Source organism: Candidatus Dechloromonas phosphoritropha (assembly GCA_016722705.1).
Classification (GTDB): Bacteria; Pseudomonadota; Gammaproteobacteria; order Burkholderiales; family Rhodocyclaceae; genus Azonexus; species Azonexus phosphoritrophus.
Genome location: JADKGN010000004.1, coordinates 2,522,609 through 2,753,294, shown reverse-complemented (window position 1 = coordinate 2,753,294; position 230,686 = coordinate 2,522,609). Strand labels below are relative to the sequence as shown.

The following is a 230,686-nucleotide window of genomic DNA, read 5'->3' as shown; positions in this document are numbered from 1 at the left end:
CAGGGCGAAGGCGGCGACGCGCCACGATTAGGCGAACTGGCTTTCGACAGCGACCGCCGGCGCATGTCGGTCATCGTCGACGACAATGGCGCGCGCTGGCTGTACTGCAAGGGGGCACCGGAGGTCGTCGTGCAGTTGTGTGCGCAGGTCGAGCAGGGCGGCGGCGAGATCCCGCTCGACGAGCAGGGTCTGCAGCAGATCGCCGAAGCACAGGAGGCGATGGCCGATTCAGGGCTGCGCGTACTGGCCTTCGCGTACCGCAAGCTGGCGCTGGACGAAATCCCGGCGGAGCGGGAACTGCTCTTCTCCGGCCTGATCGGCCTCCACGACCCGCCACGGCGCGAGGTGCCCGAGGCCATGGCGCGCTGCCGCTCGGCCGGCATCAAGGTGATCATGGTGACCGGCGACCATCCGCATACCGCCCTCGCCATCGCCCGCGAAATCGGGCTGATCCGCGGTGCGCAGCCGACCCTCCTGCTCGGCGAAGCCGTGCGCAAGCTGACCCCGGCGCAACTGCAGATTGCCCTCGACAGCCCGGAAATCCTGTTCGCCCGGGTCACGGCCGAGCAGAAGATGCTGGTGGTCAATGCGCTCCGGAACAAGGGCGAAATCGTCGCCGTCACCGGTGATGGGGTGAACGATGCGGCAGCCTTGAAGAGCGCACACATCGGCATCGCCATGGGGGTTGCCGGAACCGACGTCGCCAAGGCTGCGGCCGACATGATCCTGCTCGACGACAATTTCGCCAGCATCGTCAATGCCGTCGAGGAAGGACGGGCAGTCTTCGAGAACATCCGCAAGTTCCTGACCTATATCCTCACTTCGAACATTCCCGAACTGATCCCCTATCTCGCTTACGTGCTATTCAGGATTCCGCTGCCGCTGACGATCATCCAGATCCTCGCCGTCGATCTCGGCACCGACATGCTGCCGGCGCTGGCGCTGGGCGCGGAGCGCCCCGACCCCGGCCTGATGCGCCAGCCGCCGCGTCCCGCGCATGAACGCTTACTGTCGTGGCCGCTGCTGGCGCGCGCCTACCTCGGGCTCGGCCTGCTGCAAGCCGCGGTGGCGCTCGCGGCGTTCTTCTTCGTCCTCCACCTCGGTGGCTGGCAGCATGGCGAAATCCTCGCCACCGTCGATCCGCTGTATCGGCAGGCGACCACCGCCTGCCTGGCGGCAATCGTCGTCGCCCAGATGGTCAATGTCTTTCTCTGCCGACACCCCCGCATCGCCGCGATCCATTTTCCGCTGACGCAGAACCCGCTTCTCCTGCTCGGCCTCGGCGTCGAGCTCGCGCTGATCCTGGCGATCGTCTACACGCCGCTGGGGAACGCAATCTTTGCCACCGAGGCTTTTGCGCCGGTCGCCTGGGGATTGATGGTCGTTCTCGCGTTTGCCTTCGCCGGGCTGGAGGAAACACGAAAATACCTGGTGCGTCGCTGCTTGTAACACAGCTCGCCACTGCCCCGATCAGGGGCAGGTCGCCGGATCGCTGGCGTAGGCATCGAGGCCCAGCATGCGCAGGCGGTCCAGATAACAGCCATGGCGCGGCACCCAGGCGAACACGCGGTCGTCGGCGAGCAGTCCGGGCAGGTTGGTCAGATCGATCTCGGCCACCTGCAGCGACTCGCCAGCGGTCGCCAGCAGCACGCCCTCGACCAGCAGCATGCTGCTCAGCAGATACGCAACATGGTCGCGCGAGTCGCCCGTCGCAACCATGGTTTCGTCGCTCGTCAACCCGGCGATCCGAGCGATCGCCGCGGTGATGGCCGGGCGCTGCAAGACATTGGCGCCGAAACCCGCCGGCACCATTCGCGCGACCGCCGGGGCGACGCCGCGGCTGACCGGAGGGCTGATCGCCGTCAGGGTGACCGTCCCCGGCAGCGCCAGCGCCACGCCGCCGAGCAGTTCCGCCAGCAGGGAGCGCGCCGTGGCGAGTTCGTCGCCGGTCATCGGCTGCAGTTCGCAGGACGCGGATTCGGAATTACGGATTTCCTGGCACAGCCGGCGATGCCAGGCCTTCTGGCCGAGCATGTCGCCCCAGGCGCTGCCCTCGCCGGCGATCTGCAGGCTGCCGCCGCCAATGTCGAGCACATGGCTGGTGGTCAGCCGCTCGCCTAGCAACTGACGGGCGCCGACATAGCCGTAGGCGCCCTCCTGCAACTGCGGAATGACCAGCACCGCGACTCCGCTGGCGGCGTGAATGCGGGCGAGGACGGCCGCCAGCTGTTCGGCGTCCTGCTCCAGTGCCAGGCGCCAGGCCGAGAAGCCGCCGCCGACGCGCGCGCAGTCGGCGGGAAAGCCGGCCTCGAGCGGGAGATCGTTCAACGCGGCGATGGTCGACGCAACCGTTTCCTCGAGGCCGCGCCCCGCCCACAGCGGGTCGAGGAAATCGATGCCCACTTGCGTCGTGATGGCAGTGCCGGTAGCGCCCGCCCGGATGCCGGACGAGCCCATGTCATAGGCGATGCGGCAGGATCCACCGGTTGCGGTCGACGCCGCAAGAAGAGCAAAAACCAGCGCGGCAACGGTTTGCCGACAACGACCAGCGGCACGCATCGACATCAGAGGTGCGGAAAACCCATGGCGCCAGCCAGGAGTCTGCCGCCGGCCGAGCCGCAAACGCCGACCAGAGGACAGCGTTCATGGGCATACATTTCAGCCTCGCTCTTCTTGTCAGCCTCCCCGGCAACCGCTTCGAGCTTGTCCGCCTCGCCGCTGGTCAGCGTGATCGACTTCGTGATCGCGCGGACCGCGTACGTGAAAGCCATGACCAGACATTTCTTCCTCCTTGAGTCTGCCAGGTGATCTGAAAACACTAACCCAAAGGTGCTCATTCAGAACCCTCCAGGCTCAGAAAACCTCGATCGAGGCTTGGCCCTCGACGATCTCGCCAATCACCGAGACTTGCGAAAACCCCTGTTGCAGGAAGAGCGACAGGACCTCGGTGACCGTTTCCGGCGAACACGAAACCAGCAGTCCGCCCGATGTCTGCGGATCGGTCAGCAGTGCCCTCTCCGCACCTCCGATGCCATCGGCGAGTGTCACATCGTCGCCGAAGCTTCTCCAGTTACGCTGCGAAGCGCCTCCCACGTGGCCGGCTTCGGCTAACGCCAGCGCTTGCGCAAGCAGTGGCAGCGCCGCAAAACGGATGCGGGATGCCACCCCGCCGCGCCTGCACACCCCGATCAGGTGACCGAGCAGTCCGAAACCGGAGACATCGGTGACCGCATGGACTCCATCGAGGCAAGCCAGCATCGGCCCCGGAGTATTGAGTTGGGTGACGCTGGCGATCATCTCCCCGTAGTCACCGGAGTTCAGGTTACCCCTTTCCAGCGCCGTGCTGTAAATGCCGATCCCGAGCGGCTTGCCGAGAATCAGGCGATCACCCGGCCGGGCCGCGGAATTGCGTTTGATGCGGGCTGGATCCACCAGCCCGATCACCACCAGGCCGTAGATCGGTTCGAGCGAATCGATCGTATGCCCGCCGGCGACTGGGATGCTGGCGAGCCGGCACACGGACTCGCCGCCTTCGAGGATTCTGGCGATCGCTTCGAGCGGCAGCACGTTGACCGGCATCCCCACCAGCGCCAGCGCGAACAGCGGGCTGGCGCCCATGGCGTAGATATTGGAAATCGCATTGGTCGCCGCCACCCGGCCGAAATCGAACGGATCATCGACGATAGGCGTAAGGAAGTCAGTGGTCGCGACGATCGCCTGGTGTTCACCGATCTGGAATACGGCGGCATCGTCGCCATTCTCCTTGCCGATCAGCAACTGTGGCGGGAAGATGCCCGACCTGACGGCGCCGAGGATCTTGCGCAGGATGTCCGGGGCGACCTTGGAGCCTCCGCCTCCACCTTGGGTCAGTTGGGTAAGTTTGATCTTTTCTTGCGGCACGGTGGTTCTCTGGAGTTGAAGTCGTAAGGCGAGTTTAACTCACTCGGCATCGAAACCCGCGTCCTCGATCGCCACGACCAGCACGCCACGCGAAACGATCAACGGATCGAAGGTCACCCGCGCCTCGGCGGCCTCGAGCGAGACCTCCGCCGTCGCCACCCCCTCCAGGACGGTGAGGACACCCGTGATGTTCCTGACGCAACCCTGGCAGCTCATGCCGCCGACCTTGATAACAACTGCTTCCATGTTCTAACCTTTCTTGCCCATCAACCCCTGCTGCTCAAGAAACGCGACAAACTGCTCCGGCGGCAGCGGACGGCTGAAATGATAGCCCTGAAACAGTTCGCAGCCCATGCCGCGCAAGATCTCGTATTGTTCGGCGGTCTCGACGCCCTCGGCCAGCACCTCGAGGCGCAGGCTGCGGCCCATGCTGATGATGGTCGAAGCAATGGCGTGGTCATCCGGGTCGCCCCCCAGATCCCTGACAAACGAGCGGTCGATTTTCAACTTGCCGACCGGAATGCGCTTTAGATAAGCGAGCGACGAATAGCCGGTACCGAAATCATCGATCGCCAGTTTGATCCCCATATCGTTAAGCGCCGAAAGGGTGCCGAGGTTCTGCTCGGCATCGTTCATCACGGTGCGCTCGGTCAACTCCAGTTCCAGGTAGCGCGCGTCCAGGCCCGACACCGAGAGCGCCCGGGCGACTGTGTCGACGAAACCGGCCTGACGGAACTGGATGGGCGATACATTGACCGCCACCAACAGTGGTGGCAACCCGGCATCCTGCCAGGCGCGCACCTGCCGGCACGCCTCGCGCAACACCCAGTCACCGATTGGGTTGATCAGGCCGATGTCCTCGGCGACATGGATGAACTGATCCGGCGGCACCAGCCCGACTTCCGGATTCTGCCAGCGGATCAGCGCCTCGACGCCGATGATGCCGCCGGTCTCGTGCACCAGCGGCTGATAATGCAGAACGAATTCGTGAGCACCGAGCCCGCGGCGCAGACCGCTCTCCATCAGCAGATGCTTGAGCGTCGTTACGTTCATCTCGCTCGAATAGAAGCGGAAGGCGTTGCGACCGGCTTCCTTGGCCTTGTACATCGCGGCATCGGCATTGCGCAGCAGGGCTTCGAAGTCGGTGCCATCGACAGGGTAGAGACTGACGCCCAGCGACGGGCTGATGGTCAGCTCGTGCCCACCCAGCGCGAACGGGGCCGCACAGATATCGATCAGACGGCAGGCGACTTCGGCGACGCCGGCGGCACGCACGTCGGGCAAGGCGATGATGAATTCGTCACCGCCCAGGCGGGCGAGCGTATCGACCTTGCGCAACACAGTCGACAGGCGCCGGGACACGGCACAAAGCAGTTCGTCACCGACACTGTGGCCCAGCGAGTCGTTGACCCGCTTGAAATGATCGAGATCGAGGAAGATCAGCGCCATCTCCGAACCGTCGCGTTCGGCCGCCGCCAGCAGTTGAGTGCAGCGGTCCCGCAGGAGCCGGCGGTTCGGCAGCCCGGACAGTGGATCGAAATCGGCCAGCTCGCGGGCGCGCTGTTCGGCTTCCTTCTGCGCCGAGATATCGAGGAGGGTACCAACCGATGCCGGTCGCCCTTCGTAAGTCGCCGGCGACCCGAGAATGATGGCTGGAAAGGTCGAGCCATCCTTGCGCACGCAAACGATTTCATAGGGCTTTCCGGGCTCGCCGCCAGCCCGTTGCCGCATCTGTTCCGCAACCATGGCGCGCTGCTCGGGAATGAGCAGGTCGAGCGGACCACGGCGGTCGACCAGTTCCTCTTCGCTGTAACCGAACAGTTTAGTCAGGAACGGGTTCACGTAACGGAAAAGGCTATCCTGCAACAGAAAAATCCCGACCTGGGCCGCTTCCATCGTCGACCGGAACTGGGATTCCTTTTCGTGCATGACTTCAGCTTCCCGGATCCGTTCGCTGACATCGACGACGACACCGATGGCCGCCGTAGGCCTGCCCTCCGCGTCGACCTCAAGCATCATCGAATCATGGCAATGCCGTACCCTGCCATCGGCGCCGGCCAACCGGTAATGAACGACCAGCGAGGCGCGCTGCCCCGGGCGGCTTGCTGCCACTTCGGCGATACGGGCCAGTGCGGCTTCATAATCGCCGGGCAGCATGTGCCGCCCGACCATGTCCATGCCAGCATCGCGGATTGCGTTCAACTCCAGCCCGAACAGGCTGGATGCAGCCCCCGAGATGTATTCGAAGCGGCCGCTCTGCAGGTTCAGGCGATATACGACACGCGTGATGCTCTCGAGCAGCGCTTCACAGAACGACAGTTTTTCGATTTCTTCCAGACTACCCCTTCCCGCAACTAGCGCCCACGCGGGCGCCAGCGCTTCAGCAACAGGGAATTCGAGACCACGGAAACGGAACTCATGGCCATCGCCGCGCCGGCGACCACCGGGTTGAGCCAGCCAAAGGCCGCCAGCGGAATCCCCAGTACATTATAGATAAAGGCGAAGAAGAGATTCTGCCGAATCTTGTTAAGCGTCGCGTGCGAAAGCTCGATGGCGTCGTCGACACCGCACAGGTCGCTGCGGATCAGCGTCAGGTCGGCGGCCTCGACCGCAACGTCGGACCCGGCGCCGATCGCGAAGCTGACATCGGCCGCCGCCAGCGCCGGCGCGTCATTGATGCCGTCACCGACCATCGCCACCAGCCCGCCGGCCTTCAACTCGGCAATCACGGCCGCCTTGGCGCCAGGCAGGATGCCGGCGCGGAATTCGTCGATACCGGCTTCATGGGCGATCGCCGCCGCCGTCGCCGCATTGTCGCCGGTCAGCATGACGACCCGGATGCCACGCGCACGCAGGCGCTCGACCGCCACCCGCGAGGTCGGGCGCAGCGTATCGGCAATGGCGAACAGCGCCAATGCCGTGCCATTTTCTTCGAGCACCACGACGGTCTTGCCGGCCTGCTGCAAGGTCAGGATCGCCACATCTTCAGCCATGCCGAACCAGGCCGGCGCGCCCAGACGCAGCGCGCACCCGGCGATCTCGCCGGCGACGCCATGGCCCGGTGTGGCACTGAAATTTGCCACTTTTTCCGGGTTGACCGCAACGGTCGCCGCCCGCGCCAGAACCGCCCGCGCCAGCGGGTGCTCCGACCCCTGTTCGAGCGCTGCCGCCAGACGCAGGGCACTGTCGGCGTCGGTGGCGAGCGCCACGATGTCGGTTACCTGCGGTTCGCCGCGCGTCAGCGTGCCGGTCTTGTCGAGCGCGAGCACGGCAATCTTTTCCGCACGCTCGAGCGCCTCGGCGTTCTTGACCAGGATACCGGCGCCCGCGCCCTGCCCGGTGCCGACCATGATCGCCGTCGGCGTCGCCAGGCCAAGCGCGCACGGACAGGCAATAACAAGGACGGCGACGGCATTGACCAGGGCCTCGGCAAAATTGCCGGCATACAACCACCAGCCGGCGAAGGTCAGCAGTGCGATGACGCACACAACCGGCACGAAGATTGCCGAAATCCGGTCGGCCAGGCGCTGCACCGGTGCCTTCGAGCCCTGCGCCTCGCCGACCAGGCGAATGATGCTGGCCAGCAGAGTGTGCTCACCGACGCCAGTAGCGCGGCAATGGAGAACACCCTGGCCGTTCGCTGTCGCCGCAAACACCTTGTCGCCTACTGCCTTGCCCACTGGCATGCTTTCGCCGGTCAGCATTGCTTCGTTGATGCTCGATTTGCCGTCCACCACCTCGCCATCGACCGGCACGCTCTCGCCCGGGCGGACCATGAAAACATCGCCGGGCATCAGCGCATCGACGGCAATCTCGATCCACTTGCCGTCGCGCTCGATGCGCGCGGTCTTCGGCTGCAGGCGGATCAGTGATTCGATCGCTTCCGACGTCTGGGCCTTGGCCCGCGCTTCAAGCAATTTGCCGAGCAGGACCAGCGTAATGACCGCCGCCCCGCCTTCGAAATAAACGTGCTGATCAAGCCCGAACAGCGTCACCACGGTCGAAAAACCCCAAGCCATGCTGGTGCCGAGCGCCACCAGCACATCCATGTTGGCGCCACCGCCGCGCAGCGCCTTGAAGGCGCCATCGTAGAAACGCCAGCCGATCCAGAACTGGACTGGCGTCGCCAGCGCGAACTGCAGCCAGCGCGGCAGTTCGGGATGATGATGGTCGCCGCCGAACATGAAGAACATCTGGCCGACCAGCGGCAGCGTCAGCGCGACGGCGATCCAGAAGCGGCGAATCTCGCGCTGGTAATCAGCCTGGCGGCGCGCCTTTTCGCGTGCCCGCGTGTCCTTGTCGACAACGCTGGCAGTGAATCCGGCCTTGGCTACCGCGGCAATCACCGCCGCCTCGTTGGTAGCGCCGTCGAGCCTGACGCGCGCCCGCTCGGCGGCCAGATTGACATTGGCTTCGATCCCCGCCTGCCGGTTCAGAACTTTTTCCAAACGCGCCGAACAGGCGGCGCAGGTCATGCCGGCAATGGAAAATTCGACAACACGGCTGCTGCTAACCGATGTTTCCACGGCACTTCCAGCCGCTTCGTTCATTTCACCAGCAGCACCGGGCAGTCCGCCAGATGCAGCACGCGGCTGGCGACCGACCCCATCACCAGCCCGGCGAAGCCGCTGCGACCGTGAGTACCCATGACGATCAGGTCGCACGCCAAATCATTGGCCATCCTGGCGATCACCTCGGCCGGCTGACCGACATGGATGTGGGTCGTGTGGACGCGGCCGGCGGCATCGAGCCGCTGCTCCGCGCCGAGCAGGTGCTCAGAGCTCTCCTCCATGTAGTGGCTGTGCAGGGTTTCCTTGCCGACGTGGGCCAGCGCGTGACCGATCGGGATCGGCGGCTGTACGTGCAGCAGATGAACCTCAGGCACCTCCCGAAACCAGGCGGCATGCGCGAGAAGATGGCCAACCGCGCGCAGCGAGCAGTCGGAGCCGTCAACCGGCAGCAGGATTTTCATGGTCATCGCTATCTCCTAGATCCAGTGCAACAGGCGTGTCAGGCCGATCAGTCCGTAGATGCCGAAGCCCAGCACCAGCAGGCCCGAGGCCATGCGGACCAGCGGGCGACGGACGAATTCATTGACCCTTGCCAACAGGATGCCCGCCAGCAGCAGATTTGGCAATGTTCCCAGCCCGAATGCCAGCATCAGCAGCGCCCCGCGCCCCGGTGACCCGGCGCCGAGGGCCGTGGTCAGCGCGCTATAGACCAGCCCGCAGGGTAACCAGCCCCAGAGGACACCAAGCGGGAAAGCCTGGGCGACCGTCTTCGCCGGCACGAAGCGGCGGGTCAACGGTTGTATGTGACGCCACAGGTGCTGGCCGGCACGCTCGGTAAAGGCCAGCGCCCGAGTCACGCCGAGCAGGTAGAGTCCGAGCGCGACGAGCATCAGGTTGGCCAGCAGATAGAGCGCCAGGCGCACCGGCGCCGGTCCGTCCAGCGCCAGGCTGGCGGCGCCGAGCGCGCCGGCAAGGGCGCCAGCAACGCCATAAGACAGGATGCGTCCGGCGTTGTAGGCGAGGTGCATCGACCAGCGCGCGGGCGCGCCGAGCGAAAGCGCCCCGACGATGCCGCCGCACATGCCGACACAGTGGGTACCGCCGAGCAGGCCGACGAGGAACAGCGCCAGGTAACCGGAATCAGGCATCTCGAAGGACTGGGGCAGCGCAGGAAGTCACGGCGCAAGGATACCTTACTCCCGCGTCCTTCCCGAATCGCCGCGCCTCAGATCACCTTTGAGTAGCGGGTCCGCTGGCGATCGGCGCGCAGGTAGCGGTCGAACGCCATGGCGATGATCCTGACCAGCAGGCGCCCTGGCGGAAGGACGGTTATCCAGTCACGTTCGACCTCGAGCAGGCCGGCACGCTCCATCTCCTTGAGATCGTCGAGTTCGGCGGCGAAATACTGGTGGAAATCGATCAGGTGCGCGCTTTCGATCGATTCGATGGACAGCTCGAAGTGACACATCAGCGCCTGGATGATCGAACGCCTGAGAATGTCGTCGGCATTCAGTTCAATACCGCGGAACACCGGCAACATCCTGGCATCGAGACGATCGTAGTACTCATCGAGGGTCTTGACGTTCTGGCTGTAGGTCGGCCCCACCTTGCTGATCGACGAAATACCGAAGGACAGCATGTCGCAGTCAGCATAGGTCGAATAGCCCTGGAAATTGCGGTGCAGGCGCCCCTGGCGCTGGGCGACGGCGAGCTCATCGTCGGGCTTGGCGAAGTGGTCCATGCCGATGAAGACATATCCGGCTTCGGTCAGTTTCTTGATCGCCAGCGCGAGGATCTGCAGCTTGGTATCGGCCGACGGCAAGTCGGGTTCGGCGATCCGCCGCTGCGGCTTGAACATGCTGGGCAGATGCGCGTAGTTGTAGATCGACAGGCGCTCGGGGTCCATCGCCAGCACACGCTCCAGCGTCCGGTTGAAACCCATGACGGTCTGTTGCGGCAACCCGTAGATAAGATCGACCGACACCGACTTGAAGCCGTTGGCGCGTGCCGCCTCGATCACGGTGGCAGTCTCTTCCTCACTCTGGACGCGGTTGACCGCAACCTGCACACGCTCGTCGAAATCCTGGACGCCGACGCTCATCCGGTTGAAGCCGAGTTCGCCGAGCAGGGCAACCGTGGCGTAATCGACCTTGCGCGGATCAACTTCGATCGAATATTCGCCACCATCAAGCAGCTTGAAGTGCCTGCGCGTCTCGCCCATCAACTGGCGCATTTCATCGTGCGACAGGAAGGTCGGCGTACCACCGCCCCAGTGCAACTGGATGACCTCGTGTTCGCCATCGCGCCCTTCCAGGCTCTCGCTCTGCAGTGCAAGCTCCTTCCCGAGATATTTCAGGTACTTGGCGCTACGCCCGTGATCCTTGGTGATGATCTTGTTGCAGGCACAGTAGTAGCAGATGGTGTTGCAGAACGGGATGTGGAAGTATAATGAGAGTGGACGACCGATACCGCCGATGGTGCGTTTGCCGAGCCACAGCCTGGCCGCATCGGAATCGAAAGCTTCGACGAAACGATCCGCGGTCGGATAGGACGTGTAGCGCGGGCCGTTCACATCGAAACGGCGAATGATCTGGGGATCGAAGACGAGGTTTTCAGTTGCGAAATTCATTGAACAAGCCGGCAAGGACTGGACTGATTATGCCCGGATTCCGGGCCATCCCGGTTGACGTGGATCAAGCTTGGACAGGTTGCTGATGTCCCCACAATCCGCCGGCAAGCCCATCTCTCTGGCGATCATCAAGACCGCCTGCTCGAACTGCAATCTGCGCGAACTGTGTCTGCCCCTCGGCCTGACCGACGAAGAACTGCACCGTCTTGACGACCTCGTGTCGAATCGTCGCCGCCTGAAGCGTGGCGACCGCCTCTACAGCTTCGGCGCCCCGTTCGACGCCATCTATGCGATCCGCAGCGGCTTCTTCAAGACCGATGTCTTGCTCGAAGATGGCCGTGAACAGGTAACCGGCTTTCAGATGGCTGGCGAGTTGCTTGGCCTCGACGGCATCAGCAGCGAACATCACACCTGCAACGCGGTCGCCCTCGAGGACAGCGAGATCTGCGCCATTCCGTTCTCGCGACTGGAAGGACTTTCGCGCGAAATCCACACCCTGCAGCATCATTTCCACAAGGTGATGAGCCGCGAAATCGTCCGCGACCATGGCGTCATGATGCTGCTCGGCACCATGCGCGCCGAAGAACGCCTCGCCGCCTTCCTGCTCAACCTGTCGCAGCGCTTCACGGCGCGCGGCTTCTCGCATGCCGAGTTCTACCTGCGCATGACGCGCGAGGAAATCGGCAGCTATCTCGGTCTCAAGCTTGAAACCGTCTCACGAACCTTTTCACGCTTCCAGGAAGACGGCCACATCGCCGTCCAGCAGAAGCATGTCCGGATCCTCGATGTCGCCGGACTCAAGGCGCTGATGAATCGCCGGGGCTGACGGTTGCGTTGCGAACGGCTATAGATAGCCGTCTCTCTGTACCCCTGAAACAAAAATGAGAAGGCCCGGCAGGTTTCCCTGCCGGGCCGGATTCGGTCGTCACCCGAAGGTGACACCTTATTGTAGCAACGGCTCTCACCCCGGAAAACTACAACGGGAGTATTCTACTCGTTCCGAATAAGAACGAGCAAATATCATGGAGACCCGCTACACCCTTGGGCTGGACATCGGCATCGCCTCGGTCGGCTGGTGCCTGCTCGGCGAAGATCGCATCATCGACCTTGGCGTCCGCGCCTTCGACAAGGCCGAAACCGCCAAAGAAGGCGACCCGCTCAACCTGATCCGACGCCAAGCTCGCCTCGCACGTCACCGGCTTGCCCAACGCGCCTGGCGGCTGAAGAAACTGGCCCGCGAACTCACGCACCACGGCCTGATTGCGGACAAGCGGCTTTTCCATCCCGAGAATCCGTCTGTGGTTTCCCCATGGCAACTTCGGGTCGCGGGACTCGATCGTTTGCTGGCGCCCGAGGAATTGGCTCGCGTCATCTACCACCTGTGCAAGCATCGGGGTTTTCACTGGATCAGCCGCGCCGAGGAAAAGCAGGCGGATGGCGATGCCAAAAGCGAAGGCGGCAAGGTTAAACAGGGGCTGGCCGGCACCAAACGTCTGATGGAAGAAAAGGGTTACCGCAGCATCGCGGAAATGGTGCTGGCCGAGTTTCCCGACGCACAACGCAACAAGCGCGGCGAATACACCAAGGCACTGTCGCGCGTTCTTCTGGGTGATGAACTGAGAAAGCTGTTCGCCGAACAAGGGCGCCTGGGCAACCCGTTTGCCAGCGAATCGCTGGAAGCCGCCATTCTCGGCAGCGGCGACCGCAAGAGCGGCCTGTTCTGGATGCAGAAGCCACCGCTCTCGGGTGCAGCGTTGCTCAAGATGCTTGGCAAATGCACTTTCGAGAAAGACGAATATCGCGCCCCCAAAGCCAGCTTCACCGCCGAACGCCACGTCTGGCTCACCCGCCTCAACAACCTGCGTATCGTTTTCGATGGCGAGACGCGGCCGCTCAATGCGCAGGAACGTGCTATTGCCCTGCCGCTGCCTTATCAACAGGCAAGCGATCTCACCTACAAGCAACTCCACAACGCCCTGGTCAGGAGCGGCCTGCTGCCGGAAACATTCGAATTCGCCGGCCTGCGCCATACCAAGGACGGGAAAGACCCCAAGTCGGAAAAACTCGTCAAGCTCCCGGCCTGGCAGGAACTTCGCGCCACACTCAAGGCCGCCGGGCTGGAAACCGAGTGGGAAGGACTCGCCGGTGCCGCTTGTCGCGGTCAACCGGAAATATTGGACGAAATCGCCCGCGTGCTCAGCATCTACAAGGACGATGACGAAGCCCGCGCTGAATTGAGCAAGCTGGCGCTCCCCAACCACGAAAAGATGGTCGAGTCCCTGCTCGACATCCGCTTCGACAAGTTTCACGCGCTGTCGCTGAAGGCGTTGTACAAGATCGCGCCCCACATGGAGGGCGGCTTACGTTACGACGAAGCATGCGCCGAAGCCGGCTATCACCACAGCCAGTTGCACAAACCGGAGGACAAAAAGGAACTGTACCTGCCGCCGCTCTACGAAAACCATCGCGGCAAGGAGCCTGGTGAAGTCGACAAGATGATCTTCAGCGAGCGCATTGAAAGGGAGACTCTTGGCGGAATACCACGTAACCCGGTCGTGCTGCGGGCGCTGAATCAGGCGCGCAAGGTGGTCAACGCCATCGTCCGCCGCTACGGTTCGCCACTGGCCGTCAATATCGAGATGGCGCGCGATCTTTCCCGGCCACTGGATGAGCGCAACAAGATCAAGAAGGATCAGGACGAATACCGGGCGCGGAATGAACGTGACAAGGCCTTGTTTACCGAAGAATTTGGACAGACCCCGAAAGGCGGCGAGTTCGAGAAATTTCGCTTGTATCGCGAACAACTCGGCAAATGCGTTTACTCACTGGACGCCATCGACCTCGAACGCCTGCTCGAACCCGGCTATGTCGAAATCGACCATGCCTTGCCCTATTCGCGTAGCTTCGACGACAGCAAGAACAACAAGGTTTTGGTGCTGGCCAGGGAAAACCGCGACAAAGGCAACCGCACGCCCTACGAATACCTGGGTGGTGCGGAAAACAGCCTGCGCTGGCAGCAGTTTGTTGCCTTCGTCGAATCGACCAAGGCGTATCGCCTCGCCAAGCGCAGCCGCCTGCTACGCAAAGAGTTTGGCGTCAAGGACGCCGAGGAATTCAAGGAACGCAATCTCAACGACACCCGCTACATCTGCAAATTCTTCAAGAACTACGTCGAGCGCTATTTGAAGCTGGCGGAAGGCAGCGAGGCCAAACGCTGCGTCGTCCTCAGTGGGCAGATGACGGCCTTCCTGCGCGCCCGCTGGGGCATCCACAAAATCCGCAGCGAAAGCGACCGCCACCACGCGCTGGATGCTGCCGTCGTTGCCGCCTGCACCCACGGCATGGTCAAGCGCTTGGCCGATTACTCGCGCACCAGGGAACTGACGCAGGTTCACACCGGCTTCGTCGACACGACCACCGGCGAAATCGTCGACCCGGCGATGTTCCGGCAGCTCAAGCAGCATTTCCCCGAGCCGTGGCCGCACTTCCATCACGAACTCGAAGCGCGGCTGAAAATCGACGATGAGTCCGTGCTGCGTAACGAAATGACTCACCTTGGCACCTACGACGCGGCGGCACTCGACGAACTCCGGACGCTGTTCGTCTCGCGCTCACCGCAACGCCGCAACGGTGGCGCCGCGCACAAGGACACCATCTACGGTCAACCGGAAATAATGCGCGAAAAAGGCAGCGTCACGCAGAAAGTGCCACTCGCCAGCCTGACGCTGAAAGACCTCGACAAATTGATTGACCCACACCGCAACGCCAGGCTCTACGACGCCATCCGCGAACGGCTGGAGGCCCACGGCGGCAAGGGAGAAAAAGCCTTTCCCGCAGACAAGCCATTACGCAAACCAGACCGTGACGGCAATCCGACCGGCCCCATCGTGCGTTCTGTCACTAAAGTGATCGACAAACTCTCCGGCATCCCGGTACGCGGCGGCATTGCCAAGAACGACAGCCTGCATAGGTTAGACGTTTTCACCAAGACGAGTAAGTTCTACCTTGTTCCGTCATACGCGCATCATCGAGTTGCCAAGGCGCTACCAAACTGCACGGCGGATGGCGAAACACAAGTCGACGATAGCTTTCAGTTCCAGTTCTCGATACATCCGAACGATCTTGTACGAGTAGCCTTGGGGGGTGGCGAGTCAATCATCGGTTACTTCAAGGGCTACGGAGGCCCACCCAATCCATCTAACATCACGCTTCAGGTACACGACCGCAATAAGAATGGGCACCGGCGGGCAAACGACAAAGGCGAAATTCCGAGTATTGGCGTAAGAACTGCCCTGGCTCTTGAGAAATTCCACGTCGACGTCCTCGGCAACATCCACCCCGCCCCGCCAGAGAAACGCCGTGGGCTGGCGTAGCGTGATGATTTCCCGGCCAGCCAGGCTGCGCCGGGAACATTTCTCCCTCGCCATCGAGCAGGAACAAACGGCCTTCGTTCCTTTCGAGGACATCGCGGTGATCGTGCTCAACCACCGCGAAATCGCGCTGACCCATCCGGTACTCTCGGCCTGTGCAGAATACGGCATCGGCCTTTACGCCACCGGCAGCAATCACCAGCCCAGTGGCGTATTCCTGCCCTTCCTGTCGCACTCGCGAACCACGCGCCTGATGCGCAAACAACTCGACATTGCCCGACCTCTGGCCAAACAAGCCTGGGCCAGCATCGTCCGGCGCAAGATTGAAAACCAGTCGGGCTGCCTGCGTTTTTGCTCCAAAAAGGGCGTTGACCGCATGGATTCATACGCTCGTCGCATCCGCTCCGGCGACCCGGAGAATCTTGAAGGCCAGGCCGCCGCCTTCTATTTCATCCAACTATTCGGCCCCGGCTTTCACCGCGCCGAAGAGCGCTGGGCCAATGCCGCCCTCGATTACGGTTATGCCGTCCTGCGCGGCGCCATCGCCCGGGGACTGGTGGCTCATGGTCTGCATCCGCCCATCGGACTCTTCCATGCCAGCGAACAGAATGCCTTCAACCTCGCCGACGATCTGATCGAACCCTTCCGTCCGCTGGTCGATCTTCACGTTGCCAAGCACCCGGCAAGCACCGAAGGCGATCTGGCTCCGCAGGACAAGGCTGCGCTGGTCGCGTTGCTCAATGTGGATGTCGGCATGCCACAAGGCAAGATGTCCGTCCTCTCGGCCATCGAATACGCAGTCGAAAGTCTCGCCCGGCTTTACGAGCAGGAAGAAAGCACTCTCGAACTGCCGACGCTGGTCGGCTTGCAGGCACACGTGCTGGAATGCTGAGGCATGGGGCTGGAGACTCGACGCTTCATGCGACTACTCGTCTTCTTCGATTTGCCCATGGTCACCAAGACCGAGAAGCGTGCCTACGTCCAGTTCCGCCGCTTCCTGCTCAATGACGGCTACGACATGATCCAGTGGTCGGTCTATGGCCGCATGCTCAATGGCAATGACGATCAGGACAAACACCTCAAACGTTTGGTGGACAGCCTCCCACCCGCTGGCTCGGTGCGTTGCATGACAGTGACCGAAAAGCAGTTCGCCGGAATCAAACTGCTGGTCGGAATACCGCTTTTTCAGGAAAAAAAGGTTCCGGCAAACCAAATGTTGCTCTTCTGATTCACGTTTAACCAAAAAAAATTCCCGTCCAGCTACGCCGGGCGGGAATTTAGGGTCAGTCTATTGTAGCTTTCCGGGGTGAGAGAGGGAGCTACAACTAAAAAGTGGACCCTAGGATGTTGGGGCCTATTGTAGCTTTCCGGGGTGAGAGAGGGAGCTACAACGGCAGGAGTATTCGTAGTCGCCAGCGCAACATTGTAGCTTTCCGGGGTGAGAGAGGGAGCTACAACCGTGCGCTGGCGCTTCATCCTGCCCAGCTCATTGTAGCTTTCCGGGGTGAGAGAGGGAGCTACAACTCCTCGTAATTGACGTAATTCACAATCTGCATTGTAGCTTTCCGGGGTGAGAGAGGGAGCTACAACGCCGCGCGTCTTGCGCTCCGGGTATTTCGCATTGTAGCTTTCCGGGGTGAGAGAGGGAGCTACAACGACGTGGTTGCCGCCTCGTCTGCGCTAAAGATTGTAGCTTTCCGGGGTGAGAGAGGGAGCTACAACGCGTCTCAGGAGATACGTCAATAGCGCCAGATTGTAGCTTTCCGGGGTGAGAGAGGGAGCTACAACTCAGGCCATGCAATCGCCACAGGAATGCCGATTGTAGCTTTCCGGGGTGAGAGAGGGAGCTACAACGGGTTCAGGCCGCAGAGTTCAAGGCCGGACATTGTAGCTTTCCGGGGTGAGAGAGGGAGCTACAACGTGCATTCGAGGCGGCCTTTCTGGACGTCGATTGTAGCTTTCCGGGGTGAGAGAGGGAGCTACAACGTGGCACGGCCGCGCCGATGGGACAACTGGCATACTTCATGAATTCCTGACTCTCACCAAGCCGACATGAAGGTTATCCGCTGCCGTATGTCAGTCCGAACGCACCGAGCCAGGCCGACATTCGGCAGGCCAACCCCGAGGCTCGTTGCGGGGCCATCACCGGCCGGCCGTGGCTGATGTCCTCGGTCGGATGGAAGACCGGGCATGCCGGACAGACGACGATCACGCTCACCGGGTTGCGCCTCAATTTCGGCAAAGTCCGCGAGGTTCGGCGAGGTGTCTCCGTGCAACTTACGGCTTGGGCTTCCCGCACTGCGAGGCAGTTGACCTGCGCCACCGTTTGGCCTCTCGTCCGCGATTATCTCGAGCGGGCCCTCGCCGATAGCGGACCTCTTCTATCTCGTCGACTCGGCCGATGTCATGCGAAGGGAATCGGCCAACTGCGGTTTATGGGTTCATTTGTTGCCAACAATTCGCAGCCTTTCGACAATTTCGGGAATCGTCGCATCGCTTTCCGGCAGGCGGCACAGTTGGCGGCGGGCCTCAGCGTAGCCCGAGAACGTCCTGCATGTCGAACAGGCCGTTGCGGCGGCCAGCCAGGAAGCGTGCCGCGCGCATGCTGCCCAGCGCATAAGGCATGCGGCTGCCCGCCTTGTGGGAAATCTCGACCCGTTCGCCAATGCCGCAGAACATCACGGTATGGTCACCGACGACATCCCCGCCACGAACCGTGGCAAAGCCGATGGTCGACGGGTCGCGTTCGCCCGTCACGCCCTCGCGGCCATAGACGGCGCATTCCTTGAGATCCCTGCCGAGGGCGCCAGCGACCACTTCGCCCATGCGCAACGCGGTGCCCGATGGCGCATCAATCTTCATCCGATGGTGCGCCTCGACGATCTCGATGTCGTAGCCCTGATTCAGGATGCGCGCGGCGGTATCCAGCAGCTTGAAAACGAGGTTGACCCCGACGGCCATGTTCGGCGCGAAGACAATCGAGATGTCGCGGGCCGCTGCGGCAATTTTTTCCTTGCCTTCTGCTTCGAAGCCGGTGGTGCCGATCACCATCCCCACCCCCGCCTGGCGGCACAGTTCGAGATGTGCAAGCGTGCCCTGCGGCCGGGTGAAATCGATCAGACAGTCGATCGCGGCGAGGCCGCCGGCGAGATCGTCGCTGACCCCGACTTCGCTCGCCAGACCGGTCAGTTGCCCGGCCGTCTGGCCGATGGCGGCGCTCCCCGGAACGTCGAACGCGCCGGCCAGCGTCACTCCTTCATCCTTCAGGGCCGCCTCGAGCAGCATGCGACCCATGCGCCCACCGGCCCCCAGAATACCGATTCGTGTTCCGCTCATGATCAGAATCCGACAGACTTTATCAAACCCTCGATGAACCCCGGTCCTTCAGGAGGAGGCATCGGCGGTGCCGACCCGTCGCTGGGCAGGGTGCCATAGTCAACCACCCGCGTCCGCGCGGTCGGCACGGCGAGTTCCTCGAGGTCGGCCACCTCGACGTCGCCCGACGCCCTTTCGAGACGATTGTCCTTGTCGAAATAGACCGAAAACTGGCGGGTTTCGACTTCGCCGCTCCGGCCCTTGCGGTAGCTGTAGACATAGTCCCAGCGCTGCTGGTGGAAGACGTCGGCAAGCAACGGGGTCCCCAGGATGAAACGCACCTGTTCTCGCGTCTGGCCCGGCTTGAGTTGGGCGACCATTTCCTGCGTCAGTACATTGCCCTGCTGGACATCGATCTTGTAGGGATTGAAACTGCCGCACGCCGCAAGCAGCGAGCAGGCGGCACCGAGAATAAGCAGGCGGGAACGGAACATGCGGGAATCCGAATTTCTCTAACAGGTTCGAAGCGTTATATCATACCCGAATTGATGGCACCCCCGCCTCCAACCACCGACGGAAAACAATGAGCGACCCGCAAAGCCTCAAGAACATGGGGCTCAAGGCCACCTTCCCGCGCCTCAAGATCCTCGAACTGTTCGAGAAGGGCACGTTACGCCACATGACGGCGGAGGATGTCTACCGAATGCTCGTCGCCGAGAACATGGATATCGGGCTGGCGACGGTCTACCGGGTGCTGACGCAGTTCGAGCAGGCGGGACTGCTCGAGCGTCATTTTTTCGAATCGGGCAGGGCCGTTTTCGAGATCAATCACGGCAAGCATCATGACCATCTGGTGTGCGTCGATTGCGGCCACGTCGATGAATTCTACGACCCGGAAATCGAGCGCCGGCAGAATCTGGTGGCCAGCGAGCGCGGCTTTGTCATCCAGGACCATGCGCTCTATCTTTACGCGCAGTGCACCAAGGCGGACTGCCCCAACCGCAACAAGGGAAGCAAGTCTTGATTGATCCCGCCGATTTGCTGGCTGGCAACTGGCTGGCTTCCGCCGGAACGTCTTTCATCCTCGTTGGACTTGCCGAAATCGGCGACAAGAGCCAACTGGTGTGCATGACCCTGGCGGCGCGCCACCGTGGCCTGCCGGTGGTCATTGGCGCGATTGCGGCGTTCGCCGTTCTCAACCTGCTGGCCGTCCTGTTCGGCGCCGCCGTCGCCGCCTGGCTTCCGGAATGGCTGGTCATCGTGGCCGTGGCCATCCTTTTCGCCGGCTTCGGCATCAGCGCCCTGCGCTACAAGGAAGACGGCGACGATGAAACGGTTGAGGAAAAGCCCGGGCACGGAATCTTCGCCACGGCCTTCCTGCTCATCTTCCTTGCCGAATTCGGCGACAAGACCCAACTCGCGGTCGCCGGCCTCGGCAGCACCAGCGAACCCTCCGCGGTATGGGCCGGCGCCACGTTGGCCTTGGCCATCACGTCGATCCTCGGTGTCTTCGCCGGCCGCAAGTTGCTCAACCGCCTGCCCCTGCTGTGGATCCACCGGATCAGCGGCGTCTTTTTCCTGCTGCTGGCGATCTTCGCGGTAACCCGGCTGTTCTGAGTTCGGTTTTTTGCCAATTTTCCGAGTTGACCGCGGCAGTTCGTTGGCAACGTCATTTCTCAGCGGCATTCCAAAGGCAGCGGGATCAGGCCGCTTTCTCTGGACAAGCTCTGGGGGTGAGCCATTTTCGAACATCTTTCGGGGTCGACCGCGACCTGCGGGCAGCAGCCTTGGAAGGTGGCCAACATGCCGTGGCGGATCAAAGAAGAGACCAAGCGTGGGCTGCGCGTGGTAACTGCCTTCCCCTGTGGCGAGTCCTGCCTGCTGCTGATTCGGGCTACCCCCCCACGACATAACCCGGGCAAACGGGATGAATTTTTCCCCGGCATCAACTGTTGCATCGCTTGACGCACGAGGCTCTATTCGGGTGTAGGATAGCCAAAGTCAAAGCTGTCCCCGGCACTATCGACAAGGAGCCTTCGTAATGCGTTCGATGTTGCGTTGCATCGCCGCGATCTTCGCCGCCACGCTGCTGCTCGTTGCGGCGCCGGTTCGCGCCGCGGATCCTACCGCCTTCACCGTCGAGCAACTGGATCAGATGCTGGCCCCGATCGCCCTGTTCCCCGACGCCCTACTCTCGCAGGTGCTGATGGCCGCCACCTATCCGTCGGACGTCGTGCAAGCAGCCGACTGGGCATTCGCCAACCACAATCTGGAGGGTGACGCGGCGGTCAAGGCGGTTCAGGACAAGCCATGGGATCCCAGTGTGCAGTCGCTGGTCGCTTTCCCGCAGGTGCTCGCCATGCTGGGCGAGAAGCCGGAATGGGTTCACGACCTTGGCGATGCTTTCCTGGCACAACCCGAGGCCGTCATGGATTCCGTGCAGTTTCTCCGATCCAAGGCGAAGAATGCCGGCAACCTGAGCTCCAATGAACAGCAGATTGTCACCGTTGAGGCCGCGCCACCGCCGCCGCAGACCATCGTCGTCAATGCGCCGCCACCACCGACCCAGATCATCACCATCGCCCCGGCAAATCCGCAGGTGATCTTCGTTCCCGTCTACAACCCGGTGCACGTCTTCGGTCCCTGGTGGCACCCGATGTATCCGCCATTGTTCTTCCCGCCGCCGCCGCGCTGGGGATTCGGCTGGAATCCGGTCGGCAACGCCATCTGGTGGGGCGTCGGCATTGGCGTCACGTACGCGTTATGGGGCGGTGTCGACTGGCGGCGCCGTAACGTCAACATCAACGTCAATCAGTGGAACAACATCAATGTCAACAACCGCATCACGTCCAATAACCGGAACGTGAACTGGAACCACAATCCCGGCAACCGGAGGGGCATCCCCTACCGGGATGCCGCGACGCGCGATCGCCTGCAGAACGCGGTTGGCGAGCGCGGCGGACGTCAGGATTTTCGCGGGCGTGAGGATCAGCGCGCGCAGGCGCGGGCGGCACTGAGCGATCGCATCGGCGCCGAGAACCTGGATCGCAATGCGCTGCGTGACATCGACCGCAGCCAGATTCCGCAGCGGCCAGCGGCTGGCGCCGTCACGCCGGCGCGGGATCGCGCGGCCAACCTCGACCGTGGGCAGTTGCAGGACCGCGCGGCCGGCATCGACCGAAATCAGGTACGGGATCGTGCCGGCAATATCGACCGCGGCCAGGTTCAAAATCGGCCAGCCAACGTCGACCGCAATCAGGCGCGTGACCGGGCCGCCAACATCGATCGCAACCAGGTGCAGAACCGTGCCGCCAATGTCGACCGCGGCCAGGTGCAGAACCGGGCCGCCAATATCGACCGCAATCAGGTGCAGAATCGCACCGCCAATATCGACCGCAATCAGGCGCGTGACAGGGCGGCCAACATTGACCGCAGCCAGGTGCAGAATCGCACCGCCAATGTCGACCGCAATCAGGCGCGTGACCGGGCGGCCAACATTGATCGCAGCCAGGTGCAGAACCGTACTGCCAACATCGACCGCAGCCGCGCGCAAGACCGCAACGCAAGCGCCGCACGAACCAACCGCGACAATGCACTGCGTGGCGCCAACGATGGTCGCCAAACCCGGCAGCAAACCGACCGCGGCGCTGCGAGCCAGGCCGCCCAGCGGCGCGCGGCGACGAACAGAAACGCCAATGCTGCCCGGCCGGCGGCAGGCGCCGCTGGCAGGCGCCAGCGGTAATCATGAGCCTCGCGATGGAATATCAGACGATGAACAATCGATGGATCAAAGGCGCGTTCGCGCTGCTGTTCGCCCTGCTTCTGGCGATGCCCTGCGGCGCCGGCACGCGGAAGATATTCTCCTCGCCGGAAGCCGCCGCGGACGCACTGGTCGACAGCCTTGCACGCTACGACGATGCGGAACTGCGGGCGGTGCTCGGCCACGACCATCAGCAACTCATTCCGCTCGACGACTTTTCTGCCGACGATCGCCTCGCCTTTCTCGAGGCTTGGGCAAAGGGCCATCGTATCCAGATGGTGAGCGATGCGGATGCGCGCCTCGAACTGGATGGTGGCTGGACGCTGCCAATACCCATCGTCCGCACCGGCGCCGGCTGGTCGTTCGATGTGCGGGCCGGGCGGGAAGAAATGCGCACCCGCCGCATCGGACGCAACGAACTGGCGGCAATCCAGAGCATGTACGCCTATGTGGAAGCGCAACAGGAGTACGCTAAGCAGGATCGCAACGGCGATGTCGTGCTCGAGTACGCACAGAGGGTTCTGAGCTCACCCGGCACCCGGAACGGCCTCTACTGGCCAGCGGCAGCCGGTGATCCCGAGAGTCCGCTCGGACCGCTATTTGATACGAAGGACCTGAAGGATGGCTACAACGGCTACCGCTTCAGGATACTCAAGGCGCAGGGAGCGGCCGCAAAAGGCGGCGCCCGCAACTACGTCAATCACGGGCGAATGACCGATGGATACGCGCTGGTTGCCTGGCCCGCCCGCTTCGACGAAACCGGCTTGATGACCTTCATCGTCAACCAGGACGGCGTCGTGTACCAGAAGTACCTTGGCCCCAATTCAGCCGCCATTGCAAGCGCGATGACACGGTTTGACCCAGACCCTTCCTGGACCGCACTTCCCGCACCTTGAGGCAGGGATACGAGATGAATCGGGCTGGGTTCCGGCCACCAGCCGGGAGTGCGCCATTTTCAAGCGCATTCGCGAGTTGACCGCGCCGCAAGGAAAACCACGAGACAGACCTTGTCCCGGATTGCTCAGATTTGACCATTCCGCGAGAGAAGTATCGCGATTGGACGCGTCCCGGAAAACTCGGCGAAAACGAGCACCATGCATGCGGTGATGGGTACCGCCAGGAAGGCTCCGGGGATGCCCCACAGGGCCGACCACACGGCCAGGCTCACAAGAATGACGAAGGGGCTCAGATTCAGCGAATTGCCCATCAGATAAGGGTCGAGGAAAAACCCGATCACAAACTGCGTTGCCGAGAGGGACACCAGGACGACCAGCGCGATACCAAAATCGGCAAACTGCATCGTCGCGAACGCAACGGGAAAAACGACGCCCAAGACCGAACCAAGGTAGGGAACATAATTCAGCATCCCGATCAATACCGCCCAGAACGCCGCAAATTCGACGCCGATAAATTCCAGGACTGCCCAACTGACCAGGCCTTGTATGACGCTTACCACGGTCTTGAGCGCGAGATACGCACCAATCCTGGCGTTGATTTGCGCGATGATCTTCTGTATCTGGAGGACGTTCTGCGGATCACTGGAAATCCTGGCTATCTTGGTCGAAAACGTACGCTGCTCAATTAGCAGGAAGACAACATACAGAAGGACGACAACCAGGGTGGAGACGATTGCCGAAACCGAAAGCATGGTCGATCCGATGAGTCTCTGCGTATTTATTTGTGCAAGTACGTCCTGACGGAGAGCGGTCCAGGTGGGAGCCAATTCGACACCCAGCCTTTCGGCGACGCCCTGGATGGCATTGAGCAGTGACGCGGCATACTTCGGCGCCAGCGCCGAGACATTGCCAATACTGCCAGCCACGAGCGAGGCAATGCCGGCAAGCATCAGGGCAATCACCAGGGCTGACAAGAGATGGACGATCTGGGGAGGCAAGAAACGCCCGACGAGCGGGAGCCTCACAAGCATTCGGGCAAGACCGACTATGACGTAGACGACGAGGACGCTGAATACGATCGGAACGAAAACACCTTTTCCGATATAGAGCACCCAGCCAATGGCCAGCGCGAAGAACAACCCGTACACAGTGCCTTGAAAACGCGCGTTCATGGCGACATGAGCCTTGCAATCGGGAACAGTCCCGGTTTTCGGAAATAGCGCCGGGCGTGGTTCATGGTTCGGAGTCTGGCACAGTCGAACCCGCCCCGGAGAAGGTGCCTTTTGCGTGCAACAGTTCCCGCGCATGCTCCAACGTGATGTCCGTTACCTCGACCCCGCCGAGCATGCGGGCGATTTCGCGAACGCGCCGTTCGTCATTCAGAGATTCAATGGCGCTGAGCGTGACGCTGTCGCGCGTCGTCTTGCTGACCTGCCATTGCCATTCCGCGCGCGCCGCGACCTGCGGCAGGTGTGTCACGCACAGCACCTGGCGTTCGCCGCCGAGCTCGCGCAGCAGGCGGCCGACGATTTCGGCGACGCCGCCGCCGATGCCGACATCGACCTCGTCGAAGATCAGTGTCGGCACGCTGGCCGAACGCGAGGTCAGGACCTGGATGGCCAGGCTGATACGCGACAGTTCACCACCCGACGCGACCTTGGCCAGCGGCTTCGCCTCCAGCCCGGCCAGCCCGCCGACGCGGAATTCGACCTGCTCCAGACCGTGGGCGGCACCCTCGGCGAGCGGCAGCAACTCCACCTCGAAGCGCCCGGACGCCAGCGCCAGCTTCTGCATCAGCGAACTGACCGCAGCCGCCATCTCGCCGGCAACGCGCTGCCGCCCGGTCGAAAGTTCACGGGCCAGATCCAGGAAATCGTCGTGCGCGGCCGCGGCCCGCACCGCCAGCAACTCGAGGTTGGCGGCGGCGCTGAGCGTCTCCAGCCGCGCCTCCCAGCCGGCCAGCAGCCCGGGAAGCTCGGCCGGCGGCACGCGATACTTGCGGGCACAGGCGAGCACCGCTTCCAGCCGCCGCTCGACTTCCGCCAGGCGTGCCGGGTCGAGGTCGACCCGATCAGCATAACGGCGCAAGGTCGACACCGCTTCCGCCAGTTCGGCCTGCGCCGATTGCAGCAGACCAGAGACCTCCTGCAGCGCCGGGTCGTAGCTCGCCAGGGAATCGAGCCGCGTCGCCACGCGATCGAGCGTGCCCGAGCAGGCAATTTCGCCATCGGCCAGCGCCACTAGCGCAAACTGGGCGCCGTCGATCAAACCCGCTGCATGACCCAGGCGCCTGTGCTCGCTTTCGAGGCCCATCCATTCGTCCGCGGTGAACGCCAGCGCCGCCAGTTCGCGAACCTGCCATTCAAGCTGCTCGCGCTCGCGTTCCAGCGTCGCGGCGCCGGTCGCGGCCAAATTCAGTGTCTGCTCGGCTTCACGCCATATTCGATAAGCCGCCGCAACCTGCTGCGCCAGACCGGAGAGCCCGGCATGCGTATCGAGCAGCGCCCGTTGCGCATCGGCACGCAGGAGCGACTGGTGGGCATGCTGCCCGTGGATGTCGACCAGAAATTCGCCCACCTCGCGCAACTGCTGGGCGGTCGCTGGCGAGCCGTTGATGTAGCCGCGCGAGCGGCCGCCGGCATCGAGCACGCGGCGCAGCAGCAGTTCGTCATCGCCATCGAGGTCGTTGGCCGCAAGCCATGCCGCTACCTGCGGCAGACAGCCGATCTCGAAAGTGGCCGCGAACTCTGCCTTGTCGCAACCGGCGCGAACGACACCGGCATCGGCGCGGCCGCCGAGCGCCAGCGCCAGCGCGTCGATCAGGATCGACTTGCCGGCTCCGGTTTCCCCGGTCAACGCGCCAAAACCGCGCGAAAATTCGAGTTCCAGCCGATCGACGATGACGAAGTCGCGAATCGCAAGATGGCGCAGCATCAGGTGCCCTCGGGGCGCTCGCTCCAGTGCAGTTTCTGGCGGAGCATTGCAAAGTAACTGTAACCGGGAGGATGCAGGAAACAGATGGTGTATTCGGAGCGCTTCAGGCGGACACTGTCCCCCGGCTGCAGGTCATGCGTCACCTGGCCGTCGAAGTGAACGCGCGAGTCATCGGCCTGGATGATGCGAACTTCGATGTTGACCTGATCATTGACCATGATCGGCCGGTTGGTCAGCGCATGCGGGCACAGCGGCACCAGCGCGATGCCGGTCAGCGTCGGGTGCAGGATCGGCCCGCCGGCCGACAGCGAGTAGGCGGTCGACCCGGTCGGCGTCGCCACGATCAGGCCGTCCGAACGTTGGTTGTAGATGAATTCGCCGTCTATCGACAGCTCGAACTCGATCATCCGGCCGATCGCCCCCTTGTCCACGACGACGTCGTTGAGCGCCAGGTTGGCAGCGATTTCCTTGCCGTCGCGGAACACATCGGCATCGAGCAGCATCCGGTTCTCGGTGCTGAAACGTCCGTCGAGCAGATGATCCATGCAAGTCAGCATGTCGCTGCGCGCGATGTCGGTCATGAAGCCGAGGCGGCCCTGATTGACCCCGACCAGCGGCACCCGATAGCGCGCCAGACGGCGCGCCGCGTCGAGCATCGTGCCGTCGCCGCCGATGACGATGGCGAGATCGGCATGCGCGCCAATGTCGTTGAAACCGCAGGTGACCCAGCGCGAAAGGTCGACCTGGCGACCGACGTTCTCGGCCGTCTCGCGCTCGATGAAAACGGAAATCCCCCGCTCGTGCAGGTATTCCGCAAGCTGGCGCAGGGACTCGGCGATTTCGCGACTATGGTACTTGCCGACCAGCGCAATGGTCCGCGGTGAGCGGTAGGAGGCGAAGCTGGAGTTCATGGCGCGAATTCTTGCACAAAAATGCTCTGTCGCACCGACGCGGGATTTATGGGGCCGACTAGCGATGCTCATTGTGAGCAAAGCTGCTCAACGATATACTATCCCCCTGGATAGGATATGCGACCATGACTACACACATCTCACACCCGGAAATCATCAAGCGGCTCAAACGAGCCGAAGGTCATCTCAAAGGTATCGTCAGCATGCTGGAAGAGGGGCGCGGCTGCCTTGAAATTGCGCAGCAGCTTAAAGCAGTCGAGAACGCCATCATCAACGCCAAGAAAACCTTGGTTCATGACCACATCGACCATTGCCTTGAAAATGCCGTGCGCGCAGGCACCCAAAACGCGGACGACACCATCCGCGAGTTCAAGGCCATCACCAAATACCTGTAAGGAAACCCCATGACTGAGTTTTCCGCCCTGCTGCAGCAGGGCAATGCCTGGCTGTTCGTCCCGAGCGCCATCCTGCTCGGTGCGCTGGACGGTCTCGAACCCGGCCATTCCAAGACGATGATGGCCGCTTTCATCGTCGCCATTCGCGGCACGGTGACCCAGGCCGTCCTGCTTGGGTTGTCGGCAACGATTTCGCACACCGCCGTGGTCTGGGCGGTGGCGATGGCCGGCTTGTATTTCGGGCGTAACTGGGATACCGAGGTGACTGAATCCTATTTCCAGGTGGCGTCCGCCGTGCTCATCGTTGGCGTTGCGCTATGGATGATGTGGCGGACATGGCGGCAGGGGCAGGCGGCGCAAGATCATGATCACGACCATGGTCATGACGAGACCAAACTCATTGACACAGGCCACGGTGTGGTGCGGCTGGCAGTATTCGAGGAGGGCGTACCGCCGCGTTTCCGGCTGTCGCGCGAGAGCCAGCACGGGCACTTCTGGACAGCCGACCAAGTGAGGGTCGAGACGGAACGGGCTGACGGTAGTCGCCAGACCTTCACCTTCGTGCAACGCGATGGCTTTGTTGAGTCCGAGCAGGAGATTCCGGAGTCGCACGAATTCGTCGCCCGCCTTCGTTTGGGCCATGAGTTCCACAGCCATGACTATGATGTGGAGTACGTCGAGCACAACCACCATCACCATGCCATCAAGGACTACGAGGGACTGGACGTGTTGGCACCGGGCTATCAAGACCCGCATGAACTGGCGCACGCCAACGACATTCGTCGCCGCTTCGCCAATCGGGAGGTGACGACCGGCCAGATCATCATGTTCGGGCTGACCGGCGGGCTGATTCCCTGCCCCGCCTCGATCACCGTGCTGTTGCTGTGCCTGCAACTGAAAGAATTCGCACTCGGTGCCACCCTGGTCTTGTGTTTCAGCATCGGCTTGGCGCTGACGATGGTTGCGTCAGGCGCGCTCGCAGCCCTGAGCGTGAAACACGTGTCCACACGCTGGAGCGGCTTCGGGGAGTTTGCGCGAAAAGCTCCGTACTTCTCTGGTACGCTGATTCTTTTGGTCGGCTTGTATGTTGGTTATCAAGGGATACACGCCTTGGTGTAATACCCCTCCGGAAAGCAACGGTTCTTTGTACAATGCCCTGTCATGCTCGATGACCGCTCCCGCACCCTTCTCAAGGCCCTGGTCGAACACTACATTGCCGACGGCCAGCCGGTCGGTTCGCGCGCGCTCTCCAAGTTCTCCGGGCTTGACCTGTCACCGGCAACGATCCGCAACGTCATGGCCGACCTCGAAGAGGCAGGTTTTGTCGCCAGCCCACATACATCGGCTGGGCGCGTTCCGACGCCGCGCGGCTATCGGCTGTTCGTCGACAACCTGCTGACCGTGCGGCCACTTGAAGTACGCCAGTTGGGTGCGATGGAGGAGGCCCTCCACGGTCAACCGGCAAATAGGGTCATTTCCAGCGCCTCGCAACTGCTCTCCAACCTCACCCACTTCGCCGGGGTCGTCATGGCGCCGCGGCGCTCGCCAGGTCGCATCCGGCAGGTCGAATTTCTCAACCTGACCGAGAAGCGCATCCTGCTCATCATCGTCACCACCGACGGCGACGTCCAGAACCGGATACTGGTGACCGAAAGGGCACATTCGGCTGCGGAACTGGTCAACGCCGCCAACTACCTGAACCAGAATTTCGCCGGCCTCGATTTCGAACAGATCCGCCACCGCCTCTCCGCGGAAATCCTGCAACTGCGCGATGACATGAGGCCACTGATGGAACTGGCGCTCGCTGCCGGCGACGAAGCACTTTCAGACAACTCGGCGCCTTGCGTGATCTCTGGCGAACACAACCTGCTCGATGTCGAGGAGCTGTCGTCGAACATGAAACGCCTGCGTGAACTGTTCGACCTCTTCGAGCAGCGCTCCAGCCTGATGCGCCTGCTCGATGTCTCCAATCGCGCCGCCGGGGTCCAGATCTACATCGGTGGCGAATCGGGTATCGCCCCGCTTGACGAATGCAGCGTCATCGCCGCGCCCTACGCCGTCGATGGCCAGGTCGTCGGCTCGGTCGGCGTCATCGGCCCGACGCGCATGGCCTACGAGCGCGTCATCCCGATCGTCGACATCACCGCCAAGCTGCTGTCGAGCGCCCTCTCCAACCAGAATAATTACTGATGTCCAAAATCAAGCCCGAACCGCCGCACAAACACGGCACCCCACCCGGCACCGCGGTGCTCCTCGTCAACCTGGGCACGCCGGAAGCGCCGACTGCCCCCGCCCTCAAACGCTACCTGCGCCAGTTTCTCGGCGACTCGCGCGTCGTCGAAATTCCGCGTGCGATCTGGTGGCTGATCCTGAACGGCATCATCCTCAACACCCGCCCGAAAAAATCCGCCGCGAAATACGTTTTGGTGTGGCTAGCCGAAGGCTCGCCCCTGAAGGTGCACACCGAGCGCCAGGCCAAGTACCTCGCCGGCTATCTTGGCGAACGCGGCCTGCAGGTCACCGTTGCCCCGGCAATGCGTTATGGGGCGCCGGCAATTCCCGACGTTCTCGATCGCCTCAAGGCGGCCGGCAATACCCGCATCCTGGTTCTGCCGATGTACCCGCAATACTCGGCGACCACTACCGCGACCGTCGTTGACGATGCCTGCCGCTGGTTGCTGACCCAGCGCAACCAGCCCGAGATGCGTTTCGTCCGCAATTTCCACGACGACCCGGCCTACATCGCGGCACTCGCCCAGACGGTGCTCGATCACTGGCAGAAACACGGCCGGCTGTCGGCCGGCAACCAGTTGATCATCAGTTTTCATGGTCTACCGCGGCGCAATCTCGACCTCGGCGACCCGTATTACTGCGAATGCATGAAGACCGGCCGCCTGCTGGCCGAACGCCTCAACCTCGATGCCGAGCAGTACAAGATTTGCTTCCAGTCGCGCTTCGGCAAGGCGGAATGGCTGCAGCCCTATACTGCGCCGACCCTCGAAGCACTAGGCAAGGCCGGCACGCAGCGCGTCGATGTGATCTGTCCCGGCTTCGTTGCCGACTGCCTGGAAACGCTGGAGGAAATCGCCATGGAAGGCAAGGAATCCTTCCTGACTAGCGGCGGCAAGGAATTCCACTACATCCCGGCGCTCAATGAGGACCACGGCTGGCTGGCGGCGCTGACCTCTTTGGTCGAGCGCCACCTTTCCGGCTGGCCGTCGAAAGAACAATCCGATCCTGAAGCGCTGGCCGCTTCGGTCCGGCTGGCCAAAACGCACGGCGCAGCCTCTTGAAACCGGCAAAGTCGACCTGATATCAGAGTTTTCTGATACGAAGGAAACGCCATGAGTGAATCCATGCACGTCGTCTGCCCGCATTGCGATGCCGTCAACCGCCTGCCGGCGGAGCGGCTCGCCGAGAATCCAAATTGCGGCCAGTGCCGCAAGCCCCTGTTCGCCGGCGCGCCGCTCGACCTGACCGCCGCCAATTTCGATCGCCACATCGGGCGCAGCGACTTACCGGTCGTCGTCGATTTCTGGGCGCCGTGGTGCGGCCCGTGCCGTTCGATGGCGCCGGCTTTTGCCAGTGCGGCCGGCGAACTGGAACCGGCCGTCCGCCTGGCCAAGGTCGATACCGAAGACCAGCAGCAACTGGCCGCCCGCTTCAACATTCGCAGCATTCCGACCCTGGCCATTTTCAAGGGCGGCCGCGAAGTCGCTCGTCAGAGCGGTGCGGTCGACGGTGCAACGCTGAAGCGCTGGGTTCGCGCGCAAATCTAAATTCGTTTTTTCGTGCGGAGGAATTACTTCGGCGACAACTCGAGATCGATCCCCGAACCGGGGCCCGACCGCGTGGAACCCGCCATCAGACTCCTGGTGCTCTCGACCGCAGGCGCGCCGACAGCCGCCGCGATGCCATTGACCGTGCGCATGCGGTCGATCATCCGTCCCAGCAGCGCGGTTCGCATGCGCTCCTGCAATTCCTCGGAGGCCAGCGCCAGCGCGGCGGCATTGATTTCGAGAAAGAGCGAGTTCTCGAGGGTAACCACGCTTGCGGAGCGATCGTCGCTGGTCGGATGCAGATACGCCACCTCGCCGATCACTTCGCCTTTTCCCAGACGGCACAGCGCGCGGCCGGCGATCGAGATCTCCACATAACCCTCGATCAGGACGCCGAAAATCCGGCTGGCCTCGCCTTCGCGAATGATCATTACACGGGGAGCAATCTCGCGCCAGACGGATATCCGCAATATCTCCCAGAGTTCGACGTTCTCGAAGTCGATGAAGAAGTCGAGCTTTCTGAGTACTTCGAAGTGCCGGGTGTCCTGGACGGTCTCGTCGTCCTCGAGGATCTGGTAGCGGACCGCCGCCAGATCCTTGGCGAATTCGGCGCCGTTCCGGTAGCGGCTGTAAAGATCCTTTTCCAACGCCTTGCGCAGAATGGCGTTGAGACCCTCGGGAAGGCTCGGATTCAGCGAGGTCACGTCCGGCGCGTCGGTATTGATGATGCGATAGATCAGTGTCGCCTGGTTTTTGGCGCGGAACGGCAGACGCCCGGTCAGCATCTGAAACATGACCACACCGAGCGAGTAAAGGTCGGTCTTCTGGTTCAGCGCATAACCCTTGATCTGCTCCGGCGACATATAGGATGGCGACCCCACGCCCATGATGAAGGTCGAGTCGCGGTCCACGTTCTTGTTCAGATTGAGCGCCAGTCCGAAGTCGACCAGCTTCGGCTCGTCGTTGGCAGCCACCAGGATGTTGGCCGGCTTGATATCGCGATGGATGATTCCCTGGCGGTAAGCGCTGTCAAGCGCCATGCAGCACTTGAAGATGATCCCGATGACCCTGTGCAACGGCAGCAACTTGTCGATCCGGGTGTGCGTCTCCAGCGTGAAACCCTCGACGTACTCCATCGCCAGAAAGGCGAACTCATCCTTGACAACTCCTTCGTAGACCTTAGCGATGTTGGGATGCTTGAGACGCCGGGAAACCATTTGCTCGTTCCCGAACAGCTTGCGCAAGCGGCGCGACATGGCCGCGCAGTCCTTGCCGAAACGGATGACCTTGACGGCAACCGGGCGGTTCGAATCGGGACTCACGCACAGGTACACGATAGCCGTCGCCCCTTTGCCGATTTCCCGGATGACCCGATACTTGCCTATCTGTTCCATGCGCCTGTGGAAAGTCGATTCAGGGGCGTCATCGTAGCATGCGGCCGGCCTTCAGGTCACCGCTTCCCCGCAGCCAATAAACGCGGCTTGGCTCTTGAAACCCGGACAAGCACCCCCATATGAGTTAGCAGATTTTTTTGGAGAATCGCGCATGACCACCCCCGAGAATACCCAGGAACTGCTGCTAGGCAGCGAACCCGCCAGCGAGGAGACTTTAGCACCGGCAACGGGCAAGCATACCGACACTCTGCCCGGCATCGAGGAACAAATCCGCCAGCTGGAATTGCTGGCAGCCGAGCATTACGACGCGTGGCTGCGCGCCAAGGCGGAAGGGGAGAATATCCGACGCCGCGCCCGGGAAGACATTTCCAAGGCGCACAAATTCGCCGTGGAAAAGTTTGCCGGCGAGCTGCTGGCCGTCAAGGACAGCCTCGAAGCTGCTCTGGCGGTACCGGAGCAGACTGCCGAGAGCTTCAAGGCAGGGGTGGAATTGACCCTGAAGCAACTCATCTCCGCCTTCGAGAAGAATGCGCTGACCGAGGTCAACCCCGTAGGCGAGAAGTTCGACCCGTACGTGCACCAGGCCATTTGCATGGTCGACTCCGATCAGGAGCCCAATACCGTGGTCACCGTACTGCAGAAGGGTTATCTGATCGCCGAGCGCGTGCTGCGCCCCGCGCTGGTTATGGTTGCCAAACCCAAGTCTTGAAATCCGGGGCACTGCCCCCAAATCCCGAATATCACAGTCATTCGCATTTAGCAAAGGAACAGAACATGAGCAAGATCATTGGCATTGACCTCGGCACCACCAACAGTTGCGTCGCCATCATGGAAGGCGGCACGCCGAAGGTTATCGAGAACTCAGAAGGCGCGCGTACCACGCCATCCGTCATCGGCTATGCCGAAGACGGCGAAATCCTGTCAGGCGCCCCGGCCAAGCGCCAGGCCGTCACCAACCCGAAGAACACGCTGTACGCCATCAAGCGCCTGATCGGCCGCCGCTTCGAAGAGAAGGAAGTGCAGAAGGACATCGCCCTGATGCCCTTCAAGATCGTCAAGGCCGACAACGGCGACGCCTGGGTTTCCGTACGCGACAAGAAAATCGCCCCGCCGCAGGTCTCGGCAGAAGTGCTGCGCAAGATGAAGAAGACCGCCGAAGACTACCTCGGCGAAGAAGTCACCGAAGCGGTCATCACCGTGCCGGCCTACTTCAACGACAGCCAGCGCCAGGCCACCAAGGACGCCGGCCGCATCGCCGGCCTCGAAGTCAAGCGCATCATCAACGAGCCGACCGCGGCCGCCCTCGCCTTCGGCATGGACAAGACCAGCAAGAAGGACCGCAAGATTGCCGTCTATGACCTCGGCGGTGGCACGTTTGATATTTCCATCATCGAAATCGCCAATGTCGATGGCGAAACGCAGTTCGAAGTGCTGGCCACCAACGGTGACACCTTCCTCGGCGGCGAAGACTTCGATCAGCGCCTGATCGACTACATCATCGACGAATTCAAGAAGGAGGCCGGCGTCAACCTGAAGGCCGACGTGCTCGCGTTGCAGCGCCTCAAGGAAGCGGCCGAAAAGGCCAAGATCGAGCTCTCCTCCGGCCAGCAGACCGAAATCAACCTGCCCTACATCACTGCCGACGCCTCGGGCCCGAAACACCTGGCGATCAAGATCACCCGTGCCAAGTTTGAGTCGCTGGTTGATGAACTGGTCGAGCGCACCACCGCGCCGTGTATGACCGCGCTCAAGGATGCCGGCTGCAAGGTCGGCGACATCGACGACATCATCCTGGTCGGCGGCCAGTCGCGCATGCCCAAGGTACAGGAGAAGGTCAAGGCGATCTTTGGCAAGGAGCCACGCAAGGACGTCAATCCGGACGAAGCCGTTGCCGTCGGCGCTGCCATCCAGGGTGGCGTGCTGCAGGGTGAAGTCAAGGACGTGCTGCTGCTTGACGTGACACCGCTGTCACTCGGCATCGAAACCCTGGGCGGCATCATGACCAAGCTGATCCAGAAGAACACGACGATCCCGACCAAGGCCTCGCAGACCTTCTCGACCGCCGACGACAACCAGGGTGCGGTGACCATCCACGTACTGCAGGGCGAGCGCGAAGTGGCTTCCGGCAACAAGAGCCTGGGCCAGTTCAACCTCGAGGGCATCCCTCCGGCACCGCGCGGCGCGCCGCAGATCGAAGTCACCTTCGACATCGACGCCAATGGCATCATGCACGTCACCGCCAAGGACAAGGCCACCGGCAAGGAAAACAAGATCACCATCAAAGCCAACTCCGGCCTCTCTGAAGCCGAAATCCAGGCCATGGTCAAGGACGCCGAACTGCACGCCGAAGACGACAAGAAAGTGCATGAGCTGGCCGATGCCCGCAACTCGGCTGACGGCATGGTGCACATGGTCAGGAAGTCCCTGGCCGAGTACGGTGACAAGCTTGATGCTGCTGAAAAGGAAGCCATCGAGAAGGCGATCAAGGACCTCGAGGGCGTACTGCGTGACGGCGACAAGGACACCATCGTCGCCAAGACCGAAGCGTTGTCCACAGCCGCCCAGAAAATGGGTGAAAAGATGTACGCGCAGCAGCAGGCCGAAGGCGCCGCTGCCGGTGCAGCCGGCGCCGGCCAGCAACAGGCCGGCGGCGAAAAAACCGTTGAAGGCGACGTCGTCGATGCCGAATTCACCGAGGTGAACAAGGACAAGAAGTAACTTCCGGCCCCACAGCCCGGCGTCGAGCCCGCGGAAACCCTCCGCCGGCGCTCGGCGCCTTTGTCAATTGATGGGTACAAAAGTATGTCAAAACGTGATTTTTACGAGATTCTCGGCGTCAACCGCGACGCTTCCGACGACGAGATCAAGAAGGCCTACCGCAAACTGGCCATGAAACACCACCCCGACCGCAACCCGGACAGCCAGGGGTCGGAAGAAAAATTCAAGGAAGCCAAGGAAGCCTACGAAATCCTGTCCGACAGCCAGAAGCGGGCAGCTTATGATCAGTTCGGCCACGCTGGTGTCGATCCGCAGGCCGGCATGGGTGGCGGTTTCGGCGGCGGTGGCGGATTTTCCGATGCCTTCGGTGGCATTTTCGATGAAATTTTCGGCGGTCGCGGTGGTGGTGGAGGTGGACGTTCAAACGTGTACCGTGGCGCCGACCTGCGCTACAACCTCGAAATCTCGCTCGAACAGGCGGCACACGGCACTGAAACCAAGATCCGCATTCCGACCATGGAAGCCTGCGAGCCATGTAACGGCAGCGGGGCCAAGGCGGGCACACAGCCGAAAACCTGCCCGACCTGCAACGGTTCCGGCCAGGTGCGTCTGCAGCAGGGATTTTTCTCGATTCAGCAGACCTGCCCGAAGTGCCACGGCACCGGCCGCTTCATCGCCGAACCGTGCAAGACCTGTGGTGGTGCCGGACGCACCAAGCAGCACAAGACACTATCGGTCAAGATTCCCTCCGGGGTCGACGAGGGTGATCGTATCCGGCTCGCCGGCGAAGGCGAACACGGGGTCAATGGCGGCCCGCCGGGCGACCTCTACGTGCAGATCCACCTCAAGCAGCATCCGGTGTTCACCCGCGACCATAACGACCTGCATTGCGAGATGCCGATTTCGTTTACGAGCGCTGCCCTCGGTGGCGAAATCGAGATTCCGACCCTGGATGGCGCCGCCAGCATCAAGATTCCCGGCGAAACACAGTCGGGACGCGTCTTCCGCCTGCGCGGCAAGGGTATCAAGGGGGTGCGCAGCCACACCCACGGCGATCTGATGTGCCATGTGGTCGTCGAAACGCCGGTCAACCTGACCGACCGCCAGAAGGAACTGCTGCGTGAACTCGAGGAATCGAGCCGCGACAGTGGCGCCAAGCACAACCCACGCGCCAAATCGTGGATGGACAAGGTCAAGGAATTCTTCGAGGACTGACCTGCTTCACCTTGCAGTGAAGGCTAACTCGCACAGCAAGTTAAGGGGCGAAGCACGATCCGGAACTGCAAGGTGAAGAAATTCTTCGAAGACTGATGCATTTATGCCATGATGCTGGCCAAGCAGCCTGCACCGGGTGTTCCCCCTGCCGTGTTTCGGCTGTTAGAATCTGTCGACTCACACAGGGGAACCAACAATGCATTTTGTCAAGCAATTGCTTACCGTTGCCGCGATTGCCTTTTCTTCGCTCAGCGCAGCCGAGTCGGGCGTCACGGAAAACAGGATCACGCTGGGCATGTCGTCCCCCTTCTCGGGTCCGAACGGCGCCTACGGCACCGAAATGCGCGAGGTAATCGAGCATTATTTCGATCAGGTGAACAAAGGCGGCGGCGTCAACGGCCGTAAGCTCGCGCTCGTCGCACTCGACGATGGCTACGAGACCGACCGCACGGTGGCCAATACCAAAGCTCTGATCGACGACAAAAAAGTCTTCTCGTTGCTGGCTTTCTACGGCTCGAGCCCGACGACCGAAGCAATGAACAAGGTCTTCGGCCCGGCCAGGGTGCCGCTGGTGGGAACCATATCCGGGGCAGGTTCGCTGCGCGAGCCGATTTCGCAGAACCCGAGCAGCCGTTACATGTTCAACGTCCGGGCGAGCTATGCCGACGAAACCGAAGCCATCGTCAACCAGATCGTGTCCTTTGGCCTCAAGAATATCGCCGTCTTCTACCAGAACGACGGTTTCGGCAAATCGGGCCTGGATGGCGTGACGGCGGCGCTGAAAAAGCACAACCTTGCCCCGTCGGCAGTCGCCACGGTCGAGCGCAACTCGACCGAGGTTGCCAGCGCCGTGGATACCATCGCCAAGACCAAGCCGCAGACGGTGATCATGGTGACGCTCTACAAGCCTACGGCAGCCTTCGTCAAGGCCATGAAGGCTGCCGGGCAGAGGCCGATGTACATGACCCTGTCACCGGTCGGCACCGAGCAACTCGTCAAGGAACTCGGCGCCGACGCGCGCGGCATCGGGATTTCGCAGGTCATGCCCTACCCATGGAACGACATCGTCCCGGTGGTTCGCGACTATCAGAAGCTGATCGGCAACAAGGCCAGTTCTTCGTACTACGGGATCGAGGCTTATATCATGGCCCGCATCACGGTCGACGCGTTGCGCAGGGCCGGCAAGGATCCGACCCGCGAGAAATACATGGAGGCTCTCGAGAGCACAAACATGGACCTGGGCGGCTTCCGCGTCACGTTCAGCCCCAGCAACAGGCAGGGTTCGCGCTTCGTCGAAATGACCGTCATCGGACCGGGCGGCAAGATTCTCAGGTAAGACTGGCGCGGTCGACCCGGAAAAACAGCCTGTTTTCACAGGCCGTTTTCGTTTTCAGGCACGGCGCCAGGTCGTTCCCTGCGGGCTGTCGTCGAGGGCGATGCTGGCCGCCTTGAGTTCGTCGCGCAAACGATCGGCTTCGGCAAAATTACGCGCCTTCTTGGCTGCCGCGCGCCGCGCGATCATGTCCTCGATGGCCGCCTCGTCAAGCCCGCCGGCGGCGGTGCCGCCGCCGCGCAGGTAGGCGGTCGGTTCGCGTTCGAGCAGTCCGATGACGCCGGCCAGTGCCTTCAACAACCCCGAGAGTTCGGCGCTGTGCTGCCGATTGGCTTCACCGGCCAGTTCAAAGAGTACGGCAATGGCGCCGGGCGAATCGAAATCCTCGTTCAACGCGGCAGCGAAACGGGCAGCGAACCCATTGTTCCAGTCGATGGTGACGGCCGCAGGCGGGACGTCGCGCAAGGCAAAGTAGAGGCTGTCGAGGCTGCGCTTGGCATCGTCGAGATGGCTGTCCGAGTAGTTCAGCGGGCTGCGATAGTGGGCGCGCAGGATGAAAAAGCGCACCACCTCGGCATCGTAACGTTGCAGCACTTCGCGGATGGTGAAGAAGTTGCCGAGCGATTTTGACATCTTTTCGTTGTCGACCCTGACGAAGCCGTTGTGCATCCAGTAATTGACGAAGGTGCACTGGTGCGCGCCCTCGGACTGGGCGATCTCGTTTTCGTGGTGCGGGAACTGCAGATCCTGGCCGCCACCGTGGATGTCAAAATGATTGCCGAGCAGCTTCGAACTCATCGCCGAACACTCGATATGCCAGCCCGGCCGCCCCTCGCCCCACGGCGATTCCCACGCCGGTTCGCCCGGCTTGGCATGCTTCCAGAGCACGAAATCGAGCGGATCGTCCTTGGCCGAATCGACCTCGACGCGCTCGCCGGCGCGCAGGTCGTCGAGCGACTTGCCGGACAGCTTGCCGTAACCGACAAACTTGCGCACCGCGTAATTGACGTCGCCATCGCTGGCCTTGTAGGCCAGGCCGCGGGCTTCGAGAAGAGCGATCAGGTCAAGCATTTCCGGCACGAAGTCAGTCGCACGCGGCTCATGGTCCGGGCGCAACACGCCGAGCGCATCGGCATCCTCGTGCATGAAGGCGATGTAACGATTGGTCAGTTGCTGCAGCGATTCGCCGTTGTCTATGGCGCGGCGGATGATCTTGTCGTCGATGTCGGTGATGTTGCGCACGTAATTGACTTCGTAGCCGGAAGCCTTGAGCCAGCGATAGACCATGTCGAAGACGACCATGACCCGGGCGTGCCCGATGTGGCAATAGTCATAGACGGTCATTCCGCACACATACATGCGCACCTTGCCCGGTTCGATGGGCGTGAAGACCTGCTTTTCCCGTTTCAGGGAGTTGTGGATTTTGAGCATGGGCGGGGGAATTCGCGACGTCGTCAGCCATTCGCGAAGCTTGGGAATGGTTGGTGTTCTTGGTAGAATCGAACGATTGTAGACCTGCGCCGAGTATAGCATAGCGATGACCTCAGCCTCCCTGCCACAGCCTCGCCCCGGTGCCTTTCGAGCGCTACGGGCCGCCATCCTCGCGCTGATCGTCAGTTGCGGAACGCCGCTGCTCGCCGACACGCTGTCGGATGTCCAGCGCCTGATCAGGCAGGGCCAGTATCCGCAAGCGCTGGCGGAAATCGATCTGTATCTGGCCACCTCGCCCAATGACGCGCAGGCCAGTTTTCTCAAGGGTGTGATCTACAGTGAGACGGACAAGACCGACGAAGCCATCGTGGTGTTCACCAAGCTGACCGAGGATTACCCCGAGTTTCCCGAGTCCTACAACAATCTGGCGGTGCTCTACGCCCGCCAGAAGCAGTACGAGAAGGCGCGGATGGCGCTCGAGATGGCAATTCAGGTGCATCCCTCGTATGCGACCGCCTATGAAAACCTTGGCGACCTCTACGCCAGGCTCGCTAACCAGGCCTATGGCAAGGCCACCCAACTCGACGGAGCGAGCAAGGCGGCAAAGACCAAGCTGGCCCTGTCGCGCGAACTGCTTACTCCAGCGGCCAAGTCCCCGGCCAAGCCGGCGGATTGCACGGCCGGCGACAAGGCCGGCGACAAGGCCGGCGACAAGGCCGGCGACAAGGCCAGCAGCAAGGCCAGCAGCAAGGCCAGCAGCAAGGCCGCCAACCGCAAACCACCGACCAGGAAGCTACCATGATCAAACAACTCTCCACACTGGCCGCCGGCCTGCTCATATCACTGGCCGCGTGGGCCGCGCCCACCGTCGAAATGACCACCTCCCTAGGCACGATCACCATCGAACTCAACGCCGAGAAGGCCCCAAAGACCGTTGAAGCATTCCTCGACAACGCGAGGCGCGGCTTCTACGACGGCACCATCTTCCACCGCGCGATCGACGGCTTCATGATCCAGGGCGGGGGCTTCAGTCCGGCGATGGAAGAAAAAAAGACGCTCACTCCGGCGCTGCAGAACGAGGCAACCAATGGCCTGAAGAACGAACGTGGGACGATCGCCATGGCGCGCACCCAGGATCCGCATTCGGCCCGCGTCCAGTTCTTCATCAATCTGAAGGACAACGATTTCCTCAACCACAAGACGGCAGCCGATCCGCGCGGCTTCGGCTATGCCGTGTTCGGCAAGGTCACCCAGGGCATGGAAGTCGTCGACAAGATCGCCAGGGTGCAGACCGGCAATGCCGGCCCGCACCAGAACGTGCCGACCACGCCGGTCGTCATCCAGAAGGTAAAAATCATCTCCGACAAATAAGGACTCACAAGTGATCAAACTCACCACGAACCACGGCGTCATCATGCTCGACCTGAACGCCGAAAAGGCGCCGAAGACGGTCGCCAACTTCCTCGCCTATGTCGAGGCCGGACATTACGACAACACGGTTTTCCACCGCGTGATCAAGAACTTCATGATCCAGTGCGGCGGCTTCGAACCGGGCATGAAGCAGAAGCCGTGCTCGGCATCGATCGAAAATGAGGCGGCCAACGGTCTCAAAAATAAGCGCGGCAGCATCGCCATGGCGCGCACCGGTGACCCGCACTCAGCCACCGCCCAGTTCTTCATCAATACCGTCGATAACGACTTCCTCGACTTCAAGTCGCCGTCCGGCCAAGGCTGGGGCTACTGCGTTTTCGGCGAGGTCAGCGAAGGCCTGGACGTTGTCGACAAGATCCGCGCCGTGCGCACCGGCAACAAAGGCGGCCATCAGGACGTGCCGGTCGACGACGTGATCATCGAGAAGGCTGAAGTGGTTTGATCTTCTTCATTTCCGATCTGCACCTGTCGCCCCGGTCGCCCGGGGCGACGCGTTTGTTCCTTCAGTTTCTTGCTGGCCGCGCCCGCCAGGCCGAGGAACTCTATATTCTCGGCGATCTCTTCGAAGCCTGGATCGGCGATGACGACAGTGGCGATCCGTTCAACGCCCAGGTCATCGCCGCGCTGCATGCCGCCAGCGATGCCGGGCTGCGGATCAGCGTCATGCACGGCAATCGCGATTTTCTGCTTGGCGATGGCTTCGCCACCGCGACCGGCGCCAGGCTGCTCGGCGATCCGCATCTGCTGACGACTGCTGAATGGCAGTTCATCCTTTCGCATGGTGACGCACTCTGTCTCGACGACGCCACCTACATGGCCTTCCGCGCCCAGGTTCGCAACCCGGCCTGGCAGGCAGCGTTGCTGACCAAGCCGCTGGGCGAGCGACGCGTTATTGCCGCCCACATGCGCGAGGTCAGCGAATCCAGCCAGCGCGACAAGGACAGCCCCTATACTGATCTGCAAGCCGCCGCCACCGACGATTTTCTGCGCGACCACGGCTACGTCACCTTCATCCACGGCCATACGCACCAGCCGGCAAAGCACGACCATATCGTCGACGGCATCCATGTCGAACGCTGGGTGCTGGCCGACTGGCACGAGGACCGCGGCGAATGCCTGGTCTGGGATGGCGAGGCACTGAAGCGCGAAACCATCGTCGCTGAAAATTGAGCAAAATTCCGTGTCGACCGTAACGATGGCCGAAAGCCGCGCCCTCGGCCTTTTGCGCGACATCTTCGGTTATCCCGCCTTCCGCGGCGCCCAGGCCGAGATCATCGAGCATGTCGCCAACGACGGCGACGCCCTGGTTCTGATGCCGACCGGCGGCGGCAAGAGCCTGTGCTATCAGATTCCCGCCCTGCTCCGTCCCGGCTGTGCCGTCGTCGTCTCGCCGCTGATTGCATTGATGCAGGATCAGGTCGATGCCCTGACCCAGCTTGGCGTCAAGGCCGCCGTCCTCAACTCGACGCTCGACTGGCGCCAGGCGCAGGCGGTCGAACAGGCCATGTTTTCCGGCGCACTCGACCTCGTTTACATCGCCCCCGAGCGTCTGCTGCTCGAGCGTACACTGGCACTGCTCGACGCGCTGGACGAAGCCGGCAAGCTGGCCCTGTTCGCCATCGACGAGGCGCATTGCGTATCACAATGGGGCCACGATTTCCGGCCGGAATACCTGCAACTGTCGGCCCTGCACGAGCGTTACCCGCGCGTGCCGCGCATTGCGCTGACCGCCACCGCCGACCAAGCGACACGCAAGGAAATCCTCGCCCGGCTCGGTCTGGGCGAAGCGCGCGTTTTTCTGTCCAGTTTCGACCGCCCGAACATCCGCTATACCATTGTCGAAAAGGACAATGCCAGGAAGCAGCTACTCGGCTTCCTGACCGGACGCCAGGGCCAGGCCGGCATCGTCTATTGCCTGTCGCGCAAGAAAGTCGAGGAAACCGCCGCTTGGCTGTCGGCCGAAAGCTATCCTGCGCTGCCCTACCACGCCGGCCTGCCGGCGCTGGAACGCGCCGCCAATCAGCGTCGCTTCCTGCGCGAGGACGGGCTGATCATGTGTGCCACCATCGCCTTCGGCATGGGCATCGACAAGCCGGACGTGCGTTTTGTCGCCCACCTCGATCTGCCGAAAAGCATCGAGGCCTATTACCAGGAAACCGGCCGCGCCGGCCGTGACGGTGAGCCATCCGATGCCTGGATGGCCTACGGCATGCAGGACGTGGCCTTGCAGCATCAGCGCATTGCCGAATCGGGCGCGGGCGAAGGACAAAAAATCCTCGAAAAACAGCGGTTGACCGCGCTACTCTCGTATTGTGAAGCACCGCGCTGCCGCCGGCAGGTGCTGCTCAATTACTTCGGTGAAGAACGCCAACCCTGCGGCAACTGCGACGTTTGTAGCGAACCGCCGGAACTATGGGATGGCACGCAGGCGGCACAAAAGGCCCTGTCAGCCATCTTCCGTACCGGCATGCGCTTTGGCGTCTCGCACCTGACCGATATCCTGCGCGGCAAGGCGAGCGACAAGGTCAGGCAGTGGCATCACGACCAGTTGCCAACCTTTGGCGTCGGCAGCGATCTCGACGATCACGTCTGGAAAAGCGTCTTCCGCCAGTTGGCGGCGGCCGGCCTGATCCACGTCGACATGGCCGAATACGGCGCGCTGCAACTGACCGAAACCGCCCGCGAAGTGCTCAAGGGTCAGCGCACAGTGCAATTGCGGCGGGCCGCTCGGCGCAAAACAGCGCTACCGAAAGCCCGCCAGGTCTTCAGCGACCTGTCAGCAGCCGATGAAAGCCTGTTCCAGCAATTGCGCGCCTGGCGCAGCGATACCGCCCGCGAACAGGGTGTGCCGGCTTACGTAATCCTGCACGACAAGACCCTGCGCGAGCTGGCCGAAGTCAGGCCGGTCAACCGCAGTTTGCTGGCCACCGTGACCGGTATGGGCAGCGCCAAGATCGAGCACTACGGCGAGGAATTGCTGGCGCTGATCCGCAAGGCCGGTTGATAATCACCGCGCAGTTCTGGGTGTCTCACAACGACCCAATCCAGCCCTTCGGGTCGTCAGGTTCTGTTAGGCAGGTTACGAAGGACAGCAGACCTTCATGATGATCACTCACTGGCTTATCGTGGGCCATAGTTGTCGTTCCTGCATACGCCAAAATCCGACCGTAACAGCCAAGAAACCGGTCGTTTGGAAACACAACTGCGCATGCCAGCCCATCATGTGTTGCGTTGCAGCATGCTTTTGGCCAAGATCGCGCCATGGGAATCTCAAACCACTCACCCGTACAGCGCATCATCAAGGTCCGGCGCGACTACAACACGTGGGTGGCCAACGAAACCCTTGAGGATTACGCCCTGCGCTTCACGCCGCGCAGTTTTCGCAATTGGTCCGAAATGCGCGTTGCCAACACTGCCTTTGGCGCGGCATCTTTCCTGGTCCTAGAGGCGGTCGGCGCCACCATGCTGGTCAACGCCGGCTTCATCAACGCCTTCTGGGCCATCCTGGCGACCGGCCTGATCATTTTCCTGATCGGCTTGCCGATCAGCGTGACCGCCGCCCGCCAGGGTCTCGACATGGATCTGCTGACGCGCGGCGCCGGCTTCGGCTACATCGGTTCGACCATCACCTCGCTGATCTACGCCTCATTCACCTTTATCTTCTTTGCGCTGGAAGCGGCGATCATGGCCTACGCGCTGGAACTCGCTTTTGGCATACCACCAAACTGGGGCTACCTGATCTGTGCGCTGGTCGTCATCCCGCTGGTCACTCACGGGGTCACGGCGATCAGCCGCTTGCAGGCATGGACGCAGCCCATCTGGATTGTCATGCTCATCCTGCCCTACGCCTTCGTTCTCATCGAGGAGCCCGAAGCGCTCGGCGGGCTGTGGCAGTATGCCGGCGCGAACGGTCAGGGAGCCGGTTTCGATCCCCAATTGTTCGGTGCCGCGCTGACCGTCGGCATTGCGTTGGTCACCCAGATGGGTGAGCAGGTCGATTACCTGCGCTTCATGCCCGAAAAGACGCCGGCCAACACCCGCCGCTGGTGGTTCGGTGTCGTCGTCGGCGGACCGGGCTGGGTCGTGCCGGGAATTCTGAAGATGCTGGGCGGTGCCCTGCTGGCCTGGCTGGCGCTGCGCAATGCGGTGCCGGTGGACAAGGCGGTCGATCCCAACCAGATGTACCTGATCGGTTTCTCGCATGTCTTCGACAACACCACGCTGGCAATCGCCGCGACGGCCATCTTCGTCATCGTCTCGCAGCTCAAGATCAACGTCACCAACGCCTACGCCGGCTCGCTGGCCTGGTCCAACTTCTTTGCCAGGCTGACCCACAGTCATCCGGGGCGTGTCGTCTGGGTGGTTTTCAATACGCTGATCGCGCTGCTGCTGATGGAGTTGAACGTCTTTCAGGCGCTGGGCCAGGTGCTCGGCCTTTATTCCAACATCGCCATTTCGTGGATGGCGGCAGTGGTCGCCGACCTCGTCATCAACAAGCCGCTCGGTCTGTCGCCTCCGGGCATCGAGTTCAAGCGCAGCAACCTGTACGACATCAACCCGGTCGGCGTCGGCGCGATGACGATTGCCTCGCTGCTATCGATTGCCGCCTTCGTCGGACTGCTCGGGCCACAGGTTCAGCCCTTCGCCTCCTTTGTCGCGTTGGGCAGCGCCTTTATCATCTCGCCGCTGATCGCCTGGGCCACAGGGGGGCGCTACTATCTGGTCTGGCCGCAGGCGATGACTGCGCCCGGGAATGTTGCGGTCAACGCCGGAAAATGCTCGATTTGCGAGCGTGACTACGAAGGCGAAGACATGGCCTTTTGTCCCGCCTATCAAGGTTCGATCTGTTCGCTGTGCTGCACGCTCGACGCCCGTTGCCACGACCTGTGCAAGCCCGACGCCAATCTGACGGCGCAATGGAACGGGGTGTTGCATCGCTTGTTGCCGACTGCTGCCCGCCCTTATCTCGACAGCGGCCTCGGGCACTATCTGTTGTTGATGGCCGGCATCGTCCCGGTGCTGGCCCTCGTTCTCGGGGTGCTTTACACCCACGAGCTGCTCGCCCTCGAAACGCACCAGGTGGTGCTCATCAGTGCGCTGCAGGACAGTTTCATCAAGGCGTTTGCCGCCTTGCTGCTGCTATCCGGCGTCGGGGCGTGGTGGATGGTGCTGACCCAGAAAAGCCGCGAAGTCGCGCAGGAAGAGTCAAACCGCCAAACGCAATTATTGATTCAGGAAATCGAATCGCACCAACGTACCGACGAAGCGCTGCAGAAAGCCAAGCGTGCGGCCGATCTGGCCAACCAGGCCAAAAGCCGCTACATCACGGCGATCAGCCACGAATTGCGGACTCCGTTGAACAGCATCCTCGGCTACGCGCAGATTCTCGACGCCGACGAGAGCGTTCCGCCCCACCGCAAGCAGGCCGTCAGCGTCATTCGCAAATCTGGCGACCACCTGTTGTCGGTCATCGAGGGCACGCTGGACATCGCCCGCATCGAGGGTGGCAAGCTGACGCTGGAAGTCAAGGCGCTCGATTTTCCCGGTTTCATGCAACAGATCGTCGGCATGTTCGAATTGCAGGCGCGCAACAAGGGTCTGTCATTTTTCTACCAGACGAGCGGCGAACTGCCAGCCATGGTGCGCGCCGACGAGCGGCGCTTGCGCCAGATCCTAATCAACGTGCTCGGCAACGCGGTCAAGTTCACGGTGCGCGGCCGCGTTATGTTCAAGATCGAATACCGGCGCGAGATGGCGGTATTCGATATCAGCGACAGTGGCCCCGGCATCCCGGATGCCGACTTGGAGCGCATCTTCGAGCCGTTCGAACGCGGCAGCAACGCCCAGGCCAGCGGCAGTGGCGTCGGGCTGACCATCGCCCGCATGCTGACCAACCTGATGGGCGGCGAAATGCAGGTCTCCAGCACCCCCGGCGAAGGCACGCGCTTTCGCATCCGGCTGTTCCTGCCGCAAGTGCACTCGGCGCAGGCGGCAAGCGAACTGCCGCGCCTCAATCGGGTCGGCTACGTGGGCGTCCGCCAACGCATTCTGGTCGTCGATAACCAGAAAGTGGATCGCGACATGCTGCAAAGCGTCCTCGATCCGCTCGGCTTCATTGTCGAACAGGTGGCCAGCGGCGAGGAATGCCTGGAGGCCATTCCGCATTTCGCGCCACACTTGATCTTCATGGACCTCGGCATGCCCGGCATCGACGGCTGGGAAACCATCCGGCGCATCCGCCGTGGGCAACTGACCGACGCCCATATCGCCATCCTGTCGGCCAATGCTTTCGACAAGGGGCTGGAAAACGATGCCGGGGTCGCGGCCGAAGACTTCATCGTCAAGCCTTTGCAGGTGCACGAATTGCTGACCTGGGTAGGTCACAAGCTGAACCTCGAATGGGTGATCGCCGTCACACCCGAGCCAGCCCCGACTTCTGCGCCAGCACCGCCACTCGTTGCGCCGGACAGAGCGCATCTGGCTGCGCTCAACGAGTTGATCGGCCTCGGCTACCTGCGCGGCATCCTGAACAAGCTGGCGGAAATCGAACGGCTCGACCCGCAGCATGGCGAATTTGTCCGAGTCCTGCGCGATTTGGCGCGACAATTCCAGTTTGATGCGATGTCGGAACTTCTGAGAAAAATGCATGAATCCGCCGGTTGACCACAACAATATGCGAGGCACGGGAATTTCCGACATTGTCCTGATCGTCGACGACATTCCGGAAAACCTTTCCCTGCTTCATGATGCCCTCGACGACGCAGGCCACACCGTCCTGGTCGCCACCAACGGTGAATCGGCACTGCTACGCGCCCGCCAGAGCCGGCCCGACGTCATCCTGCTTGACGCGTTGATGCCGGGTATGGACGGTTTCGAAGTGGCCCGCCGCCTGAAGGCCGATTTCGCTACCCAGCACATCCCCATTGTCTTCATGACCGGGCTGACCGAAACCGAACACGTCGTCGCCGCCTTCGCCGCCGGCGGCGCCGACTATGTGACCAAGCCGATCCGCCCGGCCGAAGTGCTGGCCCGCATTGCCGCGCACATGCAGAATGCCCGGCAGATGAAGCAGGCGCGCACGGCGCTCGACGCCTTCGGCCAGGCCACCGTCGCCGTGCGTTCCGCCGACAGCCGCATCGTCTGGCAGACGCCGCTGGCCCGAGGCCTGCTCAACACCTATTTCGGCAACCCGGAAACCGTCGCCCCTGAAGAACTGCTGAACTGGATTGCCGCGGCCCACCGCGCGCGGTGCGAGGCCCGCGAGCCGGGGAGTCTGCTGCAGGCCGAAGGCAGCCGCCGCCTGCTCGCGTCCTTTCACGACCAGACCGGCGACGATGAATGGCTGGTCGTGCTGCGCGAAGAATACGACGCGTCGGCCATCGAATCGCTGATCGCCGCTTTCCGCCTCACCCAGCGCGAGGCCGAAGTGCTTTACTGGGTGGTGCAGGGCAAAACCAGCAACGATATCGGCGATATCCTCGGCAACAGTCCACGCACGGTCAACAAGCATCTGGAGCATGTTTTCGAGAAGCTCGGCGTCGAAACGCGCACATCGGCAGCCAACATGGCGCTGGGAAAGATGCGCGGCGCCTGACGATGTCAGGCCTTCGCAGGCTTTTCCGGTCGACCACCACAATCAGCAAAAACCGCCATATTCGTTAGTCATGATCGGGGCGTAGCCACATAGGCGATTGCGGTCGGGTTCGACGCTCCAGCCGGGCCGTGTGCAACATATCCTGCGGCCGTGCGGCAACTACGCATCCCTACGCAATCTAACGTATTTCGCCATGACAGCTCCGTCGGTAATCTGGCGCGGCACTGCAACAACGCAGTTTCAACCGGATCATCCAACGTCCAAGGAGCTTCCATGAGCAATCGTCGCAACTTCATCAAGGCCACCGTCCTGGCCGCTGCGCTGTCTTCCATCGGCATGGCCGCCAACGCCGCCGACACCATCAAGGTCGGCATCCTACACTCGCTGTCCGGCACCATGGCCATTTCCGAAACGGCGCTCAAGGAAACGGCGCTGATGACCATCGAGGAAATCAACAAGTCGGGCGGTGTGCTCGGCAAGAAGCTCGAGCCGGTCGTCGTCGACCCCGCCTCCAACTGGCCGCTGTTCGCCGAAAAGGCCCGCCAGTTGCTGGCCAAGGACAAGGTTGCCGTCGTCTTCGGCTGCTGGACCTCGGTCTCCCGCAAGTCCGTGCTGCCGGTTTTCAAGGAACTCAACGGCCTGCTCTTCTACCCGGTCCAGTATGAAGGCGAGGAACTCGAACGCAACGTCTTCTACACCGGTGCCGCGCCCAACCAGCAAGCCATCCCGGCCGTCGAATACCTGATGTCCAAGGACGGCGGCGAAGCCAAGCGCTTCGTCCTGCTCGGCACCGACTACGTGTATCCGCGCACCACCAACAAGATCCTGCGCGCCTTCCTGAAGTCCAAGGGCATCGCCGATGCCGACATCATGGAAGAGTACACCCCGTTCGGTCACTCCGATTACCAGACCATCATCGCCAAGATCAAGAAGTTCGCTTCCGAAGGCAAGAAGACCGCCGTCGTCTCGACCATCAATGGCGACTCCAACGTGCCGTTCTACAAGGAACTCGGCAATGCCGGCCTGAAGGCCACCGATGTGCCGGTCGTCGCCTTCTCGGTCGGCGAGGAAGAACTGCGCGGCGTCGATACCAAGCCGCTGGTCGGCCACCTGGCGTCCTGGAACTACTTCATGTCGCTGAAGAACCCGCAGAACGAGAAGTTCGTCAAGATGTACAAGGACTGGGCCAAGCGTCAGAAGCTGCCGAACGCCGACACCGTCGTCACCAACGACCCGATGGAAGCCACCTACGTCGGCATCCACATGTGGAAGGAGGCGGTCGAGAAGGCCAAGTCGACCGATGTCGACAAGGTCATCCCCGCCGTCGCCGGCCAGACCTTCCCCGCGCCGTCCGGCTACACCCTCAAGATGGACGACACCAACCATCACCTGTGGAAGCCGGTCTTCATCGGCGAAATCAAGGGCGATGGCCAGTTCAACGTGGTCTGGAAGTCCAAGGGCCTGATCCGCGCCCAACCGTGGAGCCCGTTCATCGCCGGCAACGAGAACAAGAAGGACGCACCGGTAGGCAAGTAATCCGGGCAATCTGTCAGTCGCACAGGACGGGGGCTTCGGCCCCCGTTTTTTTGGCCCGGCGCGACAGGGTTTGTAATTTCGGGCTTTTTCGACGGTCGACCGCAACCGTCACGCAATACGCCGCGTCGCCTCGCGGGCGCTGAGCGGCAACAGCCGGCCGCCGATCGCCGCGACAAAATTGCGCACTTGTTGCGGCTGCCAGCGGGCATAGTCGCGCAAGGCCCAGCCGATCGCCTTGCGGATGAAGAAATCGCCCTCCGGCGCCAGCGTTTCGGCATAAGCAAAGAGCCGCCCGCTGTCCGTTTCCAGCCGCCAGCCGAGTTGATGGATCATGGCGATGCGCCGCACCCACAGGCACTCGTGAAGCAGCGCGGTATCCATCGTCACCTGCGCATCCGGGTCATTGCGGCGCGCGGCGCGCAGCACATCGCCGACGATGCCGGCCAGCCCATCGACGGTTTCCCACCACGGTTCCCGTTGCGCGAGCGCCAGCATGGGCGCGACGGCGCTCAAGCCCAGCCGCCCGACGTGGCGGGCAAGCAGGTCGATGGCGGCGTAGCGGTATTCACGCTCGGGCAAGCGCCACAACTGGTCTGCTGCGGCCAACAGCCGTTTCTGGTCGAAGTCCACCTTGAGCAGGGGACTGAGCGCGGCGCGCCGGGCCGGCGTCGGGATGCCGAGAAAGCGAAACTGGTCGCGCAGATAGGCGCGCATGGAAGCAGCCCGCGCCGGATCGGCGAGTGCTGAAAGGGTGTGCTGAATTTGCGCGACAAGTTGTTCCGGCGTCGTCGCTGCCTGACTGGCGGGCATGGTCACCGAATTTCAGCGCCGGGTCAGCAGCAAGCCGCACTCAAGGTGGTGCGTATAGGGAAACTGGTCGAACACCGCCGCGGCGCTGACGACATGCGTGACCTGCAGCGCGGCGACGTTTTCCTGCAGGGTCTGCGGATTGCACGAGATGTACAGGATATGGTCGAAGCCGGCGGCGAATTCGAGCGTCGTCGCGTCCAGCCCGCTGCGCGGCGGGTCGACGAACAAGGTGGAAAAGCGGTAGCTATCCAGATCGATGCCCTTCATCCGCTTGAGCACTTCGCGGCCGGCCAGTACATCGGCGATTTCTGCGCTGGAGGCACGCACCAGTGCGACGTTCACGATGTCGTTGGCAGCGATGTTGTACTGCGCGGCATGCACCGACGACTTGCTGACCTCGGTGGCGAGCACCTTCTCGAACAACGGCGCGAGCGCCATGGTGAAATTGCCGTTGCCGCAATACAGTTCGAGCAGGTCGCCCCTCAGGCTCGCTGCCTGTTTGCAGGCCCAGCCAAGCATCTGCCGGTTTACGGCGCCATTGGGCTGGGTGAAACCACCTTCGACCTGCTGGTAACGCAGGCGGCGCCCGTTCAGTTCGAATTCCTCCAGCAGCCAGTCGCGATCAAGGATCACCTTCTGGCCACGGCTGCGGCCGATGACCTGGATGCCGAGATCGGCGGCGAGGTCGCGTGCCGCCAGTTCCCAGCCGGTGCCGAGTGGCCGGTGATAGATCAAGGTGACCATCCGCTCGCCGCTCAGCGTTGCCAGAAAATCGGCCTGAAACAGTCCGCCGCGCAAGGTCTGGCTGGCGCGCAGACGATCCAGCAGACGCGGCATCAGCGCGCAGATCGACTCGGCCGCCATCGGAAAATGCTCGACCATCACCGGCTGCTTCGGGTTCTCCGGGTCGAACATCGCGTAATCGAGCTGGTCGCCCTGGTGCCAGATGCGAAACTCGGCGCGCAGCCGGTAATGCTTGGGGGCCGACGGGAGAACCTCCGGCTCGGGGATGGCGAACGGCGTGAAATCGCGCTCGAACTGCGCGACCTTCCCGACGAGTTGCGCGGCGTAGTTGGCGGGATCGATGCGGGGCAATGGCATGGGCGTAGCGGCGGCAAACCGGTTCGGTGGTGAAAACCCTGAACCGGTGTTCGGGAAATCAAGCGAGGGCGGAATATACGCCGGTCTGCCATTTTGCGGGCGATTCCGGCGGCAATTTGCCGTACTCGTAGAGAAGCCAACGACTACTCCGCATGATGCCAGACATCATGCGGGGAGCGCACTTGATCCACGTCGAGTGCGACCGGCAACGATCCCGCCCATATCTTGCCGGCGACTTTCACTTATCATCAGGCAAGAACCGGCCATGACCTGCCGTTTGACGTGCCATCGAAATTTTGAAGCCTGTCGGAGCCTGAACGGCGGCTTTACGGCGAGCAAGTTGGAGTGCGATTTGGCAAGACCCGGCCAGAAGCGGTCCGTCAGAAGTGTTTAAGAGACCAGGGGCTATTCAGTCCCTGGTTCTTCTTTAACTGAGGACATTGCTGCTGGGTGCAGGTCTTTAGCTATAAACCCTCAATCTACCTACATCCACATCGCCTTTTTACTGGGCGACTTCAAAGGAAAAGATAAGTCGCATAACCTGCAATCATTGCCATGGAGAAGATAACAGCAACAAAAGCCACCAAAAGCTTGGGCGTGAACAAGGAACGAAGAAGTATCAGTTCAGTAAGACTTGCACCCGCACTGCCAATAATCAACGCAAGTACAGTTCCAGCACCTACGCCTTTAGCCATTAGCGCAGCAGCTAGCGGAATCACTGCCTCAGCACGTATATACAAAGGGACGCCGATGACGGCCGCAACCGGAATCGCAAAAGGGTTATCTGGGCCTGCGTACTGCACAAGCAGCTCAGTGGGCATGAAGCCGTAAATCACACTACCGATCGCAATACCAATAAGCAGATAGGGTAAGACATCAACAAAATCCGACAAGGCTTCGCGCCACAAGCCAGCGTACTTTCCCTTTACGAGAGTGGCTGTTGTGCTTTGACCACCGGCGCAACCTTTAGACTGACCACCTTGCTTGACCTCAGAGCTGCAAGAGGGAGTTGCAGCCTCGCTATTACAAGTATTGGCTCCGCAATCTGTTGTAACCACAATCGCATTGGCATTACAGCCATTACCAGGCGCCCCACAGCTAGACGTAACCACACCAGACTCACGCCGGACGTAACGCTCAAAATCTAGTGTTTGCAGCAACCATCCAGCACTAAGAGAAACTAGTAATGCAGACAGTACATAAATAGCAGTGAGCGCCCAACCAAAGGTTGCAACGAGCAACGCGACGATGATGGGATTCAATAGCGGGGAAGCGAACAGGAAAACCATCATAGGGCCAAATCCTGCACGGGCACGAATCAGGCCTTTTAACATCGGTATAGTCGAGCAACTACAAAATGGAGTGATGGCACCCAAGCCAGCTGCTAGAAAATATCCTCGACTCCGACTGGAGCTCAACAAAGCCTCAACCTTGGATGGAGGGATATGGCGTTGTAGAGCACCAACTAGCAGGCTTATACCAATGAACAGAGCCGATAGCTCGACCGCCAGGAACGCAAACATGTTTAAGGCATCGTGGAGTTGTTGTGACATAAGTCGTATCCATGCTTCTAGTTTTATCGAAATGATTGGCTGATAATAATTTGCCACTCGAGCCCCTGTCAATCATAATTCTAGAAATGTAGAAATATGTAGAGGGAAATCATGCAGCACGATAATGTCGCGGCAAGCTTAGCCGAGCTTGGAAATAGTCACCGGTTGGCAGTGTTTCGTTTTTTAGTGAAAGCCGGGCACCAAGGTGCCTCCGTCGGAGAATTACAGAAAGCCTTGGCTATCCCTGCATCCACATTGTCACATCACCTTTCACGCATGGCCAACGTAGGGCTAATTCGACAGGAAAAGCACAGTCGAACCATTGTGTGTATACCTGAGTATGCACACCTAGAGGGCTTGATCAGCTTCCTCCGGGAAGAGTGCTGTGTTGGTAAGACAGATTTACCTTCAGATTGACTCACCCCGGACATCCTAGTCATTTAATGACCACTATTGGCCGCTATGTAAACCTTTACATAGTGCAGAGGGTTTTTAGCTTGGCGGGCGCGGCGTGCCGAGGTTGGTAGGAGGTGTAGCGCCACCACCGCGACCGGTAGGCTAAAAATCCTGTTGTACTGAACCGCCCGCGCAGGCGGTGGAGCTATGGGGTTTGAATCAGAACGGTATTGTTGGTGCGCGAGATTGGCAACCGCGAGAAGCGCGCCGCATAGGCACAAGAATGCATTTCCTGTGCGCATGCTCGATCTCGGGCGGTTGGGTGCAGCGCTTTGATGGATAGCCCAGCCAAGGCAAGAGGGCATTTCGGCGGCGCATGTCCGCTCTGGCAATAGGATGCCCGATGGCTGCCGGGGAAACTCGCAACGCCTTTTTGAGAGTGAGTAAAGTCGAGACCATCAGCCATGACGAGGTGGTCCGCGCGGCAGGGTGCCGGGCAGGAAGGTTTCAATGCGAAGCATGTGGCCACGTCCGCACTTTGGGCAGTCACGCAGCGAGTTGCCGGTCAGCAACTGGTAGTGGTCACGGTAGTCGAGCGGTACATCAGGAATCTCGACCACGGGTGTGGGTTCGGCGAGCAACTGCCGGCAGAGGGCCAGCTTGGCCGCGCGGTGGCGGTTGGCCAGGAAGCCGTAATGCCGAATCCGTTGAAACCCGTCCGGTAAAACATGTAGCAGGAAGCGGCGGATGAACTCCTGGTCATCCAGACACATCACTTTCGGACGCGACTCATGGCGGTAATCCTTCCAGCGAAAGCGAACCTGGCCATCGCCAAAGTCGAGCAGCCGATTATTCGAGATGGCCACCCGGTGGGTGTAGCGACCCAGATACTCGAGGACATGCTGAGGACCGCCAAACGGCGGCTTGGCGTAGACCACCCACTCGACCTTTCGCGCAGGCGCCAGATAGTGGGCGAACGTACGTGGAACCTGAAGCGGTTCGAGAGTGTTGAAGAAGCGTAGGTGCCCGGCGTCAAAGGCGGCCTGTAACTGCGCCAGAAACAACCGGCGAAAGAGCCGCGAGAGCACCCGCACCGGCAGAAAGAACCCCGGACGGCAGGCGATCCAGCGCTCACCATCGGCACTCAAGCCGCCGCCCGGCACCACACAATGCAGATGTGGGTGATGCAGCAGATTCTGACCCCAGGTGTGCAGGATCGCGATGAAGCCGATCTCGGCACCGAGGTGCTTGGGATCCACCGCGATCGTGCGCAAGGTCTCGGCAGTTGCATGGAACAGGATGTCATAGACCACAGCCTTGTTCTGATACGCGATCGCTGCAATCTCCTCTGGCAACGTAAAGACGACGTGGAAATAATCCGCAGGCAGGAGATCGGCGTGGCGATCATCCAGCCACTGCGCACGCACCAGGGACTGACACTTCGGGCAGTGCCGATTGCGGCAACTGTTGAAGGCAATGCGCAGGTGACCACAGGCGTCACACTGCTCCACGTGTCCGCCGAGAGCGGCGGTGCGGCAGCGCTCGACCGCGCTCATGACGCGGCGCTGCCCGCGACTGAGCGCGTCAGCGTGGTCCTCGCGGAAACGGGGCCCGGTTTGGCGAAAGATGTCCGCCAGTTCGAGCCCGATGGCACGCAACGCCCGCCTCAGAAATGAGCAGGCGGTGTCGGTGTCAGGGGCGGAGGTTCCACTTTGGGCAACAGGTCAAAGGGACTGGTCGTGGCACACACGGTACTGGCCGCCACCTTCAGGTAGCGCGACGTAGTGGCCAGACTGCGGTGCCCGAGGAGGAGTTGAATGGTGCGAACATCGGTGCCGGACTCAAGCAGGTGCGTGGCGAAGGCGTGACGCAGCGAGTGAGCAGTAATCGGCTTGGCGATGCCCGATGCGCGGTGGGCTTTCTGGCAGGCCAGCGTGACAGCACCGCGGGTGATCGGCTGACCTGGCAGATCGCCCGGAAACAGCCACAGCCTCGGGTGCTCGGCTTTCCAATACAGCCGCAAGGTCTCGAGCAGTCGCGGCGAGAGCATCACATAGCGGTCCTTCTGTCCCTTCCCTTGGGCGACCCGGAGCATCATTCGCTGGCTGTCGATATCCGTCACCTTGAGGTGAGTGGCTTCGGAGACGCGCAGGCCAGCCGCATAGGCGGCCGTCAGAAGCGTTCGATGCTTGAGACTGCCTACCGAGTCGAGGAAGTGCATCACTTCCTCTCTGCTGAGGATCACCGGTAGCTTGAAGGGCCGCTTGGGCATCGGAATTTCTTCGACGGACCAAGGCCGTTTGAGCGTCACCTTGTAGAGGAAGCGCAACGCACCGGTCGCCAGGCCCACGCTGCTCGGCGCGAGCTTCCGGGTCTCAATCAGATATAGTTGGTAGGTTCGGATCTCTTCCGGCCCGAGTTCCTCCGGCGGACGGTGAAAGTATCTTGCGTATGCAGCGACCTGTTGTACGTAGGACAATCGGGTGTTCATGGCGAGATTGCGAATGCCCATGTCTTCGAGCATGCGCCGGCGTAGTGGGGTCATGATTAAGCTCCTTATCGGGAATGAGTGAAGTGCTGCAAGCAGCGACTTCATCGTTCTCCGTCAGGAGCCTTCTGTAAATCCATCCCACTGAATTCGGCCGTCAATCGGCGATTACCGCGTCAGCGGTTTAGTACAATGGCCACTATGCACAGTTTGAAACTATGCACAGTTGGCATCGATAGAAAGTCACCGAGACAGTCGTGGCCTGGCTCTCTGGGAAGTGGCGCGGTAAAGAGCTGGACATAGTTTTTGTCACAGAGTGCAGTGGTGGCTCCACTTCAGGAGACCACCATGGGAAACACCCAATCATCACGATTCAACCGTATCGACTGGCTTGTCGAGGGCCCTTTCGCGCCTCACATTGATGCGTACAAGCAGTACCTGACTGAGCGTGGGTACGCGGCGAACACGTTCAGCAGTTGCATGCGCAGCATTGCCCACTTCGCCCAATGGACGCGTAGCCGACGTCTGCAGGTCCGGCGCATTGACGAACCAGTCGTTGCCGAATTCCTTGACAGGCATCTTCCTGAATGCCGATGCACCGGTCCGATTTGTAGTGATCGTCGCAGTCTGAGCGAGTCAAGTCCAAAATCTGCTGTAAATACTCTTCGATCCGATGAATGACGAATGGTTTTCAGCTAGCGAGGGCAACAACGTTGTTGCCCTCGCTAGCTGCGGCGCGGGAAGCCGCCCACTCCTTGAATTCATCCATGTCGAGGTACTTCCGTTCCTGCCAAGCCTCATTCTGTTCGGCCAGCAGAGCGCCGATCAGGCGCAAGGCTGACTCGTCGTTGGGGAAGATGCGGATCACGCGCTCCCGCCGGCGAATTTCCTCGTTGAGCCGCTCCTGCATGTTCGTTGTGCGTAGCCGCTTGCGATACTTCTCGGGCAAGACCATTACCGCCATGGCATCCTCGAATCCTGCTTCGAGGCAGGCCACCGCTTTGGGGGCGCTCTTGGCGAAGCGCTCGGTGAATTCCGCCAGGCGGCGCTTGGCCTCGACCAAATCGGGCGCCTGCAGCACGAGCTTGACGGCAGCTGCCACCTCGGCGCGGTGGCGGGTGTTGCATTGGCCCAGAATGTTGCGCATCAGATGCACCTGACAGCGTTGCCAGCTGGCCCCCTGAAAGTGCCGCGCTGCCGCTTCACGCAGGCCGCCGTGGTCGTCCGAGATGATGAACTGCGTGCCCTTGAGGCCGCGCCCTCTGAGCCAGCGGAAGGTCTCGTCCCAGGTGGCGAAGCTCTCGGTGTCGCCGATCCGCACGCCCAGAATCTCCCGGAAGCCATCGGAGCGGATGCCTGAGACGGTCAGCACGGCACGCGAAACCACACGATCTTCTTGCCGACTCTTGATCAACAGGGCATCGACCAGCACGAAGGGATACTCGCCGTCCAGCCGCCGTTCGTTGAACGCGCTGACCCGCGGTTCCAGTCCGGCGCACAGTGCGCTCACCATCGATTTGGAGAAGCTGGCGCCGCACAGCTCTTCGGTGATCGCCGAGACCTTGCGCGTCGAGACACCGTGCACGACCATTTCCATGAGCGCCAGAACGAAGGCCTGCTCGCTCCGCTGGTAGCGCTTGAAGATGTCCGTCGAAAAGCTGCCGTCCCGCGTCTGCGGCACCAGCAGCGTCACCGGCCCAACCCGCGTGTAAAGGGTGCGTGGCCGGTAGCCGTTGCGATAGCCGGCCCGTTCGTCCGTGCGCTCGTGCCGCGTCGCCCCCAGCGTTTCCGTCACCTGCGCCTCCAGTACTTGATTGAGCACCGCTTCCACCAGTTTCGCCAGCCCGTCCTGCCCGTTTAAAAGCCCTGGCAGCAAGTCCGTTCCTACGCTAACCTCATACCCAGTCATCGCTTCTCTCCTTCGGTTATCGATCGTCTCGCAACGTCAGTTTACCGAATCGAAGCGGTGGCTACCTGCCACCCGATTTACAGCAGTTTAGGGACTCAATCCTTGAGCGCCGCGCTGGGACATCTTCTCGTCGTGCTGCGTGCTCGCGGCGCCGTTGCGCAACCAACGGTGAAGTCGACGCCGGTAGATGAGGAACTGGTGCGCTACAATACGTACATGGATCACGTGCGCGGCCTGGCACCCAAGACCCGGAGCATCGCCTTACGCATCGTAGGCAGGTTGCTGGTCTCCCGCTTCGGCGACGGTGCCATCGACATTGCCGCGATCAAGCCCGACCATGTTCGTCGGTTCTTCGCACAACAAGCCAAGCTTTACAGCAAGCCGGCAACGGCCGGCACGGTGGTGTCGGCATTGCACGGGTACTTCCGCTACCGCACATCGCTTGGCAATGAAGTGCATGGACTGATCGGCGTGCTTTCGTTTCCCGCCAACTGGCAGCTATCCTCGTTACCCAAGACCCTGACGGCCGAGGAAGTCGAGCAGTTAATCGGCGCGCTTGGTCAGTCCGGTCGCTCAATGCGGCGCGCTGAGGCCATTGTGCACTGTGCGCTCGATCTTGGACTACGTAGCGGCGAGGTTGCGCGAATCGGCCTCGATGATATCGACTGGCGCGCCGGAACGATCACGCTGCGACATACCAAGGGGCGCCGCGAGGACGTGCTGCCACTGCCTGTGGCCACTGGTAAAGCCATCGCAGCCTACCTGCAGCACGAACGGCCCAAGACCAGCAACCGCGCCGTCTTCGTGCGCCATGTGGCACCACGCGATGTACCCGTTGGCCCCGATCTTGTTCGCAAAACGATCCGCCAAGCCTTCGCGCGCGCAGGGCTTCCCTATACGCGCCCTCACCTGCTGCGCCATACGATGGCCAATCGACTCCTGGCCGGAGGATCTTCCCTCAAGGAGGTGGCAGACGTCCTACACCACCGTTCTCTGAACACCACCATGATCTACGCCAAACTCGACAGTCGAAAGCTCATTGAGGTTGCACTCCCATGGCCAGGGAGCACGTCATGAGTACGGTCTCACTGCACAGGCGTGTTGAGGGCTATTTGGTCGAGCGTCACCGCCTGGGTTTCTCTGACCACACTCAGGCATACGCCCTACGCAGCTTCGCGAAACATGTTCTGGCAGTCCGCTATCGTGGGCCACTGACCGTAGATGTCATGACCGACTGGGCACGGCACGACAGTCACGGAAGCACAGATCCACTTACTTGGGCGCGCCGACTGAAGCTGCTGCGTACCTTTCTGCGTTGGCTACAGCAATTTGAACCGCACACTGAGGTGCCTGACGACGCCATCTTCGGACCGCTGCCGGAACGACTGGCGCCGCATATCTATAGCGAGCAGGAGATCGTCGATCTGCTGGCTGCCGCCCGGCGTCTTGGGCCTGCGCAGGGATTGCGGTGCGTCGTGTATGAAACGCTGTTTGGTCTGATTGCCAGTACCGGAATGCGAATCTCCGAAGTCCTGGCACTGCGTAACGAAGACATCAACCTCAAGTACAGCATGCTCACTATCCACCAAGCAAAGTTCGGCAAGTCGCGGCAAGTAGCACTACACCCCAGCACTGTGGTCGCATTGCGCCGCTATCTTTGGATGCGCAATCTGGTGGGAAACTTTGAACAGGGCGAGGCTCCGCTCTTTATTGCTACTCGGGGCCAACGACTCGGACTACCTATGGATAGTCATCAGGTGCATCGCGTATTCGCCAACTTGCGTGAGCAATTGGGTTGGCGCAACCGGGGAGCGCATCACGCTCCTCGCATCCACGATTTGAGGCACACCTTCGTCGTGCGCCGCATCTTGCTGTGGATGGCGCAAGGAGTGGACATCGGATCAGGCGATGCTGTCGTTATCGACGTACGTCGGCCATGCGCATGTAACCAACACCTACTGGTATCTCTCGGCAGTGCCGGAGTTGATGGCGCTCGCCGCAGGACGATTCGAGTCCTACATGCATCAGAGGGAGGTGCCCGATGCGTAAAGCCATTGCACCGAGGCCGCCATCGTTTGCCTCTCTGGTTCAGCAGTTCTTCACCGAGTATCTGGTCACACAACGTGCAGTCAGTCCGCGTACGGTGGCCTGCTATCGCGATGCGCTCATGCTGTTCCTGGACTTCTCCAGTCAGCGTTTGAAGAGGGCGGCGACGAGCCTGAAACTCAATGACATTCAGCCGGATCTAATCCTGGCGTTTCTGGATCATCTGGAACGCGAGCGACATAACGCCGTGCGTAGCCGGAATCTTCGACTGACGGCTCTACGGGCGTTTCTGAAATTCGCCGGCCGACGTGACGTGGCTTCGCTGCACGTGGTCGAGCGAGCGCTTGCAGTTCCGATGAAGCGGTTCGAGCGCCCCATGCTCGGCTTCCTCACGCGCGAGGAGATGCTCGCAGTCTTGGGGCAACCCGGGGAAACCTGGACCTCTCAGCGCGACCATCTGCTCTTGGCCATGCTCTACAACACCGGCGCCCGGGTCTCCGAGATCATTGGCGTACGTGTTACGGACGTCGTCCTTGACGGTGGCGCATGCGTGCATCTGCACGGTAAGGGGCGCAAACAGCGATCGGTTCCTCTCTGGCATACCACGGTCACAGAGGTTCGTGCCTGGCTTCGACTAAACCCGGCGTTACGTGGTGAGGAACCCTTGCTGCCGAACCGCGAAGGACATGCGATGTCGCGATCAAATGTTGTTCAGCGCCTTGAGCTTGCCGTCGCGCGCGCCACCAATCAAGCGCCGAGCATCGTGAAGAAGCGCATTTCGCCGCACATAATTCGGCATACGACAGCCATGCATCTGTTGCAATCAGGGGTTCCGTTCAATGTGATCGCGCTGTGGCTGGGGCACGAAAGCACCACTACAACACACCGTTATGTCGAGGCCGACCTGGCGATGAAGGAGAAAGCACTCGCGAGGTTGGAGGCGCCTGACACGATGATCCGTCGTTTCAAGGCGCCTGACCTACTCATGCGATTCCTCCAGACGCTGTAACTATGTGCACCAGCGCCGGCTTCAACAGCGGCCAGCGTTGCGAATCCCGAGGCAACTGTGCATAGTTTCAAACTGTGCATAGTGGCCGTTTTGGGCCTATCACCACCGACAGCTAAGGGTCGCCTGCACTCAGTGACGAATGGCAGCTTCCGGGAAGCGAAACTTCAATGGCGGCTTTCCGGCAATGAACTCGAAAAGATGGCTGTCGTGTCCCGACCCTATCTGATTCTCGATCTCTACAGCCGCAAGATCGTCGGCTGGGAGGTGCATGACATCGACCATGCCGACCATGCCGCGCATCTGGTGCGTCGTACCGCGCTGGCCGAGGGCATCGCGACCTTCCAGCGTTGCAGGGAGCGCACGTCGATGCCGGCAGTCTCGCAGGCAGGCTTCAACCGTGCGCCGGCGGTATTCCTGCCGGAATCCAAGACGTCATGGGTTGTGTTCACCCTACGGCCGCTTTGGAGCAACCCGTGGGGCGGGTATGGGTCGCATCCGGCCCTTCCCACTGTCTGGACGACCATCAATTCCGGTAGCTCACGATACAGGTGGCAAGGCGTTCTGCCCATTGACACAGCGGTCTTGAACCAGCGCCGCTGCCGCCTCGCGCCCAACTACGCAATTCATCGTATTCCCGCCTTCCGGTCCGCCCCGTAATCTGTCGCTGCACTGCACAAATTGCGGACGGATCTTTCATGACCAAAAAAATTCTCGTATTTCTGCTTTTCTCCTGCAGCCTGTCGGCGCGGGCCGCGCTCGACCCGGACCAGGTCAATCAACTGGCGGCCGAGGATTCCAGCGACAAGGTCGCGGCGATCCAGCAGTTGACGCAGACCGCCGACCCCTATGCCGTGCGCGTGCTCAAGGCGATGGCCGACGACAGCCTGTTTCTGGCCGGCGACAAGGCGGTGATCATCGACGGCGACAAGGCCTTCGATGCCGCCACCAGCGCGGCAATCGCGATGCCGGCCAATCCCGAATCGGTTACGGTCAACAACCGGATTCGCGGCGAATTGGCCAATGCGCTGGCGGCGCTGAAACTCTTTGACCCCGATGCCGGCGTCCGCCTGGCCTCGGCGCAAAAGCTGCAAAGCAGCGTCAGCCCGGCGATGGCTCCGCTACTGGCGCGCGCGCTGGAGAAGGAAAGCGACGCCAAAATCAAGGCGCTGCTCGTCCTCGCCCATGCCCAGGCTAACCTCGGCAACGAAGACCCGGAAGCGCGCATGGCGGCGGTCAAGGCGCTGGCCGAAACCTCGTCGCCGACGATCAGGAGCGTGCTGCTGCCGCTCACCGAAAAGGCCGGCGAGCCGGACGACAAGGTGCGTTACGAAGCCATCGCCGCCGTCAAGGCCATCGACAGCCGGCTGGCCATCGCCGAAAACGTCGGCCGCGCCTTCTCCGGGCTGTCGCTCGGCAGCATCCTGCTGCTCGGCGCGCTCGGCCTGGCGATCACCTACGGCGTGATGGGCATCATCAACATGGCGCACGGCGAGTTGCTGATGGTCGGCGCCTACGCCACTTACGGCATACAGACGCTGTTCCGCGCCTACCTGCCAAACTATATCGACTGGTATCTGCCGGCGGCTATCCCGGTCGCCTTCTTCGCCGCCGCGCTGGTCGGCGTCGTCATGGAACGCACGGTCATCCGCTGGCTCTACGGCCGCACGCTGGAAACACTGCTTGCCACTTGGGGAATTTCGCTGGTGCTGATCCAGACCGCGCGCGTGCTGTTCGGCGCGCAGAACGTCGAGGTCGCCAACCCGAGCTGGATGTCTGGCGGCATCGAGATCATGCCCAACCTGATCCTGCCATGGAACCGCATCATCATCGTCGGCTTCGCCATGTTCGTGCTCTTCTTGGTCTGGGTGCTGATGAACAAGACGCGCCTCGGCATGTTCGTCCGCGCCGTGACGCAGAACCGCCCGATGGCCGGCTGCGTCGGCGTGCCGACCGCGCGCATCGACACCATGGCCTTTGCCCTCGGCGCCGGCATCGCCGGGCTGGGCGGCGTCGCCCTGTCGCAGATTTCCAACGTTGGCCCAGACATGGGCCAAGGCTACATTGTTGATTCCTTTATGGTGGTCGTCGTCGGTGGCGTTGGGCAACTCGCCGGCGCGGTCTGGGCGGCGCTCGGGCTGGGCATCTTCAGCAAGCTCCTCGAAGGCTGGGCCGGCGCGGTGATCGCCAAGATCGCCATCCTCGTCTGCATCATCATCTTCATCCAGAAGCGTCCGCAGGGCATCTTTGCCCTCAAGGGCCGTTTCGTCGAGTAAGGGCCGGCACCATGCGCAAACCTTTGATCGTTCGCATCCTGTCCGCACTGGACAGCAAACAGTGGCTGGCGCTGGGCATCTTCCTCGCCATCGCGCTGATCGCGGTGCCCATCCTCCACCTCGCGGTGCCCGAAGAAAGCGCCTTCCACGTCTCCACCTACATGATCACTCTGATCGGCAAGATTATGTGCTACGCGCTGGTGGCGGTGGCGATGGATCTGATCTGGGGCTACGGCGGCATCCTGTCGCTCGGCCACGGCCTGTTCTTCGCACTCGGCGGCTACGCCTTCGGCATCTACCTGATGCGCCAGATCGGCCGCGACGGCAGCTACCGGAGCGACCTGCCGGACTTCATGGTCTTCCTCGACTGGAAGGAACTGCCGTGGTTCTGGGTCGGCAGCGACCATATCGGCTGGGCGGCCTTCCTGGTGGTCGCCGTCCCGGCGCTGGTCGCCTTGGTCTTCGGCTATTTCGCCTTTCGCTCGCGGATCAAGGGCGTCTATTTCTCGATCATCACCCAGGCACTGACCTACGCGGCGATGCTGCTCTTCTTCCGCAACGAAACTGGCTTCGGCGGCAACAACGGATTCACCGACTTCAAGCGCATCCTCGGCTTTCCCATCACCTCCTCGGAAATGCGTCTGGTGCTCTTCGGCCTCACCGCGCTGATGCTCGCCGCGACGCTGATCTTCGCCGCCTGGCTGGTCAAATCCAAGTTCGGCCGCGTGCTGACCGCCATCCGCGACGCCGAATCGCGCGTCATGTTCATCGGCTACAACCCGCTCTGGTACAAGCTGACCATCTGGGTCATCTCCGCCGTGCTGTGCGGCATCGCCGGGGCGCTCTACGTGCCGCTGGTCGGCATCATCAACCCCTCCGAAATGAGCCCGGCCAACTCCATCGAAATCGCCATCTGGGTCGCCGTCGGCGGGCGCGGCACGCTGATCGGGCCGGTCATTGGCGCCTTCGTGGTTAACCTGGCCAAGAGCTGGTTCACCGTCAGCTTCCCCGAATACTGGCTGTTCTTCCTCGGCCTGCTGTTCATCGTCGTCACGCTGATGCTGCCGCAAGGCCTGGTCGGCCTGTGGAAGAAACTGATGGCCAGGAAAGGAGCCGCAGCATGAGCGCCGCTGAAACCACCCTCGTTGTCGATAACGTTCCGGAAGGGAGCGATGGCGCCGACCAGATGGGCCACCTCGTCACCGGCGAACTCGACCTGTCGCACGGCGTCGCGCTCTATCTCGAAGAGATCACCGTAAGCTTCGACGGCTTCAAGGCGCTGAACAACCTCAACCTGACGATCGACGCCGGCGAACTGCGCTGCGTCATCGGCCCGAACGGCGCCGGCAAGACGACGATGATGGACGTCATCACCGGCAAGACGCGGCCCGATTCCGGCATGGCCTTCTTCGGCCAGTCGATTGACCTGACGCGCCTGACCGAACCGGAAATTGCCCACATCGGCATTGGCCGCAAGTTTCAGAAACCGACCATCTTCGAGCAGCACACCGTGTTCGAGAACCTTGAACTGGCGATGAAGACCGACAAGCGCGTCTGGAAGAGCCTGATGGCCTGGCTGGCTGGCGACGAGCGCGACAAGATCGCCGAAACCCTGCGCCTGATCCGCCTCGATGGCGAAGCCGACCGCCTGGCAGGCCTGCTCTCGCACGGCCAGAAGCAGTGGCTGGAAATCGGTATGCTGCTGATGCAGGAACCGAAACTGCTGCTGCTCGACGAGCCGGTCGCCGGCATGACCGACGACGAAACCATGCGCACCGCCGAACTGTTCGTCTCGCTTGCCGGCAAGCACTCGCTGGTCGTCGTCGAACACGACATGACCTTCGTCGAACGCCTCGGCGGACTGGTCACCGTGCTGCACGAAGGCTCGGTGCTGGCCGAGGGCGATCTTGCCACGGTGCAGAATGATCAACGCGTTATTGAAGTCTATTTGGGACGCTAAAACATGCTTACCGTAGAAAATCTCAACCAGGCCTACGGCGGTAGCCACATCCTGCGCGGACTGTCTTTCGAAGTCGGAACCGGCAAAGTCACCACCCTGCTCGGCCGCAATGGCGTCGGCAAGACCACGCTGCTCAAGTCGCTGATGGGGCTGGTCAAGAGCAAATCGGGCAGCATCACTTTCGACGGCAAGGACATCACCCACCTGCCGCCGCACGAGCGCGTCAGGGCCGGCATTGGCTACGTACCGCAAGGGCGCGAAATCTTCCCGCGCCTGACGGTCGAGGAAAACCTGCTGATGGGCCTCGCCACCAAGCCAGGCAGTACGCCGATCCAGCAGCGCATTTTCGACATGTTCCCGGTCCTGAAGCAGATGATGCACCGCCGCGGCGGCGACCTTTCCGGCGGCCAGCAACAACAACTGGCCATCGGCCGCGCTCTGGCCATGGGGCCGAAGCTGCTGATCCTCGACGAGCCGACCGAAGGCATCCAGCCGTCGATCATCAAGGACATCGAACGCGCCATCCGCATGTTGGCAGAAACCGGTGAGATGGCCATCCTGCTCGTCGAGCAGTACTACGATTTCGCCGAGGCGCTGGCCGACCAATATCTGCTGATGGAACGTGGCGAGTTCATCATGCGCGGCCGCGGCGAAACGATGCCACAAGATGGAGTGCGGGAGGCGCTGGCGGTTTGATCAGCGGAAGGTTGTAAAACGAGCCAATTCAGCCCTTCAACCGGTCATTTGTTGAAAGACCGCGAACAAAGTGCAGCAGCCGTTCTGGACGATTGCCTGCCGGCAAATCCTCGGCCATGGCCCCGTTGGGATATCTCACTCGCTACGTCGGCAGTGTGGCCAGTTGCTGGCGGTGGGGTCACTCTCAATCGCTGGGCGTAAATCAGCGTTTCCTTGGCTCGCTCAGCTTGAAAACCCTCCACACGATGCACCCCCGCAAAATTCGGAAAATGCAATAAAAACGGGGGCCGCAGCCCCCGTCGATTCTCGATTTGCGCTCTTATTTTTTATCGAACGGCGTCGGACGCGGCGTTGCGTCGGCAGACGGCGGCAGGATCGGCAGCTTGAAGCTTGGCTGATCACCGGTCAGGGTCTTCAGGAAAGCCACGACCTTGGCGTTTTCCTCGGGCGTGAATTTCTTGCCGAGCTGGATGCGCGCCATCGTATCGACTGCTTCCGGCAGCGTGTTGGCGGCGCCGTCATGGAAGTAAGGATAGGTCAATTCGATGTTGCGCAGGGTCGGCACCTTGAAGTTGAAGCGGTCGGCGTCCTTGCCGGTCACCGCCGAACGACCTTCGGCCGGGCTGGAAGCCTTGTAGACCTCAACCTGCCCCATCTTCTGGAAGGAGTTGCCGCCGACGGCCGGGCCGTTGTGGCAGGCTACGCAGCCGGTGTCCTTGAACAGCTGGTAGCCGGCGAGTTCATCCTTGGTCAGCGCCTTCTTGTCGCCCTTCAGCCACTTGTCGAAGCGGGAGTTTGGCGTGACCAGGGTTTCCTCGAAGGCAGCGATGGCCTTGGTGACTTCGTCGATGGTGACCTTTTCGGTGCCGAAGGCTTTCTTGAATTCGGCGACATAGCCGGGGATGGTTTGCAGCATGTCAACGGCCAGCGTGTGGCTGAAGCCCATTTCACCCGGATTGGCGATCGGACCGCCGGCCTGCGCCTTGAGGTCGGCCGCACGGCCGTCCCAGAACTGGGCGACGTTAAGGCTGGAGTTCAGCACGGTCGGGGCGTTGATCGGGCCTTCGTTCCAGTTGTGGCCGATCGAGGTCTTGATGTTGTCGGTGCCGCCCATCGACAGGTTGTGGCAGGAGTTGCAGGAAATGAAGCCGGATTTGGAGAGGCGCGGATCGAAATAGAGCTGTTTGCCCAATTCAACCAGGGCCGGATTGGTGACTTTGGCCGGCGCGATAGGCTGGATCGGTTCCTTGTTGGCGGCGAAAGCTGTCTGGCCGATCAACGTGCCTGCGATTAGAGAAATGGCAATCGAAAGTTTGCTTTGCATAATGTCGCGCTCCGTCCTGTTGTTGAATCAGAAAACCTTGATGTCGCGCTTTGTGAGTCGCTCGATATTGATGTAGATCAAATACCTGCTTTGCACAGGAAATCGGAAAATCAATGCAAGTTTTATGTGCTAGATTGGCGAATGAGCAGGCGTTAATGTCATCCCATTACACACAACTTCAACACCTCTGCGTAACATGCTGACTTTACAAGAAATGCTGGGTGGATGTGATGGGTTGGGCAGCGGAAGAATTCAAGGCGATCGACCTGGGCGACCGGCGTCTGGACAAGCGCACGGTGCTGCTGGCGGAGCGCATGGCAGCCAATCCGATGGCCAGTATCCCGCAAGCCTGCGGCGGCTGGGCGGAAACCCAGGCGGCGTATCGTTTTTTGCGCAGGACGACATCGAATGGGAAGCCATCCTGGCCTCGCACTGGGGAAGCGCCGAAACGCGCATGCGGGTGCATCCGGTGGTGCTGTGCATCCAAGACACCACGGAACTCGACTTCAATGGTCAGCGCATTGCCGGTCTGGGGCCGCTCTCGTATGAAGCCCAACGCGGGATGTACGTGCATCCCACCTACGCGGTCAGTCCGCAGCGTGAACCCTTGGGTGTTCTGGACGCCTGGATGTGGGCACGCGAACCCAAGGACGCGAGCGGCCAACGAGGTGGCCTGCTGGAAAGCACCCGCTGGACGGAGGGCTACACCCGCATCGCGGAGTTGGCGAGCAGCATGCCGGACACCCGGCTGGTGTATGTGGCGGATCGGGAGGCGGACATCGTGGCCCTGATGGTGCAAGCCCGCGAGCTGGGGCATCCCGCCGACTGGCTGATTCGTTCCCAGCACAATCGGGCGCTTCCCGAGGGCGGCAAGCTGTGGACTGAGGTCCTGGCCAGCGAAGCGCTCGGCGGCATCCGCTTCACGATGCCTTCGCGGCAAGGACAGAAGGCGCGGGACGTTCGGCAACGAGTCTGGGCAAAGCGGGTGACGGTCTCCGACGGCAAGGGGAGCCGGATCGAGGTGAGTTGTCTGGTGGCGCGAGAAGAAAGTGCCCCCGAGGGCGTGAAGCCGGTGGAATGGCGGCTGCTGACCAATCGGCCGATTAACTCTTTCGAAGCGGCGACCGAACTGATCGACTGGTACCGGGCGCGCTGGGAGATCGAACTGTTCTTCCATGTCCTCAAGAACGGCTGCCGCGTAGAGGCGTTGCAGTTGAGCACCGTGGCGCGGCTGGAACGGGCGCTGGCGCTGTTCATGGTGGTGGCTTGGCGGATTGCCCGACTCATGCGCCTGGGCCGTACCTGCCCAGACCTGGATGCGGCCTTGCTGTTCGAGCAGGACGAATGGCAAGCGGCTTACATCCTGAATCGGAAGAAGGTGCCCAAGACGCCGCCCAGGCTCAATGAAGTGGTGCGCTTGGTGGCGATGCTTGGCGGATTTCTGGCCCGCAAGGGCGATGGCGAGCCAGGGGTGAAGACCCTTTGGCTTGGCCTTCAACGCGTCGTCGATTTCGCCGCCGGGATCAGATTCGCGAGAGAGGCTCATGCGTTATGACGCGAGTTCAACTTCAAAGTGTAATTTTGAATAATTTGTGTGTAATGGAATGCGTTAATGCCTGTAGTGCATTCCATAGCCAGCCAGCCTGTCGCCAGCCAGCCAATCTCTTCCCGCTATTTCAAGAGGGACAGTGATTTCAACGATCTCCGGATCAACTGAGGGTTTGGTTCGAGCGCCGTTTCCAGCCTGGAAACCTTGTCTCGACATGATCCGGGGTTCACCCACCTTGAGGAGAACAATTGTGGCAACCAGGAAAATCAAATCTGCGCCTATCGATATTGGCATTGGCGAATCCGACCGCAAAGCGATTGCCGCCGGATTGTCGGCACTATTGGCTGACAGTTATACCCTTTACTTGATGACGCACAACTTCCACTGGAACGTGACTGGACCGCAGTTCAATAGCCTGCATAACATGTTCATGACCCAGTACACCGAACAGTGGAATGCTTTGGATGTCATCGCCGAGCGCATCCGATCAGTGGGATTTCCCGCACCGGGCACCTACAAGGAGTTCGTCAAACTCGCCTCGATCAAGGAGGCGGAGGGGGTGCCCAAGGCAACTGACATGGTTCGACATCTGGTTGCTACGCAGGAGGCTACCGCCCGTACGGCCCGCAATCTGTTTGCACTGGTGGATAAAGTCAATGACCAACCGACCGCCGATGTGCTGACCCAGCGCATCGACGTACATGAGAAAACGGCTTGGATGCTGCGTAGTTTGCTTGAGGAGTGAGCTTCAGCAAGGGTCGATTGATAATTACTATGAATAAAATTAAAGCAATCAATTGGTTCAAATAGCGAGATCATTCTAATGTGAAGTCGTTGTTTCATTTAATCATTTCATCAGGAGAGATCAAATGGCTGCGGATAAGAACCACACGAATACCGGCGGACAATGCCCGGTCATGCACGGCGGTGTGACGTCGGCAAGCATGTCGAGCATGGATTGGTGGCCCAAGGCCCTCAACCTGGACATCCTGCACCAGCACGATACCAAGACCAACCCGCTGGGCGCGGGCTTCAACTATCGTGAAGAGCTCAAGAAGCTCGACATCGAAGCGCTCAAGAAAGACGTCAAGGAGTTCATGACCGACAGCCAGGACTGGTGGCCGGCCGACTGGGGCCACTACGGCGGCCTGATGATCCGTATGGCCTGGCATTCGGCGGGCACCTACCGCATCGCCGACGGCCGTGGCGGTGGCGGCACGGGCAACCAGCGTTTCGCGCCGATCAATTCCTGGCCGGACAACGCCAACCTTGACAAGGCGCGCCGCCTGCTGTGGCCGATCAAGAAGAAATACGGCAACAAGATCAGCTGGGCCGACCTGATCATCCTGGCCGGCACCATGGCTTATGAATCGATGGGTCTGAAGACCTTCGGTTTCGCCTTTGGCCGGGAAGACATCTGGCACCCGGAAAAAGACACCTACTGGGGCTCCGAAAAGGAATGGCTCGCCCCCAGCGGCAGCCAGGGCAGCCGCTACTCCGGCGAACGTGATCTGGAAAACCCGCTGGCCGCCGTGATGATGGGCCTGATCTATGTGAACCCGGAAGGCGTGGACGGCAAGCCCGACCCGCTCAAGACCGCGCACGATGTGCGCATCACCTTCGCCCGCATGGCCATGAACGACGAGGAAACCGTGGCCTTGACCGCCGGCGGCCACACCGTCGGCAAGTCGCACGGCAATGGCAGTGTCGCGAACCTTGGTCCGTCGCCCGAAGGTGCCGAACTGGAAGAACAAGGCCTGGGCTGGATCAACCACACCACCCGCGGCATCGGCCGCGACACCGTGACCAGCGGCATCGAAGGCGCGTGGACCACCCACCCCACCAAATGGGACAACGGCTATTTCGACCTGCTCCTCGGCTATGACTGGTGGCTGCAGAAGTCCCCGGCGGGGGCTCATCAGTGGGAACCGATCAACATCAAGGAAGAAGACATGCCGGTGGATGTCGAAGACCCGTCGATCCGCTGCAAGCCGATGATGACCGATGCCGACATGGCGATGAGGTTCGACCCGGAATACCGCAAGATCGCCGAGCGCTTCCACAAGGATCCGGCCTACTTCTCGGAAGTCTTCGCCCGTGCCTGGTTCAAGCTGACCCACCGCGACGTGGGTCCGAAGTCTCGCTACATCGGCCCCGACGCCCCGAAGGAAGACCTGATCTGGCAAGATCCGGTGCCCGCCGGCCGCAAGGACTACGACGTGGCCGCCGTCAAGGCGAAGATCGCCGCCAGCGGCCTCAGCATCAGTGAAATGGTGTCCACCGCCTGGGACAGCGCCCATACCTTCCGGGGTTCGGACAAGCGCGGCGGCGCCAATGGTGCGCGCATCCGTCTGGCTCCGCAGAAGGACTGGGAAGGCAATGAACCCGCGCGTCTGGCCAAGGTACTGGCGGTCTATGAAAGGATTGCCGCCGAGACCGGCGTCAGCGTAGCCGATGTGATCGTGCTGGCGGGCAACGTCGGCATCGAGCAGGCTGCCAAGGCTGCGGGTGTCGAGGTGAGCGTGCCCTTCGCCCCGGGGCGTGGCGATGCCACCGATGCGATGACCGATGCCGAGTCGTTCGATGTGCTCGAGCCTTTGGCTGACGGCTTCCGCAACTGGCTGAAGAAGGACTACGTGGTCAGCGCCGAGGAATTGCTGCTTGACCGTGCCCAGTTGATGCGACTGACGGCCTGCGAGATGACAGCCTTGGTGGGTGGCATGCGCGTACTTGGCACCAACCACGGTGGCAGCAAGCATGGAGTATTCACCGATCGTGTCGGTGCGCTGACCAATGACTTCTTCGTCAATTTGACCGACATGGCCTACATATGGAAACCTGCCGGGCGAAATCTGTACGAAATCCGCGACCGTAAGACTGGTGCCGTCAAATGGACGGCAACTCGCGTCGATCTGGTCTTCGGCTCGAACTCGGTTCTGCGTGCCTATGCCGAGGTCTATGCACAGGATGATAATAAGCAGAAGTTCGTACAGGACTTTGTGTCCGCCTGGACCAAGGTCATGAACGCTGACCGGTTCGATTTGGCCTAACTGCCACAGAACTCCCGGCCGGCCGGAAACGGCTGGCTGGGAATGTCTTTGTTTGAAGGCCGCCAATGCCCGGGCGAGTTACTTGTCGAGCGGCAGAAGGGAGGCTTTTGGTCGACTCCGACCCCTGCGCATTCCTGCGTATTCCCAGCCGTCCCGAGTTTCCCGGATAATTGGCGCATGACTTCGCGCCTTCCAGTGTCGTCGCCGGCGCTTTCTTCCTCCTGGCACGCTGAATTGAATCTTTCCTTCGTCCGTTCAGGCGCCAGGACGGTGTTGCGTGAAAATCGCCATCAGGGACCGCTGCGCGTGCAGAAAGCCCTCTACCCGGAAGGCGAGACGGTCTGTCAGGCCATTGTGCTGCACCCCCCGTCCGGCATCGTCGGCGGTGATCATCTCGTGATTTCGGCGGATATCGGCGGCGCCGCGCACGCCCAACTGACCACGCCCGGCGCCGGCAAGTGGTATCGCAGCGGTGGAGCGGAAGCTTCGCAGCGCATCGACTTCACGGTGGACGAAGGTGCAATGCTGGAGTGGTTGCCGCAGGAAACTATCCTTTTCGACGGCGCTTGGGCGCACATGGCCACCCATGTTTCGCTCGCCGCCGATAGCCGTTTCCTCGGCTGGGACATTCTCTGCCTCGGTCGCGCCGCTGCCGGCGAGCGTTTTACCAATGGCCGTTTTGACCTGTTTTATCGGGTCGACCGCAGCAAGCAGCCAATCTGGCTCGAACGCGGCTGTTTTGCCGGCGGCGACCCAATGTTGAACAGCACGGCCGGCTGGGCCGGCAATACTGTGTGCGGCACCTTGCTGTGCAGCTTTCCCGAACTGCCGCAACAGGCTGCTGCACTGCTCGAAGCTTTGCGTGCTATTGCTCCGCCCGACCAAGCTAACCAAGGCCTCACTGCCCTGCCCGGCGTGCTTGTCGCGCGTTACCTGGGCGACAATAGCGAAGCCGCCCGACTGTGGTTCGCCGAACTTTGGAAAATCCTGCGACCGGTCTGTTGCGGTCGACCGGCAATTTTGCCCAGAATTTGGAATACCTGAGGAGTCCGTATGGAACTGACACCCCGCGAGAAAGACAAACTGCTGATCTTCACCGCCGGCCTGCTCGCCGAGCGACGCCAGGCGAAAGGTCTGAAGCTTAACTACCCGGAAGCCGTGGCGCTGATCACCTGCGCGATCATGGAAGGCGCCCGCGAAGGCAGGACCGTCGCCGAGCTGATGCACGAAGGCACGCGGGTGCTGACCCGCGCCGACGTGATGGACGGCATCGCCGAGCTGATCCCGGAAATCCAGGTCGAGGCCACCTTCCCGGACGGCACCAAGCTGGTCACCGTCCACAACCCAATCATTTAAGGAGCGCCCCATGATTCCCGGAGAACTCCTCGCCGAACCCGGCGAACTCGAACTTAACGCCGGGCGCCCGACCATCACGCTGGTCGTCGCCAATACTGGCGACCGCCCGATCCAGGTCGGCTCGCACTACCATTTTTATGAAACCAACGCCGGCCTGAGTTTCGACCGCGAAGTGGCGCGTGGCTACCGCCTCGACATTGCAGCCGGCACTGCCGTGCGCTTCGAGCCGGGTCAGACGCGGACCGTGCAACTGGTGGCACTGGCAGGCGAGCGCAGGGTCTATGGTTTCCGTGGCTTGATCCAGGGGGCGCTATGAGCACAAAAATCACCCGCCAAGCCTATGCCGAAATGTTCGGCCCGACGGCCGGCGACCGCCTGCGCCTGGCCGATACGGAGCTGATCATCGGGGTCGAGAAGGACTACACGATCTACGGTGAGGAAGTGAAATTCGGCGGCGGCAAGGTCATCCGCGACGGCATGGGCCAGGGTCAGCGTGTCTCGGCCGAAACCGTCGATACCGTGATCACCAATGCATTGATCGTCGACGCGGTGACCGGTATCGTCAAGGCCGACATCGGCTTGAAGGACGGCCGTATCGCCGCCATCGGCAAAGCCGGCAACCCGGACATCCAGCCCGGCGTCACGATTGTCGTCGGCCCCGGCACCGAGGTCATTGCCGGTGAAGGCATGATTGTCACCGCCGGTGGCATCGATGCCCACATCCATTTCATCTGCCCGCAGCAGATCGACGAGGCGCTCTATTCCGGCGTGACGACGATGATCGGCGGCGGCACCGGCCCGGCGACCGGCACCTTTGCCACGACCTGCACGCCCGGCCCGTGGCACATCCACCGCATGCTCGAAGCGGCCGAGGCTTTCCCGATGAACCTCGGCTTTCTCGGCAAGGGCAACGCCAGCCTGCCGGAAGCGTTGCGCGAACAGGTTGAAGCCGGCGCCATGGGGCTGAAGCTGCATGAAGACTGGGGCACGACACCGGCCGCCATCGACTGCTGCCTGACGGTGGCCGACGAGATGGACGTCCAGGTCGCCATCCACACCGACACGCTCAACGAATCGGGCTTCGTCGAAGCCACGCTGGGCGCCTTCAAGGGCCGCACCATCCACACCTTCCATACCGAAGGTGCTGGCGGTGGCCACGCCCCGGACATCATCAAGGCGGCCGGCCTGCCCAATGTCCTGCCCAGCTCGACCAACCCGACCATGCCCTACACGGTCAATACCATCGACGAGCATCTCGATATGCTGATGGTTTGCCACCACCTCGACCCGAGCATCGCCGAGGACATCGCCTTCGCCGAATCGCGCATCCGCCGCGAAACCATCGCCGCCGAAGACATCCTGCACGATCTGGGCGTCTTTTCGATGATGAGTTCCGATTCGCAGGCCATGGGTCGCGTCGGCGAAGTCATCATCCGAACTTGGCAGGCGGCGCACAAGATGAAGCTGCAGCGCGGCACGCTGCCGGAAGACAACGCCCGCCATGACAATTTCCGCGTCAAACGCTACATCGCCAAATACACCATCAATCCGGCACTGACGCACGGCATCGCGCACACCGTCGGCTCCATCGAAGTCGGGAAGCTCGCCGACCTGGTGCTGTGGAAACCAGCCTTCTTCGGCGTCAAACCGAGCCTGATTTTGAAGGGCGGCATGATCGCCGCTGCCGCGATGGGCGATCCCAACGCCTCGATCCCGACGCCGCAGCCGGTGAATTACCGGCCGATGTTCGGCAGCTTCGGCAAGGCGCTGAAAACCTCGGTCACCTTCGTTTCACAGGCGGCGCTCAAGAACCCGGCGGTTGTCGCACTAGGCCTGAGCAAGGCGCTGATCGCCGTTTCCGGCACGCGCAAGCTCCAGAAGTCGGACATGGTACATAACGATGCCACGCCGGAAATCACCGTCGATCCGGAAACCTACGTGGTCAAGGCCGACGGCGTGCATCTGGTCTGCGAACCGGCGACCGAGCTACCGCTGGCCCAACGTTACTTCCTGTTCTGAGCATGTTGATCCTCAACCAACGTACCACTCAGGCCGCTACAGATTCGGTCGCGCTCGCCTACGACGAACGCAAGCGCAGTCGCCTGAAGGTCACGCTGGCCTCGGGTGCCGAGGCCGGCATCTTCCTCGAGCGCGGCGACCACTTGCATGGTGGTGACAAGCTGGCGGCAGAGAACGCCAGTGCCATCGTCGAAATTCTCGCCGCGCCGGAGAAACTGATCGAAGCCATGGCCGACAGCCCACTGCTCTTCGCACGCGCCGCCTACCACCTTGGCAACCGCCATGTTCCGGTGCAAATTCTGCCGACCGATAACGGCGGCAAGCTGCGCTTTCAGACCGACCATGTACTGGCCGAAATGGTCAAAGGCCTCGGCTGCACGGTGGCCGAAACCGAAGCGCCTTTCCAGCCCGAATCCGGTGCCTATGGCGGCGGTCATCACCATCATGGCGACGCCGACGATCAGGCGCCCGACCTGCACAACCCCGGCCACGGCCCGCACCGTTCCGTGCCAAAAATCCACCAGTTCAAGCCGCGATGAAACAGACCATCAGTTTCATCACTCTCGGCGTGGCCGATCTGGAACGCAGCCGGAGCTTCTATCGCGCCCTTGGCTGGCAGGAGTCTTCCGGCAGCGAGGCCGCTGTCGCCTTCTTTCAGGCGGGCAGTGTGGCGTTTGCGTTATTCGGGCGTGATGCCCTGGCCGATGATGCCAAGGTGTCGCCAACCGGTTCGGGTTTTCCTCGTTTTTCCCTGGCCCACAACGTTGCCACGGAAGCAGAGGTCGATACGCTCATTCAGGAAGCCATCGCGGCTGGCGGAAGTCTGGTTCTGGCCGGGGAGAAAGCACCGTGGGGCGGCTTTCGCGGCTATTTTGCCGACCCGGATGGCTTTCTCTGGGAAGTCTGCTTCAATCCCTTTTTCTCGCTGGACGAGCACGGCTTCGTGGTACTACCGGCCTGAATCCGATGCACACCAGCCTGCAACTCGTCCGCCTGCTCCAACTGGCCAGCCCGGCCTTGCCTGTCGGCGCCTATACCTATTCGCAGGGGCTGGAATGGGCCGTCGAATCCGGCGTCATCCGCGACGAGGCCTCGGCGGGTCGCTGGATCGCCGATTTGATGCAGCACGGTATCGGCTGCTTCGAGGCGCCACTGGTCGCCGCGCTGATGACGACGTGGTCAGCCGGCGACAGCGCCGAAATCCCCAACCTCAATGCGGAATTCCTCGCCAGCAGGGAATCTGCCGAACTGCGTGCCGAAACGGTCCAGATGGGTTTTTCCCTGCGCCGCCTGATTCGCGATTTGTGCGACGACTCGCTGGCCAAGCTTGCAAGCAGCGTAGAAGCACTGCCGGAAGTCGCTTTTCCTACTGTCTGGGCCGGCATCGCCGCTGCCTGGCAGATCGACCCCGAAGCCGCCCTGACAGCCTACCTGTGGTCATGGGCCGAAAATCAGGTGATGGCTGCGCTGAAAGCCGTGCCGCTCGGTCAGGCAGCGGGACAGCGCCTGCTGGCAAATCTGGGTGGCAATATTCCGGCTGTTGCGGTCAACGCCAAAAATCGCCCAAAAAAGCTGTGGTCCAACTTTACGCCGGCCTTCGCCATCGCCTGCGCCCGCCACGAAACCCAATATTCACGCCTTTTCAGATCGTAAATTATGAGTAAACAAGCCCTCAGAGTAGGTATCGGTGGCCCTGTCGGATCCGGCAAAACCGCCCTCACGCTCGCCCTCTGCCGGTCACTGCGCGAGCAAGTCGACATGGCTGTCGTCACCAACGACATCTACACCGCCGAGGACGCCAAGTTTCTGGTCAACCACTCTGCACTGGCACCCGAACGCATTATTGGTGTCGAAACTGGCGGTTGCCCACACACCGCCATCCGCGAAGACGCCTCGATCAATCTGGAAGCCATCGATCGGTTGCAGCGGGCCTTTCCGGATATCGAGATGATTCTGGTGGAATCGGGCGGCGACAACCTGGCCGCCACCTTCTCGCCCGAGCTTTCCGACCTGACCATCTACGTGATTGACGTCGCCGCCGGCGAGAAAATCCCGCGCAAAGGTGGCCCAGGCATTACCAAGTCCGATCTGCTGGTCATCAACAAGATTGACCTAGCTCCCATGGTCGGCGCCTCGCTAGACGTGATGGCAACCGATGCAAAGGCCCAGCGCGGCGAGCGCCCCTTCGTGTTTACCAACCTAAAAACTGGTCATGGGCTGAATACCGTTATTGAATTTATCCGTGAGAAAGGAATGCTGACTTGAATCTTCGTCGATTCGAAATTTGGATGGGATAAGTTGCGCAACTTCTCCATCATCAACAGTGAAATGGAAACGAGATCCCCACGTTGTCATACGCCACCTTCGGACCGAATTATGTCGTTTGCCCGTTATTGCCAAATCAAAGGCTGCAGCTCGTCGCTCAATTACGCTAATGGGCAGCAATTCCACGCATTGCTGTCTGATAGATGCAATCTGCCGAATTTTAACAAAGGTGGAGTTGGTCGCATAGCCTGTCCGGCAGGTATCCGATTAGAGCTGCCCCTTCTATGACCGCTCAGGCGAACCGCCGTATGGCCGGTCTTGGCCGAACCCGGACAATCTCCATCTTTCCCCAAAACCTTCGACCGCAACGAGCTTGACCAGGAAATGCCTGTCTCTGAAGGCAACGCGGCTAGCGGTGTCGGCCGCCGCTGCGATGCAGTTGCGGTCCACTCGGCTTTTGGCTCGAATTCCGGACTTGTGGCTTGCTCGGCATTTGCGGCATGCGCGGACCACGCGGCGGCGGCACCGGGCGCGGCGCGGCATGGGCGGTCGGCTCGAAGCCGGCGATTTCCTCGTGTTCTAGCGTGCGCTTGATCAGCTTCTCGATGTCGCGCATGAAGGCGCGTTCGTCGTGACTGACCAGCGAGATCGCCTCGCCTTCCATGCCGGCACGGCCGGTGCGGCCGATGCGATGCACGTAGTCCTCGGCGATGTTGGGAATCTCGTAATTGATGACATAAGGAAGCGAATCGATGTCGAGCCCACGCGCCGCGATGTCGGTCGCGACCAGCGCCACCAGCTTGCCGTCCTTGAAGTCGCCGAGCGCGCGGGTGCGCGCGCCCTGCGACTTGTTGCCGTGCAGCGCGGCCGACTTGATGCCGGCTTTTTCCAGGTGACGCGACAGCGCATCGGCGCCGTGCTTGGTCCGGGTGAAGATCAGCACCTGATGCAGGCCGCGCGTTTCAAACAGATGCAGCAGCAGGTCTTTCTTCTGCTCGCGGTTGGTCGTAATGACGCGCTGGCTGACCGTCTCGGCCGCCGTGTTACGCGCCGCGACATCGACCGACACCGGCTCATGCAGCAGGCCGCCAGCCAGTTCGCGGATGTCCGGCGAGAAGGTGGCGGAGAACATCAGGTTCTGCCGTTGTTTCGGGAGCAGCGCGATGATCTTGCGAATGTCGCGGATGAAGCCCATGTCGAGCATGCGGTCAGCTTCGTCGAGCACCAGAATTTCGATCGCGCCGAGGTCGACCGTGCGCTGCTGGACGTGGTCGAGCAGGCGGCCCGGCGTGGCGACCAGGATATCGATGCCGCGGCGCAGGCTGGCGATCTGCGGGTTGATGCCGACACCGCCGAAGACGGCCAGCGAATTGATCGGCAGGTGCTTGCCGTAGGTGCGCACGCTTTCCTCGACCTGGATCGCCAGTTCGCGGGTCGGAACCAGAACCAGCACGCGCGGTCGCTTCGAGGTGCGGGTACTGGGGCCACTGGCCAGGCGATGCAGGATTGGCAGCGTGAAGCCGGCGGTCTTGCCGGTGCCGGTTTGCGCCGTGGCCATCAGGTCGTGGCCGGTCATCACGGCGGGAATCGCCTTCTGCTGGATAGGCGTGGGCGTGTCGTAACCCTGCTCGCCGATGGCGCGCAGGAGTTCGGCCTTGAGGCCGAGTTCGGTGAATAACATGGAAACTCCAGGCAGCGCCGGCAGAACCGGCGACCGCGTTTGAATCAGATCAGAGAGAGGCCGCGTTCAAGATCGGCCTGAAGATCCTCCACCGCTTCGAGGCCGACCGCGATGCGCAGCAACCCTTCCGTGATGCCAGCCGCGGCCCGGGCTTCGGGAGTGATGCGGCCATGCGTGGTGGAGGCGGGATGGGTAATGGTGGTCTTGGTGTCGCCCAGGTTGGCGGTGATCGAGAGCAGCCGGCAGTTATCGACAACCCGCCAGGCCTGCTCGCGGACGCCCTTCACCTCGAAGGCGACAATGGCGCCGCCGGACTTCTGCTGCGCTTGTGCCAGCGCATGTTGCGGATGCGACGGCAGGCCGGGGTAGAAGACGCGCGCCACCTTGGGGTGCGCTTCCAGCCAGGTGGCGAGTTGCAGCGCGTTGGCCGATTGCGCCTCGACGCGCAACTTCAGGGTTTCCAGACCCTTGAGGAGGACCCAGGCGTTGAAGGCGGAGAGCGTCGGCCCGGCCGTGCGCAGGTACTTGAAAACCTCTTCGGTCAGCTTCCGCGGACCGCACACCGCGCCGCCGAGGACGCGGCCCTGACCGTCGAGAAACTTGGTCGCCGAATGAATGACCAGATCGGCGCCGAGTTCGAGCGGCCGCTGCAGGATCGGCGTGCAAAAACAGTTGTCGACGGCGACCAGAATGCCGTGGGCATGGGCTGTTGCGGTCAACGCCCGAATATCGGCAATTTCGGTCAACGGATTCGACGGCGTTTCGAGGAAGAACAGCTTCGTTTCCGGGCGGATCGCCGCTGCCCAGGCCGCCGGGTCGGTCTGCGCGACGAAGCTTGTCGTGATTCCGGTGCGCGGCATGATGTTCGAAAAGAGCTGGACGGTTGCTCCGAACAAGCTGGTAGACGCAACGATGTGATCGCCATTTTTCAGATGCGCCAGCACGGTGGCCATGATCGCCGACATGCCGCTCGCCGTGGCGATGCAATCTTCCGCACCCTCGAGCACCGCCAGACGCTGTTCGAACGTGGTGACGGTCGGATTGGAAAAGCGAGCGTAGACGTTCCCGCTCTCCTCGCCGGAAAAACGCCTGGCCGCCTGGGCCGCATCCTTGAAGACGAAGCTGGAGGTCAGGTAGAGCGCCTCGGAATGCTCGCCAAACTGGCTGCGTTCCTGGCCAATACGAACGGCCAGTGTTGCCTGCCGGTAGTTCGGCGCGTCCGGCATCAGTCCCGGCCTGCCGATGCCAGCTGCAAAACGAGTTGCTGGGCGGACTGGCCGTCGCCCTCGCTGTCGCTATCGCCATCACTGTCGTCTTCGTGGTCACCCAACTTCCTGGCACGATTGCCTTCGACGGCATCGAGGTAGTATTCGTCGACATCGCCGGTGATATAGCAACCGTCGAAGCAGGAAGCATCGAAATCCGTCAGGTCGGAGCGAATGCTTGTCACCGACTGCTTGAGCGCTCCGATATCCTGATAAACCAGCGCATCGGCGCCGATCTCGCGGGCAATGCCGTCTTCGGTACGGCCGGTGGCGATCAGTTCGGCGCGCGTCGGCATGTCGATGCCGTAAACATTGGGGAAGCGCACGGGCGGCGCCGCCGACGCGAAGTAGACCTTCACCGCCCCGGCGGCGCGGGCCATTTCAACGATCTCGCGACTGGTTGTGCCGCGCACGATGGAGTCATCAACGAGCAGCACACGCTTGCCCTTGAATTCCTGTCCCACGGTGTTGAGCTTCTGGCGCACCGATTTCCTGCGCATCGACTGGCCAGGCATGATGAAGGTGCGACCAACGTAGCGGTTCTTGACGAAACCTTCGCGGAATGGAATGCCCAGCGTCTGAGCCAGTTGCATGGCAGACGGGCGACTCGAGTCCGGAATGGGAATAACCACGTCGATCTCGGCCACCGGGATGGACTTCCGGACCTTTTCGGCCAGGAATTCGCCCATCGCCAGACGCGCTTCGTATACCGAGACGCCGTCGATGACCGAATCGGGTCGTGCCAGATAGACGTATTCAAAAATGCACGGTGCATAGGTCGGCTGCTGCGCGCACTGCATGCTGTGGAACTGGTGGTTGAGATCGATGAACACCGCCTCACCCGGTTCGATATCGCGAACCGTCTCGAATCCCAGCGTGTCGAGGGCGACCGATTCCGAGGCAACCAGGTACTCGGTACCGGCTTCCGTCTCTTTCTTCCCGTAGACCAGGGGGCGGATGCCGAACGGATCCCGGAAGGCGAGCAGGCCGTAGCCGGCGATCAGCGCAACCACGGCATAGGCGCCCCGGCAGCGGCGATGAACGCCAGCGACGGCCTGAAAAATGCTTTCCGGATAGAGTTCGTAGCCATGGGCCGACGACTGCAGTTCGTGCGCCAGCACGTTGAGCAGGACTTCGGAATCGGAATTGGTGTTGATATGACGGCGGTCGAGACGGAACATCTCGACCTTCAACTGTTCGGCGTTGGTGAGGTTGCCATTATGGCCAAGGACAATACCGAACGGCGAATTGACGTAAAAAGGTTGCGCCTCGGCAAAGTTAAAGGCTGAACCGGCGGTCGGATACCGCACATGGCCGATCCCCCAGTTGCCGAGCAAGGCACGCATGTTGCGGGTCCGGAAGACGTCACGGACCAGCCCCGGCCCCTTGTGCAGGTTGAACGTATTGCCTTCCGCCGTGGCAATCCCGGCTGCATCCTGGCCGCGATGCTGCAGGACCATCAGGCCATCGTAAAGCAGTTGGTTGACTGACGATGTCGCCACCACACCGAGAATCCCGCACATAGTCCTATCCGCCTAACTGAACCGAATTCGCTTTGCCAGATCGTCTGGCATCCAGGGCCTCGCCGCCAGCACGGCCGTTTGCAGCGGTAGCGCCAGCGTCGCCTGCTTCCACCAGATCTGCCGCGGTGCCGCGGTCATGCCACCCACAGCGACCAGGATCATGACCAACAGAACGCCGCGCGCCAGGCCAAAAAACATGCCCAACAGGCGATCCGAGAGACTCAGTCCCAACGCATTGACCATGCTGCGTACCGCCAGGCGCACCAGCGACATGGCCACCAGCACCCCGATGAAGACCAGCGCACAACCGGCAAGGGCGCGCACCGCCGGATCGGCGATCCCGCCAAATACCATTTGTCCGCTCTGCGCCCCGAATTCCAGCGCGGCCATGAAGGCCAACACCCAGGCTGCCAGTGCCATCATTTCACTCACCACGCCCCGCCATAATCCAAGCAACAGTGAGATGGCCACGATACCTATCACCACATAGTCGAAAACTGCCATCACTTACCTGAGATCACGCCCGAAACGCCGACCTGCTTCATTCTTTCGAGCGCCTGTTCGGCTGCTTCGCGGCTGGCGAACGGTCCTGCCCGAACTCGGGTCTTCTTGCCTCCCGGCGTATCGAGCGGTTCGACGTAGCTCTTGACGCCTTTCTCGGAGATCTTGCTCCGGAGAGTCTTGACGTTGTCCTCGTTGGCAAAGGCACCGATCAGGATCACAAATTCACCTGACTTGGCTGGCGCCGCAACCGGTGGTGCGCTTTGCCCGGCGAGGATAGCCGCCGCCCGCCTGGCTTCCGCCGACGATTCCGTGGCAGCATGTTTCTCCGGGGTCTTCTCGGAAGTCTTCTCGGGCTTGCGGGCCGGCTTTTCCGCAGGCTTTTCCGCAGGCTTTTCCGGCTTTGGAACCGGTTTCTCGGTCTTCGCCGGCGCTTTTTCCGGCGCCTTGTCAGGCGGACTCCCGGCGGCATTTTCCTCGGGCTTGTCCTTGGCGACCACGGACGGCTTGCCACCAGGTTTCGCCGCCACGGTTTCGTCAGAGCCCTTCTCGCCAGGTGTCGGTGACTTGCTCTCGACGGCCTGCTCGGCCGGCTTCGCATCAGGCTTCTCAACCGGAGTCACGGCGAACTTCGGCGCAAACGGCTTTTCGTCCTGCCCCGGTATGCGGATTTCAACATCCCGGACCGCCTGCTGCGGTTCGTGATCCATCACCATGGGCAGAACCACGGCAACCACCGAGGCAAAGACGATCGCGCCGACCAGCCGGCGGCGGGCGACCTTCTTTAATTGAGACTGAGTGTCGTTGTCTTCCATGATTAGGGTTTCGCACGCAGCGCTTTTAGCGCTCCGGCCACCGTTAAGAAGGATCCGAAAGCGACGATTCTATCACTTTCGGCGGCTTGTCCCCTGGCCGCCTGCATGGCAGCCCGCGGCGAGCCATGGCAGATAATCTCGCCGCCCAGTCGTGCAGCGGTAATGATTGCCGCCAGCGACTCCGCCGGAGTGCCGCGCGGCCCCTCCAGCGTCGCCGCGTGCCAGAAATCGATCTTGTTCCTGAGCGGCTGGAGCGCGCCCCGGATATCCTTGTCGCCGAGCATGCCGACCACCGCATGGGTGCGATCGAAGAAGCCCATGCTCGAGAGATTGTCGGCGAGAACTCCAATCGCCTGCGGGTTGTGAGCGACGTCGAGGACGATCGCCGGCTTGCCCGGAATCACCTGGAAGCGCCCGGGAAGTTCGGTTGAGATCAATCCCGGGCGGATCGCCTGCATGGTCACCGGCAGGCGGTCGCCCAGAGCATCCAGCGCCGCCAGGGCGACGGCGGCGTTGTGTAGCTGGGTCACCCCGCGCAGGCCGGGATAGGCTAGGGAACGCTTCAGCAGTTTGTCACCGGATCTGCACCACCAGCGCCATTGCAGGCGATTCTCCGGGTCACGCTCGAAACCGAAGTCGCGGCCGACAAGACGCAGGTCGGCGCCGATGGATGCCGCATGATCGAGGAGGCTCTGCGGCGGGTTCGCGTCGGCGCACAAGGCCGGCTTGCCCGCCCGGTAGATGCCAGCCTTCTCGAAACCGATGCTCGCGCGGTCCGTCCCCAGCCACTCGGTATGGTCGAGCGCAACCGTGGTGACGATGGAAACATCGGGTTCGTAAGCGTTGACGGCATCGAGTCGGCCACCGAGGCCAACCTCGAGGATCGCCGCCTCGACCCCGGCGGCGGCAAAGACCTCCCACGCAGCCAACGTGCCGAACTCGAAATAGGTCAGCGCGACATTGCCGGCTTCTTGCCGAGCCATTTCCACGCGGGCAAAGGCGGCGCACAGCGCCGCGTCGCTTGACTCCTGGCCATTCACGCGCACCCGCTCGTTGTAGGCCAGCAGGTGTGGCGAGGTGTAACAGCCGACATTGTAGCCGGCGCGAGCGATGATGTTCTCCAGATAGGCGCAGGTCGAGCCTTTGCCGTTGGTCCCGCCGACCATGATTACCGGACAGTGCTGGCTCTGGCCCAGCGCCTCCTTGACCTGGTCGATGCGCTCGAGGCCCAACTCAATTCCTGCCTGCCCCCCAGGGCGCAGACTCTCGAGGTAAACCAGCCAGTCGTCAAGAACGTTCGGCACTTGGGAAATATCTCTTGATGCCGAATACGCGGATTGGTGCGTACAGACCTCGGCGCCGGAATGTCCCGGACCGGAGGAATCGATCAACGTCCATCAGCGGAATCCGCATCAAACGCTTCTCAAGCCGCCACCGGCAGTCTTTTCAGCAGCGCCAGCACGCGGGCGACCTGGTCGCGTAACTGGCGCCGGTCGACGATCATGTCGATGGCGCCCTTCTGGAGCAGGAATTCCGAACGCTGGAAGCCCTCGGGCAGGGTTTCGCGCACAGTCTGCTCGATGACGCGCGGTCCGGCAAAGCCGATCAGCGCCTTGGGCTCGGCAATGACAATATCGCCGACAAAGGCGAACGACGCCGAGACCCCGCCCATGGTCGGGTCGGTCAGAATCGAGATGAAGGGCTGTCCAGCCTGCGCGAGGCGGGTCAGCGCCGCCGTCGTCTTGGCCATCTGCATCAGCGAAAAGAGACCTTCCTGCATGCGCGCGCCACCCGATGCGCTGACGCAGATGAAGGGCATACCCTGTTCAACGGCCGTATTGACGCCGCGTACGAAGCGTTCGCCGAGCACCGAGCCCATCGAACCGCCCATGAAGTTGAACTCGAACGCCGCCGCAACCACCGGGATGGTCTTGATCGTCCCCTGCAGACAGACCAGCGAATCGCTCTCGCCGGAAGCCTCACTGGCCTCCATCAAGCGATCGGGATAGCGTTTGGAATCCCTGAATTTCAGCGTGTCGACCGGAACCACCTCGGCCCCGATTTCGCTCCGGCCCTCGGCGTCGAGCAAGAGATTGAGGCGTTTTCTGGCATTCAGGCGATTGTGGTGGCCGCACTTGGGACAAACCTGGAGATTCTTTTCCAGATCGGTGGCATAGAGCACGGCCTCGCAAGACGGGCACTTGCTCCACAGGCCTTCGGGCAGCGTGCCGCGGCGCTGGATGCCCTCCTGACGCTTGATCTTGGGGGGCAGGAGTTTGTTGAGCCAACTCATTTTTCCACCTCATCGACACCGCGACGGATATCCGCGACCAGCGCTTTTACATTGGCACAGGCGGTTTCCGCCGTTGATTTCTCGATTTCCTCGATGATCCGGCTGCCGACCACCACCGCATCGGCGATGCCGGCGATACGTGCCGCAGTCGCCGCGTCACGGATACCGAAACCGACGCCGACCGGCAGGCCAGTCTTTTCCCGGATCAGCGGCAGCCGTTCGGCCACCGCATCGACATTCAGAGCGCCGGAACCGGTCACGCCGGCCAGCGAAACGTAATAGACATAGCCGCTGGCGACCTCGGCCACCCGCTCGATGCGCGCTACGGTTGACGTCGGCGCCAGCAGGAAAATCGGATCCATGCCGTGCGCCTTCATCGCGGCGCCGAAGGTGGCCGCCTCTTCCGGCGGGTAATCGACGACCAATACGCCATCTATACCGGCCTGCGCGGCAGCCGCCGCAAATTTTTCCAGGCCCATTGCCTCGATCGGGTTGGCATAGCCCATCAGCACTACCGGCGTCATGGCATCATCCTGGCGAAAATCGATGACCAATTGCAGCACCTTGCGCAGCGTCATGCCCTTGGCTAGCGCCCGTTCGGAGGCGCGCTGGATAGTCGGGCCGTCGGCCATCGGGTCGGAAAACGGCACGCCAAGCTCGATGACATCGGCGCCGGCCTCGACCAGCACATGCATCAGCGACAGCGTCAGGGCAGCATCCGGATCGCCGGCGGTGATAAACGGAATCAGCGCCTTGCGACCTTCGCCATTCAGGCGTTCAAAAACGGATTTGATGCGCGACATCAGAAAACTATTCCTGATTTTTCGGCCACGGTATGCATGTCCTTGTCACCTCGGCCGGAGAGGTTGACCAGCAGAATCTTGTCTTTGCCCAGCGTCGGCGCCAGCTTCGCAGCATAGGCCAGCGCGTGACTCGATTCGAGCGCCGGGATGATACCTTCGATCCGGCACAGCGTATGGAATGCTTCCAGTGCTTCGCCATCCTTGATCGGCACGTACTCGGCGCGCCCGATGTCCTTCAGCCAGGCGTGTTCCGGGCCGACGCCGGGATAGTCGAGGCCGGCGGAAATCGAATGCGTCTCGATAATCTGACCGTTCTCATCCTGCAGCAGGTAGGTGCGGTTGCCATGCAGGACACCGGGAACGCCGGCGATCAGCGAAGCAGCGTGATGTCCGGTCTCGACACCCTCGCCGGCTGCTTCGACACCGATCAAGCGCACGTCCGGCAGGTCGATGTACGGGTAGAAAATACCCATTGCGTTGGAACCGCCGCCGACGCAGGCGATCACCGCATCTGGCTGGCGGCCGGTCATTTCCGGCATCTGCACGAGGCACTCCTCGCCGATGATCTTCTGGAAGTCGCGCACCAACATCGGATACGGGTGCGGCCCGGCGACCGTGCCGATGATGTAGAAGGTGTTGTGGATGTTGGTCACCCAGTCGCGCATTGCCTCGTTGAGCGCATCCTTCAAGGTTTTCGAGCCACTTTCGACCGGCACTACCGTCGCACCGAGCAGCTTCATCCGATAAACGTTGGCGGCCTGACGCTTGATGTCCTCGCTGCCCATGTAAACGATGCATTCCATGCCGTAGCGAGCCGCCACCGTGGCCGTGGCGACGCCGTGCTGGCCGGCGCCGGTTTCGGCGATGACGCGCGGCTTGCTCATGCGCCTGGCGAGCATGGCCTGGCCGATGCAGTTGTTCACCTTGTGGGCACCGGTATGATTGAGGTCTTCGCGCTTCAGGTAGATCTGCGCGCCACCGAGGATTTGCGACCAGCGCTGGGCGTGATAGATCGGCGACGGACGGCCGACGAAGTGCTTCAGTTCGTATTCGTATTCGGCACGGAATGCCGGATCGGCCTGCGCTTCGGCATAGGCCACCTTAAGCTCATCGAGCGCCGCGAAGAGTGTCTCGGCCACGAAGACACCACCATAAGGACCGAAATGACCCTTGGCGTCGGGGAAGTTATAGTGATTCATCAGCTTTCCGTACAGCCGCCACAAAAGCGGCAATTTTCGAGTGATCCTTGATGCCCTTGCCCATTTCCACTCCGGACGAAACATCAACTGCCACCGGCCGCACGCGGCGCATGGCCTCACCGACGTTCGTTGCGGTCAACCCGCCGGAAAGCACCAAAAATCCGGGCAGGTCCGGCGGAATCAGCGTCCAGTCGAAGACGTCTCCACCACCCCCGTAGCCGTCGACAAACGCATCCAACAACAAACCGCGGGCATCGGGAAACGCGCGGGCGAATTCTACCAGATCGAGCCCCGGCCTCACTCGTGCCGCACGCAGATAGGGGCGGGCAAACTGACGACAATACGTCGCGTCCTCGTCGCCATGAAACTGCAGGAGGCTGATCGGTAGCGCCGCGCACACAGCATGCACGGCTTCCGGCGACTCATTGACGAACAGGCCGACGACATCGACAAAGGGAGGAATCCGCTGTGCCAACTCGGCTGCCCGCTGCGGCGACACATAACGCGGGCTGGACGGATAAAAGACAAAACCAAGCGCATCGACACCGGCGGCTACCGCAGCGTCGACATCTTCCTCGCGGGTCAGTCCGCAAATCTTGATACACGTTTTCAAGCGAATACTCCATCCAGGAAATCGTCGGCCGGGCCCGGCAATCCCCAGTGCGGCTCATAAATCGGCCCACGGAAATACAGGCCGGCGGGCGAAAAAGTCGGCGCTGCCAGCTTGCGATCCTTCGCCAGCAATAAGTCGTCGACCCAGCTCGGCGCCTGTGCCCCCTTGCCGATCTGGACCAGGGTGCCGACCAGATTGCGCACCATGTGATGCAGGAAGGCGCTGGCCTCGAAATCGAAGATGAGCAAACTGCCGCGTTGCCGGATGTCGGCCCGCCACATCGCCTTGACTGGCGTCTTCGCCTGGCAACCCGCTGCTCGGAAAGCAGAGAAATCATGCTCGCCGATCAATTTTTGCGCCGCCTCGCGCATCGGATCGAGCGCCAACGGAAGGTGGAACCAGCCAACCCGCCCCTGCCACAAACCCGGGCGCTGCGGACGATTAAGCAGCAGGTAGCGGTAGCGCCGGCCGCGCGCGCTGAAACGGGCATGAAATTCGGCGTCGACCGGCTGCGCCCAGCATACCGCGACGCCATCCGGCAGGTGTGAATTGATGCCACGCACCCAGGCCGATAGCGGACGCTTGACGCTGCATTCGAAATGCACGACCTGATGCGTCGCATGAACTCCGGCATCGGTTCGTCCGGCACAGATCACCGCGAGCGGTTCATCGGCAATCTTGCACAACGCAGCCTGCAGCGCATCCTGGACAGTCGCGCCGCCCGCCTGACTTTGCCAGCCGTGAAACGGGGTGCCGCAATACTCGACGCCGAGGGCGATCCTCTGGATCGTCACCTGTTCACCCCAGCACAATCAGGAAACACGAGAAGCCGAGAACGGCAAGGCAGGTGACATAGTCGAGCGTACGCCATGACACCGTCGCCACCTGCAAGGTTTCGGGTCCGCCACCATACACCGCATTACCGCCGTCCAGCATGTCGCGCCATGCTCCCTTCGGCAATTCGGTCTGCAGGTTCTGCATGACCAGCGCGAGGCGCACGACGAGGCGCTCGCTGGTGATACCCAGGCGCGCCAGAGGATGCAGCGCAGCCAGCAAACCCTGATGACCGAGCGACGAAAACAGCCAGGCAAGGCAGCCCAGCATCAACCCCAGGCGCGCGACATGCAGCGTCGCCTCCCAGAGACCTTCATGGGTCGGCAGCCAGGCAACATTGAAAATGGCGTCGCCGGATGTGCCGTAGGCTAGTATCAACCAGACACTCATAAGTAACCAGCGCATGCGCCGCAGCAAATAAGGCCATCTAGAAAGTGATTCCCGCGCCGTCAGCATCACTACGGGAAAAGCCAACGCGAGGCCAGGCCAGCCAAGGAACTGGATGACAACGATCGCCGTCAGGCAGGCCAGCAAGGCTGCGGCAGGATGCAAGGATACGGCTCCAAAATGCACATGGCCCCTCGCGGGGGCCATGCGCGGTTGGCAAAGCGGGATTTCAAGCGTTCAGGCGACCGAGGATCTGTCGAGCCTGTACGGCCAGATCGCCCCCTCCTTCGGAAATCACTTCCTCGAGCAGTTCGCGCGCCTGATCGTGGTCGCCCATTTCCTCATATGCTCTGGCCAGCGCGAGTTTGGTAGCCACATCCTCGCCCCCCTGATCACCGCGTGCCTTGCCGTTATCAAAGCCATCGGACACGCCGACGACCTCTGTTTCCTCGTAAGGATTCGCCGCCAGATCAAGGTTGATCGAGGTCAGGTCGAACTCGGGGACCGGCATCGGCCTTCCGAGGAAGACCGACTCACTCAGGTTGATGTCGAACTCCGTATCTTCCGATGCGAAATCAACAGACATGCCAGCCATTCCATCGATAACCGAAAGAGCATCCTTGCCGGATTCCTGCATGTCGATCGGATTGACAACTGTATCATTACCCATGTCATTGCTCGAGCCATCATCCAAGATGGCCGGATTCACCATGATCCGGGTTTCGGCCGTGGTGTCACCCAAGTCGAAATCAAGGAGCCCAGTGCCGGACTCGAACATGCTCTCCGAAAAGTCTGCCTGCGCTTCAAGTCCGGTGAAGGTTTCCGAAAGATCGTCAGCGGCAGCACCGGTATCCATCACCAAGGTTTCTGCGAGGGCAAAACCTGGATTCACCTCAGTCTCGGAGAGAGAGTCTTCCGGTAATGACCCGAGATCGAAGTCGAGCGCTTCCAGTTCCGGCAGGGGAACGTCGGCCACAGGTTCCGCAGCGGGCGCGGCAGCCACGGCTATCTGCTCCATCTCACCCAGTTCGAAATCGAGTGCGCCGAGATCGCCGGCAACGTTCGTCGAGTCAAGACTACCCTCTGCAGCAGCGTCCGCGCTGGCGCCAGCAGCATTTGCATTGCCTGAGGTGGACACCTCCGGACCGGTATCGGCGAGATCAGGCAGACCGGCCACCATCAGGCCAAGCGCGCCGGGAAGCAGCACTGTGGATGTCGCGTCAAAAACGGATGGAGTTGCGAAGGCAGTCGCCCCCCCAGATTTGGCCGGTGCAGCGTCTCGGGCAGCGGCATACAATGGGTTCTCAGGATCGAGCCCGGCGCCCAGAGCTGCCACCTTTTCCCATTCAGGCCCGGCACCACCGGTCTGGGCATATAGCTCGCTGGCCAGCGTATCGAATTGCTTCACGCTCTTGCGGTTGGCGTAGATCTCAAGCAGTTTGGCGTGGATGGCGGTCCGGTGCGGATCCTTGCGCAAGGCCTCGATCAGTATCTCCTCAGCCTGCGCATCCCGGCCATATGCCATATACACATCAGCCTCGGCAACCGGATCGACTTCATCGGTGTCGATCGTGTTAGGACCGGTCATGCTGAAATCACGCGTTTCCAGAGGCACGTTACCGGTATCGACGCTCTGGCCGCCGGTCATCCGGAACACGGAATTCGGCCCGAGACTCGATGGGCCCGGAACCGCGGCAGTGAATTCAGGCTCGGGCTCGCTGCGTCGCCGCCGGAGCAGGAAATAGCCAGCCAGCAGTGCGAGAATGCCGCCACCACCGATCAAGGGCAGGGTATCGAACTGCTCCAGGAAGCCGGGTGCCGGCGCCACCGCCTGCTTGGCGGGTTGCTCCTGGGGTTTGACTTCCGCTGCCTTGGGCGGCTCGGCCGGCTTCGCGTCTTCCACTACCTTGGGCGGCTCGACCGGCTTTGCTTCCTCCGCCGCCCTGGGCAGTTCCGACGGCTTCGGCGCCTCTGCAACCGGAGCTGTGGGCGCAGGTTCAGCCGGCTTTGGCGCTTCGACAGGCACCGCCGGCTTCACCTCTTCTTTCTTACCCGAAGCCCTTTCCTGCAGTTCCGCCAACTGCTGAGTCTTCATGTCCACCAGTTTCTGCAGTTCGCTGACATTCTTCTCGAGCAGCACCAGCCTTTCCTGCGCCTCCTTGAGTGACCTGTCCTTGGCTATCAGATCGGCTTCGGCCGCGCCCGTCGCCTTACCGCCGGCAATACCCTTCGAAGCTATTTCGGTACTGGAAATCTTGACTTGGTCCTTGGCCTGGTCGACGGCCGATGGCTTCTCGGCAATGCTGGCCGCAATCTTGCCAGCAGCGGTCTGCGTTACTGCATCCTGTGCAGGTTGTCCCTGGGCGGCCAGCGAGGCCATCTTCTGGCGGTAACTGTTCCAGTCCGCCGCCTGCGCCTGATATAACCTCATTGCTTCAGCCCGGGGCTCCGCGGCAACGGCAGCACGGTCCGGAATGTTCAGTATGGCTCCCGCCTTGAGGCGGTTCATGTTGTCGCCGTAAAAAGCCGCCGGATTATTCCTGAATAAGCCGACCAACATCTGCTCCAGCGATACATCCTCGTATTTTGTTTCGCCGGCAATCTTGCGCAGCGTGTCACCGGGCTTGACGACCCGCGACCCCGACTCGTCAGATTTCTTGGGCTCCGCCACGGCACGTGGCGCCGGGGTGGACCTGGCCGTCTCCGGAACAGGTGCAGCGGCCGGTGCCGCGCCACTGCCACGAACCGTTTCAACCACTCGCCCATCTGCGGTTGCCGGACGTCCCGCGGCCCGTGCCGCAATCTCGGGTGGATCGAGAAGGAAGGTATATTCGCGAACAAACGGCCCGGATGGCCAATTGAGCTCGACGAGAAAGTTCAGGAAGGGTTCATTCACCGGATTTCCGGAACTGACCTTGACTACCGGGGCGCCATTGCCGCGCTTCCCTATGGCAAATCGCAGATCGTGCAGGTTCGAGGAATAGTCGATACCCGCCTCGCGGAATGTCTTTTGATCAGCAAGCCTGGCTGTCATGCCAGCCAGTTCGGTGCGCGACGCACTGATCTCGATCTCGGCACGTAATGGCTGCCCAAGGCCGGAGAGAACGGTAATCTTGCCGAGGCTGGCAGCTTCCGCCAACCACGGTGCGAATGAAAGACAGGAAGCCACCGCGACGACCGCAGCACGTCTCTTGAAGTTTTTCCGGATTGTATCGGTCACGCCACCACCCTGAGCGTCAAAATATGGACTTTGAAGTTAACATCATGCAATTAGCAATGCAAGCTAATCCCGGATCCAAACAGCGGCTTTGGGCATATTTCCAACATAAAAACCGGGGCAGTTACCCCGGTATTGGTCAAATCCTGAAGCATCAGGCGTCGAGCAGGATCCGCAGCATGCGGCGCAGCGGCTCGGCGGCCCCCCACAGCAACTGGTCGCCGCAGGTGAAGGCAGCCAGATATTCCGGACCCATCGCCATCTTGTGTAAGCGACCGACCGGTACCGTCAGCCTGCCGGTGACGGCAGCCGGCGTCAGTTCACGCTCGGAGATCTCGCGATCGTTCGGCACGACCTTGGCCCACGGGTTGGCCTGGGCCAGCATGTCGCTGACTTCGTCGAGCGGCAGGTCCTTCTTCAATTTGATGGTCAAAGCCTGGCTGTGGCAGCGCATGGCGCCTATCCGCACACACAGACCGTCAATCGGGATTGAGCCCGGACTACCGAAGGCCGGACGTCCGAGAATCTTGTTGGTTTCCGCACCGCCCTTCCACTCTTCCTTGGACTGTCCGCCTTCGACCGGTACGTCGATCCAGGGAATCAGCGAACCGGCGAGCGGCGTGTTGCGGAAGTTCTTCTTCGGGAAGGTATCCGAACGGATGGTTTCGGCCACCTTGCGGTCGATGTCAAGAATGGCCGAGGCCGGATCGGCGAGCAGATCGGCAACCGATGAATGGATGGCGCCCATCTGCGCAATCAGTTCGCGCATATTTTCCGCACCGGCACCGGAGGCGGCCTGGTAGGTCATCGAGGTAGCCCATTCGATCATGTCGTTCTGGAAGAGACCACCGAGACCCATGAGCATCAGCGAAACGGTGCAGTTGCCGCCGATCCAGTTCTTGCCGCCCTTGGCCAGCGAATCCTTGATCACGTGCATATTAACCGGATCAAGAATGATCACGGCGTCATCGGTCATGCGCAGTGCCGAGGCGGCATCAATCCAGTGGCCATTCCAGCCGGCAGCGCGCAGCTTGGGGAAGACTTCCTTGGTGTAGTCGCCGCCCTGACAGGTGATGATGATTTCGCACTGTTTTAGCATGTCGACCGCAGCAGCATCCTGCAGAGGCAGCGGAGCTTCCTTGCCGCCAAACGCCGGCGCCTTGCCGCCGGCGGCGGAAGTGGAGAAATAGAGCGGATCGATATGGGCGAAATCGCCCTCCTCAACCATGCGCTGCATCAGCACGGAACCCACCATGCCACGCCAACCAACCAGACCAACCTTCTTCATGACTTGCTCTCCAAATATAACCTGTATTTAACGCTCAAACCGGCCGTTCGGTTTACGCCAGCACCGCCAGCACGGCGTCGCCCATTTCCTTTGTGCCAACCCGAATCATGCCGCGCTCGTAGATATCGCCTGTGCGATAACCCTGCGCAAGCACCTTTTTGACCGCACTTTCGACACGAAGTGCTTCAGATTCCAGCCCGAAGGTATAACGCAGCATCATCGCCACCGACAAAATCGTGGCCAGCGGATTGGCCACGCCCTGCCCGGCGATATCGGGTGCCGAACCGTGTGATGGCTCGTAAAGACCCTTGTTTTTGTCATCGAGTGAAGCGGAAGGCAGCATGCCGATCGAACCAGTCAGCATCGAGGCTTCATCGGACAGGATGTCGCCAAACATGTTGCCGGTGACCATCACGTCGAACTGCTTTGGCGCCTTGACCAGTTGCATCGCCGCGTTGTCGACCAGCATGTGGCTGAGCGCGACATCCGGGTAGTCATGCGCCACCTCGATTATCACATCACGCCAGAGCTGGGTGCATTCGAGCACGTTCATCTTGTCGACCGAGCACAGCTTTTTGTTGCGCATTTGTGCGGCCCGGAAGGCGACATGGCCAATGCGGCGGATTTCCGACTCGCTATAGACCATCGTGTTGAAGCCAACGCGCTCGCCATTTTCCTCGCGCACGCCGCGCGGCTGACCGAAGTAAATGTCGCCGGTCAGTTCGCGGACGATCAGGATATCCAACCCGGCAACGACTTCCGGCTTCAGCGTCGAGGCGTTCGCCAGTTCGGGATACAGGATGGCCGGGCGCAGGTTGGCGAACAGGTTCAGATCCTTGCGAATACCAAGCAGACCGCGCTCCGGACGCTGCTCACGGGGTAGACCATCCCATTGCGGGCCACCAACGGCGCCGAGCAGCACGGCATCGGCGGCGCGCGCCAGCTTTTGGGTCGCTTCGGGATACGGGCTCCCGGTCGCGTCGACCGCGCCACCACCGAGCAGCGCCTCTTCCATTTCAAACTTGAGATCGAGCGCATTGAGAACACGCACTGCTTCTGCAGTAATTTCCGGACCGATGCCATCGCCCGGTAAGACACAAATCTTCATCGCTTTTCCTTGTCAGGCGAACAACCACGGCTGGCTGGTCCGTCGCTTCTCTTCGAATTCCCGGATTTTCCCGGCATGGCGCAGAGTCAGGCCGATGTCGTCCCAACCATTGATCAGGCACTCCTTGCGGAAGGTATCGACCTGGAAGGGAATACCGTAGCCATCGGGGCGGATCACCGCCTGCGCCGGCAGATCGACCACCAGCTTGTAGCCCGGCGTCGCTTCGACCTGCCTGAACAGCGCCTCGACTTCGGCGGCGGGCAGCACGATCGGCACGATGCCATTCTTGTAGCAGTTGTTGAAAAAGATGTCGGCGAACGATTCGGCGATGATCGCCTTGAAACCGAAATCAAGCAGCGCCCACGGCGCGTGTTCGCGCGAGCTGCCGCAACCGAAATTGGCACGCGTCAACAAGATCTGCGCGCCCTGATAGCGTGCCTGGTTGAGCACGAAATTCGGATTCTTCGGGCGTCCGGAATTATCCCGCCCAGGCTCGCCAACATCCAGATAACGCCATTCGTCGAAGGCGTTCGGACCGAAGCCGGAACGCTTGATCGATTTCAGGAACTGTTTCGGAATGATGGCGTCGGTATCGACGTTGCTACGGTCGAGCGGTGCCACCAGACCTTCGAGACGAACAAACTTTTCCATTTATTCCACCTTCTTCTGCACAGCTTCGCCGCTCTTCTTGAAAGCACCGCCGACGGCATCACCCGTCTTGTTCAACGCGTTGCCAACAGCCTCGCCACTTTTTTGCAGCGCTTCGCCGGTCTTCTCGGCGCCGATCGCGACGTCCTTCTTGAGCCCCTGGGCGGTATTGCAGGCGGCAAGTGCCACGGCCAGCAATCCGGTCGCCAACGAACGTCTGCCTTCCATCGCTTACAGGATGTCGCGGACGTCGGCAAAGCGCCCGGCGATAGCCGCCGCCGCCGCCATCGCCGGACTGACCAGATGCGTCCGGCCACCCGGACCCTGACGACCCTCGAAATTCCGGTTGGAGGTTGAGGCACAACGCTCACCCGGTTCAAGGCGGTCGGCATTCATGGCCAGACACATCGAACAACCCGGCTCGCGCCACTCGAAACCGGCCGCGAGAAATACCTTGTCCAGCCCCTCGGCCTCGGCCTGGCGCTTGACCAGACCGGAACCCGGCACCGCCAGCGCCAGCTTTATGTTGGCGGCAATACGACGCCCCTTGAGCACCGAAGCCGCTTCGCGCAAGTCCTCGATGCGCGAATTAGTGCAGGAACCGATGAAGACCTTGTCCACGGCGATCTTTTGAATTGGTGTGTTGGGATTGAGGCCCATGTATTGCAGGGCGCGTTCCATGCCTTCGCGCTTGACCGGATCAGCCTGCCTGGCCGGATCGGGAACGACGGCATCGATGGCGACGACCATTTCCGGCGAGGTGCCCCAGGTCACCTGCGGCCGAATGTCTTCTGCCTTCAGCGTCACAACGCGATCGTACTGCGCGCCGGTATCGGCATGCAGGGTACGCCAGTAAGCCACCGCCTTGTCCCAGGTTTCACCCTTCGGCGAAAACGGACGGCCCTTCAAATAATTGATGGTTTTGTCGTCGACCGCAACAAAGCCCATCCGCGCACCGCCTTCGATGGCCATGTTGCACAGGGTCATGCGCGCTTCCATCGACAGGCCACGAATGGCGCTGCCACCAAATTCGATGGCATAGCCGGTGCCGCCCGCCGTGCCAATGGTGCCAATGATGACCAGTGCCACATCCTTGGCGGTAACGCCCTTGCCGAGTTTGCCCTCGACAGCGATCAGCATCGTTTTCGATTTTTTCTGCAGCAGGCACTGGGTGGCCAGCACGTGCTCGACTTCCGAGGTGCCGATGCCGTGCGCCAGACAGGCAAACGCACCATGCGTCGACGTATGCGAATCGCCGCAGACGACGGTCATGCCCGGCAAGGTCGCGCCGATCTCCGGACCAACGACATGGACGATGCCCTGCTTCGGGTCCCTGAACGGGAAATAGGCCAGCGCCCCGACTTCGCGGATATTGGCGTCGAGCGTTTCAACCTGCTGGCGGGAGACCGGATCCTTGATCCCTTCGTCCCAATGGTCCGTCGGCGTGTTGTGATCGGCGGTGGCGACGATTGATGAGATTCGCCACGGTTTGCGTCCGGCCAGCTTCAGTCCTTCAAAAGCCTGCGGACTGGTCACTTCATGCACCAGGTGACGGTCGATATAAAGAAGCGCTGTGCCGTCGGGTTCCACATGGACTACATGGTTTTCCCAGAGCTTGTCGTAAAGTGTCTTCACCATGAACGCGTCAAAAGGGCCCGTAAAGCGTTGAATTATCGCACAGTATCGGCGTTTTTGGCCGCGCCGGAGGCGCAGACCGCGTCATCGTCGCGCACCCAGCCCCAGACCAGCATAAAGCCGGCAGCAGCGAAGAGCGAGGCCAGCGTGTAGGTCCAGCCCGCACCGATGCCATCCCAGGTCCAGCCACTGATCAGCCCACCAAGCAGGCCGCCGGCGCCGAAAGAAATGGAGGAGTAGAGCGCCTGTCCCCGCCCCTGCACCCGTCCGGGAAACCAGAGATTGATCAAGGCGATCGCCGAGGCATGGTAGGCGCCGAAGGTCAGGCCATGCATCAGTTGGGCCAGAACCATGATCACCAGTGATTCCACGCCCCAGCCGATCAGCAAGAAGCGCAACACGGCAGCGGCGAAGCTGGCCAGTAACAGGGCGCGCAGCGAATAGCGCCGGGTCAACCGGGTCATCAGCATGAAGACCATGATCTCGGCGACTACACCGAACGACCACAGCGCGCCCACCTCGGCCTTGCTGTAGCCATTGGCGGCCAGATGGATGGAGTAGAAAACATAGAGTGCGCCATGCGCCGCCGACATGGCGAAACAGGCGGCGAGGAGCGCCCGCACCCGCGACTGCCGGAGAATGTCGCGGACCGGGAGACTGTCGTGGGGATGCGGCACAGCGGGCGCATCCGGCAAGACCGCCGCCAGTACCAGGATGCCAGCCAGGATTCCCCAGCACACCCAGAGCACGCCGGTGAGCGGCAGAACGTCAAGTACGGCGCCGGTGCCGAGCACGGCGACGATGAAGCCGATCGACCCCCACAGGCGGATGCGGCTGTAACGCCCGCGCTCTTCGCGCAGGTGGTCGAAGGTCAGGGTTTCGACCAGCGGCAGCGCGGCGCTCCAGAAGAAGGCGAGAACCGCCATCGCCGCCAGCATTCCGCCCAGCCGGTCGAGCCAGAAGAAGGCGGTGAACCCAGCCAGCCCGGCCAGTGCCGCGAGACGGATGATCGCCATGCGCCGCCCGAGGCGGTCAGCCAGCCAGCCCCACAAGTTGGGGCCGAACAGGCGCATCAATTGCATCTGCGACATCAGCAGGCCGATGTCCCAGGCGGAAAAATTCAGGGATTGGAGATAGAGCCCGAAATAGGGCGAGAAGGCGCCGATGAAGGCGAAGTAGAAGAAGTAATAGCCCGAGAGGCGCCAATAAGGCAGAGCATGCATCCGGCAATGTTACCGGATGCACCGGCGGGCAGAGGCGCTATCAGGCGCCGACCGACTTCTGCCCGGCACGAAAGGCCAGCAGCAGATGGTACAACTCGTCCTTGAGCCTGACGCGCTGCTTTTTCATGTCCTCGAGCGTGAAATCCGCGACCGGCATGTCATGTTCTTCCAGGTCCTCGACCTTGCCGGTGAGTCGATTGTAGCTATGGTAAAGCTTGGCGAAATGCGCATTGCCTACCTTCAGCACTTCGATCGCATCGATCATTTCAGGAAATTCGTGGTGAAGGTCGTGGTGTTCGACTTGCATATTGGTCTCCCCTTGCGGCTTTTCCGCCTTGAGCAGCGGCAAAGTTTTGAATTTTACGCGATTTTTCCCGGAATGCGCGGCGTGCTGACCACGACATCGGCACACTGCGCGCGATGGCGCAGGGCGTGGTCGATCAACACGAGCGCCAGCATGGCTTCGGCAATCGGCGTCGCGCGGATCCCGACACAGGGATCGTGCCGGCCTTCGGTGGCGACCTCGATTGCATTGCCGCGAACGTCGATCGAGCGCCGCGGCTGGACAATCGACGAGGTCGGCTTGATCGCCATGTTGACGACGATGTCCTGTCCGGTCGATATGCCGCCGAGAATCCCTCCAGCATGGTTGCTGACGAAGCCCTGCGGGGTCATTTCGTCGCCGTGCTCGCTGCCGCGCTGTGCGACCGAGGCGAACCCGGCCCCGATCTCGACGCCCTTGACGGCATTGATGCCCATCATCGCGTAGGCGATCTCGGCATCCAGACGATCATAGACCGGCTCGCCCCAACCCGGTGGAACGTCCGTCGCCACGACGGTGATCCTGGCGCCGACCGAATCGAGCGACTTGCGCAAGCCGTCCATGTAGGCCTCGAGTTCCGGCACCAGCGCCGCATTGGGCGCGAAGAAGGCATTGCCGTCGATGTCGTCTGCTGCAACGAACGGTATCTCGATCGGCCCCAGCGCGCTCATCCAGCCGCGAATCGTCACGCCATAACGTTCGTTCAGCCACTTGCGAGCAATCGCCCCGGCGGCCACGCGCACCGCCGTCTCGCGCGCCGACGAGCGGCCGCCGCCGCGATGGTCGCGGAAACCGTACTTCTGCGTATAGGTGTAGTCGGCATGGCCTGGCCGAAAGGTGTCGGAGATGTTGCCATAATCCTTGCTGCGCTGGTCTTGGTTGCGAATCAGCAAGGCGATTGGCGTGCCGGTTGTCCTGCCCGCGAAGACGCCCGAGAGGATCTCGACGGTATCCGCTTCGCGGCGCTGCGTCACATGCCGTGAAGTGCCCGGCTTGCGCCGATCGAGTTCGCCCTGGATGTCGGCGGCGCACAAGTCCAGTCCGGGCGGACAGCCATCGACCACGCAGCCGATGGCCGGGCCGTGCGACTCGCCGAAGGAAGTGACAGTAAACAGGGTACCGAATGTGTTGCCGGACATGGGGAGCGTCAGTCTAAAATGGAATCAGGAGTTTACCATGATGAGCAAAAAGACCCCTTCTCGGACGTCGACCGCAGCGAACCGGCCGCCCAGGCCGCCGGTTCGCGGCAAGGCGGGACAACCGCCCCCGAATCGCCCCCAGCAGGCGGACGCGCGCTGGCAGCGAACCAAGCGCCATGGCTGGGGCAGTCGTTAGCCGGAAAAGCAAAAAGGCGGACGGGGCCGCCTTTCTACTCGCCAAATCGGCGCGCACTCAGGTCTGCGGTTCGTCCGGCCAGTTCTTGATGTAGTTCTTGAGCATCTTGTTCTCGAAGCGCTGCTCGTCAAGAACTGCCTTGGCGATGTCGAGGAAGGAGATGACGCCCAACAGCATATTGCCATCCATCACCGGCAGATAGCGCGAGCGCTTCTCAATCATCAGGCGGCGCAAATCATCAACTTCCATATCGGGAAACACGGTAACCGGATCCCTAACCATGACGTCGCCTACCGTCACACCAACCGGGCAGGAGTCATGGGCCTTCAGCGCCTGCAGAACCTCCCGGAAAGTCAGCATTCCGGTCATCTTGCCCGACTCCATGACCACCAGCGAGCCGACGTCGAATTCCGCCATGGCGTCGATGGCTTCACCAAGCAACTGCCTGGGTGTTGCGGTAAACAGCGTGCCGCCCTTGAGATTGATGATCTCCCTGACCTGCATGACGTTTCTCCGGAAAGTTTGGATTGTCGGACTTGACGATGTTAGTGCATCCGGCTGGTTTGGGGAAGGACGGGTATCGGCGATTTTCCGGACCATCGAAAATCAGGGCGCCGAATTTGCTTGGGGTTCCCCGGCGCACATTGCCGAAACTTTATGGCATTGGCACTTGTCCGACGTCATATTGGCCCATATAATTGCCAGTATCACCTTAGGCATAGACCGTCAGGATGTCTGGGTATTTTGAGAACACTGGCGAAAGGAGATTGAATGATGGCCAAAGTCACTACCATTGAAAAAATTGACGCCCGGGAAATTCGGCGCAAACTCGGACTCAATCAGCAACAGTTCTGGTCGACGCTTGGCGTTACCCAGAGCGGCGGTTCGCGTTATGAAAGCGGCCGCAACATGCCGAAGCCGGTGCGCGAATTGTTGCGCCTGGTCCATGTCGAAGGGATTGACATCGCGTCGATCACTCGTGGCGACTGGGAAGTCATTGAGTATCTGAAGACCAAGGAACCGGAGATGTACAAGTCACTGAAGAAATCGGCGCACGGCAAGGGCAAGAAGTCAGCCGAGAATCCGGCCTGAAAAGGCCGTTGACCGCGCCCGAGGGAACTCCCCTGGTTGACAGGGAGCAATCGTCACGGCGCAACCGAAACCCGGAGACCCGTTTTTTTCCGGATTTCGGCGGCGAAACTCTCGAGCTCATCCGCACCCAGGCGTTGCAGGCGCGGGGCAGCCGCCTGCATTGACGGCCGCGCCAGTCCGTAAAGATGGATCCCGGCCAGATCGGTCGCCACCGGTCCGAGCAGGTTGCAATAAGCTTCGCGGGCGGTAGCATCAGGGGCCGCACCGTCCATTGCGAACCAGCAGGTCTGGACCCAGGTTGACGCCAAGCTCGCGCAGTGCACCAGACTGCTGCGGATCCTGTCCGCATCCATGGGGACACCGTTGATCGCCGCGACTTCGGCCGGCGTGCCGCGATCGAGCTTGAACCAGACTTCCCCGCCCAGTTTGCCCAGTATGCGAATGCCCTCCTGAACCGCCCGGCGATGTAGCAGGCTGCCATTGGTGATCAGGCGCACTGGCAGCTTGCCGGCCAGCCCGTGCCGCTCGAGGACGCGCCCGACCAGCACAACCGTTTCGGGAAACTCGGCGGCGCTGGTCGGCTCGCCGTTTCCAGAAAATGCCACGTCCACCAGCCGACGGTCCTCGGCGGGCACCTCGCGCGCCATGAAATCGCCCGTCAGCACATCCTCAAGAAAGTCCGCCAGTTCACGCTCGAGCAGATCGAGATCGATCGCCGGCGGCCCGCCGCGAGTCAGGTTCTCGACCTGGCAGTAAACGCAGGCCCAGTTGCAGGCATTGTTTACATTCAGGTTGATGCCCACCGAGACGCCACCGGCGCGGCGGGAAACCACGGGATACACATAACGCAGGCCGGCACTGTCACGCCGGTGGTCTTCGATCGTCAGCATGCGCCCATTGTATAATCCGCGACCACTCACGAGACGATTCCGCCATGTTGATCACCCGCCGCCTCGAATTTGATGCGGGCCACCGCATCCCCGACCACCGCAGCCAGTGCCGTCACCTGCATGGCCACCGTTACGTCATCGAGATCACGCTCTCGGGAAAGATCATCGACCAGGCCGGCGACGCGGCCAACGGCATGGTCATGGACTTCTCCCAGGTCAAGCAACTGGCGCGGGAACATCTGGTCGACGCATGGGATCACGCCTTCCTGGCCTATTCCGGCGATTCCGTCGTCGTCGATTTCCTCGCGTCGCTGCCTGGCCACAAGACGGCCCTCCTCGACCGCGTGCCGACGGCGGAAAACCTGGCCAGAATCGCTTTTGAACGCCTCAACGCGGTCTACCGCGACACCTACGGGAATCACCTGCAACTCGCGCGTGTTCGCCTTTACGAAACACCCAATTGCTGGGCGGACGCGGTCCGCCAGGCGGCGGACTGAGGCTCGCGCGGCAGGCAATTCAGCCGGGCCCTTGCCCCTGCCCGACAGGCTCCTCCGACAACATGCCCGCCGACAGCAGGATGACCTCGATTTCCTCGGTGATGTCTTCCTGGCGCTGGGCATTGTAGGCGAGACGCAGCCGGTCGCTGTCTTCGTTCAGTTTGTTCAGGGCGCTATCCATATGGACATGGCGCTGGCGGTTTTCGGCCAGTAGCGAGCTGTAGAGAACTTCGTTGAGCGCGGCATGGAGATAGTGCCGGGTAAGACCCGCGAGAAAGTCCGCGGCAGGAAGATTGAGGTCCGGCTGGTAGCCGCGGCGGGCAGACGCAGGCGGCAGGTCACGCAGAGGCAGCAGACGGCGCAGGCGGATCGCGCCCGTCGCGTCGCAGTGGTAGAGCACGGAAACGCCGCCGCCACGCATTTCCCCCGAAGTCAGGAAATGGCCCAGTTCCGCGGTCAACCGCAGCAATACGCTGGGGACTTCGTCCGCCACGCTGGCGCCCGGGAGTTGAAGAAGCGGCGCCGCCGTGTCTTGAAAGCGGCTGGCCAGGCGGTGACCGACAATCAGGCATGTCGACTTTTGCGGAGTCCCGGTACAGACGGTCTCCCGGCGATTGAGCAGGACCTCGTTGAAGTCGCCGCAAAAGCCCTGTTCGGAGCCGACCACGATGCAGAGTTCCGAACCAGGCGGCGGCGTCACCGCGAGTTCACCATGCCAGGCAAAAAACCGCGCGGCCGCCGTTTCGATGCTGCTCACCATTCGGCGCTGGGTGGCGAGAAAATCCTGGAGGACGCGGATTTCCATCAGCGCCAGCCCTTTCATGGCCGACATGATGCCGGCAATCTCGGTCAGCGACGCCAAGCGTCGCGCAAGCTCACGCCTCCGGCTCACCGCCAGCACCTTCGAGACCTGAGCGGACGGCGGCGAGCCAGCTTTCCCGTGGGGCGTCGAGGCTGATCGGCCGTTCAGCCAGCGCCCGGAAAAGAATTGCCATCCGTTCTGCCAGCAGGATGCTGTCCAGTCCATCAAACAGCCCCTCGTTGTACGCAATCAGCCACGCCATGTGCTGTTCCGGCATCAGCGGGCACAGACGATCCTGTTTGAGCAACTCGCGCAGCAACCGGCCGCGCCGGATCTTGGCCTCGACCCCGGCCTCCAGACGCGAACCGAAGCGGGTGAAAATTTCCAACTCCTGGAACTGCAGGTAATCCAGCTTCATCCGCCCGGCTTCGGCCTTGATGGCCGAATGCTGCGCCTTGCCGCCGATACGCGAAACCGAGCGCGTGACGTCGATTGCCGGCAGGAACCCAGCGGCGAACAGACGCGGGTCGAGATAGACCTGACCATCGGTGATCGAGATCAGGTTGGTCGGAATGTAGGCGGCAATTTCGCCCTGTTCGGTTTCGACCAGCGGCAGCGCCGTCATGCTGCCGCCACCGTATTGGGAGGCCAGACAGGTCGAACGCTCGAGCAGGCGCGAGTGCAGGAAGAAAATATCGCCGGGGTAGGCCTCGCGCCCCGGTGGCCGGCGCAGCAGCAGGGAAAGCTCGCGATAGGCGCGGGCGTGCGTGGTGAGATCGTCGTACACCACCAGCACATCCCGCCCCGCATACATCCAGCCTTCGGCCAGCGCGCAACCGGCAAAGGGCGCGATGTATTTCAGGCCCGGCAGGGCCGTAGCCTCGGCGACGACCACGCAGGTGAAATCAAGGGCGCCCGTCCGACGCAGGGTTTCAACCGTCGCCACCACGGCCGAGCGCTTCTGGCTGATAAGCACATAGACGCAGAGGACGTCGCGACCCTTCTGGGCAACGATCGCGTCGAGGGCCAGAGCACTCTTGCCGGTGCCGGCATCGCCGATGATTAATTGGCGCTGGCCCTTGCCGATCGGGATCATCGTATCGACCATCTTGCCGCCGGAAACCAGGGGGCGATTGACGAAATCGCGTGCGATGATCGGTGGCGAGTCTGGCTCCAGCGGTCGCCGGGAAGTTGTCTGGATTACCACCCCGGCATCGAGGGGCCTCCCCATCGGGTCGACAACCCGGCCAAGATAGGCGTCACCGACGCCGATCTCCAGATGGTGGCCACTGAGGAACGCCGCCGTGCCCGCGGTCAGCCCTTGCTGACCGCTGCCCTGGCTGAGGAGTATCGCGCCGACACGAGCACTGCCCAGATGGAAGACCAGGCCGCGGCTGCCATCGGCGAAGCGCAGAACCTCGTCCATGGCCGCAGAAGGCAACCCCTCGACCCAGGCGATTCCATCGCCGACCGCGACCACCCTTCCCTGTTCGGCCATCCGCAGGCGGAAGTCGTAGCCGTCCAGCCAGTCCGACTGGCGGGATAGGGGCGAGAAGGCCGCCGAGTCAGTCGACATGATTCGAGGACGCCGCAAAGGCGGCCAGTTCGTCAGCGAAGTTCAGATGCAGGCGCCAAGGGCCGAGCGACAGGCGCAAGCCCGAGAGCAACTGCCTGTCCTCACCGAAGGCCATGGCAATGTCCTGGCCCAGCTTGCCCGCGAGTGCCGCCGTGATCCGCTGACGCTGCTCCGGTACAAGCGCAAATGCGCTGGTCACGACAATCCCGACGTCCTTGGTCGCCGCGGCGGTCCGCAAGCCCACGAGTTCCGCCTCCGGCAGCGACTCCCAGTCTTTCAGGAGAAGATCAACCAGGCGCGCCTCGACTGCGGGGTCGGCCAGTCGGCCCAGCAAGGTTGCGGTGAATCGCCGGGCTTGAGCCATCGCACGGACCTCCTGTGCACGCTCGATTTCCTGCAGTTTATGGGCGTCGACCGCGGCATTCCGCGCCCGCTCCTCGGCGAGGATCCTGGTCAGGGCCTGCATCTGCCGCACCCGCTCCTGCGCCAGATCCGCATCCAGTTGCTCCCTGGCCCTGGTCCTTTCCTTCTCCCAGTCGGCCAGCCGGCTTTCGTACCGGGCCTGCAGAGCCTTCGCCCGTGCCTCGATCTCTCCGGCCTCGGCCAGGGTACGCTCGACGCCCGCCCGGCGCCGGGCCAGGGTATCGAGTACCGGCCGATAGAGAAAGCGCTTGAGTATCCAGACCAGCGCCAGGAAATTGATGATCTCGAAAGCGAAGGTGGTCCACTCGATCCGCATGACAGGCCTTACTTGAGCAGGTATTCGAGCAGCGGATTGCGGAAGAGGATGATGAGGACGATCACGAGCACATAGATGGCCAGGGATTCGATCATTGCCAGGCCGATGAACAGGGTACGGGTGATGGATTTCTCCGCCTCCGGCTGGCGTGCCAACGACTCCAGGGCCTGGGCGATGGCCTTGCCCATTGCCAGGGCCGGGAATATGACACCCAGTGCAATGGCCAGGGCCGCCGCCACCGTTGAAATCAGGACAAACCAGTTCATGTCGCTCATGTCGTGCTTCCTTTCTCTTTCGCAGAAGGGGATTCTTGGGCAACCTGGGACTGCATGCCGCCGGCAATGTAAATCAGCGCGAGCATGCCGAAGATGTAAGCCTGAACCAGCGCTTCAACGACGTGGAGCATCAGCAGGGGCACGGGGACGAGCAGTCCGGCTACCAGAAGAACCAGGAGGGCAGCCATTTCCAGGCTCATGATGTTGCCGAACAGACGCACGGCAAGCGCCAGGGTGCGCGACAGTTCGCCGATCAGATGGAAGGGCAACAGGATTGGACTGGGGGCAAGATAGTGGCGCAGGTAGCTGCCAAGCCCGGCGCTGCGTATGCCATACCAATGCACTGAGAGGAAGACCAGGATCGCCAGGGCGGCGGTAGTGGACAGATCGCCGGTCGGACCATGCAGGCCGGGGATCAGTCCGGCAAGATTGGCGACGGCTATGAACAACCACAAAGTGCCGACAAAGGGCAGCAGCAGTTCGGCACGCTCGGGCAGAACCACGGCGATGGCGGCTTCAACCGCCTGCACGGCTCCTTCCACGGCACTCTGCGGTAAACCGGGCTGGTCTACGGAGAGCCGGCGGGTCACTAGCCAACTGCCCAGACCGAGAACCAGCATGATGCCCCACGTGGTGACCACCGTGCGGGTGATGCCGAAAGGGCCGACATTGAAGACGATGCCCAGAGTCTCCATCACCAATATTTCCGGATGAAGACGTATACGTTGAACACCCCGACCGCCAGACCGAGAATGATCAGGTTGATGGTCCAGCGCACGGAATATCCCTCGCTCAGCCCATCCAGCCAGCGACCCAGGTAGGCGCCGCCAATCAGTGGCACTAGGAAGAGCACCGACAAGGTGCCGAGATAAACCGTCTGCGCCAGCAGCGAACGGCGTTCATGCTCGGCGACCTTGAGTCTCGCCGCGTCACGCCCGACCTCGCTGCGCCACTTTTCGTCATTCATGCCGGCCACCGGTCGAGTTGGCGCAGGCGCCGGAACAACTCCTGTTCCAGCCGCTGGAGGTTGTCCTTGACCGCCTTGAGCGCCTTTTCTTCATCGGCCAGTTGGCCGGTAAGCAGATGCAACACCCTGTCATAGTCGTCGTCCCGCAGATAACGCCGAGTATTGAGGAAAAGCTGGTCGTCGGCAAAGGAAAGGACGGCGCCCGGACAGGCCAGATACTGCCAGCCACCCTCCAACAGGCGGAAGCGCGCCAGGCCGTAGTCGAGGACGGTCATGAAGTCCGCCCGCCCGGGGAGAACGCCGAAACTGCCGCTGGCGTCCTGGCCGACAAAACTGGCGACCTCCGCGATACGCTCGTGGCAGGAGGCGCTCTGCAGGTGCAAGGTGAAGGATCGGCTCATCACAACCCTCCTGCCCTGGCCATGCCACCACGCATGTAGCAGGCGTCTTCAGGCAGGGCATCGTAGTCGCCCCGCAGCAGGGCCTCGCAATCGCCAAGCGTTGTTTCCAAAGGCACCGAAGCACCGGCGATACCGGTGTGCTCGGCCACCACGAAGAACGGCTGGCTGAGATAGCGCTCCAGCCGCCGCGCACGGTGCACAACGCGCCGGTCGGCCTCGGACAGTGCTTCCAGTCCGAGCATGGCGATGATGTCCTCGAGTTCGCGGTAGCGCGCCAGATATTCCCTGACCGCCTGGGCGACGCGGTAGTGACGTTCACCGATGACGCGGCGGTCCATGGCGCTGCTGCTGGAGAGCAGCGGGTCGACCGCAGGATAGATGCCCTTGGCGGCGTGAGCGCGGGAAAGGATGACGATGGTATCGAGGTGCGCAAGAATTGCCCCCACGGCCGGATCGGTCATGTCATCGGCCGGCACGTAGACCGCTTCAACGGCAGTGATATTGCCCGCTTTGGTCGAAAGGATGCGCTCCTGCAATTCCGCCACCTCGGAAAGCAAGGTGGGCTGGTAGCCGACGGTCGCGGGCATGCGCCCGACCAGCCCCGACAATTCGCTGCCTGCCTGAACGAAACGGAAGGCGTTGTCCATCAGGAAGAGCACCTCCCTGGCCACCGAGTCGCGCAGGTACTCGGCATAGGTCAGCGCCGCGAGTCCGATCCGGAAACGCACACCCGGCGACTCGTCCATCTGCCCGAAAACCATCAGGGTGCGCGGCATCACTCCCGCATCCTGCATGTCGTGCCAAAGCTCATGCCCTTCGCGGATGCGCTCGCCGACGCCGGCAAAGACCGAGACCCCCTGATGCAGGCGAACAATGGCGTTCATGAACTCCATGATCAGTACCGTCTTGCCAACCCCGGCACCGCCGAACAGTCCGGTCTTGCCTCCGCGAACGAACGGACACAGCAGATCGATGACCTTGATCCCCGTCGGCAGCACACCGCCCACGCCAGCCGCCTCGGACAACGACACCGGCGGCGCAACAATCGGGCGGAAGGATTCGGCGATCAACGGCGGACCGCCATCGAGCGGTCGGCCGAACATGTCGAGCAGGCGGCCCAGGCAATCCGGCGTCACCGGAATCTGCAAACCAACGCCACCGTCAAACACCGTCATCTGCCGCTTGAGACCACTGGTCCGATGCAGGGCAATGGCCCGCACGCGCTGTTCGTCCAGGTGGCGATGCACCTCGAAGGTGTAATGTTCCCCATTCAGGCAGACGTAGATGGCGCGATGCAGCGGCGGCAAGCGCGAGCACACGACATCGATCACCGGCCCCTGGATTTCCTGGATCACGCCCAAAGGCTCCCACTCGGGCGGTGGACAACCGGGAAGCCAGTCTTGATTCACGGTGGGCGATCCGCATTCATTCATGACTCGACCCTTGCTGCATCGAATGCCAGAGCTATCGCCGTCACCTTGAGTGCCGAGGTGGATAACCCCCGAGCTGGTCAGGCGTCGGGGTTGCGGCCTGGACCTCCTCGGCACCGGCCGGCAACGTCAAAACCGCGGTCGACAGATAGATCATGGCGGTTGAGACAGATCGGGCAAGCGACTTCATGGGGTGCTCCGTATTGAAAGCGAGAAAAAATACGTCACCGCACACGACCGGTCCATTGCTCATCCATCGCCGTCGGGCCTTCCAACACCGAAAACGACGAATACAACCGGCCGGCCTCCTCGATCATTTCCGATCCGCCCGCTCCCAGATCGTTGCCTCGGCCAGGGTGTGCTGGAATTTGCGGCGCGTTTCGCGGATCACGAAGGGCACAGCCCGAGGTTCGCCGCGCAGGCGGAAATGCTTACCCAATATCGCCTTCAACCCGTCGAGCGTGGTGAAGTTCTCGCCGTCCTTCTTGAAACCGCCAATCCATTCTGCACGCGCCGTGTGGTCCTCGAGCCAGGTATAGGGCGAGGTGATCACGAGCAGTCCGCCAGGCTTGATCTGGGCATGGATGCTTTCGAGCAACTTGCGCGGGCTGTGCAGGCGGTCGATCAGGTTGGCCGCCACAATCAGGTCGTATTCGGCATGGATCGGTTTCAGGTTGCAGGCGTCGCCCTGGACGAAATCGACCTTGGCGCGCACCGCTTCAAGACCGAGGTCAACCAGGCGCCGTTCATGGTACGAGACCAGTTCTCCCTCATCGACCAGGGTGTACCGCAGGCTGCCTTGCGTTGCCATTTGCACGCCGACCCCGATGAAGCGCGCCGAAAAATCAAGCCCGGTGACTTGGTCGAAATGCCTGGCCAGTTCGAAGCTTGCCCGGCCGGTGGCGCACCCGAGGTCGAGGGCCTTGTGCGCCGGCCGCCCGGCCATGGCCGCAATCGCCAGTTCGACGACGGCACGGGGGAAATTCGGCACGCCGAAGTATTCGTCACCGTAATGGAACTCGGCGTATTCGGAAACCAGACGGTCGGTTTCGTATTGCGATACGGGCCGTGCGGCCAAAGGCTCAGCGACCACGTAGCGAAAGCCGGCATGCTGGAAGAAGTGCCGACGGAAGGCGTAACGCGCCGCGTGCCGTGCCTCGTTGCCGCAGGATATCCACGAACCGCCCTTGATCAGGTTGTGGCGCTCGTCGAAGGTTGGCGTCGTGAAATCATCGTAGATCGGGTGCACCCGGAAGCCGTCGAACGGATGGATCGGCGTTTCGGTCCATTGCCAGACGTTGCCGACCACATCGAACAAGGGCCCGTGGGCAAAGGTATTGACCGGGCACGACGACGCCCAATGGTCGAGGTGGATATTGGCGGCAGCCGGCGCGTCGTCGGGCAACTCGTCCAGCCCGGACACGGCGAGCAGGCGATACCACTCGTCCTCGCTCGGCAGGCGGACCGTCGCGCCGCTGGTCCGCGCCTTCCACCGGCAGAAGGCGCTGGCCTCGTGTAAATTGCTTTCGACCGGCCAGTCCCAGGGCATGTCGACGAACTGCGTCAGCAAACGCAACTGCCAGCCATCGGGCTCAAGACGCCAGAATGTCGGATGGTGCGCTCTGGCGAATCGCTTCCAGGCCCTGCCTTCTTCGCTCCAAAGGCTGTCATCCTCGTAGCCCCCAGCTTCAACGAAAGACAGAAACTCGCCGTTGGATACCAGATGGCGCGCCGCCTTGAAGGCCGGCACGGCAGCATGGTGTTCGCCATATTCGTTATCCCAGCCATAGGTGGCGTCCGCAAACGCCTTGCCGAGACGCACATCACCGGCCGGTATGTCCACCAGCCGGTTGTCCGGCTGCGCACCGGAGAGGCCGCACGGCGCCCAAGCCGGATGCGGGCGCACATAGTCGAGGCGGTGCTGACGAATCAGTACCGACGAGGTCTCGAGATGAATCCGCTCGTGCTCGATGCCCATCACAATCACCCACCACGGGTTCTCCCAGTCGATCGGCAGGGTCAGCGGCGCACTGCGGATGATCGCGTCGACCGCGCCGCGCACCCGGTCGCGATAGGCCTTGATCTCGGCAACGGTCGGCCACTCGTAATTGGCTTCATTGAGGTCGTCCCAGCTCATTTCATCGACCCCGATGGCGAACATCGACTCGAAACGGGGATTGATCCGTTCCTTGAGCATGCCGGCCAGCAGCAGCTTGTTGATGAAGAAGGTTGCGGTGTGGCCGAAGTAGAAGATCAGCGGGTGACGCAGGGCAATTGGCTTTTCGAAATACGCTTCGTCACAAGTCAGGACCTCGAACAACTGCTCGTAGCGGTCGAAAGTCCGGTGAAAATAGTCAAGGATGCGGGCACGGCTTCTCTCCAGGTCGCAATCAGCGAGTGGCGGGGTGCGGGGAAAAAGTGCTGCTGACATGGATATCGAGTTGGGAACTATAAATAGGTGGGCGGATGGCTATTAAAACACGGTGGCCGGTTATTGCGTCGGTATATGCATTTCCAGGGCCTCGCCGCGTCCCGAATTGAAACTGTTGCCATGTGCCCGATTCCGCGCAGGCCTTCCCGCCCGTGGTCGAGGTCCACTGCCTGCCAGTCGGTGTTGCGGTAGCCGGTCATAAAGGCATCGCGCGAACGTGAGGAAGCCCTGCGATCGTCGAACGAGTTGGCGGCGACGATCGGCGTCCTAACTCCGCCGATACGCTCGGTAAACTGCGCCATCGCCGGGTCATCGAGGAAATATTGTGGAAAGCGGCACCAGCGTCGCCACTGCCGATAGACGCCCAGCGGCAGATCTTCACCGAGGCCAAGACGGCTCCAGGCAAGATAGCCCTTCCAGCTGATGATCGCCAGACCGACGACTCGCCACATGGCGAGTACCCGCAATTGCTCCAGGGGAGGCATCCAGCCGTGCCATCCGGCGCCGGTGCCGAAGGTATAAAGGCGATCGATCCGCTCGTGATTGGGCAGCAAGCCAAATGCGTGCCCGCCGAACGAATGCCCGACCTGAACAGCGGCAAGCCATTCTCGCTTATGGTATCGACGGCGGCTGCCAGATCGAGCGTGGCCCAGTCCAGATAGTCCATCTCGAAGACGCGCGCGCTCGCGTACTCGGCGAAACGCCGGTAAAAATGCTGTGGCACCCCGGTTGCCCCGGCCACTATCAGCTCGCCCCGGCACGATCGCCTCATGGCGCCGGGCACCCAAGCGATAGCTGTCAGCTGCAACGAGCGTCACGGGGCGCTCTCGCGCACCAGGAGAATCCGCGGTCATCGTCATGAATGAAGTCTGTAGACCAGCCGCTCGATTGTCAACACGGCCTCCGCCAGCGCTTGGCAATGGAGAAATTCTTGATCTTCCTCGCGGCGGGCTGGCCGCCCGGCATCGCGCTCGTCATCTCAACCAGCAGCAGCGAGGGCGAACCGCGCCGCGTCATGCCGAACGACGCCAATCTCGATGCAGCAGCGAGCGCCTCGAACCATCATCTGCCGCTGCTGCCCGGCGACCTGTGGCGTGAAGGCCTGGTTGGCCGCCCACTCGGCACCAATGAATTCACGCTGAGCGCGGACAGCCTTATCCGTATCCACGGCCCTCAGGTCATGGCCGGTTACGGCGGCGGTGATGGCTGGCTGGCCACTGGCGACCTCGGTAAAATCGATGAAAAAGGACGGTTGACCGTAAGCGACCGCGCCGACGACATGCTGATCAGCGGCGGATGCAACATTCACCCGCTTGCGGTCGAATCTTGCCTTGTCGGCTGCCTGGGTATCCACGACGTCGCCGTCGCCAGCGACACCACATCGGAAGGCATCCATGCCTGGTGCCTGACGCGCCTGTCGGGGCAGATTCCCGGGGCCCGCGGCAATGGACTGGCTGGCCAGACACGAAGAGGTACGAAGCGGCTGGTACAGCGGCGGCTTCGGCATCATGAAGGCAGATGGTGACGGCGAGTTCAGGGCTGCCACGCGTCCGGCCCTGATTGCGGGCAATCGTGTCGAACTGCACGCCGGCCCTGAACTCGAGCTTGCCGAAACCGATACCAAGATTGGCACACTGCTCGCGACACTAGGCAGCATTCCCGCAGGCAAGCGGAGCGCCTCCGGCTGATCGCTCGCTGATGCCCGAATCGACGGGCTAAAAGTTATCCGGGCACGCCGCAAGTGCTTCAAATTGGCGACCGTGAAGAATATACTTCTCCAAACTAGCGAGGAGGCTGAAATGACACTGCATCAAGGGAAAAGCGATTACCCACCCCAGAATTACCTGAACCGGGAAGTGGGCCTGCTCGCTTTCAACCGCCGGGTGATGGCCCAGGCACAGGACGAGCGAGTGCCCCTGCTCGAGCGCCTGCGTTTCCTGTGCATCGTTTCCAGCAACCTGGATGAGTTCTTCGAGGTCCGCGTGGCGGGGCTCAAGGAACAGATCAAGGCCCGCGCCCAAGTCATTACGACCGACGGCATGACCGCCCACGAGGCATTCCGCCTGGTGCGCGAGGAGGCGCATGCCCTCATCAATGAACAATACCGGACCCTCAATGATGTAGTTATGCCGCTGCTGGCGGAACAGGATATCCGCTTCCTGCGCCGCTCCAAATGGACCGACGCCCAGCGCGAGTGGATCCGCCAGTATTTCTTCCGCGAAATGGTGCCGGTGCTGACGCCGGTCGGGCTCGATCCGTCACACCCATTTCCGCGCGTTCTCAACAAGAGCCTCAATTTCGCCGTCGAACTCGAAGGTAAGGATGCTTTCGGCCGCAGTTCCAATGCCGCCATCGTCCAGGCGCCGCGCGTCCTGCCCCGCGTCACCCAGGTGCCACGGGAAATTGCCGGTTGCGCGCACGGCTTCGTCTTCATGTCGTCGATCCTGCACGAATTCGTCGGCGAACTATTCGCCGGCATGACGGTGCGCGGCTGCTACCAGTTCCGCGTGACCCGCAACTCGAACCTTTTCGTCGACGACGAGGAGAGCACCAACCTGCGCACCAAGCTGCAGGGCGAACTGCCGCAGCGGCATTTCGGTGACGCCGTCCGCCTTGAGGTGGCCGAGAGCTGTTCCGATTCGATGGTCGAGTTCCTGCTCGACCAATTTGGACTGAGCCGCGACGATCTCTACCGCGTCAACGGACCGGTGAACCTGGTTCGCCTGATGCAGGTGCCGGACTGGGTCGATCGTCCCGACCTGAAATTCCCGCCCTTCACTCCCGGTGTGCCAAAAGCTGTAGGCAAGGGTGCCAACATCTTCCAGAGCATCCGCCAGGGCGACATCCTGCTCCACCACCCCTTCCAGTCGTTCTCGCCGGTCATCGATCTGCTCAACCAGGCGTCCACCGATCCGGCCGTCGTCGCGATCAAGATGACCGTTTACCGCACCGGCACCGACTCGGTGCTGATGCAGTCGCTGATCCGTGCCGCGCAGAACGGCAAGGAAGTGACCGTGGTCGTCGAGCTGATGGCGCGCTTCGACGAGGAAGCCAATATCGGATGGGCGACCCAGCTGGAGCAGGTCGGTGCCCACGTCGTCTATGGCGTCGTCGGCTACAAGGTACATGCCAAGGCGTTGCTGATCGTGCGGCGCGAGGAAGGCCATCTCAAGCGTTACGCGCATCTCGGCACCGGCAACTATCACCCGCGCACGGCACGGCTCTACTCGGACTTCGGCCTGATGACCGCCAACGATCAAATCACCCAGGACGTCAATGAAGTCTTCAAGCAACTGACCGGACTCGGAAAAGCCGGCGCGCTGGAACATGTGTGGATGGCCCCGTTCACCCTGCAGCCCAATGTCGTGGCCGCCATCGCCAAGGAAGCCGAAGCCGCCAAGGCAGGCAAGAAGGCCATGGTCGTCGCCAAGATGAACTCGCTCCTCGAGCCTGAAACGATCGATGCGATGTATCAGGCCTCACAGGCCGGCGTCCAAATCGAGCTGCTGATTCGCGGCGTCTGCGGGCTGCGCCCCGGGGTGCCCGGGCTTTCGGAGAACATCAAGGTCCATTCGATCATCGGCCGCTTCCTCGAGCACCACCGCATCTTCTATTTCCACGACGGCGGCAAGGAATCAGTCTACCTCTCGAGCGCCGACTGGATGTACCGCAACTTCTTCCGCCGCATCGAACTGGCCTTCCCGATCCTCGACCCCAAGCTCAAGAAGCGCGTCATCACCGAAGGTCTCAAGTTCTATCTTGCCGACAACCAGCAGTCCTGGGACATGAGTGGCGACGGGGTCTACCAGCGGCGCAGGTCGGCCCGCGCCAAACCCCACAGCGCGCAGTCGGAACTGATGCTGGCCTTGGGAAGCTGAAACTGCCTGGGGGAGCCGCCGGTTGCGGCTGACCTTGCGGAGAGCACGAAAGTGCGGCCTTGCGGCCGCATTTTTTTCGGCTGACGGTAACGTTGCACTGCTCGACATGGGTGCGATCTTCCGCAAAAGCCGGATTTTCCTCATCGGAGGCAGATCGGGCAGCTGGCCCGGCAACCGCGGATGTCAAGTTGCCGTTTCCAAAAGCGCTGCGGCTTGGTGAATGCTAAAATCGACGGCCCACCCAACCCCATGCACATGCGTCAACTGATACTCGATTTGCTGCCGGAGATCTCGCCAACGCTGGACAATTTCGTCGCTGGCGGCAATGCGGAAGCCGTGGCCGCCGTGACCGGCTGGCTGGCAGGAGCGCGCACCGAAACATCGTTCTGCCTGTGGGGAGAAGCGGGCTCGGGGCGAACACATTTGCTACTGGCCAGCGGCTTCACTTATATTGATGCGGCGTTCGACCCGGCACTTGGCGAGGTCGCGGCGGTCGGGCAGTTAGCAGTTGACCATGTCGAGGCGCTCAATGCGGCCGGGCAAATTGCCCTGTTCAACCATTTCAACCGCCTGAAAACGGCCGACGGACAGTTGTTCACCGCAGCCGATCGACCACCGGCCCATCTCGCGCTGCGCGAAGACCTGCGCACCCGCCTTGGCTCTGGACTGATCTATCGCCTGCAGCCTTTATCGGATGGCGAGAAGGTCGCCGCGCTCACCAACCAGGCTCGGGAACGCGCACTCAAGCTGTCACCGGAGAGCATCGACTACCTGATGCGCCACGCCCCGCGCGACATGCGTACCTTATCCGCCTTCATCGCCGCGCTCGACCGCTACACGCTCGAACACAAGCGCGCGGTCACGCTGCCATTGCTGCGCGAACTGCTCAACGAAACACTGCCGCTGGATCTCGGACAATGAATCTCGCCCTCTTCGATCTTGACAACACCCTGCTCGCCGGTGACTCCGATTTCGAGTGGGCGCAATTCCTGATCGGCAAGGGTGTCGTCGACCGCGAGGTGCAGGAGGCAAAGAACATCGAGTTCTACGATCACTACAAGGCGGGCACGCTCGACATCCACGAGTTTCTGGCCTTCCAGCTCGCACCGCTGACCCACCATTCGCGCGCCGAACTCGATGCCTGGCACCGCGAATACATGGACCACCACATCCGCCCGCTGATCGGCGACCCAGCCCGCCAACTGGTGCGGCGCCATCTGGACGGCGGCGACCTGTGCGCCATCGTCACCGCGACCAACAGCTTCGTCACCGGCGCGATCGCCCGCGAATTCGGCATTGCGCACCTGATCGCCACGGTTGCCGCGGTCGACCCGAAAAATGGGGCATTTTCCGGTAGTCCGCGCGGCACCCCCTCTTTCCGCGACGGCAAAATTACCCGTGTCGAGACCTGGCTGGAGTCGCTCGGCCTCTGGTGGGGCGGCTTCACCGACAGCTCTTTCTACAGCGACTCGCACAACGACCTGCCGCTGATGCGCATGGTCAGGACGCCGGTAGCGGTCGACCCTGACGACATGCTGCTTCGGCATAGCAGGGAAATGGGCTGGAAAATCATTACTTTGCGGTAGAATCCACGGTTTCCGCAGCGTGCCATGCGCTCCCCGAACGGCAACAAGTGATCCGCAAACTCATCTCCCGCGTCTTCGGTAGCAAAAAGGCCGTCGCCGGTCACCACGAACCGGCCGTCATTCCCGTATCCCGCCACGGCATCACCCGCGACCGTATCAGTTCCGGCAGCCGGCGCGTCTGTGAAGGCCTGCAGCAGCAGGGCCACAAGGCCTATGTCGTCGGCGGCGCGGTGCGCGACCTGCTGCTCGGCACCGCGCCCAAGGACTTCGACGTCGCCACCGACGCCACGCCGGACGAGATTCGCCGCGCCTTTCGCCGTTCACGCGCCATCGGCCGGCGCTTCCAGATCGTGCATGTGATGATGGGACAGGAGACCATCGAGGTCACCACCTTCCGCGGCATGCTCGACGCCAATACCAAGACCGACGAGCACGGCCGTGTGCTTCACGACAATGTATTCGGTACGCAAGCCGACGATGCGGCCCGCCGCGACTTCACTGCCAACGCGCTGTATTACGACCCGGCCACCGAAGCGGTCATCGACTACCACCATGGTGTCGGTGATCTCAGGCAGAAAACCCTGCGCATGATCGGCGAGCCGCGCGCCCGCTACCGCGAGGATCCGGTGCGCATGCTGCGCGCCGTGCGTCTCGCCGCCAAGCTCGGTCTGATCATCGATCCGGCGGCGAGCAAGCCGATCCGCGAAATGGCCGAACTGCTGGAAAACGTGCCGCCGGCCCGCCTCTTTGACGAGATGCTCAAGCTCCTGACCTCGGGCCACTCGGTGAACTGCATCACACGTTTGCGTGAAGAAGGCCTGCATCACGGCCTGCTGCCGCTGCTCGACGTCATTCTCGAACAGCCGCTGGGTGAAAAATTTATCATGCTCGCCCTGGCCAATACCGACGACCGCGTCCGCGCGGGCAAGGGCATCTCGCCCGGCTTCCTGTTCGCCACGTTGCTGTGGCACGAGGTGCTGGCGCACTGGGAAAAGCTGAAGGCCGCCGGCGAAGCGAAAATTCCGGCGCTTTATCAGGCGATGGACACGGTGCTCGACGTGCAGGGCGAGAAGCTCGCCATCACCCGGCGCATTGCCGGTGACATCAAGGACATCTGGTCCCTGCAGCCGCGCTTCGAGACACGCGCCGGCAAGCGCCCTTACGGCCTGCTCGAACACCCGCGTTTTCGCGCTGGTTACGACTTCCTGCTGCTGCGCGCCGAATCCGGCGAAATCGACGCGGAGCTGGGCGACTGGTGGACACGCTTCCAGAATGGTGACGGCGCAACAAGGGCGGCGATGCTGCTGCCGCAACAGGCTGGCGACCGCAAGCGCCGGCGAAGGCGCACAAATCCGGGGGCGGCTGGCGTCGACCGTAACAGTACCCAGTGAACACCGCCTACGTCGCCCTTGGCGCCAACATCGGCGACCCGGCGGTTACCGTGCAAGCCGCCTTGGCGGCACTCGCCGACCTGCCGGAAAGCCGCGTCCTGCGCGCCTCGTCGCTCTACCGCACAGCCCCGATCGGCCTCAGAAACCAGCCCGACTTCATCAATGCCGTCGCGGCGCTGGGGACCAGACTCGGCGCCGAAGCACTTCTCGATGGCCTGCTCGACCTCGAAATCCGTTTCGGGCGCCACCGTCGCGACCACAACGGGCCGCGTACCCTCGATCTCGACCTGCTGCTCTACGACGACAGTGAAGTCGATCTGCCGCGCCTGACGGTGCCGCACCCAAGACTCCATCTGCGCGCCTTCGTCCTCTGCCCACTGGCTGAAATCGCGCCCGGCCTGACGATCCCGGGACGTGGCAGCGTCATCGCCTGGCTGCCGGCGGTCGCCAATCAGGGCATCGAGCGGCTCTGATCGGCGGTTGACTCGACTCGGGCACCTTTGTGTATCCTAGGCGCCGTAATTCTTTCTCCAGGATGCTCATGTCCGCTCAAACCATCACCCGCCGCCTGACCCAGGCCGACCTCGCCAAGCTCTACGCTGCCGGCGAGAAGGTCGCCATGTTCACCTGCTACGACGCCAGCTTCGCCCGCCTGCTCGACGGCGCCAGTGTCGACAGCCTGCTGATCGGCGATTCGCTGGGCAACGTCATCCAGGGCCACGATACGACACTGCCTGTCACCGTCGCCGACATTGCCTACCACGTCGCCGCCGTCAAGCGCGGCTCCGACCGCCCGTTCATCATCGCCGACATGCCTTTCGGTAGCTATCAGGAGACGCCGGAACATGCATTCCGCAACGCCGTGACGCTGCTGGCCGCCGGTGCCCAGATGGTCAAGCTCGAAGGTGGCCGGGAAATGGCAAAAACGGTCGAATTCCTCGTCGACCGTGGCATTCCGGTCTGCGGCCACGTTGGGCTGACGCCGCAATCAGTGCACGCGCTCGGCGGCTACAAGGTGCAGGGCAAGGGCGATGCCGCCGCGCAAAAGCTCAAGGATGATGCGCTGGCGCTACAGAATGCCGGGGCAACGATGATCGTCCTCGAAGCGATTCCGGCCGTGCTCGGCACCGAGATCACTGCGCAACTGAAGATCATCACCATCGGCATCGGTGCCGGCAAGGATTGCTCCGGCCAGGTCATGGTCGTGCACGACGCCTTCGACATTCCACCCGGCAAGAAGGCCAGGTTCGTCAGGAATTTCATGGCCGGCGCCGCCAGCATTCACGATGCCGCCTGCCGTGCCGTCGCCGCCGTCAAGGACGGCAGCTACCCCGGCCCCGAACATACCTACGCCAACTGAAACCTAAAAAACTTTGCCGCAGATTGTGCTGATTTCCACGGATAAAGTCTGCGTTCATCTGCGCAATCTGCGTCAAAAACACCTCTCCCCATGCTAATCCATTCCACCATCCCCGATCTGCGCACCGCGCTGAAAACCCGCGGCCGCATCGTTTTCGTGCCGACCATGGGTAACCTGCACGCCGGCCACACCAGCCTGATGGAGCAGGCGCGCGCCCACGGCGACACGGTGGTCGCTTCAATCTTCGTCAATCGCCTGCAATTCGGCCCGAACGAGGATTTCGACAAATACCCGCGCACCTTCAAGGCTGACTGCGACAAGCTCGCCGCCGCCGGTGTCGACGTACTGTTCGCGCCGACTGAAAGCGATCTTTACCCGGAACCGCAGGAATACTTCGTCGAACCACCGGCTATCCAGCACCTGCTGGACGGCGAATTCCGCCCCGGCCACTTCCGCGGCGTCGCCACCGTCGTCCTCAAGCTGTTTAACTGCGTGCAGCCGCAGGCCGCCGTGTTCGGCAAGAAGGATTACCAACAGTTGATCATCATCCGCAACATGACCCGCCAGCTCGCACTGCCGATCGAGATCATCGGCGGCGAAACCGTGCGCGCCGACGACGGCCTTGCACTCTCCTCACGCAACGGCTACCTGAGCGCCGCCGAACGCGCCGAGGCGCCGCGCCTGTATCGGGAACTGAATCGTATCCGCGAGTTTCTCAAGCAAGGTGAGCAAGACATCTTCAGACTGGAAAATGCCGCAGTGGCCGTGTTGACCGCGGCCGGCTGGCATACCGACTACGTTGCGGTGCGCCGACAGGCGGATCTTTCGGCACCGCAAGCCATCGGCGTTCCGCTCGTCGTGCTTGCCGCCAGTCGTCTCGGAAGCACGCGACTAATCGACAACATTGAGATCTGATTCACTTTTTCACGGCGCAAAAGCCATTGACAGAGGGTCCAGTGCCGCTACAATTCGCTTCCCCAAACCGTCTGGATGAGTCAAACCATGCAGAGAACGATGTTGAAATCGAAGTTGCACCGGGTGACGGCAACCCACGCCGACCTGCACTACGAGGGCTCTTGCGCCATCGATGAGGATTTGCTCGACGCAGCCAGTATCAGGGAATACGAACAGATCGACATCTGGAACGTCAACAACGGCGCGCGTTTCACTACCTACGCGATACGCGCCGAACGTGGCTCCGGCGTCATTTCGGTCAATGGCTCGGCAGCCCGTCGCGCCGCGCCGGGCGACATCCTGATCATCGCCACATTTGCCGTCTATAACGAGGTCGAACTGACCAAGTACGAGCCGGAACTGATCTACGTCGATTCGCAGAACCGGATCACCCGCCGAGGACACAGGATTCCCGTGCAAGCCGCGGCATGAACTGCAGTTCGCGAACTGCTTCACGGACGACCCGATAACGGGGACAGGACGCCGCTGTTGTTCGAGGAAGACGGCTATATTGCAAACAGTTCGGTGATCAGCCCCCAGGGGACGGTTAGCGCGCCAGCAGCGGCGCTACCGTCGATCACCGCCTTCGGCGAGCCGCCCGTATCACCAGACCCGGTCCGCCTGCGGCGGGCACGTAACTTCATGCGCAATACGCTGAAGACCTTCGTCGGCTCGCTCGGCACCAGTTCGTTGCTCGAGCGTATCGAGAACGCGGATGGACACACGGGCCTGCGTGGCCTGTACAACAAGTGGTATCAAGCGATAACCACCTCGCGCGACGGCAGGCGCGACGCCGTGGGCCTGCGCGCCAAGCTGCTGCTGACGATCTGAAACCCGCGCCCGGGATCTATTCGCTGACGGCCTTCGGCTTCCGGCTGCGGGGCGCGCGGGTAACCACCTTCGCCGTCGGCGCTTCCGCCTTATCCGCTGCGCCAGACTCCACCACTACATCCCCCACCGGTAAGTCCGGCACGGCCTCCGCGCGGCGCGGGCGGCGCCCGCCACGGGGCGGCTTCGCGGGATCGGCTTCCGCAACGACTACCGCAGCCGACTCATCGGCCGGCACGGCGGATGCCGGCTCGCTTGCGGGCTCCAGCCCATGCGCCAGCGTCTCCTTCGCCTCCTTGCCTTCCTTGTGCGAGCGACGGCCCCCGCGACGACGGCCTTCAGCCTTCGACTCGCCGTCACCAGACACTGCTGCCTTGACACCACCTGAGCCGTCCACCGCGGCAGTCGGCGAGGCCACTTGCGGCGCAACTGCCTCTCCGGCGGCATCCTCTTCCGGCAGCGGACGCACCACGGCCCGGGTCACGTAGGCGCCGGACTTGTCGTCCCGGCCAAAGCCGAGCAGGCCTCGGTTGGCCGCCTCCTCGAGCAGGTTCCCGAAACTGCGGAAACCGAAATAGGTTTCATTGAACCCGGGGTTGCGCCGCTTGATCACTTCCTTGAGCACCGAGGCCCAGACACGCTCGCTATCGCCACGGTCGGCAATCAGGTCGGCAAAGGTCGCGGCTACCAGTTCGACTGCCTTGGTCTTGCGCGCCTCCATTTTCTCGCGGCGACTCGATTCTTCCTCGGGCGTCCGGCGCGGCGCCGTTTCGCGGTTTTCGCGGCGACCACTGCTGCGCTCGCGCACCAGGTCGTCGTAATAGATGAATTCGTCGCAATTGGCCACCAGCAGGTCTGAACACGACTGCTTGACGCCGACGCCAATCACCCGCTTGGCGTTCTCGCGCAGCTTGGAGACCAGCGGCGAAAAATCCGAGTCACCGCTGATGATGACGAAGGTATCAACGTGGGATTTGGTGTAACAAAGGTCGAGCGCATCGACCACGAGGCGGATGTCTGCGGAATTCTTGCCCGACTGGCGAACGTGCGGGATCTCGATCAACTCGAAATTGGCCTCGTGCATCCCCGACTTGAAGGCCTTGTAGCGATCCCAGTCGCAATACGCCTTCTTGACGACGATGCTGCCCTTGGCGAGGAGCCGCTCGAGCACCGGTCGGATGTCGAACTTCTCGTACTGGGCATCGCGAACGCCGAGGGCGATGTTCTCGAAATCACAGAAAAGCGCCATGCTGGCGGTGTCGTCGAATGCGGCCATGAAAGACTTTCAACTTGAAAATGCCGGAGTATACCGTGAGCAGACCCGACGGGCGTTGGCGATTCTCGGACAACAGCAGACCGCTGCCCACCCAACCGGAGACGGAGGAACCGTCCGACAATTTCCGAATGGGAAAGACGCCACGAGCTACGTTCGCCGGATTGATTCGCTCGGGCACTCGCCACACGGAGCTGTTTCTTCTTCACCGAGCTTTCCATCTTTCGGTAAGCGTTTACAATGCTGCATCTAACTTCTGACGGCATTCCGGCGAATCGCAGGCGCCTCCGGCTCGTATCGCTTCCTCAACCCCTCATACTGGCCACCGAATCCAATGGCAAGATTCATCGCAACCATCCTGTGCATTGCTCTCCTTGTCGCCGGGTGCTCCGAGCCGCCGAATTTCCACGCGACCAACATCTCCGGTACCGAATGGGGCAAGGATTTCAACCTCACCGACCATCACGGACAGCCACGCCACCTGGCGAACTTCAAGGGCAAAGTGGTCGTGCTGTTCTTCGGCTACACCCAATGCCCAGACGTCTGCCCGACCACGCTGGCAACGATGCGCGATGCATTGAAGTTGCTGGGCGATGACGCAGCCCGTGTTCAGGTACTATTTGTCACACTGGATCCGGCTCGTGACACGCCCGAGTTGCTGGCCGCCTATGTACCGATGTTTGACCCAACTTTCATTGGGCTGCGCGGCGACGAAGCAACCATCGCCATGCTGGCCAAGGATTTCAAGGTCTTCTACACCAGACAGCCCGGCACCACGCCCGACAACTACAGCATCGATCACTCGACCGGAAGCTATGTCTTTGATCCGCAGGGGCGGCTGCGGCTCCTGCTGCGCCACGGCGAGACACCCGCCAATGTCGCCGCCGACCTCAAGCTTCTGCTGGCCGGCAAGTAATCTTTCTGGAATCTACATGAAATACATACTCATCCTGCTCGTCTTCCTTGCCAAATCCGTCGCTGCCGCGCCAGTCACCAGCGAAATCAACCTGGATATCGGCACGCCGCCGGTCATGGTCGCCAAACATTCGCTGGCTCAGCGCTCATCACGGCTCATTCGCTTTTATGAAGCTGGCGTCATCGGCCTCGGCGACGACGGGATGATCAAGGTACACGATGGCAGCCGACTTACCCTGACGCAGAGTCAGATCGCCGGAAAGCTCATCGACCAGGAAAATCCCGAGCGCAACTCACTGATCTATGCCATTGCCGAAGCACATGGCGGCAAGGAAGCGCAGCCGGCAGTGCGCGCGGCGCAAATAAAACGCTGGAAGGATCAGTTCCACTCGGGCTGGTGGATAGAGGATGCACAGGGCAACTGGTACAAGAAGCCGTAGCCTTGTCGCGCTACCGCCAAGTTACCGGATCGCTGCGACATCGTGTCGCGGCGACTTCGGCACGCCACCATTTATAATTCGTGCCCACGCCGTAAAGGAGATCCCAATGAAAGCCCTGCACGTCATACTGACATCCGCCCTTCTCGCCCTTTCGACAACGACGGCCTTCGCCGGGGATATCGAAATCAAGGCACCGTGGGTTCGCGGCACTGTTGCTGGCCAGATGGCGACCGGCGCGTTCATGGAAGTTACCAGCAAGTCGGGCGCGACGCTGGTCGGCGCGGCAAGCCCGGTGGCGGGCGTGACGGAGATCCACGAAATGAAGATGGATGGCGGCGTGATGAAAATGCGCGCCGTCCCCCGCCTCGACCTGCCCGCCGGCAAACCAGTCATCCTCGGACCGGGAGGCTATCACGTCATGCTGATGAATCTCAAACAGACGATCAAGACTGGCGACTCGGTCCCGCTGACATTGCAATTCGAAGGCAAGGACAGGAAAGTGGAGATGATTGAGGTCGCCGCCGAGGTCCGCGACCTTACCGGCAAGGCGCCCGTCGCTAATCCGCACCAGCACTGAGAATCGCCATCGTCAAACTTTCAGGCTCGACCGTGTCGGCCACGAACTTCCGTTGCCTCTATGCTCGGTCCAGAAAGACACGCGGCTAGCGCCGCAACAGCGTCGCAACCGAGGCCAGCAAGGCAGCGGCACAAAGGCCGTGAGCAAGTACCAGCCAGAGATTGAGGCCGGTGAGCACCGTCAACCCGCCCACGACCAACTCAACGACCAGCAATGCCAGGATCGCCCCGGCAGCCTTGCGTCGCACCCCCATGCGCAGCATCTGCAAGACTGCCGCGCCGAGAAGGAAGAAGGTCGCCAGAGCGAAGTAGCGGTGCAGGAGGTGCAACATGACGCCGCCCGCATCACCGGAGAGAGGCACCGCGACCTGTCTAAGGAAGGGATTGAGGGCTGACAGCCCGGCAGCGGCAGGCCACCAGACCCCGTCACAGTCGGGGATTGAGGTGCAGGCAAGCGCCGCGTAACTGGCCCCGATCCAGGCACCCAGCATCACCGTCAGCGACAGCGCACCGAGACCCAGACGCAACAGCACGCCTGGGTGCGGGGTTTCGACCGCAGAACCGGGCCTCCCGCAAGCCAGCACTACGCGCCAGGAAAAGGTTACGAGGCCAAGGCCACCCATGATATTGAGGAATCCGACAAACACGCGCCGTGGGTCGTGACTCCAGATACCGAGGATTGCCAGCGCCAGCATCAGCAGGAGCAGCAGCGAGGCGAAGGAGGCAGCCGGCCGCAGCGGCTGCGGGCGCAGGCAAAGCCAGACGAGGACGCAGGCGAGCACCAGCGAGGTCGAGGCGACCAGCCGGTGCAGGATCCGGACAATGCCGAACTCCGGCGCCTGTGGTTCGCGGCCGAGCAACTGTCCGTAGCAGGCCGGCCAGTCGGCGCAGCCGAGACCGGCGGCATCCAGACGCATCATCGCGCTTACCAGAACCACGACGACTGCGAGCACCGTTAGCGTAACTGCAAGCTCTCCGATTCTTCGCAAGCGGGCAGCGTCCGTCTCCATCAGCCCATGCCCGGATCGCGGGCGACTCGCAGTTCGTGGTTCAGCCACAGAAGAACACCGAATACCATCATTGCACCTCCCTGGTGCGCCGCGCCGAGGGCGACGGGAACGGCGGAAAGGAGCGTCCAGATGCCCAATGCTACCTGTGCTGCCACGGCAACAAGCAGCAGACTGGCCACGGACTTGGCCCGGGTGGATACGACAGGCGACCTGGTCCTGACCCAGAACCATGGAACGATAAAGGCCAGCAGCCACGCGCCGGCCCGGTGATCGAACTGGACCAGCGCCATATTGTTGAAAAAATTGAGATACCACGGGTCGAGAATGAAACTCTCCGGCGGGAGCACTTGGCCATTCATCAAGGGGAAGGTGTTGTAGGCCTTGCCGGCGCGTATCCCGGCAACAAAGCCGCCGGTGATGACCATATAGAACACCAGGACGACGAGCCAGAATCCGATCCGCTGCAATCCCCGCAACGTGGCATCGGCGGTCATCCGTGCGCGCTCGGCCCACAATCCCAGCGCGACCCACATCATCGCGATGAAGATCAGGAAAGCCAGCGACAGATGCGCAGTCAGGCGGTACTGGCTGACGCGGGGATCATCGACCAAGCCACTCTTGACCATATACCAGCCCATCGCGCCCTGCATACCGCCGAGCAGGAAAATGCCGAGAAGCTTTGGAATCAGCGGTGTGGCGAGCTTTCGCCACAACAGAAAATAGGTGAACGGCACCAGGAAAACGATTCCGACCAGTCGCCCGAGCACCCGATGCCAGTACTCCCAATAGAAGATGAACTTGAATTCGTCCATCGAAATCTGGTGATTCACCTTCTGGTATTCGGGCGTCTTCTTGTACTTGTCGAAGGTTTCATCCCATTCGGCCTGGTTGAGCGGCGGGATGACGCCGACAATCGGCTTCCATTCGACGATCGAGAGGCCGGAATGAGTGAGGCGTGTGACGCCACCCACCACAAGAATCGCGAATACCATGGCACAGCAGGCAAAAAGCCAGATCGCGATCTGTCGGCGGACGGATAAATCAGCAGAACCGGTATGGGGGGGTGCCGAGTGGATCATCATGGGTTCCGGTAACATTTCGGCACGGATTATATGTGAGAAGTCGCAGACCCATCATCAGCCGTCACAGCATGTGACAGTTTGTCGCAGATATTGACACAAATCATATATTCGAGCACCTTTCATCGGTAGCCTTCCGGCGGTAGCCTCCCGGTCATTTGATCCGGCATTTCGGGTTCCAGTATTCAGGTAATCAATCGTGCGCAACACGCACCAACGATGGAGGAGAAAAAGCATGACCACCACCAACGACGACGACATCCCCTTCATGCAGAAGCTGCTTGACAACCACTTCCTGCTTCTGTTCATCGGCGTGGCTTCACCAGGCCTAATCTACATCCTGTGGGGCATTATCGACATCATGACGGTGCCGCTCGCCAAGTAACTCATCAATCATAGGGAGAAGAAAATGAGTGCAATTCTGCCGCCGTCAGAACGGCTCTGGTGGAAACAGCCCATCGCCGGGGTCGAATGGGCGTGGATTGGTATCGCTTTCGTATGGGGCATGATCATGTTCGGCATGATGCTCTACTGGCACATTTACGGTAAGCAGAACCTCTCGAACGAGGTCTACAGGACCACCCCCGAGATGTTTGCCGCCAAGGCCGAGAAGTTCATCGCCGAAAACACCATCCGTACGGAAATAGGCCTGCAAGGAGAAGAAATCCCCGTGGCCAAGATTCCGGCCGGCGGCGATGGCTACCTGATCGCGCGCCTGTGGGCCTGGTACCCGATCCTCGAACTGGAAGCGGGCAAGGAATACAAGATCCACCTTTCGTCGATGGACTACAACCACGGCTTCTCGCTCCAGCCTGTGAATATCAATATCCAGGTTCTTCCGGGCTACGAGCATGTGGTCAAAATGACACCGACCAAAGCAGGCACCTACGCCATCGTCTGTAACGAATACTGCGGCATCGGCCACCACACCATGCTCGGCCGTATTTACGTCAAATAAGGGGACATAGATGGCCACTACTTACCGTACCTGTCCGATTTCCGGACTGCAATTCGAGGACCAGGCTGAAAAGCTGATGCGCTGGAACGCTGTCGCCGGCGTTCTCTGGCTGCTGGTTGGCGGCATCACCGCCCTACTCGTCATCCTGACCCGCTGGCCGGCAATCAAACTCCTGCCAGCTGACGAGTTCTACACCATCCTGACCGCCCACGGCATCGACATGCTGATCCTGTGGATCCTGTTCTTTGAAGTGGCGGTTCTCTACTTCGCCTCATCGACCCTGTTGCGATGCCGGCTGGCGACGCCAAAGATCGCCTGGCTCGGATTCTGGCTGATGGTCATAGGCGGCATCATGACCAACGTCGCCATCTACCAGGGCGGATCGAGCGTGATGTTTACCTCGTATGTCCCGATGCAGGCCGCACCGCACTTCTACCTCGGCATCATCCTGGTCGCTGTCGGCGCACTGCTGGGGACCGCCGTGTTCTTTGGCACGCTGGTTGTCGCCAAAAGGGACAAGACCTACACCGGTTCGCTGCCACTGGTCGTTTTTGGCGCGCTTACCGCGGCAATCATCGCCACGTTCACGATCCTTTCCGGGGCCGGCATCCTGATCCCGACCTTCTTCTGGTCGATGGGCTGGATCAAGGAAATCGACGCGCAGCTCTATCGCATGGTCTGGTGGGGCTTGGGTCACTCCTCGCAACAGATCAACGTTGCCGCGCACGTCTCGATCTGGTACCTGACGGCTGCCATCATCTTTGATGCCAAGCCGCTGTCGGAAAAAGTCTCGCGCGGTGCGTTCCTGCTCTACATCCTCTTCCTGCAACTGGCCAGCGCTCACCACCTGCTGTCCGACCCGGGAATGAGCGCGGAATGGAAGGTGCTGAACACGTCCTACTTCATGTACTTCGCGGTCATGGCCTCAATGATCCACGGGTTTACCGTGCCTGGCGCTATCGAGGCGGCACAGCGCAAGAAGGGCTACACCAATGGTCTTTTCGAGTGGCTGCGCAAAGCCCCCTGGGGCAATCCCGCCTTCTCCGGCATGTTCATTTCACTGGTCGGTTTCGGTTTTCTCGGCGGCATTTCCGGTGTCGTGTTGGGCACCGAGCAGATCAACATGCTGATGCACAACACCTTCTACGTTCCCGGTCACTTCCATACAACAGTCGTCGTCGGTACGACTCTGGCATTCATGTCAATTACCTACATCCTGGTTCCCACCCTGTTCCGGCGTGAAATGATTCTGCCCAAGCTGTGCCAGATTCAGCCCTATCTGTACGGCATAAGCATGTCTATTCTCGGCCTCGTCATGATGGGTGCCGGAACGCTCGGCGTTTCCCGCCGGCACTGGGACATGGCCTTCTCCGGTGCTCCGTTCCAGTATGAATGGCCGGGAGCGGCCTACCTGATGATGGGTCTGACCGGTATCTTCGGTGTCATCGCGGTGATTGGTGGTGGACTCTGGATATTCCTGGTCGTCGGTTCGCTGCTTTTCGGCAAGAAGCTTGATGGCGGCAAGGTTTCAGACAAGCCAACCCCGATCCCGTCGAATACTGCAGCCGCTGCGGCCACAGCGCATACGGACAAGGACGACCACGTTGGCGTACCTGGCACGGTGGTACTGGCGCTATTGCTGTTCGTCTGCTTTGTCCTCTACTACTTCGTGAACTGGAAGTACCTGTCCGAAGTCTGGCTCCTCAGCTAATCCGACCGAGACTCCCCGCGCCGGAAGGCGCGGGAACCCGCCTCAATCGGGCTTGTCCACTCAGGCCCGATTCAAGCAGGTTTCACTCAGGTATAATCAATCGAGTACGACGCCACGAGAAACTATGCAATCGACGCTACCGCCCGGCAGGACTTCCGGTTTGCCCATCCGCGCCATACTGAGCCTATTCAAGCTGCGCATCGGCGTCGTCATCACGTTTACGGCGCTTGCCGGCCTCGCTGTCAGCCCCGGGGCCAGTCTGAACTGGATGCAGTTGATCGTTCTGACGCTTTCCGTTCTGATCTCATCGGCCAGTGCCGGCGCCTTCAATCAATATTACGAGCATGATCTGGACCCGCTCATGGCGCGTACCAGGAAACGGCCGTTCGTCACCGGCGAGATCAAGCACGGGCCCGTCTGGCTCGTAATCATCGCGGCTTTGACGGTATTGTCGGTCGGCTCCGCGTGGATTGCGCTCAACGCCTGGTCAGCCTTGTTCGTCTTTCTTGGGGCCTTCTTCTACGCCATCGTCTACACCGTCTGGCTGAAGCGCCGGACCTGGCTCAACATCGTTTTTGGCGGACTGGCCGGCAGTTGGGCTGTCCTGGCTGGCGCGGCGGCCGCCGATCCGCATCTGGGAGCCGTTCCGCTGACCCTCGCTTTCGTCCTCTTCCTGTGGACGCCACCGCACTTCTGGAGTCTGGCCATCGCCTTCCGCGAAGACTACAAGGCAGCCGGCGTACCGATGTTACCAGTCGTCGTTGGCGACAAGCGGGCGGCGCAGACCATCTTCTACAGCACGCTGGCACTGGTCGCAGCTTCCTTTCTGCCGTTGGTTTTCGGGCTGGGCGCCATCTACGCCGTGGGCGCCGCAGCAGGCGGATTCCTGTTCATCCAGAAGGCCTGGCGTCTGGCCCAGGATCCGACCCGCAAGACCGCGATGGCCTGTTTCTTTTCCTCGCTGATTCAATTGACCGTGTTACTGCTCGCGGCGATTATCGACGCCCGCCTCTGATCCGGCGAATCATGGCGTTTTCCGCGTTCTTGCGCATCGTGCTTACCGCGGCTGTTTTCCTGGCTGCGGACACGCTGCTCGCTGCTGATGCCGCGGACGAGAAGCCAAAACTCACCGCGCGACCGCAGGCCGTCAATAGCGGAATTTCGCTGACGACGCTGGACGAGAAGACAGCCTTTGAACGCTCGCAGAGTGCAATTGGCAAACAGGTTGGCGATTTCGTCCTGCTTGACCGCCAGGGCAAGCCCGTCGAACTTTCACGCTATCGCGGGAAGCCCCTGCTCGTCAGTTTCATCTACACGGCGTGCTTCCAGGTTTGCCCGACCACCACCCGCAACCTGCAGAAGGCCGTGCTTAATACGGTCAGCGTTCTCGGCGCCGACCGGTTCAACGTGATCAGCATTGGCTTCAACCAGCCGTTCGACTCACCCCAGGCGCTCAAGGACTTTTCAGTTCAGTACGGTATCAGCCTGCCAAACTGGGAATTCCTCAGCCCGTCGCCAGCGATACTCGACGACCTCACGGACAACTTCGGTTTCAGCTACGTCGCGACCCCCGCAGGTTTCGACCACCTGAACCAGGTCACGATGGTCGATGCTGAAGGGAAGATTTTTCGCCAGGTCTACGGAGAGAAATTTAATGCCTCGGACCTGGCCGAGCCCCTCAAGGCGATGATCACCGGCGCCGCCATTCCGCCAGAAGCCAATTCCTTGGCGGAGATCATGGAGCGCGTAAGGATTCTCTGTTCGGTCTATGACCCGGTGACTGGCAGGTATCGTACCAACTACTCCGCATATTTCATGATTGCCGGCTTCCTGACCTTCACCGGATTCATGATCTATCTCTGCGTGCATTTCTGGAGAAACCGGCGGCGCCGTGTAACAGTGTCATCCTGACGCAGCATCGGCGAACCGGGCCCGCCCGGCGGAACGGTCCGGCTATTCGCACAAGCAATTTACCCGCCGATGCATCAGCGAACAGACTCCCTTTAGCGAAATCTCATCGCTTTTTTCGGACTTGATGTGCGTCAAGCCACTATTTTGCTACCCAATATATAATTTCCGGTTAATGCTTTGACGTCCCGAAGTTCTTTGGACAAACCAGGTGAGTTTGCACAGTTCCGTTCGCAACAACACACAAATCCTGTTTCAGCGGGTTGAAGAGGCATTTGATGCGCCGTTCGGAGGCGACAACAACCCGTTGCGCCATCTCGGCGCCTTGGGGCTGTACCTGCTGTGGATTGTCGTGGGCACCGGGCTCTACCTCTACACGGTACTCGACATCGGCATCAGCGGGGTCTACGAGTCGATCGGCTACCAATCCTCGGAACTGTGGTATCTCGGTGGCATTCTGCGTAGCCTGCATCGCTATGCATCCGACGCTTTTGTTCTGGTCATGGTGCTGCACCTCATCCGTGAATGGGCCTATGGCCGTTACTACGGATTCCGCTTCTACTCCTGGATCACGGGCGTACCACTGATCTGGCTGGTCTACGTCTCCGGCATTGGCGGTTACTGGATCGTCTGGGACCAGGTGGCCCAGTTCTCGGCCACCGCGACAACTGAGCTGCTCGACTGGCTGCCCATTTTCAGCGAGCCGGCAGCGCGCAATTTTCTCGCGCCTGACTCGATCAACGATCGTTTCTTCTCCATGCTGGTCTTCATCCACATCGGGGTACCGCTGCTGCTGATCCTCGGCCTTTGGGCGCACGTTCATCGTATCAGCCGGGTGGATTACCTACCGTCGCGGCAATTGATGCTGGGCACCATGGGCGCTTTGCTTCTACTCGCCCTGATCAAACCGGCGCTGAGCGATGCTCAGGCCAATCTCGCGATTGCACCCGCTGAACTTCGCCTTGACTGGTTCATATTATTTATCCATCCGCTGACTGATATCAGTTCGCCAGCCATCGTCTGGACACTTCTCTTCGCCGTCACCGTCCTGCTCTCCATCCTGCCATTCCTTCCACATCCCAAGGCCGAACCAATCGCGGTGGTCGATGCCGCCAACTGCAGCGGTTGTAACCGCTGCCATGTGGACTGCCCGTACGCGGCGATCACGATGGAAGCGCATCCGCACCGTCCGGGTTCCAAGATCGCCGTTGTCGATCCCGATCTCTGCGCAAGCTGCGGCATCTGTGCCGGTGCATGCCCCTCGTCGACTCCTTTCCGCCGCCAGGAGCAACTAATGACCGGCATCGACATGCCGCAGCAAACGGTAAACAGCCTCCGCCAGCAACTCGAGGGGGCGCTGGCTAGACTCGAAGGACGCTCCAGGATAGTCATCTTCGGCTGTGAGCGTGGCGCCGACGCCAGGGCGCTGGCCGCCCCCGATACCGCTGTAATCGGTCTGATGTGCACGGGCATTCTGCCCCCGTCTTTCGTTGAATACGCCCTGCGTGGCGGTGCCGACGGGGTCATGCTGACCGGTTGCCGCAGCGGCGGTTGCGATTTTCGCCTCGGCGATCGGTGGACCGCGGAGCGCATGACCGGCCAACGCGAACCCCGCCTGCGTAGCAAAGTCCCCCTCGCCAGATTGCAACTGGTTTCGGCCTCCCGCAACGACGGCAAGGTGCTGGCCGCGGCCTTGCAGGAATTCAGGACGCAAATCGAAACCGAGGCAGTTTCGGACGACCCATTGTCACCCTACTTCCGGAGAATTTCCCATCATGCTTAAGCCCTCCGCTATTGTCGGTCAGGTGATCCTTTACGGCGCATTTGCGGCCTTCATCGGATATTTTGCGACCTCGCCGAAATACCGGCAGATTCCCGATGACGTGGCCCTGATCAAGCTGTCGATCAGCCACCTCGGCGGTCGCGAATGTCGCAAGCGGACTCCGGAAGAACTTCAGAAGTTACCCCCCAACATGCGGGCGCCGATGGACTGCCCGCGAGAACGTTCCGACATCAATCTGGAAGTCGATATCGATGGGCAGCCAGCCTTCCGGGCGGTGATGCATCCGACCGGTGTGTACAAGGATGGCGTGTCGACGGTTTACAAGCGCTTCGAGATGAAGGCCGGCACACATCAGGTGGCGGTCAGAATGAACGACAACCTGGTGAAGCCAGGCTTCAATTTCATCAAGGAAGAGCAGGTCATGCTCAAGCCGGGGCAGGTCATGGTGATCGACTTCAACCCGGACAAGGGCGGCCTCTTCTTTAAGTAGAGCGCCATTCGGACAGTACCTAACACGATTCGCCTCTCCCTACTCTCCTGAGCGGACACAAACAATGGTCAAACTTCTCCAACAGATCCTGCGCTGGTTTTTCATGCGCATCGAGAACATTTTCAATGTGGTCTTCGGCGACAAGCTGAACCCCTTCTACCACCTGGGCACCATCACTTTCTGGCAGTTCTGGCTGCTGGTGGGGACCGGACTCTATCTCTACATCTTCGCCGAGACGGGCATCCACGACGCATACCAGTCGGTCGAACGCATCACCCACAACCAGTGGTGGCTCGGCGGCATCATGCGCAGCATCCACCGCTACGCCACCGACGGCATGATCCTGACGATGCTCCTGCACCTGCTGCGGCACTTTGCCTACGATCGCTATCGTGGCTTCCGCTCCTTCTCTTGGCTTACCGGTGTCGCCCTGATCTGGCTGGTATACATCGCCGGCGTCAACGGCTTCATGCTGGTGTGGGACAAACTGGCGCAGTTCGTCGTCATTGCCACGGCCGAGTGGTTCGACGTGCTGCCGATGTTGAATGGCACGCTGATCCGCAACTTCCTCTATCTCGAGAGCGTCAACAGCCGACTGTTCACCCTGCTTGCCTTCGTTCACATCGGCGCGCCGCTGATCGTCGTTATCATCATGTGGGTTCACGTCCAGCGCGTGCCGCGCGCCAACATCAATCCGCCACGCCCGATCTCGATCGCCGTAACGCTCATGTTCGTCATTCTTGCCCTGGTCAAGCCCATTGTCAGCCAGGGCGGTGAGGCGGATATGTCGGTCGTTCCCACCAACATCGACTTCGACTGGTTCGAACTGCCCGTTCTGGCACTCGTCTACGTCACCAACCCGCTGCATCTCTGGTTCTGGGTACTGGGGCTGACCGCATTGCTGTTCCTGATCCCGTGGCTGCCCCCCAAACGGCGCGGCGCCGCCAAGGAGCTGACCAACGTTACCTTCCATCCCGACCACAAGGCGGTCACCGCCCGCTTCGGCGAAACATTGCTTGACGCGGGACTGCGTCAGGACATCAACTTGCCCTACGAGTGCCGCAACGGCGGCTGCGGCGTGTGCAAATGCACGGTACTGGCCGGCAAGGTCGATCCCGGCCTCTACCAGCCCAGCGCGCTGTCAGCTGAGGAACTGGCACAAGGCAAGGTGCTCTTGTGTTGCGCCACCGCCATCGATGACGCGGAAATCGAATACGACGCCAGTGCGGCGGTGAAAGCATTCAAGGAATACCGGGCTCGGGTCGTCAAGATGGAGAAACTCACTTACGACGTCATGCGCGTTCTCCTCAAACTGCCTGAAGGACAGCAGATCCCGTTCAAGGCCGGCCAGTACATCAACGTCATCCTCGACGACGGCCAGCGGCGCGCCTTCTCGTTTGCCAACCCACCGCATGAGGCGGAGTTTGTCGAACTCCAGATTCGCCTGATGAAGGGCGGACTGTTCACCACCCACGTCTTTGAAAAGATGAAGGAAGGCGACCAAGTCCGCTTCGAAGGCCCGATCGGCGACTTTTCGTTGCGCGAATCGCAACGACCGATCGTCTTCGTCGCCGGCGCCACCGGCTTTGCGCCGGTCAAGAGCATGGTCGAGGATGCCTTCAAGCGCGGCCTGAAACGCGAAATCCATCTCTACTGGGGCGTCAGGCAGTTGCGCGATCTCTACCTGCCCGATCTGCCACAGCAATGGGCGCGCGATCACGAAAACTTCCACTTTATCCCCGTGCTTTCCGATCCTGCGCCGGAAGATGTCTGGAGCGGTCGCACTGGCCTGGTGCACGAAGCCATTCTCGAAGACTTTCCGGAACTCAAGGGGCACGAGATCTACGCCTGCGGCTCGGTGCGAATGGTCGAGACGATCTTCCCCTTCCTCAAGAATCGCGGAGCGGAAGATGGCGCCTGCTTCTCCGATGCATTCACGGTATCGGCGCGTTCGATGGCATTCCAGCCGCGCGGAAAGTAATCCCGCAAGGATGCACGCCACCCTGAACGGGCAAGAAGGCCGCCTTGCCCGGGGTCGGCGCTGCTTTTTCCGCCCTTACCGCCCGATCAAGCGGCGCAGGACCGGCTCGAGCGATTCTTCGTCGATGCGCCCCAGGCGGGTCATTTCGATGCGTCCATCACGGCCGATGACCACCGTGTAGGGCAGCCCCTTTACCCGCAGGCCCGGCGCCGTGTCAGTGGGGCTCGCCACCAGCACGGGATAGGAAACCGGTGTGGTCCTGACGAAGGCCGACAACTTCTCGGCATCGTCCACACCGATCCCGACAAACTGCACGCCCCAGGAGGCATAGTGGCTGTTCATGCGCGAAAGCGCCGGCATTTCATCGACACACGGCTTGCACCAGCTTGCCCAGAAATTGACCACCAGTACCTTGCCTCGCCACTGGGCAACCGGCTGTGGACGACCACCGAGATCGGGCAAAATGAGGGCAAATATCGCGTCGACCGCAACCTTGGCCTCTTCCAGCGTCAATGTCTGCGAGGAGACCAGCCCGGGTGGACGACCGGCAGACTCGGGGCTGGCATGCTTGAGCAGGCGATACCCGAGCATACCGACGGTCAGCAGCGACACCAATCCAGCCGCAACCGCCACGGTCAACACGGTCCGTTCCTTCATCGCTCCTTCTTCGCCAACATGGCTCTCAGGCAAATCACGACAAACATCAAGCCACCGATCACGGCGATCAATCCACCCAGTCCCATCATGCCCATGCCCAGTTTCTGTGGCAGGGTGACCAGCGCCTGCTCGGCGCCGGCGACCTTGCGCTGCACGCTATAGCCGCCCGACCAGGCGAGACCGAGGACGTGAATCAACTGGCCCGCACCATAGACATAGGGCTGCCAGACGGCCATGCGTCCCTCCACCCTGGCAAACCCCAGGAGTGGCAGCAGCACATAGGTCAGCCCCATGAACGCCAGCGTGACGCCAACCTGCGAGCCGTGATAGTGGGCGGGAATGACAACGTTGGCGCCCTGGATCATGTAGCCGAGAACGCCGCCCAGCGCGAACAGGGCGAAGGACGCCACAAAGGCGGATTTTGCCGGATTGGTGGAAACTCCGCGCACCGTCCACAGCGACACGGCGCCGGCAAGGATAAGTGGTCCCATGTAGGGGTGTCCCCACTTCATCAACTGGGCGAACAACTCCATGTGCGGGAGAGAACCCGGCGGCACCATCAGATACATCAGTGGCACCGCGAGCAGCGGCAGGGAGGCGACGAAAAACAGCGCAGCCAGGGCGCGCGGAGAGACGACCAGAGGCTTGCCGACGTGCATGGCGATCCACAGCCAGGCCACCACCATGAGAATGGCATACTGGAACTGCAAGATGTGGCCGCCACCCCAGAAGACGACCTCGTAATAGATTTCTTCCTCGATCCGCGGGACCATCCACCACGACCAGAAGAAGGCGACAAGCGCAAGAAAGGCGGCAAGCGCGCCTAAGAACGCGCCAAGCTGCAGCGGTTCGGCAAACACCCGGTGCGGCCAGGTCGTGAGCAGGGCCCGCAACACTGCCAGGCTGAAACCTGCACCACAAATCCAAAGCGAAGCAAAGAACTCGGGCAGCTCCAGGACCGGGATGTAGTTGTTGAGGATTGGGTGCGCGCCGGGGAAAAACGGGGAAACCGTCATGAGCAGGGTACCCAGCACTGCCAGTCCGAAACCGCTCCAGCCCAGCCACGCCAGCCCGGCCCGACCTAGGGCGCTCCAGATTACCGCGGCAAAGGCCATGAACCAAACCGCCACCGAAAGGTCGACATGGACCACCAGCGCCGCACGAAAGAACCCCTTCAGCGGGAAAATGTCCTGGATTCCCGGTGTGCGAGAGAGAACCAGCAGTATGGCCAGCAAGCCCGAGCCGATCAGGGCCAGCACACCCAGCCACAACCAGGCGCGAGCCAGCGCCGCAGGCGTTCCTGAAGAAACTGTAATGACCGGGGACTGAGAACTGGCCACATTTACCTCACGCAAAACCTTAGGATTATAAACCAGTAGCAAACGACGCACTCCTGGCCGATGCCGTAGGGTGAATTACTTATGGTCTAGTTCTAACGAATTATTGTCCGTAGAATGGCCCGATGACACCATCCGGCAACCGATTTTTTAACAAATATCAAATATGAATGCCAATCATCCCATCAACGTCGAGTCGCTCCTCACCCACATTCCGCTTTTCGAAGGACTGGCGACCAAGGAAATCGCCCGCATCGCCCGCTCCAGCCGCGAGATTCATGTCAGCAAAGGCGACATCCTGTTTCACAAGGGGGATCCCTGCAACGGTTTCCATCTGCTGGTCTACGGCCAGGTCAAGCTCGCCTTCACCTCGCAGCAAGGCAGTGAAAAGGTCGTCGAGATTCTGCAGCAGGGACAGAGCTTCGGCGAAGCGGTCATGTTCATGGAAAAGCCCTACATCGTCTTCGCCCAGGCGCTGACCGACTCGCTGCTGCTCCATGTCTCGAAGCAGGCGGTCTTCGACGAAATCGAACGCGACCACGACCTGTGCCGCAAGATGCTCGCCGGCATGGCCATGCGCCTGCATCAGCTGATGAACGACGTCGAATCCTACTCGCTGCACTCCGGCAAGGAGCGCATCATCGGCTACCTGCTGCGCGAACTGGCAGAAGAGGACCAAAACGGCATCAACGTCGCCGTCACCCTGCCGACCAATAAGGGTGTTATCGCCTCACGCCTCAACCTGACCCAGGAACACTTCTCGCGCATCCTGCACGAGCTGACCGAACTCGGCCTGATTATCGTCGAGGGCCGCAAGATCCATATTCCCAACGCGGCAAATCTGCGTAAGCACGAGGGCTGAAGAAAGGCGCTCTCCAAGTAGCGCCCCCATCACCTTTGGAGTGGCTCATCGCCACCCCGTTGTACATCAAGGATCGATGCTCTTGTTGATGTGCTGCTCGATCAGAACCTTGAAACGCGGCATCCTGACTATTCACATAGACGTCATAGCCAGGGCCATCCACCGTTTGGCTACCGCTAGCCGACCATATGCCACCCACGGTGCTCTTCAGACTGACTTGAGTGAGCGCTGTCCCCGAGGATGATGCGCGACGTGCCACCTCAGTCACGTCAAGAGCGTCCTGTGCCGACAGATGGCCGAGACTGTGATTATAGCCAGATGGCATTAGATTGAATCGCTCGATGCTGGTGGCTTTGACCGGTGACGTCGAGAAGTCGAGATTTTCGCCAAGGCGGAACTCGATAGTATCGATCCCCGTCAGGCCATTGAGCGCACCGCCGTCATAGAGCAATCTGTCATCCCCGGTTGTCGCCGCCACCGGACTGATATCCATATGTGCACTGGCACTGAAGACAGCGGACAGGTTCCCGCAAGAGCAGGCGGGCGGTATCTCCCGTTTCATTCCAGCCGAACAGGACGCAGGCTTCGTCACCGGCAATCAGCAATACGACCGGCAACAAAAAAGGCGGCCGCAGCCGCCTTTTCCTGATCTGTGCGGGATCAGGCGATCAACGGCACGATCAGCAGCGCGACCAGGTTGATGATCTTGATCAGCGGATTGATCGCAGGGCCTGCCGTGTCCTTGTACGGGTCGCCAACGGTATCGCCGGTCACGGCTGCCTTGTGGGCATCGGAACCCTTGCCACCGAAATGGCCGTCCTCGATGTACTTCTTGGCATTGTCCCAGGCGCCGCCACCCGTCGTCATCGAAATGGCGACGAACAGGCCGGTGACGATGGTGCCGACGAGCAGGCCGCCGAGTGCCTGCGGACCAAGCACCAAGCCGACGACGATGGGTGCGGCAATCGGCAGGATCGACGGAAGCATCATTTCCTTGATCGCTGCCACGGTCAGCATGTCGACCGCACGCGAATAGTCAGGTTTGCCCGTGCCATCCATGATGCCCTTGATTTCCTTGAACTGGCGACGCACTTCGACGACCACCGCGCCGGCGGAACGGCCCACTGCCTCCATCGCCATGGCGGCGAACAGGAAGGGGATCAGACCGCCGAGGAAGAGGCCGATGATAACCATGTGGTTCGACAGGTCGAAAGTGATGTCCTTGAGACCGGCAGCTTCCAGACCATGGGTGTAGTCGGCAAAGAGCACCAGTGCGGCGAGACCGGCGGAGCCGATGGCGTAGCCCTTGGTGACCGCCTTGGTGGTGTTGCCGACGGCATCCAGCGGATCGGTCACATCACGCACAGCTTTCGGTAGACCCGCCATTTCCGCGATACCCCCAGCGTTGTCGGTGATCGGACCGTAGGCGTCAAGGGCGACGACGATACCGGCCATCGAAAGCATCGAGGTGGCGGCGATGGCGATCCCGAACAGGCCGCCCATGGCGAACGCCGCATAGATCGCGGCGCACACCGAAATTACCGGCAAGGCGGTTGCCTTCATCGAAATGCCGATGCCGGCGATGATGTTCGTCGCGTGACCTGTCTGGCAAGCGGCGGCGACATGCTTGACCGGCCCATATTCGGTACCTGTGTAGTACTCGGTGATCCACACCAGCGCGGCGGTCAGCACCAGACCGACGACGGAACAGCCGAACATCGACATCGTCGTGATCTTGGCAGCCGGATCGCCGGCGCCGATCAGCCACGAGGTGACCGGATAATAGGCCGCGAGTGCCAGCACCGCAGCGACGATCAGGCCGCGATAAAGCGCCGACATGATCTTGCCACCATCGGTTGCCTTGACGAAATAGCAGCCAATGATCGAGGCGATGATCGACACGCCGCCAAGCGCCAGCGGATAGAGAACCAGATTCTCGCCGAGGCCCGGGAAGGACTGGATCGTCAGTGCCGCCAGAACCATCGTCGCGACCACGGTGACCGCGTAGGTCTCGAACAGGTCAGCAGCCATGCCGGCACAGTCGCCGACGTTGTCGCCAACGTTGTCGGCGATAACCGCCGGGTTGCGCGGATCGTCTTCCGGGATGCCGGCCTCGACCTTGCCCACCAGGTCGGCGCCGACGTCAGCACCCTTGGTGAAGATGCCGCCGCCGAGTCGGGCGAAGATCGAGATCAGCGAGGAGCCGAACGCGAGGCCGATCAGCGGTTCGATCACATGATGCAGATCGGCGGTTCCGGTTCCACCTACGGATCTAAGATAGGCGTAGTAACCGGCAACACCGAGCAGGCCGAGACCGACGACCAGCATGCCGGTGATGGCGCCGCCCTTGAAGGCCACGTCCAGTGCTGCGGCAATGCCGCCACGGGCAGCCTCGGCAGTGCGTACATTGGCACGCACCGAGACGTTCATCCCGATAAAGCCGGCTGCACCGGAGAGGACCGCGCCGATCAGGAAGCCGATGGCGGTCAGCCAGCCCAGCTTCGGCACGAAGCCGATGACCAGAAAAAGAATCACCCCGACGATGGCGATGGTCTTGTATTGCCGGTTGAGGTAGGCCGAAGCCCCCTCCTGAATTGCCTTGGCAATCTCCTGCATGCGCGCGTTGCCTGGCGACAACGCAAGAATCTGCCGGCTGGAAATCCAGCCGTACAGTACCGCGATTACGGCGCAGGCAAGCGCCAATATTAGAGCTTGAGACATTAAACCCCCTCCTTTGACTAACGGACAACAAAAAATCAGATGTTGAACGGCCCCAGCATTTTGGCCACGGTAACATTCTTCAGTCGAACATAATCGGGCAACCCGTTGCGGAAAGGTGGCGGATCCTCGCCCTCGATCAGCGGCTGCAAATAGGTCCTGCAGGAATCGGTGATGTGGAAGCCGTCGCTGCTGATGAACTCAGCCGGCATCTTGCGTTCCACGTTGGCGATGTCCTTGAGCGGAGCATCGCCGATTTCCCAGCGATACGGCACATCCGCGAGACGTCTGATCGTCGGCATCACGGCGTTTTTGCCCTGCAAAGCCAGGTTGACCGCAGCAACCCCCAGCGCATACGCCTGCTCGACATCGGTGCGCGACGCCAGATGGCGGGCCGAACGCTGCAGGTAGTCGGCCAGTGCCCAGTGATACTTATGGCCGAGGCGGTCCTTGACCAGTTGGGCGACCACCTGACCGACACCGCCCAGTTGCGAATGGCCGAAAGCATCCTTGGTTCCCGAGTCTGCGATCAACTTGCCCGAGGCGTCGGCCAGTCCTTCGGAAACGGCCACCGTGCAATAACCGTATTGCGCGACGCACTCTTCAACACGGACCAGGTATCGCTCCGGATCGAAGGGCACTTCCGGAAACAGCAGGATGTGCGGCGGTTCACCGGCATTTTCCGAAGCCAGGCCGCAGGCGGCGGTAATCCAGCCAGCATGGCGACCCATTACTTCGAGGACGAAAATCTTGGTCGATGTGCGCGCCATCGACGCTACGTCATACCCGGCTTCGCGCATCGAGGTGGCCACATACTTGGCCACCGACCCGAAGCCGGGGCAGCAGTCGGTCAGCGGCAGATCATTATCGACCGTCTTCGGCACACCCACGCAAACCACCGGGTAACCCAGCTTCTCGGAAATCTGCGAAATCTTCCAGGCGGTGTCCATCGAATCGTTGCCACCGTTGTAGAAGAAATAACCGATGTCGTGGGCCTTGAAGACCTCGATCAGGCGCTCGTACTGGGCGCGATGTTCCTCCAGGCTTTTCAGCTTGTAGCGGCAGGAACCGAAAGCGCCGGCCGGCGTCGACCGCAGGCGCGCGATATCCGCATCGGATTCGAGACTGGTATCGATCAGGTCCTCGGTCAGCGCGCCGATGATCCCGTCGCGGCCGGCAAGAACCTTGCCGATGCGCTCGGGATGACGACGCGCTTCCTGGATCAGGCCGCACGCCGTCGCATTGATGACGGCGGTGACGCCACCGGACTGCGCGTAGAAGGCGTTCCTGATCGCCATGGCTTACTTGAGCGCCTCGAAGACGCCCGCGGTGATGCCGTCGACACTGCCGACACCGGACACTTTCCTGACCTTCGGCGCGCCGGCATCGCCGGTGGCCGACCACGCGCTGTAAAAGTCGACCAGCGGCTTGGTCTGCGAATGATAAATCTCGAGGCGCTTCCTGACCGTGTCCTCCTTGTCGTCATCGCGCTGAACCAGGTCTTCGCCGGTCACATCGTCCTTGCCCTCGACCTTGGGCGGATTGAACTTGACGTGGTAGGTGCGACCGGAGGCCAGGTGCGCGCGCCGACCGGCCATGCGCTCGATGATGTCGCCATTGGGCACGTCGATCTCGAGCACGAACTCGATCGGTACGCCGGCATCCTTCATCGCCTGTGCCTGTGGAATGGTGCGTGGGAAGCCGTCGAACAGGTAGCCGTTCGTGCAGTCGTCCTGGGTCAGGCGATCCTTGACCATGCCGATGATCACGGCGTCCGGCACCAGGCCGCCGGCATCCATGTGCTTTTTAGCCTCGAGACCTAGCGCTGTGCCGGCTTTGACCTGAGCACGCAACATATCGCCGGTGGAAATCTGGGGGATGCCAAATTGCTTGGAGATAAAAGTGGCTTGCGTACCCTTGCCGGCGCCGGGTGCGCCCAACAGAATCAACTTCATGAAATGTCCCTCGTTCTTGTGTTGCGAAAAAGTGCTTTTCTTGCCGGCGTTATCTGGGGCCGTTCCACACGGCCGCAAAATTAACCGTTATTTCCGGCCCGGTCAAACAGTTTGCGCATTCGCTCGGCGTCTTCGGGCGTATCGACACCTGGCGCCGGGGCCGCGTCAACCAGCGCGACGCTGATCCGATAACCGTGCCACAGGGCGCGCAACTGCTCCAGTGCCTCGAATTTTTCGGTGGGTGCTGCGGTCAACCTGGCATAAGCCTTCAAAAAGCTCGCCCGGTAGGCATAGAGCCCGACATGGCGATAAGCCGGAAAGTCCGCCGGCAGCGTTTCGCCCCCCTGCTCCCGTGCGAAATGGTCACGGGCATAGGGTATCGGCGCCCGGGAGAAATAGGCGGCATCGCCATCAGCCCGGCACACGACCTTGACCACATTCGGATTGAAGAAATCGCCCGCATCGACGATCGGATGCGCAACCGTGGCGATGTCGGCACCGCTTGCCGCCAGTTGGCGCGCCGTCCGGACGATAATTTCCGGCTCGATCAGCGGCTCATCGCCCTGGACATTGACGACGATCGTATCGCCATGCCAGCCGCGCCGTACGACGACCTCGGCCAGACGGTCGGTGCCGGTCGCGTGGTCGCCGCGCGTCATCAGCGCGGCCACCTCATGCGCCTCGGCGGCAGCCCAGACGTCGGGATGATCGGTCGCCACCCAGACCTCTTCCGCACCCGACAGCCGCGCACGCTCGGCGACGCGCACGACCATCGGCCTGCCGCCAAGATCGAGCAGCGGTTTGGCCGGCAGGCGCGTCGACGCGTAGCGCGCCGGAATGACCACCTTGAATGCAACACCCGGCACGGCTACTCTTCCGTCGGCAACTGGCGCGCCTCGTCCTCGAGCATGATCGGGATGTCGTCGCGGATCGGATAGGCCAGCCTGCACGGCTTGCAGACCAGTTCCTTTTCGGCCTTGCGGTGTTCGAGGTTGCCCTTGCAGATCGGGCAGACGAGGATATCAAGCAGCCTGGCGTCCACGGAGTTTCTCCAGAATGAGGTCAACAAGTGCCGGCGCAAGCTCGGCGTCTACCGGCAAAACCCAGGTTTCGCCAGCCGTCAGTCCGACGCATTTTACCGCATCCTTCTCGGTCATCATCAGCACGCCGTTACTCGCGAAGGCCAGATCGGACGCGCAGTAGGCGTGATGATCGGGAAACGGGTGATGCGTGCAACTCAACCCCAAAGCCTCCAAAGTCCGGAAGAAGCGCCCTGGATCGCCGATGCCGGCCAGCGCATGCAGTCGGCGCCCGGCGAGATCGCCGGCAGCGCAAACTTGCCGCGGATCGTCGAGGCGGTAGAACGCGCCAGGCTGCAGGCGCATGTCGAAACGCGGCAGCGCCGCCGGAATCCGCTCATCGGGCAGACCATTGCAGACCACGGCGGCGACTCCGGCCAGCCGTGCCAGCGGCTCGCGCAGCGGCCCGGCGGGCAGACACCAGCCGTTGCCGGCGCCGCGACCGTCGAAGACCGCCAGTTCGACGTCGCGCGCCAGCCGGTAGTGTTGCAGACCATCGTCGCAAAGGATGACGTTCACCTCTGGGCTGGCTGCCAGCAGGGCGCGTCCGGCCGCCACCCGGTCGTTCCCGACCCACACCGGCACGCCGCTGCGCCGGCGGAGCAGTATCGGCTCGTCGCCGACCTCAGCCGGCAGCGAGCCGCCGGTCACCGGACGCGCCCCCGCCTGGTCGCTGCCATAGCCGCGGCTGACGATGCCCGGGCGCCAGCCGCGCGTGCGCAACTGCCCGGCCAGCCAGATCGTCAGTGGCGTCTTGCCGGCCCCGCCGACGGTGAGGTTACCGACCACGATCACCGGCACCGGCAGGCGCTCGGGTCGCGCCCGCGCCCGGTTGGCCGCGGCCAGCGCGGAATAGACCGCGGCCAGCGGCGCCAGAAGCCACAACGCCGGCGGAAGCCGGCGTTGTGCGAACCATTGACGCTGCAACCAGCGAGCCAGCATCAGCGGGGGGCTTGGGTGGCGAACGAGATGTGCGGGAAGCCGGCTGCCTGGGCGCCCTGCATGACGTCGATGACGCTCTGGTGCGTCGCCTTGGCATCGGCGTTGATGACGATGATCGGGTCCGGGCGCGAGCCCGCGGCGCGGCGCAAGGCATCGGCAATGCTCTTGGCATCGGTTGCGGTCAACGGCGATTTATTGACCAAAATCTGCCCGCTCGCCGTCACCGCCACATCGACCTCGTTGGGTTGCTCGGCCTGCTTGCTGGCATCCGCCGTAGGCAGGTTGATCTCGAGGCCGGAAAACTTCGAATAGGTCGTCGTCAGCATCAGAAAGATGATGATGACCAGCAGCACATCGATCATCGGGATCAGATTGATTTCCGGCTCTTCCTGGCCGCGTCCGCGCTGAAAATTCATCGCTTACTTCCGCTCACCGTGCGTGTATTCGACCAGACGGACTGCCTGCTGCTCCATCTCGACGACGAAACTGTCGACTAGCGCCCGGAAATGTCGCCAGAAGATCAGGCTGGGAATCGCGATGAAGATGCCGAACCCCGTGTTGTACAGCGCAACCGAGATGCCGTGTGCCAGTTGCATGGGATTGGTGCCGGTCGGCGCCTGCGACCCGAAAATCTCGATCATGCCAATCACGGTACCGAACAGGCCCATCAGCGGGCTGATCGAGGCAATCGTACCGAGCGTCGTCAGATAGCGGTTGAGCTCATGCGCAACGGCGCTGCCCGCTTCCTCGATCGATTCCTTCATGACCTCGCGCGACATTCCAACGTTGCGCAAGCCGGCGGCCAGCACGCGACCGAGGGGCGAATGCCGGTCCAGTTCCTCGAGCATGCGATCGTTGTTGGCGCCCGCCTTGAATTCACCGACAGCGCGCTGCAGCAGGCCGGTCGGCACAACCTTGGAACGGCGCAAGGCAACCAGGCGTTCGATGATCAGCGCAACGGAAATGATCGAAGCCAGCAACAATGGCCAGATGGGCCAACCAGCGGCCTGAATGATGGCAAACACTCTGAATCCTCGCTTGTCTGATAACCTGTCATTCTGCCTTTCCCCCCGCCGGTCGGCAAGCCCCGTAAACCGCCATTGTCGGTGCTTATCCCCAAAAATTGTGGATAAGTCTGTGTATCAACTGTCATCAAGCACTCCGAATTGGCACGGACAAAGGCTTTCACCTGCATTGCCAAAAAATGGGGCACCAAAACACATCCCATACAAATCAATATGTTATGAAATTTCCCGGCACTGTTCAGGCAAGCATGCCGGCCATCGGCGGGTTACAATGCCCACCATGCCCGACCACTACCCGCCTCTCCCCGCCAATCCGGTGCTCAGCGTCTCGGGCCTCAATCGTCTGGTTCGCGGCTGCCTGGAAGCGGCATTTCCGTTGACCTGGGTCGGCGGTGAAATCTCGAATCTGACCTTTGCCGCCTCCGGACACGTCTATTTTTCCCTGAAGGACGCCAATGCCCAGGTGCGCTGCGTGATGTGGCGCAACCGCGCCCAGTTGCTCGGCTGGCGTCCGGAAAACGGCCAGCAGATCGAAGCGCGGGTATTGGTCTCGTTCTACGAATCACGCGGCGAGTTTCAGCTCAACGTCGAAACAATCCGCCGCGCCGGCCAGGGTGATCTCTTCGAGCGCTTCCTCCGCCTCAAGGCCCACCTCGAAGCCGAAGGACTGTTCGCCGCCGAAATCAAGCGCCTGCTCCCCGAACACCCGCAGGCGCTGGCCATCGTCACCAGCCTGCAGGCGGCCGCCCTGCGCGACGTGCTGACCACCCTGCGGCGGCGGGCGCCGCATGTCCGCATCGATCTCTACCCGACCCCGGTCCAGGGCGAGGACGCCGCCGAAAAAATCGCCACCGCGCTGCAACTCGCCGGCGCCGGCGACTGCGATGCGATCATCCTGTGTCGGGGCGGTGGCAGCATCGAGGATCTGTGGTCGTTCAACGAGGAAGTCGTGGCGCGCGCCATCCGCGCCAGTCGGCTCCCCGTGGTTGCCGGCATCGGCCATGAAACCGACTTCACCATCGCCGACTTCGCCGCCGACCTGCGCGCGGCGACGCCGACCGCCGCCGCCGAGATCCTCAGCCCGGACCGCGATGCCCTGCTCGCCGACCTGCAGCAGTTCCGGCGCCGCATTACCCGCCAATTCGCGCACGGCCTCGCCGAGCGCGCCCAGCAACTCGACTGGCTTGCCGCCCGCCTGACTCACCCGGCCGAGCCCCTGCGTCAGCAGCGGGAAAATATCGCCCGACTCGGCACGCAACTCGCCCGGGCACGCAACAATCAGATCGGATTCCGGCGGCAAGCCCTCGATACCCTGGCCCATCGCCTGCACAGCGCCCGGCCCCGGCCGGAACACGCCCGCGACAGCCTCAGGCATCTGCACCACCGGATCGACCACGCCATCCGCCAGCAATTAACTGGCGTCGCCGGGAAACTAATTGCGTACGGGGCAAGTCTGAATCAGCTTGATCCCAAGGCCGTTCTCGAGCGCGGCTATGCGCTGGCTATCGGGCCCGACGGACGCGCGATTCGCGATGCGGCTGCACTGAGTCCAGGCGACGCGTTCAGGCTCGGTTTTGCCCGCGGTTCGGCAGATGTCACCGTCAATCAGGTTGTCGTCGCCCCCAAAGCTGACTAGAATTTTCGTTGCACCCCTCAATTCACCGGAGAACACAAATGGAACACCAACTGCCCGCGCTGCCCTTCGCCAAGGACGCCCTCGCCCCGCACATGTCGGCCGAGACCTTCGATTACCACTACAGCAAGCATCATCAGGCCTATGTGACCAACCTCAACAACCTGATCAAGGGCACCGAATACGAGAACCTCGCCCTCGAAGCGATCGTCAAAAAGGCGCCGGCCGGCGGCGTGTACAACAACGCCGCCCAGGTCTGGAACCACACATTCTTCTGGAACTGCCTGACGCCGAGCGGTGGTGGTGCTCCCGCCGGCGCCCTGGCTGCAGCCATTGATGCCAAATGGGGTTCGCTCGACGCCTTCAAGGCCGCTTTCCAGACTTCCGCTGTCGGCAACTTTGGTTCCGGCTGGACCTGGCTGGTCAAGAGGGCCGACGGCTCCGTCGACATTGTCAACATGGGCGCCGCCGGCACCCCGCTGACGACCGGCGACAAGGCCCTGCTCTGCATCGACGTCTGGGAACACGCCTACTACATCGACTACCGCAACCTGCGCCCGAAGTTCGTCGAGACCTTCCTGAACAATCTGGCCAACTGGTCCTTCGCCGAAGCGAATTTCGGCTGATCTTCAGGAAACGCTGATTTATTTGGATTTCGTCATTCCGGCGCATGGTGGAATCCAGAAATTCAACCAACTGGACCCCGGCCTGCGCCGGGATGACGAATAAATCAGTGGTTCCTTAAGGCCAAGGGTCCCGTCACGACAGGATTGCCGGCAAACCAAACAAAAAGCCCTTCTGCTCTCGCATGAAGGGTTTTTTATGCCGCTACTCAACCCAGTTTTCCAGCGGCAAGCCCTTGACCCGTGAAAACTTCCGCGTGTTATTGGTCACCAGCATGGCATTCAAACTGAGTGCATGCGCGGCAATCACGGTATCCAGGGAACCAATGGGCTGGCCAAGGTGCTCGAGATCAGCACGAAGCTCGCCGTAGGCCCAGACGGCCTTTTTGTTGAAAGGGACTATTTCCAGTGCTCGGCGGTTGCGCTCCGAACCACTCTTGGCAACTCTCGCTTGGCAAGCAAAAGGTTTTATGTCCCCTGATACAAGCCGACATCGACATATACAACGTCGATCCGCACGCTGACGTCCAGGCAATCGAGCCGAAACTCGCCTTCCTCGACGTACTCGGCTTGCCATTCGTTCGCCCGGCGATAAATCTCCACCCGCCGGACATCTTGCGCGACCAGCAGGTACTCCTTGAGGCTCGGCAAGGTCTGGTAAGCGAGCATTTTCTCGCGCCGGTCAATACGCTCGGTAGACTCAGAAAGCACCTCCACGATCAGGCAGGGGGTGCTGCAGTAAAACGGCTCGCGGTCGGCCGGGTTGCAGGAAATCAAGATATCCGGGTAATAAAACACCGGTTTTCCGGCAATGCCAAGCCGCAGTTTCATGTCCGAGGTGAACAACTGACAAGCCATGCGGCGCACGGCGGGCGTCAACACAAACGCCAGCGCGTTCACGATCAGGGCATGCGCTCGGCTGGCGCCGCCCATGGCGTAGACTTCACCGTCAATATACTCATGGCGGATGTCGCTGTGCAATTCCCCTTCGAGATACTCCTCGACGGAAAGCGCGGTTTTCCTGGCGGAGATGGGGGGCATCGCTGGTTTCCTCGGTAATGACTCTTGGAGTAGTGTAAACCCGAACGGCCGCCGCAATCCCGCCAAATCGCCCCCTTTAACCTGAAAACCTCAGTTGGATGCGCTCCGGCGAAATCACCGGTCACGATGCCGCGAAATGCGCACACAAACGGGCGTAAAAGGTGAAAATTGGCCTTTTCAAGGCGTCGACCGCAACAAGTGGTATCTTTTCACTTGGCGGTTGCTGCAACACAGTAGAAGAGCCAATTTCATCTAAAGGCAGCAAATTCGCCCGCAGTGTCCGCTTTTTATGAAGGAGACTCGCAAGCAATGAAGCCGTCCCAAGCCCTCGCCTCTCACCGGGATGCTATCCGCCACGTGGTGGAGTCGCATCGCGCCGGCAATGCCCGCGTCTTCGGATCGGTCGTTCGCGGAGACGATACCGAGGATAGCGATCTCGACATCCTGATTGACCCCACCCCGGAAACGACGCTGCTCGACATTGGCGCGATCCGGCACGAATTGCTCCAACTGCTTGGCGTGCCGGTCGATGTGCTGACGCCAAAGGCGCTACCCGAGAAGTTCCGGGCGACAGTACTCGCTGAGGCGATACCAGTATGAACCGCGACAAGCAACGACTGCCCGACTAGAGAGTCCAAGTTCACCCGCGGAGCAAACCATGAGACTCACCCCTTCACAAATTGAGGGCATCCGCCACGCCGCCCAATCAGTTCTCGGTCCGCAGGTTTCCATCAAGCTCTTCGGATCGCGCGTCAGAAACGATCTGAAGGGCGGCGACATTGACCTTCTATTCGAAACTGAGCACATGGTGGCCAACCGGGCGCAGGCCATTTGCAGCATTCAGGGCGTACTCATGCGAACGCTGGGAGATCGCAAAATCGATATCCTGCTTAAAGACCCGCGCACGCCCGACGCCCCCATCTTCGAAATAGCCAGACGGACAGGAGTGATTCATTGAGCCGCGCCTATCTCCCGGAATATGCCGAAAATGCAAGGCTGGCGCTTGAAGTTGCTGAAAATGAAACATCGCGTCTTGCATACTCCCACCGCACGCTTTATGCCCACGCCATTGACCGACAATGGGTCGAGGCACTGAACCAACGCGACGACCTGTCGGAGAAAATCGATGCCTTCGTCGGCAGATTCGGTAGGTTGCAGGACCATATTGGCGAAAAGCTCATTCCGCGCTTTGCCGCTCTCCTAAGTGGTATCGTTCCACTCGGCAGTTGTCGCAGCCCCTACAGGGCCGATTTCATCTGCAGTCTGCGCGACGATAGCGATCCTGGACACTTGCTGAGAAAATAAGCCCGAATGTTGGTCAAGTTACCTCCAATCAACAATTGATACAGAAGACAATAATGCGCGTCGTCGGCCATCGCAAGAAACGCCCGATAAGCTTCTCGGCATCGCCATTGCTTCTGGAAGAAGGCGCCAAATTCAACGATGAAATCCACCGCATGCCATCGGGAGACAATACGGCCATTCTCAAGGGCGTCTACCACTTTCTCTCTCACGAGGAAGCAAACCGCCACCAGAACGACTGCCTGATTGCCTCGATCACCCAAATCGCTCGCCAAAAATACTGATGGACGAATTCAGCCGACCCGCAACGCTTGAAGACCTCAAAGTATTGATCAGCGCCCTCAACAAGCACCAGGTCGATTACCTGCTGATCGGCGGTTATGCCCTTTTTGCTCACGGCTATCACCGTGCAACCACCGATATCCACTTGCTGGTTCCCGCCACGCGCGATTCTGGCGAGCGAATCAAGCAAGCCCTGATGATCTTGCCCGACCAGGCCGCCAGGGATATCGACCCGGCGTGGTTCGAAGAAGGCGAAAACATCCGGGTCGCCGACGCTTTCGTGGTCGACATCATGATGAACGCCTGTGGCGAGACATTCGAGACCCTCAGTCAATTTACCGAAGTCGTCGATCTCGACGGGCTACCGATCCGGACCATCAACCTCGAAGGCCTGTTGCTGACAAAGCAAACCATGCGCGACAAGGACATCGCGGACCGCATCGTGCTGGAAAGGGCGCTCCTCGCACTGCAAGAAATACCCCGAAGCCGCCCACAGGATTGAACTAACGAGTCAGTATTACCGGCCACACATCTCAAACACCCCAGCCATTTTTGGCAAAGTCGTTAAACCTTCCACAAATTGAAAATCTGCTACGTCCTTTCCTATCGCGCACCGAATTACATTCGGACCCGCAGCATCCTCCGGGCGCTTCGAAATATCGCCGACATCGAGGTTTTTGAGGCAATAAACGAAAGCACCAATGCCTCCAGATACTATGAGACATTTTGGAAAACGCGCGAAATCAAGGAAAGGTTCAATCCCGACGTCTATCTCTTAGGGTTCCGTGGCCATGAGTTCTATTGGCCCTTGCGTCATCTCGTGGGCAAGAAGCCCATTATTCTGGATGCCCTGATGTCGCCATATGCTTCGCTTAGCAACGAACGAAAACACGGCGCATTGGGAGCCATAGGTGCATCATGGTGGCGACTCATCGAACAGAGCATCCTGAACGACGCAAATTTATTGCTGACAGACACGTCGGCACATGGTCAATTCTATGAACAGGAATTTGCCCTGCCACCGCACAAACTTCTATCTCTGCCCGTTGGTGCCGAGGAACGCGAACCCGGCTCCGCGCCTGCAAAACAGCCAACGCCTCAGATGACCGCCCTGTTCTACGGGTCATTTCTGCCATTGCACGGCATTGATGTAATTCTGGAAGCTGCTTCCAGGCTCCGAGACCTGCCAATCCGTTTCGACTTCATCGGCGGAGATTCCAGACAAACCAGCAAACTCGTAACCACTTGCGCGAAGCTGGGGATTACCCGATACACACACCGGGAGTGGATGGAATTCGACGAACTGATCAACACGGCGATTCCCAACGCCGACATTTGTCTCGGTGGCCCCTTTGGAAATACCGATCAGGCCCGGCGCGTCATAACAGGAAAGACCTCCCAATGTCTGGCGCTGGGCAAGCCAACAATAATTGGCGAAATTGATGAAAAATACGGTTTTATCGACAAACAAAACTGTCTCCTGGTCCCACAAGGTAATCCCGAAGCTCTCGCGGAAGCGCTCCGATGGGGGCACAACCACCAAGAACAACTGGCAATGATTGGCGAACGGGGGCGCGGTATCTATTCCGAAAAACTCTCCATCAGGGTAATTGGCAACCTTCTTGACCAGGCGATTTCTGATCTGGTTCCGAATAAATGACCGCTCCCCCTTCGATAGAAATTCTCCCGGGTAACTCCCCGGCTGTTTCACCCCTGATCAGCATCTGCATCCCCAATTACAACGGCTCAGAATATATAGGGCAGTGCATTCGCTCGGTTCTCGCCCAGGAGCACGACTGCGAAATAGAAATCGTGCTGCACGACGATGCCTCAACAGACAACTCGCTCGACATCATCCGGGAACAATTCCCCGAAGTGCATGTGCTTGCCAGCAAGACCAACGCCGGATTCTGTATCAGCAACAACCGGATGGTCGACTACGCACGCGGGAAGTACATTCTGCTGCTCAACAACGACGCCATTCTTCGCCCCGGAAGCCTGCTTGCGTTTCTGCTCGAAGCCAAGGCCGCCGCTATACCCGGGATCATTGGGCTTCCCCAACATTCGCTTGTTGACGGCGCGCTCGTCGATCGCGGCTACGAATTCGACCTGTTCATGAATCCGATTCCTGCCTTTATTCCCGGCCGGCAAGAAGTTGCATCTGTTACCGGCGCCTGCCTTTGGATACCACGCAAAGTATGGGATGAGATTGGAGGCTTCCCCGACTGGTTCGGATCGGTTGCCGAAGATGTCTACCTATGCCACGCCGCCAGATTGCTCGGATATCCAGTCGTAGTCCTGGACGCCCCCGGTTTCGACCATTGGATAGGGCGAAACCTCGGCGGCGGAAAAGTTATGGAGAATAGGCTGGTATCCACCACTCGCCGCCGCGCCCTGAGCGAGCGAAACAAGACATGGGTAATGATGATTTTTTATCCATTGCCTGTGCTTCTATTCGTCTTGCCACTACATTTAGCGCTACTTGCTACAGAGGCGGTCGCCCTTCTGTTGACAGGCACACCATGGGGCATGGTTAGGACCATCTATCTTTTGCTGCCATCTAATTTATTAGGTGGCCTGGCACGTGTCATAGACACTAGGCGCCATATCCAGAGTCGCCGACTTATCGGATTTGCAGATTACTTACGCCGTTTCCGCCTCTTGCCTTGGAAACTTGTCATGCTGCTGAGATACGGAATGCCAAAATTGACGTAGTTCTATCTTGAAGCATCTGCTCAGTCTTCCTTGTAAGGCCCCATTCGGTTCCTCAAGCCATGCCAAACACCCTTGATGGCAAACAGGAAGTACTTCGAATTTTGCTGCTTGGAATAAAATGTGTGGGCATACACGATACCCAACCAATACCATGTGTTACGCACCTTCCAGCGGAAATCAATAAAATTGAGTTTCCAAAGTGCCACGAAATTCCGGAGACGATAGTAAACACGTAGTGGGCTATAGGCACTCTCGTAGCGCCAACGCAGATACCACACTCGTAGCGGCGCCTCCCCCATGCGCTGATACATGGTTGCCCAACCCGTACCAAATAAGTGATAGCCTTTCCAACGCGCACGATGACACCATTCGATATCTACATGGTCAATAAAAAAATCCTCGCGCATCGGCCCAACAACCCGTATTACATCGCCCGGAATTAGCGCACCAGAGGTAATCAGCGTTAACGCTTCGACATGCGGCTCATCCATAGTAGGTGCTTGATGTCCGTAGAAAAAGCGGCCCGGTAATTGCGCCTGAAAGGGATAGGTTAGCGCCGTATGCAGATCAGTGAACGTCGGCCCGACAGCGCCCACTCGCATGCCGAGGGCTGAGAGTTCCGTGTACGCTCGAATAAGCCTTGGTACCATATCATCAGCAGGCAGACTATCCTGGTCGCTCAATAGGATGAAGTCCGCGCCTGCCGCCAAAGCAATGTCAAGCCCAACATTGATGGCGCGTGCAATACCCAAGTTCTCTCTCAACCGCACAAGTTGACAACGCTCTGGAGTTCCCTGCGCCGCAAGTAATGTATCCAACAACGGGTTCTCATCTCCCGGCGTATTGTCCACCACAATGACACGAGTAACCTGTGCCAACAGGCTCCTGAGCAAGGGCTCAAACGTCTTGTTCTCATGGAAGTAGGTAACGACAACAGCAAAAACTCTACTCATCATTAATATATTGATCTCAAATGAACAAAGCGCCTCGTGTCATGGCTTATTTAACGCCAAAAACCCTCTCAAGCCAAATAACTTTCTACGAATAATATTAGAAAAGTGGCGCCAATAAGCTTTCATTCTATTAGAATAGTTAAATGTTACACGATCGGATAAATACCAACGGATATTGATCTCAATTTTTCTCTTAGCTATGCCACGAACTAGCGATTGAAAATCCGATTCAATCTCAACAAATAATTTAAAATCATCAGCATCCAACTTCACACCAACTGCCTGCCCAATTGCCGATATCAGGCGGATTCCTGATCTCTGTCTCAAGGGAGTAGCGCAATATCTCCAGGAGTCAACTTTCATGATGAAATGGTAGATTGCTCTAATAACCACCACATTCAAGGGAACATGATCTTTCCAGACCCACTCCCTGTCTACTACCATACACCCTTCCGCAACCATATAGACATTTGACCATATCGTGTCTATATGCCCCCCATCTAAAACTCTGGCTCCGTTTATCATTATTAAATTCTTCTCGAGATACTCAAGCCATGGTTTGCATGGCGAAAATATCTCATCAAGCGACAGACCTTGTCTACGCGCTCGAAATGATATTGCGGTAAATATGGAAGCTTGATCAACCCAGGGAGAATCACAGTCAACCATCTTAAGATTTTCAAGCTCATTGCCTCCAATTGACCATCTAGAAGTTTTGGACACGACCGAGCTCTTATTTGAAGTGAACAGGACCTTCGTTTTCGTTGAAAACAACTTCCTGCGCCCTGACGAAAACATGATCGCTCTCTGGTCAAACTGCAAACGATCAGGCTTACCCTTGCCAGCAACAACCAAGAACGAATTGGAGAAGAAATCGAGAGCTTTATTTTTTGAAAGTTCATGAATTACTGAATATTCATCCCATAGACTCTGATTTGACGGGCCATTACGCGACTCAACTTGGGAAATGATTTCTCCGGCCTTCCCTGAAAGCATAAACTCCTCGTTAACTATGCAACTCGGCAATTTATAATCCGGAAATGGGTAGTAGAACTGAACATTTTCAAAGTGCTTTTTAAGATTATTCTCAAGCTCCGTTTTACCAAATGTACGCACACCCTCAGAGATACGATGGTATCCCTCCAATCCAACAAATCTCTTACCAAGATGATCCTCTTGAGCACCGTTAAAGTATTTTAGACCAAATTGGTTTTCTATGGCGAGAACCAATATGCCACCCGGTGCAAGTATACTATTTAAATACGCAAGTACCGCATCGTATGGATTGGGACCCCCAACAAACGAACCGGAATATTCGTAGACACCTATACAAAACACAATATCAAACTTCTTGGAAAACTTAATTTCCTGAAACGGCCCGCATACGACCGAAACCGATTCAAGATCTCGTGTCCGAAGCCTCGCTATTCGAGCACGACTTATACTTCCCTCTATCGAAATAACTTGTTCGAATGTCTCGCCAAGAAAGCGGGTAATGGCACCACACCCACACCCTACTTCAAGCACAGACATTGAGCGCTCAAAATTAAACCCAGAAAGTAATTGAGCCCGTTTGGATGACAAATGATATTCACTAATCCAGTCTCTGATAGAGGCTTCTAGCTCCTCCGAACTACTGGAAAGGTCTACCGCCTCCCTTAAAACCTCTTCAAGGTAATGCTCTGACTCCGTACCATCTGAGTATGAAAACCCCTCGTGGCCTTGTAACAGCCACACAGAGGAACCATCAATAACCAACTCATTATCTATAAACTTTTTCGACTGCATCGATTTCTCTCAATAGAGCCTCTTGCAAAACCAAATATCAAAGCATGCTGCGCCGCAGCATTCGCTTTAAATAAGCGGTTTTTGCTGCGCACCGGTAAAAACTGAGTCAGAGCCTAGCCGTAAGTCATTTTTTCCATGATCCTGAGTAAAGCACAGCCCTGCATCGTCAAATGCATCTCCTGGAAAGAGGGCCGATGGTACTTGCTCATCGTCGCAATCGCATCAACTGATCGGCAGCCAGCGCCAGAACACCAAACATCAGATGCCCCATGACCTTGATCGGGCCTTTAACCATGACATCATTGGCACCGAACTCGTCCTTGAGTCGGCCGTTGATTCGCTCAGCGACCGTGCGCTCGTTATAACGGATGGCATCGGCAGGCTCAAATTCCTCTTTCTGACCACCCCGCGGATTGTGGTCAATCAAAGGGACATGGTTCAAGCGGCGGCAATAATCGTGCAACTCCAGGCTGCAATAGGCGGCATCCATCACATCGTAAAGATGGGTGACGCGAGTCTGGCTGATCAGCGACAAAGGAATGGCTGCACGGCTATCGTGCATCGACGCCGAAGACAGCAGGACAGAGATCGGCACGCCGCAGTCGGCGGTATCAATGTGCAGCTTGTAGCCATTCCAGCCCATCTTGTAGCCTTGGGCATTGCACTTCGTGCCGTGGTCGCAGCGCGTCGGGATCTCGGCGAGCATTTGTGCCAGGCTTGGCTGGCGCTGACGTTGAATGGGCGATGCTTTGGCCGGTGGGCGCGCCTCGCTGCACCGGGGGCGGCCTCGCTTTCGTGCCGGCACAGCGGGCGTTTGCATGGCCGATTGCGCGGTCGGAACATCTGCTGCATGAGGGCTCTTGGCCGGGCGTTCGCGCGCCATGATGGCCGTACCGTCGCGACTGAGGTGACCCATCAGTTGGTCACTCAGATAATCCTTGATCAAAGCCTCATGGACGCGTTCCGCCAGTCGCGCTTGGGCAAATTCTTCGAAGGCACGCGAGAACGTGGACTCGGAGGGCAACTTCTTGCACAGCGGAAAACCGCAGATGCGCCGCAGCGCACGATCTATCGTCAGGCGCTCAATCAGTCCGGCCGTCGTCGTCAAACCGAGCACGGCCTTGGCGACAAAGGCATTCGCCAGCCAGCCGCGCTGGCACGGCGGGCGACCAACACCCTGCCAGATCGACACCGTGAATTCTTCGATCCGAACCCATTCCAAGGTGTGAATGACTTTCTCCAGCTTCGGTGTCAGCGTTCCAACCTGTTCCCGCAATTCAGGCAGCAACTCGTGCTGAATCACATTCCAGCGTTGCATGATCAGTTCGGGGCGGCTAGCATTCATCTTTGTGGGCGTTATGATGTTGGCGTGAGAACCTCATCATGCCAGAAATGGCCGACCATGCACCCCTCTATCGCCTTCGCCAAGCAAAAATTCCTCACGGAAGCATATTTTTGCAAGAGGCTCAATACATACTCTTAATTGACCCATTCAGACATTTAACAGCAAAAATCCAAAGTAGCACTGTACTAAAAAAAACACGCAGAACCCAAGCAGTTGCAGCACCCTCCACTCCATAGCTTTCGATAAACCATGTCATATAGGGAATATATGCAATGAGCTCAACAATATGGAGTTTAGCCGTAATATCCGGACGCCCGTAAGCCTGTATTAATGCTTGCGATATATGGCCGAAGGAATTGATAAATACTCCGAGCGCCAACAACTTTGCTACCATTTGGCTTTTTACAGAAAAATCTTCGTTTATCCACCAAGTCAGCATCGGCTCCGAAAAGATGTAAACTGATACTAGTAGAGGAAACATGATAAGAGAAATTTGTTTCTTAGCGCGCCAGTAATACTGACGTACCAGCATTTTGTTTTTCGGGAACTGTTGTGTAAATACCGGAAATAGTACAGTAACAAAGGTCCCTGGGATAATCAACAAATTGATAATTACATCATAGGGAGTTGAAAAATATGCTACGGCCTCAGCAGAAATCATCACGGCCAAAGAGAATCGACCTAAATAGAGAAGCAATGGACCGGTCAAATTGCTAATCGCCATCCACCCCCCGAATGAAAACAACTCGCGAGCAAAATCAAATTTAAAACAAATTTTTTGAATTAATTCCGGGTACAACCGCATGGAAACAAAAAAATAGACAACACACAACAAGACACGCGTCACTAATAGAACCAAGACCATGGCGGGGAGCGTATTCGAAAGTGGCAAGACTGCTAGTGGCCCAAGATAGCTCAAAATTCCGAGCGGGATCTTAATAATGTTTACAACGTCAAATCTTTGTCGAGCCTCAAGAATGCTACGCAAGGCAGTTGAGAGAACCACAACTGGGATTGAAGCGGCGAGGATATAAAATGAACTTTTTGCTTCTTCAATAAGTGGTTTTGCAATTGCCAGCTTGCCTTCGACTATCCAGGGAGTAAGGCCCCAGACCAGCAGTGCGCTGACGCTCCCTAGAGAGACCAAAGCCAGCAAGCCCATCCAGACAATCGATGGAATTTCGGTCTCATCATCTCTGCCAATCCTCCGGGCTATCGAATGGATCAAGGCCCTAGTTAGGCCGAGGTCAAATAGACTAAAATAGCCAACAAATATCCAAGCCAGTGAAAGTATTCCGAATCTGGCAACCCCCAAGAGATCGATAAGTTGTGGAATCGCAAAACCAGCAGCGAGCAACGGCAGAACTGCCCCTGCAAAACTCCACAAAAGACCCCTTGAGATTTTTACGATTCCCATTTATCAGCCGAGTATCAGATAGGAACGGGGCAGCCATGACGGTTCATTAGGCGGTTCGATCAAGTGATGGAACCTGAATATCAACAACTTTAATAATTGCATTATTTATTCTCGGGTGACTTATACATTAGTTGTGTTATTTGTTCCGAAACCAGGCCGATCAGAAAAATGGTGACGGAAGAAGTCAACAAGAAAATCGTAGCCAAGGACAGGCGCCCATGGTCAATGTAAGTAAAGGCATAATATCCCAAGCCAACCAGCGCATGGGCCAACGCCACCGGCGCAAAGAGTTTCAACGGTGAATACAAAGTACCGATTTTGAATATGATCAGCAAAAAACGGATTCCGTCACGCCACAAACGGATGTGGCTTACAGTTCCCTGCATGCGCGGTTGCACTTCGACAGGCTCATATGCAACGGAATAGCCCGCCCGGAAGAAGGCCATCGTGATCGTGGTCGGGTAGGAAAACCCGTTGGGAAGCAGGTAGAGAAATTCCAGGAATTTGTCGCGCCGGACAGCGCGGAAGCCGGATGTCAAATCCTTGACCTCGTGCCCAACCATCCATGACGCCAGACGGTTATAGAAGGCATTCGCCAGGCCACGATGACGGCTGGCTTGCCCAGTACCATCACGCGCACCAACCGTCATATCATGACCGCTTTCCAGCTTGTCGATCAGCTTTCGAATCTCTTCCGGTCGATGCTGACTGTCCGCATCCAAAAACACCAGAATGTCACCGGTAGCACTTCGGGCACCAAGCTTGATGGCGGCACCATTGCCTTGCGAGTATGAGTTGCTCACGACCTTTGCCCCAAGGCGCAACGCAACGGATTCAGTGTCGTCATCGGAACCATCATTGACAACGATGATTTCAGCTTCGGGGAGCAGGCGCCTTATTGCTGGCAGAACCAGCTTCAAAGACGGAGATTCATTCCGGGCTGGCAGAACTACACTAATTTTTGTCATGGCCATTTCCATTGACACCTTGCGCGCTCATTTCACGAATCACATCCTCAAGCAGTGCTCGATCCTGACGCGACAAATGCCTCCCTTTCAGGTCTACAATCAGTGCCAAAATCCCATCTTTGTCTTCCTGCAATCTTGATAGCTGCAAAAGGTTAATCCTATTCAGAACGTCGTTCTCATTTGCAGAGACCGCCTGAATCAATACTTTTCGGGTGGCTACGTAATCCTTCTGCCCCAACCAGAGATAAAGCGCGTAGTCGGACATAACGACAGAACGATCTTGAAGCGATGCAGAACTATTCTCCACGGCAGCCTTAAACAACTCATCCACCTGTTCGCGACTAAGACAAATCGATCCTTCGTTGGCCATTTCGGCGATCCCATGCATTACGGTTCTGTCAAATGGAATCCATTTGCTATCTTCCAGACGGCGCTTCAGTTCTTCATAGATTTCGACTCTTGCAGATTTATCGTACAGGCAATCGAGTTGCAACATCCCGATCAGCCCCAATTTGTAGTTGGGATCAAGCTCGTTCACCCGCTTGAGGTATTTGTCTGCAAATCCGGCCAAGATCAGGCTGCGATGCTGGTTATACATATTGACCCTCAAGGCTCCAGCTTCATACTGCGATCGAACCGATTCGGAACGATAATCCGCTTCGATCTGTGTACGGCGAAAATCATCACCATACAGATCGGCACGCAAGTGAGTTATCAGCGCAAAATAAAAAAAGAGTGCCAGAACACCACCCGACGTCAGCAACTTGTATTTTGGCTCTGCCATTCTTTCCGACATGAGAGCAGCCCCGATTACAAGCATAATCCCAAAACTTGGCAGATAATTGCGATGCTCATGCATCAGTTCCAACGGGAAAATTGTCGACTCCAAACTATGGCCGACAATAAACCAGAAAATCCCGAAAGCGACAATTGGTGCCCGAGTTCGCACGAGCCATGCGACCACAAGCAAGATCAGCAGGCCAAGAATCGCAAAAGCGGTGCCGATGGGTTCAAATATCCCGGTCGAAACGACAAAATCATCGTGGTACAAGCCGAAGTTCGGCAGACTTGGCGCAAGAATCAGCCCAATGTAAGTCCAGATGATTCTGAACTCGGTCAATATTCGCTCGGTAAACGTGAAGGTTCTATCCCTATACCCTCCCAACAAACCGTGCCCGGGATCAAGACCCAGATAAAGGAGAAGTCCAATGCCGGCCAACCCAAGCAGCACAAGATAGAGTTTCGCGAAGCGATCAAGGCCGCCGGCGAAATTTCTGTGCAGCAGACCCTCGTAAGTCGCCACGTAGAGGAGAAACAAGACACCCGTTTCCTTACTCAGTACGGCCAAAGGCAGAAACACACCCCACGCCGCCAGATAGATGACCAGATTCGCCCAAGACGAGCCTTGCCGTTGCCGTGCCCCTATGTGCAAGATCAGCGCCATCAGCACCAACATGGAAGAAAGGCTGGTCATCCGCTGAACAACGTAGAGCACCGATGTCAGTTGAATCGGGTTGAACGCCCACAGCGCGGCGACTACAGCCGCCACCAGTCGGACACTGAGCAACCGGTCCGTCGATGGGTTCGTCGCCCGCAGCAACATTAAGCCCAGGAAATAGACCAGCATCCCATTCACGCAGTGAATGAGCAAATTGGTCAGTTTGAACCAGAATGGGGTGAATCCGGAGAAATAATAATTCGCGGCAAAGGTCAACATGCTGATCGGGCGCTGCAAGGGCCCACCCGTACCGCTTTCCCATACATTCAGTAGCGACTCGTAGGAAATGCTTTTTAATTGAACACCTGCCGGTTCAAGAATATTGACCGAGTCATCAAAGAAAAAACCACCACTTAAGCCAGGCCAGTAGATTAGGACCCCTAGCAAAAGCAGGGTACATCCAATTACGAACCTGACTGCGGAAGGGTAATTCTTGATAAGAGCTTTCACCTGATTTCCCAGACAAAAAAGGGCGCCCAGTTGGGCGCCCCTCGTGACACTGAGTTACGATTTACTTGCAAACAGCCGGAAGATATCTCTTGTCAATCCCTGTGTTAGCCGGCGAACTGCAAACCCAATCGATTTGACCAACACCAATGCCTGGATTGGTGCCGTTAGCATTGGTTTTAGCGGTCAGCAGAAGAATCTTGCCTTGAATTTTTGGTTCTCCCTGAGCCGTCGCTTGAATTGCAGTGCCATTCCAAACGACAGATTTAACAAACTTTGAAGCCGTACCAACCGTAACCGATGTGCCTGCAGGCATATAACCCTTGGTCTGAAAAAACTCGGCAATGTCAGTCTTCATCCCCGAAGCAGCCAACATAACTTCCGAAACCTTGGCACGCACGGTGTAGTCCTGATATGCCGGGAGTGCGATGGCGGCCAGAATGCCGATGATCGCCACGACGATCATCAGTTCGATAAGGGTAAAGCCCTGTTGAACACGTTTCATTTGAATCTCCTTTTTGGCTAGAAAGCGGAAAGCCGCTGTACTTACTCTATCACAAAGCGTGCCAGCCCCATGGCATGAGCACTCTCTTCCCGTCGGTTGCCTGTTTCAGTGGGTTTCGGCGCAACATGCCGGTCGCTGGACAAGCGCAATGTGACAAAATTTGTCACCTTCTGGTGGCGTAATTGGTCAATCCTGTGGCGAAATATCGCCTGTTGCGGTCAACCTCTGAAATATGCCGAAATCGCCGGCGCTTCGCTGTTGAACTCGCGAATGAAAATGTGTGCCCGGCTCAACCTAAATGTCTTCGATCCAACTGGCGAACTCTGCAAGCGTAAGGATCGGTGGTTTCTCGAACTGGTGTCTGACCGACAAGATATCGCCATCGCCACTGATCACGGCATCTGCTCTAGCGACGACTGCCAGCGCCAGGAACATCGTGTCGGCCTCATCCCGGATCGACGGCAAGCCGACGGGTGGCGTAGCGATATTCACCGTTTCCGCATAGGGCAGAAACTCGGCCAGCAGCGTCTCTCGCTCTTTTTTATCCAGCTTGAACTTAGGGTAGGCGAGCACCCTGATCAGTTCGTTGGCCGTTTGGCGACTGACCAACGGTTTGATGCGGCCAGACTGCCACGATTGGCGCAACCAGGCCAGTTTCCCCCAGGAAAAAATAAGCGCCGAAACCAGACAATTCGTGTCGATGACGATGCGCGGAACGCTCATGAATGTTGCCGGGCCCAGCGGATCGCGTCCTCTACATCGGTTGCGTCGATGCCCAGCTCCGCGAGTTTAGCGCGCACGGCATCGGCGCGTTGTACCCGCACCGGCCTGAGAATTATGCAACCATTTTCCGTCGCCACATCGTAATACTCGGCTTCGCCAACCGCCTGAACGATGGCTTTCGGGAGGGTTAGCTGGTTTTTACTGGTTCGCTTGGCAAGCATGCTCATTTCGCAAAGTAATGAAGTAAGGATTGCACAGTAGCGCTTACCATCCTTTACGTCAAACTATAGAAGGGCGGATTGAACCCTGAAGCGCAACGACGTTATGACGCGAGTTTGTTCCACCACATTGGCACTCGGCGATGCTAGACTTATTCTAAGTAGCGTTCAAGTTGAGACTAACAATCCATGGCCATGCGGTCAGGCTGCGCAGCCCTGAGGTATTTGCTGCCAGACGTGGAAGGCCTGCTTCCAACTGGCGGATGACACTACCGAGGTCGGCAAACACACGATTGGGAAACTCCTTCTCCCGCACCTCGTCCCAGACGTGCTCCTGCGGGTTGAGTTCGGGCGCGTAAGGTGGCAGACGCAGCAGACGAATGTTCTCTGGCACTTGCAGATCCTTCGATACGTGTGAGCTGGCGCCGTCGACGACCATCAGCATGAACTCCTTTTCATGCGCGGTACTGACTCGGGCCAGGAACGCCGTCATCTGTTCGGTGTTCATCTGCCGACAGGTCATCCAATCCAACTCGCCTTCGACGGGGCTGAGGGCGCCATAAACGTAGACGAACTCTCGCTCGTAGCCGTTGCAGACCACCGGTCGTGCTGGGCTGGGCGCCCAGCAGCGACGAATCCGCACCATACGCCCAAAGCGCGCTTCGTCCTGAAACATCAGGCGCACCCGGCGACCCCGAACCTCTTCCTGTTTCAAGAGGGCTGCCAGTGTTTCGGGAAGTTTTTTTTCCACGCCTCCTGTATCTGCGGATCACTCTTCGGATGCCGGGTGTCGGGTGCGACCTTGCGCCAGCCGTGCCGCGCCAACAGGCGATACACGACAGAGGCGGCCACAGGACGTCCCAGCTTTTGCGCTAACGCGGCACGCAGTGGCGAAACGACCAGGATTCCCCCTTCACTGGAGGCCTGCACCCAAGGGGCCAGGAAACGATCCTCCTCTTCCAGTGGCAGCGAAGCTCGCCGGCGACCACCCCAATTCGGTCGGATTGCGTCCGGTTTGGCCAACAGCCGGCGCATGCGCGCTTGTAGCCTGGGCACGGTGGCTCGGCCTATGCCCAGTACCGCTGCGGTCTGCTCCAGCGTCGCTCCCAATAGCGCCGGTAGCAGCACCGCCTGCGCACAGCGCAGGGCCTCAACATTATCGGCGTCTCTCACGGCCGCTTGGGCCTGTGTCACCAATTCCGGATCTACTCGCCGCGGTCTGGCCATGTCAATGCATCCCAAGTATCTTGTACTCGGGAATATTCTAGCATTAGTATCATCTTGAACGCTAATTGGAATTAGTCCAGCAACTCAACCAGATCGAGGCTCATCCATGCCACTGACCGTCAATGTTCATGATGCAAAAACCCATTTCTCCAGACTTTTGGAGCAGGCCCATGCCGGGCAGGAGATTATATTGGCCAAGGCAGGCAAACCCTATGCCCGACTGATGCCGCTGGCGCCATCCAGCGGCAAGCGGCAGCCCGGTCGAATCGCCGGCCGGGTGGGCGATGCTTTTTTCGAACCCTTGCCTGCTGAGGAACTCGATGCCTGGGAAGGCAAATGAGATTCCTGCTCGATACCCATGCCTTGCTCTGGTGGCTGACCGATGACTCTCGGCTTTCTCCACATGCCAGAGAACTGATCGCCGACGAATCCAGCACGATTCTGGTCAGCGCCGCCAGCGCGTGGGAAATTGCCACGAAACACCGTCTCGGCAGGCTTGAAATTGCGACCGCGATCGTGCCACGCTTCAATGAACTTATCGAGCTGGATGGTTTTGAACATCTGCCAATAACGTATCTGCATGCGTTAAAGGCTTGCAGCTATACAATTGACCACCGCGATCCGTTCGACCGCATGCTGGCCGCCCAAAGTGACCTCGAGGCAGCCACGCTAATCACGCGCGACACTGCGTTCGAGGCGTTCCGCTCCAGGACGATCTGGTAAGCCTCAGCGATCCATCTGCTTCGCATCAAGGAACTCGGCGGCGTACTTGCGGTAGATCTCGCTGCTGATGAAAACGTCGTGCAGATCGGGATCGATGTGACCGTTCTGGCGGAATTTTTCGAGGATGTCGAGGGCCTGCGCCAGGGTCATGCCCTGCTTGTACGGGCGATCGCGCGCGGTGAGCGCCTCGAAGATGTCGGCGACGCCAATCATCCGCGCCTGCCAGCTCATCTCCTCGCGCTTGAGCCCGCGCGGGTAGCCCTTGCCATCCATCCGTTCGTGATGGCCACCGGCATATTCGGGGACGTTCTTCAGATGCTTTGGCCACGGCAGTTGCTCGAGCATCCTGATCGTCGCGGTCACATGGTAGTTGATGGTGTGGCGTTCCTGCAGGGTCAGCGTGCCGGCGCGGATGATGAGGTTCTCGAGTTCGTCGGCGGAGAGGAAATCGACCTCGACGCCGGATGCCTCCTGCCAGCGGTAGCCGGCGGCAATCGCCCTGACCCGGTCGATGTCGTCGTCGCTCATGTGCTCGCTGCCGACGTTGGCCTGGTGCAGGAAGTTGCGGTCGACCTCCATGTTGGCGACGAATTCGTGGAACTCGGCTTCGGCCCGCTCGCGAGTGACTCCGGCGACGATCTGCCGCAGCATGCGTATCTCAGCATCGCGCCGCAACAACTCGAAACGGGTATCGACGAGCCCGATGCGGTCGAAGATGGTTTGCAGCTTAGTCGCCTTGTCGACCACGTGGACAGGCGTCGTGACCTTTCCGCAATCGTGGAGCAGCGCGGCGATGCGCAGTTCATAGCGGTCGCGGTCGGTCAGGCGAAAATCCGCGAGCGGCCCTTCGCTGGTTTCGTGCGCGGCCTCGGCGAGCATCATCGTCAGTTCGGGGACGCGCTGGCAATGCTCGCCGGTATAGGGCGACTTGTCGTCGATTGCCGAGTTGATGAGCAGGATGAAAGATTCGAACAGGACTTCGAGCTGGTGCAGCAGCTGCCGGTTGGTCAGCGCAATGGCGGCCTGGGAGGCGAGCGACTCGGCGAGGCGCTGGTCCGCTTCGGAAAACGGCACGACGACGTCATGCTCCGGCATATGGGCATTGATCAGTTGCAGCACACCGATGATCTCGCCCTCATGGTTGCGCATCGGCACGGTGAGGAAGGATTGCGAGCGGTAACCGGTGCGCTCGTCGAACTTGCGGGTGCCGGAGAAATCAAAGCCCCTGGCGACATAGGCGTCGGCGATGTTCACCGTCTTCCCGGAGATCGCCGCATAGGCTGCCACCATCGCGTCGTTGGGCGAGCCGTCGTCACGGTAGAGCGGCAGATCGGGGAACTTGCCGGAAACCGGGTTGCCGCTGGTGCCGCCGAAGGCGATGCTGAGCGAGTCGGTGCGGACGATCTCGAAATGCAGGTGGCGCTTGTCCTCGGAGAGCAGGTACAGGGTGCCGCCATCGGCACGGGTGATGGCCTTGGCGGCGAGAGTGATCTTCTCCAGCAGGCGGTTGAGGTCGCGCTCGTTGGATAGCGACGCCCCGATGTCGTTGAGGTGTTCGAAGCGACGGAAGAGGTCGTCAAGCGTTCCCACAATATTTCCTGTCTGTTGCCGAGCGATGGGAAGCAAGACTCCCCACGCCCTGCTTCAAAACTCCAAAACCTGGTTGTTGTGCAGCATCCGCGGACCGAATTCACCGAGCCGGCTTGCGATTTCGACCATGGTCAGTTCCATCTGCCCGGGCTTGAGATGCGTGATGTGTATCTCGCATTGCCGCTCGAGCTTGCCCAGTTCCGATGCCAGCATACCTGGACAGAGATGCTTGGAGAGCACGGCGAGCTGCCCCTGATGGTCCGGGAAAGCGCATTCGACGATCAGATGGCGCAGGTTGTCGATCGCGTTGACCGCCTGCCAGAAGGCATCACACGGTCCGGTATCCCCGGAAAAGACCAGGCTGCCGGCGCCGGAGTCCAGCCGGTAACCCACCGCCGGAACGGTGTGATCGACCGGCAGCGGGGTGAAGCTACGCCCTCCGAGCGTGACCGGCTTCAGCAATTCGACCGCCTGGTAGCGCATAAAAGGATTGCCGGCCGAAGGGACTTCGGCGAAATCTGGCCAGATCAGCCAGTTGAACACGTGCTTTCCGAGAATGTCGAGCACTGCCGGCGTGCCATAGACCGTCAGCGGCTGGTCGCGGCGGTCGCCCACCGAATCGATCAACAGCGGCAGGCAGGCAATGTGGTCGAGATGGGTGTGGGTCAGGAAGACATGGTCGATGCGCGCCAGATCGGTGATGGGGAGATCCCCGACGCCGGTGCCGGCGTCGATCAGGACATCGTCGTCGACGAGCAGAGAGGTGGTCCGCAGATGCTCGCCGCCGATGCCGCCGCTACAGCCGAGGATTCTCAGTTTCATCGTCATTTGATTGCGAAAGTCGTGACCTCGTTCCGGTCTTCGTGCGGGCTGTTGCTCCGCAGGCGCCGGATTCATTCCGGAAACACGGCATATTGCCCGCACCCCGGCGACAACCCGTTGCGATTGTACAACTTTGTCCCGGCTTCGGCGCGGTCTCTGCGCGCGAAACAGGCACACGATCTCGTGCCGGAACTGTGATCCGGCATGGGTCAAATGTGCCTGGACGAAAACCCGACTCGGGCAATCCCGGGAAGCAGACGGGCTCGATATCCCGTCAAGCCTTGCGCCGTGATGGCATCAGGCCTTGATGCCGAGTTCGATCCTGATGCCAGCGATCTCGACAATATCCTTGTTCCGCAGCATGAAAGCCTCGCCGCCGGTTTCGCTGTTGTTGACTGTGGGAAACTTCGCTCCCTCAACATGGGTGAGGAAAACCCCTTCGGAACGCCGTGCAATGACCGCAACCTGAACCCCGGTCTTGCCGAGGGTGGTCAGTAGCTTCGCCAGTTCCACCGCCTTCCCGGCATTCGGACCGTTGAGCAGGCGGATCGTCACCCTCGGTATGGGCGGCGGCGGCGCCACCGGTCGGGGAATCATGATCTGCGTATCGGCAAAGGTGCGTTCGGGCTCGGGTTCGGTCGACAGCCCTGCCGCCCGCAACTGGGCCGTATTGTCGTATTCACCGACTGCCTCCTCGGACATGAACTTGAGTTTGTACTTGCCGAGTTCGATCGCGTCGTTGTTCTTGAGGACATGCCGGGTAATGGGCTGGCCATTCACCAGCGTCCCGTTGGTGCTGTTGAGATCCTCCAGGAAGGAATCGTCGAGGATGGTGACGATCCGCGCATGCTCGCCGGAAATAGCCAGATTGTCGATCTGGATGTCATTATTCGGGCGGCGCCCGATTGTCAGTTGTTCCTTGTTGAGAGGAATCTCCTTGAGCACCAGCCCATCCATCGAGAGGATCAGTCTTGCCATCTTGCCTTCCCTGCCTTAGCCGATACTTAGCCGCCGTTATTGCAACCAACCGGCGCGCGCCGGAAACTCCCCGCGCACCCGCACCAGAATTACCGAAATGTTGTCACGTCCGCCATTGTTGTTTGCCATCTGCACCAGTCGTTCCGCCGCAGCCACCGGATCACCAGCCAGCACCCGCACCGTTGCCCCGATTTCAACGTCGCCCACCATGTTGTTGAGGCCATCCGAACAGAGCAGGTAGATGTCCCCAGGCAGCACGGAAAAATCCCGGATTTCCGGTTCGACCGTTAAATCCACACCCAAAGCACGCGTCACCAGGTTCTTGCCCGGCGAGAAGCGAGCCTCCTCAGCGCTAATGATGCCACTGTCGATCTGTTCTTGTAAGAGGGAATGGTCACGCGTCAGACACTCGAAGAGATTTCCGCGCAAACGGTAAGCCCGCGAATCGCCGAGATGCGCGAGCGTCACCATGTTGTCGTAAAACCAGGCGACGACGAGCGTCGTGCCCATTCCGCAAAGCTGAGGATCACTCTCGGCTGCGAAGTAGATTTCGGCGTTGGCCTGCTCGATCCGCTCGCGCAACTGGTGGTGGGCAACCCGCTGCCCGTCGGCGTCGAACTGTTGCGGCTCGCGCTCGTCCAGCGTGCCGATGAGGCTTCGGGAGAGCAATGCGGTGGCCATGCTGCTGGCGACCTCGCCGGCGTTGTAGCCGCCCATCCCGTCGGCCAGAATCGCCAGGCCGAGCGCCGCGTCGCCGAACAGCGCATCCTCGTTGTGCGAACGTACCTCTCCCCGATCGGTGCATGCCGCCATCTCGAGAGCATTGCCAAGGGTCATCGCTTCCACGGATTCATCAATATGACGCTCCATTGTGCCCGCTTCCGCGCAATGTATCTGTGAGGTTTCTCTCACTGCAGTGGCAATTCGACACCCAGACCGCGTTCCCGCGCCGCGGCGACGACCCGGGCCGCCACGGCAAGGTCCTGGATCGCCATGCCCTGCGATTCGAATACGGTAATCTGGTCGGCCGCTGTCCGCCCGACGTGCCTGCCGGTGATGACATCACCGAGCTCGACCAGTTGACGCGCGTGCAGACGTCCCTTTTCGAGCAGCGGCAGCAGGTCGCCGGCCTCGGCGAGCGCCGTCGGCACGGCATCGACCGCGACCACGGCGCAGCGCCTGAGCGCGGCCTCCGGCAATTCCTGGCGGATCAGCGCGTTGGAACCGGCGGCGTTGATGTGCGTTCCCGGCTCCAGCCATTCGGCATCGAACAGCGGCTCGCTCGCCGTCGTCACGGTGCCGATCAGGTCGCTGCCGCGCACGGTATCCTCGGCGCTGGCGGCCGGCACCACCGCAACGCCGGTCATCTTGCTCAGACGCTCGCAGAAGGTTTGCAGCCTCTCCGCGTTGCGGCCGAATACCTTGACCAGTTCCAGCGGCATGGCGGCGCAGATGCCGCGAACGTGGCCTTCGGCCTGCCAGCCGGCGCCGAAGACGCCGGCCACTGAAGTGTCCGGCCGCGCCAGCCAGCGCGCGGCAACGCCGCTCGCCGCGCCGGTGCGGACCATGCCCAGGTAGTCGGCCTCAATGACCGCCAGCAGGCTGCCGCTGGCCGCATCGAACATATGAACGAGAAAGCGGTTGCCGCCACGGTTGGTCGTGTAGGCCTTGTAGCCGATGACGCCCTGCGCCGGCAAGGCGCCCTGCAGGATGTGCAGCACCGTCTGCGGCAGGCGGGTGCGCGCGCGCGGCGTGTCCTGCGCCTGGCCCAGCGACAGGTCGCGATGCGCCGACTCGACGGCCTCAAGGGCCATTGTTGCGGTCAACACCTGTTTTACGTCATTTTCCGCGAGAAACAGCGCCATGCTTTCAACTCCTCAGACGATGGTGACATCCTGCCGGGCGAGAATGCGCTGCTCGATCCGGCGCCCAACGATGACGACGAGTAGCGCGCCGATGCCGCCGGCAGCCCTCGCCACCCACGCCGGCAGCGGCGGCAGCAGCCCGACGACGCCGGGATCGGTGAAGATCATCTGCCCCGCCACGTAGCCGAGCAGGCCGGCGCCGACCAGGACGATCCACGGCCAGCGCACCATCCAGCGCAGGATCAGCTGGCTCGCCCAGACGATCAACGGAATGCTGACCGCCAGCCCGAACAGCAGCAGGACCAGGCTGCCATGCGCGGCGCCGGCGACGGCGATGACGTTGTCGAGACTCATGACGAAATCGGCGACGACGATCGTCTTGACCGCGCCCCACAGATTGGCCGACGCCTTGATGTCATGGCCCTCCTGATCTTCGGGCAGCATCAGCTTGACAGCGATCCACACCAGCAGCAGACCACCGACCAGCTTCAGCCACGGCAGGTTCATGACCAGCGCGGCGAACACGGTGAGCACGACGCGCAGGCTGATCGCCCCGGCGACACCCCAGAAGATGCCGGTCTTGCGCTGCTCGGGCGACAGGTTGCGGCAGGCGAGCGCGATGACCACCGCGTTGTCGCCCGACAGCACGATGTCGATCAGGATAATCTGGCCGACGGCGACCCAAAAAGCGGCCGAGCTGGGGTCTAGTTCCATGATAAAAAAGGCGGGCTCAGGGCCCGCCTTTCAGGATTGGGCAATGCCCGGATTCTACAGCATGGCCTTGAGCAGCCGGGCCATTTCGGACGGGTTGCGCGTCACCGTGAAGCCGCACTCTTCCATGATGGCGAGCTTGGCGTCGGCGGTGTCGGCGCCGCCCGAGATCAGCGCGCCGGCATGGCCCATGCGCTTGCCGGCCGGGGCGGTGACACCGGCGATGAAGCCGACGATCGGCTTCTTCATGTTGTCCTTGCACCAGATCGCGGCTTCGGCTTCGTCGGGACCGCCGATTTCGCCGATCATGATGACGGCGTCGGTATCCGGATCGTCGTTGAACGCCCTCATGACGTCGATGTGCTTGAGACCGTTGATCGGGTCACCACCGATGCCGACGGCGGATGACTGGCCGAGTCCAAGTTCGGTCAACTGACCGACTGCTTCGTAGGTCAGCGTGCCGGAGCGCGAAACGACGCCGATGCGCCCCTTCATGTGGATGTGGCCGGGCATGATGCCGATCTTGACTTCATCCGGAGTGATCAGGCCGGGGCAGTTCGGTCCGAGAAGCAGGGTCTTCTTGCCGCCCCTGGCCTCCTTGTCCTTCATCTTGTTGCGCACGACCAGCATGTCACGAACCGGGATGCCTTCGGTGATGCAGACAACCAGGTCGAGGTCGGCCTCGACGGCTTCCCAGATGGCGGCGGCGGCACCCGGAGGCGGCACGTAGATGACCGACACGGTGGCGCCGGTCTCGGCGGCGGCTTCCTTGACGGAGCCGAAGATCGGGATGCCGAAGATCGACTCACCCGCCTTCTTGGGGTTAACGCCGGCGACGAAGCAGTTCTTGCCGTTGGCGTATTCCTGGCACTTTTCCGTATGGAACTGCCCGGTCTTGCCGGTGATGCCCTGAGTGATGATTTTCGAATCTTTGTTGATGTAAATGGACATTCAATAGCTCCTTACTGGACCGCAGCGACGATCTTGGTGGCGGCATCGGCCATGGAATCGGCCGAAATGATGGGCAGGCCGGAATCCTTGAGAATCTGCTTGCCCATGTCTTCGTTGGTACCCTTCATGCGCACGACGAGCGGCACGCTGAGGTGGGTTTCGCGGGCAGCGGCGACGACGCCGGTGGCGATGGTGTCGCAGCGCATGATGCCGCCGAAGATGTTGACCAGAATGCCCTTGACCTTGGGGTTCTTGAGCATGATCTTGAAGGCTTCGGTGACTTTTTCGGTCGTCGCGCCGCCGCCGACGTCAAGGAAGTTGGCCGGCTCGGCACCGAACAGCTTGATCGTGTCCATCGTCGCCATCGCCAGACCGGCACCATTCACCAGGCAACCGATGTTGCCGTCGAGCGAGATGTACGAGAGGTCGAAATGGGAGGCTTCCAGTTCGTCGGGGTCCTCTTCGTCGAGGTCGCGCATGGCGACGATTTCTTCCTGGCGGTAGAGGGAATTGGAGTCGAAGTTGAACTTGGCGTCGAGCGCCTTGATGTTGCCGTTGCCCTCGAGGATCAGCGGGTTGATTTCCGCCAGCGAGGCATCGGTTTCCATGTAGCAGGTGTACAGTTTCTTGAATACATCCATCGCCTGCGCCCTGGAAGCCTCGGGAACGCCGATACCGTTGGCCAGCGTCTGCGCCTGCTCGTCGGTCATGCCGACCAGCGGGTTGATGAAGACCTTGATAATCTTCTCCGGGGTCTTGTGGGCGACTTCCTCGATGTCCATGCCGCCTTCGGACGAGGCCATCATCGCCACCGACTGCGTGGCGCGATCGGTCAGCGCGGCACAGTAATATTCGTGGCGGATGTCGGCGCCTTCCTCGACCAGCAGGTGACGGACCTTCTGACCGGCCGGGCCGGTCTGGTGCGTGACCAGTTGCATGCCGAGAATCTGGTTCGCGTACTCGCGCACTTGCTCTAGCGATTTCGCCACCTTGACGCCACCGCCCTTGCCACGGCCGCCGGCGTGAATCTGGGCCTTGACCACCCAGACACTGCCGCCCAGGGTTTCCGCTGCCTTGACCGCGTCATCGACGGACGTGCAGTGGATCCCGCGCGGAACCGTAACGCCGAATTTCTTCAGGATTTGCTTACCCTGATATTCGTGAATTTTCATGCGCTTTCCTTGCGTTTAGTTGAGTTGCGAGCGATGGGCGGCACGCTTGAAATCCCTGCGTTTCCACCCGGTAAATACCGAGATTCAGCCTGAAATTCTATCACAACCGCCACCATGGTCGTTTGCCGGAATTCATAATTATGGAGACCATTCAGCCCATGCAATCGGGGGATTGCGGGCCATGGCATGGCTCGCGGACGGGCGCGGTCGACCGGCAAAAACAGGGCAAATTGATCTGGCTCAAGCAGCGCCTCCGCCAACAGGGCGAAAATGCGCGGTTCAGGAGGGAATCAGACCATGAGCAAGGGCCTACACGCCATCGAAACCGCCAGTCGCGACGAGATCGTCGCCTTGCAGACCGAGCGCCTCAAGTGGACGCTGTGCCATGTCTACAGCAACGTGCCGCACTACAAGGCTGCCTTCGACGCCGCCGGCGTTCATCCAGACGATTTCCGGTCGCTGACGGATCTCGCGCGTTTCCCATTCACCAACAAGCAGGATCTGCGTGACAACTACCCTTACGGAATGTTTGCCGTGCCGCGCGAGGAGGTGGTACGCATCCATGCATCGAGCGGGACGACCGGTAAGCCGACGGTGGTCGGCTACACGCAGGCCGACGTCGACATGTGGGCCGACCTGATGGCCCGTTCGATCTACGCCGGCGGCGGCCGCAAGGGTGACATCGCCCACGTTGCCTATGGCTACGGGCTGTTCACCGGCGGCCTCGGCGCCCATTACGGGGCCGAGCGGCTGGGCTGCACGGTGATCCCGATGTCGGGCGGCCAGACCGAGAAGCAGGTGCAGCTGATCTGCGACTTCAAGCCGACCATCATCATGGTCACGCCATCGTACATGCTCAACATGGCTGACGAATTGCGCCGCCAGGGAATCGACCCGAAAAGCACCGCGTTGCGCATCGGCATGCACGGGGCCGAACCGTGGACCGACGCGATGCGCGCGGAGATCGAGACCACCTTCGGCATCGATGCCATCGATCTCTACGGCCTGTCCGAGGTGATCGGCCCCGGCGTCGCCTGCGAATGCGCCGAGGCCAAGGATGGCCCGGTGCTTTGGGAGGATCATTTCTTCCCCGAGATCATCGACGCCACGACCGGCGAAGTCCTGCCCGACGGCAGCCTGGGCGAACTGGTGTTCACCTCGCTGACCAAGCAGGCGATGCCGCTGATCCGCTACCGCACCCGCGACCTCACCCGCTTGCTGCCGCCGACCGCGCGCTCGATGCGCAGGATCGGCAAGATCACCGGCCGCTCCGACGACATGCTGATCATCCGCGGCGTCAATGTCTTCCCGTCGCAGATCGAGGAACTGATTCTCAGGCAGCCCAAGCTGTCGCCGCACTACATGCTGGAAGTGAGCCGCGACGGCCACCTCGACGTGATGAAGGTCAATGTCGAACTGAAGCCGGAGTTTGAATTCGCGAGCGGCACCGAGAAGGAATTCGTGGCGCATGACCTGCAGCACCACATCAAGTCCTACATCGGCATCACCGCCCGCATCGAAATCGTCGAGATCCGCGGTATCGAGCGCTCGATCGGCAAGGCACGGCGGGTCATCGACAGGCGCCCGAAGTAGGCTTCAGACGATCCGGGCGCGCAGCGTGCCGACGCCGTCGACACCGCCTTCCAGCACATCGCCGCGCAGCAACGGCCCGACTCCGGCCGGCGTCCCGGTGTAGATCAGGTCGCCGGCTTCGAGGCGCACCAACGTCGACAGATTGGCGATGATGTCGCCCACCTCCCACAGCATCGCCGCCAGATCGCCATCCTGGCGGATTTCACCATTGACCTTGAGCCAGATGCGGCCGCGCTTCAGGAACCCGGCCTGCGCGACGGGCCGGATCGTGCCGGCCACCGCCGACTGGTCGAAGCCCTTGCCCATGTCCCACGGATGGCCCTTTTCCTTGGCCCGGGCCTGGATATCGCGGCGCGTCAGGTCGAGGCCGACGGCGTAGCCAAAAATCAGGGCATTTGCCGCGTCGACCGTAACGTTCGTACCACCGGAGCCGAGGGCGACGATCAGTTCGACTTCGTGGTGCAGGTTGTTCGTTGCCGGCGGGTAGGCGATGCTGATCTCGCCCGTACCGCTGACCACGGCATCGCCCGGCTTCATGAAGAAAAACGGCGGCTCACGCCCATCGGCCTGATCGGTGGCGCCCATCTCGCGGGCATGATCGGCATAGTTGCGGCCGACGCAATAGACACGACGGACCGGAAAAGAGTCCGTGCCGCCGGTCACCGGGAGTGCCGCGGGGAGATGCGGGGGAAAGACGAAGGCCATGGCAACCCTTCCTGTTGAAGTGAAATTGACCGTCAGTGTGCAATAGTTAATGATGTTGGCGCCAGCCGACTGGTAAAATTGCTATTGGGATAACGGTCAGTGATCGAAAGCAGGGTATGGTGAATTCGAGAACATTGCGTTTGAGCGTCCTGAGTGCGGCATTGCTGTCAGCCACCCAGAGTTGGGCCATCGGGCTGGGTGACATCGTCCTGCACTCGCGTGTTGGAGAGCCCTTGCGCGCCGAGGTGCCGATCAACACCGAACCCGGCGAGACCATCGAAGCGAGTTGTTTCACCTTGGCGCCGCTGGGCGGATCCGACCTACCGGTCATTTCCGCTGGGCGGACCAAGCTGGTGCGCGAGGGCGATCGCTACCGCCTGCTGATTACCGGAAGCAAACCGGTTTCCGAACCGATCTTCCTAATCGGCGTGCGCGCCGCTTGCGGCATCGATCTGCAGCGCGACTACGTGCTGATGCCGCCCGAACCCCTCGTTCTCGCTAGTCCCGCCCCTGCCCCGGGCAATGACCTCGGTGCGCCAGTCGGCGGCACGCGCGGCCGCGGCGCGGCCAGCCAGGAATGGCGCGCCAGCGAAGGCGATACCCTCGAGAGCATCGCCGAAACGCTGGTCCCCGACAATCTGGCGCAGCAACGCCGGATGCTGGCCGCCCTCAAGCGCACCAACCCGAAGCTGAGCGGCCGTCCCGGTCTCGCCGATGGCACGCCGGTGGCGATACCGGATGTCAGACAACGTCTCGTAGCGGAGCGAGACACTCCGCCCGAGCCACGCCCGCGGCTGCGCAGCGAGGAGTCGCCTGCGCCACCGTCCCCGCCGCCGGCACCGTCCAGAATCGTGAAGCCGGTTGCCGCGCCCAAGGCAGGCGGAGTCGATCGCGTCCTGCTCGGCGCCCCGCCCGCCGAAATCGCGCCCGGGCAGAATGCCGTGTCTGCAAAGAGCAGCCGGGAAGAACTCGACGAGCGCATGCTGAAGGTGCAAGCGACGATCCAGTCACTCACGACGCAGATCGAAGCGCTCGACAAGGCACTCGCGCTGACCAGCGAAGCACTGGTGTTGCAGCAGAGGATGCAGGCCGCCGAGGCTGCCAGCGGCGGCCTGCCGGCCCCGATTGCCAAGCCTGCCGAGCTACCGCCCGCAGCCAGCGGCAACTGGCTGGAAGTACTGCTCAGCGCGCTGGCCGGCGGTCTGATCGCGCTCGGACTCGCCCACTTCCTTGGGCGCCGTCGCGAGCGTCGGGCTGAGGATGAGGTTCCGCTGGCCATCGCCAGGCCACCGCGACCGGCCACGCCCGCACCCGGTCCGGCGCCGATGGCGGAGCCTGTTGCCGTACCGGCCGGCGCGGCTGCGGGGGCCGCCGCGGCGGGCCTTCATCTAGACGCCTTTTCGCGGCCACCGGGCGACCTCAAGTCCGTCGACGTCAAATATAACCAGGATGAAAGCACCATCGCGCTGGCCGAAATCATGTTGTCCTTCGGGCGCCTGCAGGGCGCAACCGAAACGCTTGCCCGCCACATCGAGGAGAGCGCATCGGACAATCCCCGGCCCTGGCTGATGTTGCTCGACCTCTATCGGCGCGGCGGGTTGCGGGCCGACTATACGAAACTGCTGCCTGCCCTCAGGAAGAAATTCAACCTGCAGGTGCCCGCGTGGCAGGATCTGGAAATACCGGCGTCAGGACTCAAATCGCTCGAAGATTATGAACATGTGATCACGCGATTGACGGCCACGTGGGGCACCCAGAACTGTCTGGACTATCTGTACCGGCTGGTCCACGACAACCGCGAGGGCCAGCGTAGCGGCTTCCCGCTCGAGGTGGTCGAGGAAATCGTCCTCCTCATGCTGATTCTCGAGTCGGCTTACGGCCTGGAGCGCATCGTCTAGACCGGGTTGTCGAGGTCCACGAACTCGCACTGCAACCCGCAGTGCCGGTTGAGGTGGCCGGCGAGCGCGGCGACGCCGTAGCGCTCGGTCGCGTGATGGCCGCAGGCCAGGTACGGCACCCCGCTCTCGCGTGCCAGATGAACGGTCTGTTCGGAAATTTCTCCGGAAATGAAGGCATCGACGCCAAGTGCGATCGCCTGTTCGAAGTAATCCTGCGCGCCGCCCGTACACCAGCCAATCCTGCGCACCGGGCGCTCGGGATCGCCGATCAGCAGCGGCACGCGCGCCAGACCTTCGGCGATCCGCGCAGCCAGTTGACCTGCCGGGATCGGAGCGCCGAGGCTGCCGAGCCAGGCGATGTCCTGGTCGCCGAAGCGCCCTTCCGGCAACCAGCCAAGGCGCGCCGCGAGCTGCGCATTGTTGCCGAGATCGGGGTGCGCATCGAGCGGCAGATGGTAAGCGAGGAGGCTGATGTCATTGGCGAGCAGGGTTTTCAGGCGCTGCCGGCGGATGCCAATGATGCGGCCATCCTCACCCTTCCAGAAGTAACCGTGATGAACGAGAACGGCGTCTGCTCCGCGCGCCACGGCAATATCGAGCAACGCCTGGCTGGCGGTAACGCCGGCGACGATGCGCACAACCTCGGCGCGTCCTTCCACTTGCAGTCCGTTTGGGCAATAATCACGAAACTTCGCGGGCTGCAGCAGCTCATCCAGATACTTCACCAGTTGTTCCCGGTTCATCGATACGGTCTTTCATGCGCAGGTTGTGGCTGATTTTTGCACAAACGGTAACGGTTGCGGTCGCCATTCTCTTCGTGACCAGCACACTGAAGCCGGAATGGCTGCCTTCCCGCCCAGGCCCGGTCACCGTGCGCGAGGCGCCGACACCGCCAGCCGACGACGATAACCGGGGAACCGCTTCGTATCGCGAGGCGGCGCGCGCAGCCCTGCCCGCGGTAGTTCACATCTACACGACGCAGGCGGTCAGGAAGCAGCGCCACCCGCTGCTCGACGATCCCGCCTTCCGTCACTTCTTCGGCGAAAACCCCGACCTTCCGCCACAGCCGAATTCAGGTCTCGGATCGGGGGTCCTGGTCAGTGCCGACGGCTACATCCTGACCAACTTCCACGTCGTCGAGGCCGCCAGGGACATTCAGGTTTCGCTGAACGACGGCCACACCCACAAGGCGACGGTCATCGGCAGCGATCCCGAGTCCGACCTCGCCGTGCTGCAGATCAAGGCCGACAAGCTGCCGGCGATCACCTTCGGCCAGATGGAAACCCTGCGCGTCGGCGATGTCGTGCTGGCCATTGGCAACCCGTTCGGTGTCGGCCAGACGGTGACCATGGGGATCGTCTCGGCGCTCGGCCGCTCGCATCTCGGGATCAACACCTTCGAGAACTTCATCCAGACCGATGCCGCGATCAACCCGGGCAACTCGGGCGGCGCGCTGGTCGACATCAACGGCCACCTGGTCGGCATCAATACGGCCATGTACTCGCGCAGCGGCGGCTCGAGCGGAATCGGCTTCGCGATTCCCGTTTCCAGCGCCAGGAACATCATGGAGCAGATTATCCAGAATGGCGCCGTGACGCGCGGCTGGATAGGCGTCGAGGCACAGGAAATCACTCCCGAACTGGCCGAATCCTTCGGCCTGCCGGATAGCGAAGGGGCGCTGATTGCCGGCGTCGTCCGCGGCAGCCCGGCCGATGCCGCTGGCATCCGCCCCGGCGACGTGCTGCTGACGGTCGGCGACAAGCCGGTCAAGGATCCGCAGGTCATGCTCGACGTGATCGCCGAGCTCAAGCCCGACGAACGTTCGACCCTCCGCCTGCGCCGTGACAAGACCATCCTCGAAACGCAGGTCAGGATCGGCAAGCGGCCGACAATGCACACCGAGCAGGACTGAACCATGTGCCAGTTACTCGGCATGAACTGCAACGTGCCGACCGACATCTGCTTTTCGTTCACCGGCTTTCAGGCGCGTGGCGGCGCCACCGATGTCCATACCGACGGCTGGGGCATCGCCTTCTTCGAGGGGATGGGCACGCGCGTCTTCCTCGATCCCAAGCCTTCCTGCGCTTCGCCGGTGGCCGAATTGGTCCGCCAGTATCCAATCCGCTCGAAGAACGTCATCGCCCACATCCGCAAGGCAACGCAGGGCGGCGTCGGGCTCGAGAACACGCACCCGTTCATGCGCGAACTGTGGGGCCGCTACTGGATCTTTGCCCACAATGGCAACCTGCTCGATTTCGCGCCCGAACTCGACGGCAACTGCGTACCGGTCGGGGTGACCGACAGCGAGCGCGCCTTCTGCTGGCTGCTGCAGCGCCTGCGCCGGCGCTTCGCCAGCACGCCGCCCGAGCGCGCCGAATTGTTTGCCGCGATTCATGAACTGACGCTGGAAATTGCCTGCCACGGCGAATTCAACTTCCTCCTTTCCAACGGCGACTGGCTGTTCGCGCATGCGTCGACCAAGCTCGCCTACATCGTTCGCCAGGCACCCTTTGCCCAGGCCCACCTGAAGGACCAGGATGTGACTGTCGACTTCAGCGACGTGACGTCTCCCGAGGATCGCGTCGCGGTGATCGCCACACTGCCGCTGACCGACAACGAAATCTGGGAAACCATGCCGGCCGGGACGCTGTGGTGGTTCGAGGAAGGAGTTCCGGTGCAGACGCGTGAAACGGTACCTGGACCGGAGCGCAAAGCGGCCTGACTACTTGCCGGAGAGCTTGCGGAATTCCTCCTCCGCGCTGTCCATCTCGGTATCGATTTTTGCCCCGGATTCGGGGTCGACCGCAACCGGCTCCGCTGGCGCCGGTCTGGAGACAAAACGCGCCGCCAGGATGCCCAGTTCGTAAAGCAGGCACATTGGGATCGCCAGCGCCAGTTGCGATACCACATCGGGTGGCGTCACCACGGCGGCGACGATGAAGGCGCCGACGATGAAATAGGAACGCCACTCCTTCAGCTTTTCCACTGTCACCACGCCCATCTTGACCAGCACGACGAGCGCCACCGGAACTTCGAAGGCGACGCCGAAAGCGAGGAACATGGTCATCACGAACGACAGGTAGGCCTCGATATCAGGAGCCGGCGTGATGCTTTTCGGCGCAAAGCTGGCAATGAAGCTGAAGACCTGCCCGAAGACGAAGTAGTAACAGAAGGCGATGCCGAGCATGAACAGGAGAGTGCTCGAAATAATCAGCGGAATGCCAAGCCGCTTTTCGTGCGCATAGAGCCCTGGCGCGATGAAAGCCCAGGCCTGGTAGAGGATGAACGGCAGGGCCGCGACGAAGGCGACCATGGCGGTCACCTTGAGCGGCACCATGAACGGCGTGATGACGCCGATCGCGATCATGTTCGTGCCTTGCGGTAAGGCTGCGGTGAGCGGCGCCGCGAGAAAGTCGTAGATGGCCGCCGGCCCCGGATAGATGGCCAGGATGCCGAGCATGACCGCGACCGCGATCACGCTGCGCAACAGGCGGTCGCGCAGTTCGACGAGGTGCGACATGAACGATGTTTCGTCCGGCGAATCCTGCACTGGATCGCTCATGCGGCAGGCTTGTCCGGTGGGTCGGCAGCAGGCTTGCCAGGCTGGTCGGCGGCTGGCGGTTCGGGCGCGGCGGTTTCTTCACCGAGTTGCTTCGCTGCATCGTCCAGTTCGGCAGCCGCCGCCTGGGCCGGCACTTCGACGGCCGAGCGCGCGTCGTCGAATTCCTTGCGTACCGAATCTTCGATCGAGCGTGCCGATTCGGTGACCTCGGTCTGCAGCTTCTTCAGTTCGTCGAGCTGGATTTCGCGACTGATGTCAGACTTGACGTCATTGACATAGCGTTGCGCACGACCGAGCAGATGGCCGAGCGTGCGCGCCACCTTGGGCAGCTTCTCCGGCCCGATGACGAGCAGGGCGACGACGCCGATGATCATGAGTTCGGAAAACGCGATATCGAACATGAGAGTGGACCGCTGGACAACCGCGGGACGCGGAACCGCTCACGCGGCACGCCACGCCGGCAAGCCGATCAGGACAGGGTCTTTTCCTTCACTTCGACGTCGATGGTCTGCCCGCCGACCTTCTCGGGCGGTGCACTGGCGGCCGGCTGGTCGGTCGCCGCGGCGTCCTTCATGCCGTCCTTGAAGCCCTTGACCGCGCCGCCGAGATCCTGCCCGACGTTGCGCAGTTTCTTGGTGCCAAAGATCAGCATCACAATAACCAGTACGATCAACCAGTGCCAGATGGAAAAACTACCCATATCTGTCTCCTAGAGGCGTTTGAGCATGGGGCCAACCGGATCCGGTCCGCCCACGACATGCATGTGCAGGTGAGGCACTTCCTGATTCCCCACCCGCCCATTGTTGATGATGACGCGGAAGCCGTCCGGGCTACCCTGCGCCGCTGCGATTTCGTTGGCCTTGGCCAGCATGGCGCCGAGTACCGGAACATCGTCCGCGGTTGCCGTCGCCAGCGAAGTAATGTGCCTTTTCGGTATCACCAGAAAGTGGACCGGGCGCTGCGGATAAAGATCCTTGAAGGCAAGGATTTCGTCGTCCTCGAACACCTTCTGGCAGGGAATGCTGCCAGCGACGATCTTGCAGAAAATGCAGTCGTTCACTTGTGGCCGTCCTTCGCCTTCTTATGGTGATCGTGGCCGGTGCCTCGCGACTTCTTCTCGTCGATGCCGGAGATACCTTCGCGGCGGCGCAGTTCCTGCAACACGTCATCGGCACCCAAGCCGTAGAACGCGAGAAGCACCATGAGATGGTAGACCACGTCGGTCGATTCCCAGACGATTTTCAGGCGTTTGCCCTCCTTGCCGGCCATGATCAACTCAAAGCATTCCTCACCGATCTTTTTCAGGATGGAATCGGGACCGTTGGCGAAGAGTTGTGCCGTGTACGACGATTCCGGGTCGGCGTGGCGGCGGGCTGCAAGCGTTTCGGAGAGACGGTGCAGGACATCATACTTACCCATCTTTTCCATCTTCTCCACCTTTTCAATGGGTTCCGACTTGTCTGTGTCTTCTGACTTGCTCATCTTGCGTAGATTTCCTTAGGGTCTTTTAGAACCGGATCGACGGGAACCCAGCGTTCCCCATGCAACTCGTTGAAAAAACAGCTTGCGCGCCCGGTGTGGCAGGCGATCCCGCCCACCTGCTCGATCGCCAGCAACAGCACGTCGCCGTCGCAATCGGTGCGGATGGATTTCACTTTCTGGAAGTGGCCCGATTCCTCACCCTTGCGCCACAGACGCTGCCGTGAACGCGACCAGTATACCGCGTTGCCGCTGCGCACGGTTTCCTGCAGCGAATCGCGATTCATCCAGGCGAACATCACGATCCGCCCGCTCTCGCCCTGGGCGATCGCCGGAATCATGCCGTCGGCGTCCCACTTGAGCGCGTCGAGCCACGGCAGCGCGGGGTCGAGATCGCTCACAGGCGCACTTCGATGCCGCGCGCCGCCATGTATTCCTTGGCCTGGCGTACCGTGTATTCGCCAAAATGGAAGATCGACGCGGCGAGCACGGCATCGGCGCGCCCCTCGCTGACGCCATCGACGAGGTGCTGCAGGTTGCCGACACCGCCGGAGGCGATGATCGGAATCTTGACGGCATCGGCGACGGCGCGGGTCAGCGCCAGATCAAAACCGTTCTTGGTCCCGTCGCGGTCCATGCTGGTCAACAGGATTTCCCCGGCGCCGAGCATTTCCACCCGTTTTGCCCAGTCGACCGCATCGATTCCGATATCGTTGCGCCCGCCATGCGTGAACACATTCCACTTGCCGGGCGCCATCTGCTTGGCGTCGATGGCGACGACGATGCACTGGGAACCGACCTTGCTTGACGCGTTGAAGAGCAGATCGGGGTCGTTCACCGCGGCAGTGTTCATCGACACCTTGTCGGCACCGGCATTCAACAGACGGCGGACATCCTCAACCTTGCGCACGCCGCCGCCGACGGTCAGCGGAATGAAGACCTCCGCCGCGCAGGCCTCGACGATGTGCAGGATGATGTCGCGCTGATCGGACGACGCGGTGATGTCGAGGAAGGTAATTTCGTCTGCCCCCTGCTCGTCGTAGCGGCGGGCAATTTCGATCGGGTCGCCGGCATCACGCAGGTCGACGAAGTTGGTGCCCTTGACGACGCGGCCGGCGGTGACATCGAGACAGGGAATGATGCGCTTGGCGAGCATCAGGCGCTGCCGGCATCGGCGGCTTCCTGCACGGCCTTGAAGTCCAGCGAACCGTCGTAGAGGGCGCGCCCGGCGATGGTCGCGAAGATCCCCTCGGCTTCGAGCGCACAGAGCTGGCGGATCTCGTCGAGCGAGGACAGGCCGCCGGAAGCGATGACCGGAATGGTCAGCGCTTGGGCCAGACGCAGGGTGGCGTCGATGTTGATGCCCGACAGCATGCCGTCACGACCGATGTCGGTATAGATGATGGCCTCGACGCCGTAATCCTCGTACTTCCTGCCGAGATCGACGACATCGTGGCCGGTCAGCTTGGACCAGCCGTCGGTCGCCACCCTGCCGTCCCGGGCATCGAGACCGACGACAATGTGACCCGGAAAGGCCGTACAGGCATCGTGCAGGAAACCGGGATTCTTGACCGCCGCGGTGCCGATGATGACGTAAGTCAGGCCATCGTCGAGGCAGCGCTCGATGGTATCGAGGTCGCGAATGCCGCCGCCGAGCTGCACCGGAATGTCGTCGCCGACTTCGCGCAGGATCGCCTTGATCGCCGGTTCGTTTTTCGGCTTGCCGGCAAAGGCGCCGTTGAGATCGACCAGATGCAGGCGGCGCGCGCCCTGATCAATCCAGTGCCGGGCCATTTCGGCCGGACTGTCGGAAAAGACGGTGGCCTGGTGCATCAGGCCCTGCTTAAGACGGACGCACTGGCCGTCCTTGAGATCGATGGCGGGAATAATCAGCATGGGAATTGGATAGGAGGAAACTCGACAGACGCAGTCTTACGGCAGCCAGGCAACAAAGTTTTTCAGCAGTTGCAGGCCGTCCTGAGCACTTTTCTCGGGATGGAACTGAATGGCGAAGATATTATCCCGCCCCACCGCACAGGTAAAGGGGACACCGTACTCGGTCGTGCCCGTCACCACCGACGGATCGGCCGGCTGCACGCAATAGCTATGGACGAAATAGAAGCGGGCGCCGTCGGCGATGCCATCCCACAGCGCATGCGCCTTCTGCTGCACGCGATTCCAGCCCATGTGCGGCACTTTCAGGCGCTGACCGTTGCGGTCGACCATCTTTTCATCGGGAAAACGCCTGACGTCGCCGGCGAAGACGCCGAGACCGGCGATATCGCCCTCGGCGCTGTGCTCAAACAGCATCTGCAGGCCGATGCAGATGCCGAGGAAGGGCTTGTCGCGCGCCGCGGCCAGAACCGCCGGGCGCAGGCCACGGGCGTCGAGTTCGCGCATGCAGTCGGGCATCGCGCCCTGGCCGGGAAAGACCACGCGCTCGGCTGCCTCAACAATCGCCGGATCGGCGGTGACGACGACCTTCTTGCCGCCGGAAACATGTTGAAGCGCCTGCGACACCGAACGCAGGTTGCCCATGCCGTAGTCGACAACCGCAACGGTATTGCCAACACTCACAGCGTGCCCTTGGTCGACGGCATCGCACCGGCCATGCGCGGATCGGGCGTCGCCGCCATGCGCAGGGCGCGGCCGAAGGCCTTGAACACCGTCTCCGCCTGGTGGTGTGCATTGACGCCGCGCAGGTTGTCGATGTGCAGCGTGATGCCGGCGTGATTGACCAGGCCCTGGAAGAATTCATTGACCAGATCGACGTCGAACTGGCCGATCATCGCCCGCGTGAACGGCACGTTGAATTCGAGCCCTGGCCGCCCCGAGAGATCGATGACGACGCGCGACAGTGCTTCGTCCAGCGGCACGTAGCTGTGGCCGTAGCGGGTCAGGCCCTTCTTGTCGCCCCAGGCCCTGGCCAGCGCCTGGCCAATGGTGATGCCGACATCCTCGACCGTGTGGTGGGCATCGATATGGAGATCGCCAACCGCCTGCACATCGATGTCGATCAGGCCATGACGTGCGATCTGGTCGAGCATGTGATCAAGAAAAGGTACGCCGGTGGCAAATTTCCCCTGACCAGTACCATCGAGATTGACGCGCACGGTGACCTGGGTTTCCAGGGTATTACGGATGATTTCAGCTTGACGCATGACGGGGGCCGCAAGAAGCTTTGGAATGAAGGGGCATGATACCATTTCGCCCCCGTTTAGGCTTTCCGTGAAAATCCCATGAGTCGCTTCTGGAGCAGGGTTGTCGGCACCCTCACCCCCTATGTGCCGGGCGAGCAGCCCAAGCTTGTCAATCTGATCAAGCTCAATACCAACGAGAACCCCTACCCGCCCTCGCCCAGGGTGCTGGCGGCGATTCAGGCCGAACTCGGCGCCGATGCCGCGCGCCTGCGCCTCTATCCCGACCCCAACGCCGATCTGCTCAAGGCCGCCATTGCCCGGACGCACGGCATCACGGCGCGACAGGTCTTCGTCGGCAACGGCTCGGACGAAGTGCTGGCCCACGTCTTCATGGCGCTACTCAAGCACGAGCGGCCGATCCTCTTCCCGGACATAACCTACAGCTTCTACCCGGTCTATTGTGGACTCTACGGCATCGACTACGCCACCGTGCCACTGGCCGAGGATTTCAGCATCGATCCGGCAGACTATTGTGGCCGACCGAACGGCGGCATCATCTTCCCCAACCCGAACGCACCGACCGGCCGCCTACTGGCGCTCGATGCCATCGAGCAAATCCTCAAGGCCAATCCCAATTCGCTCGTCGTCGTCGATGAAGCCTATGTCGATTTCGGCGGAATTTCGGCCATTTCGCTGGTCGACCGCAACGACAATCTGCTGGTCGTGCACACGCTGTCCAAATCACGTTCGCTGGCCGGCCTGCGCGTCGGCTTCGCGGTCGGCCATCCGGACCTGATCGCAGGCTTGGAGCGGGTCAAAAACAGCTTCAACTCCTACCCGCTCGACCGCCTGGCCATTGTCGGCGCCGTCGCCGCGCTGGAAGACACCGCACATTTCGAGCAAACCCGACAGGCGGTCATCGCCACCCGCGAAAAACTGATCGGAGAACTCGCGGCGCGCGGCTTCGACGTCCTGCCCTCCGCCGCCAATTTCATCTTCGCCCGCCACCCGCAACGCGATGCGGCGCAACTGGCGCAGGCGCTGCGCGAACAAGGCATTATCGTCCGCCACTTCAAGCTGCCGCGCATCGACCAGTTCCTGCGCATCACGGTCGGAACCGTAGTGGAATGCAAGGCGCTGACCGAGGCCCTGCGCGACATTCTCGGCTGACGCCACAAGCACGTCGCCCGGAATCTGTTCATTTGAGCATCATCGCTCCGCATGTCCGTAATACAAGATGGCTGCTTGAGCGAATCGACCGCCGCTTTTGTTAAGGGTTGTCAGATGCCAGCCCTGACCGGCATGGCTGCTGGGAACGGGAGCCGCTCATTGGGCTGGCGTCAGACAAGCGCCGGGGGAGGAAACCGCGGGGAGCACGACGGCGATATCAGGAAAGGCGACGGGCTATGGGGATTTGACTGCCCGGATTGCCGACTGAGACGAGGATGAAGCCGGTCAGCGAGGTGACGGCCGCGTTCAATCGACCGGCCTCTGAGGGGATAGGCCAGGTTTTTGGGTGTCGCACCCTGCCAGAATGGGCATTTCCGTAGCGCCAGGCAATCGCTTCCCGTATCGTCACTATTGGCGGCAGTGATGACGGACAGTTGAGATATTGAGAGAGCGATGCGCTCATCGTGCGACGCGTTGCAGTGGTGGTGCGCGGATCGGCTGCCCGCGCCCGAAAGTCTCGATGACGACCATCGCTGCCACACAGTCAGGACAGATGAACGTAGGTTGCTTGATATCCGTTGGTGCCGGCGCATCCTCGGTTGCTGCAACGCCCGCGGGCGCCACCTGCAACAGTTCGCGGACCCGCGCCAGATTCTCCCGGCGTCCGGCATTGGCGATCAACCCATAGTGGTGGATCCGGTGAAATCCACTGGGCAGGACATGCAGCAGGAAACGGCCCATGAACTCGCCCGGATTAAGCGTCATGGTCTTGTAACGGGTTTGGCGATTGGCCCGGTAATCCTTCCGGCGAAAGGTAATGCCACGGTCGTCCATGGCCACCAGTCGTTGATTCGAGATCGCCACCCGATGGGTATAGCGCGCCAGATAAGCCAGCACCGCCGCCGGAACAAGCGGGAGGGGACGCGAACGGGCAGGAAGAACCCTGGCTTGCAGGCAATCCAACGCGACCCGTCGGGGGACAGGCCACCGCCCGGGACAATGCCATGGACGTGGGGATGATGGGTCAATGCCGATCCCCAGGTATGCAACACCAGCGTGGCGCCGATTTGCGCGCCCAGATGCTTGGGATCAGCGGCAATGGTACTCAACGTCTCTGCCGCCACCTCGAACAACAGACGATAAATGACGGCCTTGTTGGTGTACGCAATGGCACTGATCGGCGCCGGCAAGGTAAATACCACGTGGTAGTAATCCACCAGCAGCAAGCCAGCGTTGCGCCGCACTGGCCTGGCACTTCGGGCAATGCCGGTTGCGACAGGAGTTGTCCCCCAAGGGGACTTCCTTCGGGGCGTAGGCAATCTCTGTATGGTCGCAAGCATTGCAATGCAACACATGCCCCCCAGTGCCGCGCTGCGGCACTGCTCGATGGCCGACATGACCTTGAGTTGCCCCAGACTCAGGTGAGCCTGCTGCGTTTGGCGCCAAGCCGGCCCATGGGTCCGGAAGATGTCCGCGACCTCGAGGGCAGAACGCCCCATGGCGACAAGCTATACGGGGTTCAGATTCTCCAGCGGGCTGACCACTTCGCGCAGGATGTCGGTGGCGACCTGGGTGTACAGCGCGGTGGTGTCGAGTTTCTTATGCTCGAGCAGAACCTGGATCACGCGGATATCCACTTTCTGTTCCAGCAGGTGGGTGGCGAAACTGTGACGCAGGGTGTGCATCGAGATGCGCTTGTCGATCCGGGCGGCCATCGCCGCGGCATGGATGGCGCGGTTGAGTTGGCGGGTGCTGAGCGAATCGATCGGGTTCAGGTCGGGAAATAGCCAACCACCATCAAGCATCTTGCCCTGCGCACGGGCGACGCGCCACCAGACCCGCAGGCGTTCGAGCAGAACGGGTGAGAGCATGACGTAGCGATCTTGTTGGCCTTGGCCTTGTTCAACCCGCAGTGTCATGCGCTGGCTGTCGATGTCACCGACCTTGAGGGAAATCACCTCGCTGGCGCGCAATCCGGCCCCGTAGGCAATGGAGAGCGCGCTCTGGTGCTTCAGGTTGCCGGCAGCAACAATCAGGCGCGACACTCCTTCGCGGCTCAGGATCACCGGTAACGTGCGCGGGACTCGCACAGGTTGCATTTTGGCCATCAACGCCACATGGTCGAGCGTCACGTCAAAGAAGAATTTCAGCCCGGTGATTGCGGCATTGAGCGAAACGGGCGATATGCCGTGATCAACGAGGTGCAACTGGTAGCGTCGCAGGTCTTCGATGGTCGCGGTGTCCGGCGAGCGACCCAGGAAACCGGCGAATTGCCGAACGGCGCGAATATAGTGAGTCTGGGTCTTGTCGCATAGCTTGCGTATCCGCATGTCGTCGATCATGCGTTGACGCAACGGGCTGATGCTTTGGGTCGTGATGGTCATGGCGCTGCTCCTGTCGAGTAACGAGGCGGATTGCCTCAGTTCTCAACATAGGAAACAGCACGCTAATCTCAAAGATACTCAGCAGCTTATGCGCAGCCTCTACCGCGCGAGCGGTTTAGTCCACCGGCCATCAGCGGACGCTCAGGATTTTTCTCTATTACGGCCGTTCAACCGGCGCTACCAGTTTTCTTCGTCTGAACGGCGGCAGTGCAGCGATAGCCGTCATTGGTGCGATTGAAATGGTGTGGTTCTAAGCGGCGGCTTACCGAGCGCCGCCGCTGTTCCAGAGGGTAGAATCTGATTCCGGTGGCAGGCTGTGCCGGGCATGAAGAGACACTCGACAAGCACGAAATTTTCACCGCTGAATGGCCGGTATCTCATGCCGAAGCCAACCGTCGCAAACAGATTACTTTCTTCCTCCAACTGGCCACTGGCATAGACAACGGGCATGGCGGAGCGGGTTTTTCAGGCTCCTTCAGCACCAATCCTCTCAACTTAGTCCATAGTCATACGGCGGGTTTGTAAGCAAAGGACAGGTGAGGCTTTCGCTGGTTTGGCCGAGGTCGAGCACGATCAGGGATAAATTTCTGAAGGTTTTTGACGATTTCCGAGAAGATTTCCTTGGTAACTCGGGTGGTGATTTGCTGCACACCCGCCAAGACTCGGGGCAAGATACGACGTACGGTATTGAAGGCCATCGTCCGATTCACTCGCCATGGCGAATCGCTGGGCAGCCGCTCTTCCGCAGCCAGGTAGGTGGCCAGGGCATTGAGATTGTCACACACCATCTTGGCCCCAACATCCTGGCAGGCGGCCAGCCAAGTCAGGCCGGACGTGTGCTCCAGATTGAGCCGGTGTTTGATGCGCTTGAACGCCTCCTCGATACGCCAACGGCTGTGATAAAGGGCTGAGAAGCTTGTGGCCGGATACCGCGCGGTATCAAGCAAGGAGGTCATCAAGACCCGTACCTTGCCAGTCGGCGTCACCTGACGAATCAGGCGAACCATAGAAGGCAGACGCGGACACTCGTAATCAATGGCATCCTGACGATGCGGTGGCGGCAATGTCACCTGCGCCTCATCTTCTCCGGATCGCATGAACTGGGTGATGGCAGAAAAGGAAGCGGACGAATCACAGCGTATGCAAAAGGGGATACCTCGATGCAACAGCGCCGCGACCAACCAGGCACCCGGATACCCGCGATCAAGCACCAGCATGTCCTGAGCACCGAGTCGGTCAAGCCGCTCAAACAACATCTGACGTTCGCCGACCAGCGAACTGTGCAAAATCAGCGAGTCGAACAATTCGATCCCTGGCCGAAACAAACCGAAGATGGCCGCTTCTCGAATATGGCGGCGCCCTTCCAGGTCAAGCAAGGTCAGACGTACCTTCGATGCATCCGCCGCCAAGACCCGCAAGCCTTGCCAGTCCGGCTGCTGCGGAACGACCTCATCGACCAGGCGCAGCAATTCTGTATTGAGCGGCTCAAAGAGATTGGCGACCAGATGGCTGCGCGCCTTTGAGAAGGCACTGGCCGTGATCGCCCGACAAAGGCGGGTTCTTCCGGCAAGCAGGGCAAAGAAGGAATCAAGCTCCGCCTGAACTGCGCCGCGAATGCCGGTGAGCAGGAAAGCGATCAGATTCGTGAATGGCAATTCACGGTTTCGGGTGAAAAACCGAGGCTCGCGGCGGGCGGCGGCAAGGAAATTGGCGCCATGAATGTAGTCCGTTAGCCGTGAAACGATATTGGCATATTTAGGCCGTCATATAACGCCTATTTATATCAATTGGTTACATGCTCGATTATATCTTGGCGCGGCCAGATGGCAAAGTTGCCAAAATTAGATGACAGACCGCTAAGTCAAGAGGATTGCCTTCAGCACCACCTTCAAGATTGACCACGACTGAATCGCAAGACATAGTACGACGGTAAAAAGTGGCCTTGAATTTCCTATCCTTATCACCGAAGTTTTGCAGCCGTGTGATCTGAACTCTTACGCTTGAAGTGGGTCATATGGTTGCAGTTTCAACTCAAATGATTGCTGTAGTCTTATGTTTGCTCCGCGTTCGTCTCAAAGGAGCCTAGGGCCAAGAAATCGAGAGAGGAGTCGGCCCATGAAACCCATCAAGCTGATTGGTATTGCCCTGTTCATCACGTCCTCACCCTATTACATGGGCGCCGAGGCCTGGGCAACCGAGCGCTGGAAGGAAGATACATTCCCACCACCAAACGGTGGGCGGCTTGTCTTCACCATTACGAGCGATGGAAACCCCGCATGTGCGTCCTACGACGGAGCGAATTGCTTGTGGGGCCAATCGATGCGCGACATTGATTTTAGCCGAGTTAGACCACTGGTCTGCGGCGCAGGGCACCGCAAGTTGTATGGTGTTACTGGTTTTGAAGATCCTAATCACTGGTGCAATCTTGCTCTCCGTGAGCGCTCAGTTCAGACCGCTCCGGTGACGCCCCCGTCACCTGCTGGTGGCTACCGCATGACCGACTGGTCCGGTTGGGGTCGCGCCGCGGGCGTCGAGTATCGCTATCGCGTGGGCTGGGACCCGGCGAACAGCGGCCCCGGCAAAACGGTGGATGCCATCTATGAGGTCCGAAATGCGGGTGCTCGGCAATGGGTGGGGACGGCGCGCTCGGCGAACTGCGCTCAGAACACGCTGTGGGGTAGTACCGATGTCGCCCTTGCCCCTGGCCAGACGAAGGAAGTTCGCGTTAGCGGGCCAAATTGCGGCGACGCGAAGAATCCCGATATTCGTCCCGGTGTCGCTCGCTCCAGCACGTACTGAGTTTGTCGAGTTCGTGGCAAACACGGACACGGCTGACGTTAGACGGCACGCTCGCCTGCGCGGTTAACAGTGGGGCCACCGGCTCAACGAAGCGAAGAAGACGGCGGGGCTGACGATCGTCCGCCGAGGTGCGCATCGAGGCGCACGAGCGCGATGGTCTGGAGCGTCTGCTGCGGTATTGCGCCCGACCGGCCTTTGCACCGGAACGCTTGCGTGAAATCGACACCGAGCATCTGGTCTATGAAAGCGTGAAGCCCGGCCCGGGCGGCAGTGTCAGCCTGATGCTGACCCCGATACAACTGCTCGATCGTCTCGCACCGCTGATTCCGCCCCCGCGAAGGCATCGTCATCGCTACGTCGGTGTGCTGGCGCCGAACTCGCCGCTACGGGCCGCCGTCACTGTGTTGGCGCAGCCCGTAGCAGATGCCGGGTGTCACAGCCACCGACCCGAATACACCCGCCAAGACGGACGGGGCGACCACAGACGCGGCTGAACTGCCGCATCGCAAAGCGGCGCGCTATGTCTTGGCGCTGTTGCTGGCCCGCATCTACGAGGTGTTGCTCCTGTTGTGCCCGCAGTGTGGCGGCGGCGAGATAAAGATCATCGCCTTCATGACCGAGGGGCCGGCGATCCGGGAGATTCTCTGCCATCCGGGCGTACCGACCTCGCCACCAGCGCTCAAGCCAGCGCGGGGCGCCGCTGTGGGAAATGCCGGGTTGCCGGCCTGGCGAGACGGGGTGGCCTCGGGCCATCGATCCGCAGGCGCAGCCGGCGACGGACTACGAGTTCGATCAGCGCATCGCGTGGTAAGACAGACGAACACACGCCGCTCGTCGGGGGCGACTCGTGCCTGAGGCCACCCGAGCGGTAAACTTCCGCCGCCCAGGTGGCCTCAGACACGGACAACGCGCATGCAGAGGCGGGTTTTCCGGTTCCTCCGACAAGAATTCCCAGAACGAATATGACTGATACGCACGAAATACTGCAAAAGTGGCCTTGAATTCCCTATCCTTAGCGGCCTACCAAAGAAACCGCACCCTCTTGTCTCGTTGGGCTCCGAACTAGCCTCCGCGCGCCAGACTGCACCAGTGCTTCGGGTCCTCGTAACCGGTGACGCCCCACCGGGCCTTGTGGGGGTTGCCGCAGACCAGCGGTTTGAGTTTCGAGAAATCGATCTGATTGATGGTGGTACCCCACAGACAAGAGGCGCCATCGTAGGAAACGCAGGCTGGATCGCCGCGCGAGGTGATGGTGTACAGCAGGTATCCCGCATTGGGCGGGGGGAAATTGCCAATCTTCCAGCGGGCCCTGGGGTCCGGGCGCTCCGTCCGAGTGCGCTCCATGGTGGCACGCTCGGCGGCTAGGGCCTGTTCCTTGGCCTGCAGAGCGCTGACACGATCGGCCTCCTGGCGCTGCCTCGCTTCCGTCTCGGCGGCGGCCCGGGCTCGGCTGGCGGCGGCTTCTACCGCCTGGGCTTCCCTGTCTTCCCTGTCTTTCCTTGCCGTCTCGGCCTGTTGCCTCGCCTCCGCCGCCTGCATTTCCTTGTCTTTCCTGGCCGTCTCCTCCGCCTGCTTCGCTTCCATCTCGGCAACGGCCTGGGCGCGAGCCGCGCCAGCCGCCTCGGCCAGGGCCTGGGCTTCCCGGTCCTTGCTGGCCGCCTCCACCTGCTGGGCTTGGGCTTCGGCGGCCGCCCGCGCCGCCTCGGCTTCGGCAGACTGCTGATGCCACAGGTAGCCGCCGGCCGCCAGCGCCACCCCGACCAGAGCGATCGCCCCGATGGTTCCGGCCATCTTTCCGCTCCCCGATCCCGGCGGCGGCACCAGCGGGACCGGGGGCACAGCGGGACGCTCCTGCGGCTGGACATAGGCCTGTAACGCCTTGACCAGCACCTGGACATCGGAATCCCAGCGGGCGTGTGTCAATTCGACGGCGTTGCGGAAGGCCAGCGCTTGCAGGTCCTCGGGTAGGTCTTCGGCCTGCGGCATCTTGGCGCCGTGGACCAGGACGGGAACGACGGGAATGTCGCGCTTCAGCGCAGAGGCGGTTTCCAGGCGCACGAAATCCATAGGGTCGTCGAGCCGCCGCGCTCCCGCTTCGTTCTTCCCGCTCAGCCAGGATTTGCCAATGATCGCCAGCAGCACGCCGCAGGAAGCCACGTGGTCGTCGATGACCCGGCGAAAATCCCGCCCCGGCTCGATCGCCGCCACGTCCATGAACACCGCGTCATCGCCGAAATGCCGGCTCAGATCGTCGTAAAGGCGGCCGGCCTGACCTTCCGAATCGTCCCGGCGGTAACTGATGAAGATAGCGCGCATGCTGTTCTCCCAAGGGTGGCCGCGGGTTTCCCCCCATTCCTGCAGTAGTCAAATTGCATCCGGATGGGTCGCCAAGTTGGACAACGGTTCGCGCCAATCTATCCGTCAATTTGTTCGGGCGGCCGGGCAGCAGGAACATTAAGGAAGCGCTGATTTATTCGTCACCCCGGTGAAGGCCAGTGTCCAAGTCGTTGATTTTTCTAGATTCCGCCCTTCGCCGGAATGACAATTCTGGAATAAATCAGCGTCTCCTTAACAGTTATTCACCAGACCAGCCGGTCTGTACTATTGAAATTGGCAGAATATGCCAAGGAGCGGCAACTGCTTGTTCTGTGATGGTTGTTCCGCGTTTGCCTGTCCGCATCTTCAATGATAATACGGACGCAATGACAATGACGAATTCGCAGAGGATTAGTGGTTGTGAATGGCTGCAATGGGAGGAAATTCTCAACTGTCCGCTCCTGGCCGAGGTTGTGTAAAAACCCAAAAAAATCGGCTTCTGCGGAAGATTTCCCCACCGTAACTTAGATTAAAAGCAGTTATTGGCACAGAATTCCCACCATACACAGATAATGGCAACAATTTCTCGGCTGCACTCCCACTTCTAAAAACGTAGCCTGCATTTTTACACAGTCTGGGCCGGGTGCACGAGTTGCCCAACGGCCGGTTTGTGGAAGCGACAGGCACCTCACCCTACGGCCGCTTTGGAGCAACCCGTGGGGCGAGTATGGGTCGAATCCAGTCCAACGCTTGTAGCGTAAATCGTTGCGGTCAACACCTTCAAAAGGGCAAAAATCAGATGACCCCGAGTAAGCCCAAGGCGGCACCGGCGGTGATCAACCATAGCGGATGCAGGCCGCTCCGCAGATTAATGGCTACCGTCAACGCGACCAGCCCCCATGCCGCCCGGCCCAGTTCGGCCGATTGGGCGATCAGCGTTGCGCCGGAGAAAATCAGGCCGACCGCGAGCGGCGCGACGCCGAGACTGATCGCCTTCTGCCAGCGCTTGCCGGCGAAGCTTTCCCAGCGGTCGATCAGAAGGTAGATGACGATGCTCATCGGCAGCGTCATGGCCAGCGTCGCCGCCAGCGCACCGGCGAGGCCGGCCACCTCCCAGCCGATCAGCGTGACAACCAGCACGTTCGGCCCGGGCGCCGCCTGGGCGATGGCATAGAGATGGGTGAAGGTCGTGTCGTCGAGCCAGTGATGGTTGTCGACGACAACGCGGTGCATTTCCGGCAACAGCGCCGTCGCGCCGCCGAAGGCAACGAAGGAAAGCAGCGCGAATTCGCTGAACAGTTGGGCGACGAGGCTCATTGACGCCCCAAACGCCACCAGGCGACGCCGCCGGCAAGCAACAGGCCGGCAACCATGACGACCGGCAGCGGCCAGCGCAGCCAGGCGATGGCTGCCACGGTCAACACCGTAAAAGGCAGGAAAAATGGCTTCTCACGGATCGCCATGCCCATCCGCCAGGCCGTCGCGAAAAGCAGGCCGACGCCGACCGCCGCGATGCCACGCAGCATCGACTGAACGCGCGGCAGATCGCCATAATGATCGTAAAGCACCGCCAGCAGCAGCACGATGACCAGCGGCCCGGCCAGCAGGCCGAGCGGCGCGACGATGGCGCCGGGCACGCCGCGATAACGCTTGCCAACCAGCACCGCCAGATTGATCACATTGGGGCCGGGCAGGAACTGGCAGAAACCGAGCTGGGTGTTGAATTCCTCGGCGCTCAGCCAGCGCTTTTGATCGACCAGCATGCGCCGGACGAAGGGCAGCACGCCACCGAAACCGGAGAGGCCGACCGCCGAAAAGCCCAAAAAAAGCGCCCGGAGGTCCGGGCGGCTTGGCGATTCGGGTGCTGTTGCGGTCAACGGCGTTTCCGGGCTAATTTTCGAGGCGGAATTCGGCGGATTTGGCGTGCGCCGGCAGGCCTTCGCCGTATGCCAGCGTCGCGGCGATGCGGCCTAGCGTCTGCGCGCCGGCTTTCGAGACCTTGATCAGGCTGGTCCGTTTCTGGAAATCGTAGACACCGAGCGGCGACGAGAAACGGGCGCTGCCGGAAGTCGGCAGCACGTGGTTCGGGCCGGCGCAGTAGTCGCCGAGCGACTCGGAGGTGTAATGGCCGATGAAGATGGCGCCGGCGTGGTGGATCTTGCTGACCCACGGATCGGGATCGGCCAGCGCGAGTTCGAGGTGTTCCGGCGCGACGCGATTGGCGATGGCGACCGCCTCGTCCATATCGCGCACCAGGATAAATGCGCCACGGTTGGTCAGCGAAGTTTCGATGACTTCACGGCGCGGCATGGTCGGCAGCAGATTTTCGATGCTGGCCTGCACCTGCTCGATGAAGGCTGCTTCGGTGCTGATCAGGATCGACTGCGCCAGTTCGTCGTGCTCGGCCTGCGAGAACAGGTCCATCGCCACCCAGTCCGGGTTACCCGAACCATCCGACACCACCAGGATTTCCGACGGACCGGCCACCATGTCGATGCCGACAATGCCGAACACCCGGCGCTTGGCGGTGGCGACGTAGGCGTTGCCGGGGCCGACGATCTTGTCCACCTGCGGCACGGTCTGCGTGCCGTAGGCCAGCGCACCGACCGCCTGCGCGCCACCAATCGTGAACACGCGATCGACACCGGCCAGGCAAGCCGCGGCCAGCACCAGCTGGTTATGCTCGCCGCCCGGCGTCGGGACGACCATGATCAGTTCCTTGACGCCGGCGACCTTGGCCGGAATCGCGTTCATCAGCACCGACGACGGATAGGCCGCCTTGCCGCCCGGCACGTAGAGGCCGACGCGGTCGAGCGGTGTGATCATCTGGCCGAGCATCGTGCCGTCAGCCTCGGTATAGGACCAGCCCTCAAGCTTCTGGCGTTCGTGATAAGCCCGAATGCGACCGGCGGCGGCTTCGAGCGCGGCGCGGCGCTCGGCAGGCAGGCCGTCCAGCGCGGCCTGCAACTCGGCCTTGCCGAGTTCGAGATCGGCCATCGCGGTGGCCGTCAGGCGATCGAATTTGTTGCTGTAGTCGACGACAGCCGCATCGCCGCGCACCTTTACATCGCTCAGGATGCCGGCAACGGTGCGCTCGATGTTCTCGTCGGCGGCCGCCTCGAAAGCCAGCAGCGCATCCATTTTTGCCGAGAAATCGGCGTCGACCGTGGCAAGTCGTTTGATCGCGACCATGGTGCTTATTTCTCCACCGCCTGGGCAAAGGCATCGATAATCGGTTGCAGGGTTTCGCGCTTGACCTTCAATGAGGCCTGATTGACCACCAGGCGCGACGAAATATCCATAATGTGCTCGCAGGCGACCAGTTTGTTGGCCTTCAACGTGCCGCCGCTCGACACCAGGTCGACAATCGCATCGGCCAGGCCGGCCAGCGGTGCCAGTTCCATCGAACCGTAGAGCTTGATCAGGTCGACATGGACGCCCTTGCGGGCAAAATGCTCGCGCGCCACCTTGGTGTATTTTGAAGCAACCTTGAGGCGATTGCCCTGGCACACGGCTTTCGCGTAATCGAAACCCTCGGGCACGGCGACCATCATCCGGCACTTGGCGATCTTCAGGTCGAGCGGCGCATAGAGGCCCTCGCCGCCGTGCTCGATCAGCACATCCTTGCCGGCGACACCGATGTCGGCAGCGCCATATTGCACGTAGGTCGGCACGTCGGTGGCGCGGACGATGACGACACGGACGTTCGGCTGGTTGGTCTCGATGATCAGCTTGCGCGAAGTTTCCGGGTTCTCGTCCGGCACGATCCCCGCCGCCGCCAGCAGCGGCAGGGTTTCGTCGAAAATGCGGCCCTTGGAGAGGGCGATGGTGATGCCGATCACGGAATATCTCTGAGCAAAAAAAAGATTTTACCGTAAAGCCACAAAACGGCCGGACGCAAAAGCAAAAAGCCCGGCAAGCCGGGCTTTCTCGATACAGGCGACGCCAGACTTATTCGGCCGGGCGGATATTTGCAGCCTGCTTGCCCTTCGGGCCGGTAACGACGTCGAAGGTCACCTTCTGGTTCTCGGCCAGGGTCTTGAAACCATTGCCTTGAATTGCGGAGAAGTGAGCGAAGAGGTCTTCACCACCTTCGGACGGGGAGATAAAACCAAAACCCTTGGAGTCGTTGAACCACTTGACGGTACCAGTTGCCATTTATAACTTCCTTGGAAAAAATTAACGGGCTTTCACCCAAACAAACACATACGAGAACCAAGACCGAGGAACTGACTAACCGTGATACGGCGCAGGAACAAAACACTGCCTGGAAATCCCGAATGCTCAGTATGGCGTACTGAATCAATAATGCAAAGCACTTTTTGGGGGTAGCACTTTTGGGGGATATGGCAATCCCGATTGCCGCAACTGGCCGATCCCCATGACCGCCATTGCCAGTGAGCACAATCGGCCACATCGGCAAGACCTGACGGGCAAAGGCAAATCACCTAAATTAGCGGCCGGACTATCCAGAGGACGTCGTTTTGCACGATAATTTGATTTTTTTCCGGGTGCGCCACCGTTAGCATAAGGGCGAGCGCGACGGATTACCGACATGAGCTCGAATTTCTCCCAGCAGTCGCAATTTTTTACCCCCATCACGAGTGCCATCCGTGCCTTGGCTATGGATGCCGTACAGCGGGCCAGATCAGGACATCCGGGGGCGCCAATGGGCATGGCCGAAATCGCCGAGGTGCTCTGGCGGCGACATCTGCGCCACAACCCGGCCAACCCGCGGTGGCCGGACCGCGACCGCTTCGTGCTGTCGAACGGCCACGGTTCGATGCTGCTCTATGCCCTGCTGCACCTCACCGGTTACGATCTCACGATCGACGACCTGAAGAACTTCCGCCAACTCCACTCGAAGACCGCCGGGCACCCGGAATATGGGGTCACCGTCGGGGTCGAAACGACCACCGGCCCGCTCGGCCAGGGCATCGCCAATGCGATCGGCATGGCGCTGTCCGAGAAGGTGCTGGCCGCCGAGTTCAACCGGCCTGGCCAGGAGATCGTCGATCACTACACCTACGTGTTTCTCGGCGACGGCTGCCTGATGGAGGGCATCTCGCACGAGGCCTGCTCGCTCGCCGGCACCCTCGGCCTGGGCAAGCTGATCGCCTTCTGGGACAATAACGGCATTTCCATCGACGGCCATGTCGAAGGCTGGTTCACCGACGACACGCCCAAGCGTTTCAAGTCCTACGGCTGGCATGTCATTGCTGACGTAGACGGCCATGACAGCAACGCCATCGAACTTGCCATACTCGCGGCCAAGTCGGCCACCGACAAGCCCACCCTGATCTGCTGCAAGACGATCATCGGCCGCGGCTCGCCGAACAAGCAGGGGAGCGAAGATGCCCACGGCGCGCCATTGGGCGACGACGAAATTGCCAACGCTCGCGAATATATAGGCTGGGACCACGCCCCCTTCGAGATCCCGTCCGATGTGTACGCGGCGTGGAACGGCAAGGCGCGCGGCGCCTACTTCGAAGAAACCTGGACAAACCGCTTCGCCGCCTATAAGGCTGCCTTCCCCGCGGAAGCCGCCGAGTTCGAGCGCCGCGTCATCCGGGGCGAACCACCGGCCGGCTGGGAAGCGACCAAGGCCGCCTGTATCGCCGCCTGCCGTGAAAAGGCCGGGAATATCGCCACCCGCAAAGCCTCGCAGAACACCATCGCCGCCATCGCGCCCGCCCTGCCGGAACTGTTCGGCGGCTCGGCCGACCTGGCCGGCTCAAACCTGACCCTGGTCGAGGGCAGCAAGAGCGTGACCCGCGGCGAGGGTGGCAACTACTGCCATTATGGCGTCCGCGAGTTCGGCATGACCGCCATCGCCAACGGCATCGCGCTGCATGGCGGCCTGATTCCCTACACCGCTACCTTCCTCGTCTTCTCCGACTACGCGCGCAATGGCATCCGCATGGCGGCGCTGATGAAGCTGCGCCAGATCATGGTGTATACCCATGACTCGATCGGCCTCGGCGAGGACGGTCCGACGCACCAGCCGGTCGAGCACCTCCCGAGCCTGCGCATCATCCCTAACCTGGATGTCTGGCGACCGGCCGATGCGACCGAAACGGCGATTGCCTGGGCTGCCGCGGTCGACCGGACAAATGGCCCGACTCTGCTCGCCCTGTCGCGCCAGAATCTGCCGACCGTCACCGCCAGCGCCTCCGACGACGCCATCCGCAAGGGCGGCTACGTGCTGTCCGACTGCGCCGGCGAAGCGCGGCTCACCCTCATCGCCACCGGCTCCGAGGTCAAGCTCGCGCTCGACGCCCAGGCGGCGCTGGCCGGCGAAGGCATCGCCACCCGCGTTGTCGCGATGCCCTGCACCAACGTCTTCGACCGCCAGAGCGCCGATTACCGGGCGGCCGTCCTCGGCGGTTGCGAGAAGCGCATCGCCATCGAGGCGGCCCACCCTGATTTCTGGCGCAAGTATGTCGGCCTGCACGGCGCCGTGATCGGCATCGACCGCTTTGGCGAGTCGGCACCGGCCGACCAGTTGTTCGAATTGTTCGGTTTCACCGTCGCCAACGTCGTCAAGACGGCCAAGGCTCTGTTGTCCTGATTTCCATCGGCCATTTCTAGAGGAGAAGCATCATGGCTATCAAGGTTGCAATCAACGGTTATGGCCGTATTGGTCGCTGCACGCTGCGCGCCATTTACGAGCTGGGTCTGCAGAACGAATTCGAGATTGTCGCCATCAACGCGGCTGGCGATCTCAAGACCAACGCCCACCTCACCAAATACGACACGACCCATGGCCGTTTTGCCACCCCAGTAGACACCGACGGCGAGAACGTCATGATCGTCGATGGGAAAAGGATTGCCTTCCACTCAACCAAGAATCCGCTGGAAATCAACTGGGCCGACCACGACGTCGATGTGCTGCTCGAATGCACCGGCGCCTACACCTCCAAGGTGAAGGCTCAGGTGCTGCTCGACCAGGGCGCCGGGCGCGTGCTGATCTCCGCGCCTGGCGGCGACGACGTCGATGCGACCATTGTCTATGGCGTCAATGACAACCTGTTGACGCAAGCGATGACGGTCGTTTCCAACGCCTCGTGCACGACCAACTGCCTGGCCCCGGTCGCCAAGGTGCTGCAGGACAACATCGGCATCAAGAAAGGCCTGATGACGACGATCCACTCCTACACCAACGACCAGGTGCTGGTCGACCACCGCCACAAGGACATGCGCCGTGCCCGTGCCGGCTCCCAGAACATCATTCCAACCAAGACCGGAGCCGCCGCGGCGGTCGGGCTCGTGCTGCCACAACTGAAGGGCAAGGTCGATGGCTTTGCGCTGCGTGTGCCGACGATCAACGTTTCGCTGGTCGACCTGACCTTCACCGCCGAACGCCCGACCTCCAAGGACGAGATCAACCAGTTGATGATCTCTGCTGCGCACGGCGCGCTCAAGGGCATACTCGCGGTCAACAGCGAGCCGCTGGTTTCCTCCGACTTCAACCACGACCCGGCGTCCTCGATCTTCGATGCGACCCAGACCCGCGTCATCGACGGCAACCTGGTCAAGGTGCTGGCCTGGTACGACAACGAATGGGGCTACTCCTGCCGCATGCTCGATACTACCCGCGCCTGGATGAACGCCGCGTAAGCCGTTGTTGCAAGGGGGCCACTCGGCCCCTTTTGTTCTTCTTCGATCAGGCGCACCCGTCACTTGCCTTCCCCCACCCCCTTGCGTCTTGCGATCAATGGCTACGGCCGCATCGGTCGCTGCTTTCTGCGTGCCCTGCTGGAATCGCCGAATGCCGGCAATCTTCGGGTCGTCGCGATCAACGAGCCGGCCAACCTCGAGAGCATGGCCTACCTGACGCGCTACGACTCGACGCACGGGCGGCTGCGTGGAGAAGTCGAGATATCCGGTTCGGCGCTGATCATCGACGGTTGGCGCATCGAGGCCAGCCACGCCAGCACGCCGGAAGCCGTTGACTGGCACGCCCTCGATATCGACCTCCTCATCGAATCTTCCGGCTGTTACGGTCGACGTCCGGAATTGACCCGTTTTCTCGATGCCGGCTGCCCGCGGCTGCTGCTCGCCCATCCCGGCTTCAGCGGCGGCGACGTCGACGCCACCATCGTCAACGGCATCAACCAGGACACGTTGAGCGGCAGCGAGCGCATCGTTTCCGCCGCCTCGTGCACAACCAACGCCATCGTCCCGCTGCTTGCCCTGATCGAGCGCGAGATCGGCATCGAGCAGGCGCTGCTGACGACGCTGCATTCGGTCATGAACGACCAGCCGCTGATCGACGGCTATCACCACGACGACCTGCGCCGCACCCGTTCGGCCATGCAGTCGATCATCCCGGTGTCCACCGGCCTCGCCCGCGGCGTCGAGCGCCTGCTGCCGCAACTGACCGGGCGCGTCCAGGCCAAGGCGATCCGCGTGCCGACGCTTAACGTCTCGGCCATCGACCTGACGATCACGACACAGCGCCCGATTTCCGCGCACGGCATCAACGCGCTGCTGGAATCAGCGGCTCACGGACCGCTGAAGCGCCTGGTCGCCTATTCCGAAGCCGCGCACGCCTCGATCGATTTCAACCACGACCCCCATTCCGCCATCGTCGATGGCAGCCAGACCCGCACCGGCGGCACGCACCTGGTCAACCTCTTCGTCTGGTTCGACAATGAATGGGGATTCGCCAACCGCATGCTGGAAGTGGCCATTCATTGGTCACGCCTGTGGCCGCCGAAACACACTTAACCCCGCTCAGGAGAGAACCATGAATGTCACGAAGCTGACCGACCTCGATGTTTCCGGCAAGCGCGTCTTCATCCGCGCCGACCTCAACGTGCCGCAAGACGCGGCCGGCAACATCACCGAGGACACCCGCATCCGCGCCTCGCTGCCATCGATCAACTACTGCCTGAAAAAAGGGGCGGCGGTCATGGTCACCTCGCACCTCGGCCGCCCGACCGAAGGCGAATTCCACCCGGAAGACAGCCTGATGCCGGTCGCCGTGCGTCTCGGGCAGATGCTGCACACCCCGGTGCGCCTGATCCAGAACTGGGTCGACGGGGAGTTTTCCGTCAAGCCCGGCGAGGTCGTGCTGCTCGAAAACTGCCGCGTCAACAAGGGCGAAAAGAAAAACAACGAGGAACTGGCCCGGAAGATGGCCAAGCTGTGCGACGTCTACGTCAATGATGCCTTCGGCACCGCTCACCGCGCCGAAGCCACCACCCACGGCATCGCCAGGTACGCCCCGATCGCTTGCGCCGGCATCCTGATGGGTGCCGAAATCGATGCCCTGGGCAAGGCCCTGCGCGATCCGAAGCGGCCGCTGGTCGCCATCGTCGGCGGCTCCAAGGTTTCCAGCAAACTGACCATCCTCAAGTCGCTGGCGAGCAAGGTCGACCAGTTGATCGTCGGCGGCGGCATCGCCAACACCTTCCTGCTCGCCGACGGCAAGCGCATCGGTCACTCGCTGGCCGAGCCCGATCTGGTCAAGGAAGCCCACGCGATCATGGACATCATGAAGGAACGCGGCGCCGAAGTCCCGCTGCCGACCGACGTCGTCGTTGCCGATGAAGTCTCGGCGCTGGCCCGCGCCAACAAGATACCGGTGGCCGACGTTCAAGCCAACGACCGCATCCTCGACGTCGGCCCGAAAACTGCCGCCAGGCTGGCGGAAATCATCGCCGGCGCCGGCACCATCGTCTGGAACGGCCCGGTCGGCGTCTTCGAGTTGCCGCAGTTCGCCGGCGGCACCAAGATGATGGCCTCGGCAATCGCCCACTCGCAGGCCTTTTCGATCGCCGGCGGCGGCGACACGCTGGCCGCCATCGCCAAATTCGACATCGCCGACGATGTCGGCTACATCTCGACCGGCGGCGGTGCCTTCCTCGAATTTCTCGAAGGCAAGACCCTGCCGGCAATTGCCGTGCTGGAAGAACGCGCGGCAAAATAGGGCCAAGGATGGCGGCGATCGTGGCATTGTCGCGGTCGACCATCGAACAGGCCGGAAATCCGCACAAACATCAGGGAGACAAGAAATGCCACGCCACACCAAGATCGTCGCCACGCTGGGCCCCGCCTCCTCGACGCCGGAGGTCCTCGAGCGCATGGTCCAGGCCGGCGTCGACGTCGTGCGTCTGAACTTCTCCCACGGCACCGCCGACGACCACCTCGCCCGCGCCGTCTGCGTTCGCAATGCGGCTGAAAAATACGGGCGCACGGTCGGCATCCTCGCTGATCTGCAAGGCCCGAAAATCCGTGTCGGCAGATTCGCCGACGGCAAGATCCTGCTGATCGCCGGCGGAAGCTTCATCCTTGACGCCCAGTGCGGGCTCGGCGATCGGGAGCGCGTCGGTCTCGATTACAAGAACCTGCCGAAAGACGTCAAGCCGGGCGACATGCTGCTCCTCGACGACGGCCGTCTCAAACTCGAAGTCGAAACCATAAGAGGCCACGAAATACATACCCGGGTGGTGGTCGGCGGCGAACTCTCCAACAACAAGGGGATCAACCGCCAGGGCGGCGGCCTGACCGCTCCCGCGCTCACCGCCAAGGACATGGAGGATATCAAGACCGCCACGCAGATCAACGCCGACTTCGTGGCCGTCTCCTTCCCGAAAGCCGCGGCGGACATGTACCTGGCCCGCCAGTTGCTCCGTGCCGCCGGCAGCAGCGCGCTGCTGATCGCCAAGATCGAGCGCGTCGAGGCGGTGCAGAACCTCGACGAGATCCTCGACGCTTCCGACGGCATCATGGTGGCGCGCGGCGACCTCGCGGTCGAGGTTGGCGACGCCGCCGTTCCGGCGCTGCAAAAGCGGATGATCCGCCTGGCGCGCGACAGTAACAAGCTGGCCATCACCGCGACGCAGATGATGGAATCGATGATCATGTCGCCGGTACCAACCCGCGCCGAGGTTTCGGACGTCGCCAATGCCGTGCTCGACGGCACCGACGCGGTCATGCTTTCGGCCGAAACCGCCAGCGGCAGGTACCCGGTCGAGACCGTCGAATCGATGGCGCGCATCTGCGTCGAGGCCGAGCGGTCGGACGAAGTGACACTCGACATAGAATTCCTTGATCGCGTGTTCACCCGCATCGACCAGTCGATTGCCATGGCGACGATCTGGACCGCCCATCACCTCAAGGTCAAGGCCATCGCCGCCCTCACCCAGTCCGGGTTGACGGTGCTGTGGATGAGCCGGCTCAATTGCGGTGTGCCGATCTACGCTCTATCGCCCGATGCCGAAACTATCGGCCGCATGGTGCTCTACCGCGAGGTTTATCCGGTCTTGATGAAACAGCCGCACACCGACCGTGACCAGTTGCTGGCCGAAGCCGAGCAACTGCTCATCGAACGCGGCGCCGTCGCGCGCGGCGACCTGCTCGTGCTCACCATTGGCGAGCCGATCGGCTACCCCGGCGGTACCAACACGCTGAAGATCGTCCGCGTCGGCGAGCACTGAGCCGCCCGGCCGGGTAGAATATCAAGCATTCACCACAGTCCCGAACAGGAGCTTCCATGCCACTCGTATCCATGCGCCAACTGCTCGACCATGCCGCCGAAAACGGCTACGGTCTACCCGCTTTCAACGTCAATAACATGGAGCAGGTCTGGGCCATTTGCGAAGCCGCCAGCCAGATCGACGCCCCGGTCATCATGCAGGCCTCGGCCGGCGCCCGCAAATATGCCGGCGAACCCTTCCTGCGCCACCAGATCCTGGCCGCCCTCGAAGCCTATCCGCACCTGCCCATCGTCATGCACCAGGACCACGGGCAAAGTCCGGCCGTCTGCATGAGCGCCATCCGTTCAGGCTTCACTTCGGTGATGATGGACGGCTCGCTCGAAGCCGACGGCAAGACCACCTCCTCCTACGAATACAACGTCGCTGTCTCCAAGGAAACCGTCAAGTTCGCCCACTCGATCGGCGTTTCGGTTGAAGCCGAACTCGGCGTCCTCGGCTCGCTCGAAACCATGAAGGGCGACAAGGAAGACGGCCACGGCGCCGAAGGCCACATGACCCGCGAGCAACTGCTCACCGACCCGGACCAGGCCGCCGACTTCGTCAAGCAGACCAACTGCGACGCACTGGCCATCGCCATCGGCACCAGCCACGGCGCCTACAAATTCACCAAGAAGCCGACCGGCGACATCCTCGCCATCGACCGCATCAGGGAAATTCACGCCCGCATCCCGAACACCCACCTGGTGATGCACGGGTCGTCTTCCGTGCCACAGGAACTGCTCGCCGAAATCCGCGAATTCGGCGGCGACATGAAGGAAACCTATGGCGTGCCGGTCGAGGAAATCGTCAACGGCATCAAGCACGGCGTGCGCAAGATCAACATCGACACCGACATCCGCCTGGCGATGACCGGCGCCATCCGCCGCTACTTCGCCGAGAACCCCTCCAAGTTCGACCCGCGCGACTACCTCAAGCCGGCGCGCGAAGCGGCCAAGAAGATCTGTCTGGCCCGTTTCGAGTCCTTCGGCTGCGCCGGCCGCGCCAGCCAGATCAAGGTCATCCCGCTGGAAAAGATGGCAGAGCGTTACGCCAGGGGCGAGCTGAACCAGATCGTCAAATAGGCAGTTTTTTCCAGTCGACCGCAGAAGGCCGCGCGATGCGGCCTTTTTCTTTGGCGAAATCGGCAATCCGGCATCACTTGCCCGAGCAGCCGAAAGAAATGGGGATCGTAATCGCGGTGCTTGAGGTAGCGCCTGCCCCAATTTCGTCATATCGGTGGAAAACGCTTTTCCGGTTAATCTGCGCGTCGCGTGGCTTCCCGACCAGCCACGCCCCGTTGCGCGCCGGCCTGTAGGACGGCCGTCGGCGAGGGCCTTGTTGGGGGCGGTTGATGTGTATGCCGCTACCGGCCGTGGTGGCGCTCGGGTCGCCGCTGACGCAGCCGGTCGCAGAGTGGCAAGCATCGCGGAGAACTCCGGGGACAACCCAGTGCATGAATTTTTCAAGCACGTCCATACAAGCATCTACAATGAAGCAGATCATGGTGGTTAGAATCCGTCATTAAAATTTCTTGCATCCAATATCAGGAGCCGCAACCACAACACGCCCGATCCACACCGCGAAGGAGATCCACATGGCCAAGAAGGCACTCTGCATCGGCATCAACAACTATCCAGGCACCCAGATGGATCTTCAGGGCTGCGTCAATGACGCCAACGACTGGGCGGCGGCGCTTACGCAGCGCGGTTTTGCAGTCAGCAAGCTGCTCGACAGCGAGGCGACCAAGGCGGCGATGATGACGGCCATGGAAGACTTGATCGCCAAGGCAAGCAAGGGCGACAGTCTGGTGATCACTTTTTCCGGCCATGGCACCTACCAGCCGGACACCGACGGCGATGAAGCCGACGGCCTCGACGAGGCACTCTGCCCCTACGATCTGCAGACCAGCGGCGCCGCCTTGACCGACGACGAGATCCGGGTGTTGTTTGCCGCGCGCAAGGCCGGGGTGCGCATCGTGCTGATCTCGGATAGCTGCCACTCCGGCACCGTCACCCGCGCCGCCGCGGCGGAAAGGGATGCCGACACCCGGCCGCGTTTCATGCCCATGGGCAACTGGCTGCCCGACAAGTTGCTGCCGAGGAACCGCGCCGGCGAGGTGGCCTCGACGACAGTCGCGCCGGTTGGCGCCACGCCGCTGCTCGGGGCCTTTTCGAACAAGCTGGGTGACCTGTTGCTCGCCGGTTGCAAGGAAGGCCCCAACAACTTCAGCTACGATGCGCGCATCAGCGGCCGCTACAACGGCGCCTTCACGTATTACGCGCTGAAGGCTCTGAAGATGCTGAAAGCCGATGCCACCTATGCCGACTGGCACAAGTCCATCGGCAAATACCTGCCGTCGGCCAGCTATCCGCAGGTACCGCAGATCGTCGGCGGCGATGCCGCTCGCAAGGGCCGTATCTTCGAATAGGAATCACAGCGACGGACCAAAACTGAGGAGAACGCCATGCCCAAGAAGATGGATGCAATCCAGACCTACAAAATTCGGGGCGTCATCGCGCAAGTGGCCCGTCCAGGCGGCCCGGGACTCCAACCGGCATTCAGCCTATTCCCCGGCTCGGCGCGGGACGCCACCGGTGAGGTTCGGGATGTACCGGCCGACCACGTCGTCCGCGTCGAACTGGAGAATGGATTCGTGTTGTGGAGCCGGGTCGACGACTTGGCGCGTGACTTCGGCCACCTGCCAACGCGCGACGGCAATGGCGCCTGGGAGTTTTCGCACCTCGTGCCGAAGCGGGCCACCACAGGGGAACGTGGTCTGGCCGGTTTTGCGGTCAAAGTCCTCGACTTTTTTGGCATCGACCTAGCGGGAAAGAGCGCCGCCAAACTGAGCACTGTCCTGGAAGAAAAACAACTGGGTCACACCGATGGTCTGTATCGGCTCGACCTCGCCGCGCCATTTGCCCTGACGCCAGTCGCTCAATCCGCAACCATACCGGCCGATACCGGCCCGCTCCTTGTCTTCCTGCATGGCACGGCCTCGTCGACGCAGGGAAGTTTCGGCGAACTGTGGCAGAGCAGCGAAGGCGAAAAACTACGCCAGAAGCTGGCGCCGATCTACGGCAATCGGGCCTTCGCGCTGGAGCACCGGACACTGACGCAAAGCCCGATCGACAACGCGCTGGCGTTGGCCCGGCGCCTGCCGGACGAAGCCGAAATCCATGTGGTCAGCCATTCGCGCGGCGGCCTGGTTGGCGAAGTGCTGTGCCTGGCCGGCTGCGCCGACCTTGTCAAGGTGCTGGACGCCGACCGCATCGCTACGCTGTTTGCGGCCGACCGCACGATGGCTGCCCAACTTGGCCTCCTGCCGCTATCCGACGAGGACATGAAAATCCGTGACAGCGCTTATAACGCGGACCGCCAGAAGTTGCTCGACCTGGTCAACGTGCTAGCGAAGAAACGGTTTCGGGTCACCCGTTTCGCCCGGATCGCCTGCCCGGCCCGCGGCACGACGCTGGCCTCCGGCCGCCTCGATCGCTGGCTGTCGGTTCTCGACTTCGTCGCCAAGGCGGCCAGTGGTAACGGCCTTTTTGGCGACGGCATCGAATTCCTCCACGCCGTCGTCAAGGAGCGTACCGATCCCCGCATCATGCCCGGCGTCGAGGCGATGATGCCGGGTTCGGCCCTGACCCGCCTGCTGAACAACACGCCGCAGTTGACCACCTCGGCCGACCTCTCCGTGATCGCCGGCGACATCGAGCCGGGCGACGGCATCTGGAACACGCTGAAGGTGCTCGCCACCGACTGGTTCTACAAGAACGACCACGACCTTGTCGTCGATACAGCCTCGATGACCGGCGGCCTGCCGCGGGGCGCCAACGCGCGCTACCGCGCCGACAAGGGGCCGCAGGTCAATCATTTCCGCTACTTCATCAACGACAAGAGCATCGGCTGGCTACAGGCCGCCCTGACCCGGGCCGATGGCGACAATACCGGCTTCCAGCCGATAACCGCCCCCCGTTCGACCGCGCCCCGCATCGTCGACATCGTCCAGCGCAGTCGCGGCGACACCCAGCCGCGCCCGATCGCCGTTGTCCTGCCCGGGACCATGGGCAGCGAGCTGACCGTCGGCGACGAGGCCATCTGGCTCAATTACTGGTCGCTGCTCAATGGCGGGCTGAAAAAGCTGGCGCGGGACCATGACAAGACGGAGATTCGCCCGGTCGGCCTGGTCGATGATTTCTACGGGCCACTGGTCGGTTTTCTTGCCCGTTCGCACCGGGTCGAAATCTTCCCCTACGACTGGCGCTTTTCGGTGCGCGACGCTGGCCAACGGCTGGCCGAGCGCATTGAGCCGCTGGTCGTCCAGGCCGAACGCGGCAAGCAGCCGCTGCGCTTGGTCGCCCACTCGATGGGCGGCCTCGTTGTCCGCTCGATGATCGGCGACGGTGGCGCCGGCAGCGCCTTGTGGAAGCGCATCAAGCAACTGCCCGGCAGCCGTTTCCTGATGCTCGGCACGCCCAACCTTGGCTCCTACGAGGCGGTGCGCTGGCTGACCGGGTTCAACCCGACGCAGGCCAAGCTGTCGCTGCTCGACATTACGCAGAGCACCGACCAGATCATCAACCTCGTTTCGCGGTTCCCCGGCCTGATTGAACTACTGCCCTTCGCACCCGACGACCCGAATTTTGCCGACCCGGAGCGCTGGACGGACTTGAAAAAGGCTCTTGCTGCGCGCTGGAATACCGCCGACACCGGTGACCTGCAAACAGCCGGCGCAACCTGGAAATTCCTGAAAAATGCCGCCCCCGACCCCGACTTCATGTGCTATGTCGCGGGCAGCCAGCCGGCCACCGTGGTCGACTACCAGCTCGTTCCCGGCCATGTGTGGTACCGCCCGGAAATCCAGAGGATCGAGTTCATCGCCTCACCGGAAGGCGACGGCACCGTCCCCTGGGATTCCGGCCGACTGCCGAACGTGCCAATGTGGTACGTGGCCGATACCGCGCATGACATGCTCTGTGCACAACCGATCGCCTTCCCCGCCTATCTGGACATCCTGGCCACCGGCCGAACGACCCGCCTGCCGACGACACCGCCAGCGCGCGCCCGGGGCACAGCGCGGGCCAACACTTTCGTCCTGCCGCCGGCGCCTCCCGCCGACGGCATCCCGGGCGAACGCGACCTGCGTAACATGGGCTTCTCCGGTCAACCGGAAATAACGGCCAGAATCGAAACGGCACTACCGAGAATCGAAGTCAGCGTCACCCATGGCAGCCTGAGCTACGCCCGCCACCCGGTCGTCGTCGGCCACTACCAAGGCGATACCGTGGTTAATGCAGAGGCCATGCTCGATCGCCAGCTCGCCGGCCAATTGACCCGCCATTTCGACCTCGGACTCTATCCCGGCGCGATCGGCAGCCACACCCTGTTCCTCAACGATTCGCCGGACGCCAAGCCGATGGGCGCCGTCATCGTCGGCCTCGGCAAGATCGGCGAGCTGCGTCCCGGTCTGCTCGAATCGACCGTCCGTGGCGCCCTGCTCGACCTCGCGCTGCGCGCCGCGCAGTGGCCCGACAAGCGTTTCGGCGAAGCCGGCCGGCCGCGCTCAGCAGCCATTTCCTGTCTGCTGGTAGGTACCGGCGACGGTGGTGTTCCACTCGGCGACAGCGTCAAGGCCATCCTCAATGCCGTGGTCGACGCCAATGCCGCCCTGGTCGCCAAGCAACTGAACGACCAGGTACTGATCGACCGCCTGCAATTCATCGAGCTCTATGAAGACGTCGCCATCGGCGCCACCAACGCGCTGCGCGAAGCCCTGCACGACAAGCGCCTGCGCGAAGTCATCGACTGGCCGGTGGCCTGCCTCGAAAACGGCGAGGCAGGCCACCGGCGCATCCGCTTCGACCCAGCCGGGGAATGGTACCAGCGCGTGCAGATCAAGCGTGAGGGCGACATCCTGCGCTTCGTCTTCCCGACCGACCGGGCGCGTGCCGAGGAAACCACCGCCACCGGGCAACTGGCGTTGGCCGATGACTTTATCCGCGTCGCCAGCAGCAATGTCCGGCAAAACTCCGAAGCGGACAAGACGCTGTTCGAAATGCTGCTGCCGCTACGCGTGCGCGAAATGGCACCGCAGCAGGGCAACATGGTCATCCTCGTCGACAAGAAATCCGCCTGTTACCCATGGGAGCTGCTCGAAAACCGCTGGGGCAATGACAACAAGCCGCCGGTCGTCAAAGCCGGCTTCATCCGCCAGTTCATCACTCAGGAGTTCCGCCCCCTGCCGCTACAGACCGGCGAACGGACCGCCCTGGTCATCGGCGACCCCGATCTCGGCGGCAATCCCGACTTCGACCAACTGCCGGGCGCCCAAGCCGAAGCGGAACAGGTCGTGCAGGTGCTCGGCGACCGCGGTTATGTGGTGACCGACTGCATCAGCCAGTCGCCGATGCCGATACTCGAAAACCTGCACCGGCAAGGCTGGAAGATCCTCCACCTGGCTGGCCATGGCGTGCATGAATTCCGCGAAGGCAACGACAAGCCGCTGTCCGGCATGGTCATCGGCTACCACGCCGGCGAAGGTGACGACAAGAAAGGCAAGGCCATCCTGCTGACGCCGGGCGACATCCAGCAGATGCGCTTCGTGCCTGATCTCGTCTTCATCAACTGCTGCCACCTCGGCCAGATGCACAGCACGCGCCCGCTCGACCGCCTCGGCCTGGCCGCCAATCTCGGCGAGGAATTCATCCGCATGGGTGTGCGCGCCGTGATTGCCGCCGGCTGGGCCGTGGACGATCAGGCTGCCGCTGCCTTCGCTGGCACCTTCTATTACGCCATGCTGGATGGCAAGGCTTTTGGCGAAGCGGTCCGGATCGCCCGCGCCGATATCCAGGAGCGCTTCGAAGGCTGCAACACCTGGGGCGCCTACCAGTGCTATGGCGATCCCGACTTCCGCTTCGTCCGGCGCGAGGAGCGCGATGCCAGCACGCTGCGCGATTTCGCCTCGCCGCGCGAGCTGATCACCGAACTCGACAACCTGGCCGCCGACCTGCATGCCGGCTGGGACGGCCCCGCGACCGACAAGCTGCAGGCGTTGGAAAAGCGCATTCCGGATGGTCAGCAACCCGCGTGGTACCAGCAGGGTGACCTGCGCGCAGCCCTCGGTCTGGCCTGGGGTGAAGCGCGCGTCTGGGACACCGCTACCACCCACCTCAAGGCGGCCCTTGAACAGGAAAAGAGCGATTTCACACTGCGCGTGCTGGAGCAATACGCCAATTTCCGGGTCCGCCAAGCCGCCGAACAATGGCAGCGCGCCCCCAAGGAAGGGCTGGCACGCGAAGCCCGGCGGCAGAAACTGGTCAGCCTGATCGAAGGCGCCATTTTCGACCTCGACACTGTCTGCCGCTGCTTCAAGACGGCCGAACGACTAAGCCTGCTTGGTAGCGCCTACAAGCGGCTGGCCGTGATCCAGGAGGAAGTCGGACAGCGCACCAACGCCCTGGTCAACATGGCCAACCATTATCGGCTGGCCTACGAGCTCAAGAAAAAAACTTATCCCTTCACCAACTGGGTGTCCGGCCATCTGCTGGCATTGCAGCTCGACCCCATTGCCGCCGCCATCGACGACGCCCCGCGCCCGCAGGATCTGGAAAAACTGATCGCCGGCCTGACCGCCAGTCGCGACCTGGCACCCAATTTCTGGGACAGCGCCAGTCTGGCCGACCTGCGCCTGATTCGTCTGCTCTGGCAGACGCAGATGCCGGCCCGCCGACGGATCGGCACGACCTCCCCCAGCGAATGCATCGATACGTATCGCCAGGCCATCGCCCGCGGCGCCAGTCCGCGCGAAAAATCGTCGGTTGCCGAGCATATCCGCTTCCTTTTCGACCTTTGGCCGGCGAACGATAAAGTGATCCGCGATGTGCTCAAGGAAATTCTGGAGAGCCTGTCATGAGCCCGCGCAAGCCCGAAGCCCCCGCCGCCGCCACGATTACCGGGACCAGGGAGGCGCCCGCACCCAGGGCCGTGCGCCGGCGCGGCGTGCGCTCGGCGGCCATTACCGTGCCGCGCGATGCCACGGCTCCCGACCAGAGCGAGGCTGTGCTCGATCAATTCACCCTTGACTTACCGCCGCGCACCCTAGTCGCCCCGAACTTCCGGCTCTACGAACTGACCCGCTCCGATCTGGCTGACCGCCTGGGCATCGATAACAGCTTCGATACGGTAGCCCAACTGCGCGCCGCCATTCACCTTGCACGCCAGGTGCTGCAACCGGTGCGCGACGCATTCGGGTCGTTCACGCCGAACAGCGTCTTCCGCGGCCAGCCGCTTGAACGGGCGCTCAAGAACAAGCCGCCGACCTGGCTCAGCACCAGCCAGCACGCCACCGGCGAGGCCTGCGACATCGAGATCGTCGGCATGGCGACGCTCGAACTGGCCGCTTGGGCACGCGACCATCTGGCCGATTTCGACCAGATCATCTGCGAATGCTACGACCCGCGTAAAGGCCCCAACTCGGGCTGGGTGCACGTCTCGCTGAAGGCGCCGGGCAGCGGCCCCAACCGCCGCCATTGCCTGAGCTACGTCGCCGATCCGGCAAGCGGGCGCCTGGTCTACGTGAGCGGCCTGACGGCGATGACCTGAGTCATGCTACCCGGCAAGATCGCCTTCCTGCTGATCCTCGCCACCTTCCTGTCGGTGGTCGGCGCGCTGATCGTCGCCAATCGCTACCGGGCGGCGATGCAGCGGCTGATGAAAACTGGCCAAAATTCCACGTCGACCGCAACAGTCGCTCTCCCGGCTGCAAGACTGCCAGCGGCTGCGGATCTGCCACCCACCCCGGTCAGCCTGGCCGACAACCGGCGCGCCCAGCGTCAGTTGATCGCCGCCTTTGTCATCCTGACCCTGCTGATGGCGCTGACCCGCACGCTGCAGATGCAGATCATGGCCAACGGTCCGATCACCTGGAAATCGGTACTCGCGCTGGGCGCCGCTTACGCCTGGCCGGTCGTTCCGGTGATCGCCGTCATCGACCGCTGGCGCCGCCGCCAGCTGGTCGGCACCCTGCTGTTGTGGTTCGTCGCCGCCGTCGCCCTGCTCACCTGGCGGACCAACGAAAACGTCAGCTTCGCGCAGGTCTTGTTCTGGATGTCGCTCGACATCGGCCTGCCGCTGGTCGTCGTCACCGCCATCTGCCTCGGCGGCGCCACCCGCGCCGTCGGCCCCTGGCTGGCGCCGATCTTCATCGTCCTGTGCTGGGCCTCGCAGGCTGGCGTCGACCTGCTCTCCGAACTCGTCGACCGGCAAAGCCCGGTGCTCTACTGGTTGATCGGCTGGCTGCCGGCGACCGCCGCCATCGCGCTGTTCGCCATCGCGCCGTGGCTCGTCGCCTGGTGGCCGGCCAAGGTGCTCGGCCGCTGGCTGGCCGCTGCCTACGCCCGGCGGCAGATTTCCGAACTGTTCTACCTGTTCACCGCCGTCTGGGTCATCGCCCTGACCGGCCCCGCCCTCGGCGCCATCGCCGACCTCGGCTGGGGCGCCCTGGTCGATTTTCTGCCGCTACTGTGGATTCCGCTCAGCGCCAAGATCATGCAGGCCACCACCGGCAAGCGCCCCCCCGGCCGGCCGCCGATATTGCTGGTACTACGCGTCTTCCGGCAGGACGCCAACGTTCAGGATCTCTTCGACCGCGTCATCGACCGCTGGCGGCTCACCGGCAACACCGTGCTGATTGCCGGCACCGACCTCGTCGATCGCACCATCGACCCCGATGACATCTTCACCTTCATCGACGGCCGCCTCGGCCAACGCTTCATCCGCAGCCCCACCGACGTCCCGCGCCGGCTTGCCAAATTTGAACTGCAGTCCGATGTCGAAGGCCGCTACCGGGTCAACGAATGCTACTGCCACGACACCACCTGGCAGGACGCGCTCGCCGAACTGGTCCGTGCCAGCGACGTCGTGCTGATGGACCTGCGCAACTTCGTTGCCCAGAACGCCGGCTGCCTCCACGAGCTGCGGGTGCTGGCGACGACCCCGGGACTGGCTCGCGTCGTCGTCCTGATCAACGAAAAGACCCGACTCGCCGACGCCCAGGCCGCCATCACCGAGGCAACCGCTGATGCCCCGGCCGGGCGTTTCGTCGGGCTGGAACAACAAGGTGCCCGGCCGCTGGGTACCGAACAGGTGCTCGCGCCGTTGTTTGTCGCTGCTGAAAAACAGTAGCAGGCACTCTATTTCAAGGGGAGCGCTTTCGACCAGATGCCGCCCTTCGCTGATTCAACAAGTCTGCCATTTCAACGGCGGCGTTATTCTGAAACCTGCCCTACGGCCTACTCGTTCAATCGGCCAGAGCCGCTGTTCGTTACTCAATGCTGAATCGGCAGGAGCCGACACCAAGCGGCCTGATGACAACGGCAAGCATTGAGGCAGCTTTGTAATCAGTAAGCCGCCTTTTGGACGAATCGAGCGGCGGACATCTCTGTTTCTCTACTCCAGCCATTCTGGGAAAGTCAGAAAACCTGCAATCCCTTACTCAGCCCAGCGCCTGATCCAGGTCGGCGATCAGATCGGCGGCGTCTTCGAGTCCGATGGACAGTCGCAGCATCGCATCGGAAATGCCGCGCCGCGTGCGCTCTTCGGGCGTCAAACCGTGGTGCGTCGTGGTGCAGGGCTGGGTGACGAGGCTCTCGACACCGCCGAGGCTGGGCGCGAGCGCGAAGAGCTTCAATTTGTCCGCCACGTGAGTGGCATCGTCACCACTGCCCTTGACTTCAATCGTGAGCATGCCACCGTAGCCCGTCATCTGCTTACTAGCCAGCGCATGGCCCGGAAAATCCGGCAGGCCGGGGTAGAGCACGCGGGCGACTTTCGGATGCCGCGCCATCGCTTCGGCCACCGCCTGCGCCGTGGTGTTCTGGGCACGCACGCGCACCGGTAGACTGCGGATACTGCGTGCGAGCAGGTTGGCGATTTCCGGTGCGATGGTCGTGCCGAGGTTCTTGCGCCAGTTCCACACTGGCATGAGCAAGTCCTGCGATCCCATCAGCACGCCCGCCGTGAGATCGGAATGGCCGCCGAGATACTTGGTGCAGGAATGCACGACGAAGTCGGTGTCGAGCGCCAGCGGATTCTGATTCACCGGCGAGGCGAAGGTGTTGTCGACCGCCACCAGTGCGCCGTGGGCATGAGCCAGTTTGGCGATGGCCTGGATGTCAAAGATTTCCAGCGTCGGGTTGGTCGGTGTTTCCAGGAATACCAGGCCGGCACCCTGCGCCAGCAGTTCATCGAGCTTCGACAATTCATGGCCGAGCAGGAAATGGCCGTGAATGCCGAGTAGCGGCAGTTGCGACGAAATCAGTTCCAGAGTGCCACCATAGGCATCGCCGAGACAGACGATGCCCTTGCGCCCGTGGGTCAGAAACAGCGCCGTCTCCGCCGCCATGCCGGAGCAGAAGGCCCAAGCCAGCTCCGCGCCTTCAAGCGCGGCCAGTTTCTGCTCGATGCTGGCTACGGTAGGGTTGAGGCCGTAGCGGGTGTAAAGGCTGCCCGGCTTGCGGCCATCGACGACATCGAGCAGATCAGCGGTGGAGGCAAACTTGAACGTGGTGGTGGTATAGAGCGGCGTGTGCGGCGAACCATGGCCGTCGGCGAGTTCGCCGGCATGCACGCAACGGGTAGAGAGTCCTGTGGTCATGTCGATTTCCTTCTCACGGTTTTAGCAGTTGCCGGATGGCGGCGACGATCTCCGGGTCGTCGAACTCGCGTCCGCCGACAGCGCGAAAGGCAATGCGCCACTGGCGGTCGACGAGCAAGGAGGTCGGTAGGCCCTTCACCGGCCAGACCGCCATGGCCTTCGAGTCGCGGTCGAACAGCACCGGGAATTCCAGTATTGCTAGCGAAGGATAACACGGTGTCCGGGTCCTCACCGACAGTCACCGCCAGCACCTCGAACTCGGTCGCTTTGAACAGCGGCTTAACGCGACCGAGCGAGGGAAATTCCTTGCGGCAGGGCGGGCACCAGGTCGCCCAGAAGTTGATCAGCACGACTTTGCTGCGATAGGCTGCCGCATTGACCGGCTTGTCATCGGCGTCGGCCCTAGTTAATTCCGCGTCCCACTCATCCGGCAGAAGCAACTTGACGCGCCGGTTGTCGGCACCGACCGCGCACCAGTCCTCAAGCCGCATCGTCAGTGCGTGCTTGCCGCCATTCTGCATGCCGATGGTGAACCCACAGGCCCGCGCATAGGGGCGGATCGCGCTTCAGCAAATCTGCGCCCGATATTGAAAGCCGTGCACGACGCGGTACCGAGCGGATTAGCGGTGAGCGTCGCGACATCTTGCCGGATGCGGTGCTGCCATGCGATATCGCCATCCTCTGCGACGGCGGAAGTGCCAAACAGCAACATCGTCAGTGCGTCCAGGGCGGCCGATAGCCGATGGGTCATTTTTTTCAGCAACCTCAGGTTTCGGGCGTCCAAGTCTCCAGAAATTCATAGGGTATCGCCTGTAATCGTAACCACAAACCGTCGACGCCAGCCGTCTCGCCACTACTGATGCCTCTGTAAAAATCATCTTCCAGATGGCGTCTGCTTTTTTCGGCCTGCCTCACCTTGCCGATCTCGAAACGATGAATGGCCTTCCTCATGCGACTGGCAATACCAGAGACGCCTTCAAGCCACCAAGGCGGGATTCCTCCAAGATCAATTTTCCACCGTACATGCTCGCCAAGTCCTCAACGATGGCGAGACCTAATCCAGTACCCGGGACTCTTTCATCAGCACGTACTCCGCGTTTAAGAACATCATCCCGCTCCATTTCAGAAACTTCGCTTCCATCGTCATCGATGCTCACCAAGATTTCGCCGGAGATGGCTTTCACTTGAATTTCGATTCGAGACGTAGCCCACTTGGAAGCATTGTCGATCAGGTTATCTTCACCGCGAAACGCCAGGGTCTCATTAACCGGAAGAACAACAAATTCGAGGTTGCGGTCTGCATAAACACGTTGCATGACACGAACCAATCCTTGGACAACAGTCTTTACTGGCGTCCGTATTCCAGGAAGATGAGCTGAGGCGGCAGCCTGTGTCCGTGTCAGGTGGTAACATTCACCAGTGGCATGATCTCGGTCGGGAATGTGCCTTCCATCTTCTGCGTATCTCCACGCCGGACACGCCCGAGCGCAGCATGCATGCTGCGCAGCGGCGCCAGACCCATGATTACCTGCATCAAGGCAGCCAGCGTCAATCCGGCGCCCAGTATGCCAAGAGCTAGCCAAAGCTGGCCTTTGAAGTTTGCGATCGGCTCCGTCATCAGGTTTTCATCCGCCGCGACCATCAGGCGCAGGGACTGTGCATCAATCGTTACGGCTCGCTCCACCACTCTCAAAGCCACGCCCGCACCGGCACCCACCCCTTTGAGTTCGGCAATGCGGTGCAGATGTATTTCGCCATCCACCAAGGTATCGGCTGGCATGGTCAATGTCTCATCCCACAATGAACGAGAGCGCAACACCGCCTTCCCTGCGGAGACATCAGTGCCGGCAACCCGGTCGATCTGCCAATACAAACCGGAAAGTGGCTTGCTGAAACGTGGATCGCTCGGTTGCAAGCGCAATTGGGGCTGGCTCTGCTCATCCAGAACCAACTGGGCAGTCAGCTGATCCAGTTGATTCTTGAGTTCGGCAACGAACTGGGCTTCAACATGTTGATGGAAAAGTTTGCCAAGCCCCCAGCCAGCGACAGCAATGGAAACGATGATCCAGAACAGTGTGCCCACCAGCAGGCGTAAGCGCAACGAGCCGTGAGGAGGGAGCAGATTCATCGGGTTCCGTTGAGCCGATAGCCAAGTCCGCGCACCGTTGCAATCAGGCCAGCGGGCAGCGGCCACTATGCTGCCCTTCGAGGATTCTACAAAGCTGCCATTTCAACGGCTGCTTCACTCTGAAAACTGCCCAAAGGCCTCGTTGTTTTTTGCAAATGGTGGTGCTAGGGACAATGCTACTTGGCAAACTTCATGGCCTATACGGTTAGCTCACAAAACGGTAGCCGACGCCGGATTCAGTCAGGATATATTTAGGACGAGTCGGATCATCCTCGACCTTCTTTCGGAGATGTCCCATATAAACGCGAACGTAATGACTGTCTTCGATATGGGATGGTCCCCAAACGGCCTTCAATAGCTGGCGATGGGTCAACACCGAATCCGGGTTGGCGATCAAATAGGCCAATAGTCTGAACTCGATCGGAGTCAGGTGTATCTGCTGCCCGTCTTTTTCAACAATCCGTTTGCCAAGGTCGACACGAATATTGCCGAACTCGAATACTGTCATTCCCGTCGCGCCGGCCCGAAAGCTTCTTCTCAGGTGAGCCCGGACGCGGGCCAACAGTTCTGCAGCGCCAAAGGGTTTGATCAAGTAGTCGTCCGCCCCAGCATCAAGTGCCGCCACTTTGTCCGCTTCAGCCGTACGGGCGGAGAGCACGATGATGGGAATTTCAGACCAGGTCCGCATATCGCGGATCAGATCGATTCCATCACCGTCCGGCAGGCCCAGATCGAGCACCACGAGATCAGGTTGCCGAGTGCCGATCTCAATCAAACCGCGCGCCACTGAATCGGCTTCAAAGACATCCAGTTGCGCTGCTTCGAGTGCCAGTTTGATGAAGCGGCGAATTTTCGCTTCATCCTCGACGACGATTACGGTTGGCGCGGTGGCAGACACTTAGTTAGCCTCCTGTTCTTCAGGTATTTCCTCGGCATCTAGCGATGGCGGATTTCCCTTGGGTAGGGTGAACAGGAAGCGAGCCCCACCTTGCGGCCGATTCTCGGCATGGATTTCTCCCCCATGCGCTTCGACGATGGCCCGGCAAATAGCCAGTCCCAAGCCGACGCCCCGAGTGGTGCCTTCCGGTTGTCCGCGTTCGAATTTCTTGAAAATCACCTCCTCTTTACCTACGGGCAATCCGGGGCCGTTGTCGTCAACCCAGACTTCGATGACCCGCTCCAGGACGTTGGCGCCAATTTCGACCATGCTTCCCGGTGGCGTGTATTTCACGGTGTTTTCGAGCAGGTTGTAGATAACCCGCTCCATCAAGACGGAGTCGATGTGCACCAGGGGAAGGCCTTCATCGAGCGATAACTTGATCTGGTGCTCTGCAAACGCTCGCTCCAGTGTTTTCAGCGCGCAGACCACCACCTCCTCCAGTGGTTGCCACTGCAGGTTCAATTCCACCCGACCCGACTGCAGGCGGGCCATGTCGAGCAGATTGTTGACCTGGCCACTGACGCGTAGCGCCTCCTCCTTCAGGGAGCGGGCGATATCGGCCTGTGGACCGGTCGGTGGCGGTTGGGTCAGGAACATCGAGTCGGCCAGCCCAACCAGCACGCTCATTGGCGTCCGTAAATCGTGTGAAATGGCCGACAGCACGGAATTGCGCAGGCGCTCGGATTCCATTTGCACGGTCGTATTCTGAGCCACCTCGACGTAATGCACGCGCTCCAGGGCGATGGCGATCAATGATGCAAAGGTGTCGAGTAGCCGTCGCTGCTCCGGGATAAGGAGGTGGTCGGTGTCGCGCATTTCGAGAGCCAGCACGCCGCGCAGGCGCATCGGTGCTTTCAGCGGCAAATACAGGATCGGGCTGGCGGCTAGCGTGTTGGTGCCCTGGCCGGCCGCCTCGCGATGATCGAAGGCCCACTGCGCAATACTCATGTCCACTGCGGGCAGACCGTTGGTCGACGCCAGCGCCAGCTGCAAGCGGTCATGGCCGTCTGTCAGCAGGAAAGCAGCCTTGGCGCCCAGTTCGGCGATGATGAAGCGTTCGCCAATTTCGGCGATCTGCTCCGGTATCAGGGCCGCCGAGAGATCACGCGACATTTCATAGAGCGAACGGACGCGCTGCTCCCTCAGGGTCGCCACCTTGGCCTGATATTTGGAACCGGCGGTCAGTTGGCCGGTGATCAGGCCAACGACCAGCATCACGGCAAAGGTCATCAGGTACTGCACATCGGTGACAGCGAGGGAAAAGCGTGGCGGGACAAAGACAAAATCGAAAATGACGACCGACAGGAAGGAGGCCAGCACGCCCGGGCCGCGACCGTAGCGGACACTGACCAACACCACAGTCAGCAGAAAGACCATGACGATGTTCGGCAGGTCGACGATCGGGAACAGTGCAGCGGAGGACAATCCGGCCAGCGCACACCCTGCGGCCGCCTTGGTATAGGCCGGCCAGCGGTCAAAAATGTTGTCGCCGATACTTTCCCGGGCGGCCTTGCCGGATTCCCGGTCGACGTCGACACGCGCAACTTGAAGGATATCGAGATCGGGTGCACGCTGGCCAAGGCGATCGGCGAAGGATCGGTACCAGGGGTGCCAGCGACGCGGGTGATCCCGGCCAACGAAGATTTTCGACAGGTTGTGATCGCGGGCATATTTGACCGCCACCTCTTCGGCGATACTGCCGGACAGCGTTGCCGTCTGGGCGCCCAGTTCTTCGGCCAGCTTGAGGTTGCGCAGAATGCGATGACGGCTTTCCACCGAGAGGCGCTGCAATTCGGGCGTTTCGATATAGACGGCGTGCCACGGCGCTTCCAGCCGGCTGGCGACGCGGGCCGTGGTGCGGACCAGCTTTTCGCCACCGCTACCGGTGCCTATGCAGGCCAGCAGCGAATCGCGGGTTTGCCAGACCGGGGAGACGGACTGGTCGCGCCGATATTGCAACATCTGGTCATCGACCCGATCAGCCGTGCGGCGCAGCGCCAGTTCGCGCAGGGCAATCAGGTTGCCCTTGCGGAAAAAGTTGCGGATCGCCCGTTCCGCCTGGTTGGCCAGAAAGACCTTGCCGGCTTGCAGGCGTTGCAATAGTTCGTCGGGAGGCAGGTCCACCAGCACAACTTCGTCGGCAGCGTCGAACACTTTGTCCGGCACCGTCTCCCAGACCCGGATGCCGGTAATGCCGCTGACCACGTCGTTCAGGCTTTCCAGATGCTGGACATTGACCGTGGTGTAGACATCGATGCCTGCCGCCAGCAACTCGTCAATATCCTGCCAGCGCTTGGCATGCCGCGAACCGGCGACATTCGAATGGGCTAGTTCATCCATCAGGATCAGCGCCGGTTTGCGGAGCAGTGCGCCATCCAGGTCGAATTCCTTGAGTATGCGGTCGCGATAGCGAATGTCGCGCAACTGCAGGCACTCCAAGCCATCGGCCATAACTTCCGTCTCTGCTCGACCGTGGGTTTCGACGATACCGATCACCACATCCACGCCCTGTAGGAGTTGCTGCCGGGCGGCACCCAGCATGGCGTAGGTTTTGCCCACGCCGGCCGAGGCACCAAAAAATACTTTCAGCTTGCCGCACCCTGCCTTGGCTTCCTCGGCATTTACACGATTCAGCAATTGATCTGGATCAGGTCTGTTATTGGGCATCGGTTGTGTGCTCAGAGCCAGCCGGCACGTTTGAAGCGGATGTAAAGGAACAAACAGACCGAACTGATGGCCAGCAGGGCCACGGGGTAACCATACTCCCATTGCAGTTCAGGCATGGCCTTGAAATTCATGCCCCAGATTCCGGCAAAGGCAGTGGCGACGGCGAAAATACCGGCCCAGGCGGCCAGCTTCTTGTTCACTTCGCTTTCCTCGATGGTCACCATCGACAGATTGACCTGAATCGCCGTGCCAATGGTGTCACGAATGGTGTCGAGGGAGGCATTGATGCGCGCCAGGTGATCATAGACATCACGGAAGTAATCCCGGCTATTGGCGCAGACGGCGGCGCCGCGCCCGCCGGAAAGCTTGCCGGTAGCCTCCATCAGTGGGGCGACAGCGTGCTTGAGATAGGTGATTTTCTGCTTCAGTTCATAGAGCCGTTCGATGTTTACCCGGGCCGCGCCCTTGGCGAAAATCCGCTCCTCAATTTCTTCCAGTTCCGACTCCAGCCGGTCCATGATGGGAAAGTAGCGGTCTACCACCGCATCCATCAAGGCATAGAGGACAAAACTGGAGCCTTGGCTGAGCAGATGCGGCTCCCGCTCGCAGCGCTCACGCACGCCGAGAAAATGCTGCTGGCTGCGGTTCCTGACCGACAGCACATAGTTGCGTCCGACGAAGACATTCACCTCGCCAACATTGAACTCACCCTTGTCTTGTTCCAGTAGGTGCATGACGACGAATACCGAGTCGCCGTATTCTTCGATTTTCGGCCGTTGGTGGCCGTAGCGTGCATCCTCGACGGCCAGTTCATGCAGGTCGAACTCTTCCTTCATCTGGTCAAGTTCCTGCGGGGTTGCGTCGCGCAAGGCCACCCAGACAAAGCAGTCCGGGCGGGCCAGATAATCGCTGATTTCCTCGACCGACAAATCAGCCAGACGCGAGCCATCCTCATAGGCGACGCAGTTGATCAGCATGCTTCATCCTTTAATGAGTCGTCAGCCTGCATCGTGCCTGTTTTTTCCAATTTCGGCGAGCATCCGGGCGCGCTCCAGCCGGGGAAAACGGTTTTGCATTGTGGCGGGATGGTGCGTTGCCGACCGCAGGACAAGCGGTCCAGCACGGCGTGAACCTCGTGACGGTTACCACAGACCGGGCAGATGTGCAGTGTCATGACTTCTTATGCGGCGTGTTCGGCATAACGCGCCAAGGCCAACGCCTGGTCGGCGATTGTCGAGGAAGCGATGAAGGTTTCCCGGCCGCAGGCATTGCCCAGGCTCAGTGCCACATTCAGTGCCGCTACGCCTGCTAGCGCCATCCGTATGTAATTCCGTTTCTAATTCGTTAATGCATTAACGATCCACGGCCAGTGTACGATTGAGCGGACACGCTGGTGCTCTGATTCAAGGGTTTTGAGGCTCGATTCGAGTTGATCTTCAAGTGCATCGATGCTATCGAAGGCCAGGTTGTGGAAGAACTTCTCGCGCAGTTCATCCCAGAGATGCTCGACCGGGTTGAGTTCAGGGGCATAGGGAGGCAACGGTAGCAGGTGTATGTTTTCGGGTGTTCTGAGTGCTTGGCTGGCATGCCAGCCCGCACCGTCAAGGACCATGACGATCCGATCCATCGGATGGCGTGCCGCCACTTCGTCGAGGAATAGCTGCATGCACGGCGTATTGACGTGCAGCAAGATCAGCGAGTCAAGCGCGCCCGTATCCACATCGACGGCCGCGTAGGCGTAGGTGTATTCGTGGGTGAGCATGGCCCGGCACAACGGTCGAATGGGTTGGGGCGCCCAGGCACGACGCACATCGTTGATGCGCCCGAAGCGCGCTTCGTCCTGAAACATCAGACGGATCGGGGTTCCTTGAGCGAAATCTCTCCGGAGTTCGGCAAGGGTGTCGGGGAGTTTTTTTTCCACGCCTCCTGCGCGGTCGGATCACTTTGCGGATGTCGCTTGTCTGGCGCCAGCTTGCGCCAACCGTTGCGATGCAGCACGTTGTAGGCGGAGGACAGCGCCATCGGGCGTCCCAGCGCTTTCTCCAGGGCCGGCTTGATCTGACTGATGACCAATATACCGCCCTTGGCCGCTTGGTCGAAAAAGGGTTTCAACAGTTCGGCTTCTTGCGCTCGGGTGAAATTCTCCCGGTGGCGCCCGCCTCGTGCAGGTTCCGATTCACCGCCTACCCGATGTCCAGCCAGAAACGCGTTGCGTAATCGTGAGGCCCAACTGAGCGAAACGCCGATCACCGCGGCGGTCTGCTCAAGATTCAACCCGTAGCACAACGGCAGAACAACCGCTTGGGCCTGGCGCAGTTGTTCCACACTCTTGGCTTCTTTGACAATCTTCAGCGCCTCCGCTACCGACCCCTCTCCCTTGAACAGCCTTCCCATGCCACACCTCAGATCTCATTGAGATGCACTTATTATTGCTTAATTGGTGTGGAAATTGAATTAGACGATCACTTCGTCACCCGGCCTGACGAATACGGTGATCGCCGTGAAGATCGCCTGCGTCGCGCCGGCGGTGACTGTCACCTCGCTGTCGACATCGAAATGCGCCCCATACAGGCTGGCGACATTGTCGACGATAGCCTGGTCCAGCCCGGGCATGCCGGCCATCGGCGCGTACGAGTTGCGCCCGGCCAGCATGTGACGGTGCATGGAATCGAACAGAGCCGGTTCGGCCTGGAAATCGGCAAAGCCCTGCGACAGGTTGATCGCCCCGCACTCGGCCGCCAGGCGCGACATCACCAACCGTCGCTGCTGCGCCAGTTGCCTGGCAGTGATGATGTCGCCAACCCGGCCCTTGACGTCACACCCGGCTGGCTGACCAAGGCGGTCATCACCGAACTCGGCGCCGGCCCGGCGAGCGACAACGGATTGGCGGTGCTTCTATCCGGAGGCCGCTCATGACTGATTCCGTTTCTAATTCGTTAATGCATTAACTATCCACGGCCAGTGTATGATTGAGCGGACACGCTGGTGCTCTGATTCAAGGGTTTTGAGGCTCGATTCGAGTTGATCTTCAAGTGCATCGATGCTATCGAAGGCCAGGTTGTGGAAGAACTTCTCGCGCAGTTCATCCCAGAGATGCTCGACCGGGTTGAGTTCAGGGGCATAGGGAGGCAACGGTAGCAGGTGTATGTTTTCGGGTGTTCTGAGTGCTTGGCTGGCATGCCAGCCCGCACCGTCAAGGACCATGACGATCCGATCCATCGGATGGCGTGCCGCCACTTCGTCGAGGAATAGCTGCATGCATGGCGTATTGACGTGCGGCAAGATCAGCGAGTCAAGCTCGCCCGTATCCACATCGACGGCCGCGTAGGCGTAGGTGTATTGGTGGGTGAGCATGGCCCGGCACAACGGTCGAATGGGTTGGGGCGCCCAGGCACGACGCACATCGTTGATGCGCCCGAAGCGCGCTTCGTCCTGAAACATCAGATGGATCGGGGTTCCTTGAGCGAAATCTCTCCGGAGTTCGGCAAGGGTGTCGGGGAGTTTTTTTTCCACGCCTCCTGCGCGGTCGGATCACTTTGCGGATGTCGCTTGTCTGGCGCCAGCTTGCGCCAACCGTTGCGATGCAGCACGTTGTAGGCGGAGGACAGCGCCATCGGGCGTCCCAGCGCTTTCTCCAGGGCCGGCTTGATCTGACTGACGACCAATATACCGCCCTTGGCCGCTTGGTCGAAAAAGGGTTTCAACAGTTCGGCTTCTTGCGCTCGGGTGAAATTCTCCCGGTGGCGTCCGCCTCGTGCAGGTTCCGATTCACCGCCTACCCGATGTCCAGCCAGAAACGCGTTGCGTAATCGTGAGGCCCAACTGAGCGAAACACCGATCACCGCGGCGGTCTGCTCAAGATTCAAACCGTAGCACAACGGCAGAACAACCGCTTGGGCCTGGCGCAGTTGTTCCACACTCTTGGCTTCTTTGACAATCTTCAGCGCCTCCGCTACCGACCCCTCTCCCTTGAACGGCCTTCCCATGCCACACCTCAGATCTCATTGAGATGCACTTATTATTGCTTAATTGGTGTGAAAATGGAATAATTCCCGGAGCAGGACAAAAAGCCCCGGATTCTTTCGAGCCCCATTCCCATGGCCGGGAATTTCATCGCCACGGCAGCCTTCCCAGGTCCCAGGGCGGCGATTTCAAGAACATCGTTGCCCAAGGCGATGCCGATGTATAGGTCTGAGCTCATATTCCCTTCACTTTCGGTTAACAAATAGCCAAGCCAGTCCCAGGGGAACAAGGATAGTGGCGACTACCAGCAGAAAATTCACGGCATCCGTGTTGGGCCATTTCGAGAAGCCTGACTCCTTGCGAATACTGGGCAAAGCAATTTCAAAAATTTGGAAAATAGTGGCGCTTCGATATAAAAATAACGCAAAGATCACCTACGCCTTCAGCACTTGGAGCGTCCATCCATCGAATAGCTGTTTCACATCCCGGGCGTTGCTGCATTGACTCAAGCGCCGGCGAATCTGATGATCAGAAAACATCCGGGTCGCATCGGCCAGGATCATCAGGTGTGCCCGCCATCGTTCAAGCCATTGGCGGAGGATGGGAATAAGGTAACCTGTTTCCCCGTTATCCGTCTGGGGTGTAGCACGGGCATTCTCGCCACTGACTTAGAAACTCTTGCTCAGCGAAAGAACTGCGATAGCGCGGCCGGCATCCTCGGTCTTGCTGCCGTTCTGGACATTCTGGTTGCTCAGGGAGTTGGAGAAACAATAAAACTCTCCTGTACTGCAGTCACCCTTGGCATTGGTGTCGACGTACGCGGCGCCAATGACCCAGCCCGAAATATCCTTGGTCACGCCCAGTTTCCAGTCGGTATAGCTGCCACCCGAGACGTTCTTGAAGTCGAGATGGCCGACATGGCCGACCAGTCCCCAGCCGTCACCCAGATCGTAAGAACCGGTCAGGTCGATATAGCCGGTGCCGTCGGTACTTTTACCGTTTGAACCCTTGGCACTGAAGTAGTCGGTCAAGGCATAGTAGTATTTCAGTGAAAGCGTCTTCCAGCTGCCACCGATGTAGATTTCACCGTTCTTGACCTTGCTGCCGTTGAGGTCGGTACCCGGATAGTAGTAGTAGCTACCGCCGACATCGATACCGAAGTCGCCGAAGGGCATCTTGTAGCCACCATAGAAGTCCATTTCCAGGTTGCCGTCAGGGAAACCGGCGCCGGAGTTCACGTTGGAGTTCCAGTTGCCAACGTAGATGCCGCTCGCATGAGCGTAGTCGACTCCGCCCTGCAGCGCCGGCTTGCCGAAAGTCTGGTCGATGCCGCGAAAACGGTAGCTGGAGAACAGACCAAGATTGCCGGTCAGGGAGTGTTCCAGCGTTGCCGTTTCTTCGGCCAGGAGCGGTGCCGAAAATCCGGCACTGAGGAAAATAGCGGCCGGGGCAAGGAGGGAGCCGGAATGCTTTTTCATGACAGCCTTTCTGCAGTTTCTATCAAATGGAATCAAGAGCAATATTGAGTTCGAGCACATTGACCCGGGGCTCGCCAAAAACACCCCATTGACGGCCTTCGGTGTGTTGGCTGAGCAGCGCCTCGAGATCGGCGACTGGCAGATGCCGTTCCCGGGCAACGCGCGCCACTTGGTAGGCTGCCGCTTCCGGGCTGATATGGGGGTCAAGACCGCTGCCCGAGGCATTGACCAGGTCGGCCGGAATCGGGCTCTGGTTGTCGGGGTCGGCTGCCTTCAGAGCTTCGATTCGGCCCTTGACGGCATCGACCAGCACCGGATTGAGCGCCCCCAGGTTGGAGCCGCCTGAGGCCGAGGCGTTGTAAGGCATTGGCCCGGTCGCCGAGGGACGGCCCCAGAAATGCTTGGGATCAGTGAAGTTTTGCCCAATCAGCCGGGAGCCGACCGCTTTGCCATCCTGGACGATCAGGCTGCCGCTGGCCGCCTCGGGAAAGGCAACTTTGGCGACGCCAGTGACGACCAGGGGATAAACCACGCCGGTAACGGCAGTGAGTAGGACGAAGAGGCTGATGGCGGGACGTAACAAGGTTTTCATGATTTTCTCCTCAGGCCAGACCGATGGTGGCAATCACCAGGTCAATCAGCTTGATGCCAATAAATGGAACGATGAAGCCACCCAGGCCGTAGATCACCAGGTTCTGACGCAACAGGGCTGCTGCACCGAGGGGCCGGTACTTGACACCCTTCAAGGCCAGCGGAATCAGGAAGACGATGATCAAGGCATTGAAAATTACCGCCGACAGGATCGCCGAGGCCGGGCTGGCCAGCCCCATGACGTTGAGCGCGGCAAGCTGCGGGTAGGTGGTGACAAAGGCCGCCGGGATGATGGCGAAATATTTGGCGATATCGTTGGCAATACTGAAGGTGGTCAGCGAGCCGCGCGTCATCAACATCTGCTTGCCGGTTTCGACCACCTCGATCAGCTTGGTCGGATTGGAATCCAGATCGACCATGTTGCCGGCCTCCTTGGCCGCTTGGGTGCCGGTGTTCATCGCCACCGCGACGTCGGCCTGAGCCAGCGCGGGGGCATCGTTGGTGCCGTCGCCAGTCATCGCCACCAAGCGACCTTCAGCCTGATACTCACGAATCAACGCCAGCTTGGCCTCCGGCGTCGCCTCCGACAGGAAGTCATCGACGCCGGCTTCGGCGGCGATGGCAGCAGCGGTCACCCGGTTGTCGCCGGTGACCATGACGGTCTTGATGCCCATCTTGCGCAGTTCGGCAAAGCGCTCCTTGATGCCGCCCTTGACGATGTCCTTGAGTTCGATGACACCCACGACACGGGTGCCTTCGGAGACCACCAGCGGCGTGCTGCCGCGGCGTGCGACTTCATCGACGATGCCCGAGACATTCAACGGGAAAGTACCGCCCAGCGACTCGACATGTTTCCTGATGGCATCGGCTGCACCCTTGCGAATCTGGCGAT

At 61.1% G+C, this 230,686-nt stretch carries 223 protein-coding genes, 9 pseudogenes and 1 CRISPR repeat array (2 of these 233 cut by a window edge); of the genes and pseudogenes, 102 read left to right on the top strand and 130 right to left on the bottom strand.

From position 1 onward, the window contains the following. Window positions 1-1,449, top strand: partial view of a cation-transporting P-type ATPase gene (locus IPP03_19090; GenBank protein ID MBL0354655.1) — the 3' portion only. Its footprint begins 1,203 nt before the window's first position; 1,449 of the gene's 2,652 nt are visible here — the last part of the coding sequence; the start codon falls outside the window, past its left edge; it ends in the stop codon at window positions 1,447-1,449. Window positions 1,450-1,470: 21 nt separating this feature from the next. Here IPP03_19090 and IPP03_19085 read toward each other — a convergent pair whose 3' ends face one another. From IPP03_19085 to hemN, 10 genes and pseudogenes are all read right to left on the bottom strand, one after another. After that, window positions 1,471-2,559, bottom strand: a complete 1,089-nt coding sequence (locus IPP03_19085; protein MBL0354654.1) for a hypothetical protein — start codon at window positions 2,557-2,559, stop codon at window positions 1,471-1,473. A 5-nt stretch (window positions 2,560-2,564) separates the two neighbouring features. Next, a complete protein-coding gene (locus IPP03_19080; GenBank protein MBL0354653.1) occupies window positions 2,565-2,771 on the bottom strand; it encodes a hypothetical protein in 207 nt (68 codons plus the stop codon). 82 nt (window positions 2,772-2,853) lie between these two features. After that, window positions 2,854-3,900, bottom strand: coding sequence for a selenide, water dikinase SelD (gene selD, locus IPP03_19075; protein ID MBL0354652.1), 1,047 nt, complete (start codon window positions 3,898-3,900; stop codon window positions 2,854-2,856). Between the two features lie 39 nt (window positions 3,901-3,939). Continuing rightward, the gene (locus tag IPP03_19070; protein MBL0354651.1) at window positions 3,940-4,146 is read right to left on the bottom strand and encodes a heavy-metal-associated domain-containing protein; all 207 of its coding nucleotides are present in this window, start codon (window positions 4,144-4,146) and stop codon (window positions 3,940-3,942) included. Window positions 4,147-4,149: 3 nt separating this feature from the next. Continuing rightward, window positions 4,150-5,829, bottom strand: a complete 1,680-nt coding sequence (locus IPP03_19065; GenBank protein MBL0354650.1) for an EAL domain-containing protein — start codon at window positions 5,827-5,829, stop codon at window positions 4,150-4,152. Between the two features lie 15 nt (window positions 5,830-5,844). Further along, window positions 5,845-6,276, bottom strand: a pseudogene (locus tag IPP03_19060) (PAS domain-containing protein). Continuing rightward, complete coding sequence (gene cadA / locus IPP03_19055; protein ID MBL0354649.1) at window positions 6,255-8,450, bottom strand: cadmium-translocating P-type ATPase; 2,196 nt, start codon at window positions 8,448-8,450, stop codon at window positions 6,255-6,257. The pseudogene IPP03_19060 and the gene cadA overlap by 22 nt, the downstream one beginning before the upstream one ends. Further along, window positions 8,447-8,872, bottom strand: coding sequence for a universal stress protein (locus IPP03_19050; GenBank protein ID MBL0354648.1), 426 nt, complete (start codon window positions 8,870-8,872; stop codon window positions 8,447-8,449). The genes cadA and IPP03_19050 overlap by 4 nt, the downstream gene beginning before the upstream one ends. Window positions 8,873-8,887: 15 nt before the next feature. After that, window positions 8,888-9,559 carry a sulfite exporter TauE/SafE family protein gene (locus IPP03_19045; protein MBL0354647.1) on the bottom strand — a complete coding sequence of 224 codons (672 nt, stop codon included), beginning with the start codon at window positions 9,557-9,559 and terminating at the stop codon, window positions 8,888-8,890. A 77-nt stretch (window positions 9,560-9,636) separates the two neighbouring features. Beyond that, window positions 9,637-11,040: an oxygen-independent coproporphyrinogen III oxidase gene (hemN, locus tag IPP03_19040; GenBank protein ID MBL0354646.1), complete on the bottom strand. Its 1,404-nt coding sequence runs from the start codon at window positions 11,038-11,040 to the stop codon at window positions 9,637-9,639. A gap of 85 nt (window positions 11,041-11,125) precedes the next feature. On the opposite strand from hemN, the gene fnr reads away from it, so the two are divergent. From fnr to cas2, 4 genes are all read left to right on the top strand, one after another. Further along, on the top strand, window positions 11,126-11,866 hold the full coding sequence (fnr, locus tag IPP03_19035; GenBank protein MBL0354645.1) for a fumarate/nitrate reduction transcriptional regulator Fnr: 741 nt from the start codon (window positions 11,126-11,128) through the stop codon (window positions 11,864-11,866). Window positions 11,867-12,062: 196 nt separating this feature from the next. Continuing rightward, window positions 12,063-15,413 (top strand): type II CRISPR RNA-guided endonuclease Cas9, encoded by a 3,351-nt coding sequence (cas9, locus tag IPP03_19030; GenBank protein MBL0354644.1) that lies wholly within the window; start codon window positions 12,063-12,065, stop codon window positions 15,411-15,413. A 4-nt stretch (window positions 15,414-15,417) separates the two neighbouring features. Then, window positions 15,418-16,302, top strand: a complete 885-nt coding sequence (gene cas1 / locus IPP03_19025) for a type II CRISPR-associated endonuclease Cas1 (protein ID MBL0354643.1) — start codon at window positions 15,418-15,420, stop codon at window positions 16,300-16,302. Between the two features lie 27 nt (window positions 16,303-16,329). After that, the gene (gene cas2, locus IPP03_19020) at window positions 16,330-16,638 is read left to right on the top strand and encodes a CRISPR-associated endonuclease Cas2 (protein ID MBL0354642.1); all 309 of its coding nucleotides are present in this window, start codon (window positions 16,330-16,332) and stop codon (window positions 16,636-16,638) included. A 62-nt stretch (window positions 16,639-16,700) separates the two neighbouring features. After that, a CRISPR array of direct repeats spans window positions 16,701-17,396; the repeat unit is 36 nt; unit sequence ATTGTAGCTTTCCGGGGTGAGAGAGGGAGCTACAAC. A gap of 543 nt (window positions 17,397-17,939) precedes the next feature. Here cas2 and dapB read toward each other — a convergent pair. Together dapB and IPP03_19010 are read right to left on the bottom strand one after the other, a co-directional pair. Then, on the bottom strand, window positions 17,940-18,746 hold the full coding sequence (gene dapB, locus IPP03_19015; protein MBL0354641.1) for a 4-hydroxy-tetrahydrodipicolinate reductase: 807 nt from the start codon (window positions 18,744-18,746) through the stop codon (window positions 17,940-17,942). 2 nt (window positions 18,747-18,748) lie between these two features. Next, window positions 18,749-19,219: an outer membrane protein assembly factor BamE gene (locus tag IPP03_19010; GenBank protein MBL0354640.1), complete on the bottom strand. Its 471-nt coding sequence runs from the start codon at window positions 19,217-19,219 to the stop codon at window positions 18,749-18,751. Between the two features lie 89 nt (window positions 19,220-19,308). Between IPP03_19010 and fur the strand changes: the two genes are divergently transcribed. From fur to IPP03_18990, 4 genes are all read left to right on the top strand, one after another. Next, the gene (fur, locus tag IPP03_19005) at window positions 19,309-19,749 is read left to right on the top strand and encodes a ferric iron uptake transcriptional regulator (GenBank protein ID MBL0354639.1); all 441 of its coding nucleotides are present in this window, start codon (window positions 19,309-19,311) and stop codon (window positions 19,747-19,749) included. After that, on the top strand, window positions 19,749-20,342 hold the full coding sequence (locus IPP03_19000) for a TMEM165/GDT1 family protein (GenBank protein ID MBL0354638.1): 594 nt from the start codon (window positions 19,749-19,751) through the stop codon (window positions 20,340-20,342). The genes fur and IPP03_19000 overlap by 1 nt, the downstream gene beginning before the upstream one ends. Before the next feature lie 433 nt (window positions 20,343-20,775). Next, window positions 20,776-22,467, top strand: coding sequence for a DUF3300 domain-containing protein (locus IPP03_18995; protein ID MBL0354637.1), 1,692 nt, complete (start codon window positions 20,776-20,778; stop codon window positions 22,465-22,467). A 29-nt stretch (window positions 22,468-22,496) separates the two neighbouring features. Beyond that, the gene (locus tag IPP03_18990; protein MBL0354636.1) at window positions 22,497-23,381 is read left to right on the top strand and encodes a DUF2950 domain-containing protein; all 885 of its coding nucleotides are present in this window, start codon (window positions 22,497-22,499) and stop codon (window positions 23,379-23,381) included. A 125-nt stretch (window positions 23,382-23,506) separates the two neighbouring features. Here IPP03_18990 and IPP03_18985 read toward each other — a convergent pair whose 3' ends face one another. From IPP03_18985 to IPP03_18975, 3 genes are all read right to left on the bottom strand, one after another. Beyond that, a complete protein-coding gene (locus IPP03_18985) occupies window positions 23,507-24,520 on the bottom strand; it encodes an AI-2E family transporter (GenBank protein MBL0354635.1) in 1,014 nt (337 codons plus the stop codon). Window positions 24,521-24,614: 94 nt separating this feature from the next. Continuing rightward, window positions 24,615-26,315 carry a DNA repair protein RecN gene (gene recN, locus IPP03_18980; protein MBL0354634.1) on the bottom strand — a complete coding sequence of 567 codons (1,701 nt, stop codon included), beginning with the start codon at window positions 26,313-26,315 and terminating at the stop codon, window positions 24,615-24,617. Then, entirely contained in the window at window positions 26,315-27,226 is a 912-nt protein-coding gene (locus IPP03_18975; GenBank protein ID MBL0354633.1) for an NAD kinase, read from the bottom strand. Before IPP03_18975 ends, recN begins: the two co-directional genes overlap by 1 nt. Window positions 27,227-27,351: 125 nt before the next feature. Between IPP03_18975 and IPP03_18970 the strand changes: the two genes are divergently transcribed. From IPP03_18970 to trxC, 5 genes are read left to right on the top strand one after another with little or no spacing between them, the layout of a single operon-like run. Then, window positions 27,352-27,621, top strand: a complete 270-nt coding sequence (locus tag IPP03_18970; protein MBL0354632.1) for a metal-sensing transcriptional repressor — start codon at window positions 27,352-27,354, stop codon at window positions 27,619-27,621. A 9-nt stretch (window positions 27,622-27,630) separates the two neighbouring features. Then, a complete protein-coding gene (locus IPP03_18965) occupies window positions 27,631-28,740 on the top strand; it encodes a nickel/cobalt efflux protein RcnA (protein ID MBL0354631.1) in 1,110 nt (369 codons plus the stop codon). A 42-nt stretch (window positions 28,741-28,782) separates the two neighbouring features. Then, window positions 28,783-29,811: a heat-inducible transcriptional repressor HrcA gene (gene hrcA, locus IPP03_18960; GenBank protein ID MBL0354630.1), complete on the top strand. Its 1,029-nt coding sequence runs from the start codon at window positions 28,783-28,785 to the stop codon at window positions 29,809-29,811. Further along, window positions 29,811-30,914: a ferrochelatase gene (locus IPP03_18955; GenBank protein ID MBL0354629.1), complete on the top strand. Its 1,104-nt coding sequence runs from the start codon at window positions 29,811-29,813 to the stop codon at window positions 30,912-30,914. The genes hrcA and IPP03_18955 overlap by 1 nt, the downstream gene beginning before the upstream one ends. Window positions 30,915-30,965: 51 nt before the next feature. Next, on the top strand, window positions 30,966-31,400 hold the full coding sequence (gene trxC / locus IPP03_18950) for a thioredoxin TrxC (GenBank protein ID MBL0354628.1): 435 nt from the start codon (window positions 30,966-30,968) through the stop codon (window positions 31,398-31,400). A 23-nt stretch (window positions 31,401-31,423) separates the two neighbouring features. Here the strand turns inward: trxC and IPP03_18945 are convergent, their stop codons facing one another. After that, the gene (locus tag IPP03_18945; protein MBL0354627.1) at window positions 31,424-32,794 is read right to left on the bottom strand and encodes a protein kinase; all 1,371 of its coding nucleotides are present in this window, start codon (window positions 32,792-32,794) and stop codon (window positions 31,424-31,426) included. Between the two features lie 151 nt (window positions 32,795-32,945). Between IPP03_18945 and grpE the strand changes: the two genes are divergently transcribed. From grpE to IPP03_18925, 4 genes are all read left to right on the top strand, one after another. Further along, a complete protein-coding gene (gene grpE, locus IPP03_18940) occupies window positions 32,946-33,503 on the top strand; it encodes a nucleotide exchange factor GrpE (protein ID MBL0354626.1) in 558 nt (185 codons plus the stop codon). Between the two features lie 65 nt (window positions 33,504-33,568). After that, window positions 33,569-35,512 (top strand): molecular chaperone DnaK, encoded by a 1,944-nt coding sequence (gene dnaK, locus IPP03_18935; protein ID MBL0354625.1) that lies wholly within the window; start codon window positions 33,569-33,571, stop codon window positions 35,510-35,512. Window positions 35,513-35,596: 84 nt separating this feature from the next. Beyond that, entirely contained in the window at window positions 35,597-36,727 is a 1,131-nt protein-coding gene (dnaJ, locus tag IPP03_18930) for a molecular chaperone DnaJ (protein MBL0354624.1), read from the top strand. Between the two features lie 196 nt (window positions 36,728-36,923). Then, on the top strand, window positions 36,924-38,063 hold the full coding sequence (locus IPP03_18925; GenBank protein ID MBL0354623.1) for an ABC transporter substrate-binding protein: 1,140 nt from the start codon (window positions 36,924-36,926) through the stop codon (window positions 38,061-38,063). 54 nt (window positions 38,064-38,117) lie between these two features. On the opposite strand, the gene IPP03_18920 is transcribed toward IPP03_18925, so the two are convergent. Then, window positions 38,118-39,491 (bottom strand): cysteine--tRNA ligase, encoded by a 1,374-nt coding sequence (locus IPP03_18920; GenBank protein MBL0354622.1) that lies wholly within the window; start codon window positions 39,489-39,491, stop codon window positions 38,118-38,120. Between the two features lie 106 nt (window positions 39,492-39,597). Between IPP03_18920 and IPP03_18915 the strand changes: the two genes are divergently transcribed. From IPP03_18915 to urtA, 8 genes are all read left to right on the top strand, one after another. Further along, a complete protein-coding gene (locus IPP03_18915) occupies window positions 39,598-40,293 on the top strand; it encodes a tetratricopeptide repeat protein (protein MBL0354621.1) in 696 nt (231 codons plus the stop codon). Further along, the gene (locus tag IPP03_18910; GenBank protein ID MBL0354620.1) at window positions 40,290-40,862 is read left to right on the top strand and encodes a peptidyl-prolyl cis-trans isomerase; all 573 of its coding nucleotides are present in this window, start codon (window positions 40,290-40,292) and stop codon (window positions 40,860-40,862) included. The genes IPP03_18915 and IPP03_18910 overlap by 4 nt, the downstream gene beginning before the upstream one ends. Before the next feature lie 10 nt (window positions 40,863-40,872). Then, window positions 40,873-41,364 (top strand): peptidyl-prolyl cis-trans isomerase, encoded by a 492-nt coding sequence (locus IPP03_18905; GenBank protein MBL0354619.1) that lies wholly within the window; start codon window positions 40,873-40,875, stop codon window positions 41,362-41,364. Beyond that, complete coding sequence (locus tag IPP03_18900) at window positions 41,361-42,092, top strand: UDP-2,3-diacylglucosamine diphosphatase (GenBank protein ID MBL0354618.1); 732 nt, start codon at window positions 41,361-41,363, stop codon at window positions 42,090-42,092. Before IPP03_18905 ends, IPP03_18900 begins: the two co-directional genes overlap by 4 nt. 25 nt (window positions 42,093-42,117) lie before the next feature. Then, window positions 42,118-43,926, top strand: a complete 1,809-nt coding sequence (gene recQ, locus IPP03_18895; GenBank protein ID MBL0354617.1) for a DNA helicase RecQ — start codon at window positions 42,118-42,120, stop codon at window positions 43,924-43,926. Window positions 43,927-44,183: 257 nt separating this feature from the next. Next, on the top strand, window positions 44,184-47,585 hold the full coding sequence (locus IPP03_18890; GenBank protein MBL0354616.1) for a response regulator: 3,402 nt from the start codon (window positions 44,184-44,186) through the stop codon (window positions 47,583-47,585). 10 nt (window positions 47,586-47,595) lie between these two features. Continuing rightward, window positions 47,596-48,516, top strand: a complete 921-nt coding sequence (locus tag IPP03_18885; protein ID MBL0354615.1) for a response regulator transcription factor — start codon at window positions 47,596-47,598, stop codon at window positions 48,514-48,516. 273 nt (window positions 48,517-48,789) lie between these two features. Continuing rightward, entirely contained in the window at window positions 48,790-50,052 is a 1,263-nt protein-coding gene (gene urtA, locus IPP03_18880; GenBank protein MBL0354614.1) for an urea ABC transporter substrate-binding protein, read from the top strand. 108 nt (window positions 50,053-50,160) lie between these two features. Here the strand turns inward: urtA and IPP03_18875 are convergent, their stop codons facing one another. The 3 genes from IPP03_18875 to IPP03_18865 all read right to left on the bottom strand — a co-directional run bounded on the left by IPP03_18875 (window position 50,161) and on the right by IPP03_18865 (window position 53,516). Further along, window positions 50,161-50,862, bottom strand: coding sequence for a DNA alkylation repair protein (locus tag IPP03_18875; GenBank protein MBL0354613.1), 702 nt, complete (start codon window positions 50,860-50,862; stop codon window positions 50,161-50,163). A 12-nt stretch (window positions 50,863-50,874) separates the two neighbouring features. Beyond that, window positions 50,875-51,963, bottom strand: a complete 1,089-nt coding sequence (gene trmA, locus IPP03_18870) for a tRNA (uridine(54)-C5)-methyltransferase TrmA (protein ID MBL0354612.1) — start codon at window positions 51,961-51,963, stop codon at window positions 50,875-50,877. A gap of 515 nt (window positions 51,964-52,478) precedes the next feature. Beyond that, window positions 52,479-53,516, bottom strand: coding sequence for a permease (locus IPP03_18865; protein MBL0354611.1), 1,038 nt, complete (start codon window positions 53,514-53,516; stop codon window positions 52,479-52,481). Between the two features lie 111 nt (window positions 53,517-53,627). On the opposite strand from IPP03_18865, the gene IPP03_18860 reads away from it, so the two are divergent. Continuing rightward, window positions 53,628-53,933, top strand: coding sequence for a winged helix-turn-helix transcriptional regulator (locus IPP03_18860; protein ID MBL0354610.1), 306 nt, complete (start codon window positions 53,628-53,630; stop codon window positions 53,931-53,933). Between the two features lie 437 nt (window positions 53,934-54,370). On the opposite strand, the gene IPP03_18855 is transcribed toward IPP03_18860, so the two are convergent. Together IPP03_18855 and IPP03_18850 are read right to left on the bottom strand one after the other, a co-directional pair. Further along, window positions 54,371-55,570, bottom strand: a complete 1,200-nt coding sequence (locus IPP03_18855; GenBank protein ID MBL0354609.1) for an IS91 family transposase — start codon at window positions 55,568-55,570, stop codon at window positions 54,371-54,373. Window positions 55,571-55,578: 8 nt separating this feature from the next. Next, window positions 55,579-56,457, bottom strand: coding sequence for a site-specific integrase (locus IPP03_18850; protein MBL0354608.1), 879 nt, complete (start codon window positions 56,455-56,457; stop codon window positions 55,579-55,581). 291 nt (window positions 56,458-56,748) lie between these two features. Between IPP03_18850 and IPP03_18845 the strand changes: the two genes are divergently transcribed. Further along, entirely contained in the window at window positions 56,749-57,081 is a 333-nt protein-coding gene (locus IPP03_18845; GenBank protein MBL0354607.1) for a site-specific integrase, read from the top strand. A 10-nt stretch (window positions 57,082-57,091) separates the two neighbouring features. Here the strand turns inward: IPP03_18845 and IPP03_18840 are convergent, their stop codons facing one another. Continuing rightward, window positions 57,092-58,309: an IS256 family transposase gene (locus IPP03_18840; protein MBL0354606.1), complete on the bottom strand. Its 1,218-nt coding sequence runs from the start codon at window positions 58,307-58,309 to the stop codon at window positions 57,092-57,094. On the opposite strand from IPP03_18840, the gene IPP03_18835 reads away from it, so the two are divergent. From IPP03_18835 to urtE, 8 genes and pseudogenes are all read left to right on the top strand, one after another. Beyond that, window positions 58,298-59,386 (top strand): tyrosine-type recombinase/integrase, encoded by a 1,089-nt coding sequence (locus IPP03_18835; protein MBL0354605.1) that lies wholly within the window; start codon window positions 58,298-58,300, stop codon window positions 59,384-59,386. The genes IPP03_18840 and IPP03_18835 overlap by 12 nt on opposite strands. Next, window positions 59,383-60,358 (top strand): annotated as a pseudogene (locus tag IPP03_18830) (tyrosine-type recombinase/integrase). Before IPP03_18835 ends, IPP03_18830 begins: the two are co-directional and overlap by 4 nt. After that, complete coding sequence (locus IPP03_18825) at window positions 60,351-61,364, top strand: site-specific integrase (protein MBL0354604.1); 1,014 nt, start codon at window positions 60,351-60,353, stop codon at window positions 61,362-61,364. The pseudogene IPP03_18830 and the gene IPP03_18825 overlap by 8 nt, the downstream one beginning before the upstream one ends. 198 nt (window positions 61,365-61,562) lie before the next feature. Further along, a complete protein-coding gene (locus tag IPP03_18820; protein ID MBL0354603.1) occupies window positions 61,563-62,021 on the top strand; it encodes a hypothetical protein in 459 nt (152 codons plus the stop codon). A gap of 38 nt (window positions 62,022-62,059) precedes the next feature. Then, a complete protein-coding gene (gene urtB, locus IPP03_18815) occupies window positions 62,060-63,637 on the top strand; it encodes an urea ABC transporter permease subunit UrtB (protein MBL0354602.1) in 1,578 nt (525 codons plus the stop codon). An 11-nt stretch (window positions 63,638-63,648) separates the two neighbouring features. Then, entirely contained in the window at window positions 63,649-64,761 is a 1,113-nt protein-coding gene (gene urtC, locus IPP03_18810) for an urea ABC transporter permease subunit UrtC (protein ID MBL0354601.1), read from the top strand. Then, entirely contained in the window at window positions 64,758-65,597 is an 840-nt protein-coding gene (gene urtD / locus IPP03_18805; protein MBL0354600.1) for an urea ABC transporter ATP-binding protein UrtD, read from the top strand. The genes urtC and urtD overlap by 4 nt, the downstream gene beginning before the upstream one ends. Before the next feature lie 3 nt (window positions 65,598-65,600). After that, window positions 65,601-66,293 carry an urea ABC transporter ATP-binding subunit UrtE gene (urtE, locus tag IPP03_18800; protein MBL0354599.1) on the top strand — a complete coding sequence of 231 codons (693 nt, stop codon included), beginning with the start codon at window positions 65,601-65,603 and terminating at the stop codon, window positions 66,291-66,293. Window positions 66,294-66,612: 319 nt separating this feature from the next. Here the strand turns inward: urtE and IPP03_18795 are convergent, their stop codons facing one another. Further along, window positions 66,613-67,617, bottom strand: a complete 1,005-nt coding sequence (locus IPP03_18795) for a cytochrome-c peroxidase (protein ID MBL0354598.1) — start codon at window positions 67,615-67,617, stop codon at window positions 66,613-66,615. A gap of 260 nt (window positions 67,618-67,877) precedes the next feature. Here IPP03_18795 and IPP03_18790 point away from each other — a divergent pair. From IPP03_18790 to ureG, 11 genes and pseudogenes are all read left to right on the top strand, one after another. Continuing rightward, a pseudogene (locus IPP03_18790) lies at window positions 67,878-69,172 on the top strand (IS4 family transposase). Between the two features lie 208 nt (window positions 69,173-69,380). Then, window positions 69,381-69,911 (top strand): DNA starvation/stationary phase protection protein, encoded by a 531-nt coding sequence (locus IPP03_18785; GenBank protein ID MBL0354597.1) that lies wholly within the window; start codon window positions 69,381-69,383, stop codon window positions 69,909-69,911. Between the two features lie 124 nt (window positions 69,912-70,035). Further along, the gene (gene katG, locus IPP03_18780; protein ID MBL0354596.1) at window positions 70,036-72,216 is read left to right on the top strand and encodes a catalase/peroxidase HPI; all 2,181 of its coding nucleotides are present in this window, start codon (window positions 70,036-70,038) and stop codon (window positions 72,214-72,216) included. 177 nt (window positions 72,217-72,393) lie between these two features. Then, complete coding sequence (locus IPP03_18775) at window positions 72,394-73,260, top strand: urease accessory protein UreD (GenBank protein ID MBL0354595.1); 867 nt, start codon at window positions 72,394-72,396, stop codon at window positions 73,258-73,260. 9 nt (window positions 73,261-73,269) lie between these two features. Next, window positions 73,270-73,572: an urease subunit gamma gene (gene ureA / locus IPP03_18770; protein ID MBL0354594.1), complete on the top strand. Its 303-nt coding sequence runs from the start codon at window positions 73,270-73,272 to the stop codon at window positions 73,570-73,572. A gap of 10 nt (window positions 73,573-73,582) precedes the next feature. After that, window positions 73,583-73,888 (top strand): urease subunit beta, encoded by a 306-nt coding sequence (locus IPP03_18765; protein MBL0354593.1) that lies wholly within the window; start codon window positions 73,583-73,585, stop codon window positions 73,886-73,888. Then, window positions 73,885-75,591 carry an urease subunit alpha gene (gene ureC / locus IPP03_18760; protein MBL0354592.1) on the top strand — a complete coding sequence of 569 codons (1,707 nt, stop codon included), beginning with the start codon at window positions 73,885-73,887 and terminating at the stop codon, window positions 75,589-75,591. Before IPP03_18765 ends, ureC begins: the two co-directional genes overlap by 4 nt. Window positions 75,592-75,593: 2 nt before the next feature. Then, window positions 75,594-76,130, top strand: coding sequence for an urease accessory protein UreE (ureE, locus tag IPP03_18755; GenBank protein MBL0354591.1), 537 nt, complete (start codon window positions 75,594-75,596; stop codon window positions 76,128-76,130). Continuing rightward, entirely contained in the window at window positions 76,127-76,552 is a 426-nt protein-coding gene (locus IPP03_18750) for a VOC family protein (protein ID MBL0354590.1), read from the top strand. Before ureE ends, IPP03_18750 begins: the two co-directional genes overlap by 4 nt. Window positions 76,553-76,557: 5 nt before the next feature. Further along, window positions 76,558-77,244: an urease accessory protein UreF gene (locus IPP03_18745; GenBank protein ID MBL0354589.1), complete on the top strand. Its 687-nt coding sequence runs from the start codon at window positions 76,558-76,560 to the stop codon at window positions 77,242-77,244. A gap of 3 nt (window positions 77,245-77,247) precedes the next feature. Beyond that, window positions 77,248-77,856 (top strand): urease accessory protein UreG, encoded by a 609-nt coding sequence (gene ureG, locus IPP03_18740; protein ID MBL0354588.1) that lies wholly within the window; start codon window positions 77,248-77,250, stop codon window positions 77,854-77,856. A 409-nt stretch (window positions 77,857-78,265) separates the two neighbouring features. Here the strand turns inward: ureG and IPP03_18735 are convergent, their stop codons facing one another. From IPP03_18735 to IPP03_18630, 22 genes are all read right to left on the bottom strand, one after another. After that, complete coding sequence (locus tag IPP03_18735) at window positions 78,266-79,537, bottom strand: DEAD/DEAH box helicase (protein ID MBL0354587.1); 1,272 nt, start codon at window positions 79,535-79,537, stop codon at window positions 78,266-78,268. 44 nt (window positions 79,538-79,581) lie between these two features. Further along, window positions 79,582-80,763 carry an O-succinylhomoserine sulfhydrylase gene (locus IPP03_18730; protein MBL0354586.1) on the bottom strand — a complete coding sequence of 394 codons (1,182 nt, stop codon included), beginning with the start codon at window positions 80,761-80,763 and terminating at the stop codon, window positions 79,582-79,584. Continuing rightward, window positions 80,763-82,325 carry an amidophosphoribosyltransferase gene (gene purF / locus IPP03_18725; protein ID MBL0354585.1) on the bottom strand — a complete coding sequence of 521 codons (1,563 nt, stop codon included), beginning with the start codon at window positions 82,323-82,325 and terminating at the stop codon, window positions 80,763-80,765. The genes IPP03_18730 and purF overlap by 1 nt, the downstream gene beginning before the upstream one ends. A gap of 12 nt (window positions 82,326-82,337) precedes the next feature. Next, a complete protein-coding gene (locus tag IPP03_18720; GenBank protein MBL0354584.1) occupies window positions 82,338-82,829 on the bottom strand; it encodes a CvpA family protein in 492 nt (163 codons plus the stop codon). Continuing rightward, the gene (locus tag IPP03_18715) at window positions 82,829-83,641 is read right to left on the bottom strand and encodes an SPOR domain-containing protein (GenBank protein MBL0354583.1); all 813 of its coding nucleotides are present in this window, start codon (window positions 83,639-83,641) and stop codon (window positions 82,829-82,831) included. Before IPP03_18715 ends, IPP03_18720 begins: the two co-directional genes overlap by 1 nt. A 2-nt stretch (window positions 83,642-83,643) precedes the next feature. Further along, window positions 83,644-84,945 (bottom strand): bifunctional tetrahydrofolate synthase/dihydrofolate synthase, encoded by a 1,302-nt coding sequence (folC, locus tag IPP03_18710; protein MBL0354582.1) that lies wholly within the window; start codon window positions 84,943-84,945, stop codon window positions 83,644-83,646. A 119-nt stretch (window positions 84,946-85,064) separates the two neighbouring features. After that, on the bottom strand, window positions 85,065-85,934 hold the full coding sequence (locus IPP03_18705) for an acetyl-CoA carboxylase carboxyltransferase subunit beta (GenBank protein MBL0354581.1): 870 nt from the start codon (window positions 85,932-85,934) through the stop codon (window positions 85,065-85,067). Further along, entirely contained in the window at window positions 85,931-86,737 is an 807-nt protein-coding gene (locus IPP03_18700) for a tryptophan synthase subunit alpha (GenBank protein MBL0354580.1), read from the bottom strand. The genes IPP03_18705 and IPP03_18700 overlap by 4 nt, the downstream gene beginning before the upstream one ends. After that, window positions 86,737-87,936 carry a tryptophan synthase subunit beta gene (gene trpB / locus IPP03_18695; protein ID MBL0354579.1) on the bottom strand — a complete coding sequence of 400 codons (1,200 nt, stop codon included), beginning with the start codon at window positions 87,934-87,936 and terminating at the stop codon, window positions 86,737-86,739. Before trpB ends, IPP03_18700 begins: the two co-directional genes overlap by 1 nt. Then, window positions 87,923-88,549 (bottom strand): phosphoribosylanthranilate isomerase, encoded by a 627-nt coding sequence (locus tag IPP03_18690; GenBank protein ID MBL0354578.1) that lies wholly within the window; start codon window positions 88,547-88,549, stop codon window positions 87,923-87,925. Before IPP03_18690 ends, trpB begins: the two co-directional genes overlap by 14 nt. Beyond that, window positions 88,546-89,337: a tRNA pseudouridine(38-40) synthase TruA gene (truA, locus tag IPP03_18685; GenBank protein MBL0354577.1), complete on the bottom strand. Its 792-nt coding sequence runs from the start codon at window positions 89,335-89,337 to the stop codon at window positions 88,546-88,548. Before truA ends, IPP03_18690 begins: the two co-directional genes overlap by 4 nt. A 10-nt stretch (window positions 89,338-89,347) precedes the next feature. Continuing rightward, window positions 89,348-89,935 carry a hypothetical protein gene (locus IPP03_18680; GenBank protein MBL0354576.1) on the bottom strand — a complete coding sequence of 196 codons (588 nt, stop codon included), beginning with the start codon at window positions 89,933-89,935 and terminating at the stop codon, window positions 89,348-89,350. Between the two features lie 64 nt (window positions 89,936-89,999). Beyond that, complete coding sequence (locus IPP03_18675; GenBank protein MBL0354575.1) at window positions 90,000-92,990, bottom strand: tetratricopeptide repeat protein; 2,991 nt, start codon at window positions 92,988-92,990, stop codon at window positions 90,000-90,002. 151 nt (window positions 92,991-93,141) lie between these two features. Further along, complete coding sequence (gene asd / locus IPP03_18670) at window positions 93,142-94,275, bottom strand: aspartate-semialdehyde dehydrogenase (GenBank protein ID MBL0354574.1); 1,134 nt, start codon at window positions 94,273-94,275, stop codon at window positions 93,142-93,144. Between the two features lie 52 nt (window positions 94,276-94,327). Then, window positions 94,328-95,383 carry a 3-isopropylmalate dehydrogenase gene (gene leuB, locus IPP03_18665; protein ID MBL0354573.1) on the bottom strand — a complete coding sequence of 352 codons (1,056 nt, stop codon included), beginning with the start codon at window positions 95,381-95,383 and terminating at the stop codon, window positions 94,328-94,330. 12 nt (window positions 95,384-95,395) lie between these two features. Beyond that, window positions 95,396-96,034 carry a 3-isopropylmalate dehydratase small subunit gene (leuD, locus tag IPP03_18660; GenBank protein MBL0354572.1) on the bottom strand — a complete coding sequence of 213 codons (639 nt, stop codon included), beginning with the start codon at window positions 96,032-96,034 and terminating at the stop codon, window positions 95,396-95,398. Then, window positions 96,035-96,259 carry an entericidin EcnAB gene (locus IPP03_18655; protein MBL0354571.1) on the bottom strand — a complete coding sequence of 75 codons (225 nt, stop codon included), beginning with the start codon at window positions 96,257-96,259 and terminating at the stop codon, window positions 96,035-96,037. A 3-nt stretch (window positions 96,260-96,262) separates the two neighbouring features. Next, window positions 96,263-97,669 (bottom strand): 3-isopropylmalate dehydratase large subunit, encoded by a 1,407-nt coding sequence (leuC, locus tag IPP03_18650; GenBank protein ID MBL0354570.1) that lies wholly within the window; start codon window positions 97,667-97,669, stop codon window positions 96,263-96,265. Window positions 97,670-97,701: 32 nt separating this feature from the next. Next, window positions 97,702-98,889: an MFS transporter gene (locus tag IPP03_18645; protein ID MBL0354569.1), complete on the bottom strand. Its 1,188-nt coding sequence runs from the start codon at window positions 98,887-98,889 to the stop codon at window positions 97,702-97,704. A 40-nt stretch (window positions 98,890-98,929) separates the two neighbouring features. Continuing rightward, window positions 98,930-99,196, bottom strand: a complete 267-nt coding sequence (locus tag IPP03_18640) for a DUF465 domain-containing protein (GenBank protein MBL0354568.1) — start codon at window positions 99,194-99,196, stop codon at window positions 98,930-98,932. Between the two features lie 53 nt (window positions 99,197-99,249). Beyond that, a complete protein-coding gene (gene aroC / locus IPP03_18635; GenBank protein MBL0354567.1) occupies window positions 99,250-100,350 on the bottom strand; it encodes a chorismate synthase in 1,101 nt (366 codons plus the stop codon). 253 nt (window positions 100,351-100,603) lie between these two features. Continuing rightward, window positions 100,604-101,050, bottom strand: coding sequence for a CBS domain-containing protein (locus IPP03_18630; GenBank protein MBL0354566.1), 447 nt, complete (start codon window positions 101,048-101,050; stop codon window positions 100,604-100,606). Between the two features lie 270 nt (window positions 101,051-101,320). Between IPP03_18630 and IPP03_18625 the strand changes: the two genes are divergently transcribed. Continuing rightward, window positions 101,321-101,638 carry a transcriptional regulator gene (locus IPP03_18625; protein ID MBL0354565.1) on the top strand — a complete coding sequence of 106 codons (318 nt, stop codon included), beginning with the start codon at window positions 101,321-101,323 and terminating at the stop codon, window positions 101,636-101,638. 53 nt (window positions 101,639-101,691) lie between these two features. Here the strand turns inward: IPP03_18625 and IPP03_18620 are convergent, their stop codons facing one another. Then, window positions 101,692-102,528: a radical SAM protein gene (locus IPP03_18620; GenBank protein MBL0354564.1), complete on the bottom strand. Its 837-nt coding sequence runs from the start codon at window positions 102,526-102,528 to the stop codon at window positions 101,692-101,694. Between the two features lie 44 nt (window positions 102,529-102,572). On the opposite strand from IPP03_18620, the gene queD reads away from it, so the two are divergent. Further along, complete coding sequence (gene queD, locus IPP03_18615; GenBank protein ID MBL0354563.1) at window positions 102,573-103,025, top strand: 6-carboxytetrahydropterin synthase QueD; 453 nt, start codon at window positions 102,573-102,575, stop codon at window positions 103,023-103,025. Between the two features lie 19 nt (window positions 103,026-103,044). On the opposite strand, the gene IPP03_18610 is transcribed toward queD, so the two are convergent. The 10 genes from IPP03_18610 to IPP03_18565 all read right to left on the bottom strand — a co-directional run bounded on the left by IPP03_18610 (window position 103,045) and on the right by IPP03_18565 (window position 112,200). After that, on the bottom strand, window positions 103,045-103,917 hold the full coding sequence (locus tag IPP03_18610) for a F0F1 ATP synthase subunit gamma (protein MBL0354562.1): 873 nt from the start codon (window positions 103,915-103,917) through the stop codon (window positions 103,045-103,047). Continuing rightward, window positions 103,901-105,403, bottom strand: a complete 1,503-nt coding sequence (locus tag IPP03_18605) for a F0F1 ATP synthase subunit alpha (GenBank protein MBL0354561.1) — start codon at window positions 105,401-105,403, stop codon at window positions 103,901-103,903. The genes IPP03_18610 and IPP03_18605 overlap by 17 nt, the downstream gene beginning before the upstream one ends. Then, entirely contained in the window at window positions 105,393-106,142 is a 750-nt protein-coding gene (locus tag IPP03_18600) for a F0F1 ATP synthase subunit delta (protein ID MBL0354560.1), read from the bottom strand. Before IPP03_18600 ends, IPP03_18605 begins: the two co-directional genes overlap by 11 nt. Before the next feature lie 8 nt (window positions 106,143-106,150). Continuing rightward, window positions 106,151-106,417 carry an ATP synthase F0 subunit C gene (gene atpE, locus IPP03_18595; GenBank protein ID MBL0354559.1) on the bottom strand — a complete coding sequence of 89 codons (267 nt, stop codon included), beginning with the start codon at window positions 106,415-106,417 and terminating at the stop codon, window positions 106,151-106,153. Further along, complete coding sequence (locus IPP03_18590) at window positions 106,414-107,112, bottom strand: F0F1 ATP synthase subunit A (protein MBL0354558.1); 699 nt, start codon at window positions 107,110-107,112, stop codon at window positions 106,414-106,416. Before IPP03_18590 ends, atpE begins: the two co-directional genes overlap by 4 nt. Continuing rightward, complete coding sequence (locus tag IPP03_18585; protein ID MBL0354557.1) at window positions 107,112-107,384, bottom strand: AtpZ/AtpI family protein; 273 nt, start codon at window positions 107,382-107,384, stop codon at window positions 107,112-107,114. Before IPP03_18585 ends, IPP03_18590 begins: the two co-directional genes overlap by 1 nt. After that, window positions 107,381-107,785: a F0F1 ATP synthase subunit epsilon gene (locus tag IPP03_18580; GenBank protein ID MBL0354556.1), complete on the bottom strand. Its 405-nt coding sequence runs from the start codon at window positions 107,783-107,785 to the stop codon at window positions 107,381-107,383. Before IPP03_18580 ends, IPP03_18585 begins: the two co-directional genes overlap by 4 nt. Beyond that, window positions 107,785-109,218 carry a F0F1 ATP synthase subunit beta gene (locus IPP03_18575; protein ID MBL0354555.1) on the bottom strand — a complete coding sequence of 478 codons (1,434 nt, stop codon included), beginning with the start codon at window positions 109,216-109,218 and terminating at the stop codon, window positions 107,785-107,787. Before IPP03_18575 ends, IPP03_18580 begins: the two co-directional genes overlap by 1 nt. A 310-nt stretch (window positions 109,219-109,528) precedes the next feature. Continuing rightward, window positions 109,529-111,646 carry a 5-histidylcysteine sulfoxide synthase gene (gene ovoA / locus IPP03_18570; protein ID MBL0354554.1) on the bottom strand — a complete coding sequence of 706 codons (2,118 nt, stop codon included), beginning with the start codon at window positions 111,644-111,646 and terminating at the stop codon, window positions 109,529-109,531. A gap of 17 nt (window positions 111,647-111,663) precedes the next feature. After that, window positions 111,664-112,200, bottom strand: a complete 537-nt coding sequence (locus tag IPP03_18565; GenBank protein MBL0354553.1) for a hypothetical protein — start codon at window positions 112,198-112,200, stop codon at window positions 111,664-111,666. A gap of 377 nt (window positions 112,201-112,577) precedes the next feature. Here IPP03_18565 and IPP03_18560 point away from each other — a divergent pair, with 377 nt between their 5' ends. From IPP03_18560 to IPP03_18510, 11 genes are all read left to right on the top strand, one after another. After that, the gene (locus tag IPP03_18560; GenBank protein MBL0354552.1) at window positions 112,578-113,171 is read left to right on the top strand and encodes a hypothetical protein; all 594 of its coding nucleotides are present in this window, start codon (window positions 112,578-112,580) and stop codon (window positions 113,169-113,171) included. Beyond that, window positions 113,092-113,334 carry a chorismate-binding protein gene (locus IPP03_18555; protein ID MBL0354551.1) on the top strand — a complete coding sequence of 81 codons (243 nt, stop codon included), beginning with the start codon at window positions 113,092-113,094 and terminating at the stop codon, window positions 113,332-113,334. The genes IPP03_18560 and IPP03_18555 overlap by 80 nt, the downstream gene beginning before the upstream one ends. Window positions 113,335-113,445: 111 nt before the next feature. Next, window positions 113,446-115,524 carry a polyphosphate kinase 1 gene (gene ppk1, locus IPP03_18550; protein MBL0354550.1) on the top strand — a complete coding sequence of 693 codons (2,079 nt, stop codon included), beginning with the start codon at window positions 113,446-113,448 and terminating at the stop codon, window positions 115,522-115,524. A gap of 255 nt (window positions 115,525-115,779) precedes the next feature. After that, window positions 115,780-116,445, top strand: a complete 666-nt coding sequence (gene hda / locus IPP03_18545; GenBank protein MBL0354549.1) for a DnaA regulatory inactivator Hda — start codon at window positions 115,780-115,782, stop codon at window positions 116,443-116,445. After that, window positions 116,442-117,110: an HAD family hydrolase gene (locus IPP03_18540; protein ID MBL0354548.1), complete on the top strand. Its 669-nt coding sequence runs from the start codon at window positions 116,442-116,444 to the stop codon at window positions 117,108-117,110. The genes hda and IPP03_18540 overlap by 4 nt, the downstream gene beginning before the upstream one ends. A 47-nt stretch (window positions 117,111-117,157) precedes the next feature. Then, window positions 117,158-118,501 (top strand): polynucleotide adenylyltransferase PcnB, encoded by a 1,344-nt coding sequence (gene pcnB / locus IPP03_18535; protein ID MBL0354547.1) that lies wholly within the window; start codon window positions 117,158-117,160, stop codon window positions 118,499-118,501. Next, the gene (gene folK, locus IPP03_18530) at window positions 118,498-118,974 is read left to right on the top strand and encodes a 2-amino-4-hydroxy-6-hydroxymethyldihydropteridine diphosphokinase (protein MBL0354546.1); all 477 of its coding nucleotides are present in this window, start codon (window positions 118,498-118,500) and stop codon (window positions 118,972-118,974) included. The genes pcnB and folK overlap by 4 nt, the downstream gene beginning before the upstream one ends. Before the next feature lie 68 nt (window positions 118,975-119,042). Beyond that, the gene (gene panB / locus IPP03_18525; protein MBL0354545.1) at window positions 119,043-119,861 is read left to right on the top strand and encodes a 3-methyl-2-oxobutanoate hydroxymethyltransferase; all 819 of its coding nucleotides are present in this window, start codon (window positions 119,043-119,045) and stop codon (window positions 119,859-119,861) included. 90 nt (window positions 119,862-119,951) lie between these two features. Then, a complete protein-coding gene (locus IPP03_18520) occupies window positions 119,952-120,776 on the top strand; it encodes a pantoate--beta-alanine ligase (protein MBL0354544.1) in 825 nt (274 codons plus the stop codon). Window positions 120,777-120,863: 87 nt separating this feature from the next. Further along, window positions 120,864-121,247 carry an aspartate 1-decarboxylase gene (locus IPP03_18515; GenBank protein MBL0354543.1) on the top strand — a complete coding sequence of 128 codons (384 nt, stop codon included), beginning with the start codon at window positions 120,864-120,866 and terminating at the stop codon, window positions 121,245-121,247. A 57-nt stretch (window positions 121,248-121,304) separates the two neighbouring features. Next, a complete protein-coding gene (locus tag IPP03_18510; protein ID MBL0354542.1) occupies window positions 121,305-121,646 on the top strand; it encodes a hypothetical protein in 342 nt (113 codons plus the stop codon). 16 nt (window positions 121,647-121,662) lie between these two features. Here IPP03_18510 and IPP03_18505 read toward each other — a convergent pair whose 3' ends face one another. Then, complete coding sequence (locus IPP03_18505; GenBank protein ID MBL0354541.1) at window positions 121,663-122,919, bottom strand: NYN domain-containing protein; 1,257 nt, start codon at window positions 122,917-122,919, stop codon at window positions 121,663-121,665. A 331-nt stretch (window positions 122,920-123,250) separates the two neighbouring features. Between IPP03_18505 and IPP03_18500 the strand changes: the two genes are divergently transcribed. The 3 genes from IPP03_18500 to IPP03_18490 all read left to right on the top strand — a co-directional run bounded on the left by IPP03_18500 (window position 123,251) and on the right by IPP03_18490 (window position 124,848). Continuing rightward, complete coding sequence (locus tag IPP03_18500) at window positions 123,251-123,832, top strand: SCO family protein (protein ID MBL0354540.1); 582 nt, start codon at window positions 123,251-123,253, stop codon at window positions 123,830-123,832. A gap of 16 nt (window positions 123,833-123,848) precedes the next feature. After that, entirely contained in the window at window positions 123,849-124,271 is a 423-nt protein-coding gene (locus IPP03_18495) for a DUF1318 domain-containing protein (GenBank protein MBL0354539.1), read from the top strand. Between the two features lie 106 nt (window positions 124,272-124,377). Further along, complete coding sequence (locus IPP03_18490) at window positions 124,378-124,848, top strand: copper chaperone PCu(A)C (GenBank protein MBL0354538.1); 471 nt, start codon at window positions 124,378-124,380, stop codon at window positions 124,846-124,848. Between the two features lie 85 nt (window positions 124,849-124,933). Here the strand turns inward: IPP03_18490 and IPP03_18485 are convergent, their stop codons facing one another. Continuing rightward, window positions 124,934-125,800, bottom strand: a complete 867-nt coding sequence (locus IPP03_18485; GenBank protein MBL0354537.1) for a COX15/CtaA family protein — start codon at window positions 125,798-125,800, stop codon at window positions 124,934-124,936. Between the two features lie 56 nt (window positions 125,801-125,856). Next, complete coding sequence (locus IPP03_18480) at window positions 125,857-126,936, bottom strand: COX15/CtaA family protein (GenBank protein ID MBL0354536.1); 1,080 nt, start codon at window positions 126,934-126,936, stop codon at window positions 125,857-125,859. Window positions 126,937-127,171: 235 nt separating this feature from the next. Between IPP03_18480 and IPP03_18475 the strand changes: the two genes are divergently transcribed. The 8 genes from IPP03_18475 (at window position 127,172) to IPP03_18440 (ending at window position 135,767) form a co-directional block, all read left to right on the top strand. Continuing rightward, window positions 127,172-127,321 carry a hypothetical protein gene (locus IPP03_18475; protein ID MBL0354535.1) on the top strand — a complete coding sequence of 50 codons (150 nt, stop codon included), beginning with the start codon at window positions 127,172-127,174 and terminating at the stop codon, window positions 127,319-127,321. Between the two features lie 24 nt (window positions 127,322-127,345). Next, window positions 127,346-127,894: a cytochrome C oxidase subunit II gene (locus IPP03_18470; protein ID MBL0354534.1), complete on the top strand. Its 549-nt coding sequence runs from the start codon at window positions 127,346-127,348 to the stop codon at window positions 127,892-127,894. Window positions 127,895-127,904: 10 nt separating this feature from the next. Then, window positions 127,905-129,605, top strand: a complete 1,701-nt coding sequence (locus IPP03_18465; GenBank protein ID MBL0354533.1) for a cbb3-type cytochrome c oxidase subunit I — start codon at window positions 127,905-127,907, stop codon at window positions 129,603-129,605. Window positions 129,606-129,729: 124 nt separating this feature from the next. Then, window positions 129,730-130,620 carry a protoheme IX farnesyltransferase gene (gene cyoE / locus IPP03_18460; protein ID MBL0354532.1) on the top strand — a complete coding sequence of 297 codons (891 nt, stop codon included), beginning with the start codon at window positions 129,730-129,732 and terminating at the stop codon, window positions 130,618-130,620. Window positions 130,621-130,631: 11 nt separating this feature from the next. Continuing rightward, window positions 130,632-131,516, top strand: a complete 885-nt coding sequence (locus tag IPP03_18455) for an SCO family protein (protein ID MBL0354531.1) — start codon at window positions 130,632-130,634, stop codon at window positions 131,514-131,516. Window positions 131,517-131,724: 208 nt separating this feature from the next. Next, window positions 131,725-133,296, top strand: a complete 1,572-nt coding sequence (locus tag IPP03_18450) for a hydrogenase iron-sulfur subunit (GenBank protein ID MBL0354530.1) — start codon at window positions 131,725-131,727, stop codon at window positions 133,294-133,296. Further along, on the top strand, window positions 133,289-133,786 hold the full coding sequence (locus tag IPP03_18445; GenBank protein ID MBL0354529.1) for a hypothetical protein: 498 nt from the start codon (window positions 133,289-133,291) through the stop codon (window positions 133,784-133,786). Before IPP03_18450 ends, IPP03_18445 begins: the two co-directional genes overlap by 8 nt. Before the next feature lie 64 nt (window positions 133,787-133,850). Then, on the top strand, window positions 133,851-135,767 hold the full coding sequence (locus tag IPP03_18440) for a 2Fe-2S iron-sulfur cluster binding domain-containing protein (GenBank protein MBL0354528.1): 1,917 nt from the start codon (window positions 133,851-133,853) through the stop codon (window positions 135,765-135,767). A gap of 75 nt (window positions 135,768-135,842) precedes the next feature. Here the strand turns inward: IPP03_18440 and IPP03_18435 are convergent, their stop codons facing one another. Both IPP03_18435 and IPP03_18430 read right to left on the bottom strand, forming a co-directional pair. After that, window positions 135,843-136,424 carry a TlpA family protein disulfide reductase gene (locus IPP03_18435; GenBank protein ID MBL0354527.1) on the bottom strand — a complete coding sequence of 194 codons (582 nt, stop codon included), beginning with the start codon at window positions 136,422-136,424 and terminating at the stop codon, window positions 135,843-135,845. After that, window positions 136,421-137,764 carry a cytochrome C oxidase subunit I gene (locus IPP03_18430; GenBank protein ID MBL0354526.1) on the bottom strand — a complete coding sequence of 448 codons (1,344 nt, stop codon included), beginning with the start codon at window positions 137,762-137,764 and terminating at the stop codon, window positions 136,421-136,423. Before IPP03_18430 ends, IPP03_18435 begins: the two co-directional genes overlap by 4 nt. A gap of 163 nt (window positions 137,765-137,927) precedes the next feature. Between IPP03_18430 and IPP03_18425 the strand changes: the two genes are divergently transcribed. After that, entirely contained in the window at window positions 137,928-138,623 is a 696-nt protein-coding gene (locus tag IPP03_18425; protein ID MBL0354525.1) for a Crp/Fnr family transcriptional regulator, read from the top strand. Window positions 138,624-139,283: 660 nt separating this feature from the next. On the opposite strand, the gene IPP03_18420 is transcribed toward IPP03_18425, so the two are convergent. From IPP03_18420 to IPP03_18385, 8 genes are all read right to left on the bottom strand, one after another. After that, window positions 139,284-141,344 (bottom strand): sodium-translocating pyrophosphatase, encoded by a 2,061-nt coding sequence (locus tag IPP03_18420; GenBank protein MBL0354524.1) that lies wholly within the window; start codon window positions 141,342-141,344, stop codon window positions 139,284-139,286. Between the two features lie 35 nt (window positions 141,345-141,379). After that, complete coding sequence (locus IPP03_18415) at window positions 141,380-142,639, bottom strand: 6-phosphofructokinase (GenBank protein MBL0354523.1); 1,260 nt, start codon at window positions 142,637-142,639, stop codon at window positions 141,380-141,382. Window positions 142,640-142,642: 3 nt separating this feature from the next. Then, a complete protein-coding gene (adk, locus tag IPP03_18410) occupies window positions 142,643-143,296 on the bottom strand; it encodes an adenylate kinase (protein ID MBL0354522.1) in 654 nt (217 codons plus the stop codon). 80 nt (window positions 143,297-143,376) lie between these two features. Beyond that, on the bottom strand, window positions 143,377-144,162 hold the full coding sequence (kdsB, locus tag IPP03_18405) for a 3-deoxy-manno-octulosonate cytidylyltransferase (GenBank protein ID MBL0354521.1): 786 nt from the start codon (window positions 144,160-144,162) through the stop codon (window positions 143,377-143,379). Window positions 144,163-144,164: 2 nt separating this feature from the next. Then, entirely contained in the window at window positions 144,165-144,338 is a 174-nt protein-coding gene (locus tag IPP03_18400; GenBank protein MBL0354520.1) for a Trm112 family protein, read from the bottom strand. Beyond that, entirely contained in the window at window positions 144,319-145,317 is a 999-nt protein-coding gene (locus IPP03_18395) for a tetraacyldisaccharide 4'-kinase (GenBank protein ID MBL0354519.1), read from the bottom strand. The genes IPP03_18400 and IPP03_18395 overlap by 20 nt, the downstream gene beginning before the upstream one ends. Beyond that, on the bottom strand, window positions 145,317-145,733 hold the full coding sequence (locus IPP03_18390) for a biopolymer transporter ExbD (protein MBL0354518.1): 417 nt from the start codon (window positions 145,731-145,733) through the stop codon (window positions 145,317-145,319). Before IPP03_18390 ends, IPP03_18395 begins: the two co-directional genes overlap by 1 nt. Window positions 145,734-145,736: 3 nt before the next feature. Further along, the gene (locus IPP03_18385; protein MBL0354517.1) at window positions 145,737-146,342 is read right to left on the bottom strand and encodes a MotA/TolQ/ExbB proton channel family protein; all 606 of its coding nucleotides are present in this window, start codon (window positions 146,340-146,342) and stop codon (window positions 145,737-145,739) included. A gap of 271 nt (window positions 146,343-146,613) precedes the next feature. Here IPP03_18385 and IPP03_18380 point away from each other — a divergent pair, with 271 nt between their 5' ends. Then, the gene (locus IPP03_18380) at window positions 146,614-147,978 is read left to right on the top strand and encodes an exodeoxyribonuclease VII large subunit (GenBank protein ID MBL0354516.1); all 1,365 of its coding nucleotides are present in this window, start codon (window positions 146,614-146,616) and stop codon (window positions 147,976-147,978) included. A gap of 38 nt (window positions 147,979-148,016) precedes the next feature. Next, the gene (locus tag IPP03_18375; GenBank protein ID MBL0354515.1) at window positions 148,017-148,601 is read left to right on the top strand and encodes a superoxide dismutase [Fe]; all 585 of its coding nucleotides are present in this window, start codon (window positions 148,017-148,019) and stop codon (window positions 148,599-148,601) included. A gap of 202 nt (window positions 148,602-148,803) precedes the next feature. On the opposite strand, the gene IPP03_18370 is transcribed toward IPP03_18375, so the two are convergent. Continuing rightward, on the bottom strand, window positions 148,804-149,175 hold the full coding sequence (locus IPP03_18370) for a PIN domain-containing protein (protein MBL0354514.1): 372 nt from the start codon (window positions 149,173-149,175) through the stop codon (window positions 148,804-148,806). After that, entirely contained in the window at window positions 149,067-149,639 is a 573-nt protein-coding gene (locus tag IPP03_18365; GenBank protein MBL0354513.1) for a Uma2 family endonuclease, read from the bottom strand. Before IPP03_18365 ends, IPP03_18370 begins: the two co-directional genes overlap by 109 nt. Window positions 149,640-149,948: 309 nt before the next feature. Between IPP03_18365 and IPP03_18360 the strand changes: the two genes are divergently transcribed. The 7 genes from IPP03_18360 (at window position 149,949) to IPP03_18330 (ending at window position 153,938) form a co-directional block, all read left to right on the top strand. Further along, window positions 149,949-150,239: a nucleotidyltransferase family protein gene (locus IPP03_18360; protein ID MBL0354512.1), complete on the top strand. Its 291-nt coding sequence runs from the start codon at window positions 149,949-149,951 to the stop codon at window positions 150,237-150,239. A gap of 58 nt (window positions 150,240-150,297) precedes the next feature. Then, window positions 150,298-150,597 carry a nucleotidyltransferase domain-containing protein gene (locus IPP03_18355; protein MBL0354511.1) on the top strand — a complete coding sequence of 100 codons (300 nt, stop codon included), beginning with the start codon at window positions 150,298-150,300 and terminating at the stop codon, window positions 150,595-150,597. Then, the gene (locus tag IPP03_18350) at window positions 150,594-150,944 is read left to right on the top strand and encodes a hypothetical protein (GenBank protein ID MBL0354510.1); all 351 of its coding nucleotides are present in this window, start codon (window positions 150,594-150,596) and stop codon (window positions 150,942-150,944) included. Before IPP03_18355 ends, IPP03_18350 begins: the two co-directional genes overlap by 4 nt. Window positions 150,945-150,997: 53 nt before the next feature. Beyond that, window positions 150,998-151,225: a hypothetical protein gene (locus tag IPP03_18345; protein MBL0354509.1), complete on the top strand. Its 228-nt coding sequence runs from the start codon at window positions 150,998-151,000 to the stop codon at window positions 151,223-151,225. Beyond that, a complete protein-coding gene (locus tag IPP03_18340) occupies window positions 151,225-151,725 on the top strand; it encodes a hypothetical protein (GenBank protein MBL0354508.1) in 501 nt (166 codons plus the stop codon). Before IPP03_18345 ends, IPP03_18340 begins: the two co-directional genes overlap by 1 nt. 78 nt (window positions 151,726-151,803) lie before the next feature. Continuing rightward, window positions 151,804-152,883, top strand: a complete 1,080-nt coding sequence (locus IPP03_18335; protein MBL0354507.1) for a glycosyltransferase — start codon at window positions 151,804-151,806, stop codon at window positions 152,881-152,883. Continuing rightward, a complete protein-coding gene (locus tag IPP03_18330) occupies window positions 152,880-153,938 on the top strand; it encodes a glycosyltransferase (GenBank protein ID MBL0354506.1) in 1,059 nt (352 codons plus the stop codon). The genes IPP03_18335 and IPP03_18330 overlap by 4 nt, the downstream gene beginning before the upstream one ends. Window positions 153,939-153,958: 20 nt before the next feature. Here the strand turns inward: IPP03_18330 and IPP03_18325 are convergent, their stop codons facing one another. The 11 genes from IPP03_18325 to IPP03_18275 all read right to left on the bottom strand — a co-directional run bounded on the left by IPP03_18325 (window position 153,959) and on the right by IPP03_18275 (window position 164,997). Beyond that, a complete protein-coding gene (locus IPP03_18325) occupies window positions 153,959-154,894 on the bottom strand; it encodes a glycosyltransferase family 2 protein (protein ID MBL0354505.1) in 936 nt (311 codons plus the stop codon). 36 nt (window positions 154,895-154,930) lie between these two features. Continuing rightward, window positions 154,931-156,679, bottom strand: coding sequence for a class I SAM-dependent methyltransferase (locus tag IPP03_18320; protein ID MBL0354504.1), 1,749 nt, complete (start codon window positions 156,677-156,679; stop codon window positions 154,931-154,933). 205 nt (window positions 156,680-156,884) lie between these two features. Further along, on the bottom strand, window positions 156,885-158,024 hold the full coding sequence (locus tag IPP03_18315; protein ID MBL0354503.1) for a transposase: 1,140 nt from the start codon (window positions 158,022-158,024) through the stop codon (window positions 156,885-156,887). Window positions 158,025-158,145: 121 nt separating this feature from the next. Further along, entirely contained in the window at window positions 158,146-159,441 is a 1,296-nt protein-coding gene (locus IPP03_18310) for a flippase (GenBank protein MBL0354502.1), read from the bottom strand. Window positions 159,442-159,542: 101 nt separating this feature from the next. After that, window positions 159,543-160,415, bottom strand: a complete 873-nt coding sequence (locus IPP03_18305) for a glycosyltransferase family 2 protein (GenBank protein MBL0354501.1) — start codon at window positions 160,413-160,415, stop codon at window positions 159,543-159,545. Next, window positions 160,396-162,357: a pilus assembly protein PilF gene (locus IPP03_18300; GenBank protein ID MBL0354500.1), complete on the bottom strand. Its 1,962-nt coding sequence runs from the start codon at window positions 162,355-162,357 to the stop codon at window positions 160,396-160,398. Before IPP03_18300 ends, IPP03_18305 begins: the two co-directional genes overlap by 20 nt. Before the next feature lie 61 nt (window positions 162,358-162,418). Then, window positions 162,419-162,859 carry a pilin gene (locus IPP03_18295; protein ID MBL0354499.1) on the bottom strand — a complete coding sequence of 147 codons (441 nt, stop codon included), beginning with the start codon at window positions 162,857-162,859 and terminating at the stop codon, window positions 162,419-162,421. 294 nt (window positions 162,860-163,153) lie between these two features. Continuing rightward, window positions 163,154-163,582: a putative toxin-antitoxin system toxin component, PIN family gene (locus IPP03_18290; protein MBL0354498.1), complete on the bottom strand. Its 429-nt coding sequence runs from the start codon at window positions 163,580-163,582 to the stop codon at window positions 163,154-163,156. After that, window positions 163,579-163,803, bottom strand: coding sequence for an AbrB/MazE/SpoVT family DNA-binding domain-containing protein (locus IPP03_18285; GenBank protein ID MBL0354497.1), 225 nt, complete (start codon window positions 163,801-163,803; stop codon window positions 163,579-163,581). The genes IPP03_18290 and IPP03_18285 overlap by 4 nt, the downstream gene beginning before the upstream one ends. Window positions 163,804-163,957: 154 nt before the next feature. Then, a complete protein-coding gene (locus tag IPP03_18280; GenBank protein MBL0354496.1) occupies window positions 163,958-164,476 on the bottom strand; it encodes an IS630 family transposase in 519 nt (172 codons plus the stop codon). 35 nt (window positions 164,477-164,511) lie between these two features. Beyond that, window positions 164,512-164,997 carry a winged helix-turn-helix domain-containing protein gene (locus tag IPP03_18275; GenBank protein ID MBL0354495.1) on the bottom strand — a complete coding sequence of 162 codons (486 nt, stop codon included), beginning with the start codon at window positions 164,995-164,997 and terminating at the stop codon, window positions 164,512-164,514. A 136-nt stretch (window positions 164,998-165,133) separates the two neighbouring features. Here IPP03_18275 and IPP03_18270 point away from each other — a divergent pair, with 136 nt between their 5' ends. Together IPP03_18270 and IPP03_18265 are read left to right on the top strand one after the other, a co-directional pair. After that, on the top strand, window positions 165,134-165,367 hold the full coding sequence (locus IPP03_18270; protein ID MBL0354494.1) for a type II toxin-antitoxin system Phd/YefM family antitoxin: 234 nt from the start codon (window positions 165,134-165,136) through the stop codon (window positions 165,365-165,367). Then, window positions 165,364-165,750: a type II toxin-antitoxin system VapC family toxin gene (locus IPP03_18265; protein ID MBL0354493.1), complete on the top strand. Its 387-nt coding sequence runs from the start codon at window positions 165,364-165,366 to the stop codon at window positions 165,748-165,750. The genes IPP03_18270 and IPP03_18265 overlap by 4 nt, the downstream gene beginning before the upstream one ends. Window positions 165,751-165,753: 3 nt before the next feature. On the opposite strand, the gene IPP03_18260 is transcribed toward IPP03_18265, so the two are convergent. From IPP03_18260 to sucC, 8 genes are all read right to left on the bottom strand, one after another. Continuing rightward, window positions 165,754-167,340, bottom strand: coding sequence for a GAF domain-containing protein (locus tag IPP03_18260; GenBank protein MBL0354492.1), 1,587 nt, complete (start codon window positions 167,338-167,340; stop codon window positions 165,754-165,756). 54 nt (window positions 167,341-167,394) lie between these two features. Continuing rightward, window positions 167,395-168,162, bottom strand: coding sequence for a 3',5'-cyclic-nucleotide phosphodiesterase (locus tag IPP03_18255; GenBank protein ID MBL0354491.1), 768 nt, complete (start codon window positions 168,160-168,162; stop codon window positions 167,395-167,397). 297 nt (window positions 168,163-168,459) lie between these two features. Further along, the gene (locus IPP03_18250) at window positions 168,460-169,140 is read right to left on the bottom strand and encodes an FHA domain-containing protein (GenBank protein MBL0354490.1); all 681 of its coding nucleotides are present in this window, start codon (window positions 169,138-169,140) and stop codon (window positions 168,460-168,462) included. A gap of 36 nt (window positions 169,141-169,176) precedes the next feature. Further along, window positions 169,177-169,953 (bottom strand): Stp1/IreP family PP2C-type Ser/Thr phosphatase, encoded by a 777-nt coding sequence (locus IPP03_18245; GenBank protein ID MBL0354489.1) that lies wholly within the window; start codon window positions 169,951-169,953, stop codon window positions 169,177-169,179. Window positions 169,954-170,048: 95 nt separating this feature from the next. After that, window positions 170,049-171,005 carry an ornithine cyclodeaminase family protein gene (locus tag IPP03_18240; GenBank protein ID MBL0354488.1) on the bottom strand — a complete coding sequence of 319 codons (957 nt, stop codon included), beginning with the start codon at window positions 171,003-171,005 and terminating at the stop codon, window positions 170,049-170,051. Between the two features lie 12 nt (window positions 171,006-171,017). Next, complete coding sequence (locus IPP03_18235) at window positions 171,018-171,719, bottom strand: TerC family protein (GenBank protein MBL0354487.1); 702 nt, start codon at window positions 171,717-171,719, stop codon at window positions 171,018-171,020. A gap of 54 nt (window positions 171,720-171,773) precedes the next feature. After that, window positions 171,774-172,667 carry a succinate--CoA ligase subunit alpha gene (gene sucD / locus IPP03_18230; protein ID MBL0354486.1) on the bottom strand — a complete coding sequence of 298 codons (894 nt, stop codon included), beginning with the start codon at window positions 172,665-172,667 and terminating at the stop codon, window positions 171,774-171,776. 11 nt (window positions 172,668-172,678) lie between these two features. Beyond that, a complete protein-coding gene (gene sucC, locus IPP03_18225; GenBank protein ID MBL0354485.1) occupies window positions 172,679-173,839 on the bottom strand; it encodes an ADP-forming succinate--CoA ligase subunit beta in 1,161 nt (386 codons plus the stop codon). Window positions 173,840-174,136: 297 nt separating this feature from the next. Between sucC and paaF the strand changes: the two genes are divergently transcribed. Further along, complete coding sequence (paaF, locus tag IPP03_18220) at window positions 174,137-175,432, top strand: phenylacetate--CoA ligase (protein ID MBL0354484.1); 1,296 nt, start codon at window positions 174,137-174,139, stop codon at window positions 175,430-175,432. A gap of 3 nt (window positions 175,433-175,435) precedes the next feature. Here the strand turns inward: paaF and IPP03_18215 are convergent, their stop codons facing one another. Further along, window positions 175,436-176,137, bottom strand: a complete 702-nt coding sequence (locus tag IPP03_18215; GenBank protein ID MBL0354483.1) for a fumarylacetoacetate hydrolase family protein — start codon at window positions 176,135-176,137, stop codon at window positions 175,436-175,438. A 161-nt stretch (window positions 176,138-176,298) separates the two neighbouring features. Here IPP03_18215 and IPP03_18210 point away from each other — a divergent pair, with 161 nt between their 5' ends. Next, the gene (locus IPP03_18210; protein ID MBL0354482.1) at window positions 176,299-178,035 is read left to right on the top strand and encodes a hypothetical protein; all 1,737 of its coding nucleotides are present in this window, start codon (window positions 176,299-176,301) and stop codon (window positions 178,033-178,035) included. On the opposite strand, the gene IPP03_18205 is transcribed toward IPP03_18210, so the two are convergent. Next, window positions 178,032-178,778, bottom strand: a complete 747-nt coding sequence (locus IPP03_18205) for a Nif3-like dinuclear metal center hexameric protein (protein MBL0354481.1) — start codon at window positions 178,776-178,778, stop codon at window positions 178,032-178,034. The genes IPP03_18210 and IPP03_18205 overlap by 4 nt on opposite strands. A 14-nt stretch (window positions 178,779-178,792) precedes the next feature. On the opposite strand from IPP03_18205, the gene IPP03_18200 reads away from it, so the two are divergent. Both IPP03_18200 and IPP03_18195 read left to right on the top strand, forming a co-directional pair. Beyond that, on the top strand, window positions 178,793-179,947 hold the full coding sequence (locus IPP03_18200) for a Do family serine endopeptidase (protein MBL0354480.1): 1,155 nt from the start codon (window positions 178,793-178,795) through the stop codon (window positions 179,945-179,947). 3 nt (window positions 179,948-179,950) lie between these two features. Next, window positions 179,951-180,757, top strand: a complete 807-nt coding sequence (locus IPP03_18195) for a class II glutamine amidotransferase (GenBank protein MBL0354479.1) — start codon at window positions 179,951-179,953, stop codon at window positions 180,755-180,757. Here the strand turns inward: IPP03_18195 and tatC are convergent, their stop codons facing one another. The 10 genes from tatC to hisB form a co-directional block, all read right to left on the bottom strand. Continuing rightward, on the bottom strand, window positions 180,758-181,597 hold the full coding sequence (gene tatC, locus IPP03_18190) for a twin-arginine translocase subunit TatC (GenBank protein MBL0354478.1): 840 nt from the start codon (window positions 181,595-181,597) through the stop codon (window positions 180,758-180,760). Next, entirely contained in the window at window positions 181,594-181,998 is a 405-nt protein-coding gene (gene tatB / locus IPP03_18185) for a twin-arginine translocase subunit TatB (GenBank protein ID MBL0354477.1), read from the bottom strand. Before tatB ends, tatC begins: the two co-directional genes overlap by 4 nt. Window positions 181,999-182,066: 68 nt before the next feature. Then, entirely contained in the window at window positions 182,067-182,297 is a 231-nt protein-coding gene (tatA, locus tag IPP03_18180) for a Sec-independent protein translocase subunit TatA (protein MBL0354476.1), read from the bottom strand. Between the two features lie 9 nt (window positions 182,298-182,306). Further along, on the bottom strand, window positions 182,307-182,657 hold the full coding sequence (locus IPP03_18175) for a histidine triad nucleotide-binding protein (GenBank protein ID MBL0354475.1): 351 nt from the start codon (window positions 182,655-182,657) through the stop codon (window positions 182,307-182,309). Next, window positions 182,654-183,016, bottom strand: a complete 363-nt coding sequence (locus IPP03_18170) for a phosphoribosyl-ATP diphosphatase (protein ID MBL0354474.1) — start codon at window positions 183,014-183,016, stop codon at window positions 182,654-182,656. Before IPP03_18170 ends, IPP03_18175 begins: the two co-directional genes overlap by 4 nt. Window positions 183,017-183,075: 59 nt before the next feature. Continuing rightward, entirely contained in the window at window positions 183,076-183,477 is a 402-nt protein-coding gene (hisI, locus tag IPP03_18165) for a phosphoribosyl-AMP cyclohydrolase (protein ID MBL0354473.1), read from the bottom strand. Beyond that, window positions 183,474-184,232, bottom strand: coding sequence for an imidazole glycerol phosphate synthase subunit HisF (gene hisF / locus IPP03_18160; protein MBL0354472.1), 759 nt, complete (start codon window positions 184,230-184,232; stop codon window positions 183,474-183,476). Before hisF ends, hisI begins: the two co-directional genes overlap by 4 nt. Then, on the bottom strand, window positions 184,232-184,972 hold the full coding sequence (hisA, locus tag IPP03_18155) for a 1-(5-phosphoribosyl)-5-[(5-phosphoribosylamino)methylideneamino]imidazole-4-carboxamide isomerase (protein ID MBL0354471.1): 741 nt from the start codon (window positions 184,970-184,972) through the stop codon (window positions 184,232-184,234). Before hisA ends, hisF begins: the two co-directional genes overlap by 1 nt. Before the next feature lie 36 nt (window positions 184,973-185,008). Beyond that, window positions 185,009-185,614, bottom strand: a complete 606-nt coding sequence (gene hisH, locus IPP03_18150; protein MBL0354470.1) for an imidazole glycerol phosphate synthase subunit HisH — start codon at window positions 185,612-185,614, stop codon at window positions 185,009-185,011. A gap of 35 nt (window positions 185,615-185,649) precedes the next feature. Further along, entirely contained in the window at window positions 185,650-186,237 is a 588-nt protein-coding gene (gene hisB / locus IPP03_18145; GenBank protein ID MBL0354469.1) for an imidazoleglycerol-phosphate dehydratase HisB, read from the bottom strand. Window positions 186,238-186,315: 78 nt separating this feature from the next. On the opposite strand from hisB, the gene IPP03_18140 reads away from it, so the two are divergent. Next, window positions 186,316-187,386, top strand: a complete 1,071-nt coding sequence (locus IPP03_18140) for a histidinol-phosphate transaminase (protein MBL0354468.1) — start codon at window positions 186,316-186,318, stop codon at window positions 187,384-187,386. 459 nt (window positions 187,387-187,845) lie between these two features. Here IPP03_18140 and IPP03_18135 read toward each other — a convergent pair. From IPP03_18135 to IPP03_18125, 3 genes and pseudogenes are all read right to left on the bottom strand, one after another. After that, a pseudogene (locus IPP03_18135) lies at window positions 187,846-188,885 on the bottom strand (transposase). Window positions 188,886-188,894: 9 nt separating this feature from the next. Beyond that, entirely contained in the window at window positions 188,895-189,770 is an 876-nt protein-coding gene (locus IPP03_18130) for a site-specific integrase (protein ID MBL0354467.1), read from the bottom strand. A 506-nt stretch (window positions 189,771-190,276) separates the two neighbouring features. Further along, window positions 190,277-191,491 (bottom strand): IS4 family transposase, encoded by a 1,215-nt coding sequence (locus IPP03_18125; GenBank protein ID MBL0354466.1) that lies wholly within the window; start codon window positions 191,489-191,491, stop codon window positions 190,277-190,279. 394 nt (window positions 191,492-191,885) lie between these two features. Between IPP03_18125 and IPP03_18120 the strand changes: the two genes are divergently transcribed. The 3 genes from IPP03_18120 (at window position 191,886) to IPP03_18110 (ending at window position 193,424) form a co-directional block, all read left to right on the top strand. After that, window positions 191,886-192,569 carry a hypothetical protein gene (locus tag IPP03_18120; protein MBL0354465.1) on the top strand — a complete coding sequence of 228 codons (684 nt, stop codon included), beginning with the start codon at window positions 191,886-191,888 and terminating at the stop codon, window positions 192,567-192,569. Between the two features lie 128 nt (window positions 192,570-192,697). Further along, on the top strand, window positions 192,698-193,063 hold the full coding sequence (locus IPP03_18115) for a transposase (GenBank protein ID MBL0354464.1): 366 nt from the start codon (window positions 192,698-192,700) through the stop codon (window positions 193,061-193,063). Further along, window positions 192,993-193,424: a hypothetical protein gene (locus IPP03_18110; GenBank protein ID MBL0354463.1), complete on the top strand. Its 432-nt coding sequence runs from the start codon at window positions 192,993-192,995 to the stop codon at window positions 193,422-193,424. The genes IPP03_18115 and IPP03_18110 overlap by 71 nt, the downstream gene beginning before the upstream one ends. 1,008 nt (window positions 193,425-194,432) lie before the next feature. On the opposite strand, the pseudogene IPP03_18105 reads toward IPP03_18110, so the two are convergent. The 6 genes and pseudogenes from IPP03_18105 to IPP03_18080 form a co-directional block, all read right to left on the bottom strand. Beyond that, window positions 194,433-194,885, bottom strand: a pseudogene (locus IPP03_18105) (toll/interleukin-1 receptor domain-containing protein). A gap of 795 nt (window positions 194,886-195,680) precedes the next feature. After that, a complete protein-coding gene (locus tag IPP03_18100) occupies window positions 195,681-196,202 on the bottom strand; it encodes a chromate transporter (protein MBL0354462.1) in 522 nt (173 codons plus the stop codon). Next, window positions 196,199-196,762: a chromate transporter gene (locus IPP03_18095; protein MBL0354461.1), complete on the bottom strand. Its 564-nt coding sequence runs from the start codon at window positions 196,760-196,762 to the stop codon at window positions 196,199-196,201. The genes IPP03_18100 and IPP03_18095 overlap by 4 nt, the downstream gene beginning before the upstream one ends. A 13-nt stretch (window positions 196,763-196,775) precedes the next feature. Next, window positions 196,776-198,077, bottom strand: coding sequence for a histidinol dehydrogenase (gene hisD, locus IPP03_18090; GenBank protein ID MBL0354460.1), 1,302 nt, complete (start codon window positions 198,075-198,077; stop codon window positions 196,776-196,778). Window positions 198,078-198,082: 5 nt separating this feature from the next. Continuing rightward, a complete protein-coding gene (locus IPP03_18085; GenBank protein MBL0354459.1) occupies window positions 198,083-198,727 on the bottom strand; it encodes an ATP phosphoribosyltransferase in 645 nt (214 codons plus the stop codon). A 109-nt stretch (window positions 198,728-198,836) separates the two neighbouring features. After that, a complete protein-coding gene (locus tag IPP03_18080) occupies window positions 198,837-199,043 on the bottom strand; it encodes a cold-shock protein (GenBank protein ID MBL0354458.1) in 207 nt (68 codons plus the stop codon). 397 nt (window positions 199,044-199,440) lie between these two features. Between IPP03_18080 and tkt the strand changes: the two genes are divergently transcribed. From tkt to IPP03_18030, 10 genes are all read left to right on the top strand, one after another. Then, window positions 199,441-201,456, top strand: a complete 2,016-nt coding sequence (gene tkt / locus IPP03_18075; GenBank protein ID MBL0354457.1) for a transketolase — start codon at window positions 199,441-199,443, stop codon at window positions 201,454-201,456. A gap of 32 nt (window positions 201,457-201,488) precedes the next feature. Continuing rightward, entirely contained in the window at window positions 201,489-202,505 is a 1,017-nt protein-coding gene (gene gap / locus IPP03_18070; GenBank protein ID MBL0354456.1) for a type I glyceraldehyde-3-phosphate dehydrogenase, read from the top strand. 63 nt (window positions 202,506-202,568) lie between these two features. After that, window positions 202,569-203,618: an erythrose-4-phosphate dehydrogenase gene (locus tag IPP03_18065; GenBank protein MBL0354455.1), complete on the top strand. Its 1,050-nt coding sequence runs from the start codon at window positions 202,569-202,571 to the stop codon at window positions 203,616-203,618. A gap of 19 nt (window positions 203,619-203,637) precedes the next feature. Continuing rightward, window positions 203,638-204,822, top strand: a complete 1,185-nt coding sequence (locus IPP03_18060) for a phosphoglycerate kinase (protein MBL0354454.1) — start codon at window positions 203,638-203,640, stop codon at window positions 204,820-204,822. 85 nt (window positions 204,823-204,907) lie between these two features. Then, window positions 204,908-206,332: a pyruvate kinase gene (gene pyk, locus IPP03_18055; protein MBL0354453.1), complete on the top strand. Its 1,425-nt coding sequence runs from the start codon at window positions 204,908-204,910 to the stop codon at window positions 206,330-206,332. A gap of 56 nt (window positions 206,333-206,388) precedes the next feature. Then, entirely contained in the window at window positions 206,389-207,453 is a 1,065-nt protein-coding gene (locus tag IPP03_18050; GenBank protein MBL0354452.1) for a fructose-bisphosphate aldolase class II, read from the top strand. 512 nt (window positions 207,454-207,965) lie between these two features. After that, complete coding sequence (locus tag IPP03_18045; protein MBL0354451.1) at window positions 207,966-208,799, top strand: caspase family protein; 834 nt, start codon at window positions 207,966-207,968, stop codon at window positions 208,797-208,799. Window positions 208,800-208,847: 48 nt separating this feature from the next. Beyond that, window positions 208,848-214,286, top strand: coding sequence for a CHAT domain-containing protein (locus IPP03_18040; GenBank protein MBL0354450.1), 5,439 nt, complete (start codon window positions 208,848-208,850; stop codon window positions 214,284-214,286). Then, a complete protein-coding gene (locus IPP03_18035; GenBank protein ID MBL0354449.1) occupies window positions 214,283-214,975 on the top strand; it encodes a hypothetical protein in 693 nt (230 codons plus the stop codon). The genes IPP03_18040 and IPP03_18035 overlap by 4 nt, the downstream gene beginning before the upstream one ends. A gap of 3 nt (window positions 214,976-214,978) precedes the next feature. After that, window positions 214,979-216,556 carry a hypothetical protein gene (locus IPP03_18030; protein ID MBL0354448.1) on the top strand — a complete coding sequence of 526 codons (1,578 nt, stop codon included), beginning with the start codon at window positions 214,979-214,981 and terminating at the stop codon, window positions 216,554-216,556. 310 nt (window positions 216,557-216,866) lie between these two features. Here the strand turns inward: IPP03_18030 and IPP03_18025 are convergent, their stop codons facing one another. The 12 genes and pseudogenes from IPP03_18025 to IPP03_17970 all read right to left on the bottom strand — a co-directional run bounded on the left by IPP03_18025 (window position 216,867) and on the right by IPP03_17970 (window position 226,513). Further along, on the bottom strand, window positions 216,867-218,027 hold the full coding sequence (locus IPP03_18025; GenBank protein ID MBL0354447.1) for an aminotransferase class I/II-fold pyridoxal phosphate-dependent enzyme: 1,161 nt from the start codon (window positions 218,025-218,027) through the stop codon (window positions 216,867-216,869). Next, window positions 218,024-218,548 (bottom strand): TlpA family protein disulfide reductase, encoded by a 525-nt coding sequence (locus IPP03_18020; GenBank protein MBL0354446.1) that lies wholly within the window; start codon window positions 218,546-218,548, stop codon window positions 218,024-218,026. The genes IPP03_18025 and IPP03_18020 overlap by 4 nt, the downstream gene beginning before the upstream one ends. Continuing rightward, on the bottom strand, window positions 218,521-218,790 hold the full coding sequence (locus tag IPP03_18015) for a hypothetical protein (protein ID MBL0354445.1): 270 nt from the start codon (window positions 218,788-218,790) through the stop codon (window positions 218,521-218,523). The genes IPP03_18020 and IPP03_18015 overlap by 28 nt, the downstream gene beginning before the upstream one ends. Window positions 218,791-218,792: 2 nt before the next feature. Further along, complete coding sequence (locus IPP03_18010; GenBank protein MBL0354444.1) at window positions 218,793-218,978, bottom strand: hypothetical protein; 186 nt, start codon at window positions 218,976-218,978, stop codon at window positions 218,793-218,795. Next, window positions 218,975-220,155: pseudogene (locus IPP03_18005) on the bottom strand (ATP-binding protein). Before IPP03_18005 ends, IPP03_18010 begins: the two are co-directional and overlap by 4 nt. A 205-nt stretch (window positions 220,156-220,360) precedes the next feature. Continuing rightward, window positions 220,361-221,053 (bottom strand): two-component system response regulator KdpE, encoded by a 693-nt coding sequence (gene kdpE / locus IPP03_18000; GenBank protein MBL0354443.1) that lies wholly within the window; start codon window positions 221,051-221,053, stop codon window positions 220,361-220,363. After that, a complete protein-coding gene (kdpD, locus tag IPP03_17995; GenBank protein ID MBL0354442.1) occupies window positions 221,054-223,762 on the bottom strand; it encodes a two-component system sensor histidine kinase KdpD in 2,709 nt (902 codons plus the stop codon). It lies immediately after the preceding gene. 11 nt (window positions 223,763-223,773) lie between these two features. Continuing rightward, complete coding sequence (gene corA, locus IPP03_17990) at window positions 223,774-224,739, bottom strand: magnesium/cobalt transporter CorA (protein MBL0354441.1); 966 nt, start codon at window positions 224,737-224,739, stop codon at window positions 223,774-223,776. Window positions 224,740-224,942: 203 nt separating this feature from the next. Further along, window positions 224,943-225,080 (bottom strand): hypothetical protein, encoded by a 138-nt coding sequence (locus IPP03_17985; protein ID MBL0354440.1) that lies wholly within the window; start codon window positions 225,078-225,080, stop codon window positions 224,943-224,945. Window positions 225,081-225,341: 261 nt separating this feature from the next. After that, window positions 225,342-225,683, bottom strand: a pseudogene (locus tag IPP03_17980) (transposase). Next, the gene (locus tag IPP03_17975) at window positions 225,611-226,156 is read right to left on the bottom strand and encodes a winged helix-turn-helix domain-containing protein (protein MBL0354439.1); all 546 of its coding nucleotides are present in this window, start codon (window positions 226,154-226,156) and stop codon (window positions 225,611-225,613) included. Before IPP03_17975 ends, IPP03_17980 begins: the two are co-directional and overlap by 73 nt. 63 nt (window positions 226,157-226,219) lie before the next feature. Further along, a pseudogene (locus IPP03_17970) lies at window positions 226,220-226,513 on the bottom strand (aminotransferase class I/II-fold pyridoxal phosphate-dependent enzyme). A gap of 24 nt (window positions 226,514-226,537) precedes the next feature. Here IPP03_17970 and IPP03_17965 point away from each other — a divergent pair. Beyond that, window positions 226,538-226,678 (top strand): hypothetical protein, encoded by a 141-nt coding sequence (locus IPP03_17965; protein ID MBL0354438.1) that lies wholly within the window; start codon window positions 226,538-226,540, stop codon window positions 226,676-226,678. Window positions 226,679-226,933: 255 nt separating this feature from the next. On the opposite strand, the pseudogene IPP03_17960 reads toward IPP03_17965, so the two are convergent. The 6 genes and pseudogenes from IPP03_17960 to kdpB all read right to left on the bottom strand — a co-directional run. Further along, window positions 226,934-227,275: pseudogene (locus tag IPP03_17960) on the bottom strand (transposase). Then, on the bottom strand, window positions 227,203-227,748 hold the full coding sequence (locus IPP03_17955) for a winged helix-turn-helix domain-containing protein (GenBank protein MBL0354437.1): 546 nt from the start codon (window positions 227,746-227,748) through the stop codon (window positions 227,203-227,205). The pseudogene IPP03_17960 and the gene IPP03_17955 overlap by 73 nt, the downstream one beginning before the upstream one ends. Before the next feature lie 32 nt (window positions 227,749-227,780). Continuing rightward, window positions 227,781-228,014 (bottom strand): hypothetical protein, encoded by a 234-nt coding sequence (locus IPP03_17950; protein ID MBL0354436.1) that lies wholly within the window; start codon window positions 228,012-228,014, stop codon window positions 227,781-227,783. 379 nt (window positions 228,015-228,393) lie between these two features. Then, window positions 228,394-229,203 (bottom strand): hypothetical protein, encoded by an 810-nt coding sequence (locus tag IPP03_17945; protein MBL0354435.1) that lies wholly within the window; start codon window positions 229,201-229,203, stop codon window positions 228,394-228,396. Between the two features lie 22 nt (window positions 229,204-229,225). Then, a complete protein-coding gene (gene kdpC / locus IPP03_17940; GenBank protein MBL0354434.1) occupies window positions 229,226-229,795 on the bottom strand; it encodes a potassium-transporting ATPase subunit KdpC in 570 nt (189 codons plus the stop codon). A gap of 10 nt (window positions 229,796-229,805) precedes the next feature. Next, window positions 229,806-230,686, bottom strand: partial view of a potassium-transporting ATPase subunit KdpB gene (kdpB, locus tag IPP03_17935; GenBank protein ID MBL0354433.1) — the 3' portion only. Its footprint extends 1,186 nt past the window's final position; only the last 881 of its 2,067 coding nucleotides appear in the window; its start codon lies beyond the right edge, outside the window — the gene reads right to left on this strand; the stop codon is at window positions 229,806-229,808.

Bases quoted from the DNA above. Each gene is read 5' to 3' on its own strand.
- IPP03_19085 (MBL0354654.1), bottom strand. From the start codon at position 2,559: ATGCGTGCCGCTGGTCGTTGTCGGCAAACCGTTGCCGCGCTGGTTTTT.
- IPP03_19080 (MBL0354653.1), bottom strand. From the start codon at position 2,771: ATGGCTTTCACGTACGCGGTCCGCGCGATCACGAAGTCGATCACGCTG.
- IPP03_19070 (MBL0354651.1), bottom strand. From the start codon at position 4,146: ATGGAAGCAGTTGTTATCAAGGTCGGCGGCATGAGCTGCCAGGGTTGC.
- IPP03_19065 (MBL0354650.1), bottom strand. From the start codon at position 5,829: ATGCACGAAAAGGAATCCCAGTTCCGGTCGACGATGGAAGCGGCCCAG.
- cadA (MBL0354649.1), bottom strand. From the start codon at position 8,450: ATGAACGAAGCGGCTGGAAGTGCCGTGGAAACATCGGTTAGCAGCAGC.
- IPP03_19050 (MBL0354648.1), bottom strand. From the start codon at position 8,872: ATGAAAATCCTGCTGCCGGTTGACGGCTCCGACTGCTCGCTGCGCGCG.
- IPP03_19045 (MBL0354647.1), bottom strand. From the start codon at position 9,559: ATGCCTGATTCCGGTTACCTGGCGCTGTTCCTCGTCGGCCTGCTCGGC.
- hemN (MBL0354646.1), bottom strand. From the start codon at position 11,040: ATGAATTTCGCAACTGAAAACCTCGTCTTCGATCCCCAGATCATTCGC.
- fnr (MBL0354645.1), top strand. From the start codon at position 11,126: ATGTCCCCACAATCCGCCGGCAAGCCCATCTCTCTGGCGATCATCAAG.
- cas9 (MBL0354644.1), top strand. From the start codon at position 12,063: ATGGAGACCCGCTACACCCTTGGGCTGGACATCGGCATCGCCTCGGTC.
- cas1 (MBL0354643.1), top strand. From the start codon at position 15,418: ATGATTTCCCGGCCAGCCAGGCTGCGCCGGGAACATTTCTCCCTCGCC.
- cas2 (MBL0354642.1), top strand. From the start codon at position 16,330: ATGCGACTACTCGTCTTCTTCGATTTGCCCATGGTCACCAAGACCGAG.
- dapB (MBL0354641.1), bottom strand. From the start codon at position 18,746: ATGAGCGGAACACGAATCGGTATTCTGGGGGCCGGTGGGCGCATGGGT.
- IPP03_19010 (MBL0354640.1), bottom strand. From the start codon at position 19,219: ATGTTCCGTTCCCGCCTGCTTATTCTCGGTGCCGCCTGCTCGCTGCTT.
- fur (MBL0354639.1), top strand. From the start codon at position 19,309: ATGAGCGACCCGCAAAGCCTCAAGAACATGGGGCTCAAGGCCACCTTC.
- IPP03_18995 (MBL0354637.1), top strand. From the start codon at position 20,776: ATGTTGCGTTGCATCGCCGCGATCTTCGCCGCCACGCTGCTGCTCGTT.
- IPP03_18990 (MBL0354636.1), top strand. From the start codon at position 22,497: ATGAACAATCGATGGATCAAAGGCGCGTTCGCGCTGCTGTTCGCCCTG.
- recN (MBL0354634.1), bottom strand. From the start codon at position 26,315: ATGCTGCGCCATCTTGCGATTCGCGACTTCGTCATCGTCGATCGGCTG.
- IPP03_18975 (MBL0354633.1), bottom strand. From the start codon at position 27,226: ATGAACTCCAGCTTCGCCTCCTACCGCTCACCGCGGACCATTGCGCTG.
- IPP03_18970 (MBL0354632.1), top strand. From the start codon at position 27,352: ATGACTACACACATCTCACACCCGGAAATCATCAAGCGGCTCAAACGA.
- IPP03_18965 (MBL0354631.1), top strand. From the start codon at position 27,631: ATGACTGAGTTTTCCGCCCTGCTGCAGCAGGGCAATGCCTGGCTGTTC.
- hrcA (MBL0354630.1), top strand. From the start codon at position 28,783: ATGCTCGATGACCGCTCCCGCACCCTTCTCAAGGCCCTGGTCGAACAC.
- IPP03_18955 (MBL0354629.1), top strand. From the start codon at position 29,811: ATGTCCAAAATCAAGCCCGAACCGCCGCACAAACACGGCACCCCACCC.
- trxC (MBL0354628.1), top strand. From the start codon at position 30,966: ATGAGTGAATCCATGCACGTCGTCTGCCCGCATTGCGATGCCGTCAAC.
- IPP03_18945 (MBL0354627.1), bottom strand. From the start codon at position 32,794: ATGGAACAGATAGGCAAGTATCGGGTCATCCGGGAAATCGGCAAAGGG.
- grpE (MBL0354626.1), top strand. From the start codon at position 32,946: ATGACCACCCCCGAGAATACCCAGGAACTGCTGCTAGGCAGCGAACCC.
- dnaK (MBL0354625.1), top strand. From the start codon at position 33,569: ATGAGCAAGATCATTGGCATTGACCTCGGCACCACCAACAGTTGCGTC.
- dnaJ (MBL0354624.1), top strand. From the start codon at position 35,597: ATGTCAAAACGTGATTTTTACGAGATTCTCGGCGTCAACCGCGACGCT.
- IPP03_18925 (MBL0354623.1), top strand. From the start codon at position 36,924: ATGCATTTTGTCAAGCAATTGCTTACCGTTGCCGCGATTGCCTTTTCT.
- IPP03_18920 (MBL0354622.1), bottom strand. From the start codon at position 39,491: ATGCTCAAAATCCACAACTCCCTGAAACGGGAAAAGCAGGTCTTCACG.
- IPP03_18915 (MBL0354621.1), top strand. From the start codon at position 39,598: ATGACCTCAGCCTCCCTGCCACAGCCTCGCCCCGGTGCCTTTCGAGCG.
- IPP03_18910 (MBL0354620.1), top strand. From the start codon at position 40,290: ATGATCAAACAACTCTCCACACTGGCCGCCGGCCTGCTCATATCACTG.
- recQ (MBL0354617.1), top strand. From the start codon at position 42,118: ATGGCCGAAAGCCGCGCCCTCGGCCTTTTGCGCGACATCTTCGGTTAT.
- IPP03_18890 (MBL0354616.1), top strand. From the start codon at position 44,184: ATGGGAATCTCAAACCACTCACCCGTACAGCGCATCATCAAGGTCCGG.
- IPP03_18885 (MBL0354615.1), top strand. From the start codon at position 47,596: ATGCGAGGCACGGGAATTTCCGACATTGTCCTGATCGTCGACGACATT.
- urtA (MBL0354614.1), top strand. From the start codon at position 48,790: ATGAGCAATCGTCGCAACTTCATCAAGGCCACCGTCCTGGCCGCTGCG.
- IPP03_18875 (MBL0354613.1), bottom strand. From the start codon at position 50,862: ATGCCCGCCAGTCAGGCAGCGACGACGCCGGAACAACTTGTCGCGCAA.
- trmA (MBL0354612.1), bottom strand. From the start codon at position 51,963: ATGCCATTGCCCCGCATCGATCCCGCCAACTACGCCGCGCAACTCGTC.
- IPP03_18865 (MBL0354611.1), bottom strand. From the start codon at position 53,516: ATGTCACAACAACTCCACGATGCCTTAAACATGTTTGCGTTCCTGGCG.
- IPP03_18860 (MBL0354610.1), top strand. From the start codon at position 53,628: ATGCAGCACGATAATGTCGCGGCAAGCTTAGCCGAGCTTGGAAATAGT.
- IPP03_18850 (MBL0354608.1), bottom strand. From the start codon at position 56,457: ATGACCCCACTACGCCGGCGCATGCTCGAAGACATGGGCATTCGCAAT.
- IPP03_18845 (MBL0354607.1), top strand. From the start codon at position 56,749: ATGGGAAACACCCAATCATCACGATTCAACCGTATCGACTGGCTTGTC.
- IPP03_18840 (MBL0354606.1), bottom strand. From the start codon at position 58,309: ATGACTGGGTATGAGGTTAGCGTAGGAACGGACTTGCTGCCAGGGCTT.
- IPP03_18825 (MBL0354604.1), top strand. From the start codon at position 60,351: ATGCGTAAAGCCATTGCACCGAGGCCGCCATCGTTTGCCTCTCTGGTT.
- IPP03_18820 (MBL0354603.1), top strand. From the start codon at position 61,563: ATGGCTGTCGTGTCCCGACCCTATCTGATTCTCGATCTCTACAGCCGC.
- urtB (MBL0354602.1), top strand. From the start codon at position 62,060: ATGACCAAAAAAATTCTCGTATTTCTGCTTTTCTCCTGCAGCCTGTCG.
- urtC (MBL0354601.1), top strand. From the start codon at position 63,649: ATGCGCAAACCTTTGATCGTTCGCATCCTGTCCGCACTGGACAGCAAA.
- urtD (MBL0354600.1), top strand. From the start codon at position 64,758: ATGAGCGCCGCTGAAACCACCCTCGTTGTCGATAACGTTCCGGAAGGG.
- urtE (MBL0354599.1), top strand. From the start codon at position 65,601: ATGCTTACCGTAGAAAATCTCAACCAGGCCTACGGCGGTAGCCACATC.
- IPP03_18795 (MBL0354598.1), bottom strand. From the start codon at position 67,617: ATGCAAAGCAAACTTTCGATTGCCATTTCTCTAATCGCAGGCACGTTG.
- IPP03_18785 (MBL0354597.1), top strand. From the start codon at position 69,381: ATGATCCGGGGTTCACCCACCTTGAGGAGAACAATTGTGGCAACCAGG.
- katG (MBL0354596.1), top strand. From the start codon at position 70,036: ATGGCTGCGGATAAGAACCACACGAATACCGGCGGACAATGCCCGGTC.
- IPP03_18775 (MBL0354595.1), top strand. From the start codon at position 72,394: ATGACTTCGCGCCTTCCAGTGTCGTCGCCGGCGCTTTCTTCCTCCTGG.
- ureA (MBL0354594.1), top strand. From the start codon at position 73,270: ATGGAACTGACACCCCGCGAGAAAGACAAACTGCTGATCTTCACCGCC.
- IPP03_18765 (MBL0354593.1), top strand. From the start codon at position 73,583: ATGATTCCCGGAGAACTCCTCGCCGAACCCGGCGAACTCGAACTTAAC.
- ureC (MBL0354592.1), top strand. From the start codon at position 73,885: ATGAGCACAAAAATCACCCGCCAAGCCTATGCCGAAATGTTCGGCCCG.
- ureE (MBL0354591.1), top strand. From the start codon at position 75,594: ATGTTGATCCTCAACCAACGTACCACTCAGGCCGCTACAGATTCGGTC.
- IPP03_18750 (MBL0354590.1), top strand. From the start codon at position 76,127: ATGAAACAGACCATCAGTTTCATCACTCTCGGCGTGGCCGATCTGGAA.
- IPP03_18745 (MBL0354589.1), top strand. From the start codon at position 76,558: ATGCACACCAGCCTGCAACTCGTCCGCCTGCTCCAACTGGCCAGCCCG.
- ureG (MBL0354588.1), top strand. From the start codon at position 77,248: ATGAGTAAACAAGCCCTCAGAGTAGGTATCGGTGGCCCTGTCGGATCC.
- IPP03_18735 (MBL0354587.1), bottom strand. From the start codon at position 79,537: ATGTTATTCACCGAACTCGGCCTCAAGGCCGAACTCCTGCGCGCCATC.
- IPP03_18730 (MBL0354586.1), bottom strand. From the start codon at position 80,763: ATGCCGGACGCGCCGAACTACCGGCAGGCAACACTGGCCGTTCGTATT.
- purF (MBL0354585.1), bottom strand. From the start codon at position 82,325: ATGTGCGGGATTCTCGGTGTGGTGGCGACATCGTCAGTCAACCAACTG.
- IPP03_18720 (MBL0354584.1), bottom strand. From the start codon at position 82,829: ATGGCAGTTTTCGACTATGTGGTGATAGGTATCGTGGCCATCTCACTG.
- IPP03_18715 (MBL0354583.1), bottom strand. From the start codon at position 83,641: ATGGAAGACAACGACACTCAGTCTCAATTAAAGAAGGTCGCCCGCCGC.
- IPP03_18705 (MBL0354581.1), bottom strand. From the start codon at position 85,934: ATGAGTTGGCTCAACAAACTCCTGCCCCCCAAGATCAAGCGTCAGGAG.
- IPP03_18700 (MBL0354580.1), bottom strand. From the start codon at position 86,737: ATGTCGCGCATCAAATCCGTTTTTGAACGCCTGAATGGCGAAGGTCGC.
- trpB (MBL0354579.1), bottom strand. From the start codon at position 87,936: ATGAATCACTATAACTTCCCCGACGCCAAGGGTCATTTCGGTCCTTAT.
- asd (MBL0354574.1), bottom strand. From the start codon at position 94,275: ATGAAGAAGGTTGGTCTGGTTGGTTGGCGTGGCATGGTGGGTTCCGTG.
- leuB (MBL0354573.1), bottom strand. From the start codon at position 95,383: ATGAAGATTTGTGTCTTACCGGGCGATGGCATCGGTCCGGAAATTACT.
- leuD (MBL0354572.1), bottom strand. From the start codon at position 96,034: ATGGAAAAGTTTGTTCGTCTCGAAGGTCTGGTGGCACCGCTCGACCGT.
- IPP03_18655 (MBL0354571.1), bottom strand. From the start codon at position 96,259: ATGGAAGGCAGACGTTCGTTGGCGACCGGATTGCTGGCCGTGGCACTT.
- leuC (MBL0354570.1), bottom strand. From the start codon at position 97,669: ATGGTGAAGACACTTTACGACAAGCTCTGGGAAAACCATGTAGTCCAT.
- IPP03_18645 (MBL0354569.1), bottom strand. From the start codon at position 98,889: ATGCATGCTCTGCCTTATTGGCGCCTCTCGGGCTATTACTTCTTCTAC.
- IPP03_18640 (MBL0354568.1), bottom strand. From the start codon at position 99,196: ATGCAAGTCGAACACCACGACCTTCACCACGAATTTCCTGAAATGATC.
- aroC (MBL0354567.1), bottom strand. From the start codon at position 100,350: ATGTCCGGCAACACATTCGGTACCCTGTTTACTGTCACTTCCTTCGGC.
- IPP03_18630 (MBL0354566.1), bottom strand. From the start codon at position 101,050: ATGCAGGTCAGGGAGATCATCAATCTCAAGGGCGGCACGCTGTTTACC.
- IPP03_18625 (MBL0354565.1), top strand. From the start codon at position 101,321: ATGGCCAAAGTCACTACCATTGAAAAAATTGACGCCCGGGAAATTCGG.
- IPP03_18620 (MBL0354564.1), bottom strand. From the start codon at position 102,528: ATGCTGACGATCGAAGACCACCGGCGTGACAGTGCCGGCCTGCGTTAT.
- queD (MBL0354563.1), top strand. From the start codon at position 102,573: ATGTTGATCACCCGCCGCCTCGAATTTGATGCGGGCCACCGCATCCCC.
- IPP03_18605 (MBL0354561.1), bottom strand. From the start codon at position 105,403: ATGTCGACTGACTCGGCGGCCTTCTCGCCCCTATCCCGCCAGTCGGAC.
- IPP03_18600 (MBL0354560.1), bottom strand. From the start codon at position 106,142: ATGCGGATCGAGTGGACCACCTTCGCTTTCGAGATCATCAATTTCCTG.
- atpE (MBL0354559.1), bottom strand. From the start codon at position 106,417: ATGAGCGACATGAACTGGTTTGTCCTGATTTCAACGGTGGCGGCGGCC.
- IPP03_18590 (MBL0354558.1), bottom strand. From the start codon at position 107,112: ATGGAGACTCTGGGCATCGTCTTCAATGTCGGCCCTTTCGGCATCACC.
- IPP03_18585 (MBL0354557.1), bottom strand. From the start codon at position 107,384: ATGAATGACGAAAAGTGGCGCAGCGAGGTCGGGCGTGACGCGGCGAGA.
- IPP03_18580 (MBL0354556.1), bottom strand. From the start codon at position 107,785: ATGAGCCGATCCTTCACCTTGCACCTGCAGAGCGCCTCCTGCCACGAG.
- IPP03_18575 (MBL0354555.1), bottom strand. From the start codon at position 109,218: ATGAATGAATGCGGATCGCCCACCGTGAATCAAGACTGGCTTCCCGGT.
- ovoA (MBL0354554.1), bottom strand. From the start codon at position 111,646: ATGTCAGCAGCACTTTTTCCCCGCACCCCGCCACTCGCTGATTGCGAC.
- IPP03_18555 (MBL0354551.1), top strand. From the start codon at position 113,092: ATGGACTGGCTGGCCAGACACGAAGAGGTACGAAGCGGCTGGTACAGC.
- ppk1 (MBL0354550.1), top strand. From the start codon at position 113,446: ATGACACTGCATCAAGGGAAAAGCGATTACCCACCCCAGAATTACCTG.
- hda (MBL0354549.1), top strand. From the start codon at position 115,780: ATGCGTCAACTGATACTCGATTTGCTGCCGGAGATCTCGCCAACGCTG.
- IPP03_18540 (MBL0354548.1), top strand. From the start codon at position 116,442: ATGAATCTCGCCCTCTTCGATCTTGACAACACCCTGCTCGCCGGTGAC.
- panB (MBL0354545.1), top strand. From the start codon at position 119,043: ATGTCCGCTCAAACCATCACCCGCCGCCTGACCCAGGCCGACCTCGCC.
- IPP03_18520 (MBL0354544.1), top strand. From the start codon at position 119,952: ATGCTAATCCATTCCACCATCCCCGATCTGCGCACCGCGCTGAAAACC.
- IPP03_18515 (MBL0354543.1), top strand. From the start codon at position 120,864: ATGCAGAGAACGATGTTGAAATCGAAGTTGCACCGGGTGACGGCAACC.
- IPP03_18505 (MBL0354541.1), bottom strand. From the start codon at position 122,919: ATGGCCGCATTCGACGACACCGCCAGCATGGCGCTTTTCTGTGATTTC.
- IPP03_18500 (MBL0354540.1), top strand. From the start codon at position 123,251: ATGGCAAGATTCATCGCAACCATCCTGTGCATTGCTCTCCTTGTCGCC.
- IPP03_18495 (MBL0354539.1), top strand. From the start codon at position 123,849: ATGAAATACATACTCATCCTGCTCGTCTTCCTTGCCAAATCCGTCGCT.
- IPP03_18490 (MBL0354538.1), top strand. From the start codon at position 124,378: ATGAAAGCCCTGCACGTCATACTGACATCCGCCCTTCTCGCCCTTTCG.
- IPP03_18480 (MBL0354536.1), bottom strand. From the start codon at position 126,936: ATGATCCACTCGGCACCCCCCCATACCGGTTCTGCTGATTTATCCGTC.
- IPP03_18475 (MBL0354535.1), top strand. From the start codon at position 127,172: ATGACCACCACCAACGACGACGACATCCCCTTCATGCAGAAGCTGCTT.
- IPP03_18470 (MBL0354534.1), top strand. From the start codon at position 127,346: ATGAGTGCAATTCTGCCGCCGTCAGAACGGCTCTGGTGGAAACAGCCC.
- IPP03_18465 (MBL0354533.1), top strand. From the start codon at position 127,905: ATGGCCACTACTTACCGTACCTGTCCGATTTCCGGACTGCAATTCGAG.
- cyoE (MBL0354532.1), top strand. From the start codon at position 129,730: ATGCAATCGACGCTACCGCCCGGCAGGACTTCCGGTTTGCCCATCCGC.
- IPP03_18455 (MBL0354531.1), top strand. From the start codon at position 130,632: ATGGCGTTTTCCGCGTTCTTGCGCATCGTGCTTACCGCGGCTGTTTTC.
- IPP03_18445 (MBL0354529.1), top strand. From the start codon at position 133,289: ATGCTTAAGCCCTCCGCTATTGTCGGTCAGGTGATCCTTTACGGCGCA.
- IPP03_18440 (MBL0354528.1), top strand. From the start codon at position 133,851: ATGGTCAAACTTCTCCAACAGATCCTGCGCTGGTTTTTCATGCGCATC.
- IPP03_18435 (MBL0354527.1), bottom strand. From the start codon at position 136,424: ATGAAGGAACGGACCGTGTTGACCGTGGCGGTTGCGGCTGGATTGGTG.
- IPP03_18425 (MBL0354525.1), top strand. From the start codon at position 137,928: ATGAATGCCAATCATCCCATCAACGTCGAGTCGCTCCTCACCCACATT.
- IPP03_18420 (MBL0354524.1), bottom strand. From the start codon at position 141,344: ATGTCTCAAGCTCTAATATTGGCGCTTGCCTGCGCCGTAATCGCGGTA.
- IPP03_18415 (MBL0354523.1), bottom strand. From the start codon at position 142,639: ATGGCGATCAGGAACGCCTTCTACGCGCAGTCCGGTGGCGTCACCGCC.
- adk (MBL0354522.1), bottom strand. From the start codon at position 143,296: ATGAAGTTGATTCTGTTGGGCGCACCCGGCGCCGGCAAGGGTACGCAA.
- IPP03_18395 (MBL0354519.1), bottom strand. From the start codon at position 145,317: ATGCTGGCTCGCTGGTTGCAGCGTCAATGGTTCGCACAACGCCGGCTT.
- IPP03_18390 (MBL0354518.1), bottom strand. From the start codon at position 145,733: ATGAATTTTCAGCGCGGACGCGGCCAGGAAGAGCCGGAAATCAATCTG.
- IPP03_18380 (MBL0354516.1), top strand. From the start codon at position 146,614: ATGCCCACCATGCCCGACCACTACCCGCCTCTCCCCGCCAATCCGGTG.
- IPP03_18375 (MBL0354515.1), top strand. From the start codon at position 148,017: ATGGAACACCAACTGCCCGCGCTGCCCTTCGCCAAGGACGCCCTCGCC.
- IPP03_18370 (MBL0354514.1), bottom strand. From the start codon at position 149,175: ATGGCAAGCCGAGTACGTCGAGGAAGGCGAGTTTCGGCTCGATTGCCT.
- IPP03_18365 (MBL0354513.1), bottom strand. From the start codon at position 149,639: ATGCCCCCCATCTCCGCCAGGAAAACCGCGCTTTCCGTCGAGGAGTAT.
- IPP03_18360 (MBL0354512.1), top strand. From the start codon at position 149,949: ATGAAGCCGTCCCAAGCCCTCGCCTCTCACCGGGATGCTATCCGCCAC.
- IPP03_18355 (MBL0354511.1), top strand. From the start codon at position 150,298: ATGAGACTCACCCCTTCACAAATTGAGGGCATCCGCCACGCCGCCCAA.
- IPP03_18345 (MBL0354509.1), top strand. From the start codon at position 150,998: ATGCGCGTCGTCGGCCATCGCAAGAAACGCCCGATAAGCTTCTCGGCA.
- IPP03_18340 (MBL0354508.1), top strand. From the start codon at position 151,225: ATGGACGAATTCAGCCGACCCGCAACGCTTGAAGACCTCAAAGTATTG.
- IPP03_18330 (MBL0354506.1), top strand. From the start codon at position 152,880: ATGACCGCTCCCCCTTCGATAGAAATTCTCCCGGGTAACTCCCCGGCT.
- IPP03_18325 (MBL0354505.1), bottom strand. From the start codon at position 154,894: ATGATGAGTAGAGTTTTTGCTGTTGTCGTTACCTACTTCCATGAGAAC.
- IPP03_18320 (MBL0354504.1), bottom strand. From the start codon at position 156,679: ATGCAGTCGAAAAAGTTTATAGATAATGAGTTGGTTATTGATGGTTCC.
- IPP03_18315 (MBL0354503.1), bottom strand. From the start codon at position 158,024: ATGAATGCTAGCCGCCCCGAACTGATCATGCAACGCTGGAATGTGATT.
- IPP03_18310 (MBL0354502.1), bottom strand. From the start codon at position 159,441: ATGGGAATCGTAAAAATCTCAAGGGGTCTTTTGTGGAGTTTTGCAGGG.
- IPP03_18305 (MBL0354501.1), bottom strand. From the start codon at position 160,415: ATGGCCATGACAAAAATTAGTGTAGTTCTGCCAGCCCGGAATGAATCT.
- IPP03_18295 (MBL0354499.1), bottom strand. From the start codon at position 162,859: ATGAAACGTGTTCAACAGGGCTTTACCCTTATCGAACTGATGATCGTC.
- IPP03_18290 (MBL0354498.1), bottom strand. From the start codon at position 163,582: ATGAGCGTTCCGCGCATCGTCATCGACACGAATTGTCTGGTTTCGGCG.
- IPP03_18285 (MBL0354497.1), bottom strand. From the start codon at position 163,803: ATGCTTGCCAAGCGAACCAGTAAAAACCAGCTAACCCTCCCGAAAGCC.
- IPP03_18280 (MBL0354496.1), bottom strand. From the start codon at position 164,476: ATGTTTCAGGACGAAGCGCGCTTTGGGCGTATGGTGCGGATTCGTCGC.
- IPP03_18270 (MBL0354494.1), top strand. From the start codon at position 165,134: ATGCCACTGACCGTCAATGTTCATGATGCAAAAACCCATTTCTCCAGA.
- IPP03_18265 (MBL0354493.1), top strand. From the start codon at position 165,364: ATGAGATTCCTGCTCGATACCCATGCCTTGCTCTGGTGGCTGACCGAT.
- IPP03_18255 (MBL0354491.1), bottom strand. From the start codon at position 168,162: ATGAAACTGAGAATCCTCGGCTGTAGCGGCGGCATCGGCGGCGAGCAT.
- IPP03_18250 (MBL0354490.1), bottom strand. From the start codon at position 169,140: ATGGCAAGACTGATCCTCTCGATGGATGGGCTGGTGCTCAAGGAGATT.
- IPP03_18245 (MBL0354489.1), bottom strand. From the start codon at position 169,953: ATGGCGGCATGCACCGATCGGGGAGAGGTACGTTCGCACAACGAGGAT.
- IPP03_18240 (MBL0354488.1), bottom strand. From the start codon at position 171,005: ATGGCGCTGTTTCTCGCGGAAAATGACGTAAAACAGGTGTTGACCGCA.
- IPP03_18235 (MBL0354487.1), bottom strand. From the start codon at position 171,719: ATGGAACTAGACCCCAGCTCGGCCGCTTTTTGGGTCGCCGTCGGCCAG.
- sucD (MBL0354486.1), bottom strand. From the start codon at position 172,667: ATGTCCATTTACATCAACAAAGATTCGAAAATCATCACTCAGGGCATC.
- sucC (MBL0354485.1), bottom strand. From the start codon at position 173,839: ATGAAAATTCACGAATATCAGGGTAAGCAAATCCTGAAGAAATTCGGC.
- paaF (MBL0354484.1), top strand. From the start codon at position 174,137: ATGAGCAAGGGCCTACACGCCATCGAAACCGCCAGTCGCGACGAGATC.
- IPP03_18215 (MBL0354483.1), bottom strand. From the start codon at position 176,137: ATGGCCTTCGTCTTTCCCCCGCATCTCCCCGCGGCACTCCCGGTGACC.
- IPP03_18205 (MBL0354481.1), bottom strand. From the start codon at position 178,778: ATGAACCGGGAACAACTGGTGAAGTATCTGGATGAGCTGCTGCAGCCC.
- IPP03_18200 (MBL0354480.1), top strand. From the start codon at position 178,793: ATGCGCAGGTTGTGGCTGATTTTTGCACAAACGGTAACGGTTGCGGTC.
- IPP03_18195 (MBL0354479.1), top strand. From the start codon at position 179,951: ATGTGCCAGTTACTCGGCATGAACTGCAACGTGCCGACCGACATCTGC.
- tatC (MBL0354478.1), bottom strand. From the start codon at position 181,597: ATGAGCGATCCAGTGCAGGATTCGCCGGACGAAACATCGTTCATGTCG.
- tatB (MBL0354477.1), bottom strand. From the start codon at position 181,998: ATGTTCGATATCGCGTTTTCCGAACTCATGATCATCGGCGTCGTCGCC.
- tatA (MBL0354476.1), bottom strand. From the start codon at position 182,297: ATGGGTAGTTTTTCCATCTGGCACTGGTTGATCGTACTGGTTATTGTG.
- IPP03_18170 (MBL0354474.1), bottom strand. From the start codon at position 183,016: ATGGGTAAGTATGATGTCCTGCACCGTCTCTCCGAAACGCTTGCAGCC.
- hisF (MBL0354472.1), bottom strand. From the start codon at position 184,232: ATGCTCGCCAAGCGCATCATTCCCTGTCTCGATGTCACCGCCGGCCGC.
- hisA (MBL0354471.1), bottom strand. From the start codon at position 184,972: ATGCTGATTATTCCCGCCATCGATCTCAAGGACGGCCAGTGCGTCCGT.
- hisH (MBL0354470.1), bottom strand. From the start codon at position 185,614: ATGGGCAACCTGCGTTCGGTGTCGCAGGCGCTTCAACATGTTTCCGGC.
- hisB (MBL0354469.1), bottom strand. From the start codon at position 186,237: ATGCGTCAAGCTGAAATCATCCGTAATACCCTGGAAACCCAGGTCACC.
- IPP03_18140 (MBL0354468.1), top strand. From the start codon at position 186,316: ATGAGTCGCTTCTGGAGCAGGGTTGTCGGCACCCTCACCCCCTATGTG.
- IPP03_18130 (MBL0354467.1), bottom strand. From the start codon at position 189,770: ATGACCATCACGACCCAAAGCATCAGCCCGTTGCGTCAACGCATGATC.
- IPP03_18120 (MBL0354465.1), top strand. From the start codon at position 191,886: ATGAAACCCATCAAGCTGATTGGTATTGCCCTGTTCATCACGTCCTCA.
- IPP03_18110 (MBL0354463.1), top strand. From the start codon at position 192,993: ATGCCGGGTGTCACAGCCACCGACCCGAATACACCCGCCAAGACGGAC.
- IPP03_18100 (MBL0354462.1), bottom strand. From the start codon at position 196,202: ATGAGCCTCGTCGCCCAACTGTTCAGCGAATTCGCGCTGCTTTCCTTC.
- hisD (MBL0354460.1), bottom strand. From the start codon at position 198,077: ATGGTCGCGATCAAACGACTTGCCACGGTCGACGCCGATTTCTCGGCA.
- IPP03_18080 (MBL0354458.1), bottom strand. From the start codon at position 199,043: ATGGCAACTGGTACCGTCAAGTGGTTCAACGACTCCAAGGGTTTTGGT.
- tkt (MBL0354457.1), top strand. From the start codon at position 199,441: ATGAGCTCGAATTTCTCCCAGCAGTCGCAATTTTTTACCCCCATCACG.
- gap (MBL0354456.1), top strand. From the start codon at position 201,489: ATGGCTATCAAGGTTGCAATCAACGGTTATGGCCGTATTGGTCGCTGC.
- IPP03_18060 (MBL0354454.1), top strand. From the start codon at position 203,638: ATGAATGTCACGAAGCTGACCGACCTCGATGTTTCCGGCAAGCGCGTC.
- pyk (MBL0354453.1), top strand. From the start codon at position 204,908: ATGCCACGCCACACCAAGATCGTCGCCACGCTGGGCCCCGCCTCCTCG.
- IPP03_18050 (MBL0354452.1), top strand. From the start codon at position 206,389: ATGCCACTCGTATCCATGCGCCAACTGCTCGACCATGCCGCCGAAAAC.
- IPP03_18045 (MBL0354451.1), top strand. From the start codon at position 207,966: ATGGCCAAGAAGGCACTCTGCATCGGCATCAACAACTATCCAGGCACC.
- IPP03_18040 (MBL0354450.1), top strand. From the start codon at position 208,848: ATGGATGCAATCCAGACCTACAAAATTCGGGGCGTCATCGCGCAAGTG.
- IPP03_18035 (MBL0354449.1), top strand. From the start codon at position 214,283: ATGAGCCCGCGCAAGCCCGAAGCCCCCGCCGCCGCCACGATTACCGGG.
- IPP03_18030 (MBL0354448.1), top strand. From the start codon at position 214,979: ATGCTACCCGGCAAGATCGCCTTCCTGCTGATCCTCGCCACCTTCCTG.
- IPP03_18025 (MBL0354447.1), bottom strand. From the start codon at position 218,027: ATGACCACAGGACTCTCTACCCGTTGCGTGCATGCCGGCGAACTCGCC.
- IPP03_18020 (MBL0354446.1), bottom strand. From the start codon at position 218,548: ATGCAGAATGGCGGCAAGCACGCACTGACGATGCGGCTTGAGGACTGG.
- IPP03_18010 (MBL0354444.1), bottom strand. From the start codon at position 218,978: ATGAGGAAGGCCATTCATCGTTTCGAGATCGGCAAGGTGAGGCAGGCC.
- kdpD (MBL0354442.1), bottom strand. From the start codon at position 223,762: ATGCCCAATAACAGACCTGATCCAGATCAATTGCTGAATCGTGTAAAT.
- corA (MBL0354441.1), bottom strand. From the start codon at position 224,739: ATGCTGATCAACTGCGTCGCCTATGAGGATGGCTCGCGTCTGGCTGAT.
- IPP03_17985 (MBL0354440.1), bottom strand. From the start codon at position 225,080: ATGGCGCTAGCAGGCGTAGCGGCACTGAATGTGGCACTGAGCCTGGGC.
- IPP03_17975 (MBL0354439.1), bottom strand. From the start codon at position 226,156: ATGGGAAGGCTGTTCAAGGGAGAGGGGTCGGTAGCGGAGGCGCTGAAG.
- IPP03_17955 (MBL0354437.1), bottom strand. From the start codon at position 227,748: ATGGGAAGGCCGTTCAAGGGAGAGGGGTCGGTAGCGGAGGCGCTGAAG.
- IPP03_17945 (MBL0354435.1), bottom strand. From the start codon at position 229,203: ATGAAAAAGCATTCCGGCTCCCTCCTTGCCCCGGCCGCTATTTTCCTC.
- kdpC (MBL0354434.1), bottom strand. From the start codon at position 229,795: ATGAAAACCTTGTTACGTCCCGCCATCAGCCTCTTCGTCCTACTCACT.